Annotated in this window: 221 protein-coding genes, 3 tRNA genes and 2 riboswitches (1 of these 226 cut by a window edge); of the genes, 60 read left to right on the top strand and 164 right to left on the bottom strand. The window is 73.7% G+C overall.

The genetic code is table 11. From position 1 onward, the window contains the following. On the bottom strand, positions 1–730 hold the 5' portion of the coding sequence (wzm, locus tag BMY88_RS06865; RefSeq protein ID WP_091941458.1) for a galactan export ABC transporter permease subunit Wzm/RfbD. Its footprint begins 104 nt before the window's first position; the window shows 730 of its 834 coding nt (coding positions 1–730); the start codon lies at positions 728–730; its stop codon lies off the left edge, out of view. A 320-nt stretch (positions 731–1050) separates the two neighbouring features. On the opposite strand from wzm, the gene BMY88_RS06855 reads away from it, so the two are divergent. Both BMY88_RS06855 and BMY88_RS06850 read left to right on the top strand, forming a co-directional pair. Then, on the top strand, positions 1051–2649 hold the full coding sequence (locus tag BMY88_RS06855) for an LCP family protein (RefSeq protein WP_091941454.1): 1599 nt from the start codon (positions 1051–1053) through the stop codon (positions 2647–2649). A gap of 164 nt (positions 2650–2813) precedes the next feature. Next, positions 2814–4358, top strand: coding sequence for an LCP family protein (locus BMY88_RS06850; protein ID WP_091941452.1), 1545 nt, complete (start codon positions 2814–2816; stop codon positions 4356–4358). Between the two features lie 60 nt (positions 4359–4418). On the opposite strand, the gene BMY88_RS06845 is transcribed toward BMY88_RS06850, so the two are convergent. The 5 genes from BMY88_RS06845 to BMY88_RS06825 form a co-directional block, all read right to left on the bottom strand. Further along, on the bottom strand, positions 4419–5633 hold the full coding sequence (locus BMY88_RS06845; RefSeq protein WP_091941450.1) for a glycosyltransferase family 87 protein: 1215 nt from the start codon (positions 5631–5633) through the stop codon (positions 4419–4421). After that, positions 5630–6385 carry a decaprenylphospho-beta-D-erythro-pentofuranosid-2-ulose 2-reductase gene (gene dprE2 / locus BMY88_RS06840; RefSeq protein ID WP_091941448.1) on the bottom strand — a complete coding sequence of 252 codons (756 nt, stop codon included), beginning with the start codon at positions 6383–6385 and terminating at the stop codon, positions 5630–5632. The genes BMY88_RS06845 and dprE2 overlap by 4 nt, the downstream gene beginning before the upstream one ends. Further along, a complete protein-coding gene (gene dprE1, locus BMY88_RS06835) occupies positions 6382–7737 on the bottom strand; it encodes a decaprenylphosphoryl-beta-D-ribose oxidase (RefSeq protein WP_280138703.1) in 1356 nt (451 codons plus the stop codon). The genes dprE2 and dprE1 overlap by 4 nt, the downstream gene beginning before the upstream one ends. A 76-nt stretch (positions 7738–7813) precedes the next feature. Beyond that, positions 7814–8836: a decaprenyl-phosphate phosphoribosyltransferase gene (locus tag BMY88_RS06830; RefSeq protein WP_244524497.1), complete on the bottom strand. Its 1023-nt coding sequence runs from the start codon at positions 8834–8836 to the stop codon at positions 7814–7816. Continuing rightward, positions 8833–9378, bottom strand: a complete 546-nt coding sequence (locus BMY88_RS06825) for a phosphatase PAP2 family protein (protein ID WP_091941446.1) — start codon at positions 9376–9378, stop codon at positions 8833–8835. The genes BMY88_RS06830 and BMY88_RS06825 overlap by 4 nt, the downstream gene beginning before the upstream one ends. An 82-nt stretch (positions 9379–9460) precedes the next feature. Between BMY88_RS06825 and BMY88_RS06820 the strand changes: the two genes are divergently transcribed. From BMY88_RS06820 to BMY88_RS06805, 4 genes are read left to right on the top strand one after another with little or no spacing between them, the layout of a single operon-like run. Beyond that, a complete protein-coding gene (locus BMY88_RS06820) occupies positions 9461–10264 on the top strand; it encodes a TIGR03089 family protein (RefSeq protein ID WP_244524496.1) in 804 nt (267 codons plus the stop codon). Between the two features lie 43 nt (positions 10265–10307). Then, the gene (locus BMY88_RS06815; protein WP_091941444.1) at positions 10308–11081 is read left to right on the top strand and encodes a CoA transferase subunit A; all 774 of its coding nucleotides are present in this window, start codon (positions 10308–10310) and stop codon (positions 11079–11081) included. A gap of 1 nt (position 11082) precedes the next feature. Continuing rightward, positions 11083–11766: a CoA transferase subunit B gene (locus BMY88_RS06810; protein WP_091941442.1), complete on the top strand. Its 684-nt coding sequence runs from the start codon at positions 11083–11085 to the stop codon at positions 11764–11766. 15 nt (positions 11767–11781) lie between these two features. Beyond that, positions 11782–12603, top strand: a complete 822-nt coding sequence (locus BMY88_RS06805) for a DUF1028 domain-containing protein (protein WP_091941440.1) — start codon at positions 11782–11784, stop codon at positions 12601–12603. 25 nt (positions 12604–12628) lie between these two features. On the opposite strand, the gene BMY88_RS06800 is transcribed toward BMY88_RS06805, so the two are convergent. Both BMY88_RS06800 and BMY88_RS06795 read right to left on the bottom strand, forming a co-directional pair. Further along, on the bottom strand, positions 12629–14809 hold the full coding sequence (locus BMY88_RS06800; protein WP_091941438.1) for an MMPL family transporter: 2181 nt from the start codon (positions 14807–14809) through the stop codon (positions 12629–12631). 5 nt (positions 14810–14814) lie between these two features. Next, a complete protein-coding gene (locus tag BMY88_RS06795; RefSeq protein ID WP_091941436.1) occupies positions 14815–15414 on the bottom strand; it encodes a TetR/AcrR family transcriptional regulator in 600 nt (199 codons plus the stop codon). 152 nt (positions 15415–15566) lie between these two features. Then, a riboswitch (SAM riboswitch) is annotated at positions 15567–15678 on the top strand. A 251-nt stretch (positions 15679–15929) separates the two neighbouring features. Here BMY88_RS06795 and BMY88_RS06790 point away from each other — a divergent pair. From BMY88_RS06790 to BMY88_RS06760, 7 genes are all read left to right on the top strand, one after another. After that, complete coding sequence (locus tag BMY88_RS06790; protein WP_091941434.1) at positions 15930–16475, top strand: GNAT family N-acetyltransferase; 546 nt, start codon at positions 15930–15932, stop codon at positions 16473–16475. After that, complete coding sequence (locus BMY88_RS06785) at positions 16472–17452, top strand: amino acid ABC transporter permease (protein ID WP_244524495.1); 981 nt, start codon at positions 16472–16474, stop codon at positions 17450–17452. The genes BMY88_RS06790 and BMY88_RS06785 overlap by 4 nt, the downstream gene beginning before the upstream one ends. After that, the gene (locus BMY88_RS06780; RefSeq protein WP_091941432.1) at positions 17449–18240 is read left to right on the top strand and encodes an amino acid ABC transporter ATP-binding protein; all 792 of its coding nucleotides are present in this window, start codon (positions 17449–17451) and stop codon (positions 18238–18240) included. Before BMY88_RS06785 ends, BMY88_RS06780 begins: the two co-directional genes overlap by 4 nt. A gap of 90 nt (positions 18241–18330) precedes the next feature. After that, positions 18331–19317, top strand: coding sequence for an ABC transporter substrate-binding protein (locus BMY88_RS06775; RefSeq protein ID WP_211435526.1), 987 nt, complete (start codon positions 18331–18333; stop codon positions 19315–19317). Positions 19318–19343: 26 nt separating this feature from the next. Then, complete coding sequence (locus BMY88_RS06770; protein WP_091941428.1) at positions 19344–20549, top strand: FAD-dependent oxidoreductase; 1206 nt, start codon at positions 19344–19346, stop codon at positions 20547–20549. A 163-nt stretch (positions 20550–20712) separates the two neighbouring features. Further along, positions 20713–20859, top strand: a riboswitch (cyclic di-AMP (ydaO/yuaA leader). Continuing rightward, positions 20845–21906 carry a LysM peptidoglycan-binding domain-containing protein gene (locus tag BMY88_RS06765; RefSeq protein ID WP_170860985.1) on the top strand — a complete coding sequence of 354 codons (1062 nt, stop codon included), beginning with the start codon at positions 20845–20847 and terminating at the stop codon, positions 21904–21906. It overlaps the preceding riboswitch by 15 nt. Positions 21907–22073: 167 nt before the next feature. Then, complete coding sequence (locus BMY88_RS06760; protein WP_170860984.1) at positions 22074–22967, top strand: universal stress protein; 894 nt, start codon at positions 22074–22076, stop codon at positions 22965–22967. 19 nt (positions 22968–22986) lie between these two features. Here BMY88_RS06760 and BMY88_RS06755 read toward each other — a convergent pair whose 3' ends face one another. The 5 genes from BMY88_RS06755 to BMY88_RS06735 are packed head-to-tail and all read right to left on the bottom strand — an operon-like array spanning position 22987 to position 27857. Next, a complete protein-coding gene (locus BMY88_RS06755) occupies positions 22987–23730 on the bottom strand; it encodes a glycosyltransferase family 2 protein (RefSeq protein ID WP_091941422.1) in 744 nt (247 codons plus the stop codon). Continuing rightward, on the bottom strand, positions 23727–24494 hold the full coding sequence (locus BMY88_RS06750) for a glycosyltransferase family 2 protein (RefSeq protein WP_091941420.1): 768 nt from the start codon (positions 24492–24494) through the stop codon (positions 23727–23729). Before BMY88_RS06750 ends, BMY88_RS06755 begins: the two co-directional genes overlap by 4 nt. Then, the gene (locus tag BMY88_RS06745; protein ID WP_091941418.1) at positions 24491–26761 is read right to left on the bottom strand and encodes a lysylphosphatidylglycerol synthase domain-containing protein; all 2271 of its coding nucleotides are present in this window, start codon (positions 26759–26761) and stop codon (positions 24491–24493) included. Before BMY88_RS06745 ends, BMY88_RS06750 begins: the two co-directional genes overlap by 4 nt. Next, a complete protein-coding gene (locus BMY88_RS06740; protein WP_170860983.1) occupies positions 26761–27333 on the bottom strand; it encodes an HAD family hydrolase in 573 nt (190 codons plus the stop codon). The genes BMY88_RS06745 and BMY88_RS06740 overlap by 1 nt, the downstream gene beginning before the upstream one ends. Positions 27334–27347: 14 nt before the next feature. Then, complete coding sequence (locus BMY88_RS06735) at positions 27348–27857, bottom strand: GtrA family protein (protein ID WP_091941414.1); 510 nt, start codon at positions 27855–27857, stop codon at positions 27348–27350. Positions 27858–28332: 475 nt separating this feature from the next. Between BMY88_RS06735 and BMY88_RS06730 the strand changes: the two genes are divergently transcribed. The 8 genes from BMY88_RS06730 (at position 28333) to BMY88_RS06695 (ending at position 36093) form a co-directional block, all read left to right on the top strand. After that, a complete protein-coding gene (locus BMY88_RS06730) occupies positions 28333–29763 on the top strand; it encodes a hemolysin family protein (RefSeq protein WP_091941412.1) in 1431 nt (476 codons plus the stop codon). Beyond that, positions 29760–30782, top strand: a complete 1023-nt coding sequence (locus BMY88_RS06725) for a hemolysin family protein (RefSeq protein WP_091941410.1) — start codon at positions 29760–29762, stop codon at positions 30780–30782. The genes BMY88_RS06730 and BMY88_RS06725 overlap by 4 nt, the downstream gene beginning before the upstream one ends. Before the next feature lie 64 nt (positions 30783–30846). Continuing rightward, complete coding sequence (locus BMY88_RS06720; RefSeq protein ID WP_091941408.1) at positions 30847–31113, top strand: metal-sensitive transcriptional regulator; 267 nt, start codon at positions 30847–30849, stop codon at positions 31111–31113. A 24-nt stretch (positions 31114–31137) separates the two neighbouring features. Further along, positions 31138–31443, top strand: coding sequence for a rhodanese-like domain-containing protein (locus BMY88_RS06715; protein ID WP_091941406.1), 306 nt, complete (start codon positions 31138–31140; stop codon positions 31441–31443). A 53-nt stretch (positions 31444–31496) separates the two neighbouring features. Further along, positions 31497–32876, top strand: a complete 1380-nt coding sequence (locus BMY88_RS06710; protein WP_091941404.1) for an MBL fold metallo-hydrolase — start codon at positions 31497–31499, stop codon at positions 32874–32876. 40 nt (positions 32877–32916) lie between these two features. Then, a complete protein-coding gene (locus BMY88_RS06705) occupies positions 32917–35076 on the top strand; it encodes an MMPL family transporter (RefSeq protein WP_244524494.1) in 2160 nt (719 codons plus the stop codon). 44 nt (positions 35077–35120) lie between these two features. Next, entirely contained in the window at positions 35121–35288 is a 168-nt protein-coding gene (locus BMY88_RS23740; protein WP_091941400.1) for a hypothetical protein, read from the top strand. A 28-nt stretch (positions 35289–35316) separates the two neighbouring features. Next, complete coding sequence (locus tag BMY88_RS06695; protein ID WP_091941398.1) at positions 35317–36093, top strand: sulfite exporter TauE/SafE family protein; 777 nt, start codon at positions 35317–35319, stop codon at positions 36091–36093. A 150-nt stretch (positions 36094–36243) separates the two neighbouring features. Here the strand turns inward: BMY88_RS06695 and BMY88_RS06690 are convergent, their stop codons facing one another. The 12 genes from BMY88_RS06690 to BMY88_RS06635 form a co-directional block, all read right to left on the bottom strand. Beyond that, on the bottom strand, positions 36244–37398 hold the full coding sequence (locus BMY88_RS06690; protein ID WP_244524493.1) for an acyl-CoA dehydrogenase family protein: 1155 nt from the start codon (positions 37396–37398) through the stop codon (positions 36244–36246). Positions 37399–37437: 39 nt separating this feature from the next. After that, entirely contained in the window at positions 37438–37944 is a 507-nt protein-coding gene (gene purE, locus BMY88_RS06685) for a 5-(carboxyamino)imidazole ribonucleotide mutase (protein ID WP_428978309.1), read from the bottom strand. After that, positions 37945–39174, bottom strand: coding sequence for a 5-(carboxyamino)imidazole ribonucleotide synthase (locus tag BMY88_RS06680; RefSeq protein WP_211435524.1), 1230 nt, complete (start codon positions 39172–39174; stop codon positions 37945–37947). Positions 39175–39187: 13 nt separating this feature from the next. Next, complete coding sequence (locus BMY88_RS06675; RefSeq protein WP_170860982.1) at positions 39188–39889, bottom strand: SGNH/GDSL hydrolase family protein; 702 nt, start codon at positions 39887–39889, stop codon at positions 39188–39190. A gap of 141 nt (positions 39890–40030) precedes the next feature. Continuing rightward, entirely contained in the window at positions 40031–41347 is a 1317-nt protein-coding gene (locus BMY88_RS06670) for an acyltransferase family protein (protein WP_091941392.1), read from the bottom strand. Between the two features lie 226 nt (positions 41348–41573). Next, positions 41574–43217: a hypothetical protein gene (locus tag BMY88_RS06665; protein WP_091941390.1), complete on the bottom strand. Its 1644-nt coding sequence runs from the start codon at positions 43215–43217 to the stop codon at positions 41574–41576. A 65-nt stretch (positions 43218–43282) separates the two neighbouring features. Then, positions 43283–45625: an LGFP repeat-containing protein gene (locus tag BMY88_RS06660; RefSeq protein ID WP_091941389.1), complete on the bottom strand. Its 2343-nt coding sequence runs from the start codon at positions 45623–45625 to the stop codon at positions 43283–43285. Continuing rightward, the gene (locus tag BMY88_RS06655) at positions 45625–46179 is read right to left on the bottom strand and encodes a hypothetical protein (protein WP_091941387.1); all 555 of its coding nucleotides are present in this window, start codon (positions 46177–46179) and stop codon (positions 45625–45627) included. Before BMY88_RS06655 ends, BMY88_RS06660 begins: the two co-directional genes overlap by 1 nt. Before the next feature lie 197 nt (positions 46180–46376). Next, positions 46377–49337 (bottom strand): AAA family ATPase, encoded by a 2961-nt coding sequence (locus tag BMY88_RS06650; RefSeq protein WP_091941385.1) that lies wholly within the window; start codon positions 49335–49337, stop codon positions 46377–46379. Continuing rightward, positions 49334–50485, bottom strand: a complete 1152-nt coding sequence (locus BMY88_RS06645; protein WP_091941383.1) for an exonuclease SbcCD subunit D — start codon at positions 50483–50485, stop codon at positions 49334–49336. Before BMY88_RS06645 ends, BMY88_RS06650 begins: the two co-directional genes overlap by 4 nt. Positions 50486–50567: 82 nt before the next feature. Further along, positions 50568–51122, bottom strand: coding sequence for a PH domain-containing protein (locus BMY88_RS06640; protein WP_091941381.1), 555 nt, complete (start codon positions 51120–51122; stop codon positions 50568–50570). 93 nt (positions 51123–51215) lie between these two features. Then, a complete protein-coding gene (locus BMY88_RS06635) occupies positions 51216–52088 on the bottom strand; it encodes a biotin--[acetyl-CoA-carboxylase] ligase (protein ID WP_091941379.1) in 873 nt (290 codons plus the stop codon). Between the two features lie 80 nt (positions 52089–52168). Here BMY88_RS06635 and BMY88_RS06630 point away from each other — a divergent pair, with 80 nt between their 5' ends. The 4 genes from BMY88_RS06630 (at position 52169) to BMY88_RS06615 (ending at position 56496) form a co-directional block, all read left to right on the top strand. Continuing rightward, positions 52169–53794 (top strand): acyl-CoA carboxylase subunit beta, encoded by a 1626-nt coding sequence (locus BMY88_RS06630; RefSeq protein ID WP_091941377.1) that lies wholly within the window; start codon positions 52169–52171, stop codon positions 53792–53794. Beyond that, complete coding sequence (locus BMY88_RS06625) at positions 53791–54021, top strand: acyl-CoA carboxylase epsilon subunit (protein WP_091941375.1); 231 nt, start codon at positions 53791–53793, stop codon at positions 54019–54021. Before BMY88_RS06630 ends, BMY88_RS06625 begins: the two co-directional genes overlap by 4 nt. After that, the gene (locus tag BMY88_RS06620; protein ID WP_091941373.1) at positions 54018–54635 is read left to right on the top strand and encodes a Maf family protein; all 618 of its coding nucleotides are present in this window, start codon (positions 54018–54020) and stop codon (positions 54633–54635) included. The genes BMY88_RS06625 and BMY88_RS06620 overlap by 4 nt, the downstream gene beginning before the upstream one ends. Before the next feature lie 88 nt (positions 54636–54723). Further along, positions 54724–56496 carry an acetyl/propionyl/methylcrotonyl-CoA carboxylase subunit alpha gene (locus tag BMY88_RS06615; RefSeq protein ID WP_091941371.1) on the top strand — a complete coding sequence of 591 codons (1773 nt, stop codon included), beginning with the start codon at positions 54724–54726 and terminating at the stop codon, positions 56494–56496. Positions 56497–56585: 89 nt separating this feature from the next. Here BMY88_RS06615 and BMY88_RS06610 read toward each other — a convergent pair whose 3' ends face one another. The 3 genes from BMY88_RS06610 to BMY88_RS06600 all read right to left on the bottom strand — a co-directional run bounded on the left by BMY88_RS06610 (position 56586) and on the right by BMY88_RS06600 (position 62232). Then, positions 56586–58880, bottom strand: coding sequence for a reprolysin-like metallopeptidase (locus BMY88_RS06610; RefSeq protein ID WP_139220414.1), 2295 nt, complete (start codon positions 58878–58880; stop codon positions 56586–56588). Between the two features lie 148 nt (positions 58881–59028). Continuing rightward, a complete protein-coding gene (locus BMY88_RS23735) occupies positions 59029–60723 on the bottom strand; it encodes a reprolysin-like metallopeptidase (RefSeq protein ID WP_091941367.1) in 1695 nt (564 codons plus the stop codon). Positions 60724–60825: 102 nt separating this feature from the next. Beyond that, on the bottom strand, positions 60826–62232 hold the full coding sequence (locus BMY88_RS06600; protein WP_091941365.1) for an NAD(P)H-quinone dehydrogenase: 1407 nt from the start codon (positions 62230–62232) through the stop codon (positions 60826–60828). A gap of 114 nt (positions 62233–62346) precedes the next feature. Here BMY88_RS06600 and BMY88_RS06595 point away from each other — a divergent pair, with 114 nt between their 5' ends. Next, positions 62347–62811 carry a gamma-glutamylcyclotransferase family protein gene (locus BMY88_RS06595; protein WP_091941363.1) on the top strand — a complete coding sequence of 155 codons (465 nt, stop codon included), beginning with the start codon at positions 62347–62349 and terminating at the stop codon, positions 62809–62811. On the opposite strand, the gene mptB is transcribed toward BMY88_RS06595, so the two are convergent. From mptB to BMY88_RS06545, 10 genes are all read right to left on the bottom strand, one after another. Beyond that, a complete protein-coding gene (mptB, locus tag BMY88_RS06590) occupies positions 62776–64302 on the bottom strand; it encodes a polyprenol phosphomannose-dependent alpha 1,6 mannosyltransferase MptB (protein ID WP_091941362.1) in 1527 nt (508 codons plus the stop codon). The two genes, BMY88_RS06595 and mptB, sit on opposite strands and share 36 nt — an antisense overlap. Continuing rightward, positions 64299–65321, bottom strand: coding sequence for a methylmalonyl Co-A mutase-associated GTPase MeaB (meaB, locus tag BMY88_RS06585; RefSeq protein ID WP_244524492.1), 1023 nt, complete (start codon positions 65319–65321; stop codon positions 64299–64301). Before meaB ends, mptB begins: the two co-directional genes overlap by 4 nt. An 8-nt stretch (positions 65322–65329) precedes the next feature. After that, positions 65330–67555 (bottom strand): methylmalonyl-CoA mutase, encoded by a 2226-nt coding sequence (scpA, locus tag BMY88_RS06580; protein WP_091941360.1) that lies wholly within the window; start codon positions 67553–67555, stop codon positions 65330–65332. Next, positions 67552–69471, bottom strand: a complete 1920-nt coding sequence (locus BMY88_RS06575) for a methylmalonyl-CoA mutase subunit beta (protein ID WP_091941706.1) — start codon at positions 69469–69471, stop codon at positions 67552–67554. Before BMY88_RS06575 ends, scpA begins: the two co-directional genes overlap by 4 nt. Positions 69472–69581: 110 nt before the next feature. Continuing rightward, positions 69582–70535, bottom strand: a complete 954-nt coding sequence (locus tag BMY88_RS06570; RefSeq protein WP_170860981.1) for an SDR family NAD(P)-dependent oxidoreductase — start codon at positions 70533–70535, stop codon at positions 69582–69584. 76 nt (positions 70536–70611) lie between these two features. After that, on the bottom strand, positions 70612–71511 hold the full coding sequence (locus tag BMY88_RS06565) for an alpha/beta hydrolase (protein ID WP_091941356.1): 900 nt from the start codon (positions 71509–71511) through the stop codon (positions 70612–70614). Positions 71512–71526: 15 nt separating this feature from the next. Next, positions 71527–72387, bottom strand: a complete 861-nt coding sequence (locus BMY88_RS06560) for a TIGR03619 family F420-dependent LLM class oxidoreductase (RefSeq protein WP_091941355.1) — start codon at positions 72385–72387, stop codon at positions 71527–71529. A 55-nt stretch (positions 72388–72442) separates the two neighbouring features. Continuing rightward, positions 72443–73294 carry an LLM class F420-dependent oxidoreductase gene (locus tag BMY88_RS06555; RefSeq protein WP_211435523.1) on the bottom strand — a complete coding sequence of 284 codons (852 nt, stop codon included), beginning with the start codon at positions 73292–73294 and terminating at the stop codon, positions 72443–72445. A gap of 199 nt (positions 73295–73493) precedes the next feature. Continuing rightward, entirely contained in the window at positions 73494–74738 is a 1245-nt protein-coding gene (locus tag BMY88_RS06550) for an amidohydrolase family protein (protein ID WP_091941353.1), read from the bottom strand. A gap of 53 nt (positions 74739–74791) precedes the next feature. Next, positions 74792–76021, bottom strand: coding sequence for a cytochrome P450 (locus BMY88_RS06545; RefSeq protein ID WP_211435522.1), 1230 nt, complete (start codon positions 76019–76021; stop codon positions 74792–74794). A 277-nt stretch (positions 76022–76298) separates the two neighbouring features. Between BMY88_RS06545 and BMY88_RS06540 the strand changes: the two genes are divergently transcribed. Further along, positions 76299–76928: a TetR/AcrR family transcriptional regulator gene (locus BMY88_RS06540; RefSeq protein WP_091941351.1), complete on the top strand. Its 630-nt coding sequence runs from the start codon at positions 76299–76301 to the stop codon at positions 76926–76928. Between the two features lie 19 nt (positions 76929–76947). Here BMY88_RS06540 and BMY88_RS06535 read toward each other — a convergent pair whose 3' ends face one another. Together BMY88_RS06535 and BMY88_RS06530 are read right to left on the bottom strand one after the other, a co-directional pair. After that, positions 76948–78198: an amidohydrolase gene (locus tag BMY88_RS06535; RefSeq protein WP_091941349.1), complete on the bottom strand. Its 1251-nt coding sequence runs from the start codon at positions 78196–78198 to the stop codon at positions 76948–76950. Next, complete coding sequence (locus BMY88_RS06530; RefSeq protein WP_091941347.1) at positions 78195–79337, bottom strand: glutamate--cysteine ligase; 1143 nt, start codon at positions 79335–79337, stop codon at positions 78195–78197. Before BMY88_RS06530 ends, BMY88_RS06535 begins: the two co-directional genes overlap by 4 nt. A gap of 167 nt (positions 79338–79504) precedes the next feature. On the opposite strand from BMY88_RS06530, the gene BMY88_RS06525 reads away from it, so the two are divergent. Together BMY88_RS06525 and BMY88_RS06520 are read left to right on the top strand one after the other, a co-directional pair. After that, positions 79505–79798, top strand: a complete 294-nt coding sequence (locus tag BMY88_RS06525; RefSeq protein WP_091941345.1) for a hypothetical protein — start codon at positions 79505–79507, stop codon at positions 79796–79798. Positions 79799–79923: 125 nt separating this feature from the next. Then, positions 79924–81168 carry an HNH endonuclease signature motif containing protein gene (locus BMY88_RS06520; protein ID WP_091941343.1) on the top strand — a complete coding sequence of 415 codons (1245 nt, stop codon included), beginning with the start codon at positions 79924–79926 and terminating at the stop codon, positions 81166–81168. An 89-nt stretch (positions 81169–81257) separates the two neighbouring features. On the opposite strand, the gene BMY88_RS06515 is transcribed toward BMY88_RS06520, so the two are convergent. Then, positions 81258–82544, bottom strand: a complete 1287-nt coding sequence (locus BMY88_RS06515) for a choice-of-anchor I domain-containing protein (RefSeq protein WP_091941341.1) — start codon at positions 82542–82544, stop codon at positions 81258–81260. A 166-nt stretch (positions 82545–82710) separates the two neighbouring features. Here BMY88_RS06515 and BMY88_RS06510 point away from each other — a divergent pair, with 166 nt between their 5' ends. From BMY88_RS06510 to BMY88_RS06490, 5 genes are all read left to right on the top strand, one after another. Next, positions 82711–83523: a purine-nucleoside phosphorylase gene (locus BMY88_RS06510; RefSeq protein ID WP_091941697.1), complete on the top strand. Its 813-nt coding sequence runs from the start codon at positions 82711–82713 to the stop codon at positions 83521–83523. Then, a complete protein-coding gene (locus tag BMY88_RS06505; RefSeq protein ID WP_244524491.1) occupies positions 83520–85169 on the top strand; it encodes a phospho-sugar mutase in 1650 nt (549 codons plus the stop codon). The genes BMY88_RS06510 and BMY88_RS06505 overlap by 4 nt, the downstream gene beginning before the upstream one ends. Further along, on the top strand, positions 85166–85873 hold the full coding sequence (locus BMY88_RS06500; protein ID WP_091941339.1) for a haloacid dehalogenase type II: 708 nt from the start codon (positions 85166–85168) through the stop codon (positions 85871–85873). The genes BMY88_RS06505 and BMY88_RS06500 overlap by 4 nt, the downstream gene beginning before the upstream one ends. A 67-nt stretch (positions 85874–85940) precedes the next feature. Next, positions 85941–86351: a GtrA family protein gene (locus BMY88_RS06495; RefSeq protein ID WP_091941337.1), complete on the top strand. Its 411-nt coding sequence runs from the start codon at positions 85941–85943 to the stop codon at positions 86349–86351. Beyond that, positions 86348–87043 (top strand): TVP38/TMEM64 family protein, encoded by a 696-nt coding sequence (locus BMY88_RS06490; RefSeq protein WP_091941335.1) that lies wholly within the window; start codon positions 86348–86350, stop codon positions 87041–87043. Before BMY88_RS06495 ends, BMY88_RS06490 begins: the two co-directional genes overlap by 4 nt. A gap of 6 nt (positions 87044–87049) precedes the next feature. Here BMY88_RS06490 and BMY88_RS06485 read toward each other — a convergent pair whose 3' ends face one another. Both BMY88_RS06485 and upp read right to left on the bottom strand, forming a co-directional pair. Then, positions 87050–87940 carry a Gfo/Idh/MocA family protein gene (locus BMY88_RS06485; protein ID WP_091941333.1) on the bottom strand — a complete coding sequence of 297 codons (891 nt, stop codon included), beginning with the start codon at positions 87938–87940 and terminating at the stop codon, positions 87050–87052. A gap of 2 nt (positions 87941–87942) precedes the next feature. Further along, positions 87943–88566 carry a uracil phosphoribosyltransferase gene (gene upp, locus BMY88_RS06480; protein WP_091941331.1) on the bottom strand — a complete coding sequence of 208 codons (624 nt, stop codon included), beginning with the start codon at positions 88564–88566 and terminating at the stop codon, positions 87943–87945. 276 nt (positions 88567–88842) lie between these two features. Here upp and deoC point away from each other — a divergent pair, with 276 nt between their 5' ends. The 4 genes from deoC to BMY88_RS06460 all read left to right on the top strand — a co-directional run bounded on the left by deoC (position 88843) and on the right by BMY88_RS06460 (position 93882). Beyond that, complete coding sequence (deoC, locus tag BMY88_RS06475) at positions 88843–89856, top strand: deoxyribose-phosphate aldolase (RefSeq protein WP_091941329.1); 1014 nt, start codon at positions 88843–88845, stop codon at positions 89854–89856. Further along, entirely contained in the window at positions 89856–91301 is a 1446-nt protein-coding gene (locus tag BMY88_RS06470; RefSeq protein WP_091941327.1) for an aldehyde dehydrogenase family protein, read from the top strand. Before deoC ends, BMY88_RS06470 begins: the two co-directional genes overlap by 1 nt. Positions 91302–91374: 73 nt before the next feature. After that, a complete protein-coding gene (locus BMY88_RS06465; protein WP_244524490.1) occupies positions 91375–92250 on the top strand; it encodes an aldehyde dehydrogenase family protein in 876 nt (291 codons plus the stop codon). Positions 92251–92358: 108 nt separating this feature from the next. Continuing rightward, complete coding sequence (locus BMY88_RS06460) at positions 92359–93882, top strand: hypothetical protein (RefSeq protein WP_091941325.1); 1524 nt, start codon at positions 92359–92361, stop codon at positions 93880–93882. Between the two features lie 157 nt (positions 93883–94039). Here the strand turns inward: BMY88_RS06460 and BMY88_RS06455 are convergent, their stop codons facing one another. The 10 genes from BMY88_RS06455 to BMY88_RS06410 form a co-directional block, all read right to left on the bottom strand. Next, positions 94040–95581 carry a DEAD/DEAH box helicase gene (locus BMY88_RS06455; RefSeq protein ID WP_091941323.1) on the bottom strand — a complete coding sequence of 514 codons (1542 nt, stop codon included), beginning with the start codon at positions 95579–95581 and terminating at the stop codon, positions 94040–94042. 230 nt (positions 95582–95811) lie between these two features. Beyond that, positions 95812–96885 carry an adenosine deaminase gene (locus BMY88_RS06450; RefSeq protein ID WP_091941321.1) on the bottom strand — a complete coding sequence of 358 codons (1074 nt, stop codon included), beginning with the start codon at positions 96883–96885 and terminating at the stop codon, positions 95812–95814. After that, positions 96885–97700, bottom strand: a complete 816-nt coding sequence (locus tag BMY88_RS06445) for an ABC transporter permease (RefSeq protein WP_091941319.1) — start codon at positions 97698–97700, stop codon at positions 96885–96887. The genes BMY88_RS06450 and BMY88_RS06445 overlap by 1 nt, the downstream gene beginning before the upstream one ends. Next, a complete protein-coding gene (locus BMY88_RS06440; RefSeq protein WP_244524489.1) occupies positions 97697–98602 on the bottom strand; it encodes an ABC transporter ATP-binding protein in 906 nt (301 codons plus the stop codon). The genes BMY88_RS06445 and BMY88_RS06440 overlap by 4 nt, the downstream gene beginning before the upstream one ends. 153 nt (positions 98603–98755) lie before the next feature. Next, positions 98756–100036, bottom strand: a complete 1281-nt coding sequence (locus tag BMY88_RS06435; RefSeq protein ID WP_091941317.1) for a thymidine phosphorylase — start codon at positions 100034–100036, stop codon at positions 98756–98758. Continuing rightward, a complete protein-coding gene (locus BMY88_RS06430; protein WP_211435520.1) occupies positions 100033–100446 on the bottom strand; it encodes a cytidine deaminase in 414 nt (137 codons plus the stop codon). The genes BMY88_RS06435 and BMY88_RS06430 overlap by 4 nt, the downstream gene beginning before the upstream one ends. Positions 100447–100472: 26 nt before the next feature. After that, entirely contained in the window at positions 100473–101747 is a 1275-nt protein-coding gene (locus BMY88_RS06425) for an ABC transporter permease (protein ID WP_211435519.1), read from the bottom strand. Then, positions 101744–102961, bottom strand: coding sequence for an ABC transporter permease (locus BMY88_RS06420; RefSeq protein ID WP_244524488.1), 1218 nt, complete (start codon positions 102959–102961; stop codon positions 101744–101746). Before BMY88_RS06420 ends, BMY88_RS06425 begins: the two co-directional genes overlap by 4 nt. Next, on the bottom strand, positions 102958–104532 hold the full coding sequence (locus BMY88_RS06415) for an ABC transporter ATP-binding protein (RefSeq protein WP_091941313.1): 1575 nt from the start codon (positions 104530–104532) through the stop codon (positions 102958–102960). The genes BMY88_RS06420 and BMY88_RS06415 overlap by 4 nt, the downstream gene beginning before the upstream one ends. Positions 104533–104773: 241 nt before the next feature. Beyond that, a complete protein-coding gene (locus tag BMY88_RS06410) occupies positions 104774–105835 on the bottom strand; it encodes a BMP family lipoprotein (protein WP_091941311.1) in 1062 nt (353 codons plus the stop codon). Between the two features lie 266 nt (positions 105836–106101). Between BMY88_RS06410 and BMY88_RS06405 the strand changes: the two genes are divergently transcribed. Further along, a complete protein-coding gene (locus BMY88_RS06405) occupies positions 106102–107400 on the top strand; it encodes a D-alanyl-D-alanine carboxypeptidase family protein (protein ID WP_244524487.1) in 1299 nt (432 codons plus the stop codon). On the opposite strand, the gene BMY88_RS06400 is transcribed toward BMY88_RS06405, so the two are convergent. From BMY88_RS06400 to hisC, 4 genes are all read right to left on the bottom strand, one after another. After that, on the bottom strand, positions 107303–108304 hold the full coding sequence (locus BMY88_RS06400) for a YihY/virulence factor BrkB family protein (protein WP_091941307.1): 1002 nt from the start codon (positions 108302–108304) through the stop codon (positions 107303–107305). The two genes, BMY88_RS06405 and BMY88_RS06400, sit on opposite strands and share 98 nt — an antisense overlap. 24 nt (positions 108305–108328) lie before the next feature. Further along, positions 108329–108901, bottom strand: a complete 573-nt coding sequence (locus tag BMY88_RS06395; RefSeq protein ID WP_091941305.1) for a 2'-5' RNA ligase family protein — start codon at positions 108899–108901, stop codon at positions 108329–108331. A gap of 11 nt (positions 108902–108912) precedes the next feature. After that, positions 108913–109926 carry a tryptophan--tRNA ligase gene (gene trpS, locus BMY88_RS06390; protein ID WP_244524486.1) on the bottom strand — a complete coding sequence of 338 codons (1014 nt, stop codon included), beginning with the start codon at positions 109924–109926 and terminating at the stop codon, positions 108913–108915. A gap of 103 nt (positions 109927–110029) precedes the next feature. Next, positions 110030–111157, bottom strand: coding sequence for a histidinol-phosphate transaminase (gene hisC, locus BMY88_RS06385; protein WP_091941302.1), 1128 nt, complete (start codon positions 111155–111157; stop codon positions 110030–110032). A gap of 90 nt (positions 111158–111247) precedes the next feature. Between hisC and galE the strand changes: the two genes are divergently transcribed. Then, positions 111248–112204 carry a UDP-glucose 4-epimerase GalE gene (gene galE, locus BMY88_RS06380; RefSeq protein ID WP_091941300.1) on the top strand — a complete coding sequence of 319 codons (957 nt, stop codon included), beginning with the start codon at positions 111248–111250 and terminating at the stop codon, positions 112202–112204. 55 nt (positions 112205–112259) lie between these two features. Here the strand turns inward: galE and BMY88_RS06375 are convergent, their stop codons facing one another. The 5 genes from BMY88_RS06375 to BMY88_RS06355 form a co-directional block, all read right to left on the bottom strand. Beyond that, positions 112260–113588, bottom strand: a complete 1329-nt coding sequence (locus tag BMY88_RS06375) for a hemolysin family protein (RefSeq protein ID WP_091941298.1) — start codon at positions 113586–113588, stop codon at positions 112260–112262. A 243-nt stretch (positions 113589–113831) separates the two neighbouring features. After that, positions 113832–115046 carry an NADP-dependent isocitrate dehydrogenase gene (locus tag BMY88_RS06370; RefSeq protein ID WP_091941296.1) on the bottom strand — a complete coding sequence of 405 codons (1215 nt, stop codon included), beginning with the start codon at positions 115044–115046 and terminating at the stop codon, positions 113832–113834. Positions 115047–115089: 43 nt separating this feature from the next. Continuing rightward, the gene (mdh, locus tag BMY88_RS06365) at positions 115090–116073 is read right to left on the bottom strand and encodes a malate dehydrogenase (RefSeq protein ID WP_211435518.1); all 984 of its coding nucleotides are present in this window, start codon (positions 116071–116073) and stop codon (positions 115090–115092) included. A gap of 36 nt (positions 116074–116109) precedes the next feature. Next, the gene (locus tag BMY88_RS06360) at positions 116110–116454 is read right to left on the bottom strand and encodes a DUF3017 domain-containing protein (protein WP_244524485.1); all 345 of its coding nucleotides are present in this window, start codon (positions 116452–116454) and stop codon (positions 116110–116112) included. Then, a complete protein-coding gene (locus BMY88_RS06355; protein ID WP_091941294.1) occupies positions 116451–117320 on the bottom strand; it encodes a bifunctional methylenetetrahydrofolate dehydrogenase/methenyltetrahydrofolate cyclohydrolase in 870 nt (289 codons plus the stop codon). The genes BMY88_RS06360 and BMY88_RS06355 overlap by 4 nt, the downstream gene beginning before the upstream one ends. Positions 117321–117456: 136 nt before the next feature. Here BMY88_RS06355 and BMY88_RS06350 point away from each other — a divergent pair, with 136 nt between their 5' ends. Next, positions 117457–118173, top strand: a complete 717-nt coding sequence (locus BMY88_RS06350) for a hypothetical protein (protein ID WP_244524484.1) — start codon at positions 117457–117459, stop codon at positions 118171–118173. 15 nt (positions 118174–118188) lie between these two features. On the opposite strand, the gene BMY88_RS06345 is transcribed toward BMY88_RS06350, so the two are convergent. The 11 genes from BMY88_RS06345 to BMY88_RS06295 all read right to left on the bottom strand — a co-directional run bounded on the left by BMY88_RS06345 (position 118189) and on the right by BMY88_RS06295 (position 128568). Next, positions 118189–118491, bottom strand: coding sequence for a hypothetical protein (locus BMY88_RS06345; protein WP_091941291.1), 303 nt, complete (start codon positions 118489–118491; stop codon positions 118189–118191). A gap of 64 nt (positions 118492–118555) precedes the next feature. Continuing rightward, on the bottom strand, positions 118556–119167 hold the full coding sequence (locus BMY88_RS06340; protein ID WP_244524483.1) for a pentapeptide repeat-containing protein: 612 nt from the start codon (positions 119165–119167) through the stop codon (positions 118556–118558). A 99-nt stretch (positions 119168–119266) separates the two neighbouring features. Beyond that, complete coding sequence (gene purH, locus BMY88_RS06335; protein WP_091941287.1) at positions 119267–120817, bottom strand: bifunctional phosphoribosylaminoimidazolecarboxamide formyltransferase/IMP cyclohydrolase; 1551 nt, start codon at positions 120815–120817, stop codon at positions 119267–119269. Then, positions 120814–121437, bottom strand: coding sequence for a phosphoribosylglycinamide formyltransferase (gene purN / locus BMY88_RS06330; protein ID WP_091941285.1), 624 nt, complete (start codon positions 121435–121437; stop codon positions 120814–120816). Before purN ends, purH begins: the two co-directional genes overlap by 4 nt. Positions 121438–121530: 93 nt before the next feature. Then, entirely contained in the window at positions 121531–122697 is a 1167-nt protein-coding gene (locus BMY88_RS06325) for a cell division protein PerM (protein WP_091941283.1), read from the bottom strand. Between the two features lie 132 nt (positions 122698–122829). Next, positions 122830–123702, bottom strand: coding sequence for a hypothetical protein (locus BMY88_RS24110; protein ID WP_091941281.1), 873 nt, complete (start codon positions 123700–123702; stop codon positions 122830–122832). Positions 123703–123774: 72 nt separating this feature from the next. Next, positions 123775–124503, bottom strand: a complete 729-nt coding sequence (locus BMY88_RS06315; RefSeq protein ID WP_091941279.1) for a hypothetical protein — start codon at positions 124501–124503, stop codon at positions 123775–123777. A 302-nt stretch (positions 124504–124805) separates the two neighbouring features. Next, positions 124806–125684, bottom strand: coding sequence for a succinate--CoA ligase subunit alpha (gene sucD / locus BMY88_RS06310; RefSeq protein WP_091941277.1), 879 nt, complete (start codon positions 125682–125684; stop codon positions 124806–124808). Between the two features lie 33 nt (positions 125685–125717). Then, on the bottom strand, positions 125718–126878 hold the full coding sequence (gene sucC / locus BMY88_RS06305; RefSeq protein WP_091941275.1) for an ADP-forming succinate--CoA ligase subunit beta: 1161 nt from the start codon (positions 126876–126878) through the stop codon (positions 125718–125720). 170 nt (positions 126879–127048) lie between these two features. Beyond that, positions 127049–127444 (bottom strand): methylmalonyl-CoA mutase, encoded by a 396-nt coding sequence (locus tag BMY88_RS06300; protein WP_139220413.1) that lies wholly within the window; start codon positions 127442–127444, stop codon positions 127049–127051. Between the two features lie 32 nt (positions 127445–127476). Next, the gene (locus tag BMY88_RS06295; protein ID WP_244524482.1) at positions 127477–128568 is read right to left on the bottom strand and encodes a hypothetical protein; all 1092 of its coding nucleotides are present in this window, start codon (positions 128566–128568) and stop codon (positions 127477–127479) included. Between the two features lie 222 nt (positions 128569–128790). Here BMY88_RS06295 and BMY88_RS06290 point away from each other — a divergent pair, with 222 nt between their 5' ends. After that, complete coding sequence (locus tag BMY88_RS06290; RefSeq protein ID WP_244524481.1) at positions 128791–129642, top strand: alpha/beta fold hydrolase; 852 nt, start codon at positions 128791–128793, stop codon at positions 129640–129642. 344 nt (positions 129643–129986) lie between these two features. After that, on the top strand, positions 129987–130892 hold the full coding sequence (locus tag BMY88_RS06285; RefSeq protein WP_244524480.1) for a M23 family metallopeptidase: 906 nt from the start codon (positions 129987–129989) through the stop codon (positions 130890–130892). Positions 130893–130902: 10 nt separating this feature from the next. Here BMY88_RS06285 and pcrA read toward each other — a convergent pair whose 3' ends face one another. Then, on the bottom strand, positions 130903–133221 hold the full coding sequence (gene pcrA, locus BMY88_RS06280) for a DNA helicase PcrA (protein WP_091941269.1): 2319 nt from the start codon (positions 133219–133221) through the stop codon (positions 130903–130905). Between the two features lie 320 nt (positions 133222–133541). On the opposite strand from pcrA, the gene BMY88_RS06275 reads away from it, so the two are divergent. Next, complete coding sequence (locus BMY88_RS06275) at positions 133542–133823, top strand: chorismate mutase (RefSeq protein ID WP_091941267.1); 282 nt, start codon at positions 133542–133544, stop codon at positions 133821–133823. Between the two features lie 6 nt (positions 133824–133829). Here the strand turns inward: BMY88_RS06275 and BMY88_RS06270 are convergent, their stop codons facing one another. Next, positions 133830–136169: a putative bifunctional diguanylate cyclase/phosphodiesterase gene (locus tag BMY88_RS06270; RefSeq protein WP_091941265.1), complete on the bottom strand. Its 2340-nt coding sequence runs from the start codon at positions 136167–136169 to the stop codon at positions 133830–133832. Positions 136170–136278: 109 nt separating this feature from the next. Here BMY88_RS06270 and BMY88_RS06265 point away from each other — a divergent pair, with 109 nt between their 5' ends. Both BMY88_RS06265 and BMY88_RS06260 read left to right on the top strand, forming a co-directional pair. Further along, complete coding sequence (locus BMY88_RS06265) at positions 136279–137451, top strand: GGDEF domain-containing protein (protein ID WP_139220412.1); 1173 nt, start codon at positions 136279–136281, stop codon at positions 137449–137451. Continuing rightward, complete coding sequence (locus BMY88_RS06260) at positions 137448–138182, top strand: PIG-L deacetylase family protein (RefSeq protein WP_091941261.1); 735 nt, start codon at positions 137448–137450, stop codon at positions 138180–138182. The genes BMY88_RS06265 and BMY88_RS06260 overlap by 4 nt, the downstream gene beginning before the upstream one ends. A gap of 49 nt (positions 138183–138231) precedes the next feature. Here BMY88_RS06260 and BMY88_RS06255 read toward each other — a convergent pair whose 3' ends face one another. Together BMY88_RS06255 and BMY88_RS06250 are read right to left on the bottom strand one after the other, a co-directional pair. Next, a complete protein-coding gene (locus BMY88_RS06255) occupies positions 138232–138900 on the bottom strand; it encodes a response regulator (protein WP_280138697.1) in 669 nt (222 codons plus the stop codon). Continuing rightward, positions 138897–140111, bottom strand: coding sequence for an ATP-binding protein (locus BMY88_RS06250; RefSeq protein WP_091941259.1), 1215 nt, complete (start codon positions 140109–140111; stop codon positions 138897–138899). Before BMY88_RS06250 ends, BMY88_RS06255 begins: the two co-directional genes overlap by 4 nt. A gap of 123 nt (positions 140112–140234) precedes the next feature. Here BMY88_RS06250 and BMY88_RS06245 point away from each other — a divergent pair, with 123 nt between their 5' ends. The 3 genes from BMY88_RS06245 (at position 140235) to BMY88_RS06235 (ending at position 142315) form a co-directional block, all read left to right on the top strand. Then, positions 140235–141167 (top strand): PspC domain-containing protein, encoded by a 933-nt coding sequence (locus BMY88_RS06245; protein WP_091941675.1) that lies wholly within the window; start codon positions 140235–140237, stop codon positions 141165–141167. Beyond that, on the top strand, positions 141160–141468 hold the full coding sequence (locus BMY88_RS06240) for a hypothetical protein (RefSeq protein WP_091941258.1): 309 nt from the start codon (positions 141160–141162) through the stop codon (positions 141466–141468). Before BMY88_RS06245 ends, BMY88_RS06240 begins: the two co-directional genes overlap by 8 nt. Positions 141469–141556: 88 nt before the next feature. Continuing rightward, positions 141557–142315, top strand: coding sequence for an META domain-containing protein (locus tag BMY88_RS06235; protein WP_139220411.1), 759 nt, complete (start codon positions 141557–141559; stop codon positions 142313–142315). 67 nt (positions 142316–142382) lie between these two features. Here BMY88_RS06235 and guaA read toward each other — a convergent pair whose 3' ends face one another. The 3 genes from guaA to guaB are packed head-to-tail and all read right to left on the bottom strand — an operon-like array spanning position 142383 to position 146615. Then, the gene (gene guaA / locus BMY88_RS06230; protein WP_091941254.1) at positions 142383–143945 is read right to left on the bottom strand and encodes a glutamine-hydrolyzing GMP synthase; all 1563 of its coding nucleotides are present in this window, start codon (positions 143943–143945) and stop codon (positions 142383–142385) included. After that, entirely contained in the window at positions 143945–145093 is a 1149-nt protein-coding gene (locus BMY88_RS06225; RefSeq protein ID WP_091941252.1) for a GuaB3 family IMP dehydrogenase-related protein, read from the bottom strand. Before BMY88_RS06225 ends, guaA begins: the two co-directional genes overlap by 1 nt. Positions 145094–145097: 4 nt before the next feature. Then, positions 145098–146615 carry an IMP dehydrogenase gene (gene guaB, locus BMY88_RS06220; RefSeq protein WP_091941250.1) on the bottom strand — a complete coding sequence of 506 codons (1518 nt, stop codon included), beginning with the start codon at positions 146613–146615 and terminating at the stop codon, positions 145098–145100. Positions 146616–146737: 122 nt separating this feature from the next. On the opposite strand from guaB, the gene BMY88_RS06215 reads away from it, so the two are divergent. After that, positions 146738–147133, top strand: coding sequence for a DUF5319 family protein (locus BMY88_RS06215; RefSeq protein ID WP_091941249.1), 396 nt, complete (start codon positions 146738–146740; stop codon positions 147131–147133). A 290-nt stretch (positions 147134–147423) separates the two neighbouring features. On the opposite strand, the gene BMY88_RS06210 is transcribed toward BMY88_RS06215, so the two are convergent. Next, positions 147424–148173: a response regulator transcription factor gene (locus BMY88_RS06210; protein WP_091941247.1), complete on the bottom strand. Its 750-nt coding sequence runs from the start codon at positions 148171–148173 to the stop codon at positions 147424–147426. 262 nt (positions 148174–148435) lie between these two features. Here BMY88_RS06210 and BMY88_RS06205 point away from each other — a divergent pair, with 262 nt between their 5' ends. After that, a complete protein-coding gene (locus BMY88_RS06205; protein WP_091941245.1) occupies positions 148436–148735 on the top strand; it encodes a WhiB family transcriptional regulator in 300 nt (99 codons plus the stop codon). A gap of 152 nt (positions 148736–148887) precedes the next feature. On the opposite strand, the gene groL is transcribed toward BMY88_RS06205, so the two are convergent. Further along, positions 148888–150528 (bottom strand): chaperonin GroEL, encoded by a 1641-nt coding sequence (gene groL / locus BMY88_RS06200; RefSeq protein ID WP_091941243.1) that lies wholly within the window; start codon positions 150526–150528, stop codon positions 148888–148890. Positions 150529–150655: 127 nt separating this feature from the next. Then, complete coding sequence (groES, locus tag BMY88_RS06195) at positions 150656–150964, bottom strand: co-chaperone GroES (protein ID WP_091941241.1); 309 nt, start codon at positions 150962–150964, stop codon at positions 150656–150658. Positions 150965–151158: 194 nt separating this feature from the next. Here groES and BMY88_RS06190 point away from each other — a divergent pair, with 194 nt between their 5' ends. Then, complete coding sequence (locus BMY88_RS06190) at positions 151159–152400, top strand: class I SAM-dependent methyltransferase (RefSeq protein ID WP_244524479.1); 1242 nt, start codon at positions 151159–151161, stop codon at positions 152398–152400. A 21-nt stretch (positions 152401–152421) separates the two neighbouring features. Here the strand turns inward: BMY88_RS06190 and tsaD are convergent, their stop codons facing one another. The 17 genes from tsaD to BMY88_RS06105 form a co-directional block, all read right to left on the bottom strand. After that, positions 152422–153456, bottom strand: coding sequence for a tRNA (adenosine(37)-N6)-threonylcarbamoyltransferase complex transferase subunit TsaD (tsaD, locus tag BMY88_RS06185; protein WP_091941237.1), 1035 nt, complete (start codon positions 153454–153456; stop codon positions 152422–152424). Next, positions 153453–153935: a ribosomal protein S18-alanine N-acetyltransferase gene (rimI, locus tag BMY88_RS06180; protein ID WP_244524478.1), complete on the bottom strand. Its 483-nt coding sequence runs from the start codon at positions 153933–153935 to the stop codon at positions 153453–153455. Before rimI ends, tsaD begins: the two co-directional genes overlap by 4 nt. After that, complete coding sequence (gene tsaB / locus BMY88_RS06175; RefSeq protein WP_091941235.1) at positions 153932–154588, bottom strand: tRNA (adenosine(37)-N6)-threonylcarbamoyltransferase complex dimerization subunit type 1 TsaB; 657 nt, start codon at positions 154586–154588, stop codon at positions 153932–153934. The genes rimI and tsaB overlap by 4 nt, the downstream gene beginning before the upstream one ends. 11 nt (positions 154589–154599) lie before the next feature. Further along, entirely contained in the window at positions 154600–155109 is a 510-nt protein-coding gene (locus BMY88_RS06170; RefSeq protein WP_211435516.1) for a GNAT family N-acetyltransferase, read from the bottom strand. Beyond that, complete coding sequence (tsaE, locus tag BMY88_RS06165) at positions 155106–155579, bottom strand: tRNA (adenosine(37)-N6)-threonylcarbamoyltransferase complex ATPase subunit type 1 TsaE (RefSeq protein ID WP_091941234.1); 474 nt, start codon at positions 155577–155579, stop codon at positions 155106–155108. The genes BMY88_RS06170 and tsaE overlap by 4 nt, the downstream gene beginning before the upstream one ends. Next, a complete protein-coding gene (locus tag BMY88_RS06160) occupies positions 155576–156205 on the bottom strand; it encodes a uracil-DNA glycosylase (RefSeq protein WP_244524477.1) in 630 nt (209 codons plus the stop codon). The genes tsaE and BMY88_RS06160 overlap by 4 nt, the downstream gene beginning before the upstream one ends. Before the next feature lie 112 nt (positions 156206–156317). Beyond that, on the bottom strand, positions 156318–157511 hold the full coding sequence (locus tag BMY88_RS06155; RefSeq protein WP_091941230.1) for an alpha/beta fold hydrolase: 1194 nt from the start codon (positions 157509–157511) through the stop codon (positions 156318–156320). After that, positions 157511–158650, bottom strand: a complete 1140-nt coding sequence (alr, locus tag BMY88_RS06150; RefSeq protein ID WP_091941228.1) for an alanine racemase — start codon at positions 158648–158650, stop codon at positions 157511–157513. Before alr ends, BMY88_RS06155 begins: the two co-directional genes overlap by 1 nt. 4 nt (positions 158651–158654) lie before the next feature. Beyond that, a complete protein-coding gene (locus BMY88_RS06145; protein ID WP_091941226.1) occupies positions 158655–160109 on the bottom strand; it encodes an NAD(P)H-hydrate dehydratase in 1455 nt (484 codons plus the stop codon). A gap of 13 nt (positions 160110–160122) precedes the next feature. Beyond that, positions 160123–160515 carry a holo-ACP synthase gene (locus BMY88_RS06140; RefSeq protein ID WP_091941224.1) on the bottom strand — a complete coding sequence of 131 codons (393 nt, stop codon included), beginning with the start codon at positions 160513–160515 and terminating at the stop codon, positions 160123–160125. Positions 160516–160641: 126 nt separating this feature from the next. Beyond that, complete coding sequence (locus BMY88_RS06135) at positions 160642–161505, bottom strand: alpha/beta fold hydrolase (protein WP_091941222.1); 864 nt, start codon at positions 161503–161505, stop codon at positions 160642–160644. 97 nt (positions 161506–161602) lie between these two features. Beyond that, entirely contained in the window at positions 161603–163504 is a 1902-nt protein-coding gene (gene glmS / locus BMY88_RS06130; RefSeq protein WP_091941221.1) for a glutamine--fructose-6-phosphate transaminase (isomerizing), read from the bottom strand. Between the two features lie 94 nt (positions 163505–163598). After that, positions 163599–164951: a phosphoglucosamine mutase gene (glmM, locus tag BMY88_RS06125; RefSeq protein ID WP_091941219.1), complete on the bottom strand. Its 1353-nt coding sequence runs from the start codon at positions 164949–164951 to the stop codon at positions 163599–163601. 20 nt (positions 164952–164971) lie between these two features. Continuing rightward, positions 164972–165391 (bottom strand): 30S ribosomal protein S9, encoded by a 420-nt coding sequence (gene rpsI, locus BMY88_RS06120; RefSeq protein WP_091941217.1) that lies wholly within the window; start codon positions 165389–165391, stop codon positions 164972–164974. Next, positions 165388–165831 (bottom strand): 50S ribosomal protein L13, encoded by a 444-nt coding sequence (gene rplM / locus BMY88_RS06115; RefSeq protein ID WP_091941670.1) that lies wholly within the window; start codon positions 165829–165831, stop codon positions 165388–165390. Before rplM ends, rpsI begins: the two co-directional genes overlap by 4 nt. 219 nt (positions 165832–166050) lie before the next feature. Beyond that, entirely contained in the window at positions 166051–167256 is a 1206-nt protein-coding gene (locus BMY88_RS06110; RefSeq protein ID WP_091941215.1) for a DUF7373 family lipoprotein, read from the bottom strand. Next, positions 167253–167741, bottom strand: coding sequence for a beta-class carbonic anhydrase (locus BMY88_RS06105; protein WP_091941213.1), 489 nt, complete (start codon positions 167739–167741; stop codon positions 167253–167255). Before BMY88_RS06105 ends, BMY88_RS06110 begins: the two co-directional genes overlap by 4 nt. A gap of 70 nt (positions 167742–167811) precedes the next feature. On the opposite strand from BMY88_RS06105, the gene moeA reads away from it, so the two are divergent. From moeA to BMY88_RS06090, 3 genes are read left to right on the top strand one after another with little or no spacing between them, the layout of a single operon-like run. Beyond that, positions 167812–169020 (top strand): molybdopterin molybdotransferase MoeA, encoded by a 1209-nt coding sequence (gene moeA, locus BMY88_RS06100; protein ID WP_091941211.1) that lies wholly within the window; start codon positions 167812–167814, stop codon positions 169018–169020. Continuing rightward, entirely contained in the window at positions 169017–169490 is a 474-nt protein-coding gene (gene moaC, locus BMY88_RS06095) for a cyclic pyranopterin monophosphate synthase MoaC (protein WP_091941209.1), read from the top strand. The genes moeA and moaC overlap by 4 nt, the downstream gene beginning before the upstream one ends. Then, on the top strand, positions 169478–169981 hold the full coding sequence (locus BMY88_RS06090; protein ID WP_244524476.1) for a MogA/MoaB family molybdenum cofactor biosynthesis protein: 504 nt from the start codon (positions 169478–169480) through the stop codon (positions 169979–169981). The genes moaC and BMY88_RS06090 overlap by 13 nt, the downstream gene beginning before the upstream one ends. Positions 169982–170100: 119 nt before the next feature. Here the strand turns inward: BMY88_RS06090 and fdhD are convergent, their stop codons facing one another. Next, a complete protein-coding gene (gene fdhD, locus BMY88_RS06085) occupies positions 170101–170928 on the bottom strand; it encodes a formate dehydrogenase accessory sulfurtransferase FdhD (protein WP_091941207.1) in 828 nt (275 codons plus the stop codon). A 41-nt stretch (positions 170929–170969) separates the two neighbouring features. On the opposite strand from fdhD, the gene mobA reads away from it, so the two are divergent. Continuing rightward, the gene (gene mobA / locus BMY88_RS06080) at positions 170970–171575 is read left to right on the top strand and encodes a molybdenum cofactor guanylyltransferase (protein WP_091941205.1); all 606 of its coding nucleotides are present in this window, start codon (positions 170970–170972) and stop codon (positions 171573–171575) included. A gap of 9 nt (positions 171576–171584) precedes the next feature. Further along, complete coding sequence (locus tag BMY88_RS06075; RefSeq protein WP_091941203.1) at positions 171585–172259, top strand: NAD(P)H-binding protein; 675 nt, start codon at positions 171585–171587, stop codon at positions 172257–172259. Here the strand turns inward: BMY88_RS06075 and truA are convergent. The 37 genes from truA to rpsL all read right to left on the bottom strand — a co-directional run bounded on the left by truA (position 172234) and on the right by rpsL (position 195241). Then, positions 172234–173052 (bottom strand): tRNA pseudouridine(38-40) synthase TruA, encoded by an 819-nt coding sequence (gene truA / locus BMY88_RS06070; RefSeq protein ID WP_342008194.1) that lies wholly within the window; start codon positions 173050–173052, stop codon positions 172234–172236. The two genes, BMY88_RS06075 and truA, sit on opposite strands and share 26 nt — an antisense overlap. A 67-nt stretch (positions 173053–173119) precedes the next feature. After that, a complete protein-coding gene (locus BMY88_RS24310; RefSeq protein WP_244524475.1) occupies positions 173120–173389 on the bottom strand; it encodes a hypothetical protein in 270 nt (89 codons plus the stop codon). Further along, a complete protein-coding gene (gene rplQ / locus BMY88_RS24835; protein ID WP_091941199.1) occupies positions 173386–173985 on the bottom strand; it encodes a 50S ribosomal protein L17 in 600 nt (199 codons plus the stop codon). The genes BMY88_RS24310 and rplQ overlap by 4 nt, the downstream gene beginning before the upstream one ends. 185 nt (positions 173986–174170) lie before the next feature. Next, positions 174171–175235, bottom strand: a complete 1065-nt coding sequence (locus BMY88_RS06055) for a DNA-directed RNA polymerase subunit alpha (protein WP_091941197.1) — start codon at positions 175233–175235, stop codon at positions 174171–174173. A 148-nt stretch (positions 175236–175383) separates the two neighbouring features. Next, complete coding sequence (gene rpsD, locus BMY88_RS06050) at positions 175384–176010, bottom strand: 30S ribosomal protein S4 (protein WP_091941194.1); 627 nt, start codon at positions 176008–176010, stop codon at positions 175384–175386. Positions 176011–176045: 35 nt separating this feature from the next. Then, complete coding sequence (rpsK, locus tag BMY88_RS06045) at positions 176046–176453, bottom strand: 30S ribosomal protein S11 (RefSeq protein WP_014377968.1); 408 nt, start codon at positions 176451–176453, stop codon at positions 176046–176048. A 97-nt stretch (positions 176454–176550) separates the two neighbouring features. Next, entirely contained in the window at positions 176551–176931 is a 381-nt protein-coding gene (gene rpsM / locus BMY88_RS06040; protein WP_091941192.1) for a 30S ribosomal protein S13, read from the bottom strand. Positions 176932–176946: 15 nt separating this feature from the next. Beyond that, positions 176947–177060 carry a 50S ribosomal protein L36 gene (rpmJ, locus tag BMY88_RS06035; RefSeq protein ID WP_012950458.1) on the bottom strand — a complete coding sequence of 38 codons (114 nt, stop codon included), beginning with the start codon at positions 177058–177060 and terminating at the stop codon, positions 176947–176949. Positions 177061–177134: 74 nt separating this feature from the next. Beyond that, on the bottom strand, positions 177135–177356 hold the full coding sequence (infA, locus tag BMY88_RS06030) for a translation initiation factor IF-1 (protein ID WP_012950459.1): 222 nt from the start codon (positions 177354–177356) through the stop codon (positions 177135–177137). A gap of 292 nt (positions 177357–177648) precedes the next feature. After that, positions 177649–178452, bottom strand: coding sequence for a type I methionyl aminopeptidase (gene map, locus BMY88_RS06025; RefSeq protein ID WP_091941667.1), 804 nt, complete (start codon positions 178450–178452; stop codon positions 177649–177651). A gap of 66 nt (positions 178453–178518) precedes the next feature. Then, positions 178519–179124 (bottom strand): adenylate kinase, encoded by a 606-nt coding sequence (locus BMY88_RS06020; RefSeq protein WP_342008080.1) that lies wholly within the window; start codon positions 179122–179124, stop codon positions 178519–178521. An 8-nt stretch (positions 179125–179132) separates the two neighbouring features. After that, positions 179133–180443, bottom strand: a complete 1311-nt coding sequence (gene secY, locus BMY88_RS06015) for a preprotein translocase subunit SecY (RefSeq protein WP_091941188.1) — start codon at positions 180441–180443, stop codon at positions 179133–179135. A 181-nt stretch (positions 180444–180624) separates the two neighbouring features. Next, on the bottom strand, positions 180625–181068 hold the full coding sequence (gene rplO, locus BMY88_RS06010) for a 50S ribosomal protein L15 (RefSeq protein ID WP_091941186.1): 444 nt from the start codon (positions 181066–181068) through the stop codon (positions 180625–180627). Between the two features lie 13 nt (positions 181069–181081). Continuing rightward, entirely contained in the window at positions 181082–181261 is a 180-nt protein-coding gene (gene rpmD, locus BMY88_RS06005; protein ID WP_091941665.1) for a 50S ribosomal protein L30, read from the bottom strand. Position 181262: 1 nt separating this feature from the next. Next, on the bottom strand, positions 181263–181877 hold the full coding sequence (rpsE, locus tag BMY88_RS06000) for a 30S ribosomal protein S5 (RefSeq protein WP_026857030.1): 615 nt from the start codon (positions 181875–181877) through the stop codon (positions 181263–181265). 37 nt (positions 181878–181914) lie between these two features. Continuing rightward, a complete protein-coding gene (gene rplR / locus BMY88_RS05995; protein ID WP_211435515.1) occupies positions 181915–182283 on the bottom strand; it encodes a 50S ribosomal protein L18 in 369 nt (122 codons plus the stop codon). Between the two features lie 38 nt (positions 182284–182321). Further along, positions 182322–182861, bottom strand: a complete 540-nt coding sequence (gene rplF / locus BMY88_RS05990; protein WP_091941184.1) for a 50S ribosomal protein L6 — start codon at positions 182859–182861, stop codon at positions 182322–182324. Positions 182862–182876: 15 nt separating this feature from the next. After that, a complete protein-coding gene (gene rpsH, locus BMY88_RS05985) occupies positions 182877–183281 on the bottom strand; it encodes a 30S ribosomal protein S8 (protein ID WP_428978308.1) in 405 nt (134 codons plus the stop codon). A 173-nt stretch (positions 183282–183454) separates the two neighbouring features. Further along, positions 183455–183640, bottom strand: coding sequence for a type Z 30S ribosomal protein S14 (locus BMY88_RS05980; protein ID WP_091941180.1), 186 nt, complete (start codon positions 183638–183640; stop codon positions 183455–183457). Between the two features lie 33 nt (positions 183641–183673). Further along, the gene (rplE, locus tag BMY88_RS05975) at positions 183674–184258 is read right to left on the bottom strand and encodes a 50S ribosomal protein L5 (RefSeq protein WP_091941178.1); all 585 of its coding nucleotides are present in this window, start codon (positions 184256–184258) and stop codon (positions 183674–183676) included. A gap of 5 nt (positions 184259–184263) precedes the next feature. Further along, positions 184264–184623, bottom strand: a complete 360-nt coding sequence (rplX, locus tag BMY88_RS05970) for a 50S ribosomal protein L24 (RefSeq protein WP_428978307.1) — start codon at positions 184621–184623, stop codon at positions 184264–184266. A 2-nt stretch (positions 184624–184625) separates the two neighbouring features. Then, positions 184626–184994: a 50S ribosomal protein L14 gene (gene rplN, locus BMY88_RS05965; protein ID WP_026844850.1), complete on the bottom strand. Its 369-nt coding sequence runs from the start codon at positions 184992–184994 to the stop codon at positions 184626–184628. A 235-nt stretch (positions 184995–185229) separates the two neighbouring features. Next, complete coding sequence (gene rpsQ / locus BMY88_RS05960; RefSeq protein WP_091941176.1) at positions 185230–185541, bottom strand: 30S ribosomal protein S17; 312 nt, start codon at positions 185539–185541, stop codon at positions 185230–185232. Continuing rightward, complete coding sequence (gene rpmC / locus BMY88_RS05955; RefSeq protein ID WP_091929105.1) at positions 185538–185771, bottom strand: 50S ribosomal protein L29; 234 nt, start codon at positions 185769–185771, stop codon at positions 185538–185540. Before rpmC ends, rpsQ begins: the two co-directional genes overlap by 4 nt. Continuing rightward, positions 185771–186187 (bottom strand): 50S ribosomal protein L16, encoded by a 417-nt coding sequence (rplP, locus tag BMY88_RS05950; protein ID WP_029433459.1) that lies wholly within the window; start codon positions 186185–186187, stop codon positions 185771–185773. The genes rpmC and rplP overlap by 1 nt, the downstream gene beginning before the upstream one ends. A gap of 3 nt (positions 186188–186190) precedes the next feature. Then, the gene (gene rpsC / locus BMY88_RS05945; protein ID WP_091941174.1) at positions 186191–187102 is read right to left on the bottom strand and encodes a 30S ribosomal protein S3; all 912 of its coding nucleotides are present in this window, start codon (positions 187100–187102) and stop codon (positions 186191–186193) included. After that, a complete protein-coding gene (gene rplV / locus BMY88_RS05940; RefSeq protein WP_428978306.1) occupies positions 187102–187554 on the bottom strand; it encodes a 50S ribosomal protein L22 in 453 nt (150 codons plus the stop codon). Before rplV ends, rpsC begins: the two co-directional genes overlap by 1 nt. 32 nt (positions 187555–187586) lie before the next feature. Further along, the gene (gene rpsS, locus BMY88_RS05935; RefSeq protein ID WP_029340037.1) at positions 187587–187868 is read right to left on the bottom strand and encodes a 30S ribosomal protein S19; all 282 of its coding nucleotides are present in this window, start codon (positions 187866–187868) and stop codon (positions 187587–187589) included. A 21-nt stretch (positions 187869–187889) separates the two neighbouring features. Next, on the bottom strand, positions 187890–188723 hold the full coding sequence (rplB, locus tag BMY88_RS05930) for a 50S ribosomal protein L2 (RefSeq protein WP_091941170.1): 834 nt from the start codon (positions 188721–188723) through the stop codon (positions 187890–187892). A gap of 43 nt (positions 188724–188766) precedes the next feature. Beyond that, positions 188767–189069 carry a 50S ribosomal protein L23 gene (rplW, locus tag BMY88_RS05925; protein ID WP_091941168.1) on the bottom strand — a complete coding sequence of 101 codons (303 nt, stop codon included), beginning with the start codon at positions 189067–189069 and terminating at the stop codon, positions 188767–188769. Continuing rightward, positions 189066–189800: a 50S ribosomal protein L4 gene (rplD, locus tag BMY88_RS05920; RefSeq protein ID WP_244524474.1), complete on the bottom strand. Its 735-nt coding sequence runs from the start codon at positions 189798–189800 to the stop codon at positions 189066–189068. Before rplD ends, rplW begins: the two co-directional genes overlap by 4 nt. Beyond that, on the bottom strand, positions 189797–190459 hold the full coding sequence (gene rplC / locus BMY88_RS05915) for a 50S ribosomal protein L3 (protein ID WP_091941166.1): 663 nt from the start codon (positions 190457–190459) through the stop codon (positions 189797–189799). Before rplC ends, rplD begins: the two co-directional genes overlap by 4 nt. A gap of 9 nt (positions 190460–190468) precedes the next feature. Beyond that, positions 190469–190774: a 30S ribosomal protein S10 gene (gene rpsJ, locus BMY88_RS05910; protein WP_014742859.1), complete on the bottom strand. Its 306-nt coding sequence runs from the start codon at positions 190772–190774 to the stop codon at positions 190469–190471. 123 nt (positions 190775–190897) lie between these two features. Then, positions 190898–192091 carry an elongation factor Tu gene (gene tuf, locus BMY88_RS05905; protein WP_091941164.1) on the bottom strand — a complete coding sequence of 398 codons (1194 nt, stop codon included), beginning with the start codon at positions 192089–192091 and terminating at the stop codon, positions 190898–190900. 88 nt (positions 192092–192179) lie between these two features. Further along, a complete protein-coding gene (gene fusA / locus BMY88_RS05900) occupies positions 192180–194279 on the bottom strand; it encodes an elongation factor G (protein WP_091941162.1) in 2100 nt (699 codons plus the stop codon). A 117-nt stretch (positions 194280–194396) separates the two neighbouring features. Next, on the bottom strand, positions 194397–194867 hold the full coding sequence (rpsG, locus tag BMY88_RS05895) for a 30S ribosomal protein S7 (RefSeq protein ID WP_091941160.1): 471 nt from the start codon (positions 194865–194867) through the stop codon (positions 194397–194399). Continuing rightward, positions 194867–195241, bottom strand: a complete 375-nt coding sequence (gene rpsL / locus BMY88_RS05890; protein WP_014377998.1) for a 30S ribosomal protein S12 — start codon at positions 195239–195241, stop codon at positions 194867–194869. The genes rpsG and rpsL overlap by 1 nt, the downstream gene beginning before the upstream one ends. 519 nt (positions 195242–195760) lie before the next feature. Here rpsL and BMY88_RS05885 point away from each other — a divergent pair. From BMY88_RS05885 to BMY88_RS05875, 3 genes are all read left to right on the top strand, one after another. Then, positions 195761–196738 carry a chymotrypsin family serine protease gene (locus BMY88_RS05885; protein ID WP_091941159.1) on the top strand — a complete coding sequence of 326 codons (978 nt, stop codon included), beginning with the start codon at positions 195761–195763 and terminating at the stop codon, positions 196736–196738. Between the two features lie 124 nt (positions 196739–196862). After that, entirely contained in the window at positions 196863–197078 is a 216-nt protein-coding gene (locus tag BMY88_RS05880; protein WP_091941658.1) for a hypothetical protein, read from the top strand. A gap of 60 nt (positions 197079–197138) precedes the next feature. Next, positions 197139–198179, top strand: a complete 1041-nt coding sequence (locus BMY88_RS05875; protein ID WP_091941157.1) for an LLM class F420-dependent oxidoreductase — start codon at positions 197139–197141, stop codon at positions 198177–198179. A gap of 154 nt (positions 198180–198333) precedes the next feature. On the opposite strand, the gene BMY88_RS05870 is transcribed toward BMY88_RS05875, so the two are convergent. From BMY88_RS05870 to BMY88_RS05745, 26 genes are all read right to left on the bottom strand, one after another. Beyond that, entirely contained in the window at positions 198334–202236 is a 3903-nt protein-coding gene (locus tag BMY88_RS05870; RefSeq protein ID WP_091941154.1) for a DNA-directed RNA polymerase subunit beta', read from the bottom strand. A 114-nt stretch (positions 202237–202350) separates the two neighbouring features. Beyond that, a complete protein-coding gene (rpoB, locus tag BMY88_RS05865; protein ID WP_211435514.1) occupies positions 202351–205860 on the bottom strand; it encodes a DNA-directed RNA polymerase subunit beta in 3510 nt (1169 codons plus the stop codon). A 356-nt stretch (positions 205861–206216) separates the two neighbouring features. Beyond that, positions 206217–207026: a hypothetical protein gene (locus BMY88_RS05860; RefSeq protein ID WP_091941152.1), complete on the bottom strand. Its 810-nt coding sequence runs from the start codon at positions 207024–207026 to the stop codon at positions 206217–206219. Next, complete coding sequence (locus tag BMY88_RS05855; protein ID WP_091941150.1) at positions 207019–207795, bottom strand: hypothetical protein; 777 nt, start codon at positions 207793–207795, stop codon at positions 207019–207021. The genes BMY88_RS05860 and BMY88_RS05855 overlap by 8 nt, the downstream gene beginning before the upstream one ends. A gap of 73 nt (positions 207796–207868) precedes the next feature. After that, positions 207869–209146 (bottom strand): MCE family protein, encoded by a 1278-nt coding sequence (locus tag BMY88_RS05850; protein ID WP_170860979.1) that lies wholly within the window; start codon positions 209144–209146, stop codon positions 207869–207871. Further along, positions 209143–210297, bottom strand: a complete 1155-nt coding sequence (locus BMY88_RS05845; protein WP_244524473.1) for an MCE family protein — start codon at positions 210295–210297, stop codon at positions 209143–209145. The genes BMY88_RS05850 and BMY88_RS05845 overlap by 4 nt, the downstream gene beginning before the upstream one ends. Further along, positions 210294–211550, bottom strand: a complete 1257-nt coding sequence (locus BMY88_RS05840; RefSeq protein WP_091941146.1) for an MCE family protein — start codon at positions 211548–211550, stop codon at positions 210294–210296. Before BMY88_RS05840 ends, BMY88_RS05845 begins: the two co-directional genes overlap by 4 nt. Further along, entirely contained in the window at positions 211547–212578 is a 1032-nt protein-coding gene (locus tag BMY88_RS05835; RefSeq protein ID WP_091941652.1) for an MCE family protein, read from the bottom strand. Before BMY88_RS05835 ends, BMY88_RS05840 begins: the two co-directional genes overlap by 4 nt. After that, positions 212578–213615: an MCE family protein gene (locus tag BMY88_RS05830; RefSeq protein ID WP_091941144.1), complete on the bottom strand. Its 1038-nt coding sequence runs from the start codon at positions 213613–213615 to the stop codon at positions 212578–212580. The genes BMY88_RS05835 and BMY88_RS05830 overlap by 1 nt, the downstream gene beginning before the upstream one ends. Next, on the bottom strand, positions 213612–214991 hold the full coding sequence (locus tag BMY88_RS05825; RefSeq protein WP_244524515.1) for an MCE family protein: 1380 nt from the start codon (positions 214989–214991) through the stop codon (positions 213612–213614). Before BMY88_RS05825 ends, BMY88_RS05830 begins: the two co-directional genes overlap by 4 nt. 5 nt (positions 214992–214996) lie before the next feature. After that, positions 214997–215866: an MlaE family ABC transporter permease gene (locus tag BMY88_RS05820; protein WP_170860978.1), complete on the bottom strand. Its 870-nt coding sequence runs from the start codon at positions 215864–215866 to the stop codon at positions 214997–214999. A gap of 2 nt (positions 215867–215868) precedes the next feature. Beyond that, a complete protein-coding gene (locus BMY88_RS05815) occupies positions 215869–216684 on the bottom strand; it encodes an MlaE family ABC transporter permease (RefSeq protein WP_244524472.1) in 816 nt (271 codons plus the stop codon). Beyond that, complete coding sequence (locus BMY88_RS05810) at positions 216681–217805, bottom strand: ABC transporter ATP-binding protein (RefSeq protein ID WP_091941140.1); 1125 nt, start codon at positions 217803–217805, stop codon at positions 216681–216683. The genes BMY88_RS05815 and BMY88_RS05810 overlap by 4 nt, the downstream gene beginning before the upstream one ends. Before the next feature lie 285 nt (positions 217806–218090). Next, positions 218091–218483 carry a 50S ribosomal protein L7/L12 gene (gene rplL / locus BMY88_RS05805; RefSeq protein ID WP_091941138.1) on the bottom strand — a complete coding sequence of 131 codons (393 nt, stop codon included), beginning with the start codon at positions 218481–218483 and terminating at the stop codon, positions 218091–218093. A gap of 16 nt (positions 218484–218499) precedes the next feature. Then, entirely contained in the window at positions 218500–219126 is a 627-nt protein-coding gene (rplJ, locus tag BMY88_RS05800) for a 50S ribosomal protein L10 (RefSeq protein ID WP_091941136.1), read from the bottom strand. Positions 219127–219515: 389 nt separating this feature from the next. After that, a complete protein-coding gene (rplA, locus tag BMY88_RS05795; RefSeq protein WP_091941134.1) occupies positions 219516–220235 on the bottom strand; it encodes a 50S ribosomal protein L1 in 720 nt (239 codons plus the stop codon). A gap of 143 nt (positions 220236–220378) precedes the next feature. Continuing rightward, positions 220379–220810, bottom strand: a complete 432-nt coding sequence (gene rplK / locus BMY88_RS05790) for a 50S ribosomal protein L11 (RefSeq protein WP_091941132.1) — start codon at positions 220808–220810, stop codon at positions 220379–220381. Between the two features lie 97 nt (positions 220811–220907). Then, a complete protein-coding gene (gene nusG, locus BMY88_RS05785) occupies positions 220908–221774 on the bottom strand; it encodes a transcription termination/antitermination protein NusG (protein WP_170860977.1) in 867 nt (288 codons plus the stop codon). Positions 221775–221814: 40 nt separating this feature from the next. After that, positions 221815–222366: a preprotein translocase subunit SecE gene (secE, locus tag BMY88_RS05780; protein ID WP_091941129.1), complete on the bottom strand. Its 552-nt coding sequence runs from the start codon at positions 222364–222366 to the stop codon at positions 221815–221817. Positions 222367–222511: 145 nt separating this feature from the next. Further along, positions 222512–222584, bottom strand: a tRNA-Trp gene (locus BMY88_RS05775). 187 nt (positions 222585–222771) lie between these two features. After that, positions 222772–223194, bottom strand: coding sequence for a MaoC family dehydratase (locus tag BMY88_RS05770; protein ID WP_091941127.1), 423 nt, complete (start codon positions 223192–223194; stop codon positions 222772–222774). Next, positions 223191–223637 carry an FAS1-like dehydratase domain-containing protein gene (locus BMY88_RS05765; RefSeq protein WP_091941125.1) on the bottom strand — a complete coding sequence of 149 codons (447 nt, stop codon included), beginning with the start codon at positions 223635–223637 and terminating at the stop codon, positions 223191–223193. The genes BMY88_RS05770 and BMY88_RS05765 overlap by 4 nt, the downstream gene beginning before the upstream one ends. A gap of 39 nt (positions 223638–223676) precedes the next feature. After that, on the bottom strand, positions 223677–223841 hold the full coding sequence (gene rpmG, locus BMY88_RS05760; RefSeq protein ID WP_091941123.1) for a 50S ribosomal protein L33: 165 nt from the start codon (positions 223839–223841) through the stop codon (positions 223677–223679). A 97-nt stretch (positions 223842–223938) separates the two neighbouring features. Continuing rightward, a tRNA-Met gene (locus tag BMY88_RS05755) sits at positions 223939–224012 on the bottom strand. Between the two features lie 55 nt (positions 224013–224067). Then, positions 224068–224140 (bottom strand) — tRNA-Thr (locus BMY88_RS05750). A 66-nt stretch (positions 224141–224206) separates the two neighbouring features. Beyond that, entirely contained in the window at positions 224207–226744 is a 2538-nt protein-coding gene (locus tag BMY88_RS05745) for a bifunctional diguanylate cyclase/phosphodiesterase (protein ID WP_244524471.1), read from the bottom strand. Positions 226745–227056: the final 312 nt, after the last annotated feature.

Genomic DNA, 227056 nt, shown 5'->3' with positions numbered 1-227056 from the left:
GCTGGTCGGCTCCGAGCATGGGCGCACGGATGATCTCGATGAAGTGCAGGAAGGGGTTGAACTCCGCCAGGCGCGCCCGATCGGCGACGTCGGGGTTGGGGCTGTTGATCAGATCGTCGTAGATCCAGACGATCGGGGTCAGGAAGAACATCAGCTGCACGATGCTCTGCGTGATCGGGGTCAGGTCGCGGAACCGCGTGCTGATGATCCCGGCCAGCAGCGCGACCCAGGCCCCGTTCAGGACGATCAGCGCGAAGGCCGGGATGGCGGCGAGGCTGCGCCAGGTCAGCGGCTGCGGGAAGACGATGAGCATCACCGCGTAGACGACGAGGTTGTGCGCGAAGAACAGCATCTGCCGCCAGATCAGCCGGAACACGTGCACGCTGATCGGCGAGGGCAGGTGCTTGATCAGGCCCTCGTTGGCGATGAAGACCTCGGAGCCCTCGTTCACGCAGCCGGAGATGAATCCCCAGACGATGAAGCCGACGAGGATGTACGGCAGCTGCTCCTCGAGGGGGTTGCCGAACAGCCCGGCGTAGAGGATGCCCAGCGCGATGGCGGTGACGGCCATGCTGATGGTGATCCACAGCGGGCCGAGGAGGGACCGCCGGTAGCGCTGCCTGATGTCCTGCCAGCCGAGGTGGCCCCACAGCTCCCGCTGCCCCCACCCCGCCCGGAGATCCTGGAAAGCCCTCCCGAGGGGCGACGGGGTCACTGCTGCCGAACTCACTCCCGCACGGTACCTGCGGGGGCGGGCCGCCCGTGGCAGGCGGCGGGTGTCCCGGGACGGGTGCGACCCGTGGGACGGACCGGTCCACCGAGGCCCGGCCGGCGCCCCGCGACCGCCTCTCCCCCTCGCGAGCGCCGTCCCGTCCCGTCCGTCCCAGCCGTCCCGTGTCGTCCCCGCTCCACCCGCTCCCCCGCGCCGTCGCCACCTACTCTCGCGGTGCGCCCCTCGGCGGTCGATGCGACCGCGCGCAGGTGACGGATGGGTCCCACGCAGCGGACCGGGACCGGGGGCGCGCGCCAGCACCAGGGAAGGACGCCTCCGTGAGCCCGAAGAAGCCCACCCCGCCCGGCGAGTCCGGGCGGTCGGCCGAGCCCGGAGCGTCGGGCGACCGGTCGCTGCCGCCCCGCCTGGACCCGCGGGTGGGCCGATCCGGCTCCAGCCGGGCGCCGAGGCCCGCCGCGCCCGCCGGCCACGCACCGGCGGACGCCGCCGGCCCCGCCCGCCGTGGCCGCACCCGCCGCACCACCATCGTCGTCCGCGCGCTGGCCGGGCTGCTGTCCGCCGTGCTGCTGTCCACCACCGGCTGGAGCTGGTACCTGGGTCAGGTCGCGGAGGCCTCGGTCAACCGCACCGACGCGATCCCCGACACCGGCAACGAGGGCACCGGCGAGGCCACGGAGGCGATGAACCTGCTGCTGGTCGGCAGCGACAGCCGCGCCGACCTCACCGACGAGCAGCTGCGCGAGCTCAACGCCGGCGAGGACTCCGGGCTCAACACCGACACGATCATCCTGGTGCACGTGCCCGCGGACGGCTCCGCGGCGTCGTTCGTGTCCTTTCCGCGCGACTCCTACGTGAAGATCCCCGGCTACGGCTGGGACAAGCTGAACGCCGCCTACGCCTACGGCTACAACGGCGTGGACGACTCGATGCCCGAGCCCGAGCGGCAGGCCGGTGGCGCGCAGCTGCTGGTGCAGACGATCTCCGAGCTGACCGGCCTGCAGATCGACCACTACGCCGAGGTCGACCTGCTCGGGTTCTTCCAGCTCAGCAGCGTCGTCGGCGGCGTCGAGGTCAACCTGTGCGCGGCCGTGGACGACCGCGCCTACTCGGGCGCCGTCTTCGCCGCCGGCCCGCAGACCATCTCCGGCGCCGACGCGCTGCGCTTCGTCCGGCAGCGGCACGGCCTGCCGCGCGGCGACTACGACCGCATCATCCGCCAGCAGGTGTTCATCGCCGGTGTCCTGCGCAAGATGCTGTCCGAGGACGTGCTCCTCGACCTGGGCAAGCAGCGGCAGCTCGTCGAGGCGGCCTCGCAGGCACTGACGGTGGACGAGGACCTCGACCTGTTCGGGCTCGCCCGCCAGATGCAGTCGGTGACCGAGGGCAGCATCGAGTTCCAGACGGTCCCCTACGTCGGGGACGAGCGGGACGAGCAGGGTCGCTCGATCATCCGGCTGGAGGACGAGGAGACGCTGCACGCGTTCTTCGCGCAGCTGTCCGCCGAGCCCGCGGCGCCCGCCGAGGAGCCTGCGGCACCCCCGGCCACCGTCGACCCCGCCTCGGTGCCCGTCGAGGTGCTCAACGGCTCGGGGACCCCGGGGCTGGCCGCCGACGCCGCCGGCGAGCTCGAGGAGGCCGGCTTCCCCGTCGCCGGCACCGGCAACGCCGACTCCGCCGACTACACGCAGACCGTCGTCCGGCACGCCGCCGGGGACGAGGCGCTCGCCGCCACCGTCGCCGCAGCGGTCCCCGGCGTGCTCGTCGAGCTCGACGACACCCTGACCGCCGGCACGGTGCAGCTCGTCCTCGGCGAGGACTTCACCGGCATCGGCGTGCCCGTCACCGCGGCGACCCCGGCCGACGAGGTGGCCGGGGAGGACCTGCGGACGGCGCAGGACACCACCTGCATCAACTGAGCACCCCCGCCGTCCTCACGGGGCGCGGTCCCGGCGTCACCCAGGGCACCGAGAACAGCTACGCGCTGCCCACCTGGTCAGTTCTTGCCATTCCCGGCCGAGCCGCCGCCGTCCCACACTCGCCTCGATGACCTGAATCGCGGAGGCCGAGGGAGGGACGAGGGGTGAGCACCAGGAGGCCCGATCCCCACGGCGGCGACGGCCGGTCCCTGCCGCCCCGGCTGGATCCGCGCCTGGGCCGGGCCGGCTCCGGCCGGCCGGCGCACCCCGGCGGGCACGATCCGCTGGCCGCCGACCGTCCCGCTCGGCGCCCCACCCGGCGCGCCACCGTCGTCACGCGCGTCCTGGCCGGCGTGCTGTCCGCCGTGGTGCTCGCGACCACCGGGTGGAGCTGGTACCTCGGGCAGCTGGCCGAGGCGTCGATCAACCGCACCGACGCGATCCCCGACAGCGGCAACGAGGAGTCCGGCGACGTCCCGGAGGCGATGAACCTGCTGCTGGTCGGCAGCGACAGCCGCGCCAACCTCACCGAGGAGCAGCTGCGCGAGCTCAACGCGGGCACCGACTCGGGCCTCAACACCGACACGATCATCCTGGTGCACCTCCCGGCCGACGGCTCCGCGGCGTCGTTCGTGTCCTTTCCGCGCGACTCCTACGTCGAGATCCCGGGGCACGGCTGGAACAAGCTGAACGCCGCCTACGCCTTCGGGTACAGCTCGGTGGACGACGGCCGGCCCGAGTCCGAGCGGCAGGCCGGCGGCGCGCAGCTGCTCGTGCAGACGATCTCCGCGCTGAGCGGCCTGCAGATCGACCACTACGCCGAGGTGGACCTGCTCGGCTTCTTCGAGCTGACCAGCGTCGTCGGCGGCGTCGAGGTCAACCTGTGCGCGGCCGTGGACGACCGGGAGTTCTCCGGCGCCTTCTTCCCGGCCGGCCCGCAGGTCATCTCCGGCGCGGACGCGCTGAAGTTCGTCCGGCAGCGGCACGGCATCAACGGCGACTACGACCGCATCATCCGCCAGCAGGTGTTCATCGCCGGCGTGCTGCGCAACATGCTGTCCGGCGACGTGCTGCTCGACCCCGGCAAGCAGCGCGACCTGGTGGAGGCGGTCGCCCGGTCGCTGACCGTGGACCAGGACCTCGACCTGTTCCAGCTGGCGCGGCAGATGCAGTCGGTGACGCTGGACCGCATCGAGTTCCAGACCGTCCCCTACGTCGGCGACGACCGGGTCGACGGCGCCGGGGCGATCGTCCGGCTGGAGGACGAGGAGACCCTGCACGCCTTCTTCGCCCAGCTGTCGGCGGAGCCGGCGCCGGATCCGGCCGAGCCGCCGGCCACGGTCGACCCCGCCTCGGTGCCCGTCGAGGTGCTCAACGGCTCGGGGATCTCCGGTCTGGCGGCCGGCGCCGCGGGCGAGCTCGAGGAGGCCGGGTTCCCCGTCGCCGGCACCGGCAACGCCGACTCCAGCGACTACACCCGAACCGTCGTCCGGCACGCCGCCGGGGACGAGGCGCTCGCCGCCACCGTCGCCGCGGTGATCCCCGGGGTGCTCGTCGAGCTCGACGACACCCTGACCGCCGGCACGGTGCAGCTCGTGCTCGGCGAGGACTTCACCGGCGTCGGCGTGCCCGTTCCCGCTCAGCCCGCGCCCGGCGAGGTCACCGGCGCCGACCAGCGCAACGCCGCCGACCGGAGCTGCATCAACTGAGAGCGCTGCGCCGCCTCCGCCGGACGCGGAGGGGGCCGGGACGCCTCCTCTGCCGCCTCCCTAGCGCCGGAGCTGCTCCGCCTCCGCGGGACGGGCCGGCTCGGCCGCCTGCGGCGATCGGACGTCTCGCGGCGGGAGCACGGCGTACCGCCAGGCCAGGACCAGCAGGATGGCCAGCAGGGAGAGGCCGACCCGGACCATGACGGTGCCCCAGATCGTCGGGACGTTCGCGGGGTAGCCCAGGGCGAGGACGGGCAGGAGCAGCGGCCACAGTACCGCCGTCCGCCCCGTGACCGCCCCGGGCCGCCCCGCGATGACGAACACGGGCACCAGCAGCAGCGCGTAGTGGGACCAGACCACCGAGGAGGCGAGGCTGCTGGTCAGGAGCAGCAGCACGCCGACCTCCACGACGCGCACGACCGGATCACCGCCGGTCCGGCGCCAGCGGACGACAGCAGCGCCGACGCCGATCACGACCATGACGACGCGCAGCCCCAGGACCAGCTTCTCGGGGAGACCGGCGTAGTCGAGCAGGTGCGCCAGGGATGCGTTCGCCGGGTTCTCGGTCTTCTCCTGGCCGCGGAGCAGGCTGGGGATCGTGACGTCGAAGAAGTTGCCCGGGTCGGCCACCAGCAGCAGCGACAGCGCCGATCCGACGACGGGGATCCCGACGGCGATGGCGAGCGCGCGGGGGCGGAACGCGAGGAGCGGGAGCAGCAGCAGGCCGATGAGGAACGGCTTGACCACGATGCTCAGCCCGAGCAGCACGGCGAAGGTCGTCCACCGGCCCCGGGCGGCCGCGGCGAGGATGAAGGGCAGCATGGCCAGCGGGACGAACTCGGAGTTCGCCACGGCGATGAGATCCCCGCCGGCATAGCTGGTCAGGACGGCCAGGGAGACCGCCGGAGCGAGCCAGCGGGGGCCGGGCGCGGCCAGCAGCCGCACCGACGCCGTGGCGAGGACCACGACGGCGCAGCAGCACAGCAGGACGCCGACGCCCATGCCGTGACCCTCGCGCAGGAGAGCGAAGGGAGCGGCCAGGACCGCGGAGGTCGGGAGGTAGAGGAAGCCCTCGTCGATGAAGACCGGTGCCCCGTCGAGGAGGTGCCGTCCCGCGTACCAGACGATCCGCAGGTCGCCGGCGTTCTTGTAGCCCTGCCAGACGCGGACGGCGGCGATGGCGACGACGGCCATCCAGAGCGCCCGTTCCGCGGTGCCGGACTCCCGGACCTCCCTGACCAGCGCTGCCCGTGCGGCACGCAGCGCCACGGTCACAGGGGGAGTTTACGGAAGATCGCGCGGGGGGCGTGCCGGAGACCGCTCATCACCCAGCGCATCGCGCCGGGCACCCACACCGTGTGCCGACCCTTGCGGACGCCGGTCACGATCGCCTCGGCCACCGCCTCGGGCGTCGTGGCCAGCGGCGCGGGCGGCAGGCCCTCGGTCATCTTCGACCGCACGAAACCGGGGCGGACCACCAGGACCGAGGCCCCGCTGCCGACGAGGGAGTCGGCGAGGCCGCTGAAGAAGGCGTCCATCCCGGCCTTGGTCGAGCCGTAGACGAAGTTGGAGGCCCGGGCCCGCTCCCCCGCGACCGAGGAGAGCGCGACGATCGTCCCGTGCCCCTGGCGGCGCATCCGCTCGGCGAGGACGGTGCCGACGACGACGGGTGCCACGTAGTTGACCTGCGCCAGCGCGGCGACGGCGTCCGCGTCCCGCGCCAGCTGCGACTGGTCGCCCAGCTGGCCGAAGGCGACCAGGGCGACGTCGACGTCCCCGCCGGCCGTGGCCGCGGCGACCATCCGCGCCGGCGACGCCGGGTCATCAGCATCGAAGTCGACGACCTCGACGGTCCCCCCGGCGGTGCGCAGCTCCTCGACCACGGCGCTGCGCCGGTCGCTGTCGCGCGCGGCCACGACCACGCGCAGCGGCCGTTCCTGCAGGTAGCGGCGGGCGGTGGCGACGGCGATGTCGGAGGTTCCGCCCACCAGCAGCAGGGAACCCACGGAGCCGAGCGCGTCGATCACAGGTGCAGCCTCCTGGCCAGGTCGGAGGTGAAGAGTCCGTCGGGGTCCACGCGGGCACGCACGGCGCGGAAGTCTTCCAGCCGCGGGTACATGCGCTCGAACACCTCCGGGCGCACGCGGGAGTCCTTGGCGAGGTAGGTGCGCCCGCCGACGTCCACGACGAGCTCGTCCAGCTCGTCCAGCAGCGCGGCCAACCCCCGGACGACGGGGATGTCCAGCGCCAGCGTCCAGCCCGGCGAGGGGTAGGACAGCATCCCCGGGTTGCCCTCGCCGAACCGCTTGAGCACGGCCAGGAACGAGGCGTGCCCGGAGCCGCTGATCCGCTCGAGCAGCCGGCGCACCGTCTCCTCGTGCCCGAACGGCACGGTCACCTGGTACTGCACGAAGCCCCGCGGGCCGTAGATGCGGTTCCAGGCGCCCACGCTGTCGAGCGGGTGGAAGAAGGTCGGGATGCTCTGCAGCTGGTCCCGCTTCCGCGCCGGCGCCTTGCGGTACCAGAGCTCGTTGAACGCCGACACCGTGGCGAGGTTCAGCAGGCCCGGCGGGAAGACGTCGGGGACCGAGAGCTTGACCGCCTGCGAGTACCGCAGGGGGTCCGCCTGCTTGCGGGCAGGCAGCTCGTCGCGCCGCGCGAACCGCCCGCGGGTGAGCACCGACCGGCCCATGCGGGCGCCCTTGGCGACGCAGTCGATCCAGGCCACCGAGTAGTCGTAGAGGTGGTCGGACTCGGTGAGCAGGGCCAGCAGCGAGTCCAGGTCCGGCGTCCGGTCGGTGTCGACCAGCGTCTGCGAGGACTCGATCGGCTTCATCCGGACCCGGGCGCGCAGGATGACGCCGGTGAGGCCCATGCCGCCCGCCGTGGCCCAGAACAGGTCCGGGTCGGCGTCCGCCCCGAGCGCCGGGTCCTGCGCGGGACCCACCCGGCGGACCTGGCCGTCGGCGGTCAGCAGGTCCAGCCAGCGCACGTGCTGGGCGAAGCTGCCGGCGACGTGGTGGTTCTTGCCGTGGATGTCGGCGGCGATCGCCCCGCCGACGGTCACGTAGCGGGTGCCGGGGGTGACCGGGACGAACATGCCCAGCGGGACGAAGAGGTTCATCAGCCGGTCCAGCGAGATGCCGGCCTCGACCTCGACCTCCGCCGCGGCCAGGTCCACGTCCAGCACGCGGTCCGCGCCGGTCATGTCCAGCACGTGCCCCCCGGCGTTCTGGGCCGCGTCCCCGTAGCTGCGGGCCAGCCCGCGCGCGACCAGGCCGCGGCCCCGGGCCTCGGCGAGGACCTTGCGCACGTCGGCCTCGTCGCCCACGCGCTCGAGCAGCGCGGGCGTGGGCGCGGTGCGCCCCCACCCCGTCAGAGTCTCAGGGCTTCGCCCGGCCCCCTGCAGGGTCCCGCTGCGAGCGTGCGAGGCGTGGGGGGAACGGGGTCCCTTTTCAGACACCGTAGACACCCAGCGCCATGGTGGCGGCCCAGATCACGCCGAGGGCCAGCAGGACCCGGTCGCCCAGGACGATGTCCTCCGGCGCCCCGGCCTCGCCCTTGTCGACGTCCCGGGCGTACAGCAGGATCGCCAGCACGAACGGGGCGATGGAGATCAGCGACCAGGGGGCGCCGTCCTGGGTCTCCCCCATCTCGAAGGCCCACAAGCTGTACGCGGTCAGGGTCACCGCGGCCGACAGGCTCCAGACGAAGCGCAGGTAGCTGCCCGAGTACTCCTGCAGCGTCTTGCGGGTGGCGGCAGCGTCACCGATGAGGACCAGCTCGGAGTAGCGCTTGCCGGCGACCATGAACAGCGAGCCGAAGGCCGCGACGAGCAGGAACCACTGCGACAGCTCCAGCCCGGCGGCGACACCGCCGGCGATGCCGCGCAGCAGGAAGCCGGAGGCGACGACCGCGAGGTCGATGACCGGCTGGTTCTTGAGGAAGAGGCAGTAGCCCAGCTGGATCACCACGTAGCTGCCCAGCACCCAGGCCAGGGCCGGCCGGGTGAGCAGCACGGCGATCACGAGCGCGGCGACGAAGAACACCGCCGCCATCGACAGGGCCAGGCTCTTGGGCACGATGCCCGCGGCGATCGGCCGGAACCGCTTGCGCGGGTGCCGGCGGTCCTCGTCGACGTCGATCGTGTCGTTGACCAGGTAGACGCCGGAGGCGGCCACGCAGAAGAGCAGGAACGCGGCGGCCGTGGGGCCCAGCACGTCGACGTCGAACACCTTGCCCGCCGCGAGCGGAGCCGCGAGGACGAGGACGTTCTTCGCCCACTGCCGGGGCCGCACGGCGCGGACGACGCCCCAGGCGAAGGTGCCCCGCCAGCCCTCCAGGCGTGGAGCCAGAGGGGGCGAGGCCGGTGGGGACGGCGGAGCGGCCGGGGCCGGGGTTGCGGCCGGGGCCGGCGCGGCGCCGGCCGGGGCGACGGCGGCGTCCGGGGAGCCGGGCTGCGAGCGGGTCACGGTCACGCCTTCCTACCTTCGAGTCGGGTCAGGCGCCGCCGGACGAGGGTCGCCGTGCCGGCGCCCAGTGCCGCCCCCGAGACGACGTCGGACGGGTAGTGCACGCCCAGCAGCACCCGCGAGACGAGCATCGCTGCCGTCAGGCCGGCCATGGGAGCGCGGCCGACCATCGGCGCGAAGCCGACGGCGGCGGCAGCGGTCGAGCAGCTGTGCGCGCTGGGGAACGAGAGGCGGCTCGGTGTCGCCACCAGCGCCGGCACGTCCTCCAGCTGCGGGCGCACCCGCCGCACCACGCGCTTGACGACCACGCCGGCGGCATGGGCCGCCACGACCCCCGCGGTGCCCGCGACCCAGTCGGCGCGGCGCCGGCCGGACAGCCAGCCGGCCGTCCCCAGCGCGATCCAGCCGAGGGCGTGCTCGCCGAAGTGGGACATCCCCTGGGCCACCGGGACGGCGGGAGTGGAGCCCAGGGCCCGCCGGGTGGAGCGGAGCAGTGCATGGTCCAGGCGTACGAGCCGGGAACCGGCGCTCCGGGAGGTGGCGGTCATCGGAGGAACTGTAACCGCGCCGTGACCTGACAGCCCGGGAACGCGCGGGGGGAACCGCCCCGTCACAGGGCACTCTCGTCGCGTGCGCATCACGAAGCCCTCCACACCGCCCGACCTCCTGCGCGCGGCACTGCGTCGCGCGCCGGCCGCTCCCCTGCTCACGCACTACGACGACGTCGCCGCCTCCCGGGTGGAGCTGTCGGCCACCACGTTCGCCAACTGGGTGGCCAAGACGGCCAATCTCCTGCAGGAGGAGTTCGACGTGGGGCCGGGCAGCCGCGTGGCGCTGGTCCTGCCGGCCCACTGGCAGACCGCCGCGGTGCTGATGGCGGCCTGGAGCTGCGGCGCCACCGTGTTCGAGCCGGCCGCCGAGGACGACGGCGCGCTGGCCGACGCCGACGTGGTGCTGGCCGACCAGGGGCGGCTGGGCCCGCTGGAGGAGATGGACGTCCCCGAGCTGCTCGGGCTGTCGCTGCACCCCATGGGCGCGGGCATGACCGGCTACGCGGGGCCCGCCCGCGACTTCGCGATCGAGGTCCGCACCCAAGGCGACGTCTTCACCCCGTGGCAGCCGCCGGAGCCCACCGCCCCGGGCCTGCTGGTCGGCGGGCTGGAGCTGACCCTCGAGGGCATCGTGGACACCGCCGCCGAGCTGGCGGGACGGCTGGGGATCGGCGAGGGCGACCGCATCCTGGTCGACACGCGCACCGCGGCCGAGGCCGGTCCGGTGGCCTGGCTCCTGGCGCCGCTGGCCGCCGGGGCGTCCGTCGTCCTCGTCACCGCTCCCGACCTGTCCCGGCTCCCCCGGCGGGCGACCGATGAACGCGTCACGGCTACGCTCGGAACCCGCATCGAAGGCATCCGCGAGCTGGGCCGCCCCACCTGACGCGGGAGCAGGCCGGCCGCACGCGACGGACGGTGGTTCCTGCATGGACAAGGTGGTGGCCTCCGCACGCGAGGCGGTGACCGACATCGGGAGCGGGGCCGTGCTGGCCGTCGGCGGCTTCGGCCTGTGCGGCGTGCCGATCCGGCTGATCGCGGCGATCCGCGACGCCGGCGTGCGCGAGCTGACGACGATCTCGAACAACTGCGGCGTCGACGACCAGGCCCTCGGCGTGCTGCTGTACGCCGGTCGGATCCGCCGGACGATCAGCTCGTTCGTCGGCGGCAACAAGGAACTGGCCCGGCTGTACCTGTCCGGTCAGCTGGAGGTCGAGCTCACCCCGCAGGGCACCCTCGCCGAGCGGCTGCGCGCCGGCGGCGCGGGCATCCCGGCGTTCTACACCCCCACCGGCGTCGGCACGATGGTCGCCGACGGCGGCATCCCGGTGCGCTACGACGCCGAGGGCACCGTGGTCGAGACCTCCAAGCCCAAGGAGGTGCGCGAGTTCGGCGGGCAGCAGTACGTGCTGGAGACCGCGCTGACCGCCGACTTCGGACTGGTCCGCGCCGCGGTCGGCGACCGGCACGGCAACCTGGTGTTCGCCCGGTCGGCGGCGAACTTCAACCCGCTGGCGGCCATGGCCGGGCGGGTCACCATCGCCGAGGTCGAGCGGCTGGTCGAACCCGGCGAGATCCCCGCCGAGCACGTCCACCTGCCCGGGGTCTTCGTCGACCGGATCGTCGAGGTGGGCCCCGAGGGCAAGGGCATCGAGAAGCTGACCACCCGCCCCCGGACGGCCAGCACCCCGGAGGGGAACTGACATGGCACTCACCCGCGACGAGCTCGCCGCCCGCGTGGCCGGGGAGCTGACCGACGGCTCCTACGTCAACCTCGGCATCGGCATGCCCACCCTCGTGCCCAACTTCATCCCCGAGGGCGTGCACGTGGTGCTGCACTCGGAGAACGGCATCCTCGGCGTCGGGCCCTACCCCGTCGACGGCGAGGAGGACCCGGACCTCATCAACGCCGGCAAGGAGACCGTCACGGTGCTGCCCGGCGCCAGCTACTTCGACTCCGCGGCCTCGTTCGCGATGATCCGCGGCAAGCACCTCGACGTCGCCGTCCTCGGCGCGATGCAGGTCAACCCCCGCGGCGACCTGGCCAACTGGCTCATCCCCGGCAAGATGGTCAACGGCATGGGCGGGGCGATGGACCTCGTCCACGGCGCCCGCCAGGTGATCATCATGATGGAGCACGTCGCCCGCGACGGGTCGCCCAAGCTGGTCCAGGAGTGCACCCTGCCGCTCACCGGCAAGGCCTGCGTCGACCGGATCGTCACCGACCTCGCCGTCGTCGACGTCACTCCCGCCGGGTTCGTGCTCCGCGAGACCGCCCCCGGCGTCTCCGTCGACGAGGTGCTCGCCGCCACCGGCGCGCCGCTCACCGTGGCCGACGACGTCGCCCCCATGACCCTGCCCGCCACCGCCCAGCCCGCCACCACCTGAGCCCGCGGGCGATCGGTGACCTTCTCCGTCGTCGCCCGCGACCCGGCCACCGGCGACCTCGGGGTGGCCGTCGCCTCCTGCATCCTCGCCGTCGGCCGGGCCGTGCCCCGGGCGCGGCCGGGCGTGGGCGTGGTGGCCGTGCAGGCGCGCAGCCCCCGGGGGCTCGGGGGCGTGCTCCTGGCCGGGCTGGCCGAGGGGACGCCGCCGGCGGACCTGGTGCGGCGGGCGGCGCACGCGGCCGGGGACGACGACCGGCAGCTGGCCGTCCTCTCCGCGGCCGGTGAGGTCGCGGCCGACACCGGCCCGGGCACCTTCCCGGTCAGCGGGCACCTGGTCGGCGACGGCGCGTGCGTGCAGGGCAACATGCTGGCCTCGTCCGAGGTCCTGCCGGCCATGCTCGACGCCCTGGGTCGCGCTGCGGGCGACCTGCCCGACCGGTTGCTCGCCGCGCTGTCGGCCGGGCAGGACGCCGGCGGGGACCTGCGGGGCCGCCAGTCGGCGGCGCTGCTGGTGGTCGGCGGGCGACCGGAGACCGAGGAGGACGACGGCGTACGCGTCGACCTGCGGGTCGACGACTCCGGCGACCCGGTGGCGCAGCTGCGGATGCTGCGCAACCTGCAGCGCGCCTACGACGACCGCGACTACGACACCCTGGCGGTGTTCGCCCCCGAGGGGGCGCGCGACCTCTACGCCGCCCTGGCCGCATCCCGGCGCGGCGACCGGGCCGCCGCCCGCGGCGCCCTGGAGGCGATGCGGGAGCGACCCGGCTGGTCCCAGTGGCTGGCCGCGATGGCCGGCGACGGCCGGCTGGCCGCGGTCACCCGCCTGCTCGACTGACCGTGCGGCCGGCTGGGCCGGCCGGTCAGCGCGTCCCGGCGCCGACCGGCTCCGCGGCGACCGGGACCGCCCGCTCCAGCGCCGCGCCCTCGACGTCCACCCGCGGCAGCCAGCCCAGCCAGCGCGGCAGCCACCACGCCCGCTCCCCCAGCAGCGCGAGCGCCGCGGGCACCAGCACCATCCGGACGACGAACGCGTCGAACACGATGCCCATCGCCAGCGCGAAGGCGATCATCTTGATCGTCTCCTCGCCGGCGGGCACGAAGCCGGCGAACACCGAGAACATGATCAGCGCGGCGGCCACGACGACCGGGGCGGCCTGCCGGAAGCCGGTCCGGATCGCCGCCAGCGGCTCGACCCCGGAGCTGTGCGCCTCGTGCATCCGGGAGACCAGGAAGATCTGGTAGTCCATCGCCAGCCCGAACAGGATCCCGATCACCAGGATCGGCGCGAGGCTGATCAGCGGGCCGGTGGCGTCGAGGTTCACCGCGCCGGCGAGCCACCCCCACTGGAACACCGCGACCGTGGCGCCGAGCGAGGCGCCGACGGTGAGCAGGAAGCCCAGCACCCCGACCAGCGGCACCAGCAGCGAGCGGAAGACCAGGACCAGCAGCACCAGCGCCAGGCCGACGACCAGCAGCAGGTACACCGGCAGGGCGTCGTCGAGGGCCTGGGCGACGTCGACGCTCACCGCCGTGGCACCGGTGACCGACACCTCGATCCCGTCGAGGTCGGCGAACGCGGCGCGCAGGTCGGCCACCAGGCGCTCGGTGGCGGGGTCGGAGGGTCCGGACTCCGGGATGACGTTGAGCGTCGCGGCGGTGCCGTCGGTGTTCACGTTCCCGGCGACGGCGCGGGCGACGTCGTCCGTCCCGGACACCGTGGAGACGGCGCGCCGGGCGGCGTCCGCGGCGCCCTCCCCCTCGAACAGGACCACCAGGGGCCCGTTGAAGCCCTCGCCGAAGCCGCCGGCGAGCAGCGTCTGCGCGCGCGCGGCGCTGCTGCCCTCCGGCGGGTCCTGCACGAGCGTGGTCTGCATCGAGGCGAACGGGATCGAGACGACGCCCAGGGCCACCACGGTCAGCAGCAGCGACAGCACCCGGCGCCGGGTGACGGCGGCGACCCAGCGGGCCAGCCATCCGCGCCCGCCGCTCGACGCCGGCGCCGGCCCCGTCCCGGCGGCGGCGCGCAGCTTCCGCGGCAGCGCGCGGGCACCCAGGTAGCCGAGCACGGCGGGCACCAGCGTGAGGGCGACCAGGACGGCGACGACGATCGTCGCGGCGGCGGCCACGCCCATCTGCGTCAGGAACGGGATGCCGACGACCGACAGGCCGGCCAGGGCGATCACCACGGTGAGGCCGGCGGTCACGACCGCGGACCCGGCCGTGCCCACGGCGGTGGCGATGGCCGTGTCCACGTCGGAGCCGCGGCGCAGTTCCTGGCGGTAGCGCGTGATGATGAACAGCGCGTAGTCGATCCCCACGGCCAGGCCCAGCATCGCGGCCAGGATCGGCGTGGTCGAGGACAGCTCGGTGAAGCCGGTGGCGATGGTGACGCCGAGGACGCCGATGCCGACGCCGATCACGGCCGAGAGCAGGTTCATCCCGGCGAGCAGCAGCGAGCCGAAGGTCACCGCCAGGACGAGCAGGGCGACGACGACGCCGATGACCTCGGCCGGGCCACCGATGTGCGGCGGCGCCTGGACCGCCTCGCCACCGACCTCGACGGTGAGGCCGCTGCTGCCGCGCGCGTCCTCGACGGCGTCCGCGAGCGCGTCCTGCTGCCCGGGCGGCACCTCGCCGGGGGCGGCGTCGTAGGTGACGGTGACGTAGGCGATGGTCGGCTCCGCGGAGTTCACGCCGGGGTTCGCCGGGTCGAACGGGTCCGCCGCCGACACGACCCCGGGCAGCCGGGCGAGCTCGCCGGCCACGGCCTGGATCGCCGCCACGTGCGGCAGGAGGTTCTGCCCCTCCTCCGCCTGGAAGACCACCCGGGCGGTCGCGCCGGCGACCCCGCCGAACTCCTCGTCGATGCGCTCGAGGGCGGTGGTCGACTCCTGGCCGGGGATGGCGAAACTGCCCGCCGTCTCCCCGCCCAGGGTGACGGCGCCGACGCCGCCGCCCGCCAGGACGGCGAGCCAGACGAGCAGCACGGGGAGGCGGCGCCGGGCGGAGAACGCGCCGAGTCGGGAGAGCAGCACAGCCATGCGGATCAGGCCTCGTTCGGTTCGGGGTGGGGACGGGGCGCGACGGTCGCGGTGGTGGGCTCCGCGGAGCCGAGCGCGTCGAGGCAGGTGGCGACGATGTGCCGGCGCCACGCGGTGGTCCGGTCCTGCTGGTGGGCCGCGAGGGTCAGGACGGCGAGCGCGGCGTAGGCGCCGAGCACCCGGACCAGCCGTTCGGGCGGGGCGGTCTCCGGGTCCTCGACGAACACCCGCAGCGGGCCGTCGGCGATGGGGGCGGCAGGATCGACGCCGGACTGGATCGCCGGCGCGAGCAGCAGCGCGACGAGACCCGGGTGGCCGAGGGCGACGTCGACCATCGTCTCCACGGCCCTGCGGTCCCGCTCCGGCCCGGCCGGGAGGTCGCCCAACTGGTCGAGGACACGGGCGGCGAGGGTGTCGGCCTGGGCGACGACGGCGGCGTACAGCACGTCCTTGGTCGGGAAGTGGTGCAGCAGACCGGCCTTCGACAACCCGACCGCGTCGGCCACGTCCTGCACCGAGGTCTTGGCGAACCCGCGGCGGGCGAAGAGCGCGGCGGCGCGGTCGAGGATGCCCTCGTCCACCTGCTGCCGGAAGGGTCGCGCCACGAGGCCACGGTAGGCGGTGACCGACCAGAATGGTCGGCAAACCACCCGAGGTGGTCGGGTGGTGTTGCTCACGTCATCGAGCGGCGTTTCCAAACCCTAGTAAGCCGATCGGATTTGACGGGATTGACCTCCGCACCCTAGGGTTCCGGCCAGGTCCTGAGTGCCAGCACCAAGCCCCGGCTCGCTGGCCGGCAACCCTCCGCTGCGACGGGGTGCCCCGGGTGACGACCTGGCCGCCGCACCCCGCGGTGGCAAGTCAGCAGCCCCGTCGGGGCTCGGTACGAGGAGCCAGACCCGTGAGCACCCCGCCGCCCGGCGCGCGACCCGTCGTCCCCGACCTGGTCGGCCGCCCGGTGATCGACCTGCTGCGCACCGACAGCTCGCTCTGTCGCTGACCGCAGACCGCTGACCGCCGCCGGCCGCTCGGCCGGCGCCCCCCGCGACACCGCTCGCCGCTCGTCGGCGCGGTGCCGCGGCCTGCCCGCGCCCTCCCCCGCCCTCTCCGGAGTACCCGCATGTCGCTGCACCCCTCCGCCTCCCCCGGCCTCGCCGTCGTCGCCGTCCATCCGCACGACGCCCTGGCCGCACCGCTGTTCGCCGAGCTGCAGGTCGAGTACGACACCCGCTACGGCGACCTCTTCGGCGGCGCGGCCGAGGAGCTCGCGCGCTACCCGGCCGAGGAGTTCCTGCCGCCCGACGGCGAGCTGCTCCTGCTCGTGGAGGACGGCGCCCCGATCGCCGGCGGCGCGTTCCGCCGGCACCCCGACCCCGGGACCGCCGAGGTCAAGCGGATGTGGACCTCGGCCGCGCACCGCCGGCGAGGACTGGCCCGACGGGTGCTCGCGGAGCTGGAGCAGCGCGCCGCCGACCGCGGCTACACGCGCATGTACCTGACCACCGGGCCCCGCCAGCCGGAGGCGAAGGCGCTGTACCTCTCCGCCGGCTGGACCCCGCTGTTCGACGTCGCCGTCCCGCACCCCACCGACCTGGCGACGCTGCGCACCCTGACCCCGGAGCGGTTCGCCTACGCCTTCCAGAAGTCCCTGGGGGGTGCCGCGTGACCACGCTCGCGCCCGAGCCGACCGCGGGCACGGTCGCGCCGCCGCCCGACACGCCGTTCGACCAGCTCCGGGTCGTGCCCGCCCGGCACCCGGGGCGCTGGGTGGCCACGGGCGTCGTCGCCGTCGGACTGGCGATGGTGCTCAACTCGCTCATCACGAACCCGCGGTGGGAGTGGGACGTCGTCGCGGCCTACCTCACCGAGGAGTCCATCGTCCGCGGCGTCTGGACGACCGTCCAGCTGACCCTCATCACCGCGGTCCTCGGCTTCGCGCTCGGCACGGTGCTGGCCCTGATGCGGCTGTCGCGCTCGCCACTGCTGCAGGCGGTCAGCTGGGGCTACACCTGGATCTTCCGGTCGGTGCCGCTGATCCTGCAGCTGCTGCTCTGGTACAACCTCGCCTACCTCTACGAGTCCCTGGACTTCGGGATCCCGTTCGGCCCGTCGTTCGCCAGCGTCGACACCCTGTCGCTGATCGACAAGTTCGGCGCCGCCATCCTCGGGCTGGGGCTGCACCAGGCCGCCTACTCCGCCGAGATCGTGCGCGCCGGGATCCTGTCGGTGGACCAGGGCCAGCTGGAGGCCGCCGCGTCGCTGGGCATCCCGCGCCGCCGGCAGCAGACCCGGATCGTGCTGCCCCAGGCCATGCGGGCCATCGTGCCGACGGCGGTCAACGAGGTGATCGGCCTCTTCAAGGGCACCTCGATCGTCTACGTGCTGGCCCTGGGCGAGCTCTTCTACACCGTGCAGGTCATCTACGGCCGGACCCAGCGGGTGCTCCCGATGCTCGTGGTCGCCGCCGTCTGGTACGTCGTCCTGACCACGGTGGTGACGGTGGTGCAGTACTACGTCGAGCGGTACTACGCCCGCGGTGCCGTCCGCACGCTGCCGCCCACGCCCCTGCAGCGGCTGCGCACCAACCTCACCGCCGGGCTGGCCCGGGTCGGCTCGCGCCCCGACGGGACGGCGCCCCGATGACGACCACTCCCACCCGGCCGGGCCGGGTCGAGGTCCGCGGTGTGCACAAGAGCTACGGCAGCCACGAGGTGCTCGCCGGCGTCGATCTGGTCGTCGAACCGGGCACCGTGACGGTCGTCCTCGGCCCCTCCGGCTCGGGGAAGTCGACGCTGTTGCGCAGCATCAACCACCTGGAGAAGGTCGACCGCGGGTTCGTGGCCCTCGACGGCGAACTGGTCGGCTACCGGCGCCGGCCGCACCGCGGCGGCGAGCGGCTGCACGAGCTCAAGGAGCAGGACGTGCTCCGGCAGCGCACGCGCTTCGGGTTCGTGTTCCAGGCCTTCAACCTCTTTCCGCACCTGACGGCGCTGGACAACGTCGTCGAGGCGCCGGTGTCGGCCCAGGGGCGGCGCCGGTCGGAGGTCGTGGTCGAGGCCAGGGCGCTGCTCGAGCAGGTCGGGCTGGCCGAGAAGGCCGCCGCCTACCCGCGGCAGCTCTCCGGGGGTCAGCAGCAGCGCGTCGCCATCGCCCGCGCCCTGGCCATGCGGCCGGCGGTGCTGCTGTTCGACGAGCCGACGTCGGCGCTGGACCCCGAGCTCGTCGGCGACGTGCTCGGGGTCATCGAGGAGCTCGCCCGGGGCGGCACCACGATGATCGTCGTCACCCACGAGATCGGCTTCGCCCGCCGGGCGGCCGACCAGGTGGTCTTCATGGACGCCGGCCGGATCGTCGAGCAGGGACCACCCGAGCAGGTGCTCGACGCCCCGCAGCACGAGCGGACGAAGGCCTTCCTGGCCCGGGTCCTCTAGCCCGCCAGCACTCCCCCAGAACCCCGGACGGCGCACCCGCGCCGCCCGCCGATGGCGCGCGCCCGCGCGCCTCACCCGAGGAGAACCCCCGTGACCGCCCGTACCCGACGAGCTCTGTTCGTCCCCGTCCTGGCCACCGTGTCCGCGCTGGCGCTCGCGGCGTGCAGCAACTCCGCCGACATCGAGGAGCAGTCCCGGTCCGAGTCCGGCGGCAGCGGCGGCGGCTCGGCGATCGCCATCAACACCTCGCCGGACCAGGACCGCATCCACACCACGGTCAGCGACGAGGCGGTCGCCCTGCTGCCCGACGGCGCCTTCCCCGACGGGGTGCTGCGCGTCTCCATCACGCAGGGCGCCGTCCCGCTGGGCTTCTTCGCCGACGACAACCAGACGGTGATCGGCAGCGAGACCGACATCGCCACCCTCGTCGCCGACGCGCTGGACCTGGAGCTCGAACTCGTCGTCAACGACTGGTCGAACTGGCCGCTGGCCACGCAGTCCGGCGAGGTCGACGCGACGATCTCCAACGTCACCGTGACCGAGGAGCGCAAGGAGCTCTTCGACTTCTCCACCTACCGCGTCGACCAGCTGAGCTGGCTGGTCCCCGCCGACAGCGACGTGGACGCCATCGACGAGGCCGCGGACATCGCCGGGCTGACCGTCGGCGTCGGCTCGGGCACGAACCAGGAGCAGATCCTGCTGGCCTGGGACGAGGAGAACCAGGCCGCCGGGCTCGATCCGGTGTCCATCGACTACTACGAGTCCTGGAGCGACGTCACCCTCGCGCTGCAGTCGGGCCGGCTGGACACCTACTTCGGCCCCAACCCGACGGCCGCCTACGCCGCGGCGACCGCGCCCGAGGACTTCGCGGTCGTCGGGACCGTGAACGGCGGCTGGCCCGACACGGCCGACATCGCCGTCGCCACCGCCCGGGGCAACGGCCTGGCCGAGGCCTTCACGGCGGCCATCAACCACGCCATCGACGACGGCACCTACGCCGAGGTGCTCGAGCGCTGGGGCCTGGAGGCCGAGGCGATCGACCGCGCCGAGACCAACCCGCCGGGCCTGGGCGCCTGAGCGGAACCGACGAGGAGACCGAGCCCATGACCGAGCAGCCGATTCCCCCGACGTCCCCGTCCGCCCCCCACCCCGGTACCGCGGCGCTGCACCCGGCCGCCACGCCGTCGCGGACCGACGTCGTCGTGATCGGCGGCGGGGTCATGGGCTCGGCCGCGGCGTGGTCCCTGGCCCGCCGCGGGGCCGGCGTCGTCCTGCTGGAGCAGTTCGGCCCCGGGCACGTCCAGGGCGCCTCGCACGGCCGTTCCCGGATCTACCGCAGCACCTACGCGCAAGCGCACCACCAGGCGCTGGTCGCCGAGGCGCGGCGGCTGTGGCACGAGCTGGAAGCCGAGACCGGGACCCGGCTGCTGCACCCCGGCTCCGGCGTCGCCACGGCGGCGGCGCACGGGCAGGAGCAGCTGGTCACCGTCGCGGGGGCGATGGAGCGGGCCGGCGTCCCGTTCGAGTGGCTGTCGGTGGCCGCCGCCGAGGACCGGTGGCCGGGCCTGCGGTTCCCGGGGCCGGTGCTGCACGAGCCGCACACGGCCGGCCGGGTGGACGCCGACGCCGCGGTGACCGCGCTGCAGTCCGCCGCGGTGGCCGCGGGCGCGACGGTCCGGCACCACCGTCGGGTCACGGCGGTGGAGGCCGACGGCGACGGCGTGGTGGTGCGCTGCGCCGCCGGCGCCGCCGTGCGGGCGCGCACCGCGGTCGTCGCCGTGGGCGCCTGGACCGCCGACCTGCTCGGCGGGTCGGTCCAGCTGCCCCCGCTGCGGGTGACCCAGGAGCAGCCCGCGCACTTCCCGGCACTGGACCCGGGCGCCGCGTGGCCGGCGTTCACCTACGACCCCGACCCGGGCGAGGGGTGGCCCAGCGGCGTCTACGGCCTCGCCAGCCCGGGGGAGGGCGTCAAGGTGGGTTTCCACGGCACCGGCCCGGAGTGCCACCCCGACAGGCGGGACCGGGTGGCCGACCCCCGGCAGCTGGCCCGGCTGATGGAGTTCGTGCGGCGGTGGCTGCCGGGGCTGGACGCCGAGCGCCCGGCTCCCGTGTCCTGCACCTACACCAGCACGCCGACCGGGGAGTTCGTCCTCGACCGGGTCGGGCCGGTGGTGCTCGCGGCCGGGTTCAGCGGCCACGGGTTCAAGTCCGCCACCGCCGTCGGCCGGGTGCTCGCCGACCTGGCCCTCGACCTGCCGGGGGCCGACGCCGGGGCGTTCGGGCTCGCTCAGCACGCCGCCCTGCTCTGAGGAACGTGACCTTCCTCATAGTTTGCCGCCACGCCACTGCGAACAGGCCGTAGTCGTTCCGGTGTTCTCCGTCACGGCGACAGTCGACATAGCGACTCGTAACGTTTTGGCTGCGCTCCGCACATGGCGGCGTGTCGCGCCGGTCCGCCCAACCCTGCCCACCGGCCGACATCCACTCCCCACAGGGCAGGGGTGGGGGACCCACGGTCCACGGCGCGTCCGCGCGCCTCGGGGTGAAGCCGCACATCGCGGCCGGGCACCGATCGCCCGAACCCGACAGCTCACCTCACCGGCGGTGATCGGAGAACTCACCACCTTGCCCAAGCACTGCGCTCCCCGTTACGTCCGCACGAAGAAGGTCCTGTCGCGCGCTCCCGTCGCCGCGGGCGCCACCGTCGTCGGCATCGGCCTGCTGAGCTCGACCGCACAGGCGGCGCCGACCACTGCCGGCTGGTCCGGCTTCGGCGATCTCCCCGAACTGCTCACCCAGCTGCCGACCGGGCACGCCCCGGCCGCGCCGGAGACCTACGAGGACCGGACCGACACCTACGGCCGGCACGCCGCCCCCGACGGGTCCTACACCGTCGAGCGCGGGGACACCGTCTCGCGGATCGCCGCCTCCTTCGACCAGCCGTGGCGCCAGCTCTACCAGCGCAACGCCGGGGTGATCGGCGCGAACCCCGACCTGATCCTCCCCGGCCAGGTGCTCGCCGTGACCGGCACTGCGGCCGAGATCCCGGCGACCGGTGGCGCGGGCGACTCCGTGCCCCTCCCCGCGCCGGCCCCTGCCCCGGCCCCGGAGCCGGCCCCCGCGCCCGAGCCGGCCCCCGCGCCCGAGCCGGCCCCCGCGCCCGAGCCGGCCCCTGCCCCCGCTCCCGCCCCCGCCCCCGAGCCGGCCCCTGCCCCCGCTCCGGCTCCTGCCCCCGAGGCCGCCCCGGCGCCGGCACCCGCGCCGGCTCCGGCGGTCCAGCCGGCGGCGGCGGCCGTGCAGGCGATCGCGCGGATCACCAACAGCGCGGGCGCCACGCGACCCCAGGCCCAGAATGCCGCGAACGCGGTCGTGTCGAACGTCCCGGGCGCCGCGGCCATCACCCTCGGCGGAACCCGGCCCAGCGCCGTGGACCCGCACGGTCACCCGTCCGGCCTCGCGATCGACTACATGTGCCTGTCCGACGCGGCCCTGGGCGATGCGATCGCGCAGTACCACCGCGACAACTGGGACGCGCTCGGCGTCGAGTACGTCATCTGGCAGCAGCGGATCCTCACGTCGCCCACGGGTGCGTGGCAGCCCATGGCGAACCGCGGCGGCGTCACCGCCAACCACTTCGACCACGTGCACGTGAACTACGTGGGCTGAGGCTCCCCCGAGTCCTCCAGAGCGCGCCGACGGCCGCCCGGTCCCCCGACCGGGCGGCCGTCGCCGTCGGCGCACGGCTTGCCCCGGGACGCCCCCGTCCGGTGGGATCGTCCGATGACCGACGCCGATGCCGACCCGGGTGCAGACCGATGCGTGCGAGGAAACCGGTGACCGGCGCAGGGGTGTCCGCGGGCGGGCGGGTCGTCGTGGGCGTCGACGGCTCCGAGCCGTCGGTGCAGGCCGCCCTGTACGCGGCAGAGGCCGCCCGCCGCCGCGGCGTGGGACTGCTGGTGGTGCACGTGACCCCCTGGCAGGGGTTCGACGACGCCCTGCCCATGGCCGGGCGCGAGGTCAAGGCCCGGTTCGAGGAGAGCGCGACCCTGCTGGTGGAGGCCGCCGCCGACACCGTGCGGCAGGAGACCGGCTCGGGCGACGTGACGGCGGCGGTGGTCGACGACCACCCCGTCGACGGGCTGCTCGCGCTGTCCGCCGACGCCGCGCTCGTCGTGATCGGGCGGCGCGGCCTGGGCGGGCTGCCCGGCCTGCTGCTCGGATCGACCGCCGGCGCGGTGGCCCAGCACGCCCGGTGCCCCGTGATCGCCCTCCCCGAGGAGTGGGACGAGACCGCGGCGCGGACCCGGCCGGTCGTCGTGGGGATCGAGGGCGGTTCCGGCGACGACGAGGTGCTGGCGTTCGCGGTGGCCGAGGCCGCGTCCCGCGCCACGGGCCTGGAGGCCGTGCACGCCTGGCGAGACCCGAGCCTGGAGGCCGCCCTCGGGGGGTTCGGGCCGTTCGTCGACTGGAGCGTCGTGGAGGAGGACGAGCGCGGGAAGCTGTCCCGGGCCGTCGCCGGGTGGCGGGACCGGGAGCCCGGGGTGCCGATCACCGAGACGGTCGTGCGCGACCGCGCCGCCGCGGCGCTGCTCGACGCCTCGGCTGGCGCCGAGCTGCTGGTGGTCGGGCACCGGCACCGCGGCCGGTTCGGGCGGGTGGGATCGACCACCTACGGGCTGCTGCACCGCGCCGCTTGCCCGGTCGCCGTCGTCCCGCTGGAGCGCTGACCCGGCCGGCCGGCGCCGGTCAGACCGGTCGGCCGGTCGCCTGGTAGGCGGCCAGTTCCTCGGGGGTGCCGAAGCAGTAGAAGTCGCCGCGCACGAGGCCGACGCGGCGCCCGGAGGCGATCAGCTCGTTGAAGACGAGCGAGACGTAGTACTCGGGCATGGCGGCGTCGATCTGGCGGGCCATCAGCCGGTCGGCCGCCTCGAGGAAGACCCGGGCCGAGGTGAAGGAGTAGACGCCCATGAGGGCGTCGGCGGAGATGGCCTGTTTCTCGGCGGTGCGGACGACGAGGCCGTCGGCGTCCACCTCGGCGAAGCTGTAGCGCGGCTCGGTGGAGCGGAACGACAGCAGCAGTCCGTCGAGGTCCTGCCGTTCGACCGCCCCGGCCAGGGCGGCGAAGTACGCCGGGCTGTCGAAGGCGATGTCGCAGTCCATGATCACCAGCGGCAGGTCCGGATCGAGGTGGTCCCGCGCCTGCAGGCAGGTCTCCACCGCCCCGCGCGTGTCGTGGTGCAGCAGGACGATGTCGGCACCGGGCTCGGCGTCGAGCACGTGCCCGGTGAGGCCGTGCTCGGCGTCGTCGTCGGCCCGGACCACGACCACGACCCGCCTGGCCCCGTCCCAGGCGGCCAGGGAGCGCAGCGCCCGCTGGAACATCGGACCGCCGTCGACCTCGATGAGCGGCTTGGGCGTGGCGATGCCCACCTTGCGGAAGCGCGTACCCAGGCCGCCCATCGGCATGAGGACCTGCAGGGTGGCCGTCACCGGACCTCGTCCCACTCGTAGTCCCGGTCCGGAGCGGGGTCCGACGTCCGCCGGCCCAGTCGCCACAGCGCGAGGTTGCGCAGCGCGGTCCGGAAGATGTTCCAGTTGCGCGCGTTGGACACCTGGTCCTCCTCGCGCCAGGTGATGGGCAGGTAGGCGAAGCGCACGCCCCGGCGCACCAGGTCGAGGATCAGCTCGTAGTTGAAGGTCAGATGGTTCGCGAACCGCAGGTAGGTCGCCGGGTCCAGGTCGCGCAGCGCGAACAGGTTCAGCCCCGACCCGAGGTCCTGGAGCCGGCGCAGGGCCACGACGCTGTAGACGGCGTTGAGCGCCCGGTTGCCCCAGATCCGCTTCGCGTCGTAGCCGTGCAGGCGGGAATGCCGGCTGAAGCGCGAGCCGAGCACCGTCTGCGTCTCGGGATGGGCCTCGGCGAGGTCCAGCAGCAGCCCGGCCTCGTCACTCCTGGCCTGGTTGTCGCCGTGCAGGATGACCACGTGGGTGTGGCCCGCGGCGCGGGCGTGCTCGAACGCCACCTTGTGGGTGCCGCCCAGGCTGTTGTTCTGCCGGTTCCGGAACACCCGCAGGTTGGGGAGCCGGCCCGACCGCCGGTGGTCCAGCGCCCGCTGCAGGGTGTCGTCGGTGCTGCGGTTGTCGATCACCCAGATCTCGGCCACCCGCGCGGCCAGCTCGTCGGTGATCTCGTCGAGCACGCGGCCGATCTGCGGGCCGCAGTTGTAGGCCGGGATGGCGATGACGGCCTTCACCGCGTCAGGACCTCCTCATGCCTCGGCTCCGCGCCGAGGGTCTGCCTCGGCTCCGCGCCGGGGGTCTGCCTCGGCTCGGCGCCGAGGGTCTCGTCCGCCTGCCCGTGTGCGGGCAGGTCGTACTGCTCCACGAACCGGTTGAGCGCCTGGATGCACACGCCGTAGTACTTGAGCACGGTCCCGGAGTTGATGGCCACGCGGTGGGTGAGCATCCGACCGTAGAACAGCCCCACGTGGAAGAGCACCGCGCGCTGCTCGGCGGGGAGCAGCCTGCGGGGCATGATCTCGGTGGTCACGAAGTCGGCCAGCTCGGCGTACCGGGCCGACCGGGCGTCGCGGTAGGTGATCTCCGGGACGCCGTCCTGCTCGCTCAGCAGCACCGGCTCCTCGTCCTCGTTGAGGAATTCGTAGCCGTAGGCCAGCGACTGCATCTGGCGGGCGAAGTCGATCACCGGGCCGCGCAGCTGGTTGTCGTCCGAGGGATCGATCACCAGGACGTCGCGTCCGGGCAGGTCCACGAGGATGTTGTCGACGGTGAGGTCGCCGTGGATGTGCGAGCTGGGTTGGAAGACGGCCAGGTCGTCCCAGGCGCCGGGAGCCCGCTGGATGCGGTCCAGCACCCGGTCGAAGTTGTCCATCTCGTGGCCGTTGACGACGATCCGGTCGCCCTTGAGGGCCTCGGCCAGCGCCGGGTGGGAGCGGGCGGCGGCGCGGACCCGCAGCACGAACCGTTCGGCGACGTAGTCGTCGCGGACGTCCGGCCGGTACGCCGGGGGCTCGATCGAGTAGACCCGGTCGTACATGTACTCCCAGAGCTCGGCGATCTTCGCCTCGCTCTCGGCGAGGGAGTTCTCGTGGACGTACTCGAACATCGGGACGCTGCTGGGCCGGTACTCCAGGTCGATGGAGTAGTGGTCGACGGCGGTGCGCTCGCGCAGGACCGTCACCAGCTGCTCGTGGTCGACGCGCTCGGCGAGCCAGGTGTGCTGGTTCTTCAGCCGGTGCGCGTGCTCCAGCGGCACCATCTTCTTGACGAACAGCTCACCGGAACCGTTGGTCGCCAGCAGGGTGACGGCGTTCGAACCGCCCTTGAAGAAGCGGACCAGGCTGACATTGCCGTCGACCTCCAGCCGGTGCATCACCTGGCTGAGGTGCTGACGGCGGAAGTAGGTGTCGAGGAAGTGCGTCATCGACGCCGAGATGTCCTCCTCGCGGCGCAGCTTGTTCACGTAGCGGTCCGACGGCGCCGGCTCGGCCTCCGCCACCGGGTCGCTGATCCGCCGCGCCCAGTTGACGAACACGGCGACCACGGCGACGAGCAGGACGGGCAGGTTGGTGACGAGCCAGATCGCGGCGGCGAGCGTCGCCACGTCCGTGGGAGTCAGGTCGGTGCTGTCGGCCAGGAAGCCGCCGATGTCGGCGAGGTAGCGCCCGGGGGCACTGTTGCCCACTCCGGAGCTGACCGCGACGGACGGCGCCGCGGCGGCGACGGAGCCGTCCCGGTCGGTCATCTCCGGGATCACCGTCGCCGCCACCATGACCGCCGCGGCGGCGTAGCAGAGCCAGGAGGCGAGGGCGAGGACCCCGTAGCGGGCGAGCAGTCGGCGATCGCGCAGGAAGCGCTGGAAGCCGAAGATCACCGACCACAGCTTGAAGCGGGCCCGGTTCTCCAGGTCGCCGTTGAACCAACTGGTGACCCGCCACGCGAGCCGCAGCAGGAGGCGGTTCTCCCGCACGAGTGCGACGAACGCCGCGATGGCGACCAGGGACACCACGAGGGCCACGGCGGCGGTGATCGGCACGACGCCGGAGACCGGCCCGCCGACGACGGCGAGGAAGACGAGGAAGGCGCCCGAGACCAGGACGATGTCGATCAGTCGCTCCAGCACGACGGCCAGCAGCGTGTACAGGAAGCTGATGCGCAGCGTCTTGGCGATCAGGTAGGAGCGGACCACCTCGCCGACGCGCAGCGGATAGACGAGGTTGAACAGGTACCCGATCGAGAGATGGCGAAACTGGCCCGCCAGGCTGCCGATCCGCACCTTGTCGATGACCACCTTGGTCCGGGCGGCCCGGAGCAGGTGCCCGGCGAGCTGGACCAGTGCGGCGACGCCCAGCAGGATCCACTGCTCGCCGGACAGGCGGTCCGACAGCTGCGCCCACATGTCGGCCAGGTCCGACCAGCACACGGCGGTGAAGACCGCCAGGGAGGTGAGCGCGACGGCGATGAGCGCGAGCCGGCCCCGGGAGTAGCGGAGGCTTCCCATCAGAAGTGCGGCACCTCGAGGACGGGGATGCCCGCGGCGATCGCGGCCTGCCGGCCGGTCTCGGAGTCCTCGAAGGCCAGGCTCCGCGCCGGGTCGGCCCCGAGCGCCCCCAGGGCCCGCAGGTAGCCCTCCGGATCGGGCTTGCTCCGCGCGACGTCGTCACCCCAGACGACGACGTCGAACAGCGGGGTCAGCCCGTGCGTCTCGAGGATCTGCCGGCCGTTGAGCGACTTGGCCGTGCTGACCAGCGCGGTGCGGTGCGTCGGCGCGACCAGCCGCAGGAAGCCCACGAGCGCGTCGTTGGCCCGGGTCCGGTCCAGCAGGTCGGCGTACCGGCGGCTCTTGGCGGCCCGGATGGCATCGACTCCCGGCCGGTCGAGGCCGGGGAGCAGGTCGGGGATGAAGTCCCGCGAGTCCCGGCCCCAGGTGCCGGCGAACTGCTCGGACGTGAGCTCGTGGCCGGACTCGGCGAACGCCGCCCGGTACGCCTCGTAGTTGGCCGCTCGGGTGTCGACCAGGGTGCCGTCGAGGTCGAACAGCAGCGCGTCGACGATGCCGGGCGCAGAGCCCACGTCACCCCTCCCGGTCACATTCCCTCCTGCTGCCGGACCGCCCGCCGTCCGCCGGCACCGGCGTGGTCGCGATCGGCGAGCAGCGCCGGCCCTACCGGCTCTGGAGCGACGGCGTCCCCGCCGGTCGGTCCGTCCGCCGGGCGAGGCCGCAGGAGCAGGCGGCTGGCCACGAAGTTGGCGGCGAAGGACGGCGGCAGCGACGCCAGCTTGCAGACGAAGGCGGGCCATCCCGTCCCCTCGCGCGTCAGCTCGATGAGCGCCGAGAAGACGACGATGGACAGCGCGTACCACGCGACGAACATCGCGAACGAGGCCCGGGACCGCCCGTGGGCGAAGGCGTACTTCGTGACGAACAGGTAGACGACGACGACGGCGCACCCGGCGCTGAGGACGTTGGCCGCCCATGCGGGCGCCCCTGCGGCGATCGCGATCGCGAAGACCGAGAGGTCCACCACCAGTCCGAGCCCCGAGCCGAGCAGGAACCGGACCAGCTGGGCGAGGAGTCCGCGGGGGTGCCCGGTCATGCGCGCTCCCCTCTCCGGCGGTCGGGCGCGGGCGACGTCGAGGACCCGCGGCCGAGGACGTCGGCGGGCCGGGCAGGTGGTGCGGTCATGAGCGAGTTCTGAGCCTGTTCGATCGGGGCTGACGCGGCGGGCGGCCGTGCCGGCACGAGCCGCGACACCGACGGCGGACGATGCTCGAGACCTCGGGGCGTCGAGTGATCCGGTCGGAACCGACTGTAGTGCCGATGCCGAGGTGGCGGACCGAACCGGTCCCACACGCCGTCACCCCGTGCACGTCCGTCCCATCCGTCCCGCCGGGCGGTCCGGACCGCTCACGGACCGGGCAGTGGCGGATGATCGGAACGCGCGGCCCCGCCCCCGCGTTGACTGCCCACGGGCCCGATCGCGGCTCCGTCCCCTCGTCGAAGAGAGTCATGAGCACCGATCACGATCCGCAGGCCACGCACCCGGAACCCGATGAGGCGGTGCGTGGCCGGTGACGGAGCTCCTCTCCCTCCTGCTGGGCGTGCTCGTGGTCCTGGCGATCACGGCGGTCACCGGCTACTTCGTGGCCCAGGAGTTCGCCTACATGGCGGTCGACCGCTCGGCGCTGGCCGCCCGCGCCGACGCCGGTGACGTCCCGGCCAAGCGGGCGCTGGCGGTCACCCGCCGCACGTCGTTCATGCTCTCCGGCGCCCAGCTCGGCATCACCGTCACCGGCCTGCTCGTCGGGTACGTCGCCGAGCCGCTGATCGGCGAGTCGCTCGGCGCCCTGCTCGGCGACGTCGCCGTGCCCCCGGGGGTGAGCGTCGGCATCGGCGCGGTGGCGGCGCTGCTGTTCTCCACGATCGTGCAGATGCTGTTCGGCGAGCTGTTCCCGAAGAACCTGGCGATCGCCCGGCCGGAGCCGGTCGCCCGCTGGCTGGCCTCGTCCACCACCGCGTACCTGAAGCTGTTCGGCTGGTTGATCTGGGTGTTCGACCAGGCCTCGAACCTGCTGCTGCGAGCGCTGAAGATCGAGCCGGTGCACGACGTCGAGCACGCCGCCAGCGCCCGCGACCTCGAGCACATCGTCGAGGAGTCCCGGGAGAGCGGGAATCTGCCCGCGGAGCTGTCGATGCTGGTCGACCGCATCCTCGACTTCCCCAACCGCGACGTCGTGCACGCGATGATCCCCCGCCCCCGGGTGGGCACCGTGGCCGACACCGACACGATCGGCCACCTGCGCGAGCTGATGGCCTCCGGGCACTCCCGCTATCCGGTGCTCGACGCCGACACCGGCGACGTCCTCGGCGTGGTGCGGCTGGCCGACCTGCTCACCACCACCGAGCCGGACACCGCCCGGGTGACGGCCATCGCCCGCGAGTGCCTCGTCGTCTCCACCTTCACCCCGCTGCCCGACGCGCTGCGCCTGCTGGCGGAGAGCAACAACCAGATGGCCTGCGTGATCGACGAGTACGGCGGCTTCGCCGGCGTGATCACCCTCGAGGACCTCGCGGAGGAACTGGTCGGCGAGATCACCGACGAGCACGACGCCGAGCACCCCGAGTACGTCCCGGTGGACGGCGACGGGATCTGGGAGATGCCGGGAGACGTGCACGTCGACGAGGTCGAGCGGGCGCTGGCGATCGACCTGCCGCGGGGGCCCTACGAGACCATCGCGGGCCTGGTCATCGCCGCCGCCGGCACCCTCCCGGAGCCGGGCACCGCTCTGACCATCGAGCTGCCCCCGGACCCGGGCGACCTGGTCCACGCCGACGAACCCGAGCCCCGACTCCTGCGGGTGCAGGTGCTCGCCGTCGAGCGGCACGTGCCCTCCCGGGTGCGCCTGGAGCTCCCCTCCCGTGACGCCGACGACGCCGATACGGAACCGGGCCCGCGGCCGGGCGCCGACAGCACCCCGACCTCCGAGGAGTCCACCCGATGAGCGACAGCCCGTGGGTGGTCGTCGCCGCGACGGTCGTCATCGTCGCGCTGAGTGCCTTCTTCGTCGCGGTCGAGTTCGCCGCGCTGGCCGCCAAGCGGCACCGCCTCGAGGAGGCGGCACCGACCAGCCGCCCGGCCCGGGCGGCCCTGCGCAACTCCTCGGAGCTGACCCTGCTCCTGGCCGGCTCCCAGCTCGGGATCACCGCCGCCACCCTGGCGCTGGGCGCGATCAGCAAGCCGGCCGTGCACCACTGGCTCACCCCGCTGTTCGAGACGTGGGGCCTGCCGCGGGTCGCCGCCGACGTCGTCGGCTTCGTGCTGGCGCTGATGATCGTGACGTTCGTGCACCTGGTGGTCGGCGAGATGGCGCCCAAGTCCTGGGCGATCGCCCATCCCGAGCGCTCGGCAACCCTGCTGGCGGTGCCGATGCGCGCGTTCATGGCGCTCTTCCGGCCGCTGCTCCGCGTGCTCAACGTCGCGGCCAACGCCCTGGTCCGCCGGGTGGGGGTCGAGCCCACCGACGAGCTCGCGGTGGGCCACAGCCCCGACGCGCTGCGCCACCTGGTCGAGCACTCGGCCAACGTCGGCGCGCTGGACGCCAGCTTCTCCGAGCAGATCGCCGGCGCCCTGGAGCTGGAGCGGCTGACCGTCCGGGACCTCGTCGACCCGGCCGTGCCGCTGGCCGCCGTCCCCGCCGACGCCACCGCCGGGAACGTGCGGGAGGCCACCCGCGCCACCGGCCACCTGCGCCTCCTGCTGGGCGACGGCGCCGGGATCACCGGCGTGGTGCACGTCCGCGACACCCTCACCGCCCCCGAGGAGGCGCCGGCGTCCGCGTTCGCCCGGCCGGTGTTCACGCTGACCGCCGACACCACCGTCTACGCGGCGCTCAAGGCGATGCGGCACAGCCGCAACCACCTCGCGCTGGTGACCGATGCCGGCCGCGTCCTCGGCGTGATCACGCTCGCCGACGTGCTCCGCAGGCTGTTCCCGCAGCCCGCGACCGCCGAAGCGCCGTAGGCGTGCGCGGGGTCACCCGCGGCTCACGTTGCACATACCCCCGGGGGTACCCCACACTGGTGTCGTGGACATCCCCCAGGGCGAACTCGCCGACGTCGTCAAGCGGCTCAAGCGCATCGAAGGTCAGATCGGCGGCATCGTCCGCATGATCGAGGACGGCCGCGACTGCTCGGCCGTGATCACCCAGCTCGCCGCCGCCTCCAAGGCGCTGAGCCGGGCCGGGTTCGCCGTCGTCTCCACCGGGATGCGCTACTGCTCGACCACCGAGGACGGCGAGACCCGCGAGGTCGACCTGCGCGAACTCGAGCGCCTCTTCCTCTCCCTGGCCTGACCCCACCGACACCTGGAGCACGCCGTGCACCCACCGATCCCACAGCTCACCCCCGCCGAGGCCGCCGACCGCACCGAGGCCGTCCTGCTCGACGTCCGGGAGGCCGCCGAACTGACCGACGGCCAGATCGCCGGCAGCACCCACATCCCGCTGGGCCAGCTGTCCGCGCGCGTCGTCGAGCTCGATCGGGGCCGCCCGGTCGTCACCGTCTGCCGCAGTGGCGGGCGCAGCGCGCAGGCTGCGCAGTTCCTCGCCGCCCAGGGGTACGACGTCGCCAACCTCGACGGAGGCATGACCCGGTGGATCAGCGAGGGGCGCCCCACCGCCTGACGCCTGATTTGACCCGCAGATACCCCTGCCCCGTACCGTACGGAGGAACTGTCGTGCAGATCGACATCATCGAGACCACCGGCCTCGGCGACCGCAGCTACCTGGTCAGCGCCGGCGGCGTCGGCGTGGTGATCGATCCGCAGCGTGACATCGACCGGGTGCTCGCGCTCGCCGAGAAGCGGAGCGTCCGCATCGCCCTGGTGGCCGAGAGCCACCTGCACAACGACTACCTCACCGGCGGGCTGGAGCTCTCCCGCACGGTCGGGGCCGACTACGCCGTCCCGGCCGGGGACGCCGTCGACTACGAGCGCACGCCGGCCGCCGACGGCGACGTGTTCGAGGCCGGGCCGATGCGACTGCGGGTGATGCACACCCCCGGGCACACCCACCACCACGTCAGCTACGTGCTCGCCGACGCCGACGGCGCGGTGCAGGCGGTGTTCACCGGCGGCTCGATGCTCTACGGCGCCACGGGCCGCACCGACCTGGTCGGCCCCGAGCACACCGACGAGCTCACCCACGCCCAGTACCACTCGGTGCGCCGGCTGGTCGACGAGCTGCCCGCCGGCACCCCGGTGTTCCCCAGCCACGGCTTCGGCAGCTTCTGCGCGGCCACCCCGACCAGCGGCGACTCCTCCACCGTCGGCGAGCAGGCGCGCGTGAACCCGGCGCTCACCCAGGGCGAGCAGGCCTTCGTCGACGAGCTCATCGCCGGCCTCACCGCCGTCCCGGCCTGGTACGCCCACATGGGCCCGGCCAACGCCGCCGGCCCCGCGCCGGTGGACCTGTCCGAGCCGCGCCCGGTCGACCCCGCCGAGCTCGCCGACCGGCTGGCCGCCGGCGAGTGGGTGCTCGACCTGCGCAGCCGCACCGCGTTCGCGCACCGCCACCTGCCGGGTGCGCTGAACTTCGAGCTGGCGATCGCCAACTTCGTCACCTACGTCGGCTGGCTCATCCCGTGGGGCGCGCCGATCACCCTGATCGGGGAGACCGAGCAGCAGGTCGCCGAGGCCCGCCGTGAGCTGGTCCGCATCGGCATCGACCGGCTCGCCGGTGCCGCCATCGGGAGCCCCGAGGCCCTGGCCGCCGGCCGGGAGCTGGCCTCCTACCCGGTCAGCGACTTCTCCGGCCTGGCCGCGGCGATGGCCGCCGACCCCGACCTGGTGGTGCTCGACGCCCGCCGCGCCGACGAGCGCGCCGGCGGCGGGGTGCGCGGCTCGCTGCACATCCCGATCCACGACCTCCCCGGCCGCCTCGACGAGGTCCCCTCCGGCGACGTCTGGGTCTACTGCGGCTCGGGCTACCGCGCCGCCATCGCCGCCTCGATGCTCGCCCGCGCCGGCGGCCGCCCGGTCCTGATCGACGGCGGCTACGGCGACCCCGACACCGGCGCGACCGCCGCCGGCCTGCACACCGACTCCGCCGCCGGCTGACCGCCGGTCCGCTCACCTCCTCCGGACGAAAGCGACCATCGTGACCACGACGGCCCCCAGCCGCGACTCCGACCTCGCATCCGCTCTCCCCCGCCCGGGCCCGCTCGGCCGGCTGGGGGTGTGGGTCACCGCACACGCCAGGACGACGACCGTCGTCTGGCTGCTGCTCGTGGTCGGCCTCGGCTTCTTCGCCCCACGAGTCGAGGCCGCCCTGTCCGGCGCCGGCTGGCAGGCCGACGGCTCGGAGTCGGTCGCCGTCCGCGAGCTCGCCGTGGACCACTTCGGCGGCAACGCCAGCTCCGCCATCCAGGTCGTCGTGCACAGCGACGACGGCCCGGTCACCGAGGGCCCCGGCGCGGGGATCCTCGCCGAGGCCACCGACCTGCTCGAGGCCGACGACCGGATCGGCACCGTCGTCCAGCCCCGGCCCGGCGCCACCCTGAGCCCGGACGGATCCACCGCGATCCTGCTCGCCGGCGCGGGCGCCGACACCAACGAGATGGTGCGCGTCGCCGACGACCTCAAAGGCCCGCTGGAGGAGTTGTCGACGGACGCCGTCCAGGTCAACCCGACCGGCGCCTCGCTGCTGTGGTCGGACTTCAACGAGGCCAACCTCGACGCGATGCTGACGTCCGAGATGCTCTCGTGGCCGGTGACGCTGGGCATCCTCGTGCTGGCCTTCGGCGCCCTGGTGGCCGCCGGCCTGCCGCTGCTGCTCACCCTGGCCGGGCTGGTCGCCTCGGCCGGTTCCCTCGTGCTGATCAACGAGATCGTGCCGGTCTCCATCTGGGCCATGAACTTCGCGATGATGTTCGCCCTGGCCCTCGGCATCGACTACGCCCTCTTCCTGGTGGTGCGCTACCGGGCGGCGCGGATGGGAGCGGGCGCATCGCCGGTGCGAGCGGTCGCCGAGACCATGGACACCGCCGGCAAGGCCGTGCTGCTCTCGGGCGCGACGGTGCTCGTCTCGTTGTCGGCGGTGATGCTGGTCCCCTCGCCGTCGTTCCGGTCGATGGCCGGCGGCATCATGCTCGCCGTCGTCTTCGTCCTCGCCGCCACGCTCACGCTGCTCCCGCTGGTCCTGTTCACGCTGGATCTGAAGATCAACCGCATCGCGCTGCCCTGGGCACGAACCGGAGAACACCGCTCCCCGCGGTTCGCCGCGTGGGGGGAGCGCCTGTGGAAGCGGCCGCTGGTCTACGGGATCGGTGCACTGCTCGTCCTGCTCGCCCTCGCCGCGCCGATCCTCGGCCTGAAGACGGCGATGCCGTCGATCAAGGTCCTTCCCGAGGACGCCAGCGCCCGCGTCGGCTACGACACGGTCCAGGAGGCCTTCGGGGACGGCGCACCCGGCACGCTGCAGGTCGTCGCCGACAGCGGCGACGCCGCCGCGGCCACTGCCGTGCTGAGCGGCGACCCCGACATCGCGGGTGTCCTGCCCGCGATGCCGGCCGACGACGGCACCGACGTCGTGATGATCCAGGCCGTCCCCACCATGGACCCGTCGGACCCGGCACTGTCGGCGCTGGTCGACCGGCTGCGCAGCGACCTGCCCGACTCCGCCCTGGTCGGCGGCGCACCCGTGGAGAACCTCGACCTGAAGACACAGCTGGACGAGTCCACACCCCTGGTGATCGGCGTCGTGCTGGTGCTGGGCTTCCTGCTGCTGCTCGTCGCGCTCCAGGCGCCGCTGATCTCGCTGCTGGGCACCCTGGCCAGCCTGCTCTCCACCGCCGCCGCCTTCGGCGTCGCCCGCCTGGTCTTCCAGGAGGGCTTCGGGGCCGACCTGTTCGGCTTCGAGAGCCAGGGCTTCCTCGACGCGTGGGCACCGGTGTTCTTCTTCGCGATGATCTTCGCGATCGCGATGGACTACACCGTCTTCCTGCTGGCCAGCGCCAAGGAGCACTACGAGCGGTCCGGCGACCCGCGCGAGGCCATGATCGGCGCCCTCGCCCACTCCGGCCGGGTCATCTTCGCCGCCGGCGCGGTCATGGTCGCGGTGTTCTTCACCTTCGCCCTGTCCGGGCCGCTGCCGCCCAAGGAGATGGGGATCATCCTCGGCGTCGCCGTGCTGCTGGACGCCTTCCTCGTCCGCCTCGTGCTGCTGCCCGTGCTGCTCCGGCTCACCGGCGCGGCCGCGTGGTGGAGCCCCCGGTGGCTCACCCGGGTCCTGCCGAAGATCCGCTTCGCCCACGACTGACCGGCGACCGCCGGTCACCCCACTCCGACTCCGAGGAGATCCCCGTGTGCCGAGCAGTTGCCTGCAGCACCTGCGGCCGGACGACCTGGGCCGGCTGCGGCCAGCACGTCGACCAGGTCATGTCCCGCGTCCCCGACGGCCAGCGGTGCCCGGGCCACCCACGCCCCGAGCGGTCCGGGAGCCGGCTGAGCAAGCTGCTCGGCCGCCGCTGATGTCGTCCTCCACCGTGGCAGCAGCCCGATGACCGCCCTCGCGATCGGCATCGGCCTGGTCATCGGCGCCCTCGTCGGGCTGCTGGGCGGAGGGGGCTCGATCCTCGCGGTGCCGGCACTGGTCTACCTCGCCGGTCAGGACCTGCAGCAGGCCGTCGCCACCTCGCTCCTGGTGGTCGGCATCACCTCGGTCGTCGCGGTCCTCCCCCGGCTGCGGGAACGGCAGATCAGCTGGCGGATCGGGCTGCTGTTCGGCTCGGCCGGCGCGGTCACCGCGTTCGCCGGGGCTGCGGTCAACCGGGTGCTCCCCGAAGCGGTGACCCTGTCGCTGTTCGCCGCGCTGATGGTGGGCGCCGGCGTCCGGCTGCTGCAGGACAAGGCGGCGACCGGCACCGCCTGCACGGTCGACGACGGACGGGTGAACTGGCGCCGCTGCCTGCCGCGGACGCTCGCCGGCGGGCTCGTGGTCGGCTTCCTCACCGGCCTGCTCGGCGTCGGCGGGGGTTTCCTCATCATCCCGGTGCTGGTCCTGGCCCTCGGCCTGTCGATGCCCACCGCCATCGGCACGTCCCTGGTCGTCGTGGCCATCAACTCCGCCGCCGGCTTCACCGCGCACGCCGGAGAGGCGACGCTCGACGTACCGGTCACCGTCGCCTTCACCGCCGCAGCCGTCGTCTCCGCCGTCGCCGCCGGACGACTCGGCGCCAGGGTCGACACCGACCGACTCCGCCGCTGGTTCGCCTGGCTGGTGCTGGTCGTCGCAGCCGTGATCGCCACCCGGCTCCTCGTCGACCTGCTCACCTGAGCAGCGCAGCCGACCGCCTCCGCGGTCGGTGGATCGCCCCGGCGGACGGTGCCGCACCCACTCCCGGGCGACGAAAGGCTCGCAGGCGGGTGTCGGCACCCCCATCGGCGACCGGCTTCTCCCTGACCTGCGGGAACGCCGGTCGACGCCCTATTTCAGGAGACTCCGTGCGATCACCAAGCGCTGGATCTGGTTGGTGCCCTCGTAGATCTGGGTGATCTTGGCGTCGCGCATCATCCGCTCGACGGGGAAGTCCTGGGTGTAACCGGCGCCGCCGAACAGCTGGACGGCGTCGGTGGTCACCTTCATCGCCACGTCGGAGGCGAAGGCCTTCGCGGCGGCGCAGAGCCGGCCGAGGTCGGTGTCGTCCCCCGACTCGCCGCGGGCGGCCGCGACGTACACCAGGTGGCGAGCGGCCTCGATCTGCATGGACATGTCGGCGAGCATGAACTGCACGCCCTGGAAGTCGGTGACCGCGCGGCCGAACTGCTTGCGTTCGCGGGCGTAGGAGACGGCGGCGTCCAGTGCGCCCTGCGCGACGCCGACGGCCTGCGCCCCGATGGTCGGGCGGGTGAAGTCCAGGGTGCGCAGCGCGGTCTTGAAGCCCGTGCCGGGCTCGCCGATGATCCGGTCGGCCGGGATGGTGCAGTCGGTGAAGTACAGCTCGCAGGTCGGCGAGCCCTTGATGCCCATCTTCCGTTCCTTGGGCCCGACGGCGAAGCCGGGGTCGTCGCGGTGCACGACGAAGGCGGAGATCCCGTTGGCCCGCTTCTCCGGGTCGGTGACGGCCATGACCGTGTACCACTCGGAGACCCCGGAGTTGGTGATCCAGGCCTTGGTCCCGTTCAGCACCCAGGTGTCGCCGTCGCGGCGGGCCCGGGTCCTCATCGCCGCGGCGTCGGAGCCCGCCTCGCGCTCGGACAGGCCGTAGCTGATCATCGCCCGGCCCTCGGCGATGCTCGGCAGGACCTTCTGCTTGAGCTCCTCCGACGCCGACAGGATGATCGGCATCGAGCCGAGCTTGTTCACCGCGGGGATGAGCGAGGCGCTCATGTCGACGCGGGCGACCTCCTCGATCACGATGCAGGTCGCGATCGCGTCGGCGCCCTCGCCGCCGTAGGCCTCCGGGATGTGGGTCGCGTGGAAGCCGGCCGCGGTCAGCGCTTTCTGCGCCTCGATCGGGTAGCGCGACTCCGCGTCCACCTCCGCCGCGAACGGCTCGATCGCCCGCTCGGCGATCTCGCGGACGGCGGCCCGGATCGCGTCGTGCTCCTCGGTCAGCTGGTACAGCCCGGTGGTGCTCACGGCGACGATGCTATGACGCCCACGTAGTCCGGCGGCGCCTCAGTCCCCGGCGCCCAGTCGCTCCTGCAGCGCCGCGTCGCGGGCGAGCACCTGCTCGGCGAGGTCGGCCTGGAAGCGCTCGACCGCCGCCCGCAGGGCGTCGTCCCCGGCTGCCAGGATCCGGACGGCGAGCAGGCCGGCGTTGCGCCCGCCCCCGATGGAGACGGTGGCCACCGGGACCCCGGCGGGCATCTGCACGATCGAGAGCAGGCTGTCCAGCCCGTCGAGCCGGTCCAGCGGCCGCGGGACGCCGATCACCGGCAGCGGGGTGGCGGCGGCGATCATGCCCGGCAGGTGGGCCGCTCCCCCGGCGCCGGCGATGACGACGCGCAGCCCCCGGCCGGCCGCGGACTCGGCGTAGTCCAGCATCCGCCGCGGGGTGCGGTGGGCGGAGACCACGTGCACCTCGCAGGGGACGCCGAACTCGGCCAGTGCCGCGGCGGCGGGCTGCATCATCGGCCAGTCGGAGTCGCTGCCCATCACGATGCCGGCGCGGGGATCTGCCACTCAGTGCTCCTCGGGAAAGGCGAAGGCGGCGTCGACGACGCCGTCGGCCAGGTAGCGGGCGGCGGCGACGGCCCGGGCACGCACCTCGTCGAGGTCGTCGCCGAGCGCCGTCACGTGACCGAGCTTGCGGCCGCGGCGCTGTCCCTTGCCGTACCAGTGCAGCTTCACGTCGGGCCAGTGCGCCATCAGGTGGTGCAACCGCTCGTCGAGCGACGGCCCCATCCAGTCCTCGGTGGCGGCGTCGCCACCGAGGACGTTGGCCATGACGACGACCGGCGCGGTCATCGCCGTCGACCCCAGCGGGTAGTCCAGGACGGCGCGCAGGTGCTGCTCGAACTGGCTGGTGCGCGCGCCCTCGATCGTCCAGTGACCCGAGTTGTGCGGCCGCATGGCCAGCTCGTTGACCACCACGCCGTCGGCGGTCTGGAAGAGCTCGACCGCGAGCAGGCCCACCACGCCCAGCCGCTGCGCGATCCGGATGGCCAGCTCCTGCGCGGCGGTGGCCGTCGCGTCGTCGAGGCCGGGGGCGGGCGCGAGGACCTCGGTGTTGATCCCGTCGCGCTGCACCGTCTCGACCACCGGCCACACGGCCACCTGGCCGAACGGCGACCGGGCGACCTGGACGGCGAGCTCGCGGACCATGGGGACGCGCTCCTCGGCGAGCAGCCGGCCGTGCTCGGCGAGCAGCGCCAGCGCCTCGGGGAGGTCGTCGACCACGAACACGCCGCGCCCGTCGTAGCCGCCGCGCGGGGGCTTGAGCACGATCGGCCAGCCGGTGGCACCGGCGAAGTCGGCGATCCCGGTGTCGGTGGTCACCTCGGCCCAGGCCGGCTGGGGCTCCCCCGCCCGGGCGAGCGCGTGGCGCAGGACGAGCTTGTCCTGGGCGTGCACCAGGGCGGCGGGGTCGGGCGCGACGCGGACGCCGTCGGCCTCGAGCGCCGCCAGGTGCTCGGTCGGCACGTGCTCGTGGTCGAAGGTCAGCACGGTCGCGCCGTCGGCCACCTCGCGCAGCGCGGCCAGGTCGCGGTGGTCACCGAGCCGGACGTCGGCGGCCACCAGGGCGGCCGACTCGCCGGGATCGGTGGCCAGCACGCGCAGCGACTGGCCGAGGGCGATCGCGGCCTGGTGCGTCATCCGTGCGAGCTGCCCCCCGCCGATCATCGCGACGACGGGCAGGCCGGTTCGGGCGTCCAGCGGAGCGCCGCCGGACCGGTCGTGAGGAGGCAGCATGGTGCCGCCGAGGCTAGCGGGGCGGTTCCGCTCGGACCTGCAGCAGGGCGGCCCGGAGCCGCGTCCCCACCTCGGCGGCGACCCGTGGGGTGGGGTGGACGCCGTCGAGCGTGGACCCCGCCCGGTATCTGCCGCCGACCGTGACCGGCTCCCACGGATCGGCGAACGCCCACCCCTGCTCTGCCGCGAGGCCGGCCAGCGAGCGGTTCAGCGCCAGCGCGCCCGCGGGATCGACGTCGTTCGGCGGAACGGCGGACAGCAGCACGACGGGCGTTCCGGCCCGGGCTGCGATGACGATCAGGTCGTCCCGCGTCTGCGCCCACGGCCGGCCCTGCAGCATGTCGTTGGTGCCGGCCATGACGACGAGCACGTCGGCGTCCGCGGGGGTGACACCGGCGCGCATCTGCGCCGCGTTCGCCCCGTCGGTGGCCCAACCGCCCCGGAACTCCACCCCGGGCCCCAGGGCCGCCGGGACCCAGGAGAACTCGCCGTCGGCCTCGGGGCCGCGGATGGGCGCTCCGCCCGCCGTCAGGGAATCGCCCACCACCACGAAGCTGCGCCCGGCCGGTACCGCGGGCGCCGCCGGCACCGCGGTCACGGCCTGCGCGAGGGTCCCGGCGGGCGACTGCGTGGCGGCGTCCCCCCACTGCCCCCGGGTGGCGAGGCCCTCGGCGACCGGCGCGCTCTGGCACCCACCGAGGACCAGGCCGGCCACCAGGAGGAGCGTGGCGAGGGGGGCACGGCGGGGACGCAACGGCACGGCGCGGGTGTCCCGGCGGCCCACCCTCCCGGCCACCGAGGGCACCCCTGGCCGCGAGTCACGCGGTCGGGCGGACGTCACCGGCGCGAACAGGGCTCAGACCTTGATCGACGGGGGAAGCATCCGGCGCATGCCCTTGCGCATCGGCTCCTCGACGAATCGGTAGAGGGCCCACCCGGCGGCGACCGAGCACACGAGCACGCCCGCGATGAGCACCTGGCGCCAGGTCGACATCGGCGCGTCGGCGAAGGCGGTCTGGTCGATGACGAACAGCATGATGTCCAGGAACAGCCAGTGGACCAGGTAGAAGGCGAAGGAGACCTTCCCGCCCCACACCAGCAGCCGGGTGGACAGCGTGCGTGACACCGGACCGCGGCTGAGCGCCAGGGAGCCGATCAGCAGCGCGAAGAGCGGGATGACGACGACCGACTCCGTGGAGCCCCACAGCGAGTGGCCGTTGACGTTCCACTCCTGGCCGAAGCGCGGCCGCCAGACGGGGTCGAAGCGCTGGAGGAAGTAGATCGTCCCGACGATCGCGACCAGGATCACGCCGGGGCTCAGCAGCAGCGGGACCCGCCGGCCGGCACGGGCCAGCCGCTGCACGACCAGGGCCACGAAGGCGCCGGCGAAGAACTCGGAGAGCACGCGCAGCGGGACGATGCCCGAGGCCACCTGGTCGCCCTGCCAGGTGAGGTCCGACCCGTCCTCCATGGAGAGCCCGACGAGGACCATGGGGACGAGCGAGGCGACCGCCAGGAGCACGAGGGCGCGGGTGCGCAGCACGCCGGCCGCTCGGGCCAGCCCCAGCGCGACCACCCCGAAGGCCAGGTAGGCCATCCACTCCGCGCTGATCGACCAGTCGATCGGGTTCCAGTCGTGGTGCTCGGTGCCCCAGGCCTGCAGCAGCAGGACGTGCATCAGGAACCGGCGGACGTCCAGCGACGCGGCGTAGGCGCCGTCGGCGGTGATCCACGTCTGGATGAGGCGGTAGAGGCCGTAGACGATGAGCATCGCGACGGTCACGGGCCAGACCCGCGACAGCCGGAGCCAGAGGAAGCCGCCGACCTTGCGCGGGCCCCACCCGTCGACCATCCGGTCCAGGTGGGTGAGGGTCAGGATGAAGCCGCTGAGCACGAAGAACAGGTCCACGCCCAGGTGGCCGACGTTGAACAGCGGGGTCAGGACCCAGCTGCTCGGGAACGTCTCCAGCAGGTAGGGCCGGAGGTGGAACATCGCCACCCACAGCGCCGCCACCGCCCGGATGCCCGTCAGCTGCGGGATCACGCGCGGCAGGCCCCGGACGGCGCCCGCGGTCGCACCGACGCCCGCCCCGGCACCCTCCGCCACGGTCGCGACCGGCGCGGGGGCCGGGTGGCGGACGAGGGTGGCCGGAAGGCCGTCGGTCAGCACCATGGAGTGGTCACTTCCGTCTGGAGGGGAGAGCTGTCCGGACCGCGCGAGCGACGGACAGGGCCGCTCAGCACACGTCGCGGCCCTCGCTGTACGTACGGCTGAGATTACAGCGAGGCACGGGCGTGGTGGACCGATCCGACACACCTGGTCGCCGCACGAACACCATGAGTCACAGCGTTCTCAGCCCCGTCGGCGCGTCGTCCCGACCGCCGCCGGCGCGCCGCGGTCAGACCGGTTCGAGGACCGCCTCGGCGGGTGCCCGGTCGATGCGGCGGGCGGCCAGCCGGCGGTCGGCCAGACGGACCAGCGCGGCCGCGAGCAGGAAGTTCCCGGCCACGAACACCGGCAGGTAGTACATGAAGTAGTAGGCCGGTGCGGTGAGGAACACGATGCCGGCGTGAGCCAGCAGGGTCAGGGCCAGGAAGGACCACGTGAAGCGCCGCCGGACGAGGCCGGCGCCCGCCAGGACCAGGAGCCCGACCACGGTGGGCAGCATCGTCCACAGCCACGGCCGTGCGGCGGTGCCCGTGCCGTCGGGGTGCATGCCCAGGAGGAAGCGCATGACCTCGTGCCGCACGGGGTCGGAGAGGGGTTCGGCGCCGATGTTCTCCCGCTCGAACGTCGTCAGCATCTCGTTGCCGGGGGCGTCGAAGAACAGCAGGCCCGTCGGGACGTAGGGCCGGTCGTCGTCCAGGTTGTTGGTCGCGACGAACGTGCGCCAGCGCGCCTCGAGGAACGAGTCCGGGTTGTGCAGGATCAGGCTGATGGCGCCCTCGTAGAACTCGTCCAGGTGGTCGAGGTAGTCCGGGCGCAGCGCCCCCGGGGCCCAGTAGCCGGGGATGTCGGAGTAGTCCGAGAAGTGACGCAGGTGGTCGACGTCCAGCACGGTGTCGATGAGGGCCAGGTCCTCCTCGACGTTCGCGCCGTCGAGGTCCGGGTCGGCGACCATCACCGACAGCGGGTTGTAGAAGGCGGTGAGCTGGTACTCCGGCCGCGAGGTCGCCGACGTGAGCCCGTACAGGCCGGCGACGAGCGCCAGGCCCGCGACGGCGGCGAGGACGGCGCGCCCGTTGCGCTGCCACACCTCGCGCAGGATCCCCAGGCGGACCGCGGCGACCGGCAGGAACACCAGGTAGAGGACCCCCTCGGTCCGCCAGAAGGCCGCGATACCGACCAGGGCGCTGACGGCCACGAACTCGCGGTACCGGTTGCCGCGCAGGTCCGGCGCCAGGAGCACCAGCAGCAGCTTCCCGACCAGGAGGAGCTGCAGCAGGCTGTACGTGGTCATCCGCAGGGGGTGGAAGACCTCGAAGAGCACCGGGATGAACAGGAACGGCACGACGACCAGCCACGCGAGTCGCCGCTCGGCGAGCAGGGCGCGCACGCCGGAGGCGAGGTAGCCGACCACCGCCGCGGCCAGCAGCATCTGCACCACCACGATCCCGACGCCGGTGGGGATCAGGTACAGGCAGAAGGTGTGCAGGACGACCGTGAGGTAGTGCTGCCAGTAGTACGGCGCATAGGTCTGCGCCGCGTGCAGGACGTGGAACTCGTCGTAGGTCCAGTGCCCCGGGTAGACCAGCAGGAGGAGCACCGCGAGGACCGCGAGGTAGCCGGCCGCGACGGTGGCACCGAACACGGTCCGGTCGTCCCGCCGGCGCAGCCGCCGGACGAGGTCGATGCACAGCGCGAGCAGCACGAAGAGCACGGCCCCGAACGCCGCCTTGAGCGCCGTCGAGCGGATCCCCGCGTCCTCCGCCGCCGCGTCCAGCTCGAAGGCCACCGGCTCGGTGAACGGCAGGACGAGGAACAGGTACGCGACCGTGACGGCGGCGCTCACGAGCCACTTGTTCGCGATGAGCTTGTGCATGTCTCCCACTCAGGGTGCCGGGGCGACCGGCCGCTCGGGGTGGCCGTGCCACCCCACGGCCGTCCTCAACTCGTCGCGACCGTGCAGGGCCCGCCGGCGGGGCAGCTGATCGTCCCGCGCTGGAATGCCATGGACGTCGTCCCGCCGACGGTAGTCGCCTCGGCGGTCGGGTAGCCCAGCCGTCCCGTGGGCCCGTCGGCGTCGCGGTAGGCCGCGTCGAGCGGCCCGACGGGTGCGAACGTGCCCGCGGCACTGACGTAGACGCTCCCCGCCTGGAAGCGCTGCGACCAGCCACCGGGCAGCGTCCGCTCCCAGCCGGCCGGGAAGCCGAGCGGGCCGGTCGGGCCGCCCAGCTGCTGGTAGCGGGCGTTGATGCCGTTGATCGTGGCGTAGGCCCCCGCCGCGCTGACGTAGAGGACGCCGTTCTGGAACTGCTGCGACCAGCCGCCCGGCACCGTGCGCTCCGGCCCCGTGGGGAACCCGAGCGCGCCGGTGGGCCCGCCCATCGCCTGGTACGTCGAGTCGATCCCGTTGATGGTCGCCCAGGACCCGCCCGGGCCCAGGTACAGGACGCCGTTCCTGAACTGCTGCGACCAGCCCCCGGCCACGGCGCGCTCGGTCGCGACCGGGAAGCCCAGCGCACTGTTCGGGCCGCCGATCTGCCGGTAGGCCGCATCGAGCGCGTTGTACGTCGGGACCGGCCCGGCCGCGCTCAGCCACAGCGAGCCCCGCTCGAAGCGCTGCCCCCAGCCGCCGGCCACGCCCTGCTCGCCCCCGGCGGGGAAGCCCAGCGGACCACCCGGCCCGCCGAGTCGCAGGTACTCGGCATTGACGGCGTTGACGGTGGCGAAGGCGCCCGCGGCACTGACGTAGACCGAGCCGACGCCGAACTCCTGCGTCCATCCGCCCGCGATCCCGCGCTCGGCGGCCCGGGGGAAGCCCATGACACGGGGGCCGCCCAGCGACTGGTACGCGGCGTTGATGGCGTTGAGCGTGACGAAGGTGCCGTCGGCGTTGACGTAGACGGACCCTCGCTGGAAGTTCTGCCCCCAGCCGCCGGTGAAGGTCAGCTCGGGCCCCACCGGGAAGCCGAGCGCACCGGTGGCGGCACCCATCTGCTGGTAGCGCGTGTTGATGCCGTTGATGGTGGCGAAGGACCCGGCGTCGCTCACGTAGACGGAACCGCGTTCGAACTGCTGGGACCACCCGCCGGACAGGGACAGCTCCGCGCCGACCGGAAAGCCGAGCAGGCCGTCGCGCCCGCCCAGCTGCTGGTAGCGGGCGTTGATCGCGTTCAGGGTGGCGAAGGACCCGGCGCCGCTGACGTAGACGACGCCGCGCTCGAACTGCTGCGACCAGCCGCCCGCAACGGTGAGCTCCGGGCCCACCGGGAAGCCGAGGGCGCCGTCACGGGCGCCCATCTCCCAGAACTTCGCGTTGATGCCGCCGAAGGTGGCGTAGGTGCCCGCGCCGCTGGCCCAGATCGATCCCCGCTGGAAGTGCTGGACCCAGCCGCCGTTGATGACCAGCTCGTTGCCGACCGGCGTGCCGAGGCGCGCCATGCCGTCGTTGCCGCGGTACCAGTCGCCGATCGCGCCGCCCACCGTGAACTGGGTGGAGCCGAACCAGTCGGTGAAGTAGCTGAAGAAGTTGCGGTTGCCGTAGGAGGAGCAGGTGTTGCCCGTGCCGTAGCCGGCGTCGAGCGCCGCCTGGTTCGGGCGGTAGGGCGTGTAGATGTAGAGGTTCGCCGTCGCCTGGTTCTCGATGTAGACCTGCGTCGAGCCGCAGCCCGCATTGGGGTGCCACTGGATCGTGTTGGTCACGCCGGCGCGGTAGCTGTAGTTGCGCGGCAGCGTCGCGTACCGGCGGAACTGCCAGGCCGCCTTGTAGACCTGGTTGAAGAACCCGTAGTACTGGGCGTCGCAGGGCGCGGTGTCGGGGCAGCCGTAGCCCATGGCGATCCGGTACTTGCTCGCGGAGGGGCTCGTGGCGGTGATGAGCCCCTGCTCCTTCTGCAGGGTCACGAGCAGGACCTGGGGATTGATGCCGCAGGCCTGCGCGACCTTCCAGATGATGTCGGCCGCCCGCTCGTTCGCCGCCCCGGTGTAGGGCGCGCAGTTGGTCTCGGTCCGGTTGTACGTGCTCTCCCGGAAGTTCTTGATGCAGAGATCGCCGGCCGTGCAGCCGCCGCCCTTCTGCACCAGGAACGCCTGGACGGCGTCCGCGGACATCGTGCTGGTGTTGAAGTACACGGCGTCGGAGACGATGTTGCCGGGGCGGAAGGCGCCGAGGTCCGCGGCCTGCGCCGGGGCCCGCCCGGCGTCGATCGTGGTGATCCCCGCGACGCAGGCGACCGAGCAGACCAGGACGACCAGCAGCCGCGAGAGGACACGCAGGCGGGCGCCCATCAGGGCACCACGACCGTGACGTCGGCGCTGATCTCGTCGCCGTCGGGCGACCGGTAGACGACCTCGCCGGACCAGGTGCCCGGGGTCATCGCCGCCAGGGTGAGCTCACCGCAGGTGGTGGTCCGGGCGTCGGGCTCGGCGTCCACGCTGGCCTGCCGCGTCGACGTCCCGTCGCTGAGCTCCAGCAGGCACTCCCCGCCGATCTCGAGCACGCCGGCCACGTAGGCGCCGACGTTGACCGCGTCGGTGGTCGGGTCGAACTCGCGGTAGGTGACGACGACGGCGGCGTCGGGGGTCTCCTCGTCGTCGAACGCGGGCGACTCGGCGGCGGGGTCGGTCGTGGCGGACGTCGTCGACGACGACGCGCTCCCGCTCGACGGCGTGGCGGCAGGGTCCGACGCCTCCGGACTCGTGGTCGTCGGCGTCCCGCTCGACGAGGACGTGCCGGCCGGCTTCGTGTCGTCGTCCCACGGCGCGGTGACGGCGACGGCCGCAGCCGCGACCACCACCACGACGCCCAGTCCGACGAGGACGCGACGAGAGCCGATGTTCATGTGCGGATGACCTCTGCTTCTACGCTCGTGCGACGCGGGGCAGGCGCCCCGGCGACTCTCGTGAACGAGAGCAAGGAGCGACTCTTCGAGCACACTCCGTGAGATCAGCGTAGGAGCTGCGGCCCTGGATCCGGTGCGGCGACACGCGTGACGACCGGTCCGTCACGCAGGGTCCCGAACCCTCGCGATCGGCGAGTTCAGCCGGCCAGGCGGGAACCCGAGCGGCCGGCCAGCACCTCGAGCTTCGTGGGGATGCGGGTGCGCAGCTCCTCCACGTGGCTGATCACGCCGACCGTGCGTCCGCCACGACGCAGGTCGTCCAGCACGTCCATCACCGCGTCGAGCGCGCCCGCGTCCAGGGTGCCGAACCCCTCGTCGACGAAGAGGGTGTCGATCTGCACCCCGCCGCTCTCCGCGGTGACGACGTCGGCGAGCCCCAGGGCCAGCGCCAGCGACGCCATGAAGCTCTCTCCCCCGGAGAGGGTCTTGGTCGGGCGCAGCGTGCCGGTGTACTCGTCGAACACCTCGAGCCCCAGGCCGCCGCGGGCGCCGTGCCGGCCCTGCGCGTCGCTGTGCCGGAACGTGTAGCGGCTGCCCGACATCTCCAGCAGCCGGCGGCTGGCGACCTCGGCGACCTGCTCGAGCCGGGCCGCCAGCACGAACGACTGCAGCCGCATCCGCAGCGTGTTGGCTCCTCGGCCGTTGACCAGGTCGGCGAGGCCGGCGACCTGGGCCGCTGCGTTCCGGCGCTCGTGCAGCCGCACCTCGGCGGCGACGACGTCGCCGGCGAGCGCGTCGAGGTCGGCACTGCGGCGGCGGGCGCGGTCGCGCGCGGCGACCGTCTCCTCGCGGGCGGCCGTGGTGTCGGCGCAGTGGGCCTCGGCGGCCGCGAGATCGGGCGCGGGGGCCAGTTGCGCCAGCTCGGGGTCGGCGAGGGCGTGCTGCACCGCGTCCCGGGCGCGCTCGTGCGCGGTGACGCGCTCCTCGAGCGTGGCCAGCTCGGTCCGCTCCAGCAGGGCGCCGGCCGCCTCCGCGACGTCGGCGAAACCGGCCGCGACCGCACGCTCGCCGGCGGCCCGCCGGGCGGTGTCCGCGCCCACCCGCGCCCGACGCTCGGCCGCCTCCGCATCCAGCGCGGCCTCGCAGCGCTCCGCGGCGGTGGTGAGCCGCCGGGCGCGGCGCTCGAGGTCGCGGTCCTCCCCGCGGACCGCGTCCACCCGGGCCGTGAGCGCCGCCAGCTCGGCCGCACCCGCGGCCCGCCGGGCGCTGCAGCTGCCCAGCTCCTCGCGGTCGGCGACCAGGCGCGCGCCGAGGTCGTCGCGCTCCTCGGTGAGAGCGGCCAGGCGGCTGCGGGAGCCGGGGAGCCCGGCGGCGGTGGCGGCCACCTCGGCCAGGGCGAGGTCGGCCGCCACCGCGGCGGCCTCCAGGTCGACGAGCGGGCGCCCACCCGCGCGGGCGCGCAGGACGGCCAGCTCGCGGTCCATGTCCTCCGCGGCGGTGGCGGCCGTGCCGGCGGCGATCTCGGCCGCGTCGGCCCGCTCCCGCGCGCGGTCCTCGTCGTCGGCGGAGACCGGCGGGCCGGCGGGCACCGCCGGTCGGGGGTGCTCGAGCGCGCCGCAGACCGGGCAGTCGACGCCGTCGAGCAGGCCCCCCGCCAGCTCGGCAGCCATGCCGTCGAGCCGGCGCGTGCGCAGGTCCACCAGCTCCTCGCGAGCGGTCAGCCAGGCCTCGCGGGCGGCACCGGCGCCCGCGCGCGCCCGGGCCAGCCGGACGGCCAGCCCCTCGGCGTCCCGCCCGGCGGCCAGCGCGGCACGCGCCGCCCCGGCCTCGCCGGTGCGGGCCGGCAGCGCACCGGCCGCTGCGGTCGCGGTGTCCACGAGCGCCTGCGCGGCCGCGATCGCCTCCGGCAGGGCGGCGAGGGCCTGATCGGCGGCGGCGCAGCGGTCCGCGAGCCGGGCCTCCTCGGCCGCCGAGCGGGTCACCCGGCGGGCCAGGTCGGTCGCGCGCTCGGCCTCCGGGAGCAGCGCACGCGCCTCGGCCGCGTCGTCGCGCAGCCGGCGGGCGAGGTCGAGGGCGGGCTCGCGCTCCTCACCGGTGGCTTTCCACGCCCGGCGCGCGGCGGTGAGCTCCGCCGCGGTGCGCTCGGCTTCCAGGGCCGCCCGGCCGGCGGACTCGAGCGTCTCCCGGAGCGCCTCGGCGCGCCGCCCGGCGTCGAGCCGGGTGCGCACGGGAACCAGGGAGGGCTCGGCCGCGTCCAGCCGGGCCAGCTCCTCCCGCGCGCGGTCGCGCCGGGCGTGCCGGTCCGCGAGCAGCCGGGCGACCGCGAGGGCCTCCCCCGACGCGGTGGCGGCGGCGGCCGCGGTGGTGGCCGCCGCTCCGGCCTCCGTCAGGTCGGCGGCGGCACGCCTGCGCAGCCGCGTGACCCAGGCGTCGACCGGACCGCCCGGGTCGGCCCCGACCAGTTCGGGGGCGAGTTCCTCCGGCACGTCGGCGTCCGCGGTCTGGGCCACGCGCGCCAGGAGGGTGGACAGCCGCAGACGCTCGCCGCGCAGCGCCTCCTCGGCGGCCCGGCGCTCGCCGGCCAGCCAGTCCTCGACCCGGGCGAAGCGCTCGACGTCGAACAGCGTGCGCAGCAGCTCGGCCCGGTGGTCGGGCTCGGCGCGCAGGAACCGGGCGAAATCGCCCTGGGGCAGCAGGACGACCTGGCAGAACTGGTGGACGTCGAGCCCGAGCCGGGTGCGCAGGTACTCGGCGCCCTCGTCGATGCGGGTGCTGACCGCCTCCCACCCCTCGGGTCCGAGCCGCTGCACGAGCAGCCGCGCCGGCTCGGCGGTCGTCCCGGTCCCCCGCTTCTTCGGCCGGAGCTGCTCCGGCCGACGGGTGACCAGCAGCCGCTCCCCGCCGAGCGTGAGCTCGCAGGTGACCTCGGTGCGGGTGGCGGGCTCGGCGTGGTCGCTGCGGAGGCGCTTCTCCTCACCGCGCGCACCGGGGACGGTGCCGTAGAGCGCGTAGACGACCGCGTCCAGCAGCGTGGTCTTCCCGGAGCCGGTGGGCCCCCAGAGCAGGAACAGCCCGTCGCGGGCCACCTCGTCGAGGTCGACGACCTCCGCGCCGGGGAAGGGACCGAACGCCGTCAGCGACAGCCGGTGCAACCTCACCCGGCGACCTCCTCGCGGGCGGCCGCCCCGAGCGCCCGGGCCAGCAGGTCCCGCTCGGCCGCGCTCGCGGCCACCCCGCCGCGCACGTGCGTCACGAATTCCCCGACGACCTCGAGGTCGCCCCGGCCGGCCAGCCGCTCGGTGTAGCTGCGGCCGTCGACGGTTCGGCCGCTGCCGGTCCACTCCAGGTGGGCGCAGTACGGGAACCGCGCCTGCAGCCGGCGCATCGGGTCGACGGGGCGCACCGGATCGGTGAGCCGCGCGGAGACGAACGCCTCCTCGGCGCCGGCGTGGGCCGAGTCGCCCAGCAGCTCGTCGAGGGTGCCGGTGAGGACCACCAGCGGCCGCGGCACCGGCAGCGGGACGGCGCGGACCTCGGCCAGCCCCGAGGCGTCGAGGTCGACCAGCCACACCTGCTTCTGCTGGCCCGCCTCACCGAAGGAGTACGCCAGCGGCGAGCCGCTGTAGCGCACCCGGTCGGTCAGCGTCTGCGGTCGGTGGAGGTGACCCAGCGCCACGTAGTCGACGCCGTCGAACACCGGGACCGGCACCCGGTCGACGCCGCCCACGCTGATGTCCCGCTCGCTCTCGCTCGGCAGCCCGCCGCCGACGAAGGCGTGCGCCAGCACCACCGACCGGGCGCCCGGCCGGAGGAACAGGTCGGCGCGGACCCGCTCCATCGCCGCGGTCAGCACCGCCTCGTGGGAGCGCCCTCCGGAGACGCCGAGCTCGTCACGGGTGAGCTCCGGCTCCAGGTAGGGCAGGCCGTAGACGGCCACCTCCCCGTGCTCGTCGGCGAGCAGGACCGGCTCGTCGAGCCCGGCCGTGGCGGCCCGCACGTGCACGCCCGACACCGCGAGCAGGCCGGCGGCGAAACCGAGGCGGCGGGCCGAGTCGTGGTTGCCGGGGGTGAGGACGACGGTGGCGCCGGCCGCGCGCAGGGAGGTCAGCACCCGATCGAGCACGGCGGTCGCGTCGGCCGACGGCACGGCGCGGTCGTAGACGTCACCGGCGACGACCACGACGTCGACGCCCTCGTCGGCCACGATCGTGGCCAGTCCGCGCAGCACGGCCTCCTGCTCGCGCAGTAGCTCGGCACCGTGCAGGGACCTGCCCACGTGCCAGTCCGAGGTGTGCAGCAGCCGCATGGACCGGGACGGTAGGTCGGGGCACCGACAGATCCGGCCAGGCTCGCCGTGACCGATCGGTCACGCGGGCTCCGGCGCCGCGTCAGGAGCGGGGCGCCCCCTGGCCCTCGCCGCGCAGATAGCCGGCGTTCTCCCGGCCGCGCCGGTCGGCGTCCTCCTCGATCATGTGGTTGATCAGCTGCTGGATGCCGTCGCTGTCGGGGATCTGCTTGAGCACGGTGGCGCCGCTGTCCCCGGCGGACTCGATGGTGATGGTCCCCGACTGGATGACCCGCTCCCAGACGCTCTGGCTGTAGGAGACGTCGGTGATCCGCGACAGGCCGATGTCGCGGCCCTTGCGGGCGAGGATCCCCTCGCGGAACAGCAGGCGGTGCGTCGTGATCACGTAGTGCGTGGTGCGCCAGCGCACCAGCGGCACCAGCACGAGCGCGATCAGCAGGAGCACCGCCGCGCCGAGGATCAGCAGCCGGAAGAGCCCGGCGTTGTCGGATCCGGAGTCCACGAGCGCCGCGCCGAAGGACGCCCCGCCGACGACGAGGAGGAAGAACACCACCGGCCAGAAGACGGTCAGCCAGTGCGGGTGCAGGTGGCGCACGACCTGTTCGTCGGAGCCCAGCAGCTTGTCGGGGTAGCCCATGGCGCACAGGGTGACGCAGTACAGCCGTCCAGGGAACGTCCGCGGCGCCCGTCCGACCGTGTCCGCCCCACCGGTACCAGCGGTTTCTCCGGGTCAGCCCCCGGGCGCGCTCCCGCCACGCACGTGCCGGACGTCGCCGCTGGCCAGTTCCACCGTGCCCCCCGGCGTGCGGACGACGAGCCGTCCGTCCCAGTCCACCGCCTCGGCGACGCCCTCGAGCAGCCCGCCGTCGGGGAGGGTGACGGCGACCGTCGTGCCGACCGTGGCGCACCAGGCGAGGTAGTCGTGCGCCAGGCCGCTCTGCACCGGGTCGCCGAGCGTGGCGGTCCACCCGAGGTAGCGGCGCTCGAGGGCGCGCAGGAACTCCAGCAGCACCGGCGCGCGGTCGACCGTGCGCCCGACCTCCATGGCCAGCGACGACGCGCCCTCCGGCAGCTCGTCGGGGCGGGTGGAGACGTTGAGCCCGACCCCGACGACGACGGCTCCGGGCCCGTCGGGCGCCGGCACGGCCTCGGCGAGGATGCCGGCGAGCTTGCTGCCGTCGGCGGCGAGCAGGTCGTTGGGCCACTTGAGCGCCGTCCGGCAGCCCGGGACGGCGGCGACCGCCTCGGCCAGCGCGACGCCGGTCAGCAGGGGCAGCCAGCCGCGGCGCGCGGCGGGGACGTCGGGGCGCAGCAGCACGGAGACGGTCAGCCCCGCGCGCGGCGGGGACGTCCACACCCGGTCGAGCCGGCCGCGACCGGCGTCCTGGTGCTCGGCGACGACGACCGTGCCCTCCGGGGCGCCGTCCGCGGCCCGGGCGACCAGGGCGGCGTTGGTCGAGCCGATCCGCTCGACCACCTCCACCGCCCGCCACAGGCGGCCGTCGCGGGCCAGGGCGGCGGTCAGCGCGGCCCCGTCCAGGGCAGGTCGTTCGAGGTCCGACCAGCGCTCGTCGGACGGGGACGGCGAGGGCTCGTCGGGCACCCCTCTACGCTACGGCCGCGAGCCCGGCCCTCGGCGAGGAGCCGGCCGGTCTGATCACCGAGCGGAGCGAGGCAGGGTCTGTGAGCGCGGCTGAACTGGAGAGCGCGGGCGACGGCGTCCCCGGCGACATCGACATCCACACCACCGCCGGCAAGCTGGCGGACTTCGAGCGGCGGGTCCAGGAGGCCACCCACGCCGGCTCGGAACGCGCGGTGGAGAAGCAGCACGCCGCGGGGAAGATGACCGCCCGCGAGCGCATCGAGGCGCTGCTGGACCCGGGGTCGTTCACGGAGCTGGACGAGTTCGCCCGGCACCGGTCGACCAACTTCGGCATGGACGCCAAGCGGCCCTTCGGCGACGGCGTGGTCACCGGCTACGGCACGGTCGACGGCCGACCGGTGTGCGTCTTCTCCCAGGACGTCACGGTCTTCGGCGGCAGCCTGGGCGAGGTGTACGGCGAGAAGATCGTGAAGGTCCTCGACCTGGCCATCCGCACCGGCTGCCCGGTCATCGGCATCAACGAGGGCGGCGGCGCGCGGATCCAGGAGGGCGTGGTCTCCCTCGGCCTCTACGGCGAGATCTTCCTGCGCAACGTGCACGCCTCCGGCGTGATCCCGCAGATCTCGCTGGTCATGGGCGCCGCGGCCGGCGGGCACGTCTACTCCCCCGCGCTCACCGACTTCATCGTGATGGTCGACAAGACCAGCCAGATGTTCATCACGGGGCCCGACGTCGTGAAGACCGTGACCGGCGAGGAGGTCACGCTCGAGGAGCTCGGCGGCGCGCGCACGCACAACACCAAGTCCGGCGTCGCGCACTACATGGCCGAGGACGAGAACGACGCCCTGGACTACGTCAAGGCGCTGCTGTCCTACCTGCCGAGCAACAACCTCGACCCGCTGCCGACCGTCGAGGTCGGGCCGGTCGACGCCAGCCCCGAGGGCGTCACCGAGGACGACCGGGAGCTCGACGGCTTCATCCCGGACTCGGCGAACACCCCCTACGACATGCACACCGTCCTGGAGCACGTGCTCGACGACGGCGAGTTCCTCGAGGTGCAGCCCCTGTTCGCGCCGAACATCATCGTCGGCTTCGGTCGCGTCGAGGGCCGCCCGGTCGGCGTCGTGGCCAACCAGCCCACCCAGTTCGCGGGCACCCTCGACATCGACGCCAGCGAGAAGGCCGCCCGGTTCGTGCGCACCTGCGACGCGTTCAACGTGCCGGTGCTGACCTTCGTCGACGTCCCCGGGTTCCTGCCCGGCACCTCCCAGGAGTGGGAGGGCATCATCCGCCGCGGCGCGAAGCTGATCTACGCCTACGCGGAGGCGACGGTCCCGAAGATCACCGTGATCACCCGCAAGGCCTACGGCGGCGCGTACGACGTCATGGGGTCCAAGCACCTCGGCGCCGACCTGAACCTGGCCTGGCCCACCGCGCAGATCGCGGTCATGGGCGCCCAGGGCGCGGTCAATATCCTGTACCGGCGCGAGCTCTCCGACGCCGCGGAGCCCGACGCGCGCCGCGCGGAGCTGATCACCGAGTACGAGGACGCGCTGCTCTCGCCGTACGTGGCGGCCGACCGCGGGTACGTCGACCAGGTGATCCGCCCCTCGGAGACCCGCATCGAGATCACCAAGGCGCTGCGGCTGCTGGCCAACAAGCGCCAGACCCTGCCGCCGAAGAAGCACGGGAACATCCCGCTGTGACCGAGGAGACGACCGAGCAGCCGCAGCGCCCCCTGCTGCGGGTCGTCCGGGGCGAGCCCAGCGCGGAGGAGCTCGCCGCCCTGGCCGTCGTCGTCGCGGCCCTGTCGCAGCGCCGCAGCCGGCGCCGGCCCGTGCCGGTGGGCGCCTGGGGCTCCCCGGTGCACGGCCACCGGCGGCCCCTCCTGACCGGTCCCGGCGGATGGCTGTCCGCGGGGCGGCCCGGATGACCGCGGCCACCGCACTCCGCCGGCTGGTGCTCGCCTCGGCCTCGCCGGCCCGGCTGTCGCTGCTGCGCCAGGCGGGACTGGCCCCCGTGGTGGTGGTCAGCGACGTCGACGAGACGGCGGTGACCGCCCACCGGGTCGCCGAGCGGGTCGCGCTGCTGGCCGCCGCGAAGGCCGCCGCCGTCGCGGAGAAGGAGACCGAAGCGCTGGTCATCGGCGCCGACTCGCTGCTGGAGTACCGCGGGCAGGCGATGGGCAAGCCCGCGGACGTGCACGAGGCGCGCGACCGTTGGCAGCACATCGGCGGCCGATCCGGCGTGCTGCACACCGGGCAGGCCCTGTTCGACGTGCAGGACGGCGCCGTGGTCGGCCGGGACGTGGCGGTCGTGTCGACGACGGTGCACTTCGCCCGGCCGAGCGCCGCGGAGCTGGAGGCCTACCTGGCCACCGGCGAGCCGCTCGCCGTGGCCGGCGCCTTCACCCTCGACGGGCTGGGGGCGTCGTTCGTCCGGCGGATCGACGGCGACGCCGCGGCCGTCGTCGGGCTGTCCCTGGCGGTGCTGCGCACGCAACTGGCGAGCCGCGGCGTGGCCGTCACCGACCTCTGGCGCCGCTGAGGCGCCGCTCCCCCGAGCTGCCACCGGCCGGCTCGGGAGCGTTTGGGTACTGTCCCGCCGGCTGTAAGAACCTCGAGGGAGAACGACGGTGCAGAAGGTCCTGATCGCCAATCGCGGGGAGATCGCGGTCCGCGTGGCCCGCGCCTGCAAGGACGCCGGGCTCACCAGCGTCGCCGTGTACGCCGAGCCCGACCGGGACGCCCTGCACGTGCGCAGCGCCGACGAGGCGTTCGCCCTCGGGGGCACGACGCCCGGCGACTCCTACCTGGTGATCGACAAGATCCTCGACGCGGCCAAGCAGTCCGGCGCCGACGCGATCCACCCCGGCTACGGCTTCCTCTCCGAGAACGCCGACTTCGCCCGGGCCGTCCTCGACGCCGGGCTGACCTGGATCGGCCCCTCCCCCGAGGCGATCATCGCCCTCGGCGACAAGGTGCAGGCCCGGCACATCGCGATGAAGGCCGGCGCCCCCCTCGTCCCGGGCACCAAGGACCCGGTCGGCGGCGCCGACGAGATCATCGCGTTCGCCGAGGAGCACGGGCTTCCCGTGGCGATCAAGGCCGCGTTCGGCGGCGGCGGGCGCGGGCTGAAGGTCGCCCGCACGAAGGAGGAGATCCCCGAGCTGTTCGACTCCGCCGTCCGCGAGGCCGTCTCGGCCTTCGGCCGCGGCGAGTGCTTCGTCGAGCGGTTCCTGGACAAGCCCCGCCACGTCGAGGCGCAGGTGCTGGCCGACACCCACGGCAACGTCATCGTCGTCGGCACCCGCGACTGCTCCCTGCAGCGGCGCAACCAGAAGCTCGTCGAGGAGGCGCCCGCGCCGTTCCTCACCGACGACCAGCGCGAGCGCATCCACTCCTCGGCGAAGGCCATCTGCAAGGAGGCCGGCTACCACGGCGCCGGCACGGTGGAGTACCTCGTCGGCGTCGACGGCTCGATCTCCTTCCTCGAGGTCAACACCCGCCTGCAGGTCGAGCACCCGGTCAGCGAGGAGACCAGCGGCATCGACCTGGTCCGCGAGCAGTTCCGGATCGCCGAGGGCCTGGCCCTGGACATCACCGAGGACCCGACCCCGCGCGGGCACAGCATCGAGTTCCGGATCAACGCCGAGGACGCCGGCCGCAACTTCATGCCCGCCCCCGGCCCGGTCACCCGGCTGGAGATCCCGCAGGGTCCGGGCGTCCGGTGGGACTCCGGTGTCGAGACCGGCGGCGAGGTCGCCGGCGCCTTCGACTCGATGCTGGCCAAGCTCATCGTCACCGGCGCCACCCGCGAGCAGGCGCTGCAGCGCGCCGCCCGCGCCCTGGACGAGCTGATCGTCGAGGGCATGCCGACCGTCATCCCGTTCCACCGCGCCGTCGTCCGCGACGAGGCCTTCACCAGCGAGCCGTTCACGGTGCACACCCGCTGGATCGAGACCGAGTGGGACAACCAGGTGCCGGCCTACTCGGCCGCCCCTGCCGAGGGCGAGGAGCCGCAGGAGCGGCAGACCGTCGTCGTCGAGGTCGGCGGGCGCCGGCTCGAGGTCTCCCTCCCCGCCGGCCTCGCGGCCGGGGGCGGTGGGGTGGGCGGGAGCGGTGGCGCCGCGGGCGGCGCCAAGCCGCGCAAGCGTGGCGGCGGGCACGGTGGCACCGCCGCCTCCGGCGACTCCCTCACCTCCCCGATGCAGGGCACGATCGTGAAGGTCGCGGTGGAGGACGGCGCGACCGTCGAGGCCGGCGACCTGGTCGTCGTCCTCGAGGCGATGAAGATGGAGCAGCCCATCACCGCGCACAAGGCCGGCACCGTCACCGGCCTGTCCGCCGAGGTCGGCGCGACCGTCACCAGCGGCGCCGTCATCTGCACGATCGCCGACGCCGAGTAGTCCCACGCGCGACGCACGAGGCCCGCTTCCGGATCTCCGGGAGCGGGCCCTCGTCGTCAGACCGTCACGCAGGCCTCCGGCGCCCCGGCTCAGCCGGAGAGGAACGTCCGGGCGCCACGCGCCACCGTCCACTCGATCGACCCGCCCTGGAACCGCTGCTGGCAGCCGTGCCAGCAGGACTCACCGCTCACCGGGTAGCCGAGCCGGCCGTGCTCCCACCCCTGCCCGGCCCACGCGTCCCGGATGGCGCCCCAGACCGGCACGGCGCCCGTTGCCGGCGACCAGTAGACCGACCCGCCCTGGAACGCCTGGAAGCACCCCCCGTCACGCAGCCCGCAGATCTCCTCGGTCAGCGGGTAGCCGAGTCGGCCGGCCTCCCAGCCGTAGCCACTCCAGGTGTCCCGGATCGCGCCCCACGCCACGCGCGCCCCCGACGCCGGAGACCAGTAGACCGACCCACCCTGGAAGTGCTGGAAGCAGCCGCCGTCGCGCAGCCCGCACGTGGTGTCGCCGACCGGGAAGCCGAGCCGACCCCACTCCCAGCCCTGCGCCGCCCACCGACCGCGCACCAGGCCCACCACGAAGTGCGCCCCCGTCGCCGGCGACCAGTACACGACCCCCGACCGGAACTCCTGAAGGCAGCCGCCGTCGCGGATACCGCACACCGGGTCGGCCGTCGGGTAGCCCAGCAGCCCGTTCTCCCAGCCCGTCGCCGCCCAGCGGTCGCGGATCACCCCGGCCACCACCCGTGCGCCCGTGGCCGGGGAGAAGAACACCGACCCACCCTGGAAGTGCTGGAAGCAGCCCCCGTCGCGCAGCCCGCACGTGGTGTCGCCGACCGGGAACCCCAGCCCGCCCCACTCCCAGCCCTGCGCCGCCCAGCGCTGCCACACCAGGCCCACCACGAAGTGCGCCCCCGTCGCCGGCGACCAGTACACGACCCCCGACCGGAACTCCTGGAAGCAGCCGCCGTCGCGGATGCCGCACTGCTCGGCCCGCAACGGCGGGCCGAGCAGGCCCGCGTTCCCACCGGTCCGCTGGTGGACCAGCGCGATCTCGGACGGCGGCTCCACCCGGACGGTGGCCCCACCGGCGCCGATGCTCTCCACCGTCACGCGATAGGTGCCTCCGATCAGCACCCCGGTGCCCGGGGGGACGGCCTGCTCAAGGTCACCGCCCCAGCCGGAGGCGCGTGACGGGGACCCGTCCAGGAGCACCGAGGAGTCGCTGCCCGCGGTCGACCTGCGGACCAGTACGCCCGGCTGGAGGCCGAACTGGTTCTGGGCCGTGGCCAGCCACGCGTCACGTCCGCCGGCCGGCCGGTACTCCACCCAGTAGTCGCGGCCGTCGGGCATCGCGAGGCGCACGGCGCGGGTGCCCGTGCCGCCGGACACCGCCGAGAGCACGACCGTCCCGCCCGTGGTCGGGCCCACGCTCCGCACCGACGAGGACGGGAGGAGGCCGAGGTTCGCCGCCTGCGTGACGTTGAGCGAGCCGACCTGGGTCCACGAGGCGCCCATGACGTCGTAGAGGTCGTAGTAGGGGCGGACCTGGCAGCTCGCGTCCGCCGACTCGGTCACCGCGTCGCACTGGCGGAGCGAGGAGTGCCCCAGGCCCAGGTTGTGCCCGAGTTCGTGGGCGATGACCGACGTCGCCGTGTCCCGCACGTACGCCAGCCCGCCCTCGCCCAGCGCCCGGCCGACGGTGCCGACGCCGTAGGAGCAGTTGGGGCTGTTCCGCGGGACGTAGACCAGCAGGTGCTCGGCGGGGGCGCCGGTCCAGCCCACCGTGCTGGCGGCGGTGGCAGCGTCCTCCCACAGGCCCCAGGGGTCGCGGCACGTGGCGTCGCTGACCACCCACGAGGCCACGGTGCCGGCGACGGCGAACCGCACCGCGCCGGCGCTCTGCGTGAGCCAGAAGTCCGCGACCGGACCGTCGACCGCGGCCACGACCTGGGCCAGGGTGGTCGGGTCGGCGGCGCGCTGGGCGGCGGCGTCGGCCGGCTGCACCATGACGACGGTGACGGGGTGGTCGGCCGGGTCCGCAGCAGGCGCGGGCACGGTGGCCTCCGGCGGCGCGACGACCTCGGCGGCCAGCACCTCGTAGGCAGGCTCCAGCCCCTGCTCTGTGGCCTCGTCGACCACCGCGTCGCCCAGGGCCACCTCGACCGTGGCCCCCGCCTCGGTCGCGCCCAGGTCCTCGGTCGGCACGCGCACGGCCTCCCCCGGTGCGGTCCGGATCCAGCTCAGCAGCCCGGCGTCCTCCTCGGCCGGCGGCACGGGTTCTTCGGCGTCCGGTCCGGCGTCGGCGTAGCCCTGCACGAGCTCCCCGACGACGGTGTCACCGGTGGCCGGCGTCTCCTCCTCCGCGCGTGCGGGTGGCACGGCGAGAAGCGCGAGCGCGACGGCGGGCACCACGAGGAGGGACAACCGCGTGGACCGCGGACGAGCACTGTGCACGGACGACTCCACTACGCAGGGGACCACCTCTCCCATCGGCCGGACCGGCCCGGAACTGGAGTCCACGGCGCGCTCAGCCTCGGGCGAGGCGCAGCCTCCGGACCGCCCGCCACCCGGCCAGCGCCACGCCGGTGACCGTGAGGCCGGTGAGCAGCGGGAGCAGCCACAGCGAGGACGTGCTGTGGCTCTGCGCCGCCAGCTCCTGGTCGGTGCCGACGCCGTCCGCCCCGATGCCGTCCGCCTGCACGCGGTCCGTGCCGGCCGGGGCGCCCGCGGCGAGGACGGTGGCGGGCTCGGCCGCCGCCGGGCCTGCCGCGCTCCCGGCGTCGCCGGGCAGCACGTCGGGGCCGGGGCCACCGGGAACAGAACCGGCCGGCACACCGGGCACGGGGCGCGCGGCCGGCTGCACCGAGACGGTGGCCCCCGCGCCGGTGACGGCCTGCACGGTGACGATGAAGGCCCCGCCGCCGACCGGCACGGGGACGCCGACGGGCAGCGCCGCCTGGAGGTCGCCGTCCCAGTCCGCGGCGGCGCTCGGGGAGCCGTCGAGCAGCAGCGCGGTGTCGGTGTGCTCGCCGGCGCGGTGCAGCAGCACCCCGGCGTCCAGGCGGAACCGGTTGCCGGCGGCGGCGAGCCAGCCGTCCTGGCCGCCGGGGGCGCGGAACTCCAGCCAGTAGGCGCCGCCGTCCGGGGCGTCCAGCCGCAGCGCCCGCGTGCCGCTGGTCCCGCTCAGCGGCGCCAGCGCCACGGTGGCGGCCGCATCGCCGACGGCGAGGCCCTGCTGCGCCACGGCGGGCAGCACGCCGAGCCGGGCGGCCTGGGGAGCGTTCAGCGAGCCCAGGTGCTCCCAGGAGGCGCCCATGACGTCGTAGTAGTCGCGGTAGCCGGCGGTCCGGCAGGAGCCGGTCTCCACGGCGCCGTCGCACTGGCGGCCCGAGGAGTGGCCGAGGCCCAGGTTGTGGCCGAGCTCGTGGGCGATGAGCGAGGGCATCAGGGTGCGGACGTAGGCCCGCCCGCCGGCGCCGGGACCGCTGCCCACCTGGCCGAGCGCCGTCGAGCAGCCGGGCAGGTCGGCGGGCCGGCTGCTGACGTACACCAGCAGGTGCCGGCCCGGGCCGGACTCGAAGCCGGCGGCGGCCGCGGCCGCGTCCCAGAGGCCGGTCGGGTCGGTGCAGGTCGCGGGCGTGGACACCCAGTCCGGGAAGGCGGAGGTGACGCCGAAGCGCACGGCCCCGCCGGTCTGCCCCGCCCAGAACTCGGCGACCGGGCCGTCGACCGCGGCGACCAGCGACGCGACGGAGACGTCGTCGGGGACGCCGCCGGCCGGCACGACCCGCACCACGGTGACGGAGTTGCTCGGGGTGGCCGCGGCCACGGGCGCGGAGGTGCGCACCTCGCCGGCGAGCACCGATCGGGCGGGGTCCAGGTCGTGCTCGTCGGCCGCGTCGTCGTCGACGGTCGCGCCGAGGGTGACCTCGACGGTCGCGCCGACCGGCAACCCGGAGACCTCGTCGGTGGGCACCCGGACGGCGTCGCCGGCCGCGGTCTCCACCCAGCTCAGGGGCAGCCCGTCCTCGTCGTGCGAGGAGTGGCCGCCGAGCTCCTCGGGCCAGGCCTGCACGAGCTCGCCGACGACCGTGTCGGGGCCCGCGGTCTCGGCCGACGCCGCGGTGGGCAGCGCGAGCGGCGCCAGCACGGCGACGGCTGCGACGAGCAGCGGGCGCAGGCGGCGGGGTCGGCGGCCGGTGCACGGCGGGAGGGGAGACATCCCCCCTGGAATCGGCGGTCCGCGCGCGCGTCGGCACCGGATCGACGGTGTTGAGCCGAACCCCCGTCACACCCGCCGCAGCGGTACCGGCAGCCCCGGGGACTACGCCAGCGCGTCGGCGCCCATCAGCCGGCGGCCGGCCTCGGTGATGGAGCCCGACAGCGAGGGGTAGATCGCGAAGGTCTGCGCCAGGTCCGAGACGGTCAGCCCCTTCGTCACCGCCAGCGCGATCGGCAGCACCAGCTCGGAGGCGCCGGGGGCGACGACGACGCCGCCGACGACCACGCCGGTGGACTTGCGGGCGAACAGCTTCACGAAGCCGTCCTGGAGGTCGGCCATCTTGGCGCGGGCGTTGGTCGCCAGCGGCAGGCGGACGACGTCGAGCGGCATGCCCTCGGGGAACTCCCCCTCCTGCACGCCCACCGTGGCGATCTCGGGGTGGGTGAACACGTTCGCCGCGACCGTCTTCAGCCGGATGGGCTGCACGGCCTCGCCGAGGGCGTGCCACATCGCGATCCGGCCCTGCATGGCCGCGACGCTGGCCAGCTGGAAGACACCGGTGACGTCGCCGGCGGCGTAGATGCCGGGCACCGACGTCCGCGACACCCGGTCGACGACGACGTGGCCGCTCGCGCTGAGCTCCACGCCGCACTTCTCCAGGTTCAGGCCCTGGGTGTTGGGCACCGTGCCGACGGTCATCAGCGCGTGCGAGCCCTCGACGGTGCGCCCGTCGGTGAGGGTGACCAGCACGCCCTTCTCGCTCCGCTCGACCGTGGCCGCCCGGCCGCGCTGGGTGATCCGGCCGCCGCGGGACTGGAAGACCTGCTCGAGCACCTCGGCGGCGTCGGCGTCCTCCCCCGGCAGGACGCGGTCGCGGCTCGAGACGAGCGTGACGGGCACGCCCGCCTCCAGGTAGCCGGAGGCGAACTCGGCGCCGGTGACCCCGGACCCGACGACGACGAGGTGCTCGGGCATCTCCTCGAGCTCGTACACGTCGCGCCAGTCCAGGATCCGCTCGTGGTCGGGCTCGGCACCGGCCAGGACGCGGGGGTCGGCACCGGTCGCGACGAGGACGACGTCGCACTCCAGCACCTGGCCGACCGCACCCTCGCGGTCGAGGACCTCCACCCGGTGCTCGACGAGCCCGCGGACGTCGTCGGCCAGCCGCCCCTGCCCGGCGAGGATGCGCACGCCCTCGGCGGTGAGCCGGGCGTGGATGTCGGCGGACTGGGCCACCGCCAGCCCCTTCACCCGGTGGTTCACCGCGGCGAGGTCCATTCCGGCGGTGCGCAGGTCGCTGCCCGAGACGCCCAGGGCCGCGGAGTCGCGGACGTTGGTCATCGCCCCCGCGGAGGCGATGAAGGCCTTCGAGGGCACGCAGTCGGTGAGCACGCTGGCGCCGCCGACGCCGTCCCGCTCGACGACGGTGACCTCCGCACCCAGGGAGGCGCCGACCAGCGCGGCCTCGTAGCCGGCCGGGCCGCCGCCGATGATGACGATGCGGGTCATGGAGTGCTCCTGCGGTGCTCGAGGACGTGCCGGTGCCATTGTCCCTGCCGGACCGGGCGGATGTCGGCATCGTCACCGGTCGGCCCGGCCACACCCGCCGTAGGCTCGACGGCGATGGGCCTCTACGCCGCCTACGGGTCCAACATGGACCCGGCACAGATGCTGCACCGCTGTCCCGCCTCCCCGCACACCGACACCGGATGGATCCGCGGCTGGCGGCTCACCTTCGGCGCCGAGGAGTTCGGCTGGGAGGGCGCGCTGGCGACCCTGGTGCCCGACGACGGCGCGGGGAGCTCCCCCGGCGTCTTCGTCGCCCTCTACGACCTCACCGAGGCCGACGAGCGCGCGCTGGACGCCTGGGAGGGCGCCGACCTGGGGCTCTACCGCAAGCTCAACCTGCGGGTGCACACGCTCGCCGGCGACGTGGTGGCCTACGTGTACGCGCTGGACGCCTTCGAGGGCGGGCTGCCCTCGGCCCGGCACCTGGGCGCCCTGGCCGAGGCCGCGCAGGCCGCCGGCGCCCCCGACGACTACGTGGCCGGGCTACGTGCCCGGGAGTGCCGCTCCTCCGGCGTGTGACGGCACGGGCGTCACGGCGCCCACCGCCGGCCGGCGCCGGCGGACCCACAGCGCGACGGCACCGGCCCCGGCCAGGCCGCCCACGACGAGGGCGTCGGCCAGCGGGCGGCTGAGGTACCCGAGCGTGCCCTCCCCGCCGGGCAGTGCCAGGTACACGGAGCCCAGGGAGGCGCCGATCGCCAGCCAGCGGTCGACCCGGATCCCGGTGAGCGCCAGCAGCAGGACCGGCCACATGAAGTACCAGGGCCACACGACGCTGCCGGTGAGCACGATCGTCACCAGGATCCACGCCGTCGGCCGCACCAGCCCCCACTCCGGCACGCGGGTGAGCAGCCAGAGGCAGATCAGCGCGCCGGCGGCGAGCGCCACCGCCCGGACCGCGTCCAGCGGCGGGTCGCTGTGGGAGATGAGGTTGGCCAGCGCGGTCGGCGGCGACAGCGGCTCGTTGGCCAGGCCCGGGACGTCGAGGTTGCCGAGGAACGTCCAGCCGTAGCCGCACGCCGTCACGGCGACCACGAACACCGCCAGGCCCGTCCCGCCGATCGAGACCAGCACCCGGAGCCGTTCCCGCAGCGTCGGCATCCGCCAGGCCGCGTCGATGGCGATGACGGCGACCGCGGCCAGCGCGATCACCTTCACTCCCGCGCCGACGGCGCAGAGCACGACCGCCAGGTAGGGCCGCCGGAGCATCGCCAGCCAGACGCCGGCCAGCAGGAGGACGAGCATGAGCGCGTCGTTGTGGGCGCCGGAGACGCCGTGCAGCAGGAACAGCGGGTTGGCCACGACCAGCCACAGCGTGCGCGTCGGGTCGAAGCCCTGGAGGCGGGCGATGCGCGCCGCGAGGACGGCCAGCCCGATCCAAGCCAGCACGGTCAGCACGCGCAGGGCGACCACGACCGAGCGGACGTCCTCGTGGAACACCTTGGCGAGCAGGTCGAGGAGGCGGACGAACGGCGGGCTGTACGGCGACGGGTTCTCGAGCCAGATCTGCTCCCCGCCCCGGATGCCGCGCACGTCCCCGGCCGCCTCCGGGCCGTCGAGGAACGGATCGACGCCGTGCTGGATGCTCGAGGCGACCGCCGTGTAGATGTAGGCGTCGGGGCTGAACAGCGGGATGCCGATCGCCAGCGGCGCCGACCAGAGCGCGCCCAGCGACACGACCGTGCGCGTCCCCGCGCCGTGGCGCACGGCCCAGCCCAGCAGCAGCCAGGCGGCGCCCAGCAGCACCAGCGCGAGACCGCAGAGCACCAGGGCGGGCCGGGCCCCCAGCGCGGTGCGGGTGATCGCCTCCACCTGGAAGAACCACAGGTCCTCGGCGGCGACGTTGCGGCCCACCGACGTCCCCGCCAGGGCCAGGTACGTGGTGGCCAGCGTGCCGGCCACCGCGGCGGCGAGCACCGCCCGCTTCCGCCGTCCCGGGTCCACGGTGGCGCTGCCCACGGCGTGCAGCCTGCTCAGCACGCGATCCAGCCGCCGGACGTCGCTCGTCATGCGCGGCCCGGCTCCGCGGGGGCGGTCGTGCGCTCGGGGTCGGCGAGGAAGAGCTCCAGCAGTTCCTGCGCGGCGCGGGCGGGGGTGACCTCGCCGGCCAGCACCGACCGCTCCAGCTCCGGAGCCCGCGACCGCACCTGCGGGTGGGCCCGCAGCCGGTGCTCCAGCCCGCTGCGCACCAGCTGCCAGGTCCAGCGCACCTGCTGGGTGCGGCGGCGCTCGTCGAACGCGCCGGACGCCCTGGCCCGCTCCTGGTGCTCGACCAGCTTGGCCCACACCTCGTCCAGGCCCTCGCCGGTGAGCCCGGCGCAGGTGAGCACCGGCACGTCCCAGTCCTCGCCGTGCCCCCGCAGCATGCGGATGGCCCCCGCCAGCTCGCGGGCGGCCTTGCGGGCGTCGGCGGCGCCGGGGCCGTCGGCCTTGTTGACGGCGATGACGTCGGCGATCTCGAGGATGCCGCGCTTGATGCCCTGCAACTGGTCACCGGTGCGGGCGAGGGTCAGGAACAGGAAGGAGTCGACCATCTCCGCGACGGTCACCTCCGACTGGCCGACGCCGACGGTCTCCACCAGGACGACGTCGTAGCCGGCGGCCTCCACGACGACCATCGACTCGCGGGTCGCCTGGGCCACCCCGCCGAGGGTGCCCGCTGTCGGCGAGGGGCGCACGAAGGCGCGCGGATCGACCGACAGCCGCTGCATCCGCGTCTTGTCCCCGAGGATCGACCCGCCCGAGCGCGCCGACGAGGGGTCGACGGCCAGCACCGCCACCTTCGCCCCGGCGCCGGTGAGGGTCACGCCCAGCTGGTCGATGAAGGTCGACTTCCCGACGCCGGGAACGCCGCTGATCCCCACCCGGCGGGCGTTGCCGGCGTGCGGCAGCAGCTCGACCAGCAGTTCCTGGGCGCGCTCGCGGTGGTCGGCCCGCCGCGACTCGACCAACGTGATGGCGCGCGCCATCGACCGCCGGTTCCCGGCGAGGACCCCCTCGACCAGCGCCGCGACGTCGACCTCGGCCACGACCGCGCTCAGTGCCCCAGGCGTGCGGAGAGGGTGCGCAGCAGACCCTGGGCCGCCTCGGCGATGACCGTGCCGGGCAGGAACACGGCGGCGGCACCCATCTCCTTGAGCGTCGGCACGTCGTCGGGCGGGATGACCCCGCCGACCACGACGACGACGTCGTCGGCGCCCAGCTCGGCCAGCGCCTCGCGCAGCGCCGGCACCAGGGTGAGGTGACCGGCGGCCAGCGAGGAGACGCCGACGACGTGCACGTCGGCCTCCACCGCCTGGCGGGCGACCTCCTCCGGCGTCTGGAACAGCGGGCCCACGTCGACGTCGAAGCCGAGGTCGGCGAACGCCGTGGCGATGACCTTCTGACCGCGGTCGTGGCCGTCCTGGCCCATCTTGGCGACCAGGATCCGCGGGCGACGGCCCTCGGCCTCCTCGAACGCCTCGGCCATGGCGCGGGTCTCCTCCACCGGGCTGGGGACCCCGTCCCGTCGAGAGTGCATGGCCTCGTCGCGGTACACCCCGGAGATGGTGCGGATCTGCGCCTGGTGCCGCCCGTAGACGGCCTCCAGCGCGTCGGAGATCTCCCCCACCGTGGCCTGGGCGCGGGCGGCGTCGATCGACAGCTTGAGCAGGTTGGAGTCCAGGTCGTTGCCGCGGCGCCCCTCGGCGGCCGCGCGGGCGGCGTCGGTCAGCCGGGACAGCGCCTCGCGGGTCGCGGCGTCGTCCCGGTCGGCGCGCAGCCGCTCCAGCTTCGCCGTCTGCTCGGCCAGCACCTGGGCGTTGTCGACCCGCAGCACCTCGATGGCCTCGTCGGCGTCCACCCGGTACTTGTTCACGCCGATCACCGGCTGGCGCCCCGAGTCGATCCGCGCCTGGGTGCGGGCGGCGGCCTCCTCGATGCGCATCTTCGGGATGCCGTCGTCGATCGCGCGCGTCATGCCGCCGTGCTCGCGCACCTCCTCGATGTGCGCCCATGCCCGGCGCGCCAGGTCGTAGGTGAGCTTCTCGACGTACGCCGAGCCGCCCCACGGGTCGGCCACCCGGGTGGTGCCGGACTCCTGCTGCAGCAGCAACTGGGTGTTGCGCGCGATGCGCGCGGAGAAGTCGGTGGGCAGCGCCAGCGCCTCGTCGAGGGCGTTGGTGTGCAGCGACTGGGTGTGGCCCTGGGTGGCGGCCATGGCCTCCAGGCAGGTCCGGACGACGTTGTTGTAGACGTCCTGCGCGGTCAGCGACCAGCCCGAGGTCTGCGAGTGGGTGCGCAGCGACAAGGACTTGGGGTTCGTCCCGCCCGCCTGCTTGACCAGCTTCGCCCAGAGCAGGCGCCCGGCCCGCATCTTGGCGACCTCCATGAAGAAGTTCATGCCGATCGCCCAGAAGAAGCTCAGCCGCGGAGCGAAGGTGTCGACGTCCATCCCGGCGTCCTGGCCGGCCTTCAGGTACTCGACGCCGTCGGCCAGCGTGTACGCCAGCTCCAGGTCGGCCGTCGCCCCGGCCTCCTGGATGTGGTAGCCGGAGATCGAGATGGAGTTGAACCGGGGCATCTTCTGCGCGGTGAACGCGAAGATGTCGCTGATGATCTGCAGCGACGGCTCCGGCGGGTAGATGTAGGTGTTGCGGACCATGAACTCCTTGAGGATGTCGTTCTGGATGGTCCCGGCCAGCTGCTCCGGCGCCACCCCCTGCTCCTCGGCGGCGACGACGTAGAGCGCCAGCACCGGCAGCACCGCGCCGTTCATGGTCATCGAGACGCTCATCCGGTCCAGCGGGATGCCGTCGAACAGCTGCCGCATGTCCAGGATCGAGTCGATCGCCACGCCCGCCATGCCGACGTCGCCCCGCACCCGCGGGTGGTCAGAGTCGTAGCCGCGGTGGGTGGCGAGGTCGAACGCGACCGACAGGCCCTTCTGGCCCGCGGCCAGGTTCCGCCGGTAGAAGGCGTTGGACGCGGCTGCGGTGGAGAAGCCGGCGTACTGGCGGATGGTCCACGGCTGCGTCGTGTACATCGTCGGATAGGGCCCGCGCAGGAACGGCGGCAGACCGGGGAAGGTCTTCAGGAAATCCACGCCGGCCAGGTCGGCCGGGGTGAACAGCGGCGGCACGTCGATGCCCTCGGGCGTGTGCCAGGTGGCCTCGGCGACGCTGCGCCCGGTGGCCTCCTCGTAGCGCTTGGCCCAGTCGTCGGCCGTGCCGGCCGCGGCCGGCCGGCCCAGCTCCGCGGAACCGAAGTCGGGGATGGTGCTCATGCCGTCACTCCGAGCTGCTCGTGGGCGGCGCGCAGGACCTCGAGCGCGTCGCATCCGGCGTACACGTACCCGTCGATGCCCTCGACGTCCAGCGAGGGCTTGCCCGCCAGCCACACCGAGGTGGCGCCGGCGGCGCGCAGCTCGGCGGCGAGCGCGGCGGCGGACTGCGCGTAGTCCTTGTCTGTGCCGCAGATGCAGGCCACCGCCGTCCCGGCGTCGGCCAGGCCGGAGGCGCCGTCGCCCGCAGGGGTCTCCAGGCCACCGGCCTGGAAGAGGTTCGCCGCGAACGAGGCGCGGGCGGTGTGCCGGGCCTCGGGGCCGATGGTGGCGAGGTAGACCCGCGGGCGGGGCCCGCCGTCCGGGTGCCCCGCGGCGTCCGCGCGGTCGCGCAGCTCCTCGAACTCCTGGGCGGCGCGGACCCGCGGCAGCCCGCCGGGGCCGGTCGGGAGGACGTCGGCGGCGGGCGACCGCTGCGGCAGCTTCTCGGTCAGGTTCGGGAACTCGCTGACGCCGGTGAGCGCGTCGGAGCGCGTGGCCAGCCGCTTCCGCCGCTGCTCCCACGCCGCGGTCACCCGCTCGCGGACCAGCCCGTCGGCCAGCGCGCGCACGATGCCGCCGGCGCGCTCGATCTCGGTGAACCAGGCCCACGCGGCCTGCGCGAGCTCCTCGGTCAGCGACTCGACGTACCAGGAGCCACCGGCCGGGTCGAGCACGCGGGCCAGCGACCCCTCCTCGACCAGGAGGCTCTGGGTGTTGCGCGCGATCCGGCGGGAGAACGAGTCGGGCAGGCCGAGCGCGGCGTCGAAGGGCTGGACGGTGACGACGTCGGCGCCGCCCACGCCCGCGGCGAAGCAGGCGACGGTGGTGCGCAGCATGTTCACCCACGGGTCGCGGCGGGTGGTCATCACCGAGGAGGTGACGGCGTGCTGGCGCTGGCCGCGGACGTCGGGCGAGGCGCCGGAGAGCTCCCCCACCCGGTCCCACAGCCGGCGGGCGGCCCGCAGCGCGGCGATGGTCGTGAACTGGTCGGCGGTGGCCGCGTAGCGGAACTCCAGCTGGCCGAACGCCTCGTCGACCGTGAGCCCCGCGTCCGTCAGCGCCCGGAGGTAGGCCGCACCGGCGGCCAGCGAGCAGCCGAGCTCCTCGACGGCGCCGCCGCCGGCGCCGGCGAAGACCGTGCCGTCGACGACGACGGTGCGCAGGCCGGGGTGGGCCGCCGCGCGGCGGGCGAGGTCGGCGAGCCCGGAGAGGTCCTGCTCCTCCCCCGTGGCGGCCTGCACACCGATGGGGTCGAGGCCGAGGGAGCCGCCGGGCGCCAGGTCGTTCCGGCCCTCGACGAGGGCCAGGAACGCCTCGGCAGCCGGCACCCCGCCCTGGACGGTGACCGGCGCGAGGTCGAGGTAGACGTCGGCGAGCACCTCGCCCAGCGAGCCGACCGGCACGGCGCCCTCGCCGAGGACCAGCCACAGCGAGGAGACGCCGTTCTCCAGGTCGGCGGCGATCGCCTCGCGGGTGACCGCGACATCGGGGTCGGCGTGCCGCTGCCGCACGTCCCAGCCCGCCGGCACGTCGGTGTCGGCGCCGCCGGCCGCGGTCTCCCCCGCGGCGCCGGGGCGCGCGCCCCGCACGAACGGCGGGATGCCGGGCACCCCGACGGCGGCCGGCAGGTCGCCGGCGTCGTCGGCGGTGTAGAGCGGGGCGACGGCGACTCCGGTGGCCACCGTGCGGCGCAGGGCGTCCTCGGCGTGCTCGGGCAGGTCCTCGCGGCCGGCCTTGCGCAGCACGCCGGCGACCAGGTCGCGCCACTGCTCGCGGGTGGCGGCGGGGAACTCCCCGGCGAGGACGAGGTCCTCGGGGACCGCGTGCTCGGCCGGGACGTCGGCGTCCGCCGGGGCGGGCTGAGCGGGCGAACTCATCATGTGCTCCGGTGCTCGGGGGGCCTCGCGGGGAGGCGATGCGCTAGGAGTTTTCTACCGGCGATCCCCCGGCACCGGACGCCCGGGGGGCCCCACTCAGCTCCGGCGCCTCATCTCCACACCTTTGCCGCGTCGAGGCTCTCGGCGACGCCGAACATCTCCGCCGACCAGAGCATCCGCTCGTTGAGCGTCCGGGGATGGACGTATCGCGAGTCGGCGAGCACCGCGGGGGCGGCGTCGCGGACCTCCTCGATGGACTCGCCCGGCCCGAAGAAGCCCTCGTTCTCGGCCAGCGTCACGCGCGAGATGTGCCCGCCCTCGAAGGACAGGACCTCGCCGCTGAAGTCGCACTCCTCGCTCACCAGGTACGCCGCCCCGATGGACACCTTCTCCGCCACCATCGTCCGCAACAGCCAGTCCATGTACGGCGTCGTCGGGTCGCCGGTGCCGTGCATCCGGGTCCGGGCCGAGGGTGCGAGGACATTGACGTTGATCCCGTGCGGCTTGCCTGCGACGGCGAACGAACGCGCCAGCCCGATGAAGGCGCTCTTCGCCGCTGCGTAGGCGATCGCTCCGGCGGACCCGTACATCGCACCCGACGTCGTGTAGACGATCCGACCGAAGCCCCGCTCGGCCATGTGCGGCCACGCCGCCCGCGTCAACCAGAAGCCCGCGTAGACGTTCACCCGCATGCACAGGTCGAACTCGGCGGAGGACAGCCGCTCGACCGGCAGTGGCCGGGGAACCGAACTCGCGTTGTGGATGATCGCGTCGAGGCGACCGAACGACTCGACGCACGACGCGACCGCGCGGATCGATCCGTCCTCGGACGCGAGATCAGCGGCGCACGCGACCGCCGTCCCCCCTGCCGAACGGATCTCGTCCACGACGGCGTCGGCGACGGCGACGTCACCGCCGGCACCGTTCATCTCGACCCCGCTGTCCGCGACGACGACGTGGGCCCCGCGCGAGGCGAGCAGCAGCGCGTGGGCCCTGCCCAGGCCGCGGCCGGCACCGGTCACCAGGATGGACCGTCCGTCGAAACGGACCTCGTTTCCCGACATGCTGCACTCCTTCGTCGTTCCGGATCGAGATGGTTCACGTCGGGTGCGGAGCGAGGCTCCGGGGCCGCGCTCCGGATCAGCCGAGACGACCGGCCGCGAACGCCCCGATGGCCGCGACCGCGGCATCGGCCTCGGGCATGTGGCCCGCGAACATCTGGAAGTCGTGCTGCATCCGGTGGAAGACATCGAGGTGGACCTCCACGCCGGCGGCTCGCGCCTTCTCGGCCAGCCGCCGCGCGTCGTCGAGGAGGAGTTCGCCGTCGCCGACCTGGATGTAGAGCGGCGGCAACCCGGCCAGGTCCGCGTACAGCGGGGACGCGTAGGGGTCGCGCGGATCTCCACCGGCGAGGAACTGCTGCGCGCAGTACCTGTTCCCGGCCGGGGCGGAGAGGAGATCGGTGTCGACGCACGTGGTCATGGACTCGCCGGTGAGGGCCATGTCCACCCACGGCGACATCAGGATCCCGGCAGCCGGCATGGGCAGGCCGTCGTCGCGGGCCTTGACGAGCGCTGCCGCCGCGAGCCCGCCGCCGGCCGAGTCGCCCGCGAGGACGACGGCCTCCGGCCGGTGTCCCCTCGAGAGGATCCACCGGTACGCCGCCACGGCGGCGAGCACCGCACCGGGATGCGGGTGCTCCGGCGCCAGGGGATATCCGACGTTCAGGCCGACGCAGCCCGTGGCCTTCGCGAGGTGCCCGACCAGTTTGCGATGCGATCCGATCGAGCAGAACCCGTAGCCCCCGCCGTGGAAGTAGATCAACACCCGTTCCGCGACGGCGCCGTCGGGAACGGCCCACTCGGCAGGGACGCCGCCGGCATCCACGGGCTCGAACCGGACCCCGGTCGGCTCGGCCGTCTCGTCGCCGAACCGGTCGGCGTCCGCCCGCTGGGTGGCCAGATCGGCTGCGGGCGGAGCGGGGCTGCGCCGGCGTTCCCGGTAGATCTCCTCGACGGCCAGCGCTTCCTCGCTGATCACTGGGCTCTCCCTCCGCTACGCGATGAACGTCGAGTACCGGTCCAGCACGGGCAGGACCTCCTCCGGATCGGTGGTGTCGAAGGCGAGCAGTGCCTGCGCCACTCCCGCGCCGCGCAGGATCTCGAGGTTCTTCCTGGCCTTGTCGGTGTCCTCGATCCCCTGGATGGCCCACACGACGGGGCCGGGCTCGCCCCGGCCGGCGTCGGTCCAGCGCGCGCGCAACTCGGCGAGCTTCCCGGCGATCCAGCCGGCGGGCCCGCCGGGCATCCAGCCGTCCGCCCACTGGACGAGTTGCTCCATGGCCACCGCGCCCCCCGCGGCTCCGAGCAGGACGGGGACCGAACCGCCGACCGGCTCCGGCCACGACCAGCTGGGCGCCAGCGAGAAGTGCTTCCCGTGGTACTCGGCGACCTCGTTCGCCCACAGTTCCCGCATCAGCTCCACGATCTCGCGCACCATCGCCCGCCGGTCCGCGAAGTCCCTTCCGTGGTTGTGCATCTCCGCGCTGTTCCAGCCGTAGCCCACGCCGAGCACGAGCCGGCCCCCGGAGAGGTGATCGAGGGTCGCGAGGGCCTTCGCCAGGGCGATCGGGTCGTGCTCGGCGGGCAGGGACGTCGCGGTGCCGACCTTCATCGACGTGGTCGCCGCGACGTAGGCGAGGGAGATGTAGGGGTCGAGCAACCGGGCGTAGGACTGCGGGATCTGGTCGGTGCCGCCGGGGAACTGCGTCTCGTCCGAGTCGACGGGGATGTGCGTGTGCTCGCCGAGCGCGAACGCATCGAACCCGCGCTCCTCGGCCGCTCGGGCCAGCCCGAGGAGATCGGTGTCGGCGGTCGCTCGGAAGAGCACGCCGACTCCGGAGGACGCTGCGGTCATCTGGGTTCTCCAACCTCGTGTCGTACGTCGTCGGTTCCGGGGGGCGGTGCGGAACTCACCTCGATGCCGCCAGCACGTTCGCGTAGCGGTCCAGCAGCGGGAGGACCTCGTCCCGGCCGGCGGTCGGGATGTCGAGCAGCACCTGGTGCACCGACAGCTCCCGGAGACGTTCGAGCCGGGACTGCAGCTGCTCGTCGGTCAGGACGAAGTTCTGCATGGGCCAGACCACGGGACCGGCCTCGTCCCGGCCCGCGTCGACCCACCTGCTCCGCAGCTCCTCGAGCTGCGTGGCGAGCCAGTCGAGGTCGTGCCCGCCCGGGATCCATCCGTCGGCCCAGTCGATGATCGCCTCGAACGCCCGCGGGCCCGCCTGGGCGCCGAGCAGCACGGGGACGGGCGACTGGATCGGTTTCGGCCACGACCAGGAGCGCTCGAGGTTGGCGTGGGTCCCGTGGTACTCGGCCTCGGTCTCGGTCCACATGGTCCGCATGAGCCGGATGTAGTCGCGGACGATCTCGCGGCGGTCCGCGAACGACTTGCCGTGGTTGGCGAGCTCCTCGCGGTTCCAGCCGAAGCCGACACCGAGGGTGAGCCGCCCTCCCGACATCCGGTCGAGCGTCGCCGTCGTCTTCGCCAGCGCGATCGGATCGTGCTGCGCGACCAGGGCGATCGTCACCGCGATCCGCAGCGACGTCTGCGCGGCGATGAACGCCAGCGCGACGTACGGATCCGGGAACTCCGGATACGCGTCCGGCAGGTCACCACCGCCGGGGAAGGGCGACTCGCGCGAGACCGGGATGTGCGTGTGCTCACCGATGGCGACGCTGTCGAAGCCGCGCTCCGCGGCGGCCTGCGCGAACTCGAGCAACGGCATCGCCGCTGCCGTCTCCCGGTAGAGGAGCCCCACGAGCGGAGAGCGGGCGCCGCTCACGGCGCGCGGCCGGGCGCGACGGGACCGGATGTGTGCGCGAAGTGCATGGGTGTACTCGTCTCCTGGTCGAACGGACCCACCGCCGGACGTCGATGGGCGCACGGCTCCTCCCGGCGACCGCCGGGGCCCGTCGGGCCGTGGCGCCGTCGGGCTCCGCCTGCTGCGCGGCGAGGGATCAGACGCGCTGCCTCGCCCGCTCGAATCCCATGAGCTCGGCCATCGTCCCGCCGACCATGGCCCTCCGGTCCTCGTCGGGCACCCCGGCGAACAGTCGGGGCAGCAGGTCCCGGGTCCCCCGGAACGTGCCCTCGGCGTGCGGGTAGTCCATGCCCCACACCAGCGACGACACCCCGGTGAAGCCCCGGCACGCCACCGCAGCCGGGTCGTCCTGGAAGGACACGTGGAACTGGCGCTTGACGTACTCGCTCGGCCGCAGCGGATAGGGCCACTTGGAGTTGACGCGGAACAACTGCGCCATCGCCGGCTGGTCGTTGCTCGGCCGGTTCTTGTCCCAGAAGCCGCCCCACCAATCCGGGTCCTGGCCCACCCCCGTCACCCAGGCCTTGTCGATGCTCCCCATCATCGAGGCCAGCCAGTGGGCGTTGAACTCGACGAGCACGAAGTGCAGGTCGGGGAACCGTTCGGGCACGCCTCCCGCCAGTAGTTCGGTGATGATCCGCACGGGCTGCGCCGCCGACCCGGAAGCCGCCGAGAACATGCGGCCCGCCGCCATCGCCGGGGTCACGTCGGCCTTGCCCATCCGGCCGGCCATGGTGATCCCGTCGAGGGCCGCGGAGTTGCCCGCGTTCGCCTTGACCCCGCCCGTGGCGACGTGGAAGAACACGCGCATCCCGTTCGCCTGTGCCGCCGCCCAGATCGGGTCGAGCTCCGGGGAGTGGTACGAGATCGGCGACACGGCAGGCAGCAGGATCGCCCTGAGCCCTGCCTTCGCCACCCGCTCGATCTCGGTGACGGCGTCGTCGATGTCCGTCAGGGTGATCGGACAGGTCGGCCGGAGCCGCGCGCCGTACGGGAGGATCTGCTCGATCAGGTAGTCGTTGTAGACCCGGATGTGCGCCATCGACAGCTCGTGGTCGTCGGTCCAGAACACGAACAACGGCCAGTTCGGATGCAGCATCGACGCGTCCACGCCGTCGTGGTCGAGGTCCTCCAGGATCTGCTCGGGATCGCCGGTGGGGGTTCTCCCGTCGGTCTGGTGGTAACGGGATTCCGCCCAGCCCTCGAAGCCCGGCGCGTGGAGCAGCCGGAACGAGGTCGCACCGTTCTCGACCCACGGCTCGATCTCGATGGACTCCTCCCACAGCGCCCGGTCCCTCAGGTGCCGGGGCATCCTGGTGGTGAAGAGATCGGGGGGCTGGATGAGGTGGGCGTCCGCGGAGACGATGAAGTCGCTGGACATCGCATGGTGCCTTTCCGGGTGTGGAGACGGAGGGACTGTCTGCGGGCGGACGATCAGGGGATGGAGGCGGGGAGCGTCTCCCACCCCCGGACGACGGAGGACGAGAGCATCCGCGCGTTCTCCTCGTCCACGTGCCACTCGGGGAACCGGGTCAGCACCTCGTCGAGCGCGATCTGCCCCTCCAACCGGGCCAGTGCCGCTCCCAGGCAGTAGTGGATGCCGTATCCGAAGGTGAAGTGCCGCGTCCGCGGCCGGTGGATGTCGAACACGTCGCCGTGGGGGAACCGCCGCTCGTCCCGGTTCGCGGACGCGGGGAGGAAGACGACGACGCTCTCCTTCGGCACCGTGGTCCCGTACCACTCCACGTCCCGGCTGAGGACCCGCGCGAAGCTGTGACCGGGAGGCTCGAAACGGAGGATCTCCTCGATGGCGGCCGGGATGAGGGCCCGGTTCTCGACGAGCTCTCGCCGATCCACCGGGTGATCGCCGAGGACCTTGCCCATCCAGCCGAGGAGCCGCCCCGACGTCTCGTTCCCCGCGCCGGCGAGCAGGCCCACGAAGGTGAGGATCTCCTCGTGCGTCAGCCGCCGGCGATCGCCTGACTCGTCCTCGACCTCGGAGTTGAGCAGCTGCGTCATCAGGTCGTCGGACGGGTTCTTCTCGCGCCACGTGATGTAGTCGGCGTAGAGCGACTCGTGGGCGGCCCCCTGGGCCTCGTTCGACGCGACCTCCATGGGCTTGCCGGCGTCGGTGTGCATGCTGCCCGTCGTCGTGTCCCGGACGAGTTCCTGGTCCGACTCCGGGATCCCCAGGAGCATCCCGATGACCCGCATCGGCATCTGGTCGGCCAGGTCGGTGACGAAGTCGATGCGGCCGGAGCCGATCAACGGATCCAGGCTCCGCGCGCAGTACGCCCGGATCTGCGGCGCCAGCTCGGCCACCCGGCGTGGCGTGAACACCCCCGCCAGGACGTCGCGCTGCCTCGTGTGGACGGGCGGGTCCTGGAAGATGAACATGCCGGGCGGGAACTCGATGCCGGCACGCACGAAGTCGAGGAAGGCCCCCCGGCCGGAGATGTAGGCCGCAGGATCAGTGACCACGGTGTCGACGTCGTCCGCCCGGCTGATCGCGAAGAAGTCGTGGCGCTCGTTGTAGTACAGCGGCGCCTCCTCCCGGAGCCGGCGGTAGACCGGATAGGGATCGGCATCGATGGCGACGTCGTAGGGATCCCAGTAGAGAGCGCCTGGAGCGGGATCGGCGGTCGTCGCGGGCAGGTCGGTCACGTTGACTCCTGTTCGTCCCTGGGGACTCCGACGGTCGAGCAGAGGCCCGTGCACTGCTGCTACAGCCGACGCCGGTGGTTGGCGCGCACCATAGGTGGCATGGAGAGCTGTTTGCGGTACTGAGTACCACAAACAGAACGCTACAAGGTGACCCCGTTCACAGCAAGAGGCGGACGGCCGTCCACTCGGCGCGGTGCGAGACTCGACGGGTCAAGCCGTCCGGCGCGCCGGTGGAGTTCGAGATGCCCGTGTCGGGTCCAGGATCGATGAGGTTGAGATGAGTCGTCCGGCACCGATCAGCACGAGGCAGATCGCCAAGGAGGCAGTGCGGGCACAGCTGGCCGCCGTCGGTTACGAGCTGCTGCGTCGAGAGGGCTTCGAGAACGTCACCATCGACGACCTCGCGAACGCCGCCGGAGTGTCACGGACCACCTTCTTCCGGTACTTCGACCGGAAGGAGGACGTCGTCCTCGGCGCCTGGGACATCGAGGCCGGCAGGATCATCGACGAACTGCTGCGTCGACCTGCGGACGAAGAAGAATGGACGTCGCTGCGGCGCGCACTTCAGCAGACCGTCCGCGGCTACGCAGCGGATCCGAGCGGTGTCCTCACGCTGCTGCGCTTCATCCGGGGAACACCCGCGCTCTGGGGCGGCCTGCTGGCGAAGCAGAGCAACTGGCAGCCCGCGGCGGCGCAGGCCCTCGCGGCCCGCGGTGGCTCGAAAAGGGCTCCGACACTCAGCGACTCGGTGCTGGTGTCCGCCGGCATCGGTTGCTACACCGTCGCCCTGGAGCACTGGGTCGCCGCCGACGGCCAGCTGGATTTCGAGGTCACGCTCGACGAGGCGTTCGCCACCATCGGCGCGAGGCTCGATGCGGCATCGCCGACGCCGGAGGGGCAGCAGTGACGGCCCGCTGAGGGGTTCGCTACCGGCGATCGCGCGGCGCCGGACGCCCGGGGGCCGGGGACCGCCCTTCCGAGGGAGTTCCGACGTCGGCGACCAGCGCGTGCAGCGCGGTCCGGGCAAGCAGCCGGACGCCGACCCCGATGGCCCGCTCGTCCACGTCGAAGGTACCGCGGTGCAGGTCCAGGGCGGGGCCGCCGCCGTGGGTGCCGAGCCGGGCCAGGGCGATCGGCAGCACGTCGGCGAACCAGCCGAAGTCCTCCCCGCCCATGCTCTGCGGTGACAGCCGCACCCCGTCGGCGCCGACCGTGTCGATCGCGGCGGCGCGCAGCAGCGCCACCGCCCGGGGGTCGTTGACGACCGGCGGGACCCCCCGCACGTAGTCGACCTCCACGCCGGCCCCGGTGGGCGCGACCAGCCGCGCCACGAGGGTGCGCAGCAGGTCCTCGGCCGACTGCCAGGCGTCCCGGTCCAGCACCCGCACGGTGCCGCGCAGCTGGCCGCGCTGCGGGATGGCGTTGGCCGCGACGCCCGCGTTGACCGCGCCCCAGACCACCGACATGCCCGCCCGCGGGTCGACCTGACGGGAGAGCAGCCCCGGGAGGTCGGTGATCAGCCGGCCGAGCGCGTCGACGAGGTCGACCGTCATCTGCGGTCGGGCCGTGTGCCCGCCGGGGCCGGTGAGGACGACGTCGATCCGGTCGCAGGCCGCAGTGATCGCGCCGGTGCGCAGGCCGACGGTCCCGACGGGGATCGACGGGTCGCAGTGCAGCGCGAACGCCCGCGAGGCACCGTCGAGGACGCCCGCGGCGACCACCTCGGTGGCGCCGCCGGGCACCGTCTCCTCGGCGGGCTGGAAGACGCAGCGCACCGTGCCGGGCAGGTCGTCCAGCGCGGCCAGCGCGAGCGCCGCCCCCAGGACGACGGTCGTGTGCACGTCGTGTCCGCAGGCGTGGCACATGCCCTCGCGGGTCGAGGCGTACGGGACGTCCTTGAGGTCGGGCAGCGGCAGCGCGTCGATGTCCCCGCGCAGCACCACGGTCGGCCCCTCGCCGGAGCCCACCTCTACCACCAGCCCGGTGCCGGTCGGCAGCCGCTTGGGCGTCAGGCCGGCGTCGCGCAGCTTCTGCTCGACGAAGGACGTGGTCTCGAACTCGACGTAGGCCAGCTCCGGGTGGGCGTGCAGGTGCCGGCGGACGGCAACGAGGCGCTGATCGCGCGCCGTCGTCCACTCGTCGACCGCCGCCCCGGCCTGCTCGACCGACCACGTCATGCCGCTCCCCCCAGCCCGTCGCGGAACTCGGCGACCAGCGCGGCGACCACCGGCCGCAGGTCGCCGCCGTGCGCGGCGGCGACCGCCCGCTGCCGCTGGCAGGAGGATCCGGCGGCCAGCACCCGCTCGACGTCGGCGAGCTGATCGGCGCAGTCCAGCCGGCGCGCGGTGGGCTCCAGCTCCTCGGCGAGGTCGAGCAGCGCCTGCCGGACCGGCCGCACGGTGCCCTTCTCGTCGACGACGATGTCGGCGTCCAGCCCGTAGCGGGCCGCCCGCCACTTGTTCTCCCTGAGCACCCAGCTCGGCGGCGTCGGCAGGGTGTAGCCGCGGTCGAGCTGGGTGTCGAACTGCTCGACCAGGCACTGCGACAGCGCGGCGACGACGCCGATCTCGTCGAGGGTCGGCAGTCCGTCGCAGATCCGCAGCTCGACGGTGCCGAAGTCCGGGTGGGGGCGGATGTCCCACCACACCTCGCGGACGCTCTCGATCGAGCCGGTGGAGATCAGCGTCTCCATGTACGCCTCGAAGTCCGCCCACTGCGCGAGCTGGTGGGGCAGGCCGGCGGTCGGCATCGCCTCGAAGACCTTGCTGCGCGCCGAGGCCAGCCCGGTGTCGCAGCCGCCCCAGAAGGGCGAGGACGCCGACAGCGCCAGGAAGTGCGGCACGTACTGGGTGAGCGCGTTGACGATCGGCATCGCCTTCTCCGGCGCGCGGACGCCGACGTGCACGTGCACGCCGAAGATCTGCAGCCGGCGGGCCAGCCACTGCATCTTCTCGACGAGCTGGAGGTAGCGCTCCTTGGGCGAGATCAGCTGGGTCTGCCAGTCGGTGAAGGGGTGCGTGCCGGCGCACATGAGGTCCAGGCCGCGGCGGTCGGCGGCGGCGGCGACCTCGGCGACGGTCCCGGCGAGGTCGGCCTGGGCCTCGGCGACGGTCGTGCAGATCCCGGTGATGACCTCGACGGTCGACTGCAGCAGCTCGTGCTTGGCCTTCGCCGGCTCGGCGGCGCCCTCGGGAGTGAGCTCGGCGAGGATCTCGATCGCCCCGGGACTCAGCTCGCCGGTCCGCCGGTCGACGAGCTGCAGCTCCCACTCGACGCCGAGGCTGGCGCGCTCGGAGGACCGGAAGGGGATCTTCACCCCGGAAGTCTAGGAACGATCACGCCCCGCCACCTGTCGAGGGGACGGGGCGTCGTCCCCGCGGGTGACCGGCCCGCCCGTCCGGTGGCCCCGGCGGCTCCAGGAACGTGCTGGGGGTGCCGATGAGTTCTGCGCGGGCGGGGACTCCGCGCCGGGAGGGAGCGGACGTGACCGTCTACAGCTGGGACGACCTGTCCCGGGCGGAGCAGCGGTCCGTCCTGCGACTGGCGCGGAAGGGGAGGACGCATCCCGACCGGAGGGTCGCGCGTGTCGCCCGCGAGTGGGCGACCGAGGTGCTCGAGCGGGAGGGCAGCGTTCCCGCGATCCTCGTCGGCACGATCGCGGGCCTCGTCCTGGGCAGCGACACGGGGGTGGGCCTCTCCCTGACCGATCGCCGGAGGGCCACGCGGATCCTGCGGGCCGTCGAGGCATCGCGCGTCGGGCGCCGATACGGGCGCTGACGTCCCGGCGCCGTCGGAAGGGGCTTGCGGGCGCTCCTCCGCAAGACGCCGCTCAGATCTGTGGATACGCCACTGACCTGGGGATTCACCTGACGAGCCTCTCCTGATTGCGCTAGAATTCGTACATGTGTTCGACCGATGGGCCAGGCGCGGACGAGGAGCGCCTGCACGCCCTGACCGACGCCGAGCTGCTCGCCGAGGTCGCCGCGCTGGTGGCCGAGCAGAACTGGGTCGCGGCCCGGCTGACCGCGGCGGTCCGGGTCGCCGACGCCCGGCAGGCCGCCGAGCACGACGGGCTGAAGACGATGCAGTCGTGGTTGCGGACCCATTGCGGGATGAAGCGGCCGGCCGCTTCCGCGCTGGTGCACCGCGGCCGGGCGCTGGACCTGCTGCCGGCCACCGGCGCGGCGTTCGCCGCCGGCGCGATCGGCGCCGACCACGTCACCGAGATCGCCCGGATCACGGCTCCCCAGCACGTCGCGGCGGCCGCCGAGCAGGGCGTGGACCTGGCTGCGGTGGATGCCGCGCTGGCCACCATCGCCACCGGCCGGCCCTTTCAGGCGCTCGCCGAGGCGGTGGCCGACTACCTGGCCCGGCTCGACCCCGACGGCCCCGAACCCGACCCCGCCCGGCAGCGGGCACTCACGATCGCCCGCCACCCCGACGGCACCGTCACGATGCACGCCGAGCTCGACTCGGTCGGTGGCGAGAAGGTCACTGCGGTGCTGGAGTCGATGGCCGCCGCGTCCCGCTGCGCCGCCGACGACCGCACCGCCGCCCAGCGCCGCGCCGACGCGCTGGTGCAGTGGGCCGACAACACCCTCGCCGCCGGGCAGGTGCCCACGCTGCGCACCCGCAGGTCCCAGATCGCCGCCGTCGTCGGCGTGGACGCCCTGGTCGACCCCGCCACCGGCAAGACCGCCGCCCGGACCGGGTTCGGTGCCACCCTCTCCGCCGCCCGGGCCCGCTGGCTGGCCTGCGACTCCACCGTCGCCCGCGTCGTCATGGGCACCGACGGTGAACCGCTGGACCGCGGCCGGGAGGTACGCATCGTCCCTGCGCCGCTCCGGCACCTGCTGGACCTGCGCGACGCCGGTTGTGTGTTCGCCGGCTGCGACGCCCCGTACTGGTGGTGCGAGGCCCACCACATCCTGCACTGGGCCTTCGGCGGTGAGACCGAACCGGACAACCTCGGTCTGCTCTGCGAACGCCACCACGGCAAGGTCCACCACGGCTTCCGGATCGAACGAGATCCCGGGGGCGCGTGGCACACCTACCGCCCTGACGGCACCGAACTCCTCCTGCACCGCGAGGACCTGCTGACCGGGAAGGCCCCCTCGAAGGGGCAGGACCTGCTCGTCCCCGCCTGACCAGCCCGGCGGACCAGCCCATCGACACGCCCCGCCCACCCCCACGGACACCGTCCGCGGGGGCCGGCGGCGTGCGCCGATCACGTGCGTCAGGGCCGCGGCACCCCGAAGACCGAGATGGTGCCGTCGTCCTCGTTGCTGGTCAGGAACAGCCCGCGGTTCGGGACGGCGAGCAACCCCTCGGGGGCGTCGCCGGTGTCGAACACCGCGAGCAGGTAGGGCCGCCGGTCGTCGAGCATCGCGTAGCCCAGGACCGCGTCTCCGCGCTCCGACCCGATGAACGTCAGGGTCACGCCGAAGACGCGGGCCACCTCGGCGCCCTCGAACTCCGCACCCTTGTCGTCGCTGCGGCCGTCCGGGTAGAAGCCGGCGTCGGCCAGGGCCCGCTCGGCCGACCCCCCGGAGCTGAACAGGACGCGGCCGTCGGGGGCGAACACCGTCCAGCCACGGCCACCGCTGGGCTCCGCGGCCAGATCGCCCTCGTCCGCGGTGACGAGGTTGCCGCTGGGCGTCCACTGGACGGCGTCGGGCTCGCGCGGCGCGGTCAGCGGGTCGTCGAAGGCCACGACGCCGTCGTCGGCCGTGTCCGCGTCGGTCCGCGTGACGGTGCCGGCGGAGAACGACCCGACGACGGCCCGGCGGCGGAGGTCGACCAGCGCCACCGCGTTGTTCTCCTGCAGCGTCACGGCCGCGACATTCGACCGGTTGATGTCGACGTACTCCGGCTCCGGGTCGCCGGGGAACGCCGCCTGCGGCAGCCCGGTCAGCTCCACCCGCCCCACCGACCACCGGGCGGGCTGGCCGGCGAGGTCGACGACGGCGAGGAAGCCGGCCGGGGCCTGCGGCAGCCCGCCCTCCACGCCGCCGACCTCGATCTCCTCGTCCCGCTGGTTCTCGATCGCCACTGCGGCGTACCGGCCGTCGGGGCTGACGGCCACGGAGTCCGGCTGGCCCCCGAGATCCAGGGTGCGGACGACGGCGCGGCTGCGCAGCTCCACCACGAGCAGCACACCGGAGGGCGCGGTGAACGACGGACTCGTGTCGACGACGACGAGGGCGTGCCGCCCGTCCGGGGTGATCGCCACCGAGGTGGGCTCGCCCCCCACGTCGAGCGTGGCGACCTGGCGGGGCGCCCGCGGGTCGCTGATGTCGACGGCACCGATCTCCTCGGCCGCAGAGTCCGTGTAGAGGACCGTCCGACCGTCGGGCGTGACCGCGAGGATCTCGGCCACCTCCCCGGCGACGTCGAAGGTCGCCAGCGGGGCGACGACGTACGGCAGGTTCGGCGCCGCCGCTGCCGGTGCCACGGTGGCGGCGACGAGCAGGGCCGCGGCAGGGACCGCGGCGGCGAGGAGGCGGGTGGGGCGTCGGGACACGCGGGTCTCCAGGAGGTCGATGACGAGGCGCCCAGACCCTGGCGAGGCGATGCGACGCGACGAGGCCCGACCGGTGAACACCACGCGACCCGTCGGTGACCAGCTGTCGACGGCGCACGGGCCTCGCGGCGCCGATCGGCCCGAGCGCTGCGTTACGGTCCCGCTCGTGAGCGACACGTCCCTCGGCCCCGATCCCGCCGTCCTGGCCCGCCTGGCGAAGGACGACATCGAGGCCGCGCTCGGCGCGGGCCACGACACCGCCGTCGTCATGGGCTCGGGCTGGGCGTCGGCGGCGGAGGCCTTCGGCCGCGCCGACGCCACCGTCGCGATCGACGAGCTGCCGGGCTTCTCCGCCCCCATCGTCGCCGGGCACGGTGGGGAGGTCCGCTCGGTGCGCGTGGGCGGACGCCGCGTGCTGCTGTTCCTGGGCCGCACGCACCTGTACGAGGGCCGCGGCGTGGCCTCGGTGGTGCACGGCGTGCGCACCGCGGCGCTGGCGGGGGTGCGCACCGTCGTCCTCACCAACGCCGCAGGCGGGCTCGCGCCGGAGCACCGCGTCGGGCAGGCGGTGCTGATCAGCGACCACCTGAACATGACGGCGCGCTCGCCCCTGGTCGGCCCCACGTTCGTCGACCTCACCGACCTGTACTCGGCGCGGCTGCGCGCTCTGGCCCGCGAGATCGACCCCACGCTGACCGAGGGGGTCTACGCCGCGCTGCCGGGCCCGCACTTCGAGACCCCGGCGGAGATCCGCATGCTGCGCACGCTCGGCGCGGACCTCGTGGGCATGTCCACCGCGCTGGAGGCCATCGCCGCCCGCGCCGCCGGCCTCGAGGTGCTCGGCCTGTCGATGGTCACCAATGCCGCGGCCGGCATCACCGGGGAGGCGCTGGACCACCAGGAGGTGCTCGCCGCGGGCCGGGAGTCCGCCGGGCGCCTGGGCCGCTTCCTGGTCGAGCTGGTGACGCGGCTGCCGTGAGCGGGTCCGTGCGCGGCGCCGGCAGCCTGGCCGAGGAGGCCCGGGCCTGGGCGGCGGCCGATCCGCATCCCGGGGACCGCGCCGAGATCGAGACGCTCCTGGCCGCCGGGGACGGCGCCGAGCTCGCCCGCCGGTTCGCCGGGCCGCTGACCTTCGGAACGGCGGGCCTGCGCGGCCCGCTCCGCGCCGGACCCGCGGGGATGAACGCGGCCGTGGTCACCCGCGCGGCCGCCGGCCTCGCCACCTACCTCCGCGGAACGGGGCACGCCGGCGGCGGGGTGCTGATCGGCTTCGACGCGCGCCGCCGCTCCGACGAGTTCGCCCGCCTCTCCGCCGCGGTGCTCTCGGCGGCCGGGTTCGCCGTGCAGGTGCTGCCCCGGCCGCTGCCGACTCCGGTCCTGGCCTTCGCCGTCCGACACCTGGGTGCGGTGGCCGGGGTGATGGTCACCGCGAGCCACAACCCGCCCGACGACAACGGCTACAAGGTCTACCTCGACGACGGCGCGCAGCTCGTGCCGCCGGCCGACCGGGAGATCGAGGCGGCGATCGCCGCCGTCGGACCGGCGCGGGACGTCCCGGTCTCCGACGAGTGGATCACGCTCGGTGACGACGTCGAGGCCGACTACGTCGCCGCGGTGCTGCGCGCCCTCGACCCCGACCGGCTGGACCCGGCCGTGCGCGCCTCCCTCCGGGTCGCCTACACGGCCATGCACGGCGTCGGCGCGGCGACGACCCGCACCCTGTTCGCGGCCGCCGGGTTCGCCGAGCCGGCCACCGTCGCGGAGCAGGACGCGCCGGACCCGCGCTTCCCGACCGTCGCCTTCCCCAACCCCGAGGAGCCCGGCGCGGTCGACCTGCTGCTGGCGCTGGCCGAGCGCGTCGGTGCCGACGTCGCGATCGCCCAGGACCCCGACGCCGACCGCTGCTCGGTGGTCTGCGGCGGCCGCCGGCTCACCGGCGACGAGGTCGGCGCCCTGCTCGCCGACTGGCTGCTGCGGCGCGGCGTGCGCGGCACCTACGCCGCCTCGCTGGTGAGTGGCTCCCTGCTGGCCGCCCTGGCCGCGGCGCACGGGGTGCCGTTCGCCGAGACGCCCACCGGGTTCAAGTGGATCATCCGGGCCGGGGAGCCCGGCCGGCCGCTGGTCTTCGGCTACGAGGAGGCGCTCGGCTACGCCGTGGCCCCCGACGTCGTCCGCGACAAGGACGGCATCTCCGCCGCCCTCGCCGTGGCCCTGCTGGCCGCGGAGCTGACGGACTCGGGCCGCACGCTGCTCGACCGGCTCGACGAGCTCGCCGTCGAGCACGGCCTGTTCGCCACCGGCCAGCTGTCGGTGCGGGTGGAGGACCTCACGCTCGTCGCCGACGCGATGACCCGGCTGCGCGCGCACCCGCCGACCACGCTGCTCGGCCGGCCGGTGACCGTGACCGACCTCGCGACCGCCGATCCGCCGGTCGACGCCGTCCGGTTGCTCGGCGAGGGTGTCCGCGTGGTGGTCCGGCCCAGCGGCACCGAGCCGAAGCTCAAGGCCTACCTCGAAGCCGTCGTCCCGGTGCACGACGACGCCGGGGTGATCGGTGCCCGCGGCCGCGGCGCCGACGAGCTCGACGCCCTGCGGGCCGAGATGTCGGCGGCGCTCGGCCTGTGAGCCCCCTGACCGACGTCCGCGCGCTCGTCTTCGACGTCTTCGGCACGGTGGTGGACTGGCGCACCGGCGTCGCCCGCAGCGCGACCCGCCTGCTGGGCGACCGCGTCGACGCGGAGCGGTTCGCCGACGACTGGCGAGGTCGCTACGCCCCGTCGATGGAGGAGGTGCGCAGCGGACGGCGGCCGTTCGTCCCGCTGGACGTGCTGCACCGCGAGTCGGTGGACGACGTCCTGGCCGCGCACGGCGCCGCCGACGTCCCCGCGGCGGTGCGCGACGAACTGGTGCTGGCCTGGCACCGGCTGGACCCGTGGCCCGACGTCGTCGACGGGCTGCGCCGGCTGTCGGCGCGCTTCGTGCTGGCGCCGCTGTCCAACGGCGGCGTGGCGCTGCAGGTCGCCCTGGCCCGCCGGTCGGGGCTGCCGTGGGACGCCGTCCTGGGCGCGGAGGTGGTCGGCGCCTACAAGCCCGACGCCGCCGTCTACGACTCCGCGCCGCGGCTGCTGGCCCTCGACCCCGCGCAGGTCCTCATGGTCGCCGCGCACGACTCCGATCTGGCCGCCGCCCGCGAGCGGGGCCTGAGCACCGCGTACGTGCACCGCCCCGCCGAGTTCGGCGGCCGGAGCATCCCGCCGGCGACCGATCCCGCCGCCGACCTGTCCGTGACGTCGTTCACGGAGCTCGCCGACCGCCTCGGCGCGGCGTGACTGCAGGCGACCGTTACCGGACGGTCACAATGGTCGTCGTGCTGACGACTCCGCCCGCTCGCGCCCGGTGACGGCGTCCGGAGAGGCCGCCGGCGGGCGCCGCGGGCTGGTCGACCAGCTGGTCAGGTTCGTCGCCGTGGGCCTGCTCGGCGCCGTCGTCGACCTCAGCGTCTACAGCCTGGCCCTGCACCTGGACGTGGAGACGACGCTCGCGCGGGCGCTCAGCTTCGTCGCCGGGACGACGACGGCGTACGTGCTCAACCGCCGGTGGGCGTTCCAGGTCGAGGGGTCGGCCAAGCGGGCGACGGGCTTCGCGATCCTCTACGGGACGACGTTCTTCGTGATCCTCGGCGTCAACGCCCTCGCCCTGGCCGCGCTGCCCGACAGCAGCTGGCGGGTGACGCTGGCCTGGGCGATCTCGCAGGGGTTCGGCACCGCGGTCAACTTCGTGATGCTGCGGCTCGTCGTCTTCCGATGACGGACGTCGCCGCCCCCCACGCCCCGCAGGCTCGGCGCGGGCCCCTGCAGCGAGGCCACGGGGCGCGCCTCGCCGTCCTGGCCGCCCTGCTGGGGATCGCCGCGGTCGTCGTCGCGGTGGTGGACCTGCCCGCCGTCGACTCCGCGCGCGACTGGCTCGACGACGCCGGGGCCCTCGGGTTGGTGCTGCTCGCCCTCGGGGTGGGCCTCGCGCTGCTGGGACCGGTGCCCCGGACGGCGCTGTCGGTGCTCGCCGGGCTGGTCGCCGGCTTCTGGCCGGGGCTGGCCGTCTCGCTGGTCGGCGGGATGCTCGGCGGGGTCGGCGCGTTCGCGCTCGGCCGGCTGCTGGGCCGGCCCGCCGTGGCCGCGCTCGGCGGACCCCGCATGGCCCGCGCCGACCGGTTCCTCGACGCCCGCGGCTTCGGCGCCGTCCTTACCCTCCGGCTGGTCCCGGCCGCGCCGTTCAGCGTGGTCAGCTACGCGGCCGGCCTCGCCGCCGTCCGGCCCGGCCCGTACCTGGCGGCGACGGCCCTCGGCCTGCTGCCGAGCACCGTGCTGCAGGTGGGCGCCGGGGCGTCGGTGGAGCACCTGGACCGCTGGGCCGACGCCCTGACCACGCCCGCGGGAACGGCCGCCGCGGTCGCCGTCCTGCTCGCCGCCGCCGGGCTGGCCGTCCGGTGGCGCCGGCGCTGACCCGTGTCAGGGTTCGACGGTCTCCCGGCAGCCGGTGCCCAGCGCCCGCTCGGCGGCCGCGAGGACGGCGACGACGTCCCGGCCGAAGTGCACGTCCAGCGGATGCGCCCCGCCGGTGAGGGCCGCCGCCTGCAGCTCCCCCACGGCCGCGGCGAAGGCCTCGACGGCGGCGTCGAGCTGCGGCAGCAGCACCAGCCGCCCGGCGTCGCCGTGCAGGTAGAACTCCACGCCGGCCGACATCTGCGCCACCGTCGAGGAGACGGTGACGGTGCTCGCCACGCCGCCGGGATGGTGCAGCACCAGGTGCACGGTGTCGCGCAGCCCCGCGGCCGCCTGGACCGCGACCACCGGCCCGAGCGCGGGCACGAGCAGCGCCAGCGCGTGCGGGCCGACGTCCCACAGGGCGCCGTGCTCCTTGCGCCAGGCCGAGCTCGCGAAGGGCGACCCGGCGAGCGCGCCGAGCCAGGTGCCCGACCCGCCGGCCAGCCGGGTACGCGCGGCCTGCGTCAGCCAGGTCGAGGTCGCCTCCTGGAACCGGTAGGTGAAGAACACGACCGACGCCACCCCGGCCTCGCGCACGGCGGCGGCCAGCCGGTCGGCGACCGCGAGGCTCAGCCCGGTCGGCTTCTCCAGCAGCAGGTGCTTCCCGGCGGCCGCGGCCCGCTCGGCCAGCGGCGCCTGCACGTCCGGCGGCAGGGCGATCGAGACGGCGTCGACCGAGGAGAGGACGGCGTCGAGGTCGTCGGTGCCCACCACCTCGAACTCGGCGGCGGCCTCCGCCGCCTTCCGCCGGTCCCGCCCCCAGACGGCGACGAGCTCGGCGTCCGGGTGGCCGGCCAGCGCGGTGGCGTGCACCGCCCGGGCCCAGAACCCGGTGCCCAGGACGGCGAAGCGCACGGTCAGACCGCCCCGAACTGGCGGTCCCCCGCGTCGCCGAGGCCCGGCACGATGTAGGCGCTGTCGTTGAGGCCCTCGTCGACGCTGGTGGTGAAGACCCGCAGCGGCAGGCCGCTCGCCTCCAGCCGGCGCAGCCCCTCGGGCGCGGCCAGCACGCACAGCACGGTGATCTCGGTGGCGCCGCGCTCGGTGAGCAGCCCGCAGCAGTGCACCAGCGAGCCGCCGGTGGCCAGCATCGGGTCGAGCACGAACACGTGCCGCCCGACCAGGGTCTCCGGCAGCGAGGCCATGTAGGCCTCCGGCTGGAAGGTGGTCTCGTTGCGGGCCAGACCGACGAAGCCCATCTGCGACTCCGGCAGCATCCGGTGGGCGACGTCGGCCATGCCCAGGCCGGCCCGCAGCACGGGCACGATGAGCGGCGCGGCGGCGATCCGGTAGCCGGTGGTCCGCGTGACCGGGGTGGCGATCGTCTCCTCGGCGACGGCGAGGTCGCGCGTGGCCTCGTAGACGAGCATCTGGGTCAGGTCCTGCAGGGCAGCCCGGAAGCTGGCGTTCTCCGTCCGCTCGTCGCGCATGCGGGAGAGGCGGGCGCGGGCGAGCGGGTGGTCGACGACGGTCAGCTGCACGCGCGCCACCGTAGCGGCAGCCCCGGGGCGGGCCACCGGTCGGAACGCCGGCCGGGCGCCCCACCAGCGGCCACTCTGCCGGCACTCTCCCGGCGATGCCGGGGCGATCCCGCCGACATCGTCCGGAACCCCCCGGCAGAGTGCCCGCGGCGGCACGCTGGGCACGCTGGGCACGCTGGGCAGAGTCCCCCGGGCAGGCGCGCTCGGCGGGAGTGCCCCACCCGGGCGGGTGGCCGCGCTCGGGCCGGGCGCCGTCCACGGGGGATGATGGCTCCCATGACGCACGTGCTCGATCCGCACGCCCTGACGGCGGAGACCCCGCCGCGGCGCGAGCCCCCGACGCCGTACGCGGACGTGACCCGGTCCGAGTCGGCCTTCCGCGCCTTCCTGCACGGCCTGCCCGGCGTGGACCAGGTCGGCGCCTCGTCCCGCGTGGCCATGCTCGGCACCCGGTCGATCAAGACCACGTCCAAGGCGTGGGCGATCGACACCGCCATCTCGATGGTCGACCTGACCACCCTCGAGGGCTCCGACACCCCGGGCAAGGTGCGCGCGCTGGCCGCGAAGGCCCGCCGTCCCGACCCGACGGATCCCGGCTGCCCGCCCGTCGCCGCCGTCTGCGTCTACGGCGATCTCGCCGGCGTGGCCAAGGAGGCGCTGGCCGGCACCGGGATCAACGTGGCCGCCGTCGCCACCGCGTTCCCCAGCGGCCGCGCGAGCCGCGCCGTCAAGCTCGCCGACGTCCGCGACGCCGTCGCCCAGGGCGCCGACGAGATCGACATGGTCATCGACCGGGGGGCGTTCCTGGCCGGCCGCTACCTCGACGTCTTCGACGAGATCGTCGCGGTGAAGGAGGCCTGCGCCCGGCCCGACGGCGCCGCCCCCGCCCACCTCAAGGTCATCCTCGAGACCGGCGAGCTGGTCACCCTGGACGCCGTCCGCCGTGCGTCCTGGCTGGCGATGCTCGCCGGCGGCGACTTCATCAAGACCTCCACCGGCAAGATCTCCCCCGCCGCCACGCTGCCCGTCTGCCTGGTGATGCTCGAGGCGGTCCGCGACTTCCGCGCGGCCACCGGCCGCCACGTCGGCGTCAAGCCCGCCGGCGGCATCCGGACGACGAAGGACGCGATCAAGCACCTCGTGCTCGTCAACGAGACCGCCGGCGCCGACTGGCTGACCCCCGACCGGTTCCGCATCGGCGCCTCCAGCCTGCTCAACGACCTGCTCCTGCAGCGGCAGAAGCTCCGCACCGGCCACTACTCCGGCCCCGATCACGTGAGCGTCGACTGATGGCCGTCTTCGAGTACGCCCCCGCCCCCGAGTCCCGCTCGATCGTCGACATCGCGCCCTCCTACGGGCTGTTCGTCGACGGCGAGTTCGTCGACGGCTCCGGCGAGCCGATGAAGACGGTCAACCCGGCGACCGAGGAGGTCCTCAGCGAGGTCGCGGTCGGCACCGAGGCCGACGTCGACCGCGCGGTGAAGGCCGCCCGCCGCGCGTTCACCCGCGTGTGGGGCCCGATGCGCCCGGCCGACCGCGGCAAGTACCTGTTCCGCATCGCCCGGCTGCTGCAGGAGCGGGCGCGGGAGTTCGCCGTCCTCGAGTCGCTGGACAACGGCAAGCCGATCCGCGAGTCCCGCGACGTCGACGTCCCGCTGGCCGCGGCGCACTTCTTCTACCACGCGGGCTGGGCCGACAAGCTGGCCCACGCGGGCCTCGGGCCCGACCCGCGGCCGCTGGGCGTGGCCGGCCAGGTCATCCCGTGGAACTTCCCGCTGCTCATGCTGGCGTGGAAGATCGCCCCCGCGCTGGCCACGGGCAACACCGTCGTCCTCAAGCCGGCCGAGACCACCCCGCTGACGGCGCTGCTGTTCGCCGAGGTCTGCCGGCAGGCCGACCTGCCGCCGGGGGTGGTGAACATCGTCACGGGCGCCGGCGAGACCGGGCGGGCGGTGGTCGAGCACGCCGACGTCGACAAGGTCGCGTTCACCGGCTCCACCGAGGTGGGCCGATCGATCGCCCGCGCGGTCGCCGGCACCCGCAAGAAGCTGACCCTGGAGCTCGGCGGCAAGGCGGCGAACATCGTGTTCGACGACGCCCCGATCGACCAGGCGGTCGAGGGCATCGTGCAGGGGATCTTCTTCAACCAGGGCCACGTGTGCTGCGCGGGCTCCCGGCTGCTCGTGCAGGAGAACGTGCACGACGAGGTCATCGCCGCGCTGCAGCGCCGGATCGGCACCCTGCGCGTGGGCGACCCGCTGGACAAGAACACCGACATCGGGGCGATCAACTCCGCCGAGCAGCTGGCCCGGATCCGGGAGCTCTCCGACGTCGGCGAGGCCGAGGGAGCCACCCGCTGGCAGCCGGCGTGCGAGCTGCCCGACCGGGGGTTCTGGTTCCCGCCGACGGTGTTCACCGACGTCTCCCCGGCCCACCGCATCGCCCGCGACGAGGTGTTCGGCCCGGTGCTGTCGGTGCTCACCTTCCGCACTCCCGACGAGGCCGTCGCCAAGGCGAACAACACCACCTACGGGCTGTCGGCCGGCATCTGGTCGGAGAAGGGCTCGCGGATCCTCGCGATCGCCGACCGGCTGCGCGCCGGCGTGGTGTGGGCCAACACCTTCAACCAGTTCGACCCGACCTCGCCGTTCGGCGGCTACAAGCAGTCCGGGTACGGCCGCGAGGGCGGCCGGCACGGGCTGGCGGCGTACCTGATGGGAGCGGACAGCGAGTGAGCATCGCAGCGAGCGCCGGCGAGCGAGGAGCGGAGCGGGCGCGGAAGCGACCCACGGAACGGAGCGAGGACCAGTGATCAGCAATGAGCGGCTCACGGTCCGCAAGACCTACAAGCTGTACCTGGGCGGGGCGTTCCCCCGGTCGGAGTCCGGGCGCACCTACGAGGTGACCGACGCCAGGGGCGCCTTCCTGGCCAACGCCGCCCGGGCCTCCCGCAAGGACGCGCGGGACGCCGTCGTGGCCGCTCGTGCGGCGTTCGGGAAGTGGTCGGCCGCCACGGCCTACAACCGTGGCCAGGTGCTGTACCGGGTCGCGGAGGTCATGGAGGGGCGGCACGCGCAGTTCTGCGAGGAGGTCGCCGCCGGGGAGGGTCTCTCCACCGGGCGGGCCCGCGCCGCCGTCGACGCCGCCATCGACCGCTGGGTCTGGTACGCCGGGTGGACCGACAAGCTGGCCGCCGTCCTCGGGAGTGCCAACCCGGTCGCCGGCCCGTACTTCGACTTCTCGCTGCCGGAGCCGACCGGGGTGGTGGCGGTCCTCGCCCCGCAGCGGTCGTCGCTGCTCGGGCTGGTCAGCGTGCTGGCACCGGTGGTGGCGAGCGGCAACACCGCCGTCGTCGTCACCTCGCACGAGCGGCCGCTGCCCGCGGTGACCCTCGGCGAGGTGCTCGCCACCAGCGACGTGCCCGGCGGGGTCGTCAACCTGCTCACCGGCGACGCCGCCGAGCTGGGCCCCTGGCTGGCCGAGCACGACGACGTCGACGCCATCGACCTCACCGGCGCCCCGCCCGAGCGGGCCATGGAGTTCGAGCGGGAGGCCGCCGGCAGCATCAAGCGCGTGCTGCGGCCGCCGGCCGGCGGGGAACCCGACTGGACGGCCGACCCCGGCCTGACCCGGATGCGGACGTTCCTGGAGACCAAAACAGTGTGGCACCCGAAGGGTTTCTGATCGGTCGGCCCCGCCGGAGGCTCGCGGCGGGCCCCTGCAGCGGGACCTCCCCGCACGAGTTCGGCATCCCCGGGGCGGGCTCCCGGCCGCACGGGGCAGGATGGGCCCGTGGCCAGGCCAAGCATCGTGCCCATCGCACTCACCCTCGACGACCGCACCGGTTACACCCTCTGGGCGCCGCCGTGGGAGGAGGACGGTGAGGAGTGGCAGGCGTTCCTCGGCACGACCGAGGACGACCCGGACGCCGGGAGCGCGGCCCGGGTGCACCTGTTCCCGACACCGGCCGCCCTCGCCGCGTTCTGCCGCACGGCCACCGACCACGACCTGGCCGACCATCCGGTGTGGCCGGTCGTCGCCGGGCTGGGCGCCGCGGACCTGACCCCGGACGACGACCACCGCTACGACCTGGACGGCGTCTACGACATCGCCGCCGAGAACCCCGACCGCTGGGCCGTCGAGGAGCTCGCCGCGACGATCGACATCGTCAGCCGGCTGGCCGAGTGCCTGGACGCCGGCGACGACGAGGACCAGGACCCCGAGGAGTTCGAGGGCGACTCCCCCACCGACGACGACCCGGACTTCGACCCGGAGGTCGACGTCGACCGGGACCCCGACACGGCCCGGACCTGGCACGGCGGGGAGTTCGCCGCGCTCGCCGAGCTCGTCGCCCGCCCCGAGATCGGCTCGCTGGGACTGGGCGTCGACGCGTTCGCCGGCCGCGCCGGGGAGGACGCCTGGGTCGGCATGGGCTCGGCGCTCGACGAACTGTGGGAGGACGTCGTCGAGGAGCTCTCCGCCCACCTGGACTGGACCGGTGCGGGCACCGCGAAGCTCGAGGACTACCCGTCGGCCGCCGAGTCGGTCGACGACGAGGCCGACGACGACGCGGACGACCTGGACGACGAGGAGCCGGACGGCGACACCCCCGCGGCACCCGCGGCCTCGGGGGCGACCACCGCAACCGCCGCGACCACCGCGACCGCCGCGACCGCCGCGACCGCCGCGTCCGCCCTGCCCACGCCGGGCACGAGCACCATCAGCGCGAGCCGCATCTCCGCGCCGCCCGCGGCGGTGGCCGCCGCTGCGAGGTTCTGGGAGGGCGTGGGGATCCTGCCGGTGGAGCTGGTCGTCCCCGAGGGCGCCGGGCTGACCCTGCGCTGCTACGTCGAGGACGAGGCCCGGTTCCTCGGCCGCGACGGCGAGGTGTTCCTCTTCGCCACGCCCGCCGAGCTGGCCCGGTTCTGCGCCGGCGACGAGGAGCACGACCTCACCGGCATCGCCTCCTGGCCGGAAGTCGTCGCCACCGACACGCCCCCGCTGCCCGCCGAGCAGGACCGCTACGACCTGGCCGCGCTGGCAGAGGTCCTCGGCGAGGTGGCCGACGGCGCGGCCGGCCTGGTGGCACACGAGGCGCTGCTCCAGCCCGTGGAGGGAGTGCGGGACGTCGCCGAGTACGCCGGCCTGGGCCGGGTCGACGAGCTCCTCACCCCCCCGGCGCCCCTGGCCCGGGCGCTGGCCCGCGCCGACCGGGAGCCCACCGCGACGCTGCGCGCCGAGGATGCCGCCGCGCTGCGGGCCGACTGGGACGAGGTCGTCCGCGAGGTCGGCGGGGCCCTGGTCTTCCGCGACTGAGTCGCGACCGCCGGGCGTTGGCGGTGTTCCTCGCGCGGTGCGGGTCCTGCAGGACCGGCAGGGCGCGAGGAGCACCCGCACTGCGGGCCGCACGAGCCGCGGAATGCCGAACGGCCGGCCCCGGGAAACCCGGGACCGGCCGTTCGCTGGTGCCTGCTTACTCCGCGACGCGGGGGCGGCCCTGGCCGCGGTAGGAGCTCGAGCGACGCTCGCCGCTGAACGGGCGGTCACCGGACGGGCGCTCACCGGCGGGGCGCTCACGGTACGGGCGCTCACCGGCGGGGCGCTCACCGGAGGACCGCTCCCCGAAGGGACGGCGCGGGCGGTCACCGTCACGGCGGGGACGCTCGCCGTCGCGGCGCGGACGACGGCCACCGGGGCCACCGGAGGGCCGGCGCGACTCGCGCACCGGACGCTCCACGGGCTCCACGTGGACGCCCGTGGCGACCAGGTCGGCGATCGGGGCGTCGCCCGGGCGGACCCGGCTCACGACCGGGTCGACCTTGGCCGAGCGGAAGCGACGCTTCGACTGACCGACCTGGTCGGGCAGCAGGAGCGAGACGACCACACCGCCGGCACCGGCGCGGGCGGTACGGCCCGAGCGGTGCAGGTAGGTCTTGTGGTCGGCCGGCGGGTCGTAGTGGATGACCAGCGAGACGTCGTCGACGTGGATGCCGCGGGCGGCGACGTCGGTGGCGACGAGCACCGGGCTGCGGGCGTCGGTGAACGCCTCCAGCGCGCGGCGGCGGGCCGACTGCGGCAGGCCACCGTGGATGGCCTCGGCCTTGATGCCGACGGCCTGCAGGTTCTCCGCCAGCCGGTCGGCGCCGAGCTGGGTGCGGACGAACACGATCGTCCGGCCCGGCCGGGCGGCGAGCTCCTGGGTGACCGGGACCTTGTCGCGGAAGGCGAGGCTGTAGGCCAGGTGCTCGGCCGGCGGGGCCTCGTCACCCTCCCGCTTCACCTCGTGCCGGGCCGGGTCCTTGAGGTAGCGGCGGATCAGCGAGTCGACCTCGCCGTCCAGCGTCGCCGAGAACAGCATCCGCTGGGCGTCGGGGCGGGTCTGGTCGAGCAGCTCCTTGACGACCGGCAGGAAGCCGAGGTCGGACATGAAGTCCGCCTCGTCGACGATCGAGAGGGAGACCTCGGCGAGGGTGACCTCGCGCTGCTCGATGAGGTCCTGCAGGCGGCCCGGCGTCGCGATGACGACGTCGACGCCGCGGCGCATCTGCTGGATCTGCCGGTACATCGAGGCGCCGCCGTAGACGGCGGCCAGCTGGACGCCGATGGACTGGCCGAGCGGGGCCAGCGCGTCGTGCACCTGCTGGGCCAGCTCGCGCGTGGGCACCAGGATCAGGCCACGCGGGTCGCGACGGCCGGAGGCGGCCTCCGCGCCGAGGCGGGCCAGCAGCGGCAGGCCGAAGGCCAGCGTCTTGCCGGAGCCGGTGGCGGCCTTGCCGAGCACGTCGCGCCCGGCGAGGGCGTCGGGCAGGGCGACGGTCTGGATCGCGAACGGGTGGCTGATGCCCTTGCGCGCCAGGGCGCTCACCAGCTGCTGGGGCAGGCCCAGCTGGGCGAAGGACGGGCCGGTCGGCTCGGGAGCAGCGGTGACCTCGGGGACGGCGGGCGTCTCGAGGGCGGTCTCCGGAGCGGTGAACTCAGGGGTGTTCTGGACGTCGACAGTGTCGAACGAGGACAAGCGGGGACTCCGATACAGCTCGGGCGCGTCCCGTGGTGATTGCGCGGACACCGGGACCGGCGTCCTCACTGGCGATCGCTCGCGTCTCGGGGACGACCGGATCTGCACGGATGCGCTCATGCCCGGACGGACCGTCCGGGAGGATGACCGACGAATGCCGGTACACCCAGGTTAACAGCGGGGGACGCGTCCTGTTCCCCCGGCCGGGGTGGCCGTGGTCACCTCGCCGGTCAGGTGGGCGGATCCGCGTACCAGGGCCGGACGACGTCGGCCAGCAGCCGGGCGCGGTCGGTGTCGTCGAGGAACGCGGCGGCGAGCGCCCGCTCGGTCACCCGCGCGACGTCGTCCCACCCCCAGCCGAACGTCGCCGCGACCGCGGCGAGCTCGCTGGTGGCGCTCACCCCGCTCATCAGCCGGTTGTCGGTGTTGACGGTGACGGCGAACCCGGCCCGGTGCAGCCGGTCCACGGGGTGCCCGGCCAGGGAGGGGTAGGCGCCGGTCTGCACGTTGGACGACGGCGCGACCTCCAGCGGCACCTGCGCCTCGCGGACCCGCCGCGCCACCGGGCCGAGGGTGCCGTCGGCGGCGACCTCGTCGGCGATCCGCACCCCGTGGCCGAGCCGCTCGGCGCGGGCGCCGTCCAGGGCGGCGCGGATGCTGTCCACCCCGGCGGCCTCGCCCGCGTGGATCGTGCGGTGCGCGCCGGCCCGGTCGAGCAGGGCGATGGCCTCGGGATGCCGGTCGGGCGGGAAGCCGACCTCCGGGCCGGCGAGGTCGAAGCCCACCACCCCGGCGTCGCGGTAGCGGACCACCAGCCCGGCCACCTCCTCCCAGCGGTCGGCCTGGCGCATCGCGCACAGCAGCGCCCCGACCCGGATCGGCGTCCCCGCCTCGGCCGCCTCGGTGCTGCCGGCGGCGAAGCCGTCGAGGATCGCCTCGACGGCCTCCTCGATCGGCGTGCCACCGGCGGTGAGCAGCTCCGGCGCCATCCGGACCTCGGCGCACACGACGCCGTCGGCGGCGAGGTCCAGGGCGCACTCGCGGGCCACCCGGCGCACCGCCTCGGGCCGCTGCATGACCCCGACGGTGTGCGCGAACGTCTCCAGGTAGAGCAGGAGCGACCCCGAGTCCGCCGCCTGGCGGAACCAGGTGCCCAGCGCGGCGGCGTCGCCGGCGGGCAGGTCGCGGTAGCCCGCCTGGTCGGCGAGCTCGAGCACCGTCTGCGGCCGCAGGCCGCCGTCGAGGTGGTCGTGCAGCAGCACCTTCGGGGCACGGCGGAGCGCCTCGGCCGTCGGGACGGCCATCAGCCGTCCCCCCGGTCCTGCCAGCGGAAGGTGCGCACGCACAGCAGCAGCCCGACGACGCACCAGAGGCCCAGGACCAGCGCGACCCGGCCGAGCTCCCAGCTGCCCGCGGGCTCCTCCGCGGCGAGCGCGTCGGGCAGGAACACCGAGCGCAGCCCCTGGGCCATCCACTTCAGCGGGAACAGCGCGGCGACCGTCTGCAGCCAGCCGGGCACCGCGCTGAAGAGGAAGAAGACCCCGGAGATGAACTGCAGGACGAGCGCGACGGGGGTGACGGTGGCCGAGGCCGACCGGCCGTTGCGGGCCAGGCTGGAGATGGCGATGCCCAGCAGCGTGCAGGCCGCCGATCCGAGTGCGGCCACCCAGACGAAGGTCAGCCAGTCCGTGCCCGAGGGCAGGTCGACGTCGTAGAACAGCACGCCGATCGCCAGCAGGATCACCACGATCGCCACCGTGACGACGAGGACCTGCACGACCTTGCCGACGAAGAAGGCGCTCTTGGGCATGGGCGTGCCGGACAGGCCCTTGAGCGTTCCGTCGGAGCGCTCGGTGGCGATGCCGATGGCCATGTTCTGCAGGCTCGCGCCGAGGATGCCCGCGGCGATGACGCCGGCCATGAAGTACTGCGTGAACGAGACGCCGCCGCCCAGGTCGTAGTCGAGCACCGCCCCGAAGATCAGCAGCAGGATCACCGGGAACATCAGCGTGAAGACGACCGACTCCCGCTGGCGGAAGAACTCCTTGAGCTCCACCCCCGCGCGGGTGCGGCAGACGCCCACCACCGAGGGCAGGGTCCGCTCCGAGGTCGCGGTCACGCCGGGTCTCCGATCATCCGCAGGTAGACGTCCTCGAGCGTGGGCCGGGCGACCGCGAGGTCCGGGACCTCGCCACCGAAGCGGCCGGCGAGCTCGCTCACCAGCGCCGTGGGCGTCTGCGTGGCCTCGGTGCGGCGGGCGCCGCACTCGGTCCAGCTGACGACGGCGGGGGCGCTCCCCCGCCCGCCCAGCGCCGACGGGACGGCGACCTCGACCAGCCGGCCGCGGGCGATGACCCCGACCCGGTCGGCCAGCGCCTCGGCCTCGTCCAGGTAGTGAGTGGTCAGCAGCATCGTCGTCCCGAGATCGCGCAGCGAGCGGATCAGCGACCAGAACTGGCGCCGGGCCTCGGGGTCGAAGCCGGTCGTCGGCTCGTCCAGGAACAGCAGCGTCGGCCGCCCGACGATGCCCAGGGCGACGTCCAGCCGGCGGCGCTGCCCGCCCGACAGCGCCCGGCCGCGGACGCCGGCCTTCTCGGTCAGCCCGACCAGCTCGAGCACCTCGTCGGGATCACGCGGGTCGGGGTAGTAGGAGGCCTGCGCGCGCAGCAGCTCCCGGCAGGTCAGCTGGCTGTCACCGGCGCCGGACTGCAGCACGATGCCCAGCTGCGCCTTCCAGTGCCGCCCGGCGGTCGCCGGGTCCTCGCCCAGCACCCGGACGTCGCCGCTGTCCCGCTTGCGGAAGCCCTCGCAGATCTCCACCGTCGTCGTCTTGCCGGCGCCGTTGGGGCCGAGCAGCGCGAAGATCTCGCCGCGGGCGATGTCCAGGTCCAGCCCGTCGACCGCGGGAAAGGCGCCGTAGTGGCGGACCAGCCTCCGCACGGAGATCGCGGCGTCGGGGTCCACCGGGGAGTCGGGACGCGGCGCTGCGCTGGCCGCCGGGACCTCGGTCGGACTGCTCACGAGAGCCCAGTGTCCTCTACCCATCGCGACGCTCCGCGTCGCACCGCGGCCGGCTGCCGTCCCGGCGTGCGTGGAGCCCCCCGCCGCACCCTTCGCGGAGCCCTCCATGCCCCACTCGGGCACGGCCACTCGCAGGGCGGCTCCCGTCGAGCGTCAGGCGGTGATGCGGTCGAGAACCAGCGGCAGCGGGCGGTCGTCGGTGTCGACGCCGACGGCGCCCTCCAGCGCCTCCAGGGCCCGCGGGATCCGGGCGGCGTCGTCGGTGTGCAGCTCCAGCAGCGGCTGGCCGGCGGTCACCGTCTCCCCCACCGCCGCCGTCCAGGTCACGCCGGCGGCGGCCGACACCGGGTCCTCCTTGCGGGCCCGGCCGGCGCCCAGCCGCCAGGCGGCGACGCCGAGCGCGTAGGCGTCCAGCCGGGTCAGGGTGCCGGTGGCCGGCGCGGTCACCACGTGCCGCTCGGCCGGCCGGGGCAGGGGCGCGTCGGGATCCCCGCCCTGCGCGGCGATCATCGACCGCCACACGTCCATGGCGCGGCCGCTCGCCAGCACGTCGGCGGGGTCGACGTCGTCCCGGCCGGCGCCGGCCAGCATCTCCCGGGCCAGCGCCAGGGTGAGCTCGACGACGTCGGCCGGCCCGCCCCCGGCGAGCACCTCCACCGACTCGGCGACCTCCACGGCGTTGCCCGCGGCCCGGCCGAGCGGGCGGTCCATCGCGGTCACCAGCGCGACGGTGCGCACCCCGGCCGCCTCGCCCAGCCCCACCATCGTCCGCGCCAGCTCGCGGGAGGACTCCGGGTCCTTCATGAACGCCCCGGAGCCGGTCTTCACGTCCAGCACGAGCGCGTCGGCGCCCTCGGCGATCTTCTTGCTCATGATCGAGCTGGCGATCAGCGGGATCGACTCCACGGTGCCGGTGACGTCGCGCAGCGCGTACAGCTTCTTGTCCGCCGGGGCCAGGTCCTCGCCCGCGGCGCAGATGACGGCGCCCACCTCCCGCAGCTGGCGCAGGTAGGCGTCCTCGCGCACGTCGGCCCGCCAGCCGGGGATGGCCTCGAGCTTGTCCAGCGTGCCGCCGGTGTGCCCGAGCCCGCGGCCGGACAGCTGCGGGACGGCCACCCCGCAGGCGGCGACGAGCGGAGCCAGCGGCAACGTGATCTTGTCGCCGACGCCGCCCGTCGAGTGCTTGTCGGCGGTCGGCCGGCCCAGCGAGGAGAGGTCCTTGCGCTCGCCGGAGTCGATCATCGCCTGCGTCCAGGCGGCGAGCTCGGCCGGTGACATGCCGCGGAAGAACACCGCCATGAGCAGCGCGCTCATCTGCTCGTCGGGCACCTGCCCGGCCGTGTAGGCGCCGATCACCCAGCGGATCTGATCGCCGGTGAGCTCGGCGCCGTCCCGCTTCGCCCGCAGGACGTCGATGGCATCGAAGGCGCTCACCGCTCGGCCGCCTTCACCAGGTCCTCGGGACCGAACGCGTCCGGCAGCACCTCGCGCATCGGCACGATCCCCAGGGAGACGGTCTCGATGAGCATGTCGGCGCCGCCGTGCTCCCACAGCAGCTGGCGGCAGCGCCCGCAGGGCATCAGCGGCTGCCCGTCCCCGCCGACGCACGCGACGGCGACCAGCCGGCCACCCCCGGTGCGGGCCAGGTCGCTGACCATCCCGCACTCGGCGCACAGGGCCAGGCCGTAGGAGGCGTTCTCCACGTTGCAGCCGGTCACCACGCGCCCGTCGTCCACCAGCCCGGCCACCCCGACGGGGAAGCGCGAGTACGGCGCGTACGCGTGGGTCATGGCCTCCCGCGCCGCGGCGCGCAGCCCGTCCCAGTCGACCTGCACTGCGCCCACGGTTCGCTCGCGCGCCTGTCCGCTCACTAGTTCTCCCCTCGTCGCCAGACCAGACCGTCGGCCTTGGGCATCTGCAACCGCTGGCTGGCCAGCGAGAGCACCAGCAGCGTGATGAGGTGCGGGGTGAAGGACAGCAGGCTGCCGTCGGGCTCCTCGATGGTCAGGTAGCCGGTCACCGCGATCGCGGCGAAGACCAGCGCCACCCCGGCCCGGACCAGCTGCCGCCTGATCGCCTGGTAGACGGCGACGCCCAGAAGGAGGAACGCCAGCACCAGCAGCAGCGCGACCACCGCGGTCTCGCTGCGCACCGAGAGGGCGTCGGAGTAGCCGAACAGGCCCGCGCCGGCCGCCAGGCCGCCCGGCCGCCAGTTGCCGAAGATCAGCGCGGCGAGGCCGATGAACCCGCGACCGTCGGTCTGCCCCTCCCGGTAGATGTCGGCGTAGTAGACCAGCGCCACGCCGCCGAGCCCGGCCAGGGCACCGGAGATCACCACCGCGATGTACTTGAACCGGTAGACCGGCACCCCGAGGGAGTCGGCCGCGGTGGGGTTCTCGCCGCACGAACGCAGGCGCAGCCCGAACGAGGTCCGCCACAGCAGGAAGAACGACAGCGGGATCAGGAGCACGACGCCGACGGTGAACCAGCTGATGTCGGTCACCAGGCCGCCCAGCACGCCGGCGGCATCGCTGACGAGGAACCAGTGGCGCTCCTCCACGTGCCGCAGCCCCTCGGAGAGCAGGGGGACCGTGAACTCCGGCGCGTCCCCCTTCATCGGCGGGGACTGTGCTGGTCCGCCGCCGGTGTCCTCGTCGTAGAGCAGCTCCGAGAGGAACCGGACGACGCCCGCGGCGAGGATGTTGATCGCGACGCCGGAGACGACGTGGTCGACCCCGAACGTGACCGTCGTGACGGCGTGCAGCAGCCCCCCGACCGCGCCCAGGACCAGCCCGCCCACCAGTGCGCCCTGCCAGCCCCACTGGTAGCCGGCCCAGCCGGCGCCCCACGTGCCGAGGATCATCATCCCCTCGAGCCCGATGTTGACCACGCCCGCGCGCTCGGAGAAGAGCCCCCCGAGGGCCGCCAGCCCGATGGGCACCGCAAGGCCCAGGGCGAGGGAGATCGTCGGCGCCGCGGTCAGCCGCTCCTCACCCGAGATGACCCGGGCCAGGCTGAAGAGCAGCATCAGGCCCAGCGCCATCCACGCGGCCCGGCGGGCCGGCCCGCCGCCGAGGAACAGCTCCGCCATCGCGGAGCGGGGAGGCGGCGTGCCCGCTCCCTTGGTCAGCTGGACGGCGGTCATGCCCGCGGCTCCGTGGTCTCCGGCAGCGTCGCGCCGACGCGCTGCGTTCCGTCCGGTCCGTTCCCCGGGGCACTGCCGCTTCCGGGGTCTGGGGGTGCGCCCGTGACCGCCGCGGCCTCCCGCTCGGCCGAGCGGCGCGCCAGCCGGCGGGCGACCTCGTTGGCGATCACGACGCTGAGCACGATCGTGCCCTGGATGATCGTGACGACCGACGACGGGATGTCGATGGACTGCAGCGGCAGGGCCGCCCGGTCGAGGAACGCGAACAGCAGCGCGGCGACGGCGATGCCGAGCGGGTTGTTGCGCCCCAGCAGGGCGACGGCGATCCCCGTGAAGCCCAGCCCGGCCGTGAACTCGGTGCTGTAGACGTACGTCGACCCGAGCAGCTGCGGGAGGCCGACCAGGCCCGCGACGGCGCCCGACAGCAGCATCGCCTTGACGGTCATCGTCCGGGCGTTGACCCCGCTCGCGCTCGCGGCCGACGGGGAGAGGCCGGTGGCCCGCAGGTCGAAGCCGAACCGCGTCCGCGCGAGCAGCACGGCGACGAGGACCCCGACCACGAGGGCGATGACCAGGAACCCGAAGAGTTCCGACCGCGGCTCGGCCAGTCCCAGCCCGGTGAGCAGACCCGTCAGCGGCGGGACGTGCGCCGACTCCGGCAGCGGCGTCGTCGAGACGATCGACGCCGTCTCCGCGCTGCCGCGGAAGGGCCCGACGACCAGGTACGCGGCCAGCCCCAGCGCGATCGCGTTGAGCATGATCGAGCTGATCACCTCGCTCACGCCCCGGGTGACCTTGAGGACGGCGGCGATCCCGGCCCACCCGGCGCCGACGGCCATCGCGACGACGATCACGAACAGCACGTGCAGCGGCGCCGGCAGGACGACGGCCGCGCCCGCCGCGGCGGCCACCAGGGTAGCGAGGCGGTACTGGCCCTCGACGCCGATGTTGAACAGCCCCATCCGGAAGGCGATCGACACGGCGAGGCCGGACAGGAACAGCGGGATCGCCCGGTTGAAGATGACGACGATCGACTGCACCTCAGCCCTGGGCGTCTCCCCCAGGTCGACCATGACCTCCAGCGCCTCGAGCGGGTCCTCCCCGATCAGCGCGATCACGACCGCCGAGATCGCCATCGCCACGGCCACCGCGATGGCGGGCCCGAGCAGGGACAGGCCGACCCGCCGCAGCGTCGCGACCACCCGGCCGCTCACGCCGCGTCCTCCGCGGTGCGCGCCCCGGTCATGTACCCCCCGAGGTCCTCGGGCGTCACCCCGTCCGGGTCGAGCCTGGCCACCAGCCGCCCGCGCAGCATGACGTGCAGGGAGTCCGACAGCCCGATCAGCTCGTCCAGGTCGGCCGAGATGAGCACGATGCCCAGGCCCTCGCGGCGGGCCGCCTTCAGCAGGCCCCAGATCACGGCCTGCGCGCCGACGTCGACGCCGCGCGTGGGGTGGGCGGCGACGAGCAGCCGGGGCCCGGCGCTCATCTCCCGGCCGACGATCAACTTCTGCTGGTTGCCGCCGGACAGGGCCACGGCCAGGGTGTCCGGGCCGGGGGCGCGCACGTCGTACTGCTGCATGATCCGCTCGGTGTCCGCCCGCGCCGACCGCCGGTCGATGAACCAGCCCTTCGCGGCCGGCGGACGGGTCTGGTGACCGAGGACCCGGTTCTCCCACAGCGGGGCCTCGAGGAGCATGCCCTGGCGGTGCCGGTCCTCGGGGATGAACCCGATGCCGGCCTCGCGCCGGGCCCGGGTGGACCACGTGGTGATGTCGTCGCCCAGGAACGAGACGGTTCCGCCGGAGAGCGGGCGCAGCCCCATGATCGCGTCGACGAGCTCGGCCTGGCCGTTTCCCTCGACCCCGGCGATGCCCACGACCTCGCCCTCGCGGACGGTGAGGGACACGTCCTCCACCGGGGCCCGCCCACCGATACCGGCCACCGTCACCGAGGAGAGGGTCAGCACGGGGGTCTCCCGGACCGTCGAGGTCCGCGTCTCCGGCGTCGGCAGCTCGCTGCCGACCATCATCTCGGCGAGCTGCCTGGTGCTGGTCGTCCGCGGGTCGGCCGAGCCGACCGTGGTCCCCCGGCGGATGACGGTGATCGAGTCGGCGACGCGGCGGACCTCGTCGAGCTTGTGGCTGATGAAGATGACCGTGAGCCCCTCGCGCTTGAGCTCGGCGAGGTTGCCGAACAGCTCGTCGACCTCCTGCGGCACCAGGACGGCCGTCGGCTCGTCCAGGATCAGGATCCGGGCGTTGCGGTAGAGCACCTTGGCGATCTCGACCCGCTGCCGGTCGCCCACCCCGAGGTCCTCGACGAGGGCGTCGGGGTCGAGGCCGAGGTTGTAGCGCTCGGAGATCTCCGTGATCCGGCGCCGCGCCGCGGCGCGGTCGAGCCGTCCGCCGCGCGTCGGCTCGCTGCCGAGGACGACGTTCTCCAGCACGGTGAAGTAGTCGGCCAGCATGAAGTGCTGGTGGACCATGCCGATGCCGGCGGCGATCGCGTCCGACGGGCTGCGGAAGGAGACCTCGCGCCCGTCGACGAGGATCTGTCCCTCGTCCGGCCGGTGCTCGCCGTAGAGGGTCTTCATCAGGGTCGACTTGCCGGCGCCGTTCTCCCCCACGATGGCGTGCACCTCGCCCCGGCGCACCCGGAGTTCGATGTCGCGATTGGCGACGACACCCGGGAACCGCTTGGTGATGCCCCGCAGCTCGACGGCCGGGGCGGCACTGCGCTCGCCCTCGCCCTCGTGCGCCGGCGGTCCACCCGGTGCGGCCATGGGCTCTCTCCCTCAGTGCGGCCCGCGGGTGTGCGGGCCGGTCGATTGTGGTCCCGGAGCCGCGGGATCACCACGGCACCCGAGAGCGGTGACGCCGGTCGGGGCCGGCACCGCCGCATGATGGCGCACCGTCCGGCCGATGCAGCCTGGAGGCGCCGGATCCGGACAGGCCGGCGGGCCCGGGGCATGTGCTCCCCCGGGCCCGCCGTCCGTGCTGGTGCCGTGCCTCGGCGCCCCTGGATCAGGGCGTCGTCGGGATCTCGATCTCGCCGTCGACGATCTGCTGGGTGTAGTCCGCGATCTGGGTCTGGATGTCGTCGATCTGCCCACCGGTGGTGGACAGGGCGATGCCCTCCGTCGACAGGTCGTTGAGGACGTCGGTCCCGCCCTGGACGTCACCGGCCTCGAACTCGGTGATGAACGCCTCCACCGCGTTGTCCACGCGCTTGAGCATCGACGTCATGATCACGGCCTTCTGGGCCTCGTCGTCGACGGTGTTGTACTGGTCGGAGTCCACGCCGATGGCGAGCTTCCCGGCCGTGACCGCCGCCGCGAAGACGCCGGTGCCCGACCCGCCGGCCGCGTGGAAGACGACCTCCGCGCCGTCGCCGTACATGACGTCGGCCAGGTCCTCGGCGCGGTCCGGGGCGTTGAACCCGGAGAAGTCACCGGCGGGGCTGATGTACTGCACGTCGATCCGGATGGCTGGGTTGACCGCGGTCGCCCCGGCGACGTAGCCGGCCTCGAACTTCTGGATCAGCGGGCTCTCGACGCCACCGATGAAGCCGATGTGCCCGGTCGGCGACTTCAGCGCAGCCGCGACGCCGGCGAGGAAGGACCCCTCCTCCTCGGCGAAGAGGAGGCCGGTGACGTTGTCGCCCTTGCTGGTCCCGTCGGGGAGCTCGTTGGCGCCGTCGACCTGCGCGAAGGTGGTGTCCGGGAAGTCCGCGGCCACCTCGGCGATGGTCTCGTCGTAGGCGAAGCCCACGGCGATCACCGGGTTGTAGCCCTGCTCGGCCAGGTTGGCCAGACCCTCGGCACGGTCGGAGCCGTCCTCGTTCGGGGTGAACTCCTGGACCTCACCGCCGAGCTGGTCGACGGCGGCCTGGGCGCCGGCATAGGCCGAGTCGTTGAACGACCGGTCACCGCGCCCGACGGCGTCGTAGGCGAGGCCGATCCTGAGCTCGCCGTCGCCGCCGCCGTTGCCGCCGTCGTCCCCGCCGTCGTCGTCACTGGCACAACCGACCAGCGCCAGGCTGCCGGCCAGCAGCAGCGCCGTGGCCCGGAGGCCTGTCTTCCCCATCCGCGCTCCGCGCACGACGTGTCTCCTCTGCTCGAGGGCGGCCCGGTGTCGCCGAGCCGGCCCGATGGGCTCGCCTGCCGCCACCGGCCCCGCCCGGTGGTGTCCCGGGTCGGCCGCTGGCGGCAATGCGGGAGAAGCTACTCGCGGGTACACCCCCTCCCGCGGCCCGGCGGCGGATAGAGACGCGATCGTTGCCTACGGCCCACCCGGTCGTGGGCCAGGTCACCCGCGCTCCCCGGACGGGCGGGGCACTAGCGTCGGAACTCGTGCGGACGGGCGCGGGACGGCGGCTGGCCGGGGCGGTGCTCGCCCTGGCGGTGGTGCTGATCGGCGGCGCCGGGCCCGGGCTGGCCGAGCCGGCGCGGCCGACGGTCGACCGCGGCGCGCCCACCCCGACGGCCCCCTACCCCGGGCGGCCGCCGCAGGGCAGCGCGCCGAACGGCGGCACGGTCGGCGGGGAGGGCCTGGACACCCGCGGGCTCGTGGTCGCCGACGGCACCCCGCCGCTGCCCGAGGGCATCGCGGCCCGCGGCTGGCTCGTCGCCGACGCGCTCTCCGGCGAGGTGCTCGCCGCCCGGGACCCGCACGGCCGCTACTACCCCGCGAGCACGCTGAAGACGCTGACGCTGCTCACGCTCGCCCCGCGGCTGGACCCGGCGCAGGTGGTCGAGGGGACCGTCGAGGACGAGCAGGTCGAGGGCAGCCGGGTCGGGCTGGTCGCCGGCGGCCGGTACCCCGTGTCGCTGCTGTTCCTCGCCCTGGTCCTGCAGTCGGGCAACGACGCGGCCAACGCCCTCGCCCGGGCGGCCGGCGGGATCGACGCCACGCTGGCCGCGATGAACGCCACGGCCGAGGAGATCGGCGCGTTCGACACGGTCGCGGGGACGCCGTCGGGGCTGGACGTCGCCGGCCAGTCGTCGTCCCCCTACGACCTGGCCCTGGTGTTCCGCCGTCTGGTCGCCGATCCGGGCACGGCCGCCGTCCTCGCCACGCCGACCGCGCAGATGCCGCCGGTGGAGGGCCGGTCCCCCGGCTACCAGATCCAGAACCAGAACCCCCTCGCCGGCTACCTCGGCACCCTGGGAGGCAAGACGGGTTTCACCGACGCCGCGCGGCACACGTTCGTCACCGCCGCGGAGCGGGGCGGCCGCCGCCTGGTGGTCAGCGTCATGGACACGGAGAACGTGCCGCTGCGCGCGGCCGACCAGGCCGGCCTGCTGCTCGACTGGGGCTTCGCCACCGACCCGGCCACCGGCGGGGTGGGCCGGCTCGTGGACTCCGGCGCCGAGGAGCCGGCCGCGCCCGATCCGACGTCCGCCGCGCCCCCGCCCCCGGCGGACGCCCGCCCCGCCCGGACGGACGACGGCGACGACGGCCCGGGCTCCACCACCCTCGCCGTGGGGGTCGCGCTGGCGGTGGCCGCCGCGGGCGTCGTCGTCGCGACGGTCGTCGGCCGGCGGCGCGCGGTCATCCGGACGGCGGGTCCTCCTCCAGCAGCGGCTCCGCCGGGCGGTCCTCCCGAGCCGGGGCCGCCGGAGGGAGCGTCGCCGTCCACGCGGCCGTGAAGAAGGCGAAGCGGAACACGATGTTGATCCAGACCAGGATGCCGACGGCACCCCCCAGCGCGGACGCCGTCACGCTCTCGTCGATCAGCGAGAGGTAGAAGCTGCCCAGCAGCTTCATGACCTCGAAGCCGGCGGCGCCGAACAGCGCTCCGGGCAGCAGCGCCGGGAGCCGGTGCGTCGTCCTCGGGACGACCTTCAGCAGCCACAGGAAGACGACCACGTCGGTGAGGAAGGCCAGCAGCAGGCCGACGACGGTGGTCAGCAGCGCCAGCCCGCCGACGTCCCCGAGGCCGAGGAGGTCCAGCGTCCAGGTGGAGGCCAGCGTCGCGACGCCGGTCAGGGCGAGGCTGAGCAGGGCGACCGCGCCGAGCAGGACGAGCGCCAGCAGGTCCTGCAGGTTGTCCCGCCAGAACTCCGGCTCGTCGACGCGGCCCTTCCAGATCTGCTCCATGCCGATCCGCAGCTTGTCCATGGCGCGCAGCCCCGCGTAGACGAACCCGACCAGGCCGATGACGCCGACGACGCCGGCCACACCGACGGCGCCCCGCAGCTCGTCGACGATGCCCTCGCCGGTCGCCCCGGGGAAGGCCTCGCCGATCGCGTCGTAGAGCTCGCGCTGCAGGAGGGCGTCGCCGGCGAGCACCAGCCCGATGACCGAGGCGGCCAGGAGGAGCACCGGGAAGAGCCCGAGGAACGTGAAGTAGGTGACGCCCGCGGCCAGCAGGTCGCCCTGGTGGCGCTGGTACCGCCCCCCGGCGCGGGCCAGATGGTCGAACCAGCGCCAGCGGGCGCGCAGCGCCCCGACGGCGCGCTCACCCCGCTGCCACGTCCGATCGCCCCACCCGGGCCGCTCCGGCGCGGCCGGCGGGGCGCCTGCCTCGGGGTGGGTACGGGTCGCGCTCACCGGCCCCAGTCTGGGGCCGGCCCGTCATCCGCGCGCGGGACCGCACAGGGGGTACTCGCGGGCGACGACCCACGCGCCGGACTCGGCCTGCTCGAACTCGGTGAAGTGGTCGACCCGGAACTCCGCGGAGAGGTCCGCCAGCGCGCTGTAGGCCAGGTCGAGCATGTCGGCCGAGACGTCGTGGGCGACGGTCACGTGCGGGTGGTACGGATAGGCCAGCGGGCGGGCGAGGGGCCCGGTGCGGACGTCGTTGGCGAGCAGCTCGCACGACCCGATGCCCCGGGCCACCGCGACGAAGACGACCTCGGAGACCGGCGAGAAGGTGCCGGTGCCCGACAGGTGCATGTCGAACGGCGGGTGCTGGCGGGCCACCGCGGCCAGGTGGTCGGTGACCGCCTGCCGCTGCGCGCCCGGCACCTCGGTGGGCGGCAGGAGCGTCACGTGCGGCGGGACCAGGCCGGCCTGCGGGTCGCCGCACTTGGCCCGCCAGTCGGTCAGCAGCTGCGCCCACGGCTCGGGTACGGCGACGACGACACCGAGGACCGTCGACTCCGCCCGTGCTCCGCGGCTGCGCGGCACGAACGTGTCGTCGTTCATCCGCCCGTGCGTCATGCGCGGGGCCCGGCCGGTGCGAGGAAGCCCACCCGGTCGTAGACGGTGGCCACGGTCGCGGCGGCGACCTCGCGGGCCCGGTGCGCGCCGGCGGCGAGCACCCGCTCCAGCTCCGCGCGGTCGTCGAGCAGCTCCTGCGTGCGCTCGCGGACCGGCGTCACGAACTCGACGACGACCTCGGCGAGCTCCTTCTTCAGGTCCCCGTAGCCGCGGCCGGCGAACTGCTCCTCCAGCGCGGCCACCGGGGTCCCGGACAGCGCGCTGTGGATCGCCAGGAGGTTGGTGACGCCGGGCTTGCCGACGGGGTCGGCGACGATCTCGCGCCCGGTGTCGGTGACCGCCGAGCGGATCTTCTTACTCGTCACCTTCGGGTCGTCGAGGAGCAGGATGCAGCCGGCCGGCGGCAGGCTCTTGCTCATCTTCTTCTCCGGCGACTGCAGGTCCATGATCCGCGCCCCGCCCGCCGGGATCAGCGTCTCCGGCACCGTGAGGGTGTCCCCGAAGCGCCCGTTGAAGCGGATCGCCAGGTCGCGGGTGAGTTCGAGGTGCTGCCGCTGGTCCTCGCCCACCGGCACCTGGTCGGCCCGGTAGACGAGGATGTCGGCGGCCTGCAGGACCGGGTAGGTGAACAGGCCGACGGACGCCCCGGCGGTGCCCTCCCGCTGGCTCTTGTCCTTGAACTGCGTCATCCGGCCGGCCTCGCCGAAGCCGGTCAGGCACTCCAGCACCCACGACAGCTGCACGTGCTCGGGCACGTGGCTCTGCACGAACAGGCTGCTGCGGGCCGGGTCGACGCCCAGGGCGATCAGCTGCGCCGCCGAGGCGAGGGTGTTGCGGCGGAGCTCGGCCGGATCCTGGGGCAGCGTGATCGCGTGCAGGTCGACGACGCAGTAGAAGGCCTCGGTCGTCTCCTGCAGGGCCACCCACTGCCGCAGCGCGCCCAGGTGGTTGCCGAGGTGGAACGAGCCCGCTGTCGGCTGGATGCCGGAGAGCACACGGGGCTGCGTCATGTGGGGCGGTGGCACATCGGCCATCAAACCAGCCCGCGGCCCGGCCCGGACCGCCCGTCCCGGGGACGGCGGCGAACCGCGAGGCCGCAGGCGACGAGGTCGCTCAGCCGCCCGGCGTGGCGGCGGCGCTCCGCTCGAGGGCCACCGCGTCCAGTGCGGCGAGCAGGACGTCGTCCTCGTCGGGCGCGCCGACGGTGATCCGGATGCCGTCCCCGGCGAAGGGGCGGGTGATCACGCCGCGCGCCTCCAGGGCGGCGGCGAGCTCCGCCGTCCGGTCGCCGGTGGGCAGCCACACGAAGTTCGCCTGGCTGTCGGCCACGTCGAATCCGCGCTCGCGCAGGGCCGCCGTGAGCCGGTCGCGCTCGGCGACGACGGCGGCCACGCGGCGCCGGACCTCGTCCTCGCTGGCCAGCGCCGCGACCGCGGCCGCCTGGGCGAGCACCGACACGCTGAATGGCACGTGCGTGCGGCGGACGGCGTCGGCGACCGCCGGGTCCTCGGCGACCAGGTAGCCCACCCGGAGGCCGGCCAGCCCCCAGGCCTTGGAGAACGTGCGCAGCACCGCCACGTTGGGCCGGCCGCGCATCAGCTCGATGCCGTCGGGCACGTCCGGGTCGGTGACGAACTCGCGGTAGGCCTCGTCGAGCACCACGAGCGTCTGCGCGGGCACCGCGTCGAGGAACCGCTCGAGCTCGACTCGGCGGACCGCGGTGCCGGTCGGGTTGTTGGGGTTGCAGACGAAGACCAGCCGGGTGGTCCCGTCGACCGCCGCGGCCAGCGCCTCGAGGTCGTGGGTGTCGGCAGGTCCGCCCTGGCGGCCGGACACCAGCGGCACCGCGATCGCCCGCGCACCGGCGACCTGGGCCAGCAGCGGGTACATCTCGAAGCTGCGCCACGCGAAGGCGATGGAGCTGCCCGGGTCGTTGAACGCCTGGGCCAGCTGCTGGCAGAGCATCACCGCGCCGCAGCCGGGGACCACCTGGGCCGGGTCGACGCCGTAGCGCTCCGCCAGCGCCGCGGTCAGCACGACGGCCCCGTTGTCGGGGTAGCGGTGGGTCTCGGCGGCGGCGGCGGCCAGCGCCTGGACGACGGCGGGCAGCGGCGGGAACGACACCTCGTTGCTGGCCAGCTTGACCGCGCGGGCCACCCCGAGCTCACGGGCCAGGTCCGCGGGGTTGCGCCCCGGCCGGTAGGCGGGCAGCGCCTGCACCGCGGGACGTGCGTCGACCACGTCGTCCGTCCTCCTCTGCGCCACCGCTCCCGGAACGGGCGGACGGCTCCCGAGCGGGTGGTTCCGGTCCGCCCTCCCTAGGGTGGGCCCATGCGCGTTCTGGTCGCCGGCGGCGCCGGCTACATCGGCAGCGTAGTCACGGCCGCGCTGGTGGAGGCCGGGCACGAGGTGACCGTGCTCGACGACCTGTCCACCGGCCACGCCGACGCCGTCGTCGAGGGCGCGCGCCTCGTGCGGGCCTCGCTGCAGGAGTCGGCTCCCGTGCTCGCCGAGGTCCGCCCCGAGGCGGTGCTGCACTTCGCCGCCAAGAGCCTCGTCGGCGAGTCGCAGGTGAAGCCGGAGGTCTACTGGGAGACCAACGTCGGCGGCTCGCTCGCGCTGCTGGAGGCGATGCGTGCGGTCGACTGCCGCCGGATCGTCTTCTCCTCCACCGCGGCGACCTACGGCGAGCCCGAGCAGGTGCCGATCCGCGAGGACGCGCCGACCCGGCCGACGAACACCTACGGCGCCACGAAGCTCGCCGTCGACGCGATGCTCACCTCCTACGCCGCCGCCCACGACGTCGCAGCGGTCAGCCTGCGCTACTTCAACGTCGCGGGCGCGGCGTACGGCCTCGGCGAGCGGCACACCACCGAGACGCACCTCATCCCGATCGCCCTGCAGGTGGCGGCGGGGCAGCGCGCGGCGATCACCGTCTACGGCGAGGACTACCCGACGCCCGACGGCACCTGCATCCGGGACTACATCCACGTGCAGGACCTCTCCGACGCCCACCTGCTGGCGCTGACCGCCCCGCAGCCGGGTGAGCACCGCATCTACAACCTGGGCAACGGCACGGGCTTCTCGGTGCAGCAGGTCGTCGACGCCGTCCGCGAGGTCACCGGACACCCGGTGCCGGTGGAGGTCGGTCAGCGGCGGGCCGGGGACCCGGCGCAACTGGTGGCCGCCAGCGACCGCATCCGCGCCGACCTCGGCTGGGCCCCGCGGCACACGGACCTGGCCGGCATCGTGCGCGACGCATGGGACGTCGCGCAGCAGCGCGCCTGACGTCGGCCCCGCCGCGAGCTCGCTAGTGGTGGGCCCCTGCGGCGGGGGCCTTCGTCTAAGCCCGGTCGTCGTCGGCGGCCGAGGTCGGGGGCGCGGTCGGTGCCGGGCGGGTCACCGACAGCCGGGCGATCCGCCGCCCGTCCAGCTCGAGGACGAGGAGCCGGCGCCCCTCGACCTCCACGGCGTCGCCGACCTCGGGCAGCCGGCCGAGCTCGGAGAGCACGTACCCGGCCACGGTCTCGTAGGGCCCCTCGGGCAGGTGCAGGTCGGTGTGCTCGGCGAAGTCGTCAAGGTTGAGCAGGCCGTCGACCTCCTGCGGACCCCCGGGCACCTGGGCCGGCTCCGGTGCGACGTCCTCGTCGTACTCGTCGTAGATCTCGCCGATGACCTCCTCGATGAGGTCCTCGAGGGTGACGATGCCGTCGGTGCCGCCGTACTCGTCGACGACGATCGCCAGGTGCTGGCTCTCCCGGCGCATCTCCGACAGCGCGGTGAGCACGCCGGCGGTGCCGGGCAGCCGCTTGACCTCGCGGGCCAGGTCTCCGACGGTCGCCGCACGCCCGGCGGGGTGGTGGGGCATCAGCAGGTCGCGGATGTGCACGAAGCCGACGACGTCGTCCTGGTCGCGGCCGGCGACCGGATAGCGCGAGTGGCTGCTGTCGGTGATCTGGCGGGCGGCCCGGCTCGCGGTGAGCGCGGCGTCGAGGAAGTCGACCTCCGTCCGCGGCGTCATCACCTCGCGGACCTCCCGGTCGCCGGCCCGGAACACCTCGTTGATGAGCCGGCGCTCGTCGCTGCTCAGCGACTCGTGGGCGGCCACCAGGTCCCGCAGCTCCTCCTGGCTGATCTGCTCGCCGGCCACCCGGGGGTCCCCGCCGAGCAGCCGGACGAGGACGTTGGTCGACCGGGACAGCAGCCAGATGACCGGTCGGGCCGCCTTCGCGATGCCGTCCAGCGGGGAGGCGACCAGCAGGGAGAACCCCTCGGCCCGCTGTAGGGCCAGCCGCTTGGGGGTCAGCTCCCCCACCACCAGCGACAGGTAGCTGATCGCGAGGGTGACCAGGACCAGGGCCAGGGTGCCCGCGAGGCCCTCGGACGTCCCCCGGTCCCGGAACACGTCCGCAAGGGGCTCGGACAGCGTGCTGGCGCCGAAGGCCGCGGAGAAGAAGCCGGCGAGGGTGACGCCGACCTGGACGGCGGCGAGGAAGCGGTTGGGGTCGCCGAGCAGCCGGGAGACCGCACGACCGCGCCGTCCCCCGTTCTCGGCCATCGCCCGCACCTGCGACTCGCGCAGGGAGACCAGCGCGATCTCCGCCCCCGAGAAGGCGCCGCCGATCAGGACGAAGACGACGACCATGACGATGTCGAGCCAGACGTCGCTCACCGGCGGCGCGCTCCTGTCGGTTCGGGTGCTGCGGACCGCGCCCATGCTGCCGGTCCGCACACGCGCTGCCCACCGGGCGCCCCCTCGAACGGATCACACCCGCGCAGCGCCGACGTGCGGGACCGGGGGCTTCTCCGACCACGCGAACGGCGGGCCCCCCGAGCGCGCGTCGGCCCCCTCACCCGCGGCGGGGTGAGGGGGCCGACGTGCGGTGCGGGCTCGCCGCGAGGAGGACGAGGCCTCTCAGGCCATGGCCTTCTTCAGGTTGTCGTCGATGGCCGCCAGGAAGTCCTGGGTGGTCAGCCACGGGCTGTCCTTGGAGATCAGCAGCGCCAGGTCCTTGGTCATCTGGCCGCTCTCCACGGTGTCGATGCAGACCTTCTCCAGCGTCTCGGCGAAGCGCGTCACCTCGGGGGTGCCGTCCAGCTTGCCGCGGTGGGCCAGGCCCCGCGTCCAGGCGAAGATCGACGCGATCGGGTTGGTCGACGTCTCCTTGCCCTGCTGGTGCTGCCGGTAGTGCCGGGTGACCGTGCCGTGCGCGGCCTCGGCCTCCACGGTGCGGCCGTCCGGGGTGGCCAGCACCGACGTCATCAGGCCCAGCGAGCCGAAGCCCTGCGCCACGGTGTCGGACTGGACGTCGCCGTCGTAGTTCTTGCAGGCCCAGACGTAGCCGCCCTCCCACTTGAGGGACGCGGCGACCATGTCGTCGATCAGCCGGTGCTCGTAGGTGATCCCGGCGGCGTCGAACTTCTCCTTGAACTCCGCCTGGAAGACCTCCTCGAAGATGTCCTTGAACCGGCCGTCGTAGGCCTTGAGGATCGTGTTCTTCGTGGAGAGGTAGACCGGGTAGCCGCGGTCGAGGCCGTAGTTCAGCGACGCCCGGGCGAAGTCCTGGATCGAGGCGTCGAGGTTGTACATCGACAGCGAGACGCCGGCGCCGGGAGCCTGGAAGACCTCGTGCTCGATCGGCGCGGAGCCGTCGGACGGGGTGAAGGTCACGGTGAGCGTGCCCGCGGAGGGGAACGTGAAGTCGGTGGCGCGGTACTGGTCACCGAAGGCGTGACGGCCGACGATGATCGGCTTGGTCCAGCCGGGCACCAGGCGCGGCACGTTCTGCATGATGATCGGCTCGCGGAAGATGACGCCGCCGAGGATGTTGCGGATGGTGCCGTTCGGCGACCGCCACATCTTCTTGAGGCCGAACTCCTCGACCCGCGCCTCGTCCGGGGTGATGGTGGCGCACTTGACGCCGACACCGTGCTTCTTGATGGCGTTGGCCGAGTCGATCGTCACCTGGTCGTCGGTGGCGTCGCGGTGCTCGATGCCGAGGTCGTAGTACTCGAGGTTCACGTCGAGGTACGGGAGGATCAACTGGTCCTTGATGAACTGCCAGATGATCCGCGTCATCTCGTCGCCGTCGAGTTCGACGACCGTGCCCTCGACCTTGATCTTGCTCATGTTTCCCTCTCTACAGCTCCGACCGTTCGCGGTCGGAGTTCGGTCACAGATCGGCGACGTCGGCCTGTTTCGCGCGCACGGCCTCCGCCGCCTCGCGCAATCCGGCCAGCTCGCTCTCGGTCAGGTCGCCCTGCACGACCCGCCGCACTCCCTCGCGTCCGATCTCGGCCTCCACGCCGAGGTAGACGCCGGAGATGTCGTACTCGCCGTCGACCCAGGTGCACACCGGCATCACGGCGCCGGAGTCCTCGATGACGGCCTTGGCCATCCGGGCCGCGGCCGCCGACGGCGCGTAGTAGGCCGACCCGGTCTTCAGCAGCGCGACGACCTCGGCCCCGCCGTTGCGGGTCCGGGTGACGAGATCCTCGATGCGGTCGGCCGCCAGCACGTCGGCCAGCGGCTTGCTGTCGACGGTGCAGCGGGAGGGCACCGGGACCATCGTGTCGCCGTGCGACCCCAGCGTGAGGGTGCGCACCGACGCGACGGGCACGCCGAGCTCCTCGGCGACGAAGTGGCTGAACCGGGCGGTGTCGAGCATCCCGGCCTGGCCCATCACCCGCTGCTTGGGGAACCCGGTGGCGAGCTGGGCGAGCGCCGTCATCTCGTCCAGGGGGTTGGACACCACGATGACCACCGCGTCGGGTGAGGTGCGCGCGACGTTCTCGGCGACCTGGCGGACGATGCCGGCGTTGGTCTCGATGAGGTCCATCCGGCTCATGCCCGGCTTGCGTGGCACCCCGGCGGTCACGACGACGACGTCGGACCCCTCGGTGCCCTCGTAGGAGCCACCCCCGACGCCGACGACCTTCGTCTCGAAGCCCTCGATCGGACGGGACTGGTTGATGTCGAGGGCCAGGCCCTCGGGCTTGCCCTCGACGATGTCGGTGAGGACGACGGTCTCGAAGACGTCGTACTCCGCCAGACGGAGAGCGGTGGTCGAGCCGTAGAACCCGGCGCCGACGACGGTGACCTTGCCGTTCAGGGCCCTGCTCTGGGAGGACCCGCCGTTCCGAGGCTGCTCTGCCATGGCGGCCAACCTAGCGTCAGAACGCACTCGCGCGCCTCAGCGGGTCACCGGCGGGATCCCGGAGACACCGGCGGCGTCCGCCGGGATGGCCAGGGCGGCCGCGACGACGGCCGCCCCGACGCCGGCCAGCAGGACGACGTCCACCGGCCGGCTGCGGACGGCGAGGAAGCCGACCCGGCGCACCGGCAGGAGCAGCCGCAGGAGCGCCGCGGCCATCAGCGCGACGCCCATGACGACCAGGCCGCGGCGCCAGTGCTCGAACGCCACCATGGCCAGCCCCACGCCCACCGCGAGCAGGACGGCCAGCAGCGGCAGCTGGCGCAGCAGCCCGGCCAGGAACGGCCGGCGGCGGTAGAGCGGCGGGCGGGTCACGGCCGTCACGCCGAGGGCACCGACCGGGCGGCGTCGCGCTCGGCGGCCAGCACGACGTTCTGCAGGAGCATGGCCCGCGTCATCGGCCCGACCCCGCCGGGGTTGGGCGCCACGTGGCCGGCCACCTCGACCACGTCCTTGGCCACGTCGCCGGCGATCTTGCCGTCGACCCGGCTGACCCCCACGTCGAGGACCGCCGCGCCCGGCTTCACCAGGTCCCTGGTGACCAGGCCGGGGACCCCGGCCGCGGCGACGACGATGTCGGCGGCACGCAGGTGCGAGGCCAGGTCGCGGGTGCCGGTGTGGCACAGGGTCACGGTCGCGTTCTCCGAGCGCCGGGTCAGCAGCAGGCCCAGCGGGCGGCCGACGGTGATGCCGCGGCCGACGACCACGACCTCGGCGCCGGCGATCGGCACGTCGTGGCGGCGCAGCAGCTCGACGATGCCCACCGGCGTGCACGGCAGCGGACCCTCGACGCCGAGCACCAGCCGGCCCAGGTTGGTGGGGTGCAGCCCGTCGGCGTCCTTCCCCGGGTCCATCGCCTCGAGGACGGCGTACTCGTCGACCTGGCGCGGCAGCGGCAGCTGGACGATGTAGCCGGTGCACGCCGGGTCGGCGTTGAGCTCCTCCACGACGGCCAGCACGTCGGCCAGGCCGGCGGTGGCAGGCAGCTCGCGCTGGATGCTCGCGATGCCGACCTGCGCGCAGTCGGAGTGCTTGGCGTTGACGTACCAGCGGCTGCCCGGGTCGTCGCCGACCAGGAGGGTGCCGAGCCCGGGGCGGTGGCCCGCGGCGGTCAGCGCGGCCACGCGGTCGGTCAGTTCGGTACGGATCGCGGCGGCGGTGGCCTTGCCGTCGAGGGTCGTGGCGGGCACGGGCGACAGTCTGCCCGAGAGCGCTCCGGGCCAGCGACCGCGTACCCGCGAGGACCCCGGCGGCGACGCCCCGGCCCTAGGCTGGCGCCGCAGTGGGCGTCCTCCCCGCGCCCGCGCGACCCAGCGAGGAGAGCCCATGAGCGAGCGCGACCAGTCCTCCGCAGGCCCGCGGCACGAGGTGGCGGCGCAGCCGTCGCTCGGCTGGCAGGAGAGCGGCACGCCGGGCGGGCAGCCGGCCGGCGGCGCCCCCTACTCGGGCGCCGGGGCCAGCGCGGTCGGCGGGAGCGCGGGCGGGGGCGGGAGCGCGGGCGGGGGCGGGAGCGCGGGCGGGGCCGGCTCGGCAGCGGGCACGGACCTGCGGTCCGGCAGCGGCGCCCACGGGTACGCCGACGAGGGCGAGCAGTACTACACGACCCCCCAGTACTCGACCACGCCGGTCACGGTCCGCCGGCCGGACGTGCTGGCCGGCCTGCTGCTGGTCCTCGCCGGCATCGCGGCCGGGGTCAGCCTGCTCCTGGACTGGGTGCGCGGCGCGAACGGCTGGGACCTGCTGACCGACGGCTTCGAGGACTTCGACGCCAACTCCTGGCCACCGCCGGTCATCGTGCTCGCCGGCGGCGCGCTGCTGGTGCTGGGCCTGCTCGTCCTCGTGCCCGGCCGCGGTCACCGGTCCCTGGGCGTCCTGGCCCTGCTGGTGACGCTGCCGGCGCTGGTCGGCGTCGTGGTGCTCGCCAACTTCGTCGAGTTCACGTGGGACTTCTTCGAGATCGGCTACTGGGTCGCCGTCGCCGTTCCCGCGCTCGGCCTGCTCGGCGCCCTCAAGGCGATGCTGACCGGCCCCAAGGTGCGGTGACGACGGGTGCGTTGACTACGCCCGGCGGCGGCGGTCGGCCTGCATGAGGTGGATGACGATCCCCTCGTAGCCGGCCGTCACGTAGTCGGAGACGTCGCTGCAGGTGATGCGGCCCGGCAGCGGTGCGCGGTCCTCGCGCGGCAGGTGCGGCTTGCGCGAGCGCGGCAGGTAGGACCGCAGCGTGCGCCGGGTGCGGGCCGTGGCCTCGCGTGCGTGCTCCCGCCGGCTGACGGGGACATCGCTGCCCTGATGGACGAGGTCCTTCCAGACGGCGACGGTGCAGCCGATCAACAGGACCAGGAAGAGAGCCGCGAGCATTCCCACACTATGCGGATTCCAAACCCGTGACGGAAGGGTCCGGATCACACCGGTCACTGTGACCTCAGTCGGTCACCAGAGCACCGTGTGCCCGGGCCACCTGGACGGACTGGGCGAGGTCCAGGCGCACCCCGGCGAGGGCGAACCCGCGCCAGTTCACCCCGTCGGTGACGGCGCCGCGCAGGTCGGTGCCGCGCAGCTTGGCGCCCTGCAGGTTCGCCCGCGTCAGATCCGCCCCGGTCAGGTCGCACTCGCGCAGGTCCGCGTCGGTCAGGTCGGCCTCGGCGAAGCGCTGGCCCGACAGGTCGGAGCCGGAGAGGTCGACCCCGCGCAGCGACGTCCAGCTCCAGTCCGAGTCGGTGGTGCTCAGCGGCCGCAGGGTCGCCCCGAGGAAGTGGGAGCCGGTGAGCTTGCACCCCTCCCACGCGGCGTCGAACAGCCGGGCGCGGTCGAACCGGCAGGAGAGGAACGCCGTCCCGGTGTGCCGGGTCCCGGCCATGCGGGCGCCGGTGAGCACGCACTCGGTGAACACGCAGCGCCGCGTGACCACCTCGGTGAGGTCGGCGTCGTCGAACCGGCAGCGCGTGAAGGTCACCTCGGTCAGCTCCGCGCCCCACCAGTCCACGCGGGCGAGGTCGACGTCCTCCAGCACCTCTCCCGCCTCCGGCGGCTGCACGTGCGGTCTCCCCCTCACGCCACCCCCGCGGGCCCCCCGCAGGGACCCGCCGCGAGCGTGCGAGCGGTGGGGGGCAGGGGGTCCTTCATGGGTCCTTCCTCAGTGCGCGAAGTGGCGCGTGCCGGTGAGGTACATCGCCACCCCGGCCGCGGCCGCGGCCGCGACGACCTCCTCGTCGCGGACGGACCCACCCGGCTGCACGACGGCGCGCACGCCGGCGTCGACCAGCACCTGGAGGCCGTCGGCGAAGGGGAAGAACGCGTCCGAGGCGGCGACGGAGCCGGCGGCCCGCTCCCCCGCCCGCGCGACGGCGAGGCGGGCGGCGTCCACCCGGTTGACCTGCCCCATGCCGACGCCGACGGTCGCCTTGTCGTGCGCGAGCAGGATCGCGTTGCTGCGCACGGCGCGCACGCTGCGCCAGGCGAACACGAGGTTGTCCAGCTCGGCGGCGTCCAGGGGCTCGCCGGTCGCGAGCGTCCAGCTGGTGGGGTCGTCCCCGGCCGCGTCGATGCGGTCCACCGACTGCAGGAGCACCCCGCCGCCGATCGGCCGGAACTCCACGCCGCTGCGGGCGTCGGTCGGCAGCCGCAGCAGGCGGATGTTCTTCTTCGCCGTCAGGACCTGCACGGCGTCCTCGGTGAACGAAGGGGCCACGACGACCTCGGTGAAGACGTCGGCGACCTGCTCGGCCATCGCGAGGTCGACCTCGCGGTTGGCGGCGATCACGCCGCCGAAGGCGGAGACGGGGTCGCACGCGTGCGCCTTGCGGTGCGCGGCGGAGATGTCGGCGCCGACGGCGATGCCGCAGGGGTTGGCGTGCTTGATGATCGCCACGCACGGGTCCGTGTGGTCGTGCGCGGCCCGCCAGGCGGCGTCGGTGTCGACGTAGTTGTTGTAGGACATCTGCTTGCCGTGCAGCTGCTCGGCGTGGGCCAGCCCGGGCTGCACCCCGCGGTAGAGGGCGGCCTGCTGGTGCGGATTCTCGCCGTAGCGCAGCACGTCGGCGCGCTCCCAGCTCGCCCCCGCCCAGGCGGGGAACGGCGACTCCTCCTCGGGCGCCAGCACGCTGCCCATCCACGAGGCGACGGCGATGTCGTAGCTCGCGGTGTGCCGGAAGGCCGCGGCGGCCAGCCGCTGCCGCTCGGCGAGGGCGAAGCCCCCCGCGCGGACGGCGGCGAGCACGTCGTCGTACCGCGCCGGGTCGACGACGACCGCCACCGACGGGTGGTTCTTCGCCGCCGCCCGGACCATCGCCGGCCCGCCGATGTCGATCTGCTCGACGCACTCGTCCGGGGCGGCGCCCGAGGCGACGGTCTCGGTGAACGGGTAGAGGTTGACCACCACCAGGTCGAAGGCGCGGATGCCCAGCTCCTCGAGCTGGCTCACGTGCTCGGGCTTGCGCCGGTCGGCGAGGATCCCGGCGTGCACCGCCGGGTGCAGGGTCTTCACCCGGCCGTCGAGGCACTCGGGGAAGCCGGTGACCTCCTCGACGGGGGTGACCGGCACGCCGGCCTCGGCGATCCGGCGGGCGGTGGCGCCGGTGCTGACGAGCTCGACCCCCGCCTCGACCAGCCCGCGGGCCAGCTCCTCGATGCCGCTCTTGTCGTACACGCCCAGGAGCGCGCGGCGGATGGGGGTGCGGTCGCTCATCGGGGGGTCTCCCTGGGGGTGCGTGTGGACGGCGGATCGGCGGCGAGGCGCGCCACCGTGTCCACCAGGAGCGTCCGCTCCACGGCCTTGATCCGTTCGTGCAGGCGGCCCTCGTCGTCGCCGGGGAGGACCGGCACCTCGCGCTGGGCGATCACCGGGCCGGTGTCCATCCCGGCGTCGACCCAGTGCACCGTGCTGCCGGTGACCGCGGCGCCGGCGGCGAGCGCGTCGCGGACCGCGTGCGCCCCCGGGAAGGCCGGGAGCAGCGCGGGGTGGGTGTTGAGCAGCCGGCCGCCGAACGCGTCGAGGACGGCGGGGCCCACCAGCTTCATGAAGCCGGCCGAGACGACGAGGTCGGGCCGGTGCGCCGCGATGGCGCCGGCCAGCGCCCGGTCCCAGGCGACCCGGTCCGGGTGGTCGCCGAGCCGGCAGACGAACGTGGGGAGGTCCCGGCGGCGCGCATGCTCCAGGCCGGGTGCCTCGCGGTCGGCGCCGACCGCGACGACGTCGGCCGGATAGGCGGGGTCGTCGGCGGCGTCGAGCAGGGCGGCGCACAGCGAACCGGTGCCGGAGACCAGGACGACGACCCGGGTGCGCCGGGTCGGTTCGGCGGGCGGCACTCCGCGACCCTATAAGGGAGAGGGACCCCGGCCTCCTCCCCCCTCGCACGCTCGGAGCGAGCCGCTGGACGGGGCCGCGGGACGACCGTGCGCTCAGGCGCGCCAGCGGGTGACGGCGGCCGCCACCGCGGCGGCGATGCCCGCCTGGGCCGCCATCGAGACGCCGGTGACCAGCGCCGGGGCCCCGATCCGCGCGAGGCCGCCGTCGCCGAGCGCGCCACCGCCGGCCCAGGCGAGCGCGGCCGCGCCGACGCCCATGAGCACCCCCGCCGGAACGGCCCACAGGCCCGCGGCCACGGAGCCCTGGTCGTCGGGGAGGCGGCGGCCGACGACGATCCCGGCGACGAGCCCGGCCAGCGCGGGGATCGCGAGGGACAGCAGGGCGACGAGCGGGACGGCGTTCGTGTCGGGGAGGGCGGCCAGCAGCGGCAGGGCCGGCAGCGGGCCGACCGAGACGCCGTCGTAGGAGACGTAGGTGGCCTCGCCGACGTAGAAGCCGGGGCCCGCCGCCATCCCGAGGACGGCGGCCGCGGCGTTGGGCAGCAGGAGCAGCGCCAGCCCGAGCGTGCCGACCGCGCCCGCCCCCGCGCCACCCAGCCCGTCGGTGATCCGCGCGTAGCCCGAGGCGTCGCCGGCCACAGCGATCGCCACGACCGCGGTGCACATCGCCACCGCGGCGAGCAGGCCGGCGGCCGCCGCGCGCAGCACCGGCCGCACCGGGGCGGGCAGGCGGGCCAGGACGTCGTCGAGGACGCCGCTCTCCCGCGCCACGCCCCAGCCGGCCGCCAGCAGGGCGAGCGCGACCGCTCCGGCGACCGCCTGCAGCAGGCCGCGCCCGGGCGCTCCGACGGCGACCGCCACGAACAGCGTCAGCAGGGCGTGCACCGCCACGACGACGGCGAGGACCTCGGCACCGGCGCGGGCACCGGTGACGTCCCGCGCGGCGACCACACCGCGGCCGATCCGGCCGAGCGCCCACACGATCGCCGCCGTCAAAAGCAGCGGGGCGACGGCCAGCGGGCCGGACTCGAGCTGGAGGCGGCCGCCGTGGGCCAGGAGCCACATCTGGCCGGCGAGCGTGGCGGAGCCGCCGACCGGCAGCCCGCCGGTCGGGTCGAGGGTCTGCACCACGACGAGGGCCAGCGCCAGCCCGAGCAGTCCCAGCACGGTGAAGAGGGCGGTGGCGGCCGCGGCGAGCCAGACGGGGGGCCCCGGTGCCCGGCGTCCGGGGGACGTCAGTCGGGACAGCAGCGGGACCACTCCCCCACTGTCCCAAGTGCGGCGCCCGGGAGGCGTGCGCACGCGCCGGGGAACGCCACGAGGGCCGGCGACACGTCGGTCGCCGGCCCTCGTGGGGATCGGTGCTGTGCGTCCCCGAGGGGACGCGGTGGATCAGAACCCGCCGGGCTGCCCCGGGTTGGGCCCCTGGCCGGGCTGCGCCGGCGGCGGGGGCGGCTGCTGGCCGTACTGCTGCGGCTGCCCGTACTGCTGGGGCGGCTGCGGCTGGCCGTACTGCTGCGGCTGCCCGTACTGCTGGCCGCCACCGAGGTGCTGCCCGCCGTGGCCGGCGGCCTTGCGGGCCTTCAGCTCCGGGAGCAGCAGCAGGACGGCGACCGCGGTGATGGCGACCGCGGTGAGGAGGGCGAGGAACGCGACGAAGCTGAACGGCACGTCGTCACCGTCGATCGTCAGCACCTGGATCCAGGTGATGAACATGAACAGCAGGCCCAGGCCGGCCAGGCCGGCCGTGACGAAGTGCCGCGGGAACGGCAGCCGGATCTTCCCGGAGGCCGAGACGATCGCCCAGACCGCGGCGGCCAGGAACAGCAGCCACGCCAGGATCGGCATGAAGTTCGAGTAGCCGACCTCGATGCCCTGCCCGAAGAAGTCCAGCTCGTCGCTGAAGCCGTTGACCGACGCGTCGATCCCGTCCTCGTCCTCGCTGAACCCGAACCACGGCAGGATCATGAAGAGGGTGAACAGGACCCAGCCGGCCGCGAGCAGCCAGTCGAGGATCCCGACCTTCGAGAGGTCGACCGGGGACGAGCCGCGCTGCCCGCCGAACGTGGGCTGCGGCTGCCCGTACTGCTGCGGGGGCTGCGGCTGGCCGTACGGCTGGGCGGCCGGGGGCTGCTGGCCGTAGGCCGGCGGCTGCGGCTGCCCGTAGGACGGGGAGCCGGCCGGCTGCTGGCCGTATCCCGGCTGCTGGCCCGGGGACGGTTGCCCGAACCCTCCGGGCTGCTGGGGCGGCTGACTGCTGGTCATGGGTCGACTCTCCTTCGTTGTTGCGATCCGGCGAGAGGTGCTCGCCGGGTGAGGTGCCCGAGGGCGGGGCGGTCAGAAACCGCCCGTCGGGTGCCCCGGCTGGGCCGGCGGCGGAGGCGGCTGCTGACCGTACTGCTGACCCGGAGCCTGCCCGGGGCCGAAGGCCGGCGCCTGCTGGTTGGCCCACTGGGTGGCGTTCGCCAGGCCACCGGGGAGGCCGGGACGGTTCTTGAGCTCGGGCAGCAGCCGGAGGACGGCGAAGGCGGTCGCTGCGAGGGCGACGAGCAGCGCGATCAGCCCGATGAAGCTGAACTCCCAGTCCTGGGCGTCGATCCACAGGATCAGGGTGAAGATGGTGGCCAGGGCGGTGAGCGCCACCGTGACGTAGGCGCGGGGGAACGGCACCGCGACCTGGGTGACCGCCGGCAGCAGCGCCCAGACGGCGGCGGCGACCAGGCAGAGCGCGGCGAGGGTGGACAGCGCCCCGCCGATGTTCCAGGCGCTGAAGTTCTCCGAGTAGTCGCCGGCGAACTCCGAGTAGCCCGGGCCGAAGACCTCCTCGGCGTCGACGTCGATCCAGGGGAAGAACGAGAGCACGAGCCACACGAGCGCGGCGCCGGCGACGACGAAGTCGGCGAGCTTCAGCCGCTTGGCGTCGAAGCCGACCTGGCCACCGTTGCCCACCGGCTGCCCGTACGGGTTCTGGCCGTAGCCCGGCTGGGGCTGTGGCTGCCCGTAGGGCTGCCCGGCCGGCGGCTGCTGGCCGTAACCCGGCTGCTGGGGCGGCTGACTGCTCGTCATCGATCGACTCTTCTCCGTGATGGCACCAGGACGGCGCGATACTCGTCGGTCGATGTTGACCTACGCAAGCAGGCTGCGCCTAGTGCTCCCACCTCGGGGTGGGTTTCGTGACCGGGCCGCAACACACCGGATCGGTGCGATTCCCGCCCCAGGTGGAGCCCCCGCCCGCCCGCTCGGAGCCCGGCCGGCGGGTGGCGGCGTGCCCGGGAACGACACTGCCCCGGCCCCTCCGAGGAGGGGCCGGGGCAGTACCACCCCCTCGCGTGGTCCCGCCGCGGGCGGTGGGGGCGAAGGGTCCCTGCTCAGGCGCCGATGATCTCCCGCATGAGGCGGGCGGTCTCCGACGGAGTCTTGCCGACCCGGACGCCGGCGGCCTCGAGGGCCTCCTTCTTGGCCTGGGCGGTGCCGGCCGAGCCGGACACGATGGCACCGGCGTGGCCCATGGTCTTGCCCTCGGGCGCGGTGAAGCCGGCGACGTAGCCGACGACCGGCTTGGTCACGTTCGCCTTGACGAAGTCCGCCGCGCGCTCCTCGGCGTCGCCACCGATCTCGCCGATCATGACGATGGCCTCGGTCTCCGGGTCCTCCTGGAAGGCCTGGAGGGCGTCGATGTGCGTGGTCCCGATGACCGGGTCGCCGCCGATGCCGATGGCGGTGGAGAAGCCGATGTCCCGGAGCTCGTACATCATCTGGTAGGTCAGCGTGCCGGACTTGCTGACCAGCCCGATCTTGCCCTGCTTGGTGATGTTGGCCGGGATGATGCCGGCGTTCGAGCGGCCGGGGCTGATCAGCCCGGGGCAGTTCGGGCCGATGATGCGGGTGGCGCCACCCTGGGCATGCGCCCAGAAGTAGGTGGAGTCGTGCACCGGGATGCCCTCGGTGATGACCACGGCCAGCCCGATCTGCGCGTCGACGGCCTCGATCACCGCGCCCTTGGCGAACGGCGGCGGCACGAAGATGACGCTGACGTCGGCGCCGGTCTCCTTCATGGCGTCGGCGACGGAGCCGAAGACCGGCACGCCGGTGCCGTCGAAGTCGACGGACTCGCCGGCCTTCTTCGGGTTGACGCCGCCGACGATCGCGGTGCCGGAGGCCAGCATCCGCGACGTGTGCTTGCGCCCCTCGGAGCCGGTCATGCCCTGGACGATGACCTTGCTGTTCTCGTTGAGGAAGATCGACATCTGTTTATGTGTCCTAGTCCGGAGTCGGGGCGATCAGGCGGCGAGTTCGGCGGCCCGGCGCGCGGCGCCGTCCATCGTGTCGACCACGGTCACCAGGGGGTGGTTGGCCTCGGCGAGGATGCGCCGGCCCTCCTCCACGTTGTTGCCGTCCAGGCGGACGACCAGCGGCTTGGTCGCCTCGTCGCCCAGGATGCCCAGCGCGCTCACGATCCCGTTGGCGACGGCGTCGCAGGAGGTGATCCCGCCGAAGACGTTGACGAAGACGCTCTTCACTGCCGGGTCGGAGAGGATGATCTCCAGGCCGTTGGCCATGACCTCGGCCGAGGCGCCGCCACCGATGTCGAGGAAGTTGGCCGGCTTGACGCCGCCGAACTCCTCACCGGCGTAGGCGACGACGTCCAGGGTGCTCATGACCAGGCCGGCACCGTTGCCGATGATCCCGACCTCGCCCTCGAGCTTGACGTAGTTGAGGTTCTTCTCCTTGGCGCGCGCCTCGAGCGGGTCGGCGGCGGCGGCGTCCTCGAGCGCGGCGTGCCCGGACTGCCGGAACTCCGCGTTCTCGTCGAGGGTGACCTTGGCGTCCAGCGCGAGCACGGTGCCGTCGGGCGCCTTCGCCAGCGGGTTGATCTCGACCAGGGTGGCGTCCTCCTGGGTGAAGACCTCCCACAGCTGGACGGCGATGGCGATGACCTGGTCCCGCACCTCGGCGGGGAAGTTCGCGGCGTCGACGATCTCGGCCGCCTTCTGCGCGTCGACACCGATGGAGGCGTCGACGGGGATGCGCGCCAGCGCCTCGGGGCGCTCGACGGCGAGCTGCTCGATCTCCATGCCGCCCTCCTTCGAGGCCATGGCCAGGAAGGTCCGGTTCGACCGGTCGAGCAGGTAGGAGAAGTAGTACTCCTCGGCGATGTCGGACGCCTGGGCGACCATCACCTTGTGGGTGATGTGGCCCTTGATGTCCAGGCCGAGGATGTCCTGGGCGCGCGCCTTGGCGTCCTCGGCGTTGTCGGCGAGCTTCACGCCGCCGGCCTTGCCGCGGCCGCCGACCTTCACCTGCGCCTTGACGACGACCTGGCTCCCGATCTCGCGGGCGATCGCCTCCGCCTGCTCCGGCGTCTCCGCCACACCACCGGGGAGCACGGGAACGCCGTGCGAGGCCAACAGATCACGGGCCTGGTACTCGAAGAGATCCACGAGCAGGCACCGTAGCTCCCCCGTAACCCCGTCGTCTCCCCGGCGTTCAGGGTGGTGGGCGGCATCACAGCCCGGCCCACCCGTTCGGGGCGGCCCGCCGGCGCGGGGCCGCGGGCGCTCCGCCGCCCAACCGCCCTGCTCACGGCGGAGGTGCGGGTCGCAGGAGGCCCTCAGCGGCCACCGCCGACGGCGCGCAGCCAGGCGACCACGTCGTCCGGTGGCGTGCCGGCCGGGAACACCCGGGCACCGTCGGGCAGGCCCCCGCCGGTGCCGCCGTCCGCGCCGCCGAGCAGGAAGCCCGCGACGTCGTCGGCCCCCTGCTCGGCGGCACGGGCGAGCACCTCGCCGAGGAGCCGGGCGGAGCCGCCGGCGAGGCCGAGGGCATCGGCGTCCTCCTGCACCAGCGTGGCGGCGAGCTGGGCGGGCGAGCCGCCACCGCCGGTGTGCACCACCTCCGCCCCGGCGTCGCGGAGCACACGGGCGAGCGCGATCGCCGCCAGCGCCTCCCCCGCCGGGCTCCCGGCGGCGGGCTCGGCGACCACCACCCGCAGCCGTTCCGCGTCCACGGCGGGCAGCGTAGGAGGCGGCCCCGGCCGGGCTAGCGGCGCCGCAGCCGCCAGGTGAGCACCGTGGCACCGGCGTAGGCGAACCCCAGCAGCAGCAGGCCGACGCCCGGCAGCGTCCACTCCAGCTCGGCGGCACCGGCGTCGCGGATCCCGGCCAGCCCGGCCGCGAGGACCGTGGCCGTGATCGCCAGCAGCGCGCCCACCGCCGCCAGCCGGGGACGGAGGGAGGGCGCCAGCACCGAGCACAGCAGGATCGCGCCGGCCAGCAGCAGCCCTCCGAGCAGCGCCCAGCCCGGCCGTCCGTACAGCGCCTCGGGCCCCTGCTGCTCGATGACGCTCTGCTCCAGCGTGCGCGGGTCGGTCTCCAGCAGCTCGGGCAGGCCGACCGACGGCACGGCCAGGCACAGCACGGTGCCCACGCCCAGCGCGGCGGCCAGCCCGGCCAGCCCCGGACGGAAGGGGTCCAGCGCGCCGTCGTCGTCCATGACCGTGCGCCCCCAGGCCGCGAGGGCGCACCCCCCGGCCAGCACGAGGCAGGCCAGCCCGAGGACGCCGAGCCACCAGCCGGCCCCCCGGTCCACCGTGCTGGTCACCAGCCACTCGCCCGCCACCACCTCGCGCCCGGCCCGATCGGTCGACTCGCTGCCGTTGTAGAGCTCGATGAACAGGCCGCCGAGTGCCAGCGCGCCGGCGACGCCGGCGTGGGCGAGCCCGAACTTCGGCAGCCGGCCGGCCGCGAGCAGCGTTCCGACGGCGATCGAGGTCAGCGGGACGACGAGCGCCGAGAGCACACCGGCGAGCCCCGCGGCCAGCTGCGTCTCCTGCCCGTCGACCACCAGGTAGGTCGGGAACAGCGACGCCACCCCGAGCAGGCCGGCGAGCACCAGCAGCCCACCGGTCGCGCGGGCGAGCGCGGGGGTGGTCCCGACGACCAGCGAGGGGCCCGCCGGCGCGACGCTCCGGCTCTTCCGGGTCTGCGGGCGCGGGGCCGCAGCGCCGGACCGGCGACCCTGCGCACCCCCGGTGCCCGACCGCCGCGGGGTCGGCCGGTTCCCGGACGCCGGCCGGGCGCCCCGGGGCTCGCGGGCCGGGTGGTCGCGGCCGGGACGTTCGCGGGCGGACACGGGGCCCCTCTCGTCGGAAGTCACGAACTGGACTCGATCCGGTCGACCGTGGTGTGACACCGTGTGACATGCAACACACGGGGGTATGACGGACACGTGAACGGAGCACAACCGTTCTCAGCCCACCGGGGGGCCGGTACCCGACCCCGACACCGGGGACCGATCGGGGAGGGAGTGCCCATGCGCCCGTCCACCGACCCGGTGTCGGATCCAGCGTCGCACATGCAGCCCCCTCCCCAGGGCGCGCCACGAGGGGTCCTCCGCGCGCTCGCGCGACCCGCCACGCTGACCGGCGGGATCACCGAGCTCGCGCTCGTCGGCGCGCACGTGCTGATGTACCCGCTCGGCGCCCGCACGGAGGTACTGCGACCCGATCCGAGCCGCCGGCCGGCCGCCGCGCCCCCGTCCGTCCGGGCACTGTTCGCCGCCGACCCGCTGGCGGCGCGCGTACCGGTCCTGCTCGTGCACGGCCTCGTGGACAACCGGTCGATCTTCACCGCCATGCGCCGGGGGCTGCGCCGGCGCGGGTTCGCCTCGGTGTGCACCTGGAACTACAGCCCGATGCTCGGCGACGCAGCCCGCGGCGCCGCCGACCTCGGTCGCGAGATCGAGCGGATCTGCGCACAGACCGGCCACGAGCGGATCCACGTCGTGGGCCACAGCCTCGGCGGCCTGATCGCCCGCTACCACCTGCAGCGCCAGGACGGCGCGCGGCGGGTCCAGAGCCTGATCACGCTCGGCACCCCGCACCAGGGGTCGGTCCTGGCCCACCTGCTCCCCACCCCGCTGGTCCGGCAGCTGCGGCCGGGCTCGCCACTGCTGCGCGAGCTGGCCGAGCCGGCCCCGCAGTGGTCCACCCCGCTCACAGCCATCTACAGCGACCTCGACCAGCTCGTGCTGCCGACCAGCGCCGCCCGCTGCGAGCACCCCGACCTCGCGGCCCGCAACGTCCTGGTCCGCGGGGTGGGGCACATGTCCCTGCCCTTCTCGCGTTCGGTCGTCGACGAGGTCGCCGCCACGCTGGCGGGGCTGCGCGCCCCGGCCGCCGCCGACCCCACCGCCGCCGTCGCCTGACCGGGCTGCCGGCCCGGGTTGCCTCCGCCCGACCGGGATTGCCGCCGCCCAACTGGGATTGCCGCCGCCCGACCGGGCTGCCTACGTCGCCCGATCGACCGGTCACCGCCGCCTGACCGCCCGCCGCCGCCGCGCGGTGGGCCCCCAGTCGGAGCACGACGCGGGTCGACACGGCGACACGCGTTGCCGGTTGCACGGCACGGGGCTGACTGAGGGTTACGGTCCGATCACGGCGCCGGGAGCTCCCCGGCGGGCGTCGCCGGACCGGGCGCCTCCGCCGCCGTCGCTCCCCCGACGGGTGCCTCCGGGCACCGCGGGCGGGGAGCATCACGGGAGGGTGCAACGTGTCTCGCTCGACTGGTCCCACGCTCCTGGAGCGGTCGGAGGCCTCTCGCGAGACTCCCGAGCCGCCCCGGGTCCCCGGTCGCTTCTCCCGCGGGAACCGCCGCGCGAAGGACACCGCCACGCCCACCACCGCCGACGCCGCCGAGGCCCTCGAGGTCGAGCCGGCCACCGCCGCTCCCTCCCCCGCCGACGCGCCCACGACCGCCACCACGACCGCGGCCACCGATGACGCGCCCGCCACCGGCACCCGCCGGCTCCCCCGGCCGCCGGGCCGCCGCGGGCCCCTGTGGCTCGCCGCCCTCATCGCGGGCGCCCTCTGCGCCGCCACCCCCGGGCTGCTCGGCGACGAGCCGGCCGCGCCGGTGAGCGTCAGCGCGGCCGACTACGGCATCGGCGCCGACATGAACACCACCGGCGACATGGAGGACGCCGGGGTGCGCCAAGGGCTGAGCGAGGCGGAGGCCCAGGCCCGCCTGGGTGAGCTCGCGGCCTCCCGCGCCGCCCGGACGCCCACGACGGCCGATCCCGTGCCCGGTGCCCGCATGACCACCTGCTTCTGCATGCGCTGGGGCACCATGCACTGGGGCCTCGATCTCGCCGCGCCGCTGGGGACGCCGATCTACGCGACCACCGATGGCGTCGTCCTCCGTGCCGGGCGCGCGTCCGGGTACGGCAACGCCGTCTACATCCAGGACGCCGACGGCGACGTGCACATCTACGGCCACATGCGCTACTACGACGTCGAGGCCGGGCAGATCGTGCACGCCGGCGACGAGATCGCCCGGGTCGGCAGCGAGGGCCAGTCCACCGGCCCGCACCTGCACTACGAAATCCACCGGGGCGGCGAGAACGGCCGGCGGATCGACCCTGAGGACTACCTCGCCGAGCGCGGCGTCGAGGTCTGACCCCCGCTCGCTACAGCTTCACGAGCGGGGCGTAGCGGAGCACCAGGCGCTTGGTGCCGCCGCTGCCGAAGTCGACGGTCGCCTGGGCCTTGTCGCCCGCGCCGTTGACCTCGACCACCGTGCCCATCCCGAACGCGTCGTGGCTGACGCGGTCGCCCACCTCGACGGAGATGACCGCCCGGTTGCCCGCCCCGCCGCGCAGCCCACCGGTCGACAGGCCGGTGGCCGCGACCCGGGACTGCGCCGACGAATAGCCCCGGCTGTAGCCGGTGCTCGGCGCCGGGGTGGGCGTCAGGTTCGCCCAGTGCACCGTGTCCGCCGGCAGCTCGTCGAGGAACCGCGACGGCGGGTTGTACGCCGGCTGCCCCCAGCTGGTGCGCACGGTCGCACGGGACAGGAACAGACGCTGCCGGGCGCGGGTGATGCCGACGTAGGCCAGCCGCCGCTCCTCCTCCAGCTCGCGCGGATCGCCCAGCGCCCGGAGGTGGGGGAAGACGCCGTCCTCCAGGCCGGTCAGGAAGACGACCGGGAACTCCAGGCCCTTGGCGGTGTGCAGCGTCATCAGCGTGACGACGCCGGCCTCGTCGCCGGCCACCGGGATCTGGTCGGCGTCGGCCACCAGGGAGACCTGCTCGAGGAAGTCGGTGACCGTGCCCTCGGGGTGCGCCGCCTCGAACTCCGCGGCCACCGAGATGAGCTCGTTGAGGTTGTCGACGCGCCCCTCGTCCTGCGGGTCGGTGCTCGCCGAGAGCTCGGTCAGGTAGCCGGTGCGGTCGAGGATGCTCTCCAGCAGGGCGGCCGGGCCGGAGCCGGTCTCCACCAGCTGCTCGAACTCCTCCAGCAGCGCCACGAACTCCTGGATCGCCTTGAGCGACCGCGTCGCCAGGCCGGGCACCTCCGAGCACAGCCGCAGGGCCGAGGCGAAGGGGATCCGCTCCCGGTCCGCGTACTGCTCCACGCAGGCCTCGGCCCGCTCGCCGATGCCGCGCTTGGGCGTGTTGATCACCCGGCGCAGGCTCACCACGTCCGCCGGGTTCGCGACCACCTTCAGGTAGGCCAGCGCGTCCCGGACCTCCTTGCGCTCGTAGAAGCGCACCCCGCCGACGACCTTGTACGGCATGCCGACGCGGATGAACACCTCCTCGAACACCCGGGAGGCGTTGTTGGTCCGGTAGAAGATCGCGATCTCCGCGGGCCGCGCGGCGCCCTCGTCGACCAGGGCGTCGATCTGCTCCGCCACCCAGGCGGCCTCGTCGTGCTCGTTCTCCGCGACGTAACCCTCGATCAGCTCGCCGTCACCCGCGTCGGTCCACAGGTTCTTCGGCCGCCGCGAGGTGTTCTTGGCGATCACCGTGTTGGCCGCGCGCAGGATCCGCTGGGTCGAGCGGTAGTTCTGCTCCAGCAGGATGGTGGTGGCCTGCGGGTAGTCGCGCTCGAACTCGTCGATGTTGCGGATGGTGGCGCCGCGGAAGGCGTAGATCGACTGGTCGGCGTCGCCCACGACGCAGAGCTCGGCCGGCGGAACCGGCCCGGCAGCGTCGTCGCCCAGCCCACCCACCAGCTCGCGGACCAGCACGTACTGGGCGTGGTTGGTGTCCTGGTACTCGTCGACCAGCACGTGCCGGAAGCGCCGGCGGTAGTGCTCCGCGACGTCGGGGAACGCCTGCAGCAGGTGCACGGTGGTCATGATCAGGTCGTCGAAGTCCATGGCGTGCGCCTGGCGCAGCCGCTGCTGGTAGAGCTTGTACGCCTCGGCCAGCACCTTCTCCGGGGCGGTGACCGGCGCGAAGGACTCCTCGTCGACCAGTTCGTTCTTCAGGTTCGACACCTGCGCGGCGAGGCTGCGGCCGGGGAAGCGCTTGGCGTCGAGGTCCAGGTCGCGGGCGACCATCGACATGAGCCGCACCGAGTCGCCCTGGTCGTAGATCGTGAACGACGACTTCATGCCGAGCTTGCCCGCCTCGGCGCGCAGGATCCGCACGCACATCGAGTGGAAGGTCGACACCCACATCGCCCGCGCGCGCGGCCCGACGAGGGCGGCCACGCGCTCCTTCATCTCCCCGGCGGCCTTGTTGGTGAACGTGATCGCCAGGACCTCGCCCGGCTGCACGTCACGCGCGCCCAGCAGGTAGGCGACGCGGTGGGTGAGCACGCGGGTCTTGCCCGAGCCTGCGCCGGCCACGATGAGCAGCGGGCCGCCCTCGTGGACGACGGCGTCGCGCTGCGGGCCGTTGAGGCCGGCGAGCATGCGGTCGAGCTCCCGGCCCACCGAGCCGCGTGCCTGCCGCTGGAGCGTGGCGGTACCGGGGAGGGCCTGCTGGACGCTCATGCCGGGGTCCCCGCGGAGACGTGGAGCGCCGGCGGAGCGTCTGCGTGGGGTGGGTTCATAGCGACACCACTGTAGTTCGGACGGGTGACGGATCCGCCCCCCGCGGACCCGCCCCGGGTACCGCCGGGGATCCCCGCCCGCGATGTGGCAGGATCGCCCCGTGCTCGCCGCGATCAGCTTTTACTACGGCCACCGGGATCCGGTGTCCGTCACCGCAGGCTGAGCACACGCCGCACCAGACGCCCCGGGCCCGAGGAGCCCGGGGCGTTTCTCGTTCCCGGGGTCCGACGGCCGGCGGCCCGACCCGCAGGAGAACCCCGATGAGCACGCCCGCCCCGAGCCCCGCTCCCACCACCGACCCCGCCGACCGCATCGGCGCGCTGCGCGAGCAGATCGACGCCTGCGACGCCGGGATCATCGAGCTCGTCCAGCGCCGCCTCGCCGTCTCGCGCGAGATCGGCGCCCTGCGCGCCGCCTCGGGCGGCACCCGGCTCTCCCTCTCGCGCGAGTCGCAGGTCCTGGCCCGCTTCCGGTCGGCTCTCGGGGAGGACGGCGCCGCCCTCGCGCTCATGCTGCTGCGGCAGGGCCGCGGCCGGCTCTGAGGGCGCTCAGCCGGTGAGGACGCCGCGGCTGCCCAGCAGGTCGGGCACCGCCGCGGCCGGCACGGGGCGGGACAGCAGGAACCCCTGCGCCTGCGGGCAGCCCATCCGCCGCAGGGCCGCGAGCTGCCCGGGCCGCTCGACCCCCTCGGCGATCACCGGCAGGGCGAGGTCGCGAGCGAGCCGGAAGACCGCGCCCAGCAGCGTGGCCTCGCGCTCGTCGGTGTCGATCCGCGCCAGGAACGACCGGTCGATCTTGACCGACTCCAGGGAGAGCGCCCCCAGGCGCGCGAGCGAGGACTGGCCGACGCCGAAGTCGTCCAGCGAGACGCCCACCCCGAGGTCGGCGAGCTCGCGGATCACCCGCTCGGCCGCCTCCTCGTGGGCGAGCAGGCCGGACTCGGTCAGCTCGAGCACCAACTGGCCGGGCACGAGCTCGTGCCAGTCGACGAGGTCCCGCACCCGGGGCACGAGCTCCGGCCACGCGAGCGTCGCGGGCGCGACGTTGACGTGCACCGACAGGACGTCGTCGCGGTCGACCGCCCAGCCGGCGGCGCGCTCGCAGGCCTGGGCCAGCAGCTGGCCGGTCAGCTCGTCGAGCAGCCCGGCCCGCTCCGCGGCCGGCACGAACACCTCCGGACCGACCGCGCGACCCTCCGTCGTCCAGCGGGCGAGCGCCTCCAGCGCCACGACCCGGCCGGTGACCAGGTCCACGATCGGCTGGTAGGCGAGCGTCACCTCCCGCGCGGCCAGCGCCCGGCGCAGCCGCTCGGCCAGCCCCTCCAGCTCGACCTCCTCCAGGCTGAGGCCCGGCCGGTAGACGACGGCCTTGTCCTTGCCGGAGCGCTTGGCCGCGTACATCGCGGTGTCGGACCGGGCGAGCAGGGTGTCGGGCCGCACCGGCGGGTCGTCCGGGCCGAGCCCGCAGATGCCCACGCTGGCCCGGACCGCCACGGGGCGGCCGCCGACGAGGCATGGGGTCCGCAGCGCCTCCAGGGCCCGCGCGGTCGCCTCCTCGGCGTCCCCGCCGTCCTCGAGCAGGACCGCGAACTCGTCCCCACCCAGCCGGGCGACCGTGTCGCCGTCCCGCATCGCCCCGCGCAGCCGCTCGGCCACCCGGACGATCAGCTCGTCCCCGGCCGCGTGCCCCAGGGTGTCGTTCACGACCTTGAAGTCGTCGAGATCGAGGAACACGACGGCGACGGGGCGCAGGTCGCGCCGGTGCAGGGCCAGCGCGTGCTCGAGCCGGTCGAGGAACAGTGCCCGGTTGGCCAGGCCGGTCAGCACGTCGTGGAAGGCCTGGTGCCGCAGCAGCGCCTCGCGGCCGGCCAGCTCGGCCGACAGCCGGAGGTTCTCCCGCAGGGCCAGGTACTGGCGGGACAGCAGCAGCGCGATCACCACGGTGGACAGCCCGACCTCGACGATGCCCAGCTCCCAGCCGAGGGCGACGTGCACCACCGTCGTCACGAGCCCGACCGCCACGGGGGCGTAGGGCAGCAGGTGAGCGACGAGGGACCCGCCGTCCCGCTCGGGCTGCCCCTCCTCCGGCTCGCGGGCGGCGGGCTCGCGGGCCGCGCCGGCCAGCGCCAGGAGGAGGAAACCGACCACCCAGCCGAGGTCGGCCGAGAATCCGGCGTACATCATCGTGGCCTGCAGGTAGGCGAAGGTGCCGTCGGAGATGCTGAGCGCCAGCAGTCCCGCGCAGACCAGCAGCAGGTCCGGTCGCTGCCGCCGGGCCCGGGCCGCGGTGAGCAGGCAGAGGACGATCAGCGCCACGTCCAGCGCCGGGTAGGTCAGGAACAGCAGCCACTCGAGGTATGGGGTCCCGGTCTCCCGGGCCACGACCGGCCCCAGCACGAACTGCCAGCTGACCAGGCCCACGGCCCCGGTGCACATCACCGCGTCCGACGTCCGCCGCCAGCGGCCGCGGCCGCCACCCCCGGCCGGGTGCAGGAGTAGCCCCACGGCGGCCAGCACCGCGAAGGCCACGAAGCCCACGTCCGCGACGGACGGGAAGGGGATGCCCGCCCCGGTCATCTCCTGCGCCGCCCACCACGCCTGCCCCGCCGCCCAGCAGGCGCAGGCGCCGCCGAGGGCGGCCCACGTCGCGCGCAGCCGGCCCCGGGAACGCCGCGCGCGGCGCAGCAGCGTCCCCGCGGCCGCGGCCGGCGCCACGAGCTGCGCGAGGTTCGACACGACGCGGTCGTGCACGTCCGGGGGCATCACGAACGCCAGCCCGACGGCGACCACGAGCAGCGCGCCCGCGGACGCGACCGCCGCGGTCGGCAGGAGCGGCAGCGGGTCGGCCCCGCGCGCCCCCGCGGCAGGGTCCGGGGAGGACGACGTCATCACACGCCGTGGCTGCGGAAGCACGGTGGGACAGCATGGCCCCCGCTTGGAGTGAAGAGAAGGGGTTCGACCCCTCAAGCTCGGACTCCTTGGAGTCGATACACCGGCCGTGGCATCGCCTCACTCGCCGGCCGCGCCGGCACCGGAGTCGCGCACCGTGCGCTGGCTGCGCGGGAGCGCCGTCGACCGTGCGCGCTACACGGACATGCAGCGCACGTTCCTGCGCCCCCAGCGCCTGGGCGGGGCCGTCGGCGCCGCCATGCTGATCGCCGCCTTCTGGTACGGGCCGATCGTGCTCGTCCTGCTCGCGATCGCCGCCGCCACGATGGCCCTCGGCATGGTCGCGCACCGGCACAGCCGGCAGCCCGAGCACGTCACCGCCCTGACGTTCGGCGCGATCGAACTGAACCTCGTGGTGTGCGTGCTGGTCACCGGCGGGGCGAGCAGCCCGCTGCTGCCGCTGGTGGCCGTCCCCGTCCTCGCGCAGGCCGTCTGCTTCCGGCCGCGGGTGCTCGTCGCCGCCGTCGCCACGATCGCCGGTCTGCTGACGCCCGCCGTGCTGCTCGCGCCCGCGCTGCCCGCCGTCCCCGAGGCGCCCCCGGTGCTGCACCTGGTGGTGTTCGCCGCGCTGCTCCTCTCCGTGGCCCTCGTCGCCGCCACCCTCGCGACCGCCGACCTGGCCAGTCGCGACGACGCCGTGGCCGACCCGATGACCGGCCTGTTCAACCGGCTGACGCTCTCCACCCGCTTCACCGACGCGCAGCGCGACGCGGCGGCGACCGGCGAGGCCATCGGCGTCGTCATGTGCGACGTCGACCACTTCAAGCGGGTCAACGACACCCACGGCCACGACCGCGGCGACCAGGTGCTCGTCGAGCTGGCCCGCCGGCTCCGGACGAGCCTGCGGGCCACCGACGTGGCCTACCGGGTGGGCGGCGAGGAGTTCGTGCTCCTGCTGCCGGGCCGGGACGTCGACGACGCCGTGCGGGTCGCCGAGCGCGTCCGCCAGGCCGTCGCGGCCAGCCCCGTCGCCGGGCTGCCGATCACCGTCTCCGCCGGCGTGGCGAGCGTGCGGGGCGACACCTGCACGCTCGCCGAGGTGCTCCGCGAGGCCGACCGGGCCCTGTACGCCGCGAAGGCCGCCGGGCGGAACCGGGTCCTCACGCCCGCCGACGTCGTGGTCGCCGTGACCGCGGCCCGCGCGGCCGAGGCCCGGGCCGAGGCCGGCGTCGTCCGGGCACCGGCCGACGGTCCGGGCCGCCTCCTAGAGTCGGCCGGGTGACCCCTCCCCTGCCCCGCCGTCCCGCCGAGCACGTCGAGCGCGCCCTGTGCGTGCTCGCCCACCCCGACGACGTCGACTTCGGCAGCGCCGGGACCGTCGCCACCTGGACGGCGGCCGGCACCGAGGTCACCTACTGCATCGTCACCGACGGCGACGCCGGCGGGTTCGACGACACCCCCCGCGAGCGGATGGGCCCGCTGCGGCAGGAGGAGCAGCGCGCCGCGGCCGCCGCCGTGGGCGTGACCGACGTCCGCTTCCTCGGCCATCCCGACGGCCGGCTGGAGCTGACCCTCGACCTGCGCCGGGACATCTCCCGGGTCATCCGGCAGGTCCGCCCGCAGCGGGTGCTCACGAGCTCGCCGGAGCGGTTCTACGAGCGGATCGGCGCCAGCCACCCCGACCACATGGTCGTCGGCGAGTCCACGCTGCGGGCGGTCTACCCCGACGCCCGGAACCCGTTCGCCTTCCCCGAGCTGCTCGCCGACGAGGGCCTGGACGCCTGGACGGTCCCGGAGGTGTGGCTGGGCGCCAGCCCGCGGACCGACCACGCCGTCGACGTCACCGACGTCGCCGAGCTCAAGTTCGCCGCGCTGAAGGCGCACGTCAGCCAGGTCGGCCACCGCGACGACCTCGAGGACTTCGTGACCGCGTGGATGACGCGGACGGCACGCACGGCCGGCCTCCCCGAGGGGCGCCTCGCCGAGGCCTTCCACGTCGTCTACACGGACTGACCGTGCAATCCCGCGCTCCTGCCCGGTGCAGAAGCGCGAAAGTGCACGGTCACAGAAGGCGGTTGGTCGCCGCCCAGCGGGTGAGCTCGTTGCGGTTGGACAGCTGCAGCTTGCGCAGCACGTTCGAGGCGTGGGACTCCACGGTCTTGACCGAGATGAACAGCCGGGAGCCGATCTCGCGGTAGGTGTAGCCCCGGGCCAGCAGCTGCATGACCTCGCGCTCGCGGGCCGACAGCAGGTCCAGCCCCGGGTCGGTGGCCGGGTCCTCGGCCGGCGCCGGGCCGGCCGTGGTCGCGGCGAACGCGTCCAGCACGAACCCGGCCAGCCGGGGGCTGAAGACGACGTCGCCGTCGGCGACCCGCTGCACCGCCGCCCGCAGGTCGGGCCCGGAGATCGTCTTGGTGACGTAGCCCCGGGCGCCGGCCCGGATGACGGCGATGACGTCCTCGGCGGCGTCGGACACCGACAGGGCCAGGTACCGCACCCCCGGCAGCTCCGCGCGCAGCGTCTCCAGCACGGCCCGGCCGCCGCCGCCGGGCAGGTGGACGTCGAGCAGGACGACGTCGGGCACCGTGGCGCGGATCCCGGCGACGGCCGCGTCGGCGTCGGCCGCCTCCCCGACGATCGTCACCGAGTCCGCGAGCTCCGCGCGCACCCCCGTCCGCACCATGGCGTGGTCGTCCACGAGGAAGACCCGCGGCACCGCCGGCTCGCTCACGCGTTCTCCTCCCTGGGCAGCAACAGCTCCACCTCGGTCCCCTCTCCCGGCGCCGAGCGCACGGTCGCCGTCCCGCCGGCCCGGGCGAGCCGCCCGGCGACGGAGTCCCGCAGCCCGCGGCGGTCGGCCGGGACGGCGGCGGGGTCGAACCCCCGACCGCGGTCGCGCACGAACACCGACACCCCGTGCGGCGTCACCTCGGTGTAGAGGTCGGCCGACGCCGCGCCGGAGTGCTTGGCGGCGTTGACCAGGGCCTCCCGGGTAGCGGAACCGAGTGCGGTCAGCCCCTCGTCCACCGGCGCGTCCCCCACGACCACGGGGTCGATCGTCAGCGCGTGGTCGGCCTCCACCTCGGCGACCATCGCCGAGACCACCCCTGCCCACGTGCCCTCCGAGGCCTTCTCCGGCTCGTACAGCCAGGTGCGCAGCTCCCGCTCCTGGCTGCGGGCCAGCCGCGCCACCGCCTGCTGGTCGGCGGCGTGGCGCTGGATGAGCGCGAGCGTCTGCAGCACGGAGTCGTGCAGGTGCGCGGCCACCGCGGCGCGCTCCTCGGAGCGGATGCGGGCGGTGCGCTCGGCCTGCCGCGAGGCCAGCAGCCGCCGCCAGAGCGGAAGGGTCGCCAGCACGATGCCCACGAGGATGACCAGGGTCGCGGCGAAGCCGTTGCGCGCGTTCGCCAGCTGCCCGGTCGTGGCCAGCAGCAGGACCACGCCCACCACGCCGAGGGCGACGCCGCCGGCGAGCACCCAGGGGACGCCGGGCCGGGCGAGCGTGCGGTCGGTGTCCAGCTGCCGCCAGATCGTCGCCAGCCCGATGCCGACCAGCAGGAGCGGCACGGTGACGTCCCCGCTGCCCCAGCTCGCCAGGTTGGTCACCAGCGCGAGCGCGCCGATGCCCAGCAGGACCAGGCCGATCGTCTGCCGCCGGCTGGGCTGGCCCACCACCGGGGCGGCCGGCGCCTCGGCGTCGGAGATGGGCATGAAGAGCCAGAGCAGGCCGTAGACGACGACGCCGATGCCGGTCACCGCGAGCGCGACCAGCGCGACCCGGACCACCAGCGGATCGGCGCGCAGGTGGGCGGCGGTGCCGGCGGCGACCCCGGCGAGCATCCGGCCCGAGCGCGGGCGCACGAGCGGCGGCCGGGCGGCCGCGGACGCGCCCGGCGCCGGCTGCACCGCTCCCCCCTCGGTCGTCGTGCCCGCCACCGTCATGCCGTCGATCGTCGCACCGGCAGCGCGCGGGGGGCACCGGTGATCACCCCCGCGGGCGGGACCAGGGTCGGATGGGTGCCTTCCCTGATGTCCCGGGTGACCTCCGTCGCGCACGCTTCCGGCATGACCGCACCACCACCCCCCGCGCCGCCCTCGGTGGACCCGCCCGACGCCGCGTGGCCGCCCCCGCCCCCCGGCCCGCCGGCCCGTCCGGCGCTGCGCCGCAGCCGCTCCGACAAGATGGCCGGCGGCGTCGCCGGCGGCCTGGCCGACTACAGCGGCATCGACCCGCTGCTGTGGCGGGTCGGCTTCGTCGCCCTCACCCTCGCCGGCGGCACCGGCATCCTCGTCTACCTGCTGCTGTGGGTCGTGATGCCGGCCGGGCCCCGCCGGTCCGGCGACGCCCCTGCCGAGCGCGCCCCCGCGGCACCCGCGCTGCCGCGCTCCCCCGTCGGCCGGCTCACGCTGGCCGGGATCCTCATCGCGGCGGGCCTGCTCGTCCTGGTGGCCCGGCTGACCGACTGGGAGCCCGGTCCGCGGCCCTTCCTCGGCGTGGCGCTGCTCGTCGTCGGGCTCGGTCTCGTCGCGGCGGCCTTCGTCCCCGGGCGCACCGCCCGCGGCGGGCTCGTAGCGCTGGGCGTCGTCCTCTCGCTGGCCCTGGCGGTGGCCTCGTCCGTGCCCTGGGCCGACGGCGGTGGGGTCGGCGACCGCGACTACCGGCCGGGGAGCGTCGCGGAGGTGCGGGACCGGTACGCGCTGAACGCCGGTGACATGACCGTCGACCTCAGCCGGATCGACGTCGCCGACATCGACGCGCCGCTGCGCATCGAGATCGACCACGGCGTCGGCGATCTCGACGTCGTCGTGCCCCGCGGGGCCGACGTCGAGCTGGAGCTGGACACCGGGGTCGGGGACGTGCAGGTCTTCGACCGCGGGTCCTCCGACGGCGGGTACTACCCCGGCAGCGGATCGGGCCCCGGCGTGGACGACGACCGGCCCGAGTTCGTCCTGACCATCGATCACGGCGTGGGCGACACGGAGGTGTCCCGTGGCTGACTACAGCGAGTTCCCGACGACGCCGACCGCCTGGCAGGAGCAGGCGCTGCGCGACCTGACCGCGACGGACCCGCCCGCGGTCGCGATCCCCGCGGCGGGCCCAGCGCCGCTCCGCCGCCGGCCCGACCTGACGGCGCTCGTCCCGGGCCTGGTCTTCGTGCTGATCGCCCTGCTCGGGCTGACCGGCGCGGACCTGCCGCTGGGGATCTTCGAGGACGGCGGCGTTCTCTGGGTCGTGCTCATCGGCGCCGGCATCGCGCTGCTGGTCAGCGAGGTCCGCCGGGCGCGACGCCGCCGCTGAGGAGGACGGCGGGAGGGCCCGGGGAGCGATCCGCTCCCCGGGCCCTCGGTCGTTGCCCCGGCGGTGCGCAGGGACCAGGCTCGGTGCCGTGACCCGGTTGCTGGCGCTCGCCGTGCTGCTCGCGCTCGCGGCCGGCTGCGCCGATCCGACCGATGCCGCCGGGGGCCCCGACGTCCACGGCGCCTGGGACCTCGTCTCCGGCGACGTCGACGGCGTTCCGCTCCCCCTGCCGCCCGGCGCGGCGGCCACCCTGGTCGCCGAGGACGAGCGCCTGAGCGGCACCGCGTTCTGCAACTCCTGGTTCGCCGGCTACCGGCTCGACGGCGAGGTCCTGACGCTCGAGCCGATCGGCGCGACCCAGATGGCCTGCGCGGAGCCGATCATGGCGGCCGAGGCCCGGTTCCTGGCCGCCCTCTCCGTCGTCGACCGCGTCGCTCGGGACGGCGACGACCTCGTGCTCGGCGGGCCTGACGTCGTGCTGCGGTTCACCCGGCACGTCCCCGAGCCCGACCGCGAGCTCGTCGGCACCCGCTGGGTGCTCGACACCCTCGTCGACCGCGAGACGGCGTCCTCGGTCCAGGGCGAGCCGCTGCTGCAACTGGCCGCCGACGGGACGGCGGTGTTCGGCACCGGCTGCCACTCGACGACCGGCTCCTGGCGCCGGGACGGCGACGTGCTGACCGTCGAGCCCGGCGCGTCCACCCTCACCGGCTGCGACCCGCCCCTGGAGGCGCAGGTCGAGCAGGTGTCCGCCGTCCTCACCGCCGGCGCCACCGTGGCGATCGACGGCGACCGGCTCACCCTCACCGCCCCCGACGGCCGCGGCCTGGGCTACCGCGCAGCGTGAGGTGCGGGAGCGGCCCTCCTGCACGGGCCCGCCGCGAGCGTGCGAGCGGTGCGGGGCAGGAGGGTCCCTACTCCCACTCGATGGTGCCCGGCGGCTTGCTGGTGACGTCGAGGACGACGCGGTTGACCTCGGCCACCTCGTTGGTGATCCGGGTCGAGATCTTCGCCAGCAGGTCGTAGGGCAGCCGCGTCCAGTCCGCGGTCATGGCGTCCTCGCTGGACACCGGCCGCAGCACGATCGGGTGCCCGTAGGTGCGGCCGTCGCCCTGCACGCCCACCGAGCGGACGTCGGCCAGCAGCACCACCGGGCACTGCCAGATCTCGGCGTCCAGCTGCGCCGCCGACAGCTCGGCCCGCACGATGGCGTCCGCCCGGCGGAGCACGTCCAGCCGCTCCCGGGTGACCTCGCCGACGATGCGGATGCCCAGCCCGGGCCCGGGGAACGGCTGCCGCTGCACCAGGGTGTCGGGCAGGCCCAGCTGGCGGCCGACCTCGCGCACCTCGTCCTTGAACAGCGTGCGCAGCGGCTCGACCAGCGTGAACGTCAGGTCCTCGGGGAGGCCGCCGACGTTGTGGTGGCTCTTGATGTTCGCCGTCCCGGTGCCACCGCCGGACTCGACGACGTCGGGATAGAGCGTCCCCTGCACGAGGAAGTCGACGGTCTCGCCGTGGGCCTGCGCGTCGGCCACGACGTCGAGGGCGGCCTGCTCGAAGACCCGGATGAACTCCCGGCCGATGATCTTCCGCTTCTCCTCCGGGTCGCTGACCCCGGCGAGGGCGGCCAGGAAGCGGTCGCTCGCGTCGACCACCCGCAGGTCCGCCCCGGTGACGGCGACGAAGTCGCGCTCGATCTGCTCCGTCTCGGCCTCGCGCATCAGCCCGTGGTCGACGTAGACGCAGGTCAGCCGGTCACCGATGGCGCGCTGCACGAGCGCCGCGGCGACCGCGGAATCGACCCCGCCGGACAGCCCGCAGATGGCCCGCCGGTCGCCGATCCGCTCCCGGATGGCGGCCACCTGCTCCTCGACGACGTTGGCCATCGTCCAGCTGGGCTCCAGGCCCGCGATGTCGAAGAGGAAGTGCTCGAGCACCGTCTGGCCGTGCGAGGTGTGCCGGACCTCGGGGTGGAACTGCACGCCGGCCAGCCGCCGGTCGACGTCCTCGAAGGCGGCGACGGGCGCGCCGGTGGAGGTGGCCGTCACGGTGAACCCGGGCGGAGCCTGGGAGACGGCGTCCCCGTGGCTCATCCACACCGACTGCACCGCCGGCAGGTCGCCGAACAGGCGGCCGGCCGTGGTGACCGTCAGCGGGGTGCCGCCGTACTCGCGGTCGCCCGTGCGGGCCACGGTGCCGCCGAGGGACGCGGCCATGGCCTGGAACCCGTAGCAGATGCCGAACGCCGGGACGCCGGACTCGAACAGCGCCGGGTCGACCTGCGGGGCGCCCTCGGCGTAGACGCTGGACGGCCCGCCGGACAGCACGATCGCCGCCGGCTTGCGGGCGATGATCTCCTCGGCGCTCACCGACGAGGGGACGAGCTCGGAGTAGACGCCGGCCTCGCGGATCCGCCGGGCGATCAGCTGCGCGTACTGGGCGCCGAAGTCGACGACGAGGACGGTCGGGAAGTCCATCAACGGAGCTCGTCCCCGCTGGCCCCGCCGATCACCAGGTCCACCCGCTGGAACTCCTTGAGGTCCCGGTAGCCGGTCTTGGCCATCGTCCGGCGGAGCGCGCCGAAGAGGTTGGTGCGGCCGTCGGCCGTGCGCGCCTCGCCGTTCAGGACGTCGGCCAGCGAGCCGGCCGGCTCGATCGGCGCCGAGGCCCCGCCGCGGGGCAGCCGCGGGTGCGCCGCGACCGAGTCCCACCAGATGCCACCGCCGGGCGCCTCCGCAGCGGACCGCAGCGGCTCGCCGAGCTGGACGGCGTCGGCCCCGCAGGCGAGCGCGCGGGCGATGGCGCCGCTGTTCTCGATCGTGCCGTTGGCGATGACGTGCACGTACCGGCCGCCGGTCTCGTCGAGGTAGTCGCGGCGGGCGGCGGCCGCGTCGACGATCGCGCTGGCCAGGGGCACGCGGATGCCGAGGACGGCGTCGGCGGTGGAGTAGCTGTCGGCGCCCACGCCGACGATCACGCCGGCCGCGCCGGTGCGCATCAGGTGCAGCGCCGTCTGGTAGTTCGCGGCGCCCCCGACGATCACCGGGACGTCGAGGTCGGCGATGAACTCCTTGAGGTTCAGCGCCGTCCCGGTCGACGTGACGTGCTCGGCCGACACGATCGTGCCCTGGATGACCAGCAGGTCCACGCCGGCGGCCAGGACCGCGGGGGCCAGCTGCACGGTGTGCTGCGGCGAGATCCGCACCGCGGTGGTGACCCCGGAGTCGCGGATCTCCTTGACCCGGGCGGTGATCAGGTCCGGCTTCACCGGCTCGGCGTAGACCTCCTGCAGCACCGAGACCGGCGGGGCGCCGCCGGCGGCCGCCTCGCGGATGCGGGCGTAGGCCGGTGCGGGGTCGTCGTACCGGGTCCACAGGCCCTCGGCGTTGAGCACGCCCAGCCCGCCGGCCTGACCGACCGCGATCGCGGTCGCCGGGCTGACGACGGCGTCCGAGGCGCTGGTGACCAGCGGGATGTCGAACCGGAAGGCGTCGATCTGCCAGGCGGTGGAGACGTCGTCGGTGTCGCGGGTGCGCCGGGAGGGGACGATCGAGACCTCGTCGAGGTCGTATCCCCGGCGGGCGAAGCGGTTGAGACCGATCTCGACGGTGTCACGTGCGGGCATCAGCTCACCGGGCTCGGTAGTTGGGGGCTTCGACAGTCATGTGAATATCGTGGGGGTGGCTCTCGGTCAGCCCCGCCGAGGTGATCCGGGTGAGCTGGCCGCGCTCCTGGAGCTCGCCGATCGTGGCCGCGCCGGCGTAGCCCATCGACGCGCGCAGCCCGCCGACGAGCTGGTGGACGACGGTGGCCAGCGCCCCGCGGTAGGGCACCTGGCCCTCGATGCCCTCGGGGACGAGCTTGTCGTCGGAGAGGACGTCGTCGGCGAAGTAGCGGTCCCGGCTGTAGGACTGGTTGCCGCGCTTCTGCATCGCGCCCAGCGAACCCATGCCGCGGTAGGTCTTGTACTGCTTGCCGTTCATGAAGACCAGCTCGCCGGGCGCCTCCTCGACGCCGGCGAACAGGCCGCCGATCATCACCGTGTCGGCGCCGGCAACCAGGGCCTTGGCGATGTCACCGGAGTACTGCAGGCCGCCGTCGGCGATGACCGGTACCCCCGCGGGGCGGGCGGCCAGCGCGGCCTCGTAGATCGCGGTGATCTGCGGGACGCCGACGCCGGCCACCACGCGGGTGGTGCAGATCGACCCCGGCCCGACGCCGACCTTGACCGCGTCGACACCGGCGTCGATCAGGGCCTGGGCGCCGGCGCGGGTGGCGATGTTGCCGCCGACGATCTGCAGGCCGCTCGCCCCGCCGAAGTCGGCCTTGACCCGGGCGACCATGTCGAGGACGGCGCGCTGGTGGCCGTGCGCGGTGTCGACGACGAGCACGTCGACCCCGGCGTCGACCAGCAGCCCGGCCCGCTTGTAGGCGTCCTCGCCGACGCCCAGCGCAGCGCCGACCACCAGCCGGCCGCCGGCGTCCTTGGTCGAGTGCGGGTACTGGTCGCGCTTGACGAAGTCCTTGACGGTGATCAGGCCGCGCAGCCGCCCGGCCTCGTCCACGATCGGCAGCTTCTCGATCTTGTGCTGGGAGAGCAGGGCCAGGGCGGTGTCGGGGTCCACCCCGACCGGGGCGGTGACCAGCGGCATCGGCGTCATCACGTCGCGCACGAGCCGGTTCTGGTCGGTCTCGAACCGCATGTCGCGGTTGGTGCAGATGCCGAGCAGGACGCCCTCGGCGTCGACCACCGGGGCGCCGGAGATGCGGTAGCGGGCCGAGAGCGCGTCCACCTCGGCGAGGGTGTTGTCCGGGCCGACGGTGACCGGGTTGGTGACCATGCCGGCCTCGGAGCGCTTCACCAGGTCGACCTGGCCGGCCTGCTCCTCGGCGGCGAGGTTGCGGTGCAGGATGCCGACCCCGCCGGCGCGGGCCATGGCGATCGCCATGCGGGCCTCGGTGACGGTGTCCATCGCGCTGGAGACCAGGGGCACGGCCAGCCGGATGCCGCGGGTGAGCCGGCTGCCGGTGTCGACCTCGGCGGGGACGACGTCCGAGGCCCCCGGGATGAGCAGGACGTCGTCGTAGGTGAGGCCGAGCGGGGCGAACTTCGCCGGCAGCTCGGGAACGAACTCATCGGGCTGCATGCCTGCCGCCACCCCTCCGGGATCGGTCTGTGCCCTGCTGGGCACGCGGGGAACCGCCCCCGATCGTAGGCGGCGCCCCTCGGGGGGCGGACCGTCGGCTGCCCGGCCGGTACCGTGGGAACGTGAACTTCGACGATGCGACCGGTCCCGACTTCGGGCCGGCCGACCCGTCGGGTCCGCCGCCGCTGACGATGGAGGAGCGGGCCGGCGTCCTCGACGACCTGGCCGAGCTCGAGGTCTTCCGCACGCTGCTGGAGCCCAGCGGCATCAAGGGCATCGTGGTCGACTGCCCCGACTGCGACGAGGAGCACCACGTCGACTGGGCGCTCATGCAGGCGAACCTGCGCCAGTTGCTCGAGGAGGGGCAGACCGGCCGGCACGAGCCCCCGTTCGACCCCGACCCGGCCGACTACGTCAGCTGGGACTACGCCAGCGGCTACGCCGACGGGATCGCCGCGGTCGCCGAGGGCGAGGAGCCCGGCAGCGGCCGCAGCGGCAGGCACGCCCGCGAGGACTGAGGTCCGGCACCTCGTCGTCCTCCGGACGACACCGCGGCCTCGTGCCGTCCCCTGCTGCGCGGAGCCCCGCCGTCCCGGCGTACCGGCCACTCTGCTGGCCGTCTCCCGACGTTGCCGGCGGGATCTCGCCGGCAACGTCCGAAAGCCCCCGGCATCGTGGGGCCCGGCAGGGTCCGAGCGGGCCCGGAGGGGGCCCGGCGCAACGTCCGGGGCCGGAGACGACGGATGGCGGCCGCCCCGGAGGGACGGCCGCCATCCGGCACGTCGAGGCGGCTACGCCGCTGCGGCCGTCACGTCATCATGCCGCGGCGGAAGCCCGTCGCGACGGCCTCGGCGCGGTCCTTGGCGCCGAGCTTGCGGAACAGCCGGCGGGCGTGGGTCTTGATGGTGTCCTCGGACAGGTAGAGCTCCCGGCCGATCTGGGCGTTGCTCTTGCCCTGGCTCATGCCGGTCAGCACCTGCATCTCGCGCATGGACAGGCTCACCGGGGCGGCCTCGCGGGTGACGGCGGCGCGGACGACGGTCGGCGAGCTGCCGGCGAGCGGGGTGGCGCCGTTCCAGGCGGGCGCAGCGACGTGCGCGCCGACGCTGGCCAGCGGCACCGGGTGGACGCTGGCGGGCTGCGGGGTGCGCCCGTCGACCCGGAGGCCGACCCGGGACAGGCCCAGGCCCATCTCCAGGGCGGTGGCGTCCCAGCGGAGGTAGCCGCGGGCGCCGACGGCGACGGCCGCGCGGACGGTCTCGGCGTCGTCCGGGGCGCCGAGCACCAGCACGGGCAGCCGCGGGAAGGCCCGCAGCGCCTGCGTGGCGACGGTGAGACCGGAGTCCATCGCCCGCTGCGTGCCGATCAGCAGGACGTCGGGGTGGCGGGTGGCCAGCCGGGACATGAGGACGGCGGCGTCGCCGACGGCCTCCACACGGCCGACGAAGGGCAGGGCCACGAGCCGGGAGGCGATGTCCTCACGGACCCGTCGCCGCTCGTCGTAGACCCACACCGTCGTCGTCCCGCTGCCGGGACCGCGCATCCTGTCGTCGATCACGCCTGTGCTCCTCGCTCCCGGCGCCTGTCCGGGCGACTCCCCCGCCGACCTCGGACGGGGATCTCCCCGTCGGATTCGGCACGTCCGGGTCCTACCTTGATCGAGTCCAGCGTGGGGCGACAGATGCCCTCACTCAGCGGGGTGAGGCGGCAGGCGGCAAAATGCCGCGGCTCGCGGTGTTTGACCCGTGCGGGGCTCGGGCACCGGCCCCATGCAGCCGGACCGCCCCCTCCGGCTCGCATCGAGCCGAGGAGGACCCACCATGGCTGACATCCGCCGTCTCCCCACCCCCGTCGCCGAGGTCTGGGACTGGCAGCTGCACGGCTCCTGCCGTGGGGAGAGCACGGCCCTGTTCTTCCACCCCGACGGTGAGCGCGGCCCCGCCCGCGCCCGTCGGCAGAACGCCGCGAAGGCCGTCTGCGCCAAGTGCCCGGTGATCGAGGCCTGCCTCAAGCACGCGCTCGCCGTCCGCGAGCCCTACGGGGTCTGGGGCGGCATGAGCGAGGAGGAGCGGGCCCGGCTCATCGCCGCGGAGCCCGCCGCGGTCGCCGCAGGGGTCTAGCACGCACGAACGCCGAGAGGGCGGGTCCGGACGTCGTCCGGACCCGCCCTCTCGGCGTTCGTGCGAGGAACCCGGTCGATCATCGGCGGGTGGCTGTCCGACACGCTGGTCGGGGGCACCACCCGCCGATGATCGACGGGAGGTGGGCTACCTCAGTGGGCGTGCCCGTGGCCGTGCGAGTGGCCGTGACCGTGGCCGCCGCCGGCGCCCTCGTGCTCGTCCTCCGGCGCCTCGACGACGGCGGAGTCGGTGGTGAGGATCATCGCCGCGATCGAGGTGGCGTTGCCCAGCGCGGCCTTGGTGACCTTGACCGGGTCGATGACGCCCTGGGCGACCAGGTCGCCGTACTCGCCGGTGGCGGCGTTGAACCCGGTGCCGATGCCGGCCTCGCGCACCTTGCTCGCGACGACCCGCCCCTCGAAGCCGGCGTTCTCGGCGATGCGGACCAGCGGGGCGTCCAGCGCCGTGCGGACGGCGCGGGCGCCGGTCAGCTCGTCGCCGGTGAGGTCCAGCGCGTCGATGGCCGCGGCGGCGTGCACCAGCGCGGAGCCACCACCGGGGACGACGCCCTCCTCCACCGCGGCGCGGGTGGCGGCGATGGCGTCCTCGATCCGGTGCTTCTTCTCCTTCATCTCGACCTCGGTGGCCGCACCCACGCGGATGACACCGATGCCGCCGGCCAGCTTCGCGAGCCGCTCCTGCAGCTTCTCGCGGTCCCAGTCGGAGTCCGTCGCGTCGATCTCGCGGCGGATCTGCGCCACGCGCTCGGCGATGGCCTCGGTGCCGCCACCGCCGTCGACGATCGTCGTCTCGTCCTTCGTGACGACGACGCGGCGGACGCTGCCGAGCACCTCGGTGCCGACCGAGTCGAGCTTCAGGCCGACGTCCTCGCTGACGACCTGACCGCCGGTGACGATCGCGAGGTCGGTCATGAAGGCCTTGCGCCGGTCGCCGAAGAAGGGCGACTTCACCGCAACGACCTTGATGGTCTTGCGGATGGAGTTGACGACGAGGGTCGACAGCGCCTCGCCCTCGACGTCCTCGGCGACGATGAGCAGCGGGCCACCGCCCGAGCCGAGCACCTTCTCCAGCAGCGGCAGCAGGTCGGCGAGCGCACCGATCTTGCCCTGCACCAGCAGGACCAGGGCGTCCTCGAGGACGGCCTCCATGGCCTCGGTGTCGGTGACGAAGTAGGGCGACAGGTAGCCCTTGTCGAACTGCAGGCCCTCGGTGACGTCGAGCTCGGTGGAGAGGGTGTTGCTCTCCTCGACGGTGATGACGCCGTCCTTGCCGACCTTCTCCATCGCCTCGCCGATCAGGGTGCCGACCTCGGCGTCCTGGGCGGAGATGGTGGCGACGCCGGCGATCGCGGCCTGGTCCTCGACGGGGATCGCGATCTCGTCGAGCGCCTTGTGCACGGCGTCGACGGCGGCGCGCATGCCGCGGCCGAGCTCCATCGGGTTGGCGCCGGCGGCGACGTTGCGCATGCCCTCGTGCACCAGCGCCTGGGCCAGCACGGTGGCGGTGGTGGTGCCGTCACCGGCGACGTCGTTGGTCTTGGTGGCGACGTTCTTGGCCAGCTGCGCGCCGAGGTTCTCGTACGGGTCCTCGAGGTCGACCTCGCGGGCGATCGTGACGCCGTCGTTGGTGATCGTCGGGGCGCCGAACTTCTTGTCGAGCACGACGTTGCGCCCGCGCGGGCCGAGGGTCACCTTGACCGCGTCGGCGAGCTTGTCCACGCCGCGCTCGAGCGCGCGGCGGGCGTCCTCGTTGAACTTGATGATCTTGGCCATGGGCCGACTCCTCGATCAGTGCTTCAGGGGTGAGACGACGACCGCCCCGGGACCCGGTGGAACGGGTCGCCCGGGGCGGTCGGTTCGTGCGACGGGCGTCAGGGACGCCCGGAGTGGAGAGGAGAGGTCACTTCTCCACGACGGCGAGCAGGTCGCGCGCGGACAGGACGAGGAAGTCCTCGCCGCCGTACCGGACCTCGGTGCCGCCGTACTTCGAGTAGATGACCACGTCGCCCACGTTGACGTCGAGCGGGACGCGGTTGCCGTTGTCGTCGACACGACCGGGGCCCACGGAGATGACCGTGCCCTCCTGCGGCTTCTCCTTGGCGGTGTCCGGGATGACCAGACCGGAGGCGGTGGTGGTCTCGGCCTCGTTGGCCTGGACCACGACACGGTCCTCCAGCGGCTTGATGCTGACCTTGGTAGCGGTCGTCACGTCGGTGACGCCCCCTTCGGGATCGGACGGGCTGGCTATGACTGGGTGGTGCTGATGCTGTGGCACGGACCTGCACACCTGCCGTCGCGGGGGTCAGGTGGCTGCCGTGTCGATTGGCACTCTACCCATGAGAGTGCCAGCCGCTCAACCGGGTCCCCCGTCGGTGTCTCCGGCCGGTGCGTCACGCTGACGCCGTGCCCGCCGACGCGTCCGGAACCCACCCGGAGGGGATGCTCGAGCAGCTCACCCTGCTCCGCACCGCCGAGGGCACCGCGGCCCTCGAGCTGGCTGCCTCGCTGCACGCCGCCGGCGTCGACGTCCTGGCCGGGCTGGACCGGCTGCGCGCCGCCGTCGGCGCCGAGCTGGCCGGACCGGCCTGGGGCTTCGCCCGGCTGCGCGCCCGGGCCCGGCCGGTCTTCGGGGCCGACGCCGACCGGCTGTTCCTCACCGACGACACCCTCGAGCAGGCCGGCCGCCCCGAGCTGGCCGCCCGCCGGGCCGCCCGGCTGCTGACCGCCGGCGACGAGGGGGTCGACTCCGTCGCCGACCTCGGCTGCGCGGCCGGCACCGACACGATCGCCCTCGCGCGGGCCGGCGTCAGCGTGCTCGCGGTCGACGTCGATCCGCTCGCCCGCGCGCTCACCGCGGCCAACGTCGAGGCGCTCGGTCTGGCCGACCGGGTCTGGGTGGTCGCCGGTGACGCCGTCGAGCTCGTGGCAGCCGCGCGCGGGGGCGAGGTGGCCGGGTGCGCGGCCGCCGTCCTGGACCCCGCCCGCCGCGCCGGGGGACGCCGCCTGCTGGACCCCGACCGCTGGTCACCGCCCTGGACGACGGTCGTCGACCTGCTGGACCGGGTGCCGGTGACCGTCGTCAAGGTGGCGCCGGGGCTGGACCACGACCGCGTCCCCGCCGGGATCGAGGCCGAGTGGGTGTCGGTGAAGGGGTCGATCGTCGAGGCGCTGCTGTGGGGCCGCGAGGTGTCGACGGTGTGGCGGCGGGCGACCGTCGTCCGCGGCGGCGTCGTCGCCGAGCTGACCGCCGACGCCGATCCCGGGCCCGCGCCGACCGCCCCGGTGCGCGGCTGGCTGCACGAGCCGGACCCGGCCGTGATCCGCTCGGGGCTGGTGTCGCTGGCGGCCGCCGAGCTCGGCGCGACCCTGGTCGACCCGACGATCGCCTACCTGACCTCCGACGCGCGGGCCGACTCCCCCTGGGTGAGCTCCTACCGCGTCGAGGAGGTGCTGCCGTTCAACCTGAAGAGGCTGAAGGCGCTGCTGCGCGCCCGCGGGGTGGGCCGGGTGACCGTGAAGAAGCGGGGCTCGGCGATCGAACCGGAGGAGCTGGCGCGACAGCTGCGCGGCCCGGGCGAGGGGTCGGCGGTCGTCGTCGTCACCCGGGTGGCCGGCAAGCCCACCGCCCTCGTCTGCGGAGTGTGAGACCGCAGGAAACCTGCGCTCTCACACTCCGACGACGTCGATCGGCAGGGAGCTGTCCGCGCCCAGCTCCGGCGCCGAGGGGGCGACACCTGCCGCGACCAGCCGGGACCCCAGCGCGGCGACCATCGCGCCGTTGTCGGTGCACAGCCGCGGGCTGGGCACCCGCAGCACGATGCCCGCAGCGGCGCACCGCTCCTCGGCCAGGGCCCGGAGCCGCGAGTTGGCCGCCACGCCCCCGCCGAGGACGAGGTGGTCCACGCCGTGGTCGCGGCAGGCCCGCACCGCCTTCGCGGTGAGCACGTCGGCGACGGCCTCCTGGAAGGATGCGGCGACGTCGGCGACCGGCACCGGCTCGCCGGCCCGCGACCGCGCCTCCACCCACCGGGCGACGGCGGTCTTCAGCCCGGAGAACGAGAAGTCGTAGGGCGCGTCCCGGGGGCCGGTCAGGCCGCGCGGAAAGGCGATCGCCGCGCCGTCCCCCTCGCGGGCCGCCCGGTCGATCGGCGGGCCGCCGGGGAACGGCATGCCCAGCACCCGGGCCACCTTGTCGAACGCCTCCCCCGCCGCGTCGTCGATCGTGCGCCCGAGCGGGACGACCTCGCGGGCGAGGTCGGGCACGAGCAGCAGCGAGCTGTGCCCGCCCGAGACCAGCATGGCGATCGAAGGCTCGGCCAGGGGCCCGTGCTGGAGCTCGTCGACGGCGACGTGCGCGGCCAGGTGGTTGACCCCGTACAGCGGCACGTCCAGGGCCAGCGCGTAGGCCTTGGCGGCGGCCAGGCCGACCAGCAGGGCGCCGGTCAGCCCCGGCCCGGCGGTGACGGCGACGGCGTCGACGTCGGAGGCCTGCACCCCGGCCTCGGCCAGCGCCCGGTGCACGGTCGGCACCATCGCCTCCAGGTGCGCCCGGGAGGCGATCTCCGGGACGACGCCGCCGAAGCGCTCGTGCTCGGCCATGGAGGTGGCCAGGGCGTCCGACAGCAGGGTGTGGCCGCGGACCAGCCCGACGCCGGTCTCGTCGCACGAGGTCTCGAAGCCCAGGACCAGTGGCTCTGTCACGGCGTGCGCTCCCTGTCGTGGGGCGCTCCCGCAGGGCGCTCCCGTCTCATCACCACGGCGTCGGTGTTGCTCGGCTGGTAGTAGCGCGGACGCCGGCCGATCTCGGCGAACCCGCGACGGCGGTACAGGCCCTGCGCGACCTCGTTGTCCGCCCGCACCTCCAGCAGGACGGCGGGGCTGCGCCGGTCGGCCTCGGCGAGCAGGGTGTCGAGCAGCAGCGCGCCCAGGCCCTCGCCCTGCCGGCTCCCGGTCACCCCGATCGTGGCGACGTGCGCCTCGTCGTCGTAGGCGATCAGCCCGGCGTACCCGACGACGTCCGCGCCGTCGACGGCGACCAGGTAGGAGCGGGTGTCGGTGCGGGAGAGCTCGTCGCGGTACATCGACGCCGTCCACGTGTCGGGCGCGAACAGCTCCTCCTCCATCCGCATCACCGCCGGCAGATCGGCCAGCCGCATCGGCCGCAGCCGCACCTCGCTCACGTGGTGGTCACCGGCTTGAACGACGTCGGCGGGGTCGCGTCGGGGCGGCGCAGGTACAGGGGCACCAGGGGTGCGGGCGGCGCCGAGCCGTCGAACAGCGCGGGGTCGGCCAGCTGCGGAGCCGCGGCGCGCAGCAGCCCCGCCGTCGTCACCTCGGCCGCCGACACCGGCGCGCCGAGACGCTCGGCGAACGCCGGATCCCCCACGAACGGGCCGGTCAGCTCCGCGGCCTCCGGGCGGACGACGCCGGGCCCGTCCGCGCGGGCGCCGTCGGCGGTGTAGGTGGCCCAGTAGAGCTCCTTGCGGCGGGCGTCGGTGACGACGGTGCGCGCCCCGGACCCGACGGCGTCCAGCGAGCAGACGCCGACCACCGGCAGCCCGCGGGCGTCGGCGATCGCCGCGGCGGTGACCACGCCCACCCGCAGCCCGGTGAACGGGCCGGGGCCGAGGCCGGTGACCACCGCCCCGACGTCGGCCAGCGCCACGCCGGCGTCGGCGAGCACGCCGCGGATCGCGGGCGTCAGCAGCTCCGCGTGCCGGGTGCCGGAGGGGACGGCGCGCTCGGCGAGCACCTCGGGCTCCCTCCCGGGCGACCACCGGGCGAGGCCGGCCAGCAGGGTCGGCGTCGCGGTGTCCAGGGCGAGTACGAGCACGGGAAGCCAGGTTAGACCGGCAGCTCGTACACGACCTCCGGCCCGTCGACGTCGTCCGCCTGCGTCCCGACCTCGCGGAACCCGAAGGGCCGGGCGACCGCCCGCGACGCCGCGTTGGACGGGGCGATCGACAGCCGCACCACCGAGATCCGCGGATCCCGGCGGGCCCGGTCGAGCAGGACGGCCAGCGCCGCCCGGGCGTAGCCGCGGCGCCGGTGCTCCGGGAGGACTGCGTAGCCGATCTCGACCATGCCGCGGTCGTCGGGCGGCCCGTGGAAGCCCGCGCGGCCGACGACGACGCCCCGGTCGGGGTCCACGACGACGCCGGTCACCCACGCCGCGGCCGCGGGATCGGCGGCCACCTGGTCGGCCCGCATCCGCCACAGCGGCCGCCACGCGGGGTCGGCGAACCCCGCCGGCAGCGGGGCGGGCGCGGCGGCGGTCGCGGCGGCCAGGTTCCCGGCGGCCAGCGCGGCGAACACCGGCCCCGACAGCGACAGGACCTCCACCCGGACGGTCACGGGACGCCGTCGGGGTGCCCGTCCGCCGCCAGTCGCTGGTCCCAGCCGGGCCCGTGCGGCACGAGCACGGCGGTGCGGACGTCGTCCTCGCGCCGGTCCAGCCGGACGAGGAGGTGCTCGTCGGCCAACTGCTCGACCAGCCCCTCCCCCCACTCGACGACGGTCACGGAGTCGGCGACGGTGACGTCGAGGTCCAGGTCGTCGACGTCGGCGACGCCGCCGAGCCGGTAGGCGTCCACGTGCACCAGCGGCAGCCGACCGCCCCGGTGCACCCGGGCGATGACGAAGGTCGGCGAGGTGACCGGCTCGCGGACCCCGAGCGCGGCGCCGATCCCCTGGGTGAGCGCGGTCTTGCCCGCGCCGAGCGGGCCGACGAGCACCACGAGGTCACCCGGGCGGACCAGCCCGGCCAGGGCGGCGCCGAGGGCACGGGTGTCCTCGGGGGTGGGGAGCTCGTGCTCGCGCCTCACGCCAGGACCTCCGCGACCGCCGCCAGGTCCGCCAGCAGCCCCGCCCGGGGGGCGCCGTCGGGGCCGAACCGGAGGGCCGCCGACGGGTGGTAGGTCGCCCAGACGTCGCGCCCGTCGACCTCGTGCGGGCGGCCGCGCACCGCGGCCAGCACCGTGCGGGGCCCGAGGAACCACTTCGCGCTGGACAGGCCGAGCGCGACGACGACCTGCGGGTCCAGCAGCTCCAGCTGACGCCGCAGCCAGCCGCTGCAGCGCGCGACCTCCGGCGCCTTCGGCGTGCGGTTGCCCGGCGGGCGGCACTTCACGACGTTGAGCACCGCCACCTCGGCGCGGTCCAGGCCGGCCTCGCCCAGCAGCCGGTCCAGCAGCGCGCCGCTCCTCCCCACGAAGGGCCGGCCCGTCTCGTCCTCGGTCGCGCCGGGCGCCTCCCCGACGAGCGCGAGGCGCGGGCGCCCGGACGCGGGGACGTCGCCGACGACGACGTGCTGCCGGGCGCCGGCGAGCTCCGGGCAGGCGAGGCAGCCGCGCGCGGACGCGGCGAGCGCGTTCCAGTCGGGGGCGGCGGCCGCGCTGCGCGCGACCTCCTCGGCCGCGGCGTCGAGGCGGGGCGGACGGGGAGCGGCCACGTCTCGCACCCTACGGAGGCCGCGACCGCCCGGCATCGCCCGGCGTGCCCGAGGAGGACCCGACCGACGCCCGCCGTTCACGGCTGGGCACCCACGTCCCCCCGGCCCGCGGTCAGGCGGTCGCGGCCGTGCGCTCGGCGCTCACCCGGCGGATCAGCGCCGACAGGGCGGCGGTCACCTCCGTGGGCTTCTCCAGCGGGACCATGTGCCCCGCGCCGGCGACCACGACGTGCTCCACCCGCTCGGCGTCGTCCCCGCCGAGCAGGTCGACCAGGGTCGCGCTGTGCTCGGGCGGGATGAGGGTGTCGCTGTCGCCGGTGAGCACCAGGGTGGGGACGGCGCGCAGCGGGGAGAGGGCGCCGGTCTCGTCCAGGCCCGCCAGCGCCGGGTAGAACTCCGCGATCACGTCGACCGGGGTGCCGGCGATCATGGCGTCGACGTAGCGGCCCAGGGCCGGGTCGACGTCGCGCGAGGCGAACGACAGCGACCAGGTGGCGGCGGAGACGACCGAGGCGGCGAGCCGGCGGGTGCGCTCGGCGAAGCCCGGGCGGCGGCGCATCGTCCAGGCCGCCACCGGGATGACCGCGGCGCGGATCCGCGTGAAGAACTCGGGCAGGCCGAACGAGAGCTCGGCGAGGTTGCCGCTCGAGGTGGACAGCAGCGCGGCCCCGACGACGCGGCCGCCGAACAGCTCCGGACGCAGCTCGGCGAGCGCCATCACCGTCATGCCGCCCATCGAGTGCCCGACCAGCACCACCGGCCCGCGCGGCGCCCGCGAGGCCAGCACCGCGGCCAGGTCGCGGCCCAGCTGCTCCATCGTCGACCGCTCCGCCCGGCCGCGGCCGGAGGAGCCGTGCCCGCGCTGGTCGTAGAAGACCAGCCGCGCCTTCGGCCGCGAGCCGTTGGCGGTCGCCAGCTCCGCGCCCAGCGACCGGCGCTGGAAGGTCCAGGAGTGCATCGACAGCGTGTAGCCGTGCACGAAGACGACGGTCAGCGGCGCGTCGAGCGGGCCCACCTCCTCCACCGAGAGCAGGACGCCGTCGTCGGCCTGCACCAGCGCGGTCCGGTCGGCGCGGCGCGCCGCCGGGCCTAGCGGATCCTCCTCGCGCAGCTCGGCGTCGGTGGCGCCGGCCGGCAGGCCCGCGGCCGACCCGACCCGCTCGGCGTCGACCCGGCGGGCGGCGTGCCGGTGCACGGCGACCCCGACCGCGGTGCCGGCGGCGGCCAGCCCGGCGACCGCACCGACGACGCCCGCGGTGTGGTGGGGGCCGTGCGCCGGCTTCGCCGGGGGCTTGCGCGCCGCCATCAGACGGTCCCCGCGGTGCCGGTGTAGCGGCGGGCGAACCGGCCGCCGATCCGGGCGACCAGCTCGTAGTGGATGGTGTCGACCGCGTCGGCCCACTGCTGCGCGGTCGGCTCGCCGTCGGTGCCCGGACCCCAGAGCACCACCCGGTCGCCCGCGCGCACCGGGGCGTCGCCCACGTCGAGCACGAACTGGTCCATGCAGACCCGGCCCGCGATGGTCCGCTGCGCCCCGCCGGCCAGCACCGGCGCGCGGTTGCCCCCGGCGCGCGGAACGCCGTCGGCGTACCCCACCGGGACGACCGCGAGCGTGGTCTCGGTCGTCGGCGAGTAGGTGTGCCCGTAGGAGACGCCGACGCCGGCCGGCACCCGCTTGGTCAGCAGCACCCGGGCCTGCACGGTCATCGCCGGGCGCAGCCCGTGGGCGGACGGGTCCCCGCCGAGCGGGTCCAGCCCGTAGACGGCGATGCCCGGGCGGACCAGGTCGTACCAGGTCTCGGGCAGCGCCACCGTGGCCGCCGAGTTCGCCAGGTGCCGGCGGGCGTCGCGCAGGCCGGCGTCCCGGGCGAGGCCGACGGCCTCGTCGAACACCGCCTTCTGCCGGCCGATCGTCGGGTGGGTCGGGGCGTCGGCGTAGGCCAGGTGGCTCCACAGGCCGACCACCTCGACCTCGCCCCCGGCCTGGGCCCGCGCCGCCGCGGCCACCAGGTCCGGCCACTCCTGCGGGGTCGCCCCGCCGCGGGAGAGCCCGGTGTCGATCTTCAGGTGCAGGCGGGCGGTGCGGCCGGTCGACCGGGCGGCCGCGACGACCTCGTCGACGCCCCACGTCGCGTTGACCGACACCTCGACGTCCGCGGTCAGCGCCGCCGCGAAGTCCTCGCCCGGGGCGTTGAGCCAGGCCAGCAGCGGGGCGGTGACCCCGGCCGCGCGCAGCGCCAGGGCCTCCTCGATCACGGCCACGCCGAGCTCGTCGGCGCCACCGGCGAGCGCCGCGCGGGCCGACGGCACCAGGCCGTGGCCGTAGCCGTCGGCCTTGACCACGGCCATCAGCGGCCGGCTCACCCGCTCGCGCAGGGCCGCGGTGTTGGCGGCGATGGCGTCGAGGTCGACGACCAGCTCGGCCCGGGCGGGTGCACTGCTCATCCGCTCAGTCTCCCAGGCCCGCGCCGCTCCCCCGCCGCAGCCGCGCCAGTGTCCGGGGCAGCCGACGCACGAGGTCCCCGGCGATCAGCGGCCCGCCCTCGGCCGCCAGCTGCCCGGCCCGCCCGTGCACGTGGGCGGCCGTCGCCGCCGCCTCGGCCGCGGGCAGGCCGGCGGCCAGGAGCGCACCGGCGATCCCGGAGAGCACGTCGCCGGTGCCGGCGGTGGCCAGTTCCGGCGTGCCGGTGCCGTTGACGAACGCCGGCCCGTCCGGCGCTGCGACAATCGTGGCGGCCCCCTTGAGCAGCACCACCGCCCCGAGGTCCGCGGCCAGCCGCCGGGCCGCGCCGATCCGGTCGGCGCCGACGTCCTGCCCGAACCGGGCGAACTCGCGGTCGTGCGGGGTCAGCACGGTGGGCGCCGTCCGGTCGCGGACCAGGTCCGGACGGCGCGCGACCAGGGTGAGCGCGTCGGCGTCCAGCAGCACCGGGAGATCGGTGGCCAGCACCTCCGCCACGACGTCGGCCGCACCGTCGTCCGTGCCCATGCCGGGGCCGACCACCCAGGCCTGCACCCGGCCGGCGTCGGACGGGCGCCCCTCGGTGACGATCGCCTCCGGCCACGCGGCCCGCACGCCGGCAGCCGCCGTGCCCGCGTAGCGGACCAGCCCCGGCCGGGTGCGCAGCGCCGCGCCGGTGCACAGCACCGCCGCCCCCGGGTAGGTCGCCGAGCCGGCGACGATCCCGACGACGCCCCGGGAGTACTTGTCGTCCGCGTCCGTGGGCGGCTCGAGGCGTGCGGCGACGTCGTCGTCGGTGAGCCGGACCGCGCGCGGTCGGGGCAGGGTGCCGGCGAGTCCGATGTCGACCAGGTGCACCTGCCCGGCGTGCTGCCGGCCCTCGCCCACCACCAGGCCCGCCTTGACCGCGCCGAACGTCACGGTGTGCTGCGCGGGGAAAGCCCGCCCCGCGACGGCGCCGGTGTCCGGGTCGACCCCGCTGGGCAGGTCGACGGCGACCATCAGCCCCGGCCCGGCCGCCGCCCGTACCACCAGCGCAGCCGCCTCGGGGCGCAGCCCGCCCCGCCCGCCGAGGCCGGTGATGCCGTCGAGCACGAGGTCGGCGCGGTCCAGGCCGGTCGGCCCGTCGGGCCCGGCGACCCGGCCCCCGGCTCGGCGCAGCCGGGCCAGTCCCGCCGGGTGCGCGCGGTCGGGGTCCAGCAGGACCGCCGTCACGCGGGCGCCCCGGGCGGCCAGCTGCGCTCCGGCGAACAGGGCGTCGCCGCCGTTGTCGCCGGCGCCGACGAGCGCGGTGACCCGCGTGCCGTGCGCGCGGCCGAGCAGCCGCAGGCAGACCGTCGCCAGGCCCGTCGCCGCACGCTGCATGAGGGCGCCCTCCGGTCCGGCGGCGAGCAGCGGCGCCTCGGCCGCGCGCACCTCGTCGGCCGTGTGCAGCCCGATCACGCGGTCTCCCCGGTCACGTCTCGTCCTCGCTGCGCGGGATGCCCTCGGCGAGCACGAACGCCGACGCGATCCCGCCGTCGTGGCTCAGCGACAGGTGCCAGGAGGTGACCCCGAGCTGGTGCGCGCGCCGGGCGACCGTCCCCTGCACGCTCAGCCGCGGCCGCCCGTGGTCGCCCACGACGACCTCGGCGTCGTGCCAGCGCAGGTCACCCGGCGCGCCGAGGGCCTTGGCCAGCGCCTCCTTGGCCGCGAACCGCGCCGCCAGCGACTCCCCGGTGCGCGGCGCTCCGGACGGCGTGCGCTGCTCGTCCGCCGTGAAGAGCCGATCGCGCAGCCCCGGGGTCCGCTCCAGCGACGCGGCGAAGCGGTCCACGGGGACGACGTCGATGCCGATCCCGATGATCATGGAGTCAGTCTGTCAAGTCCGTCCGGGATCGGCCGCCCTCCAGGGGGCCGCGCCGAGCCTGCGAGGCGTCGGGGGGAAGGGTGGTCCCCCATCACGTCTGCACCGGCCGGCCCCCGACCGCGCACCTCAAGCGGGGGTGCTGAGCTCCTCGAGGAACGCGTCGACGGCGCTGGTGAAGTCGTCGTTGTCGTCCCCGGCCACCATGTGCCCCGCCTCGGCGACGTCCACCACGCGGGCGTGCGGCACGACCGCGAGGAACTCCGCGATGCCCTCGTCGTCCACGACGTCCGAGCGCCCGCCGCGGACCACCAGGACCGGCGCGGTCACGGCGCGGGCGAGGTCGAGCAGCGGCTCGGGCCGGGTGCCGGGGCGCGGCTCGTCGTCCGGGACGATCTGCATCATCGCCGGGTCCCAGTGCCAGTACCAGCGGCCGTCCTCGCGCCGGCGGACGTTCTTCTTCAGGCCCTCGGGATTGGTCCGCCGCGGGCGCTTCGTGTAGGCGGCTATGGCGTCCGCCACCTGGTCGAGGTCGTCGAAGCCGTCGAGGTGGGCACGCATGAACTCACCGATCCGCTGCACCCCGGCGGCCGCGGTGCGGGGCACGATGTCGACGAGCACGAGGGCCCGCGCCGCGGAGGGGTCGCGCCCGGCCACGCTGAGCGAGGTCAGGCCGCCGAGGGAGGCGCCGACCAGCACGACCCCGCGGCCCATCTGCTCGACGACCCGGGCGATGTCGGCGGCGTAGCGATCCATGCCGTACGTGCCGTCGGGCGACCAGTCGCTGTCGCCGTGCCCGCGCAGGTCCAGCGTCGTGGTGATCCAGCCCCGCCCGGCCAGCGCCTGCGCGGCACCGCCCCACGAGTGGCGGGTCTGGCCGCCGCCGTGCAGGAAGAGGACCTGGCCGCGGTCGCCGCCGGTCCACCGGTCGCCGCGCAGGGCGACGTCGCCACAGTCGTAGGAGACCGCCTCGGGCGCCTCGATCGTCGTCATCCGTCGGACAGTAGGGACCCGCCGCTCCGCCACCGCACCCGGCCTCGCTGCAGGGGCCCGCGCCGAGCTCGCGAGGCGTGGGCGGCAGCGAGGTCCGTCATTCGACGGTGACGGACTTCGCCAGGTTCCGGGGCTGGTCGACGTCGTAGCCGCGGGTGTCGGCGATCTCGCAGGCCAACACCTGCAGCGGCACCGTGGTGACCACGGGCGCCAGCAGGGTCGGGGTGCGCGGCACGCGGATGATGTGGTCGGCGTAGGGGACGACGTCCTCGTCGCCCTCCTCCGCGATCACGATGGTGCGCGCCCCGCGGGCCCGGACCTCCTGGATGTTGGACACGACCTTGCCGTGCACCGACTCCCGGCTGCGCGGCGACGGGACGACGACCACGACCGGCGTGCCCTCCTCGATCAGCGCGATCGGGCCGTGCTTGAGCTCGCCGGCGGCGAACCCCTCGGCGTGGATGTAGGCGAGCTCCTTGAGCTTGAGCGCGCCCTCCAGTGCCACCGGGAAGCCCACGTGCCGGCCGAGGAACAGGATGGTGCCGGCGTCGGCCAGGGACCGGCCCAGCGCGCGGACCGGCTCCATCTGCTCGAGCACCCGGGCCACCTGCTCGGGCAGGCCGCGGAGGTCCTCGACGATGGCGGCGACCTCGTCCTCGTACTTGATGCCGCGCACCTGGGCCAGGAAGAGTCCGACGAGGTAGCAGGCCACGACCTGGGTGAGGAACCCCTTGGTCGAGGCGACGGCGACCTCGGGGCCGGCGTGGGTGTAGAGGACGGCGTCGGACTCGCGCGGGATCGTCGAGCCGTTGGCGTTGCAGATGGCCAGCACGCGAGCCTTCTGCTCCTTGGCGTGCCGCAGCGCCATCAGGGTGTCCATCGTCTCGCCGGACTGGCTGATGACGATGACGAGCGTGGAGCGGTCCAGCACCGGGTCGCGGTAGCGGAACTCGCTGGCGACCTCGACCTCGACGGGGATGCGGGTCCAGTGCTCGATCGCGTACTTGGCGATGAGGCCCGCGTGGTAGGCGGTGCCGCAGGCGACGACGAACACCTTGTCGATGTCGCGCAGGTCCTGGTCGGAGAGACGGACCTCGTCCAGCACCAGCTGGCCGGTCTCGCTCAGCCGACCGAGCAGGGTGTCGGCGACGGCCCGGGGCTGCTCGGCGATCTCCTTGAGCATGAACCAGTCATAGCCGCCCTTCTCGGCGGCCGCGGCGTCCCAGTCGACGGTGTAGGCCTTCGGCTCCGCCGGGGCGCCGGCGAAGTCGGTGACCGTGAGCCCGCGGACGCGGTCGATCTCGACGACCTGGTCCTGCCCCAGCTCGCGGGCCTCGCGGGTGTGCGCGATGAATGCGGCGACGTCGGACCCCAGGAAGTACTCGGGGGTGGTCGTCCCGTTCCGGTCCACCGTCTCCCCGATACCGACGACCAGCGGGCTGTTGCGCCGCGCGGCGACCAGGGTGTCGGGCTCGTCTGCGTGCGTGGCGACGAGCGTGAACGCCCCCTCCAGCCGGCGGCACACGACGCGCATCGCCTCGGCGAAGCGGTCGGGCCCCGCGGGCAGCTCGTCGTAGGCCTCCGCCAGCAGGTGGGCGGCGACCTCGGTGTCGGTGTCGGAGGCGAACTCGATGCCGCGCTTCTCGCACCGCGCCCGCAGCGCCGCGAAGTTCTCGATGATGCCGTTGTGGATCACCGCGACCCGCCCGTCGGCGGACAGGTGCGGGTGCGCGTTGCGGTCGGTGGGCCCGCCGTGGGTGGCCCACCGGGTGTGCCCGATGCCGATGGTCGACGCGGGGAGGGGCGAGTCCGCCAGCACCTTCTCGAGGTTGGCCAGCTTGCCGGCCTTCTTCGCCGAGGCGAGCTCGCCGGCGGCCCCGTCGCCCACCCGGACCGCCACGCCTGCGGAGTCGTAGCCGCGGTACTCCAGCCGGCGCAGACCCTCAAGGACGACGTCCAGGGCGTCCTGCGGACCGACGTAACCCACGATGCCGCACATTCGCCCGAGGGTACCGGCGGAACTCCCGGCGCCGGGGACGCGAGGCGTGGCCTCGCTCCGACGGGGGGCCTCGCCGGGAGGAGCCGCTGCCCGCTCAGCCGACGGTGGCGACGACCCCGGCGAGCCGGTGGGCGACCTCGTCCGCCCGCTCCTGGGTGGGCGCCTCGACCATGACGCGGACCAGCTGCTCAGTGCCCGAGGGGCGCAGCAGCACGCGGCCGTCCTCGCCGAGCTCGGCCTCCACGGCGTTGACCGCGTCGGCCACGGCCGTGCTCTCCACGACGGCGATCCGGTCGCGCACCGGCACGTTGACCAGCACCTGCGGGAGCCGCTCGACCACCGAGGCCAGCTCGGCCAGCGAGGAGCCGGTCACCGCCATCCGGCGCAGCAGCGCCAGGCCGGTGAGCAGGCCGTCGCCGGTGGTGGCGTGGTCGAGGAAGACGAGGTGGCCGCTCTGCTCGCCGCCGAGGCTCAGGCCGCCGCGGCGCAGCGCCTCGAGCACGTAGCGGTCGCCGACGGCGGTGGTCTGCACCGCGATGCCGGCGCGCCGCATCGTGTGGTGGAACCCGAGGTTGCTCATCACGGTGGCCACGACGGTGTCCTGCCGCAGCTCGCCGCGCTCCTTCAGCCCGAGGGCGCACATGGCGAGGATGGCGTCGCCGTCGACGAGGTCGCCCGCGGCCGAGACGGCCAGGCAGCGGTCGGCGTCGCCGTCGTGGGCGATGCCGAGGTCCGCGCCGTGCGCGCGGACGGCCTCGGTCAGCGGCCCCAGGTGGGTGGAGCCGATGCCGTCGTTGATGTTCCAGCCGTCGGGCTCGCCGCCGATGACGTGGACCGTCGCCCCCGCCCGCCGGTAGACCTCCGGCGCCACGCCGGACGCGGCGCCGTGCGCGCAGTCGACGACGAGGGTGAGCCCCGACAGCGGCTGGTCGACCGTCGTGAGCAGGTGCTCGGTGTAGCGGGTGGCGCCGTCGGCGAGGTCGCGGACCCGGCCGATCTGCGCGCCGACGGGCCGGTGCCCGTCGCTGCGGCGGCGGTGGGTGGTGACGATCTGCTCGATCTCGGCCTCGACCGCGTCGGGGAGCTTGTGCCCGCCGCGGCTGAACAGCTTGATGCCGTTGTCGGGCATCGGGTTGTGGCTCGCGGAGATCATCACGCCGAGGTCGGCGCCGGTGTCCGCCGTCAGGAAGGCGACGGCCGGCGTGGGCAGCACGCCCACGCGGAGGACCTCGGCCCCCGCGCTGGAGAGCCCCGCCACGACCGCGGCCTCGAGCATCTCCCCGCTGGCGCGGGGGTCGCGCCCGACGACCGCGACGGGACGTGAGGTCCCGTCGCGGTCGGCGAGCACACCTGCGGCGGCACGTGCCACCGCCAGGGCCAACTCGGGCGTGAGGTCGTCGTTGGCCCGACCTCGGACGCCGTCGGTCCCGAAGAGTCGCCCCCCCATGGCCCGCGGAGCCGAACCGGTCAGCGCTTGCTGTACTGAGGCGCCTTGCGGGCCTTCTTCAGGCCGTACTTCTTGCGCTCCGTGACGCGGGCGTCGCGGGTGAGGAAGCCGGCCTTCTTGAGGGCCGGACGGTCCTCGGGCTCGATCTCGATGAGCGCCCGGGCGATGGCCAGGCGCAGCGCGCCGGCCTGGCCGGAGACGCCGCCGCCGTGCAGCAGGCCGACGACGTCGTACTGCTCGCCCTTCTCCAGGATGGTGAAGGGCTCGCGGATGAGCTGCTGGTGCACCTTGTTCGGGAAGTACTCCTCGATGGTGCGACCGTTCAGCTTGAACTGGCCGGTGCCGGGCAGCAGCCGCACGCGGACGACGGCCTCCTTGCGGCGGCCGACGGTCTGGATCGGACGCCCGTCGGCGTCGGTCACGGTCAGCGCGCTGGTCACTGGGCCACCTGCTTGATCTCGAAGGGCTGGGGCAGCTGGGCGGCGTGCGGGTGCTCGGCCCCGGCGTACACCTTCAGCTTCTTGAGCATCTGCCGGCCCAGGCTGTTGTGCGGCAGCATCCCCTTGACCGCGCGCTCGATGACGCGGTCGGGGTGCGTGCGCAGCTGGTCGCCGACGTTGATCGTCTTCAGGCCGCCCGGGTAGCCGGAGTGGCGGTAGGCGACCTTCTCCTCGCGCTTGGCGCCGGTCAGGGCCACCTTGCCGGCGTTCACGATGACGACGAAGTCACCGACGTCGACGTGCGGGGCGAACTGCGGCTTGTGCTTGCCGCGGAGCAGGATCGCGGTCTGGGTGGCGAGTCGACCGAGCACCACATCAGTGGCGTCGATGACGTGCCAGACCCGGGAGACCTCTCCGGGCTTGGGGGTGTACGTGCGCACGGCGCTCGTGTCCTCCGTCGTCGTCGGGGTGGCTGGTGGGATCGCCTCACCGAACACGGGAGACGTCTCGGCGCGCGCGCACCAGCCTGCGGCAGCGCACCAGCGGATGACGATACCAGCTAGGGAACCGACGCCTGACGGGGCGACCCGGACCTGGAACGGCCGCCCTTCAGGGGCCCGCGCCGAGCCTGCGAGGCGTGGGGGAAGGGTGGTCCTTCTTCAGTCCGCGATGAGGGCGCGCTGGGCCGGGAGGAGCTCGTTCATCCGGGTGTAGTCGTCCGCGGCGGTGAGCCCCCCGACGTCGACGCTGGCCAGCAGGGTCCGGAAGCCGACGTAGCAGCGCTGGTAGAACTGCCCGCCGCCCTGGTCGAAGACGAAGCAGGGCGCCTCGGGGATGGCCGGCAGCACGAACGGCGTCCCCCCGAAGGCCGTCGTCTCCAGCTCCCGGAAGCCGTTGTAGACGGCGTTGGTCTGCTCGGTCGACCCGAACCGGTACACCGCGACGGCGTACAGGGCGTCGCCCTCGTCGGACTGCTTGGCGTAGAACCCGGCGAAGCCGTTGGCCCCGAGCAGCTCGCGCTCCCGCCCCGGATCGATGGCGATCCGCAGGTAGCCCTCGAAGTCGTAGGGGCCGGAGAAGTCATTGAAGTCGCCCGGCGGGTCCAGCGTCATGGCCTGCAGCCCGTCGGGGTCGGTCGGCAGGTTCGGGACGTCGGCCTGGGGTGTCGGCGTGAAGTTCCGCAGCAGCGCCTCCTGGTCGGCCAGCAGCCGGGTGAGGTCGGCGGCGGCCGCGGAGGCGAGCCCCTCGTGCCACACGTAGGCCACCGTGCGGCCGAACGGCAGGAACGCCTGCACCGTCGCCCGGTCGCCCTCCTGGAGCAGGAGCGCGCCGCCGTCGGTCTCGACGGGGACCACCTGGAAGCCGTCGATCGCCTGCGCGTCGACCAGCTCGTTCGCCGCCCGGGCCGCGGCCTCGGGGTCGGAGAGCTCCATGACGAGCGTCAGCGTGGCCGACGAGCCGTCGGCGGTCTGGTTGCACTGGCCCCAGGCGGTGACGAACCCGTAGTCCTCCAGGATGCCGGCCGCCGTGCCCGCGGTGAAGTAGACGGACTCGAGGGCGTCGGGCGACGTCGACGGGCCCGACGGGAAGCACGCCTCGGTGCGGTCGGGGAAGCTCGTCTCCACCAGCGCGGTGACCGACGCGATGCGGTGGGCCTCGAGCAGCAGGCCCACGCCGCGGGGCGGCGGCGGGATGATGTCGAGCGGCGGCTCGCTCGGCTCGGTGGTCGCCGGCGCGCTCGAGGTGGTGGGCGTCGGCTCGACGGTCGTGGCGGGGCTGGCGGTGCCCTCGACGGTGCTCGTGCAGCCGGCCACCGCCGTGAGCAGCAGCAGCCCCGCCGTCCGGGCCCACCACCCCCGCGTCACGGCTCGACCTGGCGCAGCCGGCCCGTCTCGACGTCGTAGACGGTGCCGCAGATGTCCTTGGACAGCAGGTACGGGGACTCGTTCAGCAGCCGGATGGACTCCCGCACGTCCGCGTCCACGTCGGTGAAGGTGCGCGCCGCCCACGGCGGCCGGTGCCCGGTGGCCTGCTCGACGAGATCGGCGAGCCCGGCGTCGTCGGTCTTCTGCAGGCCGCAGTCGGTGTGGTGGACCAGCACGATCTCGCGGGTGCCCAGCACGTGCTGGGAGATCGTCAGCGAGCGGATGGTGTCCTCGGTGATCACGCCACCGGCGTTGCGGATGACGTGCGCGTCGCCGACCGCGAGGCCCAGCACGCCGAAGAGCGGGATCCGGGAGTCCATGCAGGCGACGACCGCCGTCTTGCGCCCCGGGGCGACCGGCTTGCTCCCGGGGAAGGACTTCGCCCACTCCTCGTTCGCCGCCAGCATCTGCTCGTACTCCGCCATCGACCTGCCTTCCGTCCGTCCTGCCAGGGCGGATCGACCCTAGCTGCGGCCCATCGGACAGGATGGGCGGGTGCGGACGGTCGAGGAACACCGGGCAGTGGTCGCCGGCCTGCTGCCGGTCATGCGGGCCGAGCGGGTGCCGCTGGAGCAGGCCCACGGCCGGGTGCTGGCCGCCGACCTGCCGGCGCTGGTCGCCCTCCCCGGCTTCGACAACTCGGCCATGGACGGCTACGCCGCCCGCGCCGCGGAGCTGGCCGACCTGCCGGCGCGCCTGCCGGTGGCCGACGACGTCCCGGCCGGCCGCACCGACGTCCGGCCGCTGGCGCCGGGAACGGTGCAGCGGATCATGACCGGCGCCCCGCTGCCCGCCGGCGCCGACGTCATCGTGCCGGTGGAGCTGACCGACGCCGGCACGACGACGGTGGAGATCCGCTCCAGCCCCGCGGTCGGCACGCACCTGCGCCGGGCCGGCGAGGACATCGCCGCGGGCACCGTCGCGATCGCCGCCGGCACGCCGCTGGGCGCCGCGCAGCTCGGCCTCGCCGCAGCGGTGGGCCACCGGGAGCTGCTCGTCGCCCGGCGACCGCGCGTGCTCGTGCTCTCCACCGGCAGCGAGCTGGTCGAGCCCGGCGCCGACCTGCTCCCGGGGCAGATCTACGAGTCCAACTCCGCGCTGCTCGTCGCCGCCGTGGACGATGCGGGGGGTGTCGCCCGGCGGCTGCACTTCGTGCCCGACGACGTCGACCAGTTCCTCGCCACCGTGCGCGCCGAGCTCGCCGGGCGGGGCGACGACGCGGCCGACCTGCTGATCACCAGCGGCGGGGTGAGCGCCGGCGCGTACGAGGTGGTCAAGGACGCCTTCGCCGCCCTGGGCACCGTGGAGTTCCTCAAGGTGGCCATGCAGCCCGGCGGGCCCCAGGGCGCCGGCACGGTGGACGGCGTCCCGGTGGTGACGCTCCCCGGCAACCCGGTCAGCGCGTTCGTCTCCTTCGAGGTCTTCGTGCGCCCGGCCCTGCGCCGCGCCCTCGGGCACGCCGCCCCCGACCGGCTGCACGCCCCCGCCGTCCTGGCCGAGCCGCTGCGCTCCCCCGCCGGGCGCCGCCAGTTCCTCCGCGGCCGCTACGACGGCGGGCGCGTCTCGCAGGTCGGCGGCCCCGGATCGCACCTGGTCGCCCACCTGGCCCGTGCCAACTGCCTGGTCGTCGTCCCCGAAGACGTCACCGACCTGCCCGCCGGCGCCTCCGTGGACGTCGTGCTGATCGAGGGAGCACTGCAATGAGCGAGCCCCGCCTGACCCACGTCGACGACTCCGGCGCCGCCCGGATGGTGGACGTCTCCGCGAAGGCGGTCACCGCCCGCGAGGCCACCGCGGCCGGCCGCGTCCTGGTCAGCCCGGAGGTGGTCGCGCTGCTGCGCGGCGAGGGCGTGCCGAAGGGTGACGCGATCGCGGTGGCCCGCATCGCCGGCATCGCCGGGGCCAAGCGGACGCCGGACCTCGTGCCGCTGTGCCACCCCATCGCGCTGCACGGCGTGCGGGTCGAGCTCGAGGTCACCGACGAAGCCGTCGAGATCACCGCCACCGCGCGCACGGCCGACCGCACCGGCGTCGAGATGGAGGCGCTGACGTCGGTCGCCGTCGCCGGGCTGACGATGATCGACATGGTGAAGGCGGTGGACCCGCGGGCCTCCATCACCGACGTGCGGCTGCTGGCCAAGTCCGGCGGCAAGAGCGGCGAGTGGCGCCGGTGAACGGCCTGGTCGAGGGGGCTCGCGCCGTCGTCGTCACCGCGTCCAACCGCGCCGCGGCCGGGGTCTATCCCGACCGCAGCGGTGAGGTGCTGGCCGAGGGGCTGCGCGGCCTGGGCTTCGTCGTCGACGGCCCGCACGTGCTCCCCGACGACCGCGAGGAGCTGGCCCGCGTGCTGCGCGAGGCGGTGGCCTCGGGCGCCGACGTCGTCCTGACCACCGGCGGCACGGGCCTCTCCCCCACCGACGTCACCCCCGAGGCGACCCGGGACGTGCTGGAGCGGGAGGCCCCGGGCATCGCCGACGCCGTCCGCCGCTACGGCGCCCCGCAGGTGCCGACGGCGGTGTTGTCCCGCGGGCTGGCCGGCACCGCGGGCCGGACGCTGATCGTGAACCTGCCGGGCTCGACCGGAGGCGTCCGCGACGGCCTCGCCGTCCTCGGTCCGCTGCTCCCCCACGTGGTCAGCCAGCTCCGCGGCGGCGACCACATCTGACGTCGGCCTACCGGCCGACACCGCGACCACGTGCCGTCTCCTGCTCCGCTGAGCCCTGCCCTCGCACCCTTCGCGAACCCCTTCGGGGCCCACTCCGGCACGAGCCCCGCAGGGCGGCCTCAGTCAAGGGCGAGCCGGTCGGTGCGCGAGTAGACGTTGCAGCCGTCGCCGCGGAGGAAACCGACGAGGGTGATGCCGACGTCGGCGGCCAGCTCCACGGCCAGCGACGACGGCGCCGACACCGCGGCCAGCACGGGGATGCCGGCCATCGCCGCCTTCTGCGTGAGCTCGAAGCTGGCCCGTCCGCTCACCACGAGCACGTGCCCGGACAGCGGCAGCCGGCCCGCGCGGACGGCGTCGCCCACCACCTTGTCCACGGCGTTGTGCCGTCCCACGTCCTCCCGCACCGCGACCAGCTCGCCGGCGACGGTGAACAGCCCTGCCCCGTGCAGCCCACCGGTCCTGTCGAACACCTGCTGCGCGGCCCGCAGCCGGTCGGGCAGGCCCAGCAGGACCTCCAGGGGCAGCCGGAGCGCGTCGGCGGCGACGTCGTGGCGGGTGCGGGTCCGGATCGCGTCGATGCTGGCCTTTCCGCAGACGCCGCACGAGCTGGAGGTCAGGAAGTTGCGGTCCAGCGCCGTGTCCGGCGGCTGCACGCCGGGCGCCAGGTCGACGTCGACCACGTTGTAGGTGTTGCGCCCGTCGGCGTCCACCGAGTCGCAGTAGCGCAGCGCCAGGACATCGGCGGCCGACGCGATGACACCCTCGGTCGCGAGGAAGCCGTGCACCAGGTCGAAGTCGTCCCCCGGGGTGCGCATCGTGACCGCCAGCGGGGACCCCGACAGCCGGATCTCCAGCGGCTCCTCCGCGGCGACCGTGTCCGGGCGCGTGCTCCGCTGCTCGCCGCGGATGCGCAGTACCGGTGTCCGGCTGGTGACTCGTCCCACGTCGGGCGACGGTACCCACGCAAGGGCCCTACGGTTCGCTCGTGCCCGCGCTGCCGCCCTACGCCGCCGTCGTCCTGGCCGGGGGCCGGGCCGCCCGGCTCGGGGGTCAGGCCAAGCCCCAGCTGGAGGTCGGCGGGCGGTCGATGCTCGCCGCCGTGCTCGCCGCCGTCGCCGACGCCCGGACCCGGCTGGTCGTGGGCCCGCCGCAGCCCGTCCCCGCCGGCGTCCAGGTGCTCCGCGAGCAGCCGCCGGGCGGCGGCCCCGTCGCCGCGATGCGCGCCGGCCTCGCGCGGGTCGACACCGACGTCGTCGCGGTCCTGGCCGGCGACCTGCCCTTCCTGACCGCGGAGCTCGTCCGGGCGCTGCGCGACCGGCTCACGGCCGACGGCGTGCTGGTGGTGGACGACGCCGGCCGCGACCAGTTGCTGCTCGGGGTGTGGCGCACCGCGGCGCTGCGGACGGCCCTGACCGGGGCGCCGGCGCACGCACCGGTGCGACGGGTGCTGTCGCCGCTGACGTTCACCCGGTGGCGGCCCCCGGTCGAGCCGGACCGGCCGGCGCCGTGGACCGACTGCGACACTCCCGCGGACCTCGCCCGCGCCCGCGCCGCCGCCGCCGCGGGGAGTGCCGCCCCGGCCGACGGGTAGGGGCGTCGCATGCGCATCGTCGTCGCCGGCGCCCACGGCCAGATCGCCCGCCGTCTCGGCCGCCTGCTGTCCGCCCGCGGGGACTCGGTGGTCGGGATCGTCCGCAACCCGGCCCACCGGTCCGATCTCGCCGACGACGGCGTCGATCCGGCCGTCCTGGACCTGGAGACGGCGTCGGTGGACGACGTGGCCGCGGTCGTCCGGGGCGCCGATGCGGTGGTCTTCGCTGCGGGCGCCGGTCCGGGCAGCGGCATCGCCCGCAAGGACACGGTCGACCGCGCCGCCGCCGTCCTGCTCGCCGACGCGGCCGAGCGGGCCGGCGTCCGCACCTACCTGCTGGTCTCCTCCATGGGGGCCGACCTGGTCGCGGGCGGGGCGACACCCGAGGGCGTCGACGAGGTCTTCACCGCCTACCTGCGGGCCAAGCTCGCGGCCGAGGAGGCGGTCCTCGGCCGGCCGGGGCTCGCGGTGACGGTGCTGCGGCCGGGCGGGCTCACCGACGACGCCGGCACGGGGTCGGTCACGCTGGCACCGTCGGTCGACCGCGGCTCCGTTCCGCGCGACGACGTCGCCGCCGTCCTGGTCGCCCTGCTCGACGCGCCCCTCGACGGCGCGGTGCTCGAGCTGGTGTCGGGGCCGACCCCGGTCGCCGAGGCGGTCAGGTCGGCCGGACCGCGCGGGTGACCTCGGCCCGCGCGGCGAGCTCGTCGTCGGGCGGGTAGTCGACCCGCAGGAGGGTGAGCCCGCCCGGCGGGACGACGGGGACCTCGCTGGACCGCTCGGACGACCGGAGCAGCGCCGCGGGCCAGTCCGCCGTCCGCCGACTCTCGCCGACGGCCGTCAGGGCGCCCACGAGGCTGCGCACCATCGAGTGGCAGAACGCGTCGGCGGAGGCGTGCACCCGGACCAGGTCGCCCTCGCGGGTCACGCGCAGGTCCAGCAGGGTCCGGATGGTCGTGGCGCCCTCCCGCCGGCGGCAGAAGGCGGCGAAGTCGTGCAGCCCGACCAGCGGGGCCGCCGCGGCCGCCATGGCGTCGGCGTCGAGCCGGCGCGGCCAGCCGACGGTGTCGGCCCGGCGCAACGGATCGGGGCCGGCGTCGACGTCGGTGAGGCGGTAGACGTAGTGGCGGGCCAGCGCCGAGAACCGGGCGTCGAAGTCGAACGGGACCTCGCGCACGGCACGGACGGCGATGTCGCGGGGCAGCACGCCGCGCAGCCGCCGGACGAGCTTGCCGCGCTGCTCCTCCCAGACCGGTCGCTGCAGGTCGGCGTGGGCCACCTGGCCCGTCGCGTGCACCCCCGCGTCCGTGCGGCCGGCGACGGTCAGCGACACCGGGACGCGCAGCACGCGGGCCAGGCCCTCCTCGAGGTCGGCCTGCACCGTCCGCTGGTCGGGCTGCCGGGCCCAGCCGTGCAGCGCCGTCCCGTCGTAGGCGACGTCGAAGCGGACCCGGACCAGGCCGCTGCGCTGCTCGATCCGGAGACGGACGAGCCCGCCACCGGGATCGGTGACGGGCTCGTCGGGGTGGTGCGCGTTCAGGGCGTCACTGGGGGTCGGGAGCGGAGTCCCCGCCCTCGTACTGCTGGCTGGCAGCGTCCCCGAGCTCGGCGGCCTCGATCTCCGCGGCGGCCGCGCTCGCGACCTCCGGGGACAGGCCGGGGTCGTCGACGATCGAGATGTTCTGCCGCTCCGGCTGGGCCACGACCGACGAGAAGTCCTGCCGGTTGCCGTCAGGGCTGAACACGTCGGTGACGACCTCCTGCGCCTCGGCGTCGGCCGTGCCCGGCGTGGTGTCGCCGTCCGGCTCGGTCACTTGGCGCCGTCCGCGTCCTCGGCGGTCTCGTCGGCCGCCTCGGCCGTCTCGTCGGCTGACTCGGCGTCGACCTCGTCGGGCGAGTCCGCGCTGTCGGCGCTCTCCGCCGAGTCGGCACTGTCGGCCTGCTCCAGGGCGTCGGCGGTGACCTCGCCGCCGGCGGCGGCGGTGCCGGCGCTGGTCGCGAACTGCGTGCCGCGGGCCCGCTCGGCCTCGCCGACGGCCTGCTGGGCGACGGTCAGGGCCTCGACCAGCTCGATGACCGCCATGGGGGCGTTGTCGCCCTTGCGCGGCCCGACCTTGGTGATCCGGGTGTAGCCGCCGGGCCGGTTCTCGAACCGGGGACCGATCTCGGCGAAGAGGTGGTGGACGACGTCCTTGTCACGGATCGTCGTCATGACCTGACGACGCGCGTGCAGGTCACCGCGCTTGGCGAAGGTCACCAGCTTCTCGGCCAGCGGGCGCAGCCGCTTGGCCTTCGCCTCGGTGGTGGTGATCCGGCCGTGCTCGAACAGCGAGGTGGCCAGGTTCGCCAGCATCAGCCGCTCGTGCGACGGGGAACCGCCGAGACGGGGGCCCTTGGTGGGGGTGGGCATGTCGGTCCTTCCTCAGGCGGCGCAGGCGGTCGTGCCGGGCCGCAGCCATGCTGTTCGTGTTCCGGTGCGTCGCCTCGCCCGCGGAGGGCGGAGCTGGCTGGTGCTGGATTCCGTGGCACCCAGTGTGGCGGGTGCCGGGACGGCACCGGACGGCGGGGCTGGCCCGCCGTCCGGCACCGGACTGCTCAGAGCTGCTCGGTCTCCTGGTACACCGCGTCGCCGAAGTCGCCGCCCTCGGCGTACCCGGTGGTCTGGTACGCGTCGGTCTCGTAGCCCTCGTCGTAGCTCTCGATGGAGCTCGGGATGAACCCGGGCGGGCTGTCCTTGAGGGCCAGGCCCATCGCGGCCAGCTTCATCTTGACCTCGTCGATGGACTTGGCCCCGAAGTTGCGGATGTCCAGCAGGTCCGCCTCGGAGCGGGTGACGAGCTCACCGACGGTGTGCACGCCCTCGCGCTTGAGGCAGTTGTAGGACCGGACCGTGAGGTCCATGTCCTCGATCGGCATCGAGAAGTTCGCGATGTCGGCGGCCTCGGCCGGGCTGGGCCCGACCTCGATGCCCTCGGCGTCGAGGTTCAGCTCGCGCAGCAGGCCGAAGAGCTCGACCAGCGTGGAGCCGGCGCTGGCGATGGCGTCACGGGGGACGATCGACGGCTTGGTCTCGACATCGACGACGAGCCGGTCGAAGTCGGTCCGCTGCTCGACACGCGTCGCCTCGACGGCGTAGGTGACCTTGAGGACCGGCGAGTAGATCGAGTCCACGGGGATGCGGCCGATCTCCTGGCCGGGCTGCTTGTTCTGCGGCGCGGGCACGTAGCCCCGACCCCGCTCGACGACCAGCTCGATCTCGAGCCGACCCTTGCCGTTCAGCGTGGCGATGTGCATGTCGGGGTTGTGCACCTCGACACCGGCCGGGGGCGCGATGTCGGCGGCGGTCACCTCACCGGGGCCCTGCTTGCGCAGGTACATGGTCACCGGCTCGTCGGAGTCGGAGCTGACCACGAGACCCTTGAGGTTCAGGATGATCTCGGTGACGTCCTCCTTGACGCCCGGCACGGTGGTGAACTCGTGCAGGGTGCCCTCGATCCGGATGCTGGTCACGGCAGCACCGGGGATCGACGACAGCAGGGTGCGACGCAGGGAGTTGCCGAGCGTGTAGCCGAAGCCGGGCTCCAGCGGCTCGATGACGAACCGCGAGCGCTGCTCGGAGATCGTCTCCTCGGTCAGGGTGGGGCGCTGTGCGATGAGCACGGTGGTTCTCCTTCGTGTCCTCCGGCGACCGCCATATGACGCCGTGAGGGGGTGGTGCTGGCTCCGGCGGACATCGGTCCGCCCGCCGGAACCCGGGCCCCCTGCAGGGTCCCACCGCGACCGGTGGGAGCAGGGGGCCCGTCTCCTGCTACTTGGAGTAGAGCTCCACGATCAGCTGCTCCTGCACCGGGGTGTCGATCACCTGGCGGGCCGGCACGCTGTGCACGAGCACGCGCAGCTGGCTGCTGATGACCTCCAGCCACGGCGGCACGGGCCGCTCGCCGGCACGGGCCTGGGCGATCTCGAACGGCAGCATCGTCCGGGACTTCTCCGAGACCTCGATGATGTCGTTCGCGCTGACGCGGTACGACGGGATGTCGACCTTGCGGCCGTTCACCCGGATGTGGCCGTGGCGCACCAGCTGGCGGGCCATGTCGCGGGACTCGGCGAAGCCGGCCCGGTAGACCACGTTGTCGAGGCGCGACTCGAGGATCTGCAGCAGGACCTCACCGGTCTTGCCCGACTTCTTGTTCGCCTCCTCGTAGTAGCCGCGGAACTGCTTCTCCAGCACGCCGTAGATGCGGCGGGCCTTCTGCTTCTCGCGCAGCTGCAGGAGGTACTCGCTGTCCTTGCTGCGACCCCGGCCGTGCTCGCCCGGCGGGTAGGGCCGGATCTCGATCGGGCACTTCGGGGACTCGCACTTGCTGCCCTTGAGGAACAGCTTCATCTTCTCGCGCCGACACAGGCGGCAGTCGGCTCCGGTGTAACGGGCCACGTCAGGTACTCCTCGTTCGTCTCGTCAGTGACCGGTCAGACCCGGCGGCGCTTCTTGGGGCGGCAGCCGTTGTGCGGCTGCGGCGTCACGTCCTGGATCTGACCCACCTCGAGACCGGTGGCCTGCAGGGAGCGGATCGCGGTCTCCCGGCCGGAGCCGGGACCCTTCACGAAAACGTCGACCTTGCGCATGCCGTGCTCCTGCGCCTTGCGGGCGGCGTTCTCCGCCGCCATCTGCGCGGCGAACGGGGTCGACTTGCGCGACCCCTTGAAGCCGACGTGGCCGGCCGAGGCCCAGCTGATCACGTTCCCGTTCGGGTCGGTGATCGACACGATCGTGTTGTTGAACGTGCTCTTGATGTGCGCGGCGCCGTGGGCGACGTTCTTCTTCTCCTTGCGGCGGACCTTCTTGGCACCAGCCGCGGCGCGAGCCCTGGGAGGCATGTCTCTCCGGTTCCTTCAGCGTTTCAGTGGCCAGATGCAGCTCGCTGCGCGCCGTCGCTCCCGCCCTCACGGGTCGCTGCGACGGCGCGCCGGCGGCTTACTTCTTGCCGGCCTTCTTCTTGCCGGCGATGGTCTTGCGCGGGCCCTTGCTCGAGCGCGCATTGGTCTTGGTGCGCTGCCCGTGGACCGGAAGCCCACGGCGGTGACGCAGCCCCTGGTAGCAGCCGATCTCCACCTTGCGGCGGATGTCGGCAGCCACCTCGCGGCGCAGGTCACCCTCGACGCGGAAGTGCTCGTCGATGTAGTCGCGCAGCTTCAGCAGGTCCTCGTCACTGAGGTCCTTGGCGCGCAGGTCCGGGCTGACGCCCGTCGCGGCCAAGGTCTCCTGTGCGTGGGCCTTGCCGATCCCGTAGATGTAGGTGAGCGCGATCTCCATCCGCTTCTCGCGGGGCAGGTCTACGCCAGCCAGTCGTGCCATGTCTCAGGTACTCCCTCAGCCCTGCCGCTGCTTGTGGCGGGCGTTGTCGCAGATGACCATGACCCGGCCGTGCCGGCGGATCACCTTGCACTTGTCGCAGATCTTCTTCACCGACGGCTGGACCTTCACCGGTGCCGCCCCTCATTCCTGTCGATCGTGCGCCGGCCGCGCTCGGCCCGGGATCGGGCGCCGCGGCACAGCGGTTACTTGTACCGGTAGACGATGCGACCGCGGGTGAGGTCGTAGGGCGAGAGCTCCACGACCACGCGGTCCTCGGGCAGGATGCGGATGTAGTGCTGCCGCATCTTGCCGCTGATGTGGGCGAGCACCCGGTGCCCGTTCTGCAGCTCGACCCGGAACATCGCGTTGGGCAGGGGCTCGACGACGCGACCCTCGACCTCGATGGCCCCGTCTTTCTTCGCCATGCCCTACACGGCCTCCCTGACTCGATTCACGCCCATGCCGGGACCCGGCGGGGCGGTGCGCTGGTTTACGGAGCAGATGGTGCACCGACGTTCTCGCGAGGGCGCCCTGCGTCTTGCGGCCACAGCACGACGACAGAGCGGCGCGAACGCCGTCGTTCACTGTACCCCGCCCCCGCCCGGCGCTCCAACCGGGTCCCCGTCACACGAAAGACCTCCCGCTCCCCACCGCTCGCACGCTCGTGGCGGGGTCCTGCGGGGGGCCGGCGGGCTCCGGTCGTCGGGGCCCGTTGCGTCACGAACGCGGCGTGATGCCGAACGGGGTGAGGCCGGCGACGCCGCCGTCCTCGGCCGTCAGGACCCACGGGCCGTCCGGCGTGACGGCCACGGTGTGCTCGAAGTGCGCGGCGCGCGACCCGTCCTTGGTGACGACGGTCCAGCCGTCGTCCAGCTCCACGGTGGCGGGATCCCCCACGGTGACCATCGGTTCGATCGCCAGGGCGAGGCCCGGGACGAGCCGCGGCCCGCGGCCGGGACGCCCGTGGTTGAGCACGTGGGGGTCCTGGTGCATCTCGGTGCCGATGCCGTGGCCGCCGTAGTGGTCGACGATGCCGTACGCGTGGGCGTCGGCGACGATCACCTGCTCCACCGCGTGGCTGATGTCGGTCAACCGGTTCCCGGCAACGGCCGCGGCCAGGCCGGCCCACATCGACCGCTCGGTCACCGCCATCAGGGCAGCGTCCTCGGCCGAGGGCTCCCCCACCGTCAGGGTCACCGCGGAGTCGCCGTGCCAGCCGGCCAGGATGGCGCCGCAGTCGATGGAAATGTTATCGCCGGCGGCGAGGGTCCGCGTCGGGCTCGGGATGCCGTGCACGATCTCGTCGTTGACCGACGCGCAGATGCTGCCCGTGAAGCCGTGGTAGCCCAGGAAGGAGGGGACGGCGCCCGCACTGCGGATGGTGTCCTCGGCGATGGCGTCCAGTTCACCGGTGGTGACGCCGGGCCGCACCGCCACCCGGACCGCCGCGATCGCGTCGGCCACCACCAGCCCCGCCGCCCGCATGAGCTCGAGCTCCTGGGGTGTCTTGATCTGGATCATCCGTCCACTCCACTTCGCCAGCAGGGGCAGGCGGCTGAGGATCCCGGCCGACACGGCGGTGTGCGCCTACTCGCCGTCCTGCGGCGCGGGCACGCTCCCGGGGGTCCGCCCCAGGGCCTCCAGCGCCCGCGCGGTGACCTCCTCGACGCTGCCGATGGCGTCGATGCGCGCCAGCAGCCCCTCGCCCTCGTAGAAGCCGGACAGCGGGGCGGTCTGCTCCCGGTAGACGTGCAGGCGGTGCCGCACCGTCTCGGGCTTGTCGTCGTCCCGCTGGACCCACTCGCCGTCGACGAGCATGCGGCGGCTCGAGAGGCGGCGCACGAGCTCGTCCTCGTCGACGACGAGCTCCAGCACGCAGTCCAGCCCGTTCCCCAGCTCGGCGAGGGAGTCCCGCAGCTGCTCGGCCTGCGCGATCGTGCGCGGGAAGCCGTCCAGCAGGAAGCCCGCCTTGGCGTCGGGCTCGGCCAGCCGGTCCTTGACCATGGCCACCGTGATCTCGTCGGGGACCAGGTCGCCGGCGTCCATGTAGGCCTTCGCCTTGGTACCGAGCTCGGTCCGGCCGCTGACGTTGGCGCGGAAGATGTCGCCCGTCGAGATGGCCGGAGCGCTCAGGTGGGAGGCGATGACCTGGGCCTGGGTCCCCTTGCCGGCACCGGGGGGACCGAGCAGCACGACGCGCACTACTTCAGGAACCCTTCGTAGTTGCGCTGGTTGAGTTGCGTCTCGATCTGCTTCACCGTCTCCAACCCCACTCCGACCATGATGAGCACCGCCGTCCCGCCGAACGGGAAGTTCTGGTTCTGTCCCTCCTGCGTGATGGAGAGGAACAGGTTGGGCAAGACTGCCACGAGCCCCAGGTAGATCGATCCGGGGAGGGTGATGCGGGACAGCACGTACTGCAGGTACTCCGCGGTCGGGCGCCCCGGCCGGATGCCCGGGATGAAGCCGCCGTAGCGCTTCATGTCGTCGGCCCGTTCTTCGGGGTTGAACGTGATCGACACGTAGAAGTACGTGAAGAAGATGATCAACCCGAAGTAGATCGCGATGTGCGCCGGGCTGCTCTGATCGATCACGTACTTCTCGACGAACCGGCGGACTCCGCCCGTCTCGTCCCCCTGCAGCTGCGTGATCAGCTGCGGCAGGTACAGCAGCGACGACGCGAAGATGACGGGGATGACGCCGGCCTGGTTCACCTTGAGCGGCAGGTACGTCGACGTCCCGCCGTACATCCGTCTGCCGACCATGCGCTTGGCGTACTGCACCGGGATCCGCCGCTGGGCCTGCTCGACGAAGACGACGGTGCCGATGATGACCACGGCGATGACGCAGACGATGGCGAAGATGAAGCCGCCGCGGGTCTGCAGGATCGAGCCGCCCTCGGCGGGGATGCGCGCGGCGATCGACGTGAAGATCAGCACGGACATGCCGTTGCCGATCCCCTTCTCGGTCAGCAGCTCGCCCAGCCACATGATCACGGCGGTGCCGGCGGTCAGGGCGATGACCAGGACGATGGTCGACCAGACGGAGTCGGACTCGATGATCTGCTCGGTGCAGTTCGGGAAGAGCTGGCCGCTACGGGCCAGCGCGATGATCCCCGTGCTCTGCAGGACGGCGAGCGCGATCGTGAGGTACCGGGTGTACTGGGTCAGCTTGGCCTGACCCGACTGCCCTTCCTTCTTGAGCTGCTCGAACCGCGGGATGACCACGACCAGCAGCTGCACGATGATGCTCGCCGTGATGTACGGCATGATCCCGAGCGCGAAGATCGACAGCCGGAGCAGCGCACCGCCGGAGAACAGGTTGACCAGCGAGTAGAGGTCCCGCTGGTCGGAGGCCTGGGCCTGCTCGAGACAGCTGTTAATCGCCTCGACCGAGACACCGGGACCCGGGATCGCGGCCCCGAGCCGGTAGATGGCGATGACGCCCAGGGAGAACAGCAACTTGCGCCGGAGGTCTGGCGTCCGGAACGCCGCGGCGAATGCCTGCAGCACGTGCCCTCCCCGAGTTCGTCGTGTGAGTGTAAGGACCAGCCTGCTCCCCGCCGCCGGCCAACTCGCGGTGGGGCCCGGCAGGGCGGCCGTCGGGTCGGGACCGCGGCGCGAGCCGGGCAGCAGATGACCCCCGGGGCGCCCGCCTCACTGAGGGAGGCGCGCCCCGGGGGTCATCGGCGGCTCAGACGAGCGTGGTGCTGCCCCCGGCTGCGGAGATCTTCTCGGCGGCCGACGACGAGAACGCCTGCGCGTGCACGTTCACCGCAACGCCGCCGAGCTCGCCGGTGCCGAGGATCTTGACCGGCTGGCCACGGCGCACGGCGCCGGCGGCCACGAGCGTGTCGTTGTCGACGGTGCCCCCCTGCGGGAACAGCGCCGCGATCCGGTCGAGGTTGACGACCTGGAAGACGACCTTGTTGGGGCTCTTGAAGCCCGACAGCTTGGGCAGCCGCATGTGCAGCGGCGTCTGCCCGCCCTCGAAGCGCGCGGACGTGGTGCCGCGCGCGCCGGTGCCCTTGGTGCCGCGACCGGCGGTCTTGCCCTTGGAGCCCTCACCACGACCCACGCGGGTCTTCTTGGTGTTGGCGCCCTTGGCCGGACGGAGGTGGTGGACCTTCAGTGTCATAGCGAGTCTTTCCTCACACCTCTTCGACGGTGACCAGGTGCGGCACCGTGGCGACCATCCCGCGGATCTCGGGACGGTCCTCCTGCACGACAGAGTCGTTGATCCGCTTGAGGCCCAGGGAACGCAGCGTCTGGCGCTGGTTGGGCTTCGTGCCGATCGCGGACTTGATCTGGGTGACCTTCAGCTGAGGCATGTCAGACCCCCTGGCCCGCACGCGCCCGCAGCATGGCGGCCGGGGCCACGTCCTCGAGGGGCAGACCGCGGCGCGCCGCGATCTCCTCGGGACGAACGAGGTCCTTCAGCGCCTGCATGGTGGCGTGCACGATGTTGATGGGGTTCGACGAGCCGAGGCTCTTCGAGAGCACGTCGTGGATGCCGGCGCACTCGAGCACGGCACGCACCGGGCCACCGGCGATGACGCCGGTACCCGGACTGGCCGGCTTGAGCAGCACGACACCGGCCGCCGCCTCACCCTGCACGGGGTGCGGGATGGTGCTGGCGATGCGCGGCACCTTGTAGAAGTGCTTCTTGGCCTCCTCGACACCCTTGGCGATCGCCGCGGGCACCTCCTTGGCCTTGCCGTAACCGACACCCACGGTGCCGTCGCCGTCGCCCACGATCACCAGGGCGGTGAAGCTGAAGCGCCGACCGCCCTTGACGACCTTGGACACGCGGTTGATGGCGACCACGCGCTCGATGTAGTTGCTCTTCTCGGCGGGAGCGCCGCCCGGCCCCCGCCCGCCGTCGCGGCGGTCGCGGCGGTCGTTACCGCCGCCGGCGCCGCCGCCGCGTCGCTGTGGTCCTGGCATCAGACGTCCCTCTCGATCTCGGTGTGCGTGCTGGTCATCAGAAGTCCAGTCCGCCCTCGCGCGCGCCGTCGGCCAGCGCGGCAATCCGGCCCTGGTAGCGGTTGCCACCACGGTCGAAGACCACCGCGGTGATCCCCGCCGCCTTGGCCCGCTCCGCGACCAGCGCGCCGACCCGACGGGCCAGGGAGGACTTGTCGCCCTCCGCCGTCCGCAGGCTGGCGTCCAGCGTGGAGGCGCTGACCAGGGTGTGGCCCGCGGTGTCGTCGACGACCTGGACGTGGATGTGGCGCGCGCTGCGCTTGACCACCAGGCGCGGACGCGCCGGCGTGCCGGCGACGCGCTTGCGCAGCCGGTTGTGCCGGCGCAGCCGGGCCACCCGTCGCGCGGTGCTGATGTCGGTGCCCACGGGTGTGTGGACCCGAGCACTCTTCTCGGTCTGTGCCATCACTTACCCGTCTTCCCGACCTTGCGCTTGACGACCTCACCCTGGTAGCGGACGCCCTTGCCCTTGTACGGGTCGGGGCGACGCAGCTTGCGGATGTTGGCCGCGACCTGGCCCACCTGCTGCTTGTCGATACCGGCCACCCGGAGGCGGGTGGGCGACTCGACGGTGAACGTGATGCCCTCCGGCGCCTTGACGGGCACCGGGTGGCTGAAGCCGAGGGCGAACTCGAGGTCCGAGCCCCGGGCCTGCACGCGGTAACCGACACCGACGATCTCGAGGGTCTTCGTGTACCCCTCGGTGACGCCGGTGATCATGTTGGCGATGAGAGTGCGCGACAGCCCGTGCAGGGCCCGGCTCTCCCGCTCGTCGTCCGGCCGGGCCACCTGCAGCGTGCCGTCCTCACCGCGGTCCACCGTGATCGGCGGCGCGACGGTGTGGGACAGGGACCCCTTGGGGCCCTTCACGTTGACGGTCTGGCCCTCGATGGCGATGTCCACGCCACCGGGCACCGGAATCGGGAGTCGTCCGATCCGTGACATCTCAGCTCGCTCCTCTTACCAGACGTAGGCGAGGACTTCCCCACCCACGCCCTTCGTGTTCGCCTGGCGGTCGGTCAGCAGGCCGGTCGAGGTGGAGATGATCGCCACCCCGAGGCCGCCGAGCACCTTGGGCAGCGCGGTCGACTTGGCGTACACCCGCAGACCGGGCTTGGACACCCGACGGACGCCGGCAATGCTGCGCTCGCGGTTCGGCCCGTACTTGAGGTCGATGACCAGCTCCTTGCGGGTGCTGCCGTCCTTCTCGACCTCGTTCACCTTCCAGCCGGCGATGTAGCCCTGCTGCTGGAGGATCTCGGCGATGTGCGTCTTGATCTTCGACGACGGCATCGTCGCGGAGTCGTGATACGCCTGGTTGGCGTTGCGGATACGCGTGAGCATGTCCGCGATCGGGTCGGTCATCGTCATGGGTGTCGTGCCTCTCTCGCCGCGGTTCCGCACCCGGACCTCGGGTGGGCCTGTCGGCGATCGGTGGTACTACGGATGGTGCGCCGGTCGACTCGGGTGAGTCTGGAACGGCCCCGGTGCCGGGACCCGCCGCGCGCGGAGCGCGCTGCGGGGGGCACCGGGGACGGTCACCAGCTGGACTTGCGCACGCCCGGGAGCTCCCCGGCGTGGGCCATCTCCCGCAGGCAGATCCGGCAGAGGCCGAACTTGCGGAACACCGCGTGCGGGCGACCGCAGCGCTGGCAGCGGGTGTAGCCGCGGACCGCGAACTTGGGCGTGCGGGCCGCCTTGTTGATCAGGGCCTTCTTGGCCATCTCGGTCTCCTGTAGCTCTCTCGAAGGCCCGGATCAGCGGGTCGTGGTGACGACGGGCTGGCCGGCGAAGGGGAAGCCGAGCAGCCGGAGCAGCTCACGACCCTCGTCGTCGTTGGTGGCGGTGGTGACCAGCGTGATGTCCATGCCGCGCGGCCGGTCGATCTTGTCGACGTCGATCTCGCGGAACATCGACTGCTCGGTCAGACCGAACGTGTAGTTGCCGTGGCCGTCGAACTGCTTGGAGTTCAGGCCACGGAAGTCACGGATGCGGGGCAGGGCCAGCGACAGCAGCCGGTCCAGGAACTCCCACATGCGGTCGCCGCGAAGGGTGACCTTCGCGCCGATCGGCATGCCCTCGCGGAGCTTGAACTGCGCGATGGACTTGCGGGCACGGACCACGGCCGGCTTCTGACCGGTGATGGCGGTGAGGTCGCGGACCGCGCCGTCCATCAGCTTCGCGTCACGGGTGGCCTCGCCGACGCCCATGTTGACGACGATCTTCGTCAGGCGCGGGATCTGCATGATGTTCTCGAAGCCGAACTCCGACTGCAGGGCCGGCACGATCTCCTCGCGGTACCGGGCCAGCATGCGGGGCAGCTCACGGGTGGGTGCGCTCATGGGGATCAGAGGTCCTTACCGGTGCGCCGCGAGACCCGGATGTTGCGGCCTTCCTCGTCCTTGCGGTAGCCGACCCGGGTCGGCTTGTCCTCGGAGTCGATCACCATCACGTTGCTCACGTGGATGGGAGCCTCCTGCGTGACGATCCCGCCCTGCTGGGCGCCGCGCTGGTTGGAGCTGATCCGGGTGTGCTTCTTGACCCGGCCGACGCCCTCGACGAGCACCTTCTGCACCTGGGGGTAGGCAGCGATGATCCGCCCCTTCGCGCCCTTGTCCTTGCCGGACAGCACGACGACGGTGTCGCCCTTCTTGACCTTCATCGACGGCGCCTTCTTGGTGCCGGGGTCGTTCTTGTGGGCAGGCATGCTCACAACACCTCCGGAGCGAGCGAGATGATCCGCATGAAGCGCTTGTCGCGCAGCTCGCGGCCCACGGGGCCGAAGATGCGCGTGCCGCGCGGGTCGCCGCTGTCGCGGATGATCACGGCGGCGTTCTCGTCGAAGCGGATGTAGGAGCCGTCGGGACGCCGACGCTCCTTCACGGTGCGGACGATGACGGCCTTGACGACGTCACCCTTCTTCACACCGGCACCCGGCAACGCGTCCTTCACGGTGGCGACGATGACGTCGCCGATGCCCGCGTAGCGTCGCCCGGACCCGCCGAGGACACGGATGCAGAGGATCTCCTTGGCACCCGTGTTGTCGGCGACCCGGAGTCGCGACTCCTGCTGGATCACGTCCTACTCCCAATCTCAGTGGTGACAGCCGGGCCGGAACGGTGAACCGGCTGTCCGATACCCACGTGCGGACGCACCGGCGGCTGGGCCGCCGGTGCGTCCGAGGCACGGGTACCGGGATGTGGCGCGCACCCGAGGGGGCGCCAGTCGTCCAGAGTACCTGCTCCGGACCCGACCCTCGCGGGCCGGTCGGCAGGGCTCCGTCTCGCGACGGGGCCGCAGCCGTCGGTGCTGCTTACTTGGCCTTCTCGAGGACCTCGACCAGCCGCCACCGCTTCGTGGCGGAGGTGGGCCGGGTCTCCATGATCTGCACGCGGTCACCGACGCCGGCGACCCCCTGCTCGTCGTGCGCCTTCAGCTTGCTCGTACGGCGGATGACCTTGCCGTACAGGCCGTGCTTCACGCGGTCCTCGACCTCGACGACGATGGTCTTCTCCATCTTGTCGCTGACCACGAGGCCCTCACGGACCTTGCGGTAGCCACGGCCGGCGAGGCCGGGACCGCTCGACGTCGCCTCGCTGGCGGTGGCCGACTGGGACTCGCTCATGCCACACCCTCGTTCGGGGCGACCGACAGGCCCAGCTCGCGCTCGCGCATGATCGTGTAGATCCGCGCGATGTCGCGGCGGACGGTCTGCAGTCGCCGGTTGTTGTCCAGCTGGCCGGTGGCCACCTGGAACCGCAGGTTGAACAGTTCTTCCTTGGACTCGCGGAGCCGCGAGGCGAGCTCGTCGACAGAGAGCTCGCGCAGCTCCGGAGCAGTCAGACCGGCGGCCATCACACCTCTCCTTCGCGCGTGATGAAGCGGCACTTCATGGGCAGCTTGTGGATCGCGCGGCGCATGGCCTCGCGGGCGACCGGCTCGGCCACACCGGAGAGCTCGAAGAGCACCCGGCCCGGCTTCACGTTGGCCACCCACCACTCGGGCGAGCCCTTGCCCGAACCCATGCGGGTCTCGGCCGGCTTCTTGGTCAGCGGGCGGTCGGGGTAGATCGAGATCCACACCTTGCCGCCACGCTTGATGTGGCGCGTCATCGCGATACGAGCCGACTCGATCTGCCGGTTCGTGACGTAGGCCGGCTCCAGTGCCTGGATGGCGAACTCACCGAAGTTGATCGCCGTGCCGCCCTTGGCCCGGCCGGAGCGGCTCGGGTGGTGCTGCTTGCGGTGCTTGACCCGCCGTGGGATGAGCATGGCTCAGCTCTCCGTGTTCTCGGTGGCCGTCGTCTCGGCGGCCGCGGTGGCCTCGGGACCGGCGAGCTCGGCGACCGTCGTCTCCGGCGTCTCGCCCGAGGTCTGGGCGACGACGGCGTCGGTGGTGTCCGCCACCGGACCGGTCGAGGACTCGACCGCCGCGCGGCCGGCCTCGGTGCCCCCGGCGGTGGTGCCGCTGGAGCCCGAGCGACGCTGCAGGCGCTGCGCGCGCTCGCGACGCTGCTGGCGGTCGGCCAGGGCCTCGAGGGCCGCGCGCTCGGCCCGCGAGCCGCTCACGTCGCCCTTGTAGATCCACACCTTGACGCCGATGCGACCGAAGGTCGTCCGGGCCTCGTAGATGCCGTAGTCGATGTTCGCGCGGAGCGTGTGCAGCGGCACCCGGCCCTCGCGGTAGAACTCCGACCGGCTCATCTCCGTGCCGCCGAGGCGACCGGAGCACTGCACCCGGATCCCCTTGACCTGCGGGCTGCGCTGGGCCGACTGCATGGCCTTGCGCATGGCGCGACGGAAGCTGACCCGGCTCGACAGCTGCTCGGCCACGCCCTGGGCGACCAGCTGCGCGTCCGACTCGGGGTTCTTGACCTCGAGGATGTTCAGCTGGACCTGCTTGCCGGTGAGCTTCTCGAGCTCGCCGCGGATGCGGTCGGCCTCGGCGCCGCGGCGGCCGATGACGATGCCGGGACGGGCGGTGTGGATGTCGACACGGACCCGGTCACGGGTGCGCTCGATCTCCACCTTCGAGATGCCGGCGCGCTCCATGCCCTTGCCCATGAGCTTCCGGATCGCCACGTCTTCCTTGACGTAGTCCTTGTACAGCTTGTCCGCGTACCACCGGGACTTGTAGTCGGTGGTGATGCCGAGCCGGAACCCGTGCGGGTTGACCTTCTGACCCACTAGCGGGTCCCTCCCCTCGTGTTGCTCTTCTGCTGGGTGGCGGGACCGGACTGGCCGGTGTCCCGACGCGCCTTGCGCGACTTCTGCGCGAGCTCGTCGCTGGAGGCGACCTCGCTCACCTCGACGGTGATGTGGCTGGTCCGCTTGTTGATGCGGAACGCCCGGCCCTGGGCCCGCGGACGGATCCGCTTGAGCGTCGGGCCCTCGTCGACGTACGCGGCGCTGATCACCAGCGCGTTGCGGTCGAGCTGCAGGTTGTGCTCGGCGTTGGCGACGGCGCTGGCCACCACCTTCGCCACCGGCTCACTGGCCGCCTGCGGCGCGAAGCGCAGCAGGGCCAGGGCCTCGTCGGTGGGCAGGTAGCGGACGAGATCCACCACCCGGCGGGCCTTCATGGGGGTGACGCGGACGAAGCGGGCCGTGGCCCGCGCGACCGGCGTCTCCTGTCCCAACTGGGAAGTCATAGGAATCTCTCTCTACCTGGTCAGCCCCGCCGCGAGCGGCGGTCGTCCTTGATGTGCCCACGGAAGGTGCGCGTGGGAGCGAACTCACCGAGCTTGTGCCCGACCATCGCCTCGGTCACGAAGACCGGGACGTGCTTGCGGCCGTCGTGCACCGCGAGGGTGTGACCCAGCATGTCCGGGATGATCGTCGAGCGGCGTGACCAGGTACGGATCACGTTCTTGGTGCCCTTCTCGTTCTGCGCGTCCACCTTCTTGAGCAGGTGGTCGTCGACGAACGGGCCCTTCTTCAGGCTGCGTGGCATGTCTGTCGGCTCCTATCCCGCTCAGCGCTTCTTGTTGGCGCGCCGGCGGCGCACGATCAGGGCGTCACTGGCCTTGCGCTTGCGCGTGCGGCCCTCCGGCTTGCCCTTCGGGTTCACCGGGTGGCGCCCACCGGAGGTCTTGCCCTCACCACCACCGTGCGGGTGGTCGACCGGGTTCATGGCGACACCGCGGACGGTCGGGCGCTTGCCCTTCCACCGCATGCGGCCGGCCTTGCCCCAGTTGATGTTCGACTGCTCGGCGTTGCCGACCTCGCCGATGGTGGCGCGGCAGCGGACGTCGACGTTGCGGATCTCGCCCGACGGCATGCGCAGCTGGGCGAACCGGCCCTCGCGGGCGACCAGCTGCACGCTGGTACCCGCCGACCGGGCGATCTTCGCGCCGCCACCGGGACGGAGCTCGATGGCGTGAACCACCGTGCCGACCGGGATGTTCCGCAGCGGCAGGTTGTTGCCGGGCTTGATGTCGGCGGCGGGGCCGCACTCCACCAAGTCACCCTGCTTCAGCTTGGCCGGCGCGATGATGTAGCGCTTCTCGCCGTCCGCGAAGTGCAGCAGCGCGATGCGCGACGTCCGGTTGGGGTCGTACTCGATGTGCGCGACCTTGGCGGGCACGCCGTCCTTGTCGGCACGGCGGAAGTCGATCACCCGGTAGGCGCGCTTGTGACCGCCGCCCTGGTGGCGAGCGGTGACCTTCCCGTGGACGTTGCGCCCGCCGCGGCCGTGCAGCGGCCGGACCAGCGACTTCTCGGGATGGTCGCGGGTGACCTCAGCAAAGTCGGCGACGCTGGAGCCACGGCGGCCCGGCGTCGTCGGCTTGTACTTGCGGATAGCCATCTGACTTGAGTCCTCTATCTCTGGTCCGGAGGGTCACCGGCGCTCAGGCGCCGGGACCACCGAAGATCTCGATGCGGTCGCCGGGCGCGAGCGAGACGATGGCGCGCTTGGTGTTCGGGCGCCTGCCCATGCGGTTGCCCTTGCTGCGCTTCTTCTTGCCCTGGCGGTTGATCGTGTTGACGTCGAGGACCTTCACATTGAAGACCTGCGCCACAGCGATCTTGATCTGCGTCTTGTTGGCGTCGGGGTGCACGAGGAACGTGTACTGGTTCTCGTCCAGCAGCCCGTAGCTCTTCTCCGAGATGACCGGCGCGAGCAGGACGTCCCGGGCGTCGTGGAAGGTCACGCCTTCTCCTCGGTGGTGTCGGTGGAGGAGCTCTCGACCTCGATGTCGGGCTTGGCCGAGCGGCGGACCGGTCCGGCGACGAACTCCGCGAGCGCCGCCTCCGTGAAGACGATCTCGTCGGAGAGCAGCACGTCGTACGTGTTCAGCTGTCCCGCCTCGAGCAGGTGCACCCGGGGCTCGTTGCGCAGGCTGATCCAGTTGAGGACGTCGTCGTGGTCGAGGACCACGAGGACGCGCTTGGCCTGGGTCACGGCGTCGAGCGCCTTGAGCGCCTCCTTCGTCTTCGGGGCGTCGCCCTCGATGAAGGTGGTGATCACGTGCACGCGGTCCTCGCGGGCCCGGTCGGAGAGGGCCCCGCGCAGGGCGGCCGCCTTCATCTTCTTGGGGGTCCGCTGGGTGTAGTCGCGCGGCTGCGGGCCGTGGACGATGCCACCGCCGGTGAACTGCGGGGCGCGGATCGAGCCCTGACGGGCGCGGCCGGTGCCCTTCTGGCGGTAGGGCTTGACGCCACCGCCGCGCACCTTGCCGCGGGTCTTCGTCGAGTGCGTGCCCTGTCGCGCGGCAGCGAGCTGCGCCACGACGACCTGGTGCATCAGCGAGACGTTCGCGTTGGCGTCGAAGAGCTCACCGGGCAGCGTCACGCTGCCGGTGGCCTCGCCCGCCGGCGTGCGGACGTCGACCTGGCGGTCGGCGCGCGTCTGGGCGGAATCGCCCTTGATCAGGCTGGTCACTTGTCACTCCCCACGGGGCCGCCCTTGACGGCCGAACGGACGAGCACGAGGCCGCCCTTCGGACCGGGGATCGCGCCCTTGATCAGCAGCAGCCCGCGCTCGGTGTCCACCTTGTGGACGGTGAGCGAGAGCGTCGTCGTCTTGACCGCACCCATGCGGCCGGCCATGCGCAGGCCCTTGAAGACCCGGCCGGGGGTCGAGGCGCCGCCGATGGAGCCGGGCGACCGGTGCTTGCGCTGGGTGCCGTGACCGGCGCCCAGGCCCTTGAACCCGTGCCTCTTCATGACACCGGCGGTGCCCTTGCCCTTGCTGGTGCCGATGACGTCGACCTTCGCGACGCCCTCGAGGACCTCGGCCGTCAGCTCCTGGCCGACGGTGTAGGTGGACGCGTCGTTGGTACGCAGCTCCACCACGTGGCGGCGCGGCGTCACGCCGGCCTTGGCGAAGTGGCCACCCTCGGGCTTGTTCACCTTGCGGGGGTCGATCTCACCGAAGCCGATCTGGACGGCGGAGTAGCCGTCCACCTCGGGGGTGCGCACCTGGGTGACCACGCACGGCCCCGCCTTGACGACGGTCACCGGCACGATGCGGTTGTTCTCGTCGAAGACCTGGGTCATGCCCAGCTTCTCGCCGAGGAGCCCGCGGAAGTTGCTCGCCATGACTCCCCCTTACTGGATGTTGACGTCGACCGAGGCCGGGAGGTCGATGCGCATGAGCGCGTCGACCGTCTTCGGCGTCGGGTCGAGGATGTCGATGAGCCGCTTGTGCGTGCGCATCTCGAAGTGCTCCCGCGAGTCCTTGTACTTGTGCGGGGAGCGGATGACGCAGTACACGTTCTTCTCCGTCGGCAGCGGCACCGGGCCGACGACGCGCGCACCGGTCTTGGTCACCGTGTCCACGATGCGCCGCGCCGAGGCATCGATGGCCTCGTGGTCGTAGGCCTTCAGCCGGATGCGGATCTTCTGTCCCGCCATCGCTGTTCTCGCTCCTGCCGATCGTGAGTCTGTCTGTGGTGGGCCCGGGTCCGGACCCAGCGGGTCCGTGTGCGGACCCGGGCGACGGGCGGCGGCCTGGAGGCCGCCGCCCGTCTGCGGGTACTACTTGTTGATCTTGACGACGCGGCCGGCGCCGACGGTCCGACCACCCTCACGGATGGCGAACTTGAGCCCCTCCTCCATGGCGATCGGCTGGATCAGCTCGACCGTCATCTCGGTGTTGTCGCCGGGCATGACCATCTCGGTGCCGGCGGGCAGCGTCACGACGCCCGTCACGTCCGTCGTCCGGAAGTAGAACTGCGGACGGTAGTTGTTGAAGAACGGCGTGTGCCGGCCACCCTCGTCCTTGGAGAGGATGAAGACCGAGGCCTCGAAGTTCGTGTGCGGGGTGATGGAACCCGGCTTCACGACGACCTGGCCGCGCTCGACGTCCTCGCGCTTGATGCCACGCAGGAGCAGACCGACGTTGTCACCGGCCTGGCCCTGGTCGAGCAGCTTGCGGAACATCTCGACACCGGTGACGGTGGTCTTGGTCGAGGTGGGCCGGATGCCGACGATCTCGACCTCCTCCGACACCTTGACGATGCCGCGCTCCACGCGACCGGTCACGACGGTGCCGCGGCCGGTGATGGTGAAGACATCCTCGACGGGCATGAGGAACGGCTTGTCCACGTCACGCTCGGGCTCGGGGATGGCCGTGTCGACGGCGTCCATGAGCTCCATGAGCTTGTCGCCCCACTCGGTGTCGCCCTCGAGGGCCTTCAGCGCCGAGACGCGGACCACGGGGACGTCGTCACCCGGGAACTCGTACTCGGACAGCAGCTCGCGGACCTCCAGCTCGACGAGCTCGAGGATCTCCTCGTCGTCGACCATGTCGGCCTTGTTGAGCGCCACCACGATGTAGGGGACGCCGACCTGGCGGGCCAGGAGCACGTGCTCCTTGGTCTGCGGCATCGGGCCGTCGGTGGCGGCGACCACGAGGATCGCGCCGTCCATCTGCGCCGCACCCGTGATCATGTTCTTGATGTAGTCGGCGTGCCCGGGGCAGTCGACGTGCGCGTAGTGACGCTTCTCGGTCTGGTACTCGACGTGCGCGATCGAGATCGTGATGCCGCGAGCCTTCTCCTCGGGCGCCTTGTCGATCTGGTCGAACGCAGACGCCTCGTTGAGGTTCGGGTACTTGTCGTGCAGGACCTTGGTGATCGCCGCGGTCAGCGTCGTCTTCCCATGGTCGATGTGCCCGATGGTGCCGATGTTGACGTGCGGCTTGGTCCGCTCGAACTTGGCCTTGGCCACTGGGTTCCTCTCCTCGTGGTGTCGCAGTCGTACGCGTGTCTGGGGTGGGGTTGCTGGGGGGTGCCGGGCGAGGGTTCCGCCCGGCGGGTCACTCGCCGGTCGCCTTGGCGATGATCTCCTTGGCGACGTTCTGCGGGACCTCCGCGTAGGTCTCGAAGACCATGCTGTAGCTCGCCCGCCCCTGGGTGCGGCTGCGCAGGTCGCCTACGTAGCCGAACATCTCCGACAGCGGAACCAGCGCCTTGACGACCCGGGCACCGGAGCGCTCGTCCATCGCCTGGATGGTGCCGCGGCGGGAGTTCAGGTCGCCGATGACGTCGCCCATGTTCTCCTCGGGCGTGACGACCTCGACGGCCATCATCGGCTCGAGCAGGGCGGGGCTCGCCTTGCGGGCGGCCTCCTTGAAGGCGATCGAGCCGGCGATCTTGAAGGCCATCTCCGAGGAGTCGACCTCGTGGTACTGGCCGTCCAGGAGCGAGGCCTTCACACCGACCATCGGGTAGCCGGCGAGCACGCCGTACTGCATGGCGTCCTGCATGCCCGCGTCGACCGAGGGGATGTACTCCTTCGGGATGCGGCCACCGGTGACCTTGTTCTCGAACACGTAGGTCGCCGAGTCACCGCTCATCTCGAGCGGCTCGAGGGCGATCTGCACCTTCGCGAACTGGCCGGAGCCACCCGTCTGCTTCTTGTGCGTGTAGTCGTAGCGCTCGACGGCCTTGCGGATCGTCTCGCGGTAGGCCACCTGCGGCTTGCCGACGTTGGCCTCGACGTTGAACTCACGCCGCATGCGGTCGACCAGGATCTCCAGGTGCAGCTCGCCCATGCCGGAGATGACGGTCTGACCCGTCTCCTCGTCGAGGCGGACCTGGAACGTCGGGTCCTCCTCGGCCAGCTTCTGGATGGCCGTGCCCAGCTTCTCCTGGTCGCTCTTCGTCTTCGGCTCGATGGCGACCGAGATGACCGGCGCGGGGAAGGTCATCGACTCCAGGATCACGGGCTTCTGCGGGTCGCAGAGGGTGTCCCCGGTCGTCGTCTGCTTCATCCCGTTGACGGCGACGATCTCGCCGGCGCCCACGCCCTGGCGCTCCTCGCGCTTGTTGGCGTGCATCTGGTAGATCTTGCCGACCCGCTCCTTGCGGTCCTTGGTGCTGTTCAGCACCGGGGAACCAGCGTCGAGCTTGCCGGAGTAGACCCGGATGTAGGTGAGCTTGCCGAGGTGCTGGTCGGTCTGGATCTTGAAGGCCAGCGCGGAGAACGGCTCGTCCTCGTCCGCGTGCCGGAGCACCTCGGTGGTGCCGTCCAGGGCGGTGCCGACGATCGCCTCGATGTCCAGCGGGCTCGGCAGGTAGTCGACGACGGCGTCGAGCATGGGCTGCACGCCCTTGTTCTTGAACGCCGAGCCGGTGACGACCGGGTTGACCTGACCCGCGATCGTCGCCTTGCGGATGGCGGCCTTGATGGTCTCCACGGAGACCTCCTCGCCGGCGAGGTAGGCCTCCATGATCGCGTCGTCGTTCTCCGCGACGCCCTCGAGCAGCTTCTCCCGGTACTCGGCGGCCTGGTCGGCCAGCTCCGCAGGGATCTCCTCGATCTCGTAGTCCTCGCCGAGCTTGGTCTCGCCGCGCCAGGTGAGGGCCTTCATCTGCACCAGGTCGACGACACCGATGAAGTCACCCTCGGCGCCAATCGGGATCTGGAGGACCAGCGGGTTGGCGTTCAGCCGCTCGACCATCATGTCGACGCAGCGGAAGAAGTTCGCGCCGGTGCGGTCGAGCTTGTTGACGAAGCACATGCGGGGGACGCCGTACTTCTCCGCCTGCCGCCAGACCTGCTCGGTCTGGGGCTCCACGCCCGCGACACCGTCGTAGACGGCGACCGCACCGTCGAGCACCCGCAGGGACCGCTCCACCTCGACGGTGAAGTCCACGTGGCCCGGGGTGTCGATGATGTTGATGTCGAAGCCGTTCCAGGAGCACTTCGTCGCGGCCGACGTGATGGTGATGCCGCGCTCCTGCTCCTGCTCCATCCAGTCCATCGTGGCCGCGCCGTCGTGGACCTCACCGATCTTGTAGTTGATACCGGTGTAGAAGAGGATGCGCTCGGTCGTCGTGGTCTTGCCGGCGTCGATGTGCGCCATGATCCCGATGTTGCGGGTCTTGGCGAGCTGGGCCGCGTTGCTGGCCATCTCTACTTCTCCTCTTCGGTTCGGTCCGTGCTCGGGTGCCGGGGATCGCCCGGCGTGTCCGCGGGCAGCGGCTGCTGGTGGAGTTCGCTCACCAGCGGTACAGCGGTGCCGGCTGGGTCACCAGCGGTAGTGCGCAAAGGCCTTGTTCGACTCGGCCATCTTGTGGGTGTCCTCGCGGCGCTTGACCGCGGCGCCCAGGCCGTTGCTGGCGTCGAGCAGCTCGTTCATGAGGCGCTCGGTCATGGTCTTCTCGCGACGGGCGCGGCTGTACTGGATCAGCCAGCGCAGGCCCAGCGTGGTGCTCCGCGAGGGGCGCACCTCGACCGGCACCTGGTAGGTCGCACCACCGACGCGGCGGCTGCGGACCTCGAGCGACGGCTTGACGTTGTCCAGCGCGCGCTTGAGCGTGACGACCGGGTCGGTGTCGCTCTTGGCGCGGGCGCCCTCGAGGGCGCCGTAGACGATCGCCTCGGCGATCGAGCGCTTGCCGTCGACCAGCACCTTGTTCACCAGCTGGGTGACCAGCTGGGACTGGTACACCGGGTCGGCGACCAGCGGACGCTTCGGCGCAGGGCCCTTGCGCGGCATTAGCTCTTCTCCTTCTTGGCGCCGTACTTGCTGCGAGCCTGCTTGCGGTTGCGGACACCCTGGGTGTCCAGCGAGCCGCGGATGATCTTGTAGCGCACGCCCGGGAGGTCCTTCACCCGGCCGCCGCGCACGAGCACCATCGAGTGCTCCTGCAGGTTGTGGCCGACACCGGGGATGTAGGCGGTCACCTCGATGCCACTGGTGAGCCGGACGCGCGCGACCTTCCGCAGCGCCGAGTTCGGCTTCTTCGGCGTCGTCGTGTAGACGCGGGTGCACACACCGCGACGCTGCGGGGAGCCCTTCAGCGCCGGCGTCGTGGTCTTGACGACCTTGTCCTCGCGGCCCTTGCGGACCAGCTGGTTGATCGTGGGCATGGGGGGCCTGGATCTCCTACCTGCGCTGGGTCGTGCTGTCGGTCGGTCTGTTGTCGTGCCGGGTGCCGTCCTGCTGGGGTCACACCCGGGCCAGGCGGCAGTCCACCTCCGGCCCCCGCGGTCGGGCGTGTCGCCCTTCCCGGGACCGGTTGTCTTCGCCAACCGGATCGGTCGCCCCCCGCGACTCGGCGCCACCAACCTGCCGGCGAGCGCACCGCGAACGGGAGCAGGCCCAGGGCACCCTGGGCACGGCTGACCACGATACTCGTGCCGAAGAGGCCGGTGCAAACCGGGTCCCCATGTCGACGGAGCGGCACCGCTCACAGTGGCGCCTCTGTGCCGTCAACGCCCCGCTCGCCGGTTCATTCCCGGCCTACGGGACCGGCCGGTCCACGGTGGTCGGAGCGACCATACCGGCCGCGCGCGGGCCGCGTCGCCTTCCGTCCTGTCCTACCTCCGCCCTACCGTCGGTGCCAGGACGACCACCCACGGCAACGTGCCGGGGACGAAGGGGGAACGGTGCAGATCGACTCGGCGCGGGAGCTCAAGGCGAGGCTGGGCGCCCGGCTGGCGGGCTGGCCGGCTCCGGTCAGCGCGAGCGGCCTGGCGCCGGGGCGTGTGTGGTTCCCCCCTGCACTGGGCCTGAGCCCGCTGGCCGGCGGGCGGGCGCGGCTGGCGATCCGCGTGGCCACCCCGGCCGACGCGGCCACCCTGCTCGAGGGTGTGGCCGACGCCGTGCGGGCCGAGGTCGACGTCCGGGTCATCGGGCCCGTGCGCGCCCAGACCTCGTCGCCCTCCGCGCCGGCGGTGCCCCCGGCCGACCTGCAGCGCAGGGTCCGGCCGCTGCGGCCGGGGCTGTCCGTCGCGCATCCGGCGGTGACGGCGGGGACGCTGGGCGGCGTCGTGCGCATGGGCGGGCGGCCGGCGATCCTCTCGAACAACCACGTGCTGGCCGCCAGCGACGCCGCGTCCGTGGGAGACCCTGTCCTGCAGCCCGGTCCGGCGGACGGCGGCACCGGCGCCGACCGGGTCGCCACGCTCAGCGCGTTCGTGCGGTTCACCGCGGGGCGCAACCTGGTGGACGCCGCGGTCGCGGTGCTGGACCCCGGCGTCGAGGCCGATCCGGCCGGCTATCCGGGCGGGCCCCTGGCGGCGGTCGTGGCCGACGGGGACGAGGTGGACCCCGACGAGGCCGTGGAGAAGGTCGGCCGCACGACGGGGCACACCCGCGGCCGGATCACGGCGGTCGAGGTCGACGGCGTCGCCGTCCAGTACGACGACGTGGTGCACACCTTCGACGGGCAGATCGAGATCGAGGGGGTCGGCGGCGCGTTCAGCGCCGGCGGCGACAGCGGGTCGGTCATCTGGCGCAGCGGCGACCGCGCTCCCCTGGCGCTGCTGTTCGCCGGCAGCGACGTCGGCGGGGCACAGGGCGGCGGCGTGACCTTCGCCAGCCCGCTGGCCACCGTGCTCGCCGCCCTCGGCGCGGAGTGGTGACGGGCCCTCGCGCCCCCCTCCACGCGCACGCTCGCGGCGGGCCGGCGCGCGAGGGACGGAGGAGCGTGCGGAAGGCGGGGCCTCCTACTGTTCCTGGGGCCGCGAGTGGCGCACCATGGGGGGCGTGTCCGACCGTGCCGCCGCCCGCGCCGCCAAGAGCGCCCTGAGCCAGCAGCTCGCCGCTGTTCCCGAGGTCGTGGGCATCGGGCTGGCCCGGCGCGGCACCGGGTACGTGGTGAAGGTCGATCTCGCCGACCCGCTCGCTGCCCGGCGCGTGCCCCGGGACGTCGACGGCGTCCGGGTCGTGACCTCGGTGGTCGGGGTGGTCCGCCCGCTCTGAGCCCGCGCCGATACGGTCGTCCCGGCGCCGACGACGGCGTCGACGACCCCGGGAGGGCACGTGCGCATCGGCATCCAGGCCAGCTACAGCGGGGGCTTTCGCGAGACCGCGGACGAGATCCGCGATCTCGAGGCCGCCGGGCTCGACGTCGCCACCGTGGCGGAGGTGTACACGTTCGACTCGGTCAGCCAGCTGGGCTACCTCGCGGCGGTGACCGAGCGGGTCGAGCTGCTGGCGGGCATCCTGCCGATCTACAGCCGCACCCCCGCGCTGCTGGCCATGACCGCGGCCGGATTGGACTTCGTGTCCGACGGCCGGTTCACCCTCGGACTGGGGGCCTCCGGACCGCAGGTCGTCGAGGGGTGGCACGGGGTGCCCTACGACGCGCCGCTGCAGCGGACCCGGGAGATCGTCGAGATCTGCCGCCAGGTGTGGCGGCGGGAGCGGCTGGAGCATGCGGGCCCGAAGTACACGGTCCCCCTGCCGCCCGAGCAGGGCACCGGGCTGGGCAAGCCGCTCAAGCTGATCAACACGCCGGTGCGCCAGCGGGTGCCGATCATGCTCGCCGCACTGGGTCCGAAGAACGTCGAGCTCGCCGCCGAGATCGCCGAGGCGTGGGAGCCGATCTGGTTCATGCCCGAGCGGGCCGCCGACGTCTGGGGCGAGGCCCTCTCGGCCGGCAAGGCCAAGCGCGACCCCTCCCTGGGCGAGCTCCAGGTGGTCGTAGGAGTCCCGGTGGCCATCGGCGAGGACGTCGACGCGCTGCACGACCTCGTCCGGCCCCACCTGGCCCTGTACGTCGGCGGGATGGGCGCCAAGGGCAAGAACTTCTACAACGACCTCGCGCGCCGCTACGGGTTCGCTGACGCCGCGGAGACGGTGCAGGAGCTCTACCTGTCGGGCCGCAAGGACGAGGCGGCCGCCGCCCTCCCCGACGAGCTGGTGCGGGCGGTCTCGCTGATCGGCCCCGAGGGGTACGTCGCCGAGCGCATCGCCGCGTTCGCCGAGGCCGGCGTGACCACGCTGGCTCTGCAGCCGCTGGACGACAGCCGCGAGAACCGGCTGCGGACCGTGGAGACGATGCGCCGCCTCTGCGGGTAGCGCGGCCGCGTTCCGTCACGGACGCGAACTCCCCCCGGACGCGAGAGGGCCCCGCAGGCTGATGCCTGCGGGGCCCTCGTCGTGCGGTGCTGGAGCGGCCTCCCTCAGGGTCCCGCCACGCGCGTGCGAGCGGTGGGGTGAGGGAGGCCTGTCATCAGCCGCGCCAGTCGTACTCCTCCAGGCGCACGGCCTCGCCGGAGCCCGAGCCGAAGACGTCGGGGCTGTAGTACTGCCCGTCGTCGTACCCGGCCATCGTGTAGACGGCGGCGCGGGCCTCCTCGGTCGGCTCGACCGTGATGTTGCGGTAGCGGCTGATGCCGGTACCGGCCGGGATGAGCTTCCCGATGATCACGTTCTCCTTGAGGCCGAGCAGGCTGTCGCTCTTGCCCTGGATCGCCGCGTCGGTGAGCACCTTGGTCGTCTCCTGGAAGGAGGCGGCCGACAGCCACGACTCGGTGGCGAGCGAGGCCTTCGTGATGCCCATCAGCACCGGACGGGCCGAGGCCGGCTCGGCGCCCTCGGCGACGACGCGGCGGTTCTCGGTCTCGAACAGCGTCCGCTCGACCAGCGCCCCGGGCAGGAACTCCGTCGCGCCCGAGTCGATGATGGTCACCCGCTTCAGCATCTGGCGGATGATCACCTCGATGTGCTTGTCGTGGATCGACACGCCCTGGCTGCGGTAGACCTCCTGGACCTCCCGGACCAGGTGCAACTGCACCTCGCGGGGCCCCATGATCCGCAGCACCTCGTGCGGGTCGACCGCACCCTCGGTGAGCTGCTCGCCCACCTCGACGTGCTGGCCGTCCTCGACACGCAGCCGCGACCGGCGCGACAGCTTGTCGATGACGACCTCGTCGGAGCCGTCGTCCGGAGTGATGGTGAGCTTGCGGAACTGCTCGCCGTCCTCGATGCGGACGCTGCCGGCGAGCTCCGCGATCGGCGCCTTGCCCTTGGGGACGCGGGCCTCGAAGAGCTCCACCACACGCGGCAGACCGTGGGTGATGTCGGCACCGGCCACACCGCCGGTGTGGAAGGTGCGCATCGTCAGCTGCGTGCCGGGCTCGCCGATCGACTGGGCGGCGATGATGCCGACCGCCTCGCCGACGTCCACGAGCTTGCCGGACGCGAGCGACCGGCCGTAGCAGGTGGCGCAGGTGCCCAGCAGCGACTCGCAGGTCAGGACGCAGCGGACCTTGACCTCCGCCACGCCGGCCTCGATGAGCTCCGCGAGGAGCACGTCACCCAGGTCCGAACCGGCCTGCGCGATGACGGTCCCGTCCTCGGCCACCGCGTCGGCGGCCAGGGCACGGGCGTACACGCTGGTCTCGACGTGGGCGTCGCGGGTCAGGCGACCGTCGATGACCGTGCCGATCGGCATGAGGACGCCGCGGTCGGTGCCGCAGTCCTCCTCACGGATGATGACGTCCTGCGAGACGTCGACCAGCCGGCGGGTGAGGTACCCGGAGTCGGCGGTCCGCAGCGCGGTGTCGGCCAGGCCCTTGCGGGCGCCGTGCGTGGAGATGAAGTACTCCAGCACCGACAGACCCTCCCGGAAGTTGGCCTTGATCGGCCGCGGGATGATCTCGCCCTTCGGGTTGGCCACCAGGCCACGCATGCCGGCGATCTGGCTGATCTGCATCATGTTGCCTCGGGCGCCCGAGTTGACCATGACCCAGACCGGGTTCGTGGTGGGGAAGTTGTCCACCATCGCCTGGCTGACCTCGGCCCGCGCGCGGGTCCAGATCTCGATGAGCTCGCTGCGCCGCTCGGAGTCGGTGATGACGCCGCGCTCGTACTGCTTCTCGATCGCGCGCGCCTCGGCCTCGTGGCGGCCCAGGATCTCCTGCTTCGACGGCGGCGTGACGACGTCGTCGATGGCGATCGTGATGCCGGCCCGGGTGGCCCAGTGGAAACCGGCCGACTTGAGGGCGTCCAGCGTCGCCGCGACCTGCACCTTGGGGTAGCGCTCGGCGAGGTCGTTGACGATCGCCCCGAGCTCCTTCTTCGGCACCTGGTAGTTGACGAACCGGTAGTCCTCGGGCAGCGCCTCGTTGAACAGCACCCGGCCCAGGCTGGTGAGCACGCGGGCGGGAGCCCCCGGCGTCCAGTCCTCCGGCTGCTCCCACGCCTCGTTCACGCCGTTGTCGACGCCGAAGACCTCGTCCAGGCGGATCCAGGCCCGCTCCTGCAGACCGAGGGCGCCCTTGTCGTAGGCCATGACGGCCTCGGCGGTCGAGGAGAACGACCACGGCTGGCCACCGTCGGCCTCCAGCGGCGAGGCCACCAGGGTCGTCAGGTGGTACAGGCCGAGCACCATGTCCTGGGTCGGCGCGGTGATCGGGCGACCGTCGGCCGGGCTGAGGATGTTGTTGCTCGACAGCATCAGGATCCGGGCCTCGGCCTGCGCCTCGGCCGACAGCGGCAGGTGCACCGCCATCTGGTCACCGTCGAAGTCCGCGTTGAACGCGGTGCAGACGAGCGGGTGGATCTGGATGGCCTTGCCCTCGACCAGCTGAGGCTCGAAGGCCTGGATGCCCAGGCGGTGCAGGGTCGGCGCGCGGTTCAGCAGCACCGGGTGCTCGGTGATGACCTCCTCGAGCACGTCCCACACGACCGGCCGCGCGCGCTCCACCATCCGCTTGGCGGACTTGATGTTCTGCGCGTGGTTGAGGTCGACGAGCCGCTTCATGACGAACGGCTTGAACAGCTCGAGCGCCATCTGCTTGGGCAGACCGCACTGGTGCAGCTTGAGCTGCGGGCCGACGACGATGACCGAGCGGCCGGAGTAGTCGACGCGCTTGCCGAGCAGGTTCTGCCGGAACCGGCCCTGCTTGCCCTTGAGCAGGTCGCTCAGCGACTTGAGCGGGCGGTTGCCCGGGCCGGTGACCGGCCGGCCGCGGCGGCCGTTGTCGAACAGCGCGTCCACGGACTCCTGGAGCATCCGCTTCTCGTTGTTGACGATGATCTCGGGCGCGCCGAGGTCCAGCAGTCGCTTCAGCCGGTTGTTCCGGTTGATGACGCGGCGGTACAGGTCGTTCATGTCGCTGGTCGCGAAGCGGCCACCGTCGAGCTGCACCATCGGGCGCAGGTCCGGCGGGATGACCGGGACGCAGTCCAGCACCATGCCCATGGGCGAGTTGCGGGTCTGCTGGAACGCGGCGACGACCTTGAGCCGCTTCAGCGCGCGCAGCTTGCGCTGCCCCTTGCCGTTGCGGATGGTGTCGCGCAGCGAGATGGCCTCGGCGTCGAGGTCGAAGCCGGCGAGCAGCTTCTGCAGCGCCGCGGCGCCCATGCCGCCCTCGAAGTACTCACCGAAGCGGTCCCGCAGCTCGCGGTAGAGGCCCTCGTCGGAGATGAGCTGCTTGACCTCGAGCTTGCGGAAGGTGTCGAGCACCTCCTCGAGGCGGTCGATCTCGCGCTGGGCGCGGTCGCGCATCTGGCGCATCTCGCGCTCGCCGCCCTCGCGGACCTTGCGGCGCACGTCGGACTTGGCACCCTCGGCCTCGAGCTCGGCGAGGTCGGCCTCCAGCTTCTGCTGGCGACCCTCCACGTCGGCGTCGCGCCGGGTCTCGAGGTTGTGCTTCTCGGCACTGATCTCCGCCTCGATCGTCGGCAGGTCGCGGTGGCGCGACTCGTCGTCGACCGTCGTGATCAGGTAGGCCGCGAAGTAGATGATCTTCTCGAGGTCCTTGGGCGCCAGGTCGAGCAGGTAGCCCAGGCGCGAGGGCACGCCCTTGAAGAACCAGATGTGGGTGACCGGTGCGGCGAGCTCGATGTGGCCCATGCGCTCGCGGCGGACCTTGGCCCGGGTCACCTCGACGCCGCAGCGCTCGCAGATGATGCCCTTGAACCGGACACGCTTGTACTTGCCGCAGTAGCACTCCCAGTCCCGGGTGGGACCGAAGATCTTCTCGCAGAAGAGACCGTCCTTCTCCGGACGGAGGGTGCGGTAGTTGATGGTCTCGGGCTTCTTCACCTCGCCGTGGGACCACTGACGGATGTCGTCACCACTGGCCAGGCCGATACGCAGTTCGTCGAAGAAGTTGACGTCGAGCAACTGATTACCCCTTTCAGGGGTTCGTAGCTAGATGCTGTGTGGAGGTGTCGGGGAGGGCGGCCCCGCCCCCCTCATCCCGCGCGGAGCGCGGGGCGAGGGGGGCGGGGTCCTTCCTCAGACGTCCTCGACGGACGACGGCTCGCGGCGGCTCAGGTCGATGCCCAGCTCCTCCGCGGCCCGGAAGACCTCGTCGTCGGTGTCGCGCAGCTCGATCGCCTGCCCGTCACCGGAGAGCACCTCGACGTTGAGGCACAGCGACTGGAGCTCCTTGAGCAACACCTTGAACGACTCCGGGATGCCCGGCTCGGGGATGTTCTCGCCCTTGACGATGGCCTCGTAGACCTTGACCCGGCCGAGGATGTCGTCGGACTTGATGGTCAGCAGCTCCTGCAGCGCGTAGGCCGCGCCGTAGGCCTGCATCGCCCAGCACTCCATCTCGCCGAAGCGCTGGCCACCGAACTGCGCCTTACCACCCAGCGGCTGCTGCGTGATCATGGAGTACGGGCCGGTCGAACGGGCGTGGATCTTGTCGTCGACCAGGTGGAGCAGCTTCAGGATGTAGACGTAGCCCACGGCGATCGGCTCGGGGAAGGGCTCCCCGGACCGGCCGTCGAACAGCCGGGCCTTGCCCGTCTCCTTGACCATGCGCTGACCGTCGCGGTTCGGGATCGTCGCGCCCAGCAGGCCGACGATCTCGTCCTCCTTGGCACCGTCGAACACGGGCGTCGCCGTCCGGGTGCTCGGCGCCGCGGCGCGGGCGGCGGACGGCAGGTTGGCGGCCCACTCGGGGGTGCCCTCGACCTCCCAGCCCTGCTTGGCGACCCAGCCCAGGTGCATCTCCAGGACCTGGCCGACGTTCATCCGGCCGGGCACGCCCAGCGGGTTGAGCACGATGTCGACCGGGGTGCCGTCCTCGAGGAACGGCATGTCCTCCTGCGGCAGGATCTTCGCGATGACGCCCTTGTTGCCGTGGCGTCCGGCGAGCTTGTCGCCGTCGGAGATCTTGCGCATCTGGGCGACGTAGACCCGGATCAGCTCGTTGACGCCGGCGGGCAGCTCGTCGCCGTCCTCGCGCGAGAACACGCGGACGCCGATGACCTTGCCGGACTCGCCGTGCTTGACCTTGAGGCTGGTGTCGCGCACCTCGCGGGCCTTCTCGCCGAAGATCGCGCGCAGCAGGCGCTCCTCGGGGGTCAGCTCGGTCTCGCCCTTGGGCGTGACCTTGCCGACGAGGATGTCGCCGGGGACAACCTCGGCACCGATGCGGATGATGCCGCGCTCGTCGAGGTCGGCCAGCACCTCCTCGGAGACGTTCGGGATGTCCCGGGTGATCTCCTCGGCGCCGAGCTTGGTGTCGCGGGCGTCGACCTCGAACTCCTCGATGTGGATCGAGGACAGGACGTCGTCCTGCACGAGGCGCTGCGACAGGATGATCGCGTCCTCGTAGTTGTGGCCCTCCCACGGCATGAAGGCGACGAGCAGGTTCTTGCCCAGCGCCATCTCGCCCTGGTCGGTGCACGGCCCGTCGGCGATGACCTGGCCGACCTCGACCCGCTGACCCTCGTCGACGACGGGGCTCTGGTTGATCGAGGTGCCCTGGTTCGAGCGACGGAACTTCAGCAGCCGGTAGGTCTGCCGGGTGCCGTCGTCGGCCATGACGGTGACGTAGTCGGCGGTCGAGTCCTCCACGACGCCGGCCTTCTCGGCCACGACCACGTCACCGGCGTCGACGGCGGCACGCAACTCCATGCCGGTGCCCACCAGGGGCGCCTCGCTGCGCAGCAGCGGGACAGCCTGACGCTGCATGTTGGCGCCCATGAGCGCGCGGTTGGCGTCGTCGTGCTCGAGGAACGGGATCATCGCCGTCGCGACCGAGGTCATCTGCCGCGGCGAGACGTCCATGTAGTCCACGTCCTCGGGCGCGAGGTCCGTGGTCTCCCCGCCCTTGGTGCGGACGAGCACGAGGTCCGTGGCGAAGCGGCCGTTCTCGTCCAGCGGCGAGTTGGCCTGCGCGACGACGAAGCGGTCCTCCTCGTCGGCGGTCAGGTAGTCGATCTGGTCGGTGACGGTGCCGTTGACGACCTTGCGGTACGGCGTCTCGATGAAGCCGAACGGGTTCACCCGGCCGAACGAGGACAGCGAGCCGATCAGGCCGATGTTCGGGCCTTCCGGCGTCTCGATCGGGCACATGCGGCCGTAGTGGCTCGGGTGGACGTCGCGGACCTCCATGCCGGCCCGCTCACGGGACAGACCGCCGGGACCCAGCGCCGACAGGCGGCGCTTGTGGGTCAGGCCCGCGAGGGGGTTGGTCTGGTCCATGAACTGGGACAGCTGGCTGGTGCCGAAGAACTCCTTGATGGAGGCGACGACCGGCCGGATGTTGATCAGGGTCTGCGGCGTGATCGCCTCGACGTCCTGGGTCGTCATCCGCTCGCGGACCACGCGCTCCATGCGGGACAGGCCGACCCGGATCTGGTTCTGGATCAGCTCGCCGACGGTGCGCAGGCGACGGTTGCCGAAGTGGTCGATGTCGTCGGTGCCGTGGTCGGGCTCGCCGGCGTGGAGGCGCACGACGTACTCGATGGTGGCGACGATGTCGTCCTCGGTCAGCGTGCTGGTGCCCTGCGGCACCGAGACGCCCAGCTTCTTGTTGACCTTGTAGCGGCCGACCTTCGCGAGGTCGTAGCGCTTGCTGTTGAAGAACAGGTTCTCCAGCAGCGCCTGGGCGCTCTCCCGCGTCGGCGGCTCGCCCGGACGCAGCTTGCGGTAGATGTCGAGCAGGGCCTCGTCCTGCCCGGCGATGTGGTCCTTCTCCAGCGTGGCCAGCACGGTGGGCGACCACTGGAAGTGCTCGCGGATGCGGTCCTCGGTCCAGCCGAGGGCCTTCAGCAGGACGGTGACCGGCTGGCGGCGCTTGCGGTCGATGCGGACGCCGACGGTGTCGCGCTTGTCGACGTCGAACTCCAGCCACGCCCCGCGGCTGGGGATGACCTTGGCGCTGAAGACGTCCTTGTCCGACGTCTTGTCCAGGGTCTTGTCGAAGTAGACGCCGGGGCTGCGGACCAGCTGGGACACGACGACGCGCTCGGTCCCGTTGATGACGAACGTGCCCTTGCTCGTCATGATCGGGAAGTCGCCCATGAACACCGTCTGGCTCTTGATCTCGCCGGTGGTGTTGTTCATGAACTCGGCGGTGACGAACAGCGGCGCCGCGTAGGTCATGTCCTTGTCCTTGCACTCCTCGAGGGACGCCTTGACGTCCTCGAAGCGCGGGTTGGAGAAGGACAGCGACATCGAGCCGCTGAAGTCCTCGATCGGGGAGATCTCCTCGAGGATCTCGGCGAGCCCGCCGACGGCGGCGGCCTGCTCCTCGGGCGAGAGGGTGGCGCGCCACTCGGGGCTGCCGATCAGCCAGTCGAACGAGGCGGTCTGCAGGGCCAGCAGGTCCGGGACCCCGAGGGGCTCACTGATCTTGGCGAAGGAGACGCGCAGCGGCGCGCCCGGGATCTTCTGCTGGTCGGCCTCGCCGGTGCGCGGACCGGACTGGGGGGCCTGGGTGGTGCCGGGGGAACTGGGGAATTCGGTGGTACCTGCGGAAATGCTGGTGGGGCGGGAGCCTGCCAAGATGCGTCCTTCCAAGGACCTCACGACGTGCGGGCGGTGGGTGCGGGTCGTCCTGGGTCGTCGTCGGTATCGGCGGGGCTGCACCCGGCCTGCGACGAGGCCCGCGCGGTCGGTCGGCAGGGTGCTCGAGAGGGTCCCCCCGGGCACCCCAGGTGACCCGTCTCGGCGGGCATGCAGTCAGGGGGCAGCGCAACAGGGAACCCTACCCCTGCCGCAAGACACTGTCCACGTCGGGAGCTGTGGCGACCGACACCACACCCGGGAAGGACCGTGCCGCGCGAGCGGTGCGGACTTCGCGGCCATGATGCCAGCCCCAGGCCCGCCGAGAAGCCGCCACGCCGGAGCGTGACCGGCCCTCAGCCGGTCGTGAGCACGGTCAGCTCGCTGATCCGCCATTCGTCGTCGGCCCGGACCATGCGGATCTGCACGGTGCGCACGCAGGACTGCTCGCCCTCGGGGGTCACGACGCACTCGCTCCCCTCGGGCGCCGGCTGCGTGCCGGAGTTCACCGACTTCGCCACCAGCTGGCCGAAGACCACCAGCGTGGCCTCCTGCTGGTCGTCGTCCACCTGCTGCACGGCGACGTCGCGGACGTCGTAGCGAATGGTGGCCGAGACCTGCTCGTAGGTGTCGATCAGCGCGCCCTCGGCCTCCGCCTCGTACCGGCTGCGCAGGTCCCCGGTGAGGACGTCGAGCTGGCCCGCCACGCTGCCCGCCGAGTCGCGGTAGTCGTAGCGGTAGACCGCCTCGACGTTCTCCTGCGCCGCGGTGAAGAGGTCCGGATCCACGTGCGTCCGGTCCGGCCCGCGCCACCACAGCAGCGCCGCGGCGCCGGCGGCCAGCACGCAGAGCACCGACAGGACGGCGACGACGGGCACCCGGCCGCGGGCCCGGGCGGCGCGGTGGTCACGGGCGCGACGGGGCTCGCGGTCGGAACGGGACCCGCGCCCCGGGCGGGCCTTCTCGATCGGAGTGGCCGGCGGCTCCGCGCCGGCGGTGCTGCGTGGACGGGGGCTGGGCCGGGCCGGCCGCGTGCCCTCCCCGGCGGTCGCCTCGTCCCGCTCGCGGCGGCTGCCGGCGACGCGGGGCCGCGGGCTCGGGCGCGGGGCGGCCGAGGCCCGCGGGCGCGGCGTGGGCCGGGGCCGCTCGTCGGGGCCGTCACTCATCGGGACCGGTCCCCCGGATCGCCGAGAGCAGCCACCGGTCGCCCTCGCGCTGCAGGTCCACCTCGATGCGGGAGCGGCTCACCTGGGCCGGCACCCCGCTCCCCTGCCGGGTCGTCGAGATGACCATCACCACCGTCCCCTCGTCCTCGGTCGCCCGGGTGACCCCGGCACCGACCACGTCCGTGCTGGTCACGGCCTGGCCGTCCACCAGGGCCTGCCGCGCGTCCTCCAGCGAGCCCACCGTCTCCCCGGTCAGCTCGCCGGTGGTGACCCGCCGCGCCTGCTCGATGTCCTCGTCGATGGTCAGGTAGTCGAACGAGGTGAGGTCGACGACGTTCGCGCGCGCCGCCTGGAGCACGTCGACGTAGGTGCCGGTCCGCACCGAGGACTCCTCCGCGAACAGCCGCGGCGCCAGCAGGTAGGCGTTGAGCCCGAGCAGGAGCAGCAGCAGGACCCCGAGCGCCGGCACGAGCGGCAGGCCGATCGCGCGGCGCCGCCGCCGGGGCGTCGTGGCGCGGTCGCCCTCCCCGTCGTCGGTCGTGCCCTCGCCGGCCGGCCGGTCGGCCGGGTCGTCCGCCCGGAGGCCCCTGGCGCCGTCGTCCGGGGTCGGGTCCGGAGCGCCCGGGACCTCCTCCTCGGCGCCGTCCGGTCGCATCCCGGCGTCGGCGACCGCGGCCCGCGCCGGCGACCCCGCAGCCTCCCGGGCCACCGGAGCGGGGAGGGGCGCACGCCGGCGCGCGCTCGGGCGCGGCCGGGCGGTGTCGCTCACGGCAGGGTCCTCTCGGTCGGGCGGATCGGTCGGGCGGCGCGCGGTCCTCCCGCGCGGGGGCATGTCCTCGCCGTCACGGACCCCCCAGGAGGGTGTCGGCGAACGGGAGCCCGCCCAGGATGCCGGTCAGCAGCTCGTCGATCGTCGCCAGGACGGGGGGCAGTGCCCCGACCTGGCCCTGCGGCCCCGGGGGGCCCACTCCCCCGCTGCGCCCGATGTTCTGCTCGCCGCGCAGGTCGGAGCCGGTCTCGTCGATCCCGTCCCCCGGGTTCGGGTCGACGCCGTCGACCACCTGGCAGCGGATCGCCTCCGTGTCGATGCGCAGGACGTCGTCCGGGCTGTCGACCTGGCCGGTGCCCACGTACCCGCTCGTGCAGGCCGCCGGGTCGTCGACGTTGAGGACGAGCCCGAAGTGGGCCCGCATCTCGCCGCCGTCGTCCCGCACGACCGTGAACCCACCGGAGACGACGTCGGGGTAGGTCACCAGCAGCTGCTCCACGCCGCTCAGGCGCGGGATGGTCACCCCGTTGAGGACGTCGACGTGGTCGACCAGCGACCCCAGGCCGGGCCCGGCCCGGTCCAGCAGCCGCTGCAGGGCCTCCCCCGCCCCGGGCGCGCTCACCAGCAGGCCGCGCAGGTCCGGGTCGATGTCGACGAGGGTGTCGCTGACCGCCCGCAGGTCGCTCGCCCACTGCTCGATCGCCGAGCGGCTCGCCACCTGCGTCTCGAGCACGGTCTGCCCGTCGGTGATGAGCGCCAGGGTCTGCGGCAGCGACTCCCGCGCCCGGGCCAGCAGCAGGTCGCCGTTGTCGATCAGCCGCGCCAGGTCGTCGCCCGCCCCCTCGAAGGCGTCGCCGAGCTCCGCCACGACCACCCGCAGATCCTCGGGGTCGACCGAGTTCACCAGCTCGTCGACGTTGAGCAGCAGCTGCTCGACGGGGATGGGGATGGCCGTGCGCTCCACGGGGATCACCGCGCCGTCGGAGAGGAACGGCCCGTCGTCGTCCGCGGGCCGCAGGTCGACGTACTGCTCCCCCACCGCGCTGCGGGTGGCGACTACGGCGTCGGTGTCGGCCGGGATGTCGGCCGCGTCGGGGTCGATGGTCAGCGTGACGCGGACGCCGTCCTCGGTCAGCTGCATGTCGCTGACCCGGCCGACCGCCACCCCGCGGTAGGTCACCTCGGCGTTGACGAAGATGCCGCCGGAGTCGACGAAGTCGGCCTCCACGTCGTAGCCCGTGCCGAGCAGCAGCCGGTCCAGGCCCACATAGTTGAAGCCGACGTAGGAGATGCCCAGCAGGGCGACGACGGCGAAGGCCAGCAGCTGCAGCCGGGTCCTGCGCGGGATCACGGCGGACCTCCGTTGCCGGGCGCGCTGCCCGGCACGCCGCAGGCGCCGCCGGGCAGGGCCGCGGGATCGAGGATCTCCAGCCCGCCGGTCACCGGGTCGACGACGTAGCGGCACAGCAGCTCGCGCAGGTCCAGCGAGAGCGTGGCGGTCATGTTGGCGTAGAGGCCGTAGCCGCCGGTGCGGGCGTCGTACCGCGGGTTGAGCGGACACGGGTCGCCGGTGAGGCAGCCCTCGACCGAGCTCGCCGGGAAGGGGTAGGTCAGCAGCAGGTCCAGGGAGTTGGCCAGGTCCGGCCCGGCCGCGGCCAGCTGGCTCAGGATCGGCTGCAGCAGCCGCAGGTCCTCGACCGTGTTCTGCCCGGCCTGGTTGATCACCCGGGTGCCCACCTCGCCCAGCCGCGCCAGGCTCTCGAGCATCGAGACGAGCAGGTCGCGCTGGCCGGTGACGACGTCGAGGCCGGGCCCGATGCTGTCCAGCGCCGTCTCGATGGTCTGGGTGCGGGCGGCCAGGGTCGCGGCGAGGGCGTTCGCGCTGTCGATCGCCCGGCCGATCTCCTCGCGCTGGGCGTCCAGGCCGCCGATCAGCACGTCGAGGGAGTCCAGGGTGTCGCGGATGGCCTCCTCCCGGCCCTCCAGCGCCACCCCCAGCTCGCGGCTGATCGTCTGCAGCTGGGTGAGCCCGCCGCCGTTGAGCACCAGCGACAGCGCGCCGAGCAGCTCCTCGACCTCGACGTTGCGGTTGGTGCGGTCCAGCCCGATCCGCGCGCCGTCGTCCAGGCGGCCCTGCGGCTCCTCGGTGCCCGGCGCCGCGAGCTCGACGTACTTCTCCCCCAGCAGCGAGGACTGGCCGATCATGGCGACGGCGTTGGCGGGCAGCTCGACGTCCCCGTCGACCTCGACGGTGACCAGCGCCGTCCAGTCGTCGGACAGCTCGATGCCGTCGACCCGGCCGACGGCGACGTCGGCCACCCGCACGCCGGCCTGCGGGACCAGGTCGAGGACGTCGAGGAACTCGATCTGCACCGTGTACGGGTCGTCGCCGAGGTCGGCACCGCCGGGCAGCGGCAGCGAGTAGGCACCGCGGAAGCCACAGCCGCTGAGCAGCAGCATGCCGGCCGCCAGCGCGGCCGCCCGGCGGGCCCCGGCCCTCACGACGCGCCCCCGCCGAGCACCGGCAGCCCCAGGACGCCGCCGTCGAGCAACCCCCCGGCGCCCCCGCCGGCGGCCGTGCCGCCCCCGAAGAGGACGCCCAGGAGCTCCTCGAGGTCGGGCACCCCGTTGCCGTTCAGGTCGTCCAGCGTCCCGTCGTTGCCGGGGTCGCCCGACAGCAGCCGCAGGCAGATCTGGTCGGTCGGCGGCAGGCTCAGGAAGTCGGTCAGCGTGTCGATCGACAGGCCGGCGACGTTGAGCCGGCCCGCCGTGCCCAGGAGCTGGCAGACGATGACCTCGGGGCTGGTCGAGCCCAGCGAGTTGTCGCGGGTGTCCAGCGTTCCGTAGTCGGGGTTGTAGGTGTGCGCGAGGTTGCCCAGCGCCGCCGGGGCGACGTCGAGGATCTCGGCCAGGGCCTGCCGCTGCTGGACGAGGGTGAGCGTGACCTCGGCCAGCCGGTCGACGTTGGTGGTGAGCAGGTCGGTGTTGGTCTGCACGAAGGACGCGATCTCCCCGAGGGCCGACGAGAGCAGCTGCACCGCCAGGGCGAGGTCGGACCGCTCGCCCTCCAGCTGGTCGGCCACCGCCGCCATGGTGTCGTTGAACCGGGCCACCTGCGCGTCGATGGTCGCCAACGCCGTGGTGAAGGTCTGCAGCTCGTCGATGGAGCCGAAGAGGTCGTCCCGGTTCTCGGCGAGCGTCTCGACCGCCTGGGAGAAGCCGGTCAGCGTGCGGTTGAGCGCCTCGCCGTTGCCGTCGAGGTTGGCCGCCCCGGTCTCCAGCAGGTCGTCGAGCGCGCCGTCGGCGTTGGCGCCGGTCGGGCCGAGCGCGGCGGAGAGCTCGTCCAGCGCGCCGTAGACCGCGTCGAGCTCGACCGGGGTGGCAGTGCGGTCCAGCCCGAGCTCGGCACCGTCGGCCAGCGTCTCCCCGCCGCTGTAGACGGGGGCGAACTGCACGTAGCGGTCGGAGACCAGCGACGGCGCGAGGATGACGGCGTCGGCGTCGGCCGGGATGTCGTAGCCCTCGTCGATCATCATCTCGACCCGCACCCGGTCGCCCATCGGGACGACGCCGGTGATCTCGCCGACGTCGATGCCGAGGATGCGCACGTCCCCGCCCTCGTAGATGCCGACGGTCTGCGTGAAGTACGCGGTGACCCGGTACCGGTCGGCGGGCCGCAGCACCGTCCAGCCGAGCGCGCCGACCAGGACGAGCGCGGCGGCCAGCGCGACACCGCGCTGCAGGGATCCGCTCACGCGTCACCGTCACAGGTGACGAGGCCGCCGGGCACCAGCTCGGTGCCGCCGCAGACGACCGAGGCCACGACACCGGGCAGCAGGTTGTCCACGAAGCTGTCGAACCACCGCCCGCTGCCGAGCGTGTTGGTGAAGACCCGCACGAACGGGGCGAAGTTCTCCACGGTCTCCCCGAGGGCGACCCGGTTCCGGGACAGGATGTCGGTCACGGTCGCCAGCTGCTGCAGCGCCGGGGTCAGCGCCTCGCGGTTGTCTCCCACCAGCCCGGTCAGCTGGTCCGACAGCAGCTGGGTGTTGGTCAGGATCGAGTCGATGAGCTGCCGCCGGGCCTGCACCTCGGTCAGCAGGGTGTTGGAGTCCACGATCAGCCGGGTGAACTCGCCGTTTCGGTCGGCGAGGACCGCGGTGACGTCGCGGGTCGCCGACAGCAGGCGCTCGAGCTCGGCGTCCCGCGAGGCGATGGTGTCCGACAGGCGGGCCAGGCCCTGCAGCGAGGCCTGCACCTCGTCGGGGGTCTCGGCGAACGTCTCGGCCAGCACCTCGAACGAGGCGGCCAGCTGCCCGGTGTCGATCTCCTCGACCGTGGTGGACAGGTCGGCGAAGGCCTCGACGACGTCGTAGGGCGAGGCGGTGCGCTCCAGCGGGATCGCGTCGTCGGGGTCGAGTTCCTCGGTGCCGCGCGGCACCAGCGCCAGGTACTTGGCGCCCAGCACCGTCTCGATGCGGATGGCCGCCTGGGACCGGTCGCCGACGAAGGCGTCCTCGACGCGGAACTCCACCGTCACCGCTCCGTCGGCCAGCCGCAGCTCCTCGACCTGGCCCACCTTGACGCCGGCGATGCGGACCGGGTCGTCCGGGCGCAGGCCGGCCGCCTCGGAGAACTGCGCGGAGTACACCGTGCCGCCGCCGATGAACGGCAGGGACCGGGCGTTGAACGCCAGCAGCACGAGCACCACGATCGTGGTGAGGCTGACCGCCCCGATGACCACGGGATTGCGGTCGCGGAAGGGCTTGGGGTGGCGGGCCATCAGCACCCCTCCGAGCCCGCGGCCAGGCCGCCCGCCGGGATCTGCGACCCCTGCGTCTGCCCGGGCAGGACGACGTAGCCCGACGCCCCGCAGACGTAGAAGTTGAACCAGCTGCCGTTGACCGCGGTCCGGGTGATCAGGTCGATCTTGGTGGGCGCGAGCTGCAGGAAGTCCTCCACGACGTCCCCGGTGTCGGCCAGGTTGCCGGCGAGCTCCCCGAGCGCCTGGATGTCGGCCGTCAGCGGCGCGCGGGCCTGGACCAGGAAGTCCGTCGTGGTTGCGGCGAGCGTGTCGATCGTCTGGAGCGAGTCGAAGATCGCCTGCCGGTCCTCGGACAGCCCGGTGACGAACTGCTGCAGGCTCACCACCAGCGAGGACAGCTGCTCGTCGCGGGCGGCCACCGTGCCCATGACCGTCGTCAGGTTGTCGATCAGGCTGCCGATGACGGCGTCCCGGTCCGCCAGCGACGTCGACAGGGACGCGACGTGTCCCAGCAGGCTCTCCACGGTCCCGGCCTCGCCCTGGAAGACCTGGATGATCTCGAACGACAGCCGGTTGACGTCGGTCGGCGAGAGCGCCTGGAACAGCGGCTGGAACCCGCCGAAGAGGGTGGTCAGGTCCAGCGCCGGCCGGGTCTGCGCCAGCGGGATGGTGTCGCCCTCGTCCAGCGTGGCGCCGGATGAGCCCTCGCCCTCGGTGAGCGCGATGTAGCGCTGCCCGACGAGGTTGCGGTAGCGGATCGTCGCCTCGACGCCGGTGGGCAGCGGGACGTCGGAGTCCACCTCGAGCTCGACCTCGGCGACCGGCGTCTCGCGGCCCTCGGCGAGCCCGATGCCGGTCACCTGGCCCACCCGCACGCCGGCGATGCGCACCTCGTCGCCCTCGACGAGGCCGGCGACGTCGGTGAACCGGGCGCGGTAGCTCTGCTGCTCGCCGTACCCGGCGTTGCTGATCGTCGCGACCAGCACGTAGCTGGCCAGGACGGTGACCAGCGCGAAGACGGCCAGCTTCGTCAGCGGCCCGACCAGGGACGTCACGGGATCAGCACCTGGGCCCCCCGCAGCAGCGGCGTCAGGGCCGAGGCGGCCAGGTCGGTGACGTCGTCGGGGTCGGTGCCGGTCTGGTAGCCGAGCAGGCTGCGCACGAAGTCCAGTTCCGCGGTCGACCCGGCCAGCTGGCCGGGCACCGCGTCGCCGGCCGCCGCGCCGGGGTTGGGGTCCCCTGCCCCCGCGGGGATGTCGTCGGGCCCGCGGCCGCCGAGGCAGGCCGGGTTGCCCGTGTAGGGGTTGTCCACCGAGTCCACGCCGTCGTCCGGCGGGGCCGGGCAGTAGTACTCCCCCCGCTCGGCGGCGGCGATGAGCCCGTCGATGTCGTCCAGGCCCTGGCAGTCGGGGCCGGAGCTGTCGAGGTACGCCGGCTGGTCGCCGGGCTGGTACGGATTGCGCGGCGGGAGGGTCACCACGATGTTCAGGTTCAGCGACGGGTCGCCGTCCCCGCCGAAGGCCTCGGTGATCATCGGGTTGAACCGGGAGAGCCCGTTCAGCACGCACGGGTAGATCGGCGAGTACTCGGCGAACAACCCGAGGACCGGCCGCGAGGTGGCGGCGAGCGAGATCAGGTTGGCCTCGTTGCGCTCGAGGAACTCCGCGGCCGTGGTCGACGCGCCGTCCACCACCGCGAAGGTGCGGCGCAGCTGCTCGGACTGGTCGACGAGGGTGTCGGCGGTGACCGAGAGGTTGTCGAGCACGGCGAGCAGGTCGTCGGCGGCCGACCGGTAGGTGTCGGCGAAGTCGGCGAGGGCGGAGATGTCGGCCTGCAACTGCGGCAGCGCGGTGGTGATCTCCTGGGCGTACTCGCCCACCGCGACGAGGTTCTCGCCGAGGCGCTCCCCCCGGCCGCGCAGCGAGTCGGCGACGGCGGCGAGGGTGTAGCTCAGGTCCTGCGGCTGCACCGCCTGCAGCAGCGGCAGCAGGTCGTCGATCACCCGCTGGAGCTCGATCGCGTTCTCCGTGCGGTCCTGGCCGATCACGTCGCCGTCGGCGAGGCGCTCGGCGGAGGGCTCCTCGGGCAGGACGAGGGAGACGTACCGCTCGCCGAACAGGGTCTTGGGCAGCAGCCGGGCAGAGACGTCGGCCGGGATCTGCTCGAGGTACTGGGGCCGGATGGCGAGCTCGATCCGCGCGCCGTCGGTGCTCGCCTCCACCTCGCGCACCTCGCCGACGATCATGCCGCGCACCTTGACGTCGGAGGCCTCCCGCAGCTGGTTGCCCACGGTGTCGGTCTCCAGCGTCACGCGCGCGACATCGACGAACGCCTTGGTGTAGAGCGCGACCGTCAGCCCGAGCAGGAGGGCCAGGACGACGAGGAAGGCCAGCCCCTGCAGGCGCCGGCGGACGACCGCCGCCCGCGACATGCCGCTCACCCCGCGATCCGGACGGTCGTCGTGGAGCCCCAGATGGCCAGGGACAGGAACAGGTCGATGACCATCACGGCCACGATGGAGAACCGCACGGCGCGGCCCACGGCCAGGCCCACCCCGGCCGGGCCGCCGGCGGCGCGGTAGCCGTAGTAGCAGTGGCTCAGGATGATCACGACGGCGAACACGAGGACCTTGACGAACGACCACAGGACGTCCTGCGGCGGCAGGAACAGGTTGAAGTAGTGGTCGTAGGTGCCCGCGGACTGGGCGTAGGCCTGGGTGGTGATCGTGCGCGTGGCGAAGTAGCTGCTGAGCAGCCCGATCACGTAGAGCGGGACGACGGCGATGAAGCCGGCGACGATCCGGGTGGTCACCAGGAACGGCAGGGACGGGACGCCCATGACCTCGAGGGCGTCGATCTCCTCGTTGATCCGCATGGCGCCGATCTGGGCGGTGAAGCCGCAGCCGACGGTGGCCGACAGGGCCAGGCCGGCGACCAGGGGCGCGATCTCCCGGGTGTTGAAGTAGGCCGAGAGGAAGCCGGTGAACGCCGAGGTGCCCAACTGGTCCAGGGCCGCGTACCCCTGCAGGCCCACCTCGGTGCCGGTGAAGAAGGACAGGAAGGCGATCACGCCGACCGTGCCGCCGATGACCGCCAGCGCGCCGGTCCCGAACGTCACCTCGGCCAGCAGCCGGGCGACCTCCTTCTTGTACCGGCGCAGCGTGCGCGGCGTCCAGGCGAGCGCCCGCCCGTAGAAGCCCAGCTGGTCGCCGAGGTCGTCGAGGGTGTCCAGCGGCCGCCGGTAGATCCCGCGGACCGCCTTGCGGACGCCGACGCGGATCCGGTCGACGGGGCTCAGCAGCGCCACCGTCACTGCCCCTTCGGCGGGACGAGCTGGAAGTACACGGCCGTCATGACGAAGTTGACCGCGAACAGCAGCAGGAACGTGATGACCACCGACTGGTTGACCGCGTCGCCCACGCCCTTGGGCCCGCCCCCGGCGTTCAGGCCCTTGTAGGAGGCGACGATGCCGGCGATCAGCCCGAACACCAGCGCCTTGACCTCACCGGACCAGAAGTCCTCGACCTGCGCCAGCGCCCCGAACGAGGCCAGGTAGGCGCCCGGCGTCCCGCCCTGCAGGACGACGTTGAAGAAGTAGCCACCGGCGACGCCGACGACGCTCACCAGCCCGTTGAGCAGGGTGGCCACGACCATCGCGGCGAGCACGCGCGGCACGACGAGGCGCTGGATGGGGCTGATGCCCAGCACTTCCATGGCGTCGATCTCGTCGCGGATCTTGCGGGCGCCCAGGTCGGCGCAGATGGCCGACCCCCCGGCGCCGGCGATGAGCAGCGCCGTGACGATCGGGCTGGCCTCCCGTAGCACGGCGAGCACCGACGCCGACCCGGTGAACGACTCGGCACCCAGCTGTCGGGTGAGCGAGCCCAGCTGCAGCGCGATGACCGCGCCGAAGGGGATCGCGACGAGCGCGGTCGGCAGGATCGTGACGCTGGCGACGAACCAGGTCTGCTGGACGAACTCCCGGAACTGGAACGGCCGCCGGGGCAGGGACCGCGCCACGTCCAGGGCGAAGGCGAACAGGTTGCCGCTGGCCCGCAGCGGCCGCAGGGGCGAGAGCTTCCCGTCGAGGAGGCCCGGCGCCTTCGGCTTCTCGCCGTCCGTCACGACCGGCCCCGCGGCCCGGGCAGCACGGCGGCGCCCCCGGCCGGCGCCGACTCCGCGGCCCAGTGCCGGCCGCCCGCGAGCGGGGTCGGGGCGAAGACGCCCGCGTCGGCCTGGGCCAGCAGGTCCTCGGGCAGGCTGGCGCGGATGGCCTGGGCGGTCGCCGGGTCGAACTCGTGCAGCATCCGCGCCACGCGCTCCTGCCGCCGCCGCTGCGCCTGCCGCTCGGGCAGCCCCGGGGAGGGCTCGAGCTGGGGCGGGACGGCGTCCCCACCGGAGGCGCCCTTGGGCCCGACGCCGTTGTGCTGGTCGCCGCCGCGCGCCTCCAGGGCCGCCATCTCGGCCTCGACCTGGGCGACGTCCTTCTCCTCGCTCATGCCGATCGGGCCCTCGCGCCGGCCGTTGAGGAACTGGCGTACCACCGGCTCCTGGCTGGTCAGCAGCTGCTCGCGCGGGCCGAACATGGCCAGGTGCCGGCGGAAGAGCAGGCCGAGGTTGTCCGGCACGGTGCGGGCGGTCCCGATGTCGTGCGTGACGATGAGGAACGTGGCGTCGATCTGGGCGTTCAGGTCGACGATGAGCTGGTTCAGGTACGCGACGCGGACCGGGTCCAGCCCGGAGTCCGGCTCGTCGAACAGGATGATCTCCGGGTCCAGCACGAGCGCCCGCGCCAGGCCGGCCCGCTTGCGCATCCCGCCGGAGATCTCTCCCGGCAGCTTCCCCTCGGCGCCCTGCAGGCCGACCATGTCCATCTTCTCGAGCACGATCCAGCGGATGTCGCTCTCGCTCTTCCTGGTGTGCTCGCGCAGCGGGAAGGCGATGTTGTCGAACAGGTTCATCGAGCCGAACAGCGCGCCGTCCTGGAACAGCACACCGAACAGCTTCCGCACCTCGTAGAGGCGGTGCTCGCTGGTCCGGACGATGTCGGTGTCCTTGATGACGATCGAACCCCGCTCGGGCTTGAGCAGCCCGACCAGCGACTTGAGGAAGACCGACTTGCCGGTCCCCGAGGGACCGAGCAGCACCGAGATCTCGCCGGGCGGCAGGGTGAGCGTGACGTCGCTCCAGATGTTCTGACTGCCGAACGACTTCGTCAGCCCCTCGACCCGGACCTCGACGCCCACGTCGACCCTCCCGTTCCCCAGCTCCGTTGCCGGTCACCGCCCAAGATCGGCGCGGGCTCCGGAATTCTGCGGTCCTGCCGGACTTCCCGCACGTCAGAGCCCCGAGGCCCGGACCTACCAGCGAGTAACGAGCGGCCCGGCGAGAGGTTACGTACGTCACGGGCCGACCGTGGCGCGGGTATCGGGGCGTTCACCCGAACGCGCAGAGGCCGCCCTCCCCGTGGGGGAGGACGGCCTCTGCGGTGCTGCGGTGGTGCTACCCGGCGACGGTGCGCCGGGCGGGGGTCACTTGACGGTGACGGTGGCGCCGGCGCCCTCGAGAGCGGCCTTGGCCTTCTCGGCGGCGTCCTTGGCGACCTTCTCCAGGACCGGCTTCGGCGCGCCGTCGACCAGGTCCTTGGCCTCCTTGAGGCCGAGCGAGGTCAGACCGCGCACCTCCTTGATGACCTGGATCTTCTTGTCGCCGGCGCTCTCGAGGATGACGTCGAACTCGTCCTGCTCGGCAGCCTCCTCGGCGCCACCGCCGCCGCCACCGGCGGCCGGGGCGGCCGCGACGGCGACCGGAGCAGCCGCGGTGACCTCGAAGGTCTCCTCGAACTGCTTCACGAACTCGGACAGCTCGAGCAGCGTCATCTCCTTGAACGCGTCGAGCAGGTCCGTGGTGGAAAGCTTGGCCATGGTCGTCTCCTTCTGGTCAGTCGGTGCTGGCCGCGGCGTCAGCGGCGTCAGCGGTGTCGGTGGTGGCCGGGTCGGCCGTGGTGGTGTCAGCAGCAGGTGCGTCGGCGGCAGGAGCGGCGGAGCCCTCGGCGGACTCCTTCTTCTCCTGCAGGGCGGCGGCCAGGCGGGCGACCTGCGACAGCGGGGCCTGGAACAGGCCGGCGGCCTTGGTCAGGTTGCCCTTCATCGCGCCGGCCAGCTTGGCCAGGAGCACCTCGCGCGGCTCGACGTCCGCGAGCGCGGTGACCTCGGCGGGCGTGACCGTGCGGCCCTCGACGACGCCGCCCTTGACGACGAGCATCGGGTTGGCGCGCGCGAAGTCACGGATGGCCTTGGCGGCCTCGACGACATCGCCCTCGATGAAGGCGATGGCGGTCGGGCCGTTCAGCAGCGGGCCCAGGTCGGTGTGACCGACCGAGTCCGCCGCCCGCTTCGTCAGGGTGTTCTTGACGACGGCGTAGCTGCTGCCCGCACCGAGGGAACGGCGCAGCTGGGTCAGCTGCGCCACGGTGAGCCCGCGGTACTCGGTGAGCACTGCCGCACTGGACTTCTGGAACCGCTCGGTGATCTCGTCGATCACCGCGGCCTTGGCCGGTGTGGGCACGGGGCCTCCTCTCGTCTGTCGGGTGACCACCGGACGGTGCACGACGACGGACGAACGAGGGGCCTGGAGACGACGAACGCCCCGGCGCAGGGCGCACGGGGCGAGGCTGGGCGCACGGCGCCCGGCGATCGAACCGTCCTCCTGCGCGGGCGCCCGGCGGATCCGGGACCTTCGATCGCACGCGGACGTGCGACGACCAGCGGTCGTGGGGGGAACGGGCACCAGCGTACACGCGCCGCGCGCTACCCCCCGGCCGGGTCCGCGGCCGGCGGTCCTCCCGCGCCCGGACGCGCAGGAGCCCCGCCGCGCATCGCGCGGCGGGGCCCCGGTGGCCCTGTCCAGAGGCTCACTCCGAGCGTGCGCGGGGTGAGCCTGGACGGGGTCCTTCGTCAGGCGGTGGGCTCGTCCACCGTCAGGTTGCGGGTGCGGTTCGGGTCGACGGGGATGCCGGGGCCCATGGTGGTCGAGATGGTCACCTTGCGCAGGTAGCGACCCTTGGCGGACGAGGGCTTGGCCCGCAGCACCTCGTCGAGGGCGGCCGCGTAGTTCTCGACCAGCTTGGCCTCGTCGAAGGACGCCTTGCCGATCACCAGGTGCAGGTTGGCCTGCTTGTCGACGCGGAAGTTGATCTTTCCGCCCTTGATGTCGTTGACGGCCTTGGTGACGTCGGGGGTCACGGTGCCGGTCTTCGGGTTCGGCATCAGGCCACGAGGGCCGAGGATGCGGGCGATCCGGCCGACCTTGGCCATCTGGTCCGGCGTCGCGATCGCGGCGTCGAAGTCCAGGAAGCCGCCCTGGATGCGCTCGATCAGGTCGTCGGAACCGACGACGTCGGCGCCGGCGGCCTCGGCCTCGGCGGCCTTGTCACCGGTCGCGAACACGATGACGCGGGCGGTCTTGCCGGTGCCGTGGGGCAGGTTGACGGTGCCGCGGACCATCTGGTCGGCCTTGCGGGGGTCGACGCCCAGCCGCATGGCCACCTCGACGGTGGCGTCGTAGCTGGTCGGCGACGTCTCCTTCGCCAGGCCGGCCGCCTGCAGCGGGCTGTACAGACTGTCGCGGTCGACCTTCGAGGCCGCCTCGCGGTACTTCTTGCCGTGCTTCGCCATGGTGGTTCCTCTCGCCCGCGCGGGTGGCGGGGATCGCGTGGTGAACGGGCCTGGCGAGGCCCTCCCACGGTGGTGACGTGCTGGAGCTTTCCCGGTGCAGGGACCCGGTCCGCGCGGAGCGTGGACCGGGGGGCAGCGGGGTCCTAGTACTGGACGGTGATGCCCATCGACCGGGCGGTGCCGGCGATGATCTTCTCGGCCTCGTCCAGGTCGTTGGCGTTGAGGTCGGCCATCTTGGTCTGCGCGATCTCGCGGACCTGGTCACGGGTGACCGTGGCGACCTTGGTCTTGTGCGGCTCGCCGGAACCCTTCTCGACGCCCGCGGCCTTGAGCAGCATGCGCGCCGCCGGCGGGGTCTTGGTGATGAAGGTGAACGAGCGGTCCTCGAAGACCGAGATCTCGACCGGGACGACGTTGCCGCGCTGCGACTCGGTCGCGGCGTTGTACGCCTTGCAGAACTCCATGATGTTGACGCCGTGCTGGCCGAGCGCCGGACCGACGGGCGGCGCGGGGGTGGCCGCACCGGCGTTGATCTGGAGCTTGATGACCGCGGTCAACCGCTTCCTGGGGGGCATGACATTCCTTCTTCGTCGTGACGTGGGGCGGTGGATCTCGGCTGGAAGGCCCCCTCGCAGGTCCCGCGCCGAGCGCGGGGGGCGGGGGGTCCTCCACCTACAACTTGCTGACCTGGGTGAACGACAGCTCGACGGGCGTCTCGCGCCCGAAGATGGAGACCAGCACCTGCAGCTTCTGCTGCTCGGCGTTGATCTCGTTGATGGTGGCCGGCAGCGTGGCGAACGGCCCGTCCATGACGGTGACCGACTCGCCGACCTCGAAGTCCACGAGGGTGGTGGGGGCTGCGGTCGCGGCGGCGCCGGTGGCACCCGGCTCGGCCACCTTGGCCGTCTGCGGCGTCGCGGGCGGGGCGAGCAGCTTGACGACGTCGTCGATCGACAGCGGCGAGGGCCGCGAGGTGGCGCCGACGAACCCGGTCACGCCGGGGGTGTTGCGCACCGCGCCCCAGGACTCGTCGTTGAGGTCCATGCGCACCAGCAGGTAACCGGGCAGCTTCTTCCGGTTGACCTGGGTGCGCTTGCCGTTCTTGATCTCGGTGACCTCCTCGGTGGGCACCTCGATCTGGAAGATGTAGTCCTCCATGTCCAGCGACTGGATGCGCGACTCGAGGTTGGTCTTCACCTTGTTCTCGTAGCCGGCGTAGGAGTGGATGACGTACCAGTCGCCGAACTGGCTTTTCAGCCGGTTGCGCAGCGCCTCGATCGGGTCCGCGTCCTCCTCCGGCTCCGCGGCCGGCGCGTCGGCGGCAACGGCATCGGGGTCGTCGCCCTCGACGTCGGGGGCCTCGTCGGCGGCCTCGGGCGCCGCGTCCTGGTCGACGGTGTCCGAGCTGCCCTCCGCCGCACCGGTCTCGCCGGCGCCGGTCTCGGTGTCCACGCTGCCGAACTCGCCGACGCGCTCGTCGTCCAGGTCGATGGACGGGACGGCGCTGTCGATCTCGATGGACTCGCGGGGGTCGGTCACGAATTGCTTCCTTTGCGTCGTGTGCGGCGGGCGGGGTCGGTCAGCCGAAGACGGCGAGCACGCCCTGCGCGAAGAGGAGGTCGAGGCCGGCGACCAGGGCCACCATGAACGCCACGAAGACGATCACGACGGTCGTGTAGGTGATCAGCTCGCGCCGGCCCGGCCAGATGACCTTGCGCAGCTCGGCCACGACCTCGCGGAGGAAGCGCCGGAGGCTGCGGCGCTCGCGCAGCTCCGAGGCGCGGGCCCGCTCGGCGGCTGCCCGGGAGCGGGTGCCCGACCCCTCGGTGGAGCGGTCGCGGCCGGCGGGCCGGGTGGAGCTCCGCTCGCGGGCGGGGCGGCGGGTGCGGGGCGCGACCGGCTCGTCGTCGTCCTCGTCCTCGTCGTCGGCCGTGATGCGGCCGCCGCGACGGCGCGCGGGACGGGAGACGACCTTGTCCTCGGCGGACTCGGCCTCCTCGGCGATCGCGTCCTCGGCGGCCTCCAGCTCACCGGCGTCCTCGACCCCGGGGGCCTCGGCGTCGAGCTGCTCGTCGGTCGCGTCGGAGGCGGGGCGGGGGTCGTCCTCGCGTCCGCGCTTCTCGTCGCTCACTGCGCCTCGCTGCCTCGTCGTGGTGGCCCCGGCCGCGGGGAGCGGCCGGTGTGCTGGACCGGTGTGGTGCCGTGGTGCCGTGCCTGGTCGTTCGTGCGTGGAACCTGTGCGTGCTGGTCGCCGGCCAGGTCGCCGGCGGCACGGGCAGGGGTGACAGGACTTGAACCTGCAGCCTGCGGTTTTGGAGACCGCTGCTCTGCCAATTGAGCTACACCCCTAGTGCCCGGGACGACTGCCCTGAGCTGGGCCCGGGGGGCGCCTCGCCTCGCGCGGGCACCGGGTCCCCGAGGGGATCCGGGGCACGCCGGTGGCGGGGTCGAACACCCCAGGACGTCGAGTGTACGGGACCGGCCGGACGGGGGGCGAACGCCCCGGTCCCGATCGGGCGCGCGAGCCGCCGCGGACTCAGGGCAGGCGGACGACGGCCCGGGCCAGCGACAGGACCTTCTCGCCGCCGCTGGTCACGGTCAGGTCGACCCGGGCGCGCCCCTCGTCCAGGAGGGCGGCGACCCGGCCGCGGACGGTGACCTCGACGCCGGCGTCGTCGTCGGGCACCACCACGGGCCGGCCGAAGCGGACCTGGTACTCGACCAGGGCGGCCGGGTCCCCGGTCCAGTCGGTGACCGCGCGCCCGGCCAGGCCCATCGTCAGCATCCCGTGGGCGATGACACCGGGCAGCCCGACGGAGGCGGCGATCCGGTCGCTCCAGTGGATCGGGTTGAAGTCCCCGGAGGCGCCCGCGTAGCGGACCAGGTCGGCGCGGGTGACCGCGAACGTGCGCTCGGGCAGCTCGGTGCCGACGACGACGTCGGCCGCGCGCACGGTCACGAGGCGCCCCGGGCGACCAGCAGGGAGGTGGCCGAGCACACCGGCTCGCCGTCCTCGGTGGCGACGTCGACGCGCGTGGTCAGCAGGTCGCTGCCGGCGACGCTGCGGACGGCCTCGATCGAGGGCGTCGCGACCAGCCGGTCCCCGGCCCGGATCGGCCGGTGGTGGACGAACCGCTGCTCCCCGTGGACCACGCGGCTGTAGTCCAGGTCGACCTCGGGGTCCTCGACCACGACACCGGCCGCGGCGAGCGTGAGCGCGATGGCGAACGTCGGCGGGGCGATCACGTCGGGGTGCCCGGCCGCGCGGGCCGCCTCCGCGTCGAGGTGCACCGGATCGGCCGACCCCAGGGCGGCCGCGAACGCGGCGATCGCCACCCGGCCGACCTCGTAGACGGCGGAGGGCGGGTAGCTGCGCCCGACCAGTCCTGCGTCCAGCGTCATGCTCCCCGCCCTCTCGGCGTCTGCCTGCGAGCTACCCGGTCAGCGCGTCTCGCGGTGCACGGTGTGCTTGCGGTCGTGCGGGCAGTACTTCTTCAGCTCGAGCCGGTCGGGGTCGTTGCGCCGGTTCTTGCGGGTGATGTAGTTGCGGTTCTTGCACTCCTGGCAGGCCAGGGTGATCTTCGGACGGACGTCGGTGGCTGCCATGGGTGCTTCTCCTAGCCTTGTGGGACGGGCCCGGGGGCCCGGGTGCGGGCGGTCTGCCCACACGACGACGGACCCCTGGCACGGGGTCCGTCATGAGTAGCGGTGACCGGACTTGAACCGGTGACACAGCGATTATGAGCCGCTTGCTCTACCAGGCTGAGCTACACCGCCGGGATGACCGTGCGGCCCGGTCTCGCGACCGGACCGGTGGTCACTGATTGGTACGAGCCCCTTTACGGAATCGAACCGTAGACCTTCTCCTTACCATGGAGACGCTCTGCCGACTGAGCTAAAGGGGCGGTGGCCGGAGCCGTCGAGAACTCTACCCGACTCGTTCCGGGCGACGCCGCAGGGGGGCGGGCGGGTCACGCGCGGACGAACAGCCGCCGGTGGGTGGCCCCGGGCGCCGCCGACCGGACGCCCGCCCGCGTCAGCAGCCAGCTCTCCAGCCGGTCGTCGGCCAGCGGGCGACTGACCAGGAAGCCCTGCAGCTTGTCGCACCCCATCTCGGCCAGCGCGTTGCGCGTGAGCTCGTCCTCGACGCCCTCGGCCACCACCCGCAGGCCGAGGTTGTGGGCCAGCTCGATGATCGACCGGGCGATGAAGGACTCGCCCTGGCTCGTGGACATGCCGAGCACGAAGGACTTGTCGATCTTCACCTCGTCGATCGGCAGCTGCCTCAGCTGGGACAGGGACGAGTAGCCGGTGCCGAAGTCGTCCATCGACAGCCGCAGCCCGAGGGCGTGCAGGTCGGCGAGGACCGTGCTGCTGCGGACCGAGTCGTCGACCACGCTGCCCTCGGTCAGCTCCAGGATCAGCAGCTCCCCCGGCACGCCGTGCCGGCGCAGGGCACGCGCCACCCGCTCGACCAGGTCGGGCTCGGTCAGGCAGCGCGCGGAGAGGTTGACCGACACCGACAGCGAGATGTCCTGGTCCAGCCAGCGCCGGCAGCGCGCCAGGGCGAGGTCCAGGACGTGGTCGGTGAGCGGCCCGATGCGGCCGATCTGCTCGGCGAGGTGGATGAACTCGTCCGGGGCCACGGCGCCGTAGCGGGGATGGGCCCACCGCACGAGCGTCTCCACGGAGACGATGTCGGATGTCCGGGCGTCGATGATCGGCTGGAACACCACGGTGATCTGGCCGTCGGCCATGGCCTGCTCGATCTCCGTGCCCAGCTGCAGGCGACGCAGGCTCTGCTGGTCCAGCACCGGGTGGTAGCTGGCCACGCCCTTGCCCGCGGCGCCCGCGAGCAGCGCGACGTCGGCCCGCTGCATCAGCGTTCCGGAATCCATGCCGTGCACCGGAGCGGCGGCGACGCCGATGGTCAGCGAGACCTCGAGGTCCAGGCCGGCCACCCGGGCGCGGGTGGAGGTCGCCTCGCGCAGCCGCCGGGCGGCCCGCTCGGTGGCGGCCAGGGACAGCCCGGGCAGCAGGACCGCGAACTGCTCGCCCTCCATCCGGGCCAGCACGGCCTGGGGCGGCGCGTGCTCGCGCAGGAGCCCCGCCGTCACCAGCAGCAGTTCGTCGCTGGCGGCGTGCCCCAGGGTGTCGACGATCTCCGTGTGGTTGGCCAGCGAGGCGAGGATCAGCCCCGCGCGCGTAGTGGCGGGATCGGCCGCCAGCAGCTGATCGATCTCGGCCACCAGCCGCTGCCGGTTGGGCAGGCCGGTGAGCCGGTCGTGGTCGGCGTCGTAGCGGATCTGGGTGAGCAGCTGCTGCTGCCGGATCGCCGCGTTGACGTGCGTGAGCATCGAGTCGAGGGCGGCGCGCTCGTCGTCGGCGAAGCTGACCAGGTCGCTGCGCCGGTCGCACACCTCGAGGTAGCCGGGCTCGCCGGCGGCGGTCGCCACGGGCGCACCGAGCACCTCGTGGGCGCCGCGGCGGCCCAGCGCCGCCTGCTCGGCACCGTCCGCGCGGGTCGCGGCGACGAGGACGGGGCCCACGGCCCCCGGGTCCACGGCGCGCCGGCGGATCAGGTCCTCGGGGTCGCCGGGGCCGTCGTACCAGGCCACGCCGTCCTCCGCGTCGACGACCAGGCGCGGCTCCTGGTCCAGGTACGGCGGCAGCCACAGGGCGACCCGCTCGGCGTTCAGCAGCTCCCGCACGGCGGCGACCAGCTCGTGGGTGCCGGCGGCGTCGGGGCTCAGGCCCTCGATCCGGCGAGCGAAGTCGTAGACCTGCTCGACGGTGCGCCGCTCGTGCGAGACCGCGGCGAACCGCCGGAACAGCAGCACGACCGCGGCGGCGACCGGGAGCATGAGCACCGCGGCCCACGCGGTGAGGGGCACCAGCAGCATGGCGACGATGGCGACGGAGACTGCGAAGGGGCCGACGGCGACCATCGGCAGCAGCTGCTCCTGCCAGTACTGCCGCCCCGGCCGGCCGCCGGTGAGGCGGATGGCCAGGCCGACCATCGAGGCGCTGGCGATGTCGCCGACGAGGACGGCGACCGCGAGCGACACCCACGCCACCGGCTCGGTCAGCGCCGGGAAGGGAAGGAGCGCCAGGACGGCGACGGCGACGGCGGCCTCCACGACCGCGACCGCGGCGTTGTAGCAGGCCTTGACCGGGGAGTACGGCCGCAGGACGAAGGTGACGGCGAGGGCCAGGATCCGGGCGACGGCGATCCAGACGCCGCCGAGGTGCACCAGGCCGATGGCCAGGCCGAGCTCGCTGACCGAGCAGCGGACGGTCTGCTGCCGGAAGTCGAACCGGAGCTGGACACTCTCCGTGATCACGAACGCGACGGTGACGAGCAGCAGCGGCATCCACTGCAGCCCGGCCGGCGCGAAGGGGAAGACGAGGGCGGCCAGCACGGCGGCCAGCGACCCGCCCACCAGGGCGACGGCGGGCAGCGGGAGAGGCCTCGCTGATCCCGCGCGCGCAGCCTCGGAGATGGTCACCGGCACCCGACTCACTTGGAGGGACTAGAGCGGCGCCGAGGCTAACAGCGCGTGAGCACGCCGGGGAACGTGAGCACCCCGAAGGGGGTGGTCGGCACCGGGCCGACCACCCCAGCTCGAGGCGCCGGGGGGAGACACCCCCCCGGCGAGCGCTCAGCCCGCCTGGCGACCCCACATGGTGCCGCGGCCCCACATCGTCCCGCGGCCCCACATCGTCCCGCGACCCCACATCGTCCCGCGACCCGTTCCACGCTGCGTGCTCATGACGCCTCCTCAGGCATGAAGAACTGTTTCTTCGATGCGGGCTGGCAC

It is taken from the genome of Trujillonella endophytica, from assembly GCF_900110555.1.
GTDB lineage: Bacteria > Actinomycetota > Actinomycetes > Mycobacteriales > Geodermatophilaceae > Trujillonella > Trujillonella endophytica.
This window is presented reverse-complemented; position numbering and strand designations above follow the sequence as displayed.

Bases quoted from the DNA above. Each gene is read 5' to 3' on its own strand.
- BMY88_RS06825 (WP_091941446.1), bottom strand. From the start codon at position 9,378: ATGACCGCCACCTCCCGGAGCGCCGGTTCCCGGCTCGTACGCCTGGAC.
- BMY88_RS06815 (WP_091941444.1), top strand. From the start codon at position 10,308: ATGGACAAGGTGGTGGCCTCCGCACGCGAGGCGGTGACCGACATCGGG.
- BMY88_RS06810 (WP_091941442.1), top strand. From the start codon at position 11,083: ATGGCACTCACCCGCGACGAGCTCGCCGCCCGCGTGGCCGGGGAGCTG.
- BMY88_RS06800 (WP_091941438.1), bottom strand. From the start codon at position 14,809: ATGGCTGTGCTGCTCTCCCGACTCGGCGCGTTCTCCGCCCGGCGCCGC.
- BMY88_RS06790 (WP_091941434.1), top strand. From the start codon at position 15,930: ATGTCGCTGCACCCCTCCGCCTCCCCCGGCCTCGCCGTCGTCGCCGTC.
- BMY88_RS06780 (WP_091941432.1), top strand. From the start codon at position 17,449: ATGACGACCACTCCCACCCGGCCGGGCCGGGTCGAGGTCCGCGGTGTG.
- BMY88_RS06770 (WP_091941428.1), top strand. From the start codon at position 19,344: ATGACCGAGCAGCCGATTCCCCCGACGTCCCCGTCCGCCCCCCACCCC.
- BMY88_RS06745 (WP_091941418.1), bottom strand. From the start codon at position 26,761: ATGGGAAGCCTCCGCTACTCCCGGGGCCGGCTCGCGCTCATCGCCGTC.
- BMY88_RS06735 (WP_091941414.1), bottom strand. From the start codon at position 27,857: ATGACCGGGCACCCCCGCGGACTCCTCGCCCAGCTGGTCCGGTTCCTG.
- BMY88_RS06725 (WP_091941410.1), top strand. From the start codon at position 29,760: ATGAGCGACAGCCCGTGGGTGGTCGTCGCCGCGACGGTCGTCATCGTC.
- BMY88_RS06695 (WP_091941398.1), top strand. From the start codon at position 35,317: ATGACCGCCCTCGCGATCGGCATCGGCCTGGTCATCGGCGCCCTCGTC.
- BMY88_RS06680 (WP_211435524.1), bottom strand. From the start codon at position 39,174: ATGCTGCCTCCTCACGACCGGTCCGGCGGCGCTCCGCTGGACGCCCGA.
- BMY88_RS06670 (WP_091941392.1), bottom strand. From the start codon at position 41,347: ATGGTGCTGACCGACGGCCTTCCGGCCACCCTCGTCCGCCACCCGGCC.
- BMY88_RS06665 (WP_091941390.1), bottom strand. From the start codon at position 43,217: ATGCACAAGCTCATCGCGAACAAGTGGCTCGTGAGCGCCGCCGTCACG.
- BMY88_RS06660 (WP_091941389.1), bottom strand. From the start codon at position 45,625: ATGGGCGCCCGCCTGCGTGTCCTCTCGCGGCTGCTGGTCGTCCTGGTC.
- BMY88_RS06655 (WP_091941387.1), bottom strand. From the start codon at position 46,179: ATGAACATCGGCTCTCGTCGCGTCCTCGTCGGACTGGGCGTCGTGGTG.
- BMY88_RS06645 (WP_091941383.1), bottom strand. From the start codon at position 50,485: ATGCGGCTGCTGCACACCTCGGACTGGCACGTGGGCAGGTCCCTGCAC.
- BMY88_RS06640 (WP_091941381.1), bottom strand. From the start codon at position 51,122: ATGGGCTACCCCGACAAGCTGCTGGGCTCCGACGAACAGGTCGTGCGC.
- BMY88_RS06620 (WP_091941373.1), top strand. From the start codon at position 54,018: ATGACCGCGGCCACCGCACTCCGCCGGCTGGTGCTCGCCTCGGCCTCG.
- BMY88_RS23735 (WP_091941367.1), bottom strand. From the start codon at position 60,723: ATGTCTCCCCTCCCGCCGTGCACCGGCCGCCGACCCCGCCGCCTGCGC.
- BMY88_RS06600 (WP_091941365.1), bottom strand. From the start codon at position 62,232: ATGACCCGCATCGTCATCATCGGCGGCGGCCCGGCCGGCTACGAGGCC.
- BMY88_RS06595 (WP_091941363.1), top strand. From the start codon at position 62,347: ATGGGCCTCTACGCCGCCTACGGGTCCAACATGGACCCGGCACAGATG.
- mptB (WP_091941362.1), bottom strand. From the start codon at position 64,302: ATGACGAGCGACGTCCGGCGGCTGGATCGCGTGCTGAGCAGGCTGCAC.
- scpA (WP_091941360.1), bottom strand. From the start codon at position 67,555: ATGAGCACCATCCCCGACTTCGGTTCCGCGGAGCTGGGCCGGCCGGCC.
- BMY88_RS06575 (WP_091941706.1), bottom strand. From the start codon at position 69,471: ATGAGTTCGCCCGCTCAGCCCGCCCCGGCGGACGCCGACGTCCCGGCC.
- BMY88_RS06570 (WP_170860981.1), bottom strand. From the start codon at position 70,535: ATGTCGGGAAACGAGGTCCGTTTCGACGGACGGTCCATCCTGGTGACC.
- BMY88_RS06560 (WP_091941355.1), bottom strand. From the start codon at position 72,387: ATGACCGCAGCGTCCTCCGGAGTCGGCGTGCTCTTCCGAGCGACCGCC.
- BMY88_RS06550 (WP_091941353.1), bottom strand. From the start codon at position 74,738: ATGTCCAGCGACTTCATCGTCTCCGCGGACGCCCACCTCATCCAGCCC.
- BMY88_RS06540 (WP_091941351.1), top strand. From the start codon at position 76,299: ATGAGTCGTCCGGCACCGATCAGCACGAGGCAGATCGCCAAGGAGGCA.
- BMY88_RS06535 (WP_091941349.1), bottom strand. From the start codon at position 78,198: ATGACGTGGTCGGTCGAGCAGGCCGGGGCGGCGGTCGACGAGTGGACG.
- BMY88_RS06520 (WP_091941343.1), top strand. From the start codon at position 79,924: ATGTGTTCGACCGATGGGCCAGGCGCGGACGAGGAGCGCCTGCACGCC.
- BMY88_RS06490 (WP_091941335.1), top strand. From the start codon at position 86,348: ATGACGGACGTCGCCGCCCCCCACGCCCCGCAGGCTCGGCGCGGGCCC.
- deoC (WP_091941329.1), top strand. From the start codon at position 88,843: ATGACGCACGTGCTCGATCCGCACGCCCTGACGGCGGAGACCCCGCCG.
- BMY88_RS06470 (WP_091941327.1), top strand. From the start codon at position 89,856: ATGGCCGTCTTCGAGTACGCCCCCGCCCCCGAGTCCCGCTCGATCGTC.
- BMY88_RS06450 (WP_091941321.1), bottom strand. From the start codon at position 96,885: ATGGCCGTCCCGACGGCCGAGGCGCTCCGCCGTGCCCCGAAGGTGCTG.
- BMY88_RS06425 (WP_211435519.1), bottom strand. From the start codon at position 101,747: ATGACCGCCGTCCAGCTGACCAAGGGAGCGGGCACGCCGCCTCCCCGC.
- BMY88_RS06415 (WP_091941313.1), bottom strand. From the start codon at position 104,532: ATGGCCGCACCGGGTGGACCGCCGGCGCACGAGGGCGAGGGCGAGCGC.
- BMY88_RS06410 (WP_091941311.1), bottom strand. From the start codon at position 105,835: ATGGGGAAGACAGGCCTCCGGGCCACGGCGCTGCTGCTGGCCGGCAGC.
- BMY88_RS06395 (WP_091941305.1), bottom strand. From the start codon at position 108,901: ATGAACGACGACACGTTCGTGCCGCGCAGCCGCGGAGCACGGGCGGAG.
- trpS (WP_244524486.1), bottom strand. From the start codon at position 109,926: ATGACGCAGCCCCGTGTGCTCTCCGGCATCCAGCCGACAGCGGGCTCG.
- galE (WP_091941300.1), top strand. From the start codon at position 111,248: ATGCGCGTTCTGGTCGCCGGCGGCGCCGGCTACATCGGCAGCGTAGTC.
- BMY88_RS06370 (WP_091941296.1), bottom strand. From the start codon at position 115,046: ATGAGCAAGATCAAGGTCGAGGGCACGGTCGTCGAACTCGACGGCGAC.
- mdh (WP_211435518.1), bottom strand. From the start codon at position 116,073: ATGGCAGAGCAGCCTCGGAACGGCGGGTCCTCCCAGAGCAGGGCCCTG.
- BMY88_RS06350 (WP_244524484.1), top strand. From the start codon at position 117,457: ATGAGCGAGCGCGACCAGTCCTCCGCAGGCCCGCGGCACGAGGTGGCG.
- BMY88_RS06345 (WP_091941291.1), bottom strand. From the start codon at position 118,491: ATGCTCGCGGCTCTCTTCCTGGTCCTGTTGATCGGCTGCACCGTCGCC.
- purH (WP_091941287.1), bottom strand. From the start codon at position 120,817: ATGAGCGACCGCACCCCCATCCGCCGCGCGCTCCTGGGCGTGTACGAC.
- BMY88_RS24110 (WP_091941281.1), bottom strand. From the start codon at position 123,702: ATGACCAGCAGTCAGCCGCCCCAGCAGCCCGGAGGGTTCGGGCAACCG.
- BMY88_RS06315 (WP_091941279.1), bottom strand. From the start codon at position 124,503: ATGACGAGCAGTCAGCCGCCCCAGCAGCCGGGTTACGGCCAGCAGCCG.
- sucD (WP_091941277.1), bottom strand. From the start codon at position 125,684: ATGTCGATCTTCCTCAACGAGAACAGCAAGGTCATCGTCCAGGGCATG.
- BMY88_RS06290 (WP_244524481.1), top strand. From the start codon at position 128,791: ATGCAGCCCCCTCCCCAGGGCGCGCCACGAGGGGTCCTCCGCGCGCTC.
- pcrA (WP_091941269.1), bottom strand. From the start codon at position 133,221: ATGAGCGTCCAGCAGGCCCTCCCCGGTACCGCCACGCTCCAGCGGCAG.
- BMY88_RS06275 (WP_091941267.1), top strand. From the start codon at position 133,542: ATGAGCACGCCCGCCCCGAGCCCCGCTCCCACCACCGACCCCGCCGAC.
- BMY88_RS06270 (WP_091941265.1), bottom strand. From the start codon at position 136,169: ATGACGTCGTCCTCCCCGGACCCTGCCGCGGGGGCGCGCGGGGCCGAC.
- BMY88_RS06250 (WP_091941259.1), bottom strand. From the start codon at position 140,111: ATGACGGTGGCGGGCACGACGACCGAGGGGGGAGCGGTGCAGCCGGCG.
- BMY88_RS06245 (WP_091941675.1), top strand. From the start codon at position 140,235: ATGACCGCACCACCACCCCCCGCGCCGCCCTCGGTGGACCCGCCCGAC.
- guaA (WP_091941254.1), bottom strand. From the start codon at position 143,945: ATGGACTTCCCGACCGTCCTCGTCGTCGACTTCGGCGCCCAGTACGCG.
- BMY88_RS06225 (WP_091941252.1), bottom strand. From the start codon at position 145,093: ATGCCCGCACGTGACACCGTCGAGATCGGTCTCAACCGCTTCGCCCGC.
- guaB (WP_091941250.1), bottom strand. From the start codon at position 146,615: ATGCAGCCCGATGAGTTCGTTCCCGAGCTGCCGGCGAAGTTCGCCCCG.
- BMY88_RS06205 (WP_091941245.1), top strand. From the start codon at position 148,436: ATGGCTGACATCCGCCGTCTCCCCACCCCCGTCGCCGAGGTCTGGGAC.
- groL (WP_091941243.1), bottom strand. From the start codon at position 150,528: ATGGCCAAGATCATCAAGTTCAACGAGGACGCCCGCCGCGCGCTCGAG.
- BMY88_RS06155 (WP_091941230.1), bottom strand. From the start codon at position 157,511: ATGGCGGCGCGCAAGCCCCCGGCGAAGCCGGCGCACGGCCCCCACCAC.
- alr (WP_091941228.1), bottom strand. From the start codon at position 158,650: ATGAGCAGTGCACCCGCCCGGGCCGAGCTGGTCGTCGACCTCGACGCC.
- BMY88_RS06140 (WP_091941224.1), bottom strand. From the start codon at position 160,515: ATGATCATCGGGATCGGCATCGACGTCGTCCCCGTGGACCGCTTCGCC.
- BMY88_RS06135 (WP_091941222.1), bottom strand. From the start codon at position 161,505: ATGACGACGATCGAGGCGCCCGAGGCGGTCTCCTACGACTGTGGCGAC.
- glmS (WP_091941221.1), bottom strand. From the start codon at position 163,504: ATGTGCGGCATCGTGGGTTACGTCGGTCCGCAGGACGCCCTGGACGTC.
- glmM (WP_091941219.1), bottom strand. From the start codon at position 164,951: ATGGGGGGGCGACTCTTCGGGACCGACGGCGTCCGAGGTCGGGCCAAC.
- BMY88_RS06105 (WP_091941213.1), bottom strand. From the start codon at position 167,741: ATGGCGGAGTACGAGCAGATGCTGGCGGCGAACGAGGAGTGGGCGAAG.
- moaC (WP_091941209.1), top strand. From the start codon at position 169,017: ATGAGCGAGCCCCGCCTGACCCACGTCGACGACTCCGGCGCCGCCCGG.
- BMY88_RS06075 (WP_091941203.1), top strand. From the start codon at position 171,585: ATGCGCATCGTCGTCGCCGGCGCCCACGGCCAGATCGCCCGCCGTCTC.
- rplQ (WP_091941199.1), bottom strand. From the start codon at position 173,985: ATGCCCACCCCCACCAAGGGCCCCCGTCTCGGCGGTTCCCCGTCGCAC.
- rpsK (WP_014377968.1), bottom strand. From the start codon at position 176,453: ATGCCTCCCAGGGCTCGCGCCGCGGCTGGTGCCAAGAAGGTCCGCCGC.
- rpsM (WP_091941192.1), bottom strand. From the start codon at position 176,931: ATGGCACGACTGGCTGGCGTAGACCTGCCCCGCGAGAAGCGGATGGAG.
- infA (WP_012950459.1), bottom strand. From the start codon at position 177,356: ATGGCGAAGAAAGACGGGGCCATCGAGGTCGAGGGTCGCGTCGTCGAG.
- map (WP_091941667.1), bottom strand. From the start codon at position 178,452: ATGATCCAGATCAAGACACCCCAGGAGCTCGAGCTCATGCGGGCGGCG.
- rplO (WP_091941186.1), bottom strand. From the start codon at position 181,068: ATGACACTGAAGGTCCACCACCTCCGTCCGGCCAAGGGCGCCAACACC.
- rpmD (WP_091941665.1), bottom strand. From the start codon at position 181,261: ATGCCTCAGCTGAAGGTCACCCAGATCAAGTCCGCGATCGGCACGAAG.
- rpsE (WP_026857030.1), bottom strand. From the start codon at position 181,877: ATGCCAGGACCACAGCGACGCGGCGGCGGCGCCGGCGGCGGTAACGAC.
- rplF (WP_091941184.1), bottom strand. From the start codon at position 182,861: ATGTCACGGATCGGACGACTCCCGATTCCGGTGCCCGGTGGCGTGGAC.
- rpsH (WP_428978308.1), bottom strand. From the start codon at position 183,281: ATGACCGACCCGATCGCGGACATGCTCACGCGTATCCGCAACGCCAAC.
- BMY88_RS05980 (WP_091941180.1), bottom strand. From the start codon at position 183,640: ATGGCCAAGAAGGCCCTGATCAACAAGGCGGCCCGCACGCCCAAGTTC.
- rplE (WP_091941178.1), bottom strand. From the start codon at position 184,258: ATGAGCGCACCCACCCGTGAGCTGCCCCGCATGCTGGCCCGGTACCGC.
- rplX (WP_428978307.1), bottom strand. From the start codon at position 184,623: ATGCCTGCCCACAAGAACGACCCCGGCACCAAGAAGGCGCCGTCGATG.
- rpsQ (WP_091941176.1), bottom strand. From the start codon at position 185,541: ATGAGCGAGTCCCAGTCGGCCACCGCCAGCGAGGCGACGTCGAGCGGT.
- rpmC (WP_091929105.1), bottom strand. From the start codon at position 185,771: ATGGCCGCCGGTCTGACTGCTCCGGAGCTGCGCGAGCTCTCTGTCGAC.
- rplP (WP_029433459.1), bottom strand. From the start codon at position 186,187: ATGCTCATCCCACGGCGGGTCAAGCACCGCAAGCAGCACCACCCGAGC.
- rpsS (WP_029340037.1), bottom strand. From the start codon at position 187,868: ATGCCACGCAGCCTGAAGAAGGGCCCGTTCGTCGACGACCACCTGCTC.
- rplB (WP_091941170.1), bottom strand. From the start codon at position 188,723: ATGGCTATCCGCAAGTACAAGCCGACGACGCCGGGCCGCCGTGGCTCC.
- rplC (WP_091941166.1), bottom strand. From the start codon at position 190,459: ATGGCGAGCAACTTCCGCGGGCTCCTCGGCGAGAAGCTGGGCATGACC.
- rpsJ (WP_014742859.1), bottom strand. From the start codon at position 190,774: ATGGCGGGACAGAAGATCCGCATCCGGCTGAAGGCCTACGACCACGAG.
- fusA (WP_091941162.1), bottom strand. From the start codon at position 194,279: ATGGCCAGCAACGCGGCCCAGCTCGCCAAGACCCGCAACATCGGGATC.
- rpsG (WP_091941160.1), bottom strand. From the start codon at position 194,867: ATGCCGCGCAAGGGCCCTGCGCCGAAGCGTCCGCTGGTCGCCGACCCG.
- rpsL (WP_014377998.1), bottom strand. From the start codon at position 195,241: ATGCCCACGATCAACCAGCTGGTCCGCAAGGGCCGCGAGGACAAGGTC.
- BMY88_RS05860 (WP_091941152.1), bottom strand. From the start codon at position 207,026: ATGAGTGACGGCCCCGACGAGCGGCCCCGGCCCACGCCGCGCCCGCGG.
- BMY88_RS05835 (WP_091941652.1), bottom strand. From the start codon at position 212,578: ATGGCCCGCCACCCCAAGCCCTTCCGCGACCGCAATCCCGTGGTCATC.
- BMY88_RS05825 (WP_244524515.1), bottom strand. From the start codon at position 214,991: ATGTCGCGGGCGGCGGTCGTCCGCCGGCGCCTGCAGGGGCTGGCCTTC.
- rplL (WP_091941138.1), bottom strand. From the start codon at position 218,483: ATGGCCAAGCTTTCCACCACGGACCTGCTCGACGCGTTCAAGGAGATG.
- rplA (WP_091941134.1), bottom strand. From the start codon at position 220,235: ATGGCGAAGCACGGCAAGAAGTACCGCGAGGCGGCCTCGAAGGTCGAC.
- rplK (WP_091941132.1), bottom strand. From the start codon at position 220,810: ATGCCCCCCAGGAAGCGGTTGACCGCGGTCATCAAGCTCCAGATCAAC.
- BMY88_RS05765 (WP_091941125.1), bottom strand. From the start codon at position 223,637: ATGACGCTGGACGCAGGACTGGTCGGGCGCAGCTACCCGCCCTCCGCC.
- rpmG (WP_091941123.1), bottom strand. From the start codon at position 223,841: ATGGCAGCCACCGACGTCCGTCCGAAGATCACCCTGGCCTGCCAGGAG.